This window comes from Paractinoplanes bogorensis, assembly GCF_018829635.1.
GTDB classification, from domain to species: Bacteria; Actinomycetota; Actinomycetes; order Mycobacteriales; family Micromonosporaceae; genus Actinoplanes; species Actinoplanes bogorensis.
Map to the genome: position 1 here is coordinate 57006 of NZ_JAHKKG010000009.1, position 230686 is coordinate 287691.

The 230686-nt window shown below is 69.7% G+C and carries 208 protein-coding genes, 1 tRNA gene, 2 pseudogenes and 3 riboswitches (2 of these 214 only partly in view); of the genes and pseudogenes, 91 read left to right on the forward strand and 120 right to left on the reverse strand.

The window, feature by feature from the left end; all coding sequences use genetic code 11:
* Window positions 1-199, reverse strand: partial view of a hypothetical protein gene (locus tag KOI35_RS28310; RefSeq protein WP_215791687.1) — the 5' end (the start) only. It extends 257 nt beyond the left edge of the window; the window shows 199 of its 456 coding nt (coding positions 1-199); it begins with the start codon at window positions 197-199; its stop codon lies off the left edge, out of view.
* A gap of 238 nt (window positions 200-437) precedes the next feature.
* On the opposite strand from KOI35_RS28310, the gene KOI35_RS28315 reads away from it, so the two are divergent.
* From KOI35_RS28315 to KOI35_RS28330, 4 genes are all read left to right on the forward strand, one after another.
* Window positions 438-510, forward strand: a tRNA-Arg gene (locus tag KOI35_RS28315).
* A gap of 51 nt (window positions 511-561) precedes the next feature.
* Complete coding sequence (locus KOI35_RS28320; protein ID WP_215791688.1) at window positions 562-1299, forward strand: hypothetical protein; 738 nt, start codon at window positions 562-564, stop codon at window positions 1297-1299.
* Window positions 1300-1427: 128 nt separating this feature from the next.
* The gene (locus KOI35_RS28325) at window positions 1428-2081 is read left to right on the forward strand and encodes a hypothetical protein (RefSeq protein ID WP_215791689.1); all 654 of its coding nucleotides are present in this window, start codon (window positions 1428-1430) and stop codon (window positions 2079-2081) included.
* Window position 2082: 1 nt separating this feature from the next.
* Window positions 2083-4476, forward strand: coding sequence for an AAA family ATPase (locus KOI35_RS28330; protein WP_215791690.1), 2394 nt, complete (start codon window positions 2083-2085; stop codon window positions 4474-4476).
* On the opposite strand, the gene KOI35_RS28335 is transcribed toward KOI35_RS28330, so the two are convergent.
* The 4 genes from KOI35_RS28335 to KOI35_RS28350 all read right to left on the reverse strand — a co-directional run bounded on the left by KOI35_RS28335 (window position 4393) and on the right by KOI35_RS28350 (window position 7514).
* A complete protein-coding gene (locus tag KOI35_RS28335) occupies window positions 4393-5274 on the reverse strand; it encodes a hypothetical protein (RefSeq protein ID WP_215791691.1) in 882 nt (293 codons plus the stop codon). The two genes, KOI35_RS28330 and KOI35_RS28335, sit on opposite strands and share 84 nt — an antisense overlap.
* A gap of 93 nt (window positions 5275-5367) precedes the next feature.
* Complete coding sequence (locus KOI35_RS28340) at window positions 5368-6084, reverse strand: hypothetical protein (RefSeq protein ID WP_215791692.1); 717 nt, start codon at window positions 6082-6084, stop codon at window positions 5368-5370.
* Complete coding sequence (locus KOI35_RS28345; protein WP_215791693.1) at window positions 6081-6653, reverse strand: SigE family RNA polymerase sigma factor; 573 nt, start codon at window positions 6651-6653, stop codon at window positions 6081-6083. Before KOI35_RS28345 ends, KOI35_RS28340 begins: the two co-directional genes overlap by 4 nt.
* Window positions 6654-6758: 105 nt before the next feature.
* Window positions 6759-7514 (reverse strand): beta/alpha barrel domain-containing protein, encoded by a 756-nt coding sequence (locus tag KOI35_RS28350; protein ID WP_215791694.1) that lies wholly within the window; start codon window positions 7512-7514, stop codon window positions 6759-6761.
* A gap of 19 nt (window positions 7515-7533) precedes the next feature.
* On the opposite strand from KOI35_RS28350, the gene KOI35_RS28355 reads away from it, so the two are divergent.
* Window positions 7534-7872: a nucleoside triphosphate pyrophosphohydrolase family protein gene (locus tag KOI35_RS28355; RefSeq protein ID WP_246613911.1), complete on the forward strand. Its 339-nt coding sequence runs from the start codon at window positions 7534-7536 to the stop codon at window positions 7870-7872.
* A gap of 6 nt (window positions 7873-7878) precedes the next feature.
* Here the strand turns inward: KOI35_RS28355 and KOI35_RS28360 are convergent, their stop codons facing one another.
* Window positions 7879-9441 carry a DHA2 family efflux MFS transporter permease subunit gene (locus KOI35_RS28360; RefSeq protein ID WP_215791696.1) on the reverse strand — a complete coding sequence of 521 codons (1563 nt, stop codon included), beginning with the start codon at window positions 9439-9441 and terminating at the stop codon, window positions 7879-7881.
* 72 nt (window positions 9442-9513) lie between these two features.
* On the opposite strand from KOI35_RS28360, the gene KOI35_RS28365 reads away from it, so the two are divergent.
* Window positions 9514-9987, forward strand: coding sequence for a MarR family winged helix-turn-helix transcriptional regulator (locus tag KOI35_RS28365; RefSeq protein ID WP_215791697.1), 474 nt, complete (start codon window positions 9514-9516; stop codon window positions 9985-9987).
* Here the strand turns inward: KOI35_RS28365 and KOI35_RS28370 are convergent.
* The 3 genes from KOI35_RS28370 to KOI35_RS28380 form a co-directional block, all read right to left on the reverse strand.
* Window positions 9959-11119 carry an MFS transporter gene (locus tag KOI35_RS28370; protein WP_308121184.1) on the reverse strand — a complete coding sequence of 387 codons (1161 nt, stop codon included), beginning with the start codon at window positions 11117-11119 and terminating at the stop codon, window positions 9959-9961. The two genes, KOI35_RS28365 and KOI35_RS28370, sit on opposite strands and share 29 nt — an antisense overlap.
* 34 nt (window positions 11120-11153) lie before the next feature.
* Complete coding sequence (locus KOI35_RS28375; RefSeq protein ID WP_246613912.1) at window positions 11154-12053, reverse strand: NAD-dependent epimerase/dehydratase family protein; 900 nt, start codon at window positions 12051-12053, stop codon at window positions 11154-11156.
* 94 nt (window positions 12054-12147) lie between these two features.
* Window positions 12148-14130, reverse strand: coding sequence for a glycosyl hydrolase family 28-related protein (locus KOI35_RS28380; RefSeq protein WP_215791698.1), 1983 nt, complete (start codon window positions 14128-14130; stop codon window positions 12148-12150).
* Window positions 14131-14298: 168 nt separating this feature from the next.
* On the opposite strand from KOI35_RS28380, the gene KOI35_RS28385 reads away from it, so the two are divergent.
* From KOI35_RS28385 to KOI35_RS28400, 4 genes are all read left to right on the forward strand, one after another.
* Window positions 14299-15069, forward strand: a complete 771-nt coding sequence (locus tag KOI35_RS28385; RefSeq protein WP_215791699.1) for a hypothetical protein — start codon at window positions 14299-14301, stop codon at window positions 15067-15069.
* 87 nt (window positions 15070-15156) lie between these two features.
* Entirely contained in the window at window positions 15157-16353 is a 1197-nt protein-coding gene (locus KOI35_RS28390) for a CehA/McbA family metallohydrolase (protein WP_308121185.1), read from the forward strand.
* Between the two features lie 7 nt (window positions 16354-16360).
* Window positions 16361-17581, forward strand: a complete 1221-nt coding sequence (locus KOI35_RS49050; RefSeq protein ID WP_308121186.1) for an EAL and HDOD domain-containing protein — start codon at window positions 16361-16363, stop codon at window positions 17579-17581.
* Window positions 17582-17591: 10 nt separating this feature from the next.
* Window positions 17592-18290: an SDR family NAD(P)-dependent oxidoreductase gene (locus KOI35_RS28400; RefSeq protein ID WP_215791701.1), complete on the forward strand. Its 699-nt coding sequence runs from the start codon at window positions 17592-17594 to the stop codon at window positions 18288-18290.
* Here KOI35_RS28400 and KOI35_RS28405 read toward each other — a convergent pair.
* The 4 genes from KOI35_RS28405 to KOI35_RS28420 form a co-directional block, all read right to left on the reverse strand.
* Entirely contained in the window at window positions 18264-19412 is a 1149-nt protein-coding gene (locus KOI35_RS28405) for an RNA polymerase sigma factor (RefSeq protein WP_215791702.1), read from the reverse strand. The two genes, KOI35_RS28400 and KOI35_RS28405, sit on opposite strands and share 27 nt — an antisense overlap.
* A 1-nt stretch (window position 19413) precedes the next feature.
* On the reverse strand, window positions 19414-19743 hold the full coding sequence (locus KOI35_RS28410) for a YciI family protein (protein ID WP_215791703.1): 330 nt from the start codon (window positions 19741-19743) through the stop codon (window positions 19414-19416).
* A gap of 80 nt (window positions 19744-19823) precedes the next feature.
* Window positions 19824-20684, reverse strand: coding sequence for a LacI family DNA-binding transcriptional regulator (locus KOI35_RS28415; RefSeq protein WP_215791704.1), 861 nt, complete (start codon window positions 20682-20684; stop codon window positions 19824-19826).
* 299 nt (window positions 20685-20983) lie between these two features.
* Complete coding sequence (locus KOI35_RS28420; RefSeq protein WP_215791705.1) at window positions 20984-22042, reverse strand: hypothetical protein; 1059 nt, start codon at window positions 22040-22042, stop codon at window positions 20984-20986.
* Window positions 22043-22212: 170 nt separating this feature from the next.
* On the opposite strand from KOI35_RS28420, the gene ahcY reads away from it, so the two are divergent.
* The 6 genes from ahcY to KOI35_RS28450 are packed head-to-tail and all read left to right on the forward strand — an operon-like array spanning window position 22213 to window position 29177.
* Window positions 22213-23685, forward strand: coding sequence for an adenosylhomocysteinase (ahcY, locus tag KOI35_RS28425; protein WP_215791706.1), 1473 nt, complete (start codon window positions 22213-22215; stop codon window positions 23683-23685).
* A gap of 57 nt (window positions 23686-23742) precedes the next feature.
* Entirely contained in the window at window positions 23743-25407 is a 1665-nt protein-coding gene (locus tag KOI35_RS28430) for a Na+/H+ antiporter (RefSeq protein ID WP_215791707.1), read from the forward strand.
* Window positions 25408-25464: 57 nt separating this feature from the next.
* A complete protein-coding gene (locus KOI35_RS28435) occupies window positions 25465-26070 on the forward strand; it encodes a hypothetical protein (protein WP_215791708.1) in 606 nt (201 codons plus the stop codon).
* 37 nt (window positions 26071-26107) lie between these two features.
* Window positions 26108-26713 (forward strand): TetR/AcrR family transcriptional regulator, encoded by a 606-nt coding sequence (locus KOI35_RS28440; protein WP_215791709.1) that lies wholly within the window; start codon window positions 26108-26110, stop codon window positions 26711-26713.
* A complete protein-coding gene (locus KOI35_RS28445; RefSeq protein ID WP_215791710.1) occupies window positions 26710-27603 on the forward strand; it encodes an ABC transporter ATP-binding protein in 894 nt (297 codons plus the stop codon). The genes KOI35_RS28440 and KOI35_RS28445 overlap by 4 nt, the downstream gene beginning before the upstream one ends.
* Entirely contained in the window at window positions 27600-29177 is a 1578-nt protein-coding gene (locus tag KOI35_RS28450; protein WP_215791711.1) for an ABC transporter permease, read from the forward strand. Before KOI35_RS28445 ends, KOI35_RS28450 begins: the two co-directional genes overlap by 4 nt.
* A 3-nt stretch (window positions 29178-29180) precedes the next feature.
* On the opposite strand, the gene KOI35_RS28455 is transcribed toward KOI35_RS28450, so the two are convergent.
* The 5 genes from KOI35_RS28455 to KOI35_RS28475 all read right to left on the reverse strand — a co-directional run bounded on the left by KOI35_RS28455 (window position 29181) and on the right by KOI35_RS28475 (window position 37348).
* Window positions 29181-29699 (reverse strand): hypothetical protein, encoded by a 519-nt coding sequence (locus KOI35_RS28455; protein ID WP_215791712.1) that lies wholly within the window; start codon window positions 29697-29699, stop codon window positions 29181-29183.
* 110 nt (window positions 29700-29809) lie between these two features.
* Window positions 29810-32878, reverse strand: a complete 3069-nt coding sequence (locus KOI35_RS28460) for a M4 family metallopeptidase (RefSeq protein WP_215791713.1) — start codon at window positions 32876-32878, stop codon at window positions 29810-29812.
* Window positions 32879-32960: 82 nt separating this feature from the next.
* Entirely contained in the window at window positions 32961-34454 is a 1494-nt protein-coding gene (locus tag KOI35_RS28465) for a fibronectin type III domain-containing protein (RefSeq protein ID WP_215791714.1), read from the reverse strand.
* Between the two features lie 78 nt (window positions 34455-34532).
* A complete protein-coding gene (locus KOI35_RS28470) occupies window positions 34533-35396 on the reverse strand; it encodes an ABC transporter substrate-binding protein (protein ID WP_215791715.1) in 864 nt (287 codons plus the stop codon).
* Window positions 35393-37348, reverse strand: coding sequence for a putative bifunctional diguanylate cyclase/phosphodiesterase (locus tag KOI35_RS28475; RefSeq protein ID WP_308121187.1), 1956 nt, complete (start codon window positions 37346-37348; stop codon window positions 35393-35395). Before KOI35_RS28475 ends, KOI35_RS28470 begins: the two co-directional genes overlap by 4 nt.
* A gap of 79 nt (window positions 37349-37427) precedes the next feature.
* Between KOI35_RS28475 and KOI35_RS28480 the strand changes: the two genes are divergently transcribed.
* Both KOI35_RS28480 and KOI35_RS28485 read left to right on the forward strand, forming a co-directional pair.
* On the forward strand, window positions 37428-38573 hold the full coding sequence (locus KOI35_RS28480) for a hypothetical protein (protein ID WP_215791716.1): 1146 nt from the start codon (window positions 37428-37430) through the stop codon (window positions 38571-38573).
* Between the two features lie 4 nt (window positions 38574-38577).
* Window positions 38578-39279, forward strand: coding sequence for a LamG-like jellyroll fold domain-containing protein (locus KOI35_RS28485; RefSeq protein WP_308121188.1), 702 nt, complete (start codon window positions 38578-38580; stop codon window positions 39277-39279).
* Here the strand turns inward: KOI35_RS28485 and KOI35_RS28490 are convergent.
* From KOI35_RS28490 to KOI35_RS28525, 8 genes are all read right to left on the reverse strand, one after another.
* Complete coding sequence (locus KOI35_RS28490; protein WP_308121189.1) at window positions 39272-39835, reverse strand: DUF1707 SHOCT-like domain-containing protein; 564 nt, start codon at window positions 39833-39835, stop codon at window positions 39272-39274. The two genes, KOI35_RS28485 and KOI35_RS28490, sit on opposite strands and share 8 nt — an antisense overlap.
* Window positions 39836-39844: 9 nt before the next feature.
* Window positions 39845-40636 (reverse strand): SAM-dependent methyltransferase, encoded by a 792-nt coding sequence (locus KOI35_RS28495; protein WP_215791717.1) that lies wholly within the window; start codon window positions 40634-40636, stop codon window positions 39845-39847.
* 27 nt (window positions 40637-40663) lie between these two features.
* A complete protein-coding gene (locus KOI35_RS28500; RefSeq protein ID WP_215791718.1) occupies window positions 40664-42097 on the reverse strand; it encodes an L-fucose/L-arabinose isomerase family protein in 1434 nt (477 codons plus the stop codon).
* Window positions 42094-42693 carry a LutC/YkgG family protein gene (locus KOI35_RS28505; protein WP_215791719.1) on the reverse strand — a complete coding sequence of 200 codons (600 nt, stop codon included), beginning with the start codon at window positions 42691-42693 and terminating at the stop codon, window positions 42094-42096. The genes KOI35_RS28500 and KOI35_RS28505 overlap by 4 nt, the downstream gene beginning before the upstream one ends.
* The gene (locus KOI35_RS28510) at window positions 42690-44099 is read right to left on the reverse strand and encodes a lactate utilization protein B (RefSeq protein ID WP_215791720.1); all 1410 of its coding nucleotides are present in this window, start codon (window positions 44097-44099) and stop codon (window positions 42690-42692) included. The genes KOI35_RS28505 and KOI35_RS28510 overlap by 4 nt, the downstream gene beginning before the upstream one ends.
* A gap of 76 nt (window positions 44100-44175) precedes the next feature.
* The gene (locus KOI35_RS28515) at window positions 44176-44910 is read right to left on the reverse strand and encodes a (Fe-S)-binding protein (RefSeq protein WP_215792024.1); all 735 of its coding nucleotides are present in this window, start codon (window positions 44908-44910) and stop codon (window positions 44176-44178) included.
* Window positions 44911-44912: 2 nt separating this feature from the next.
* Window positions 44913-46232, reverse strand: coding sequence for a rhamnulokinase (locus KOI35_RS28520; protein WP_215791721.1), 1320 nt, complete (start codon window positions 46230-46232; stop codon window positions 44913-44915).
* 13 nt (window positions 46233-46245) lie between these two features.
* Window positions 46246-48276: a bifunctional aldolase/short-chain dehydrogenase gene (locus tag KOI35_RS28525; RefSeq protein ID WP_215791722.1), complete on the reverse strand. Its 2031-nt coding sequence runs from the start codon at window positions 48274-48276 to the stop codon at window positions 46246-46248.
* Window positions 48277-48606: 330 nt separating this feature from the next.
* Between KOI35_RS28525 and KOI35_RS28530 the strand changes: the two genes are divergently transcribed.
* The 5 genes from KOI35_RS28530 (at window position 48607) to KOI35_RS28550 (ending at window position 51498) form a co-directional block, all read left to right on the forward strand.
* The gene (locus tag KOI35_RS28530; RefSeq protein ID WP_215791723.1) at window positions 48607-48978 is read left to right on the forward strand and encodes a hypothetical protein; all 372 of its coding nucleotides are present in this window, start codon (window positions 48607-48609) and stop codon (window positions 48976-48978) included.
* Window positions 48975-49421 carry a hypothetical protein gene (locus KOI35_RS28535; protein ID WP_215791724.1) on the forward strand — a complete coding sequence of 149 codons (447 nt, stop codon included), beginning with the start codon at window positions 48975-48977 and terminating at the stop codon, window positions 49419-49421. The genes KOI35_RS28530 and KOI35_RS28535 overlap by 4 nt, the downstream gene beginning before the upstream one ends.
* 5 nt (window positions 49422-49426) lie before the next feature.
* Window positions 49427-50089 carry a hypothetical protein gene (locus tag KOI35_RS28540; protein ID WP_215791725.1) on the forward strand — a complete coding sequence of 221 codons (663 nt, stop codon included), beginning with the start codon at window positions 49427-49429 and terminating at the stop codon, window positions 50087-50089.
* Window positions 50090-50118: 29 nt separating this feature from the next.
* Window positions 50119-50529, forward strand: a complete 411-nt coding sequence (locus tag KOI35_RS28545) for a roadblock/LC7 domain-containing protein (protein WP_215791726.1) — start codon at window positions 50119-50121, stop codon at window positions 50527-50529.
* Window positions 50530-50664: 135 nt separating this feature from the next.
* On the forward strand, window positions 50665-51498 hold the full coding sequence (locus KOI35_RS28550; protein WP_215791727.1) for a DUF4262 domain-containing protein: 834 nt from the start codon (window positions 50665-50667) through the stop codon (window positions 51496-51498).
* 149 nt (window positions 51499-51647) lie between these two features.
* Here the strand turns inward: KOI35_RS28550 and KOI35_RS28555 are convergent, their stop codons facing one another.
* On the reverse strand, window positions 51648-52682 hold the full coding sequence (locus KOI35_RS28555) for a LacI family DNA-binding transcriptional regulator (protein ID WP_215791728.1): 1035 nt from the start codon (window positions 52680-52682) through the stop codon (window positions 51648-51650).
* A 599-nt stretch (window positions 52683-53281) separates the two neighbouring features.
* Between KOI35_RS28555 and KOI35_RS28560 the strand changes: the two genes are divergently transcribed.
* The 6 genes from KOI35_RS28560 to rhaI are packed head-to-tail and all read left to right on the forward strand — an operon-like array spanning window position 53282 to window position 59533.
* The gene (locus KOI35_RS28560; RefSeq protein WP_215791729.1) at window positions 53282-54883 is read left to right on the forward strand and encodes a sugar ABC transporter ATP-binding protein; all 1602 of its coding nucleotides are present in this window, start codon (window positions 53282-53284) and stop codon (window positions 54881-54883) included.
* The gene (locus KOI35_RS28565; protein WP_215791730.1) at window positions 54880-55905 is read left to right on the forward strand and encodes an ABC transporter permease; all 1026 of its coding nucleotides are present in this window, start codon (window positions 54880-54882) and stop codon (window positions 55903-55905) included. Before KOI35_RS28560 ends, KOI35_RS28565 begins: the two co-directional genes overlap by 4 nt.
* Complete coding sequence (locus KOI35_RS28570) at window positions 55898-56929, forward strand: ABC transporter permease (protein ID WP_215791731.1); 1032 nt, start codon at window positions 55898-55900, stop codon at window positions 56927-56929. The genes KOI35_RS28565 and KOI35_RS28570 overlap by 8 nt, the downstream gene beginning before the upstream one ends.
* Window positions 56930-56949: 20 nt before the next feature.
* The gene (gene rhaS / locus KOI35_RS28575) at window positions 56950-58026 is read left to right on the forward strand and encodes a rhamnose ABC transporter substrate-binding protein (RefSeq protein WP_308121190.1); all 1077 of its coding nucleotides are present in this window, start codon (window positions 56950-56952) and stop codon (window positions 58024-58026) included.
* A 14-nt stretch (window positions 58027-58040) separates the two neighbouring features.
* Window positions 58041-58370, forward strand: a complete 330-nt coding sequence (locus KOI35_RS28580; protein ID WP_215791733.1) for an L-rhamnose mutarotase — start codon at window positions 58041-58043, stop codon at window positions 58368-58370.
* Window positions 58367-59533: an L-rhamnose isomerase gene (gene rhaI / locus KOI35_RS28585; protein WP_215791734.1), complete on the forward strand. Its 1167-nt coding sequence runs from the start codon at window positions 58367-58369 to the stop codon at window positions 59531-59533. The genes KOI35_RS28580 and rhaI overlap by 4 nt, the downstream gene beginning before the upstream one ends.
* Before the next feature lie 57 nt (window positions 59534-59590).
* Here the strand turns inward: rhaI and KOI35_RS28590 are convergent, their stop codons facing one another.
* The 3 genes from KOI35_RS28590 to KOI35_RS28600 all read right to left on the reverse strand — a co-directional run bounded on the left by KOI35_RS28590 (window position 59591) and on the right by KOI35_RS28600 (window position 61264).
* Complete coding sequence (locus KOI35_RS28590) at window positions 59591-60154, reverse strand: DUF6036 family nucleotidyltransferase (protein WP_215791735.1); 564 nt, start codon at window positions 60152-60154, stop codon at window positions 59591-59593.
* Window positions 60154-60639, reverse strand: a complete 486-nt coding sequence (locus KOI35_RS28595) for a helix-turn-helix domain-containing protein (RefSeq protein ID WP_246613958.1) — start codon at window positions 60637-60639, stop codon at window positions 60154-60156. Before KOI35_RS28595 ends, KOI35_RS28590 begins: the two co-directional genes overlap by 1 nt.
* Window positions 60640-60757: 118 nt before the next feature.
* Window positions 60758-61264, reverse strand: coding sequence for a metallophosphoesterase family protein (locus KOI35_RS28600; protein ID WP_215791737.1), 507 nt, complete (start codon window positions 61262-61264; stop codon window positions 60758-60760).
* Between the two features lie 359 nt (window positions 61265-61623).
* Between KOI35_RS28600 and KOI35_RS28605 the strand changes: the two genes are divergently transcribed.
* On the forward strand, window positions 61624-63852 hold the full coding sequence (locus tag KOI35_RS28605; RefSeq protein WP_215791738.1) for a discoidin domain-containing protein: 2229 nt from the start codon (window positions 61624-61626) through the stop codon (window positions 63850-63852).
* A 57-nt stretch (window positions 63853-63909) separates the two neighbouring features.
* Here the strand turns inward: KOI35_RS28605 and KOI35_RS28610 are convergent, their stop codons facing one another.
* Window positions 63910-65163: an ATP-binding protein gene (locus KOI35_RS28610; RefSeq protein WP_215791739.1), complete on the reverse strand. Its 1254-nt coding sequence runs from the start codon at window positions 65161-65163 to the stop codon at window positions 63910-63912.
* A gap of 165 nt (window positions 65164-65328) precedes the next feature.
* Complete coding sequence (locus tag KOI35_RS28615; protein WP_246613913.1) at window positions 65329-66294, reverse strand: LacI family DNA-binding transcriptional regulator; 966 nt, start codon at window positions 66292-66294, stop codon at window positions 65329-65331.
* A 152-nt stretch (window positions 66295-66446) separates the two neighbouring features.
* Here KOI35_RS28615 and KOI35_RS28620 point away from each other — a divergent pair, with 152 nt between their 5' ends.
* Genes KOI35_RS28620 through KOI35_RS28630 form a run of 3 tightly spaced genes read left to right on the forward strand, consistent with a single transcriptional unit; the run spans window position 66447 to window position 69323 of the window.
* Window positions 66447-67508, forward strand: coding sequence for a substrate-binding domain-containing protein (locus tag KOI35_RS28620; protein WP_215791741.1), 1062 nt, complete (start codon window positions 66447-66449; stop codon window positions 67506-67508).
* Between the two features lies 1 nt (window position 67509).
* A complete protein-coding gene (locus KOI35_RS28625; protein WP_215791742.1) occupies window positions 67510-68529 on the forward strand; it encodes an ABC transporter permease in 1020 nt (339 codons plus the stop codon).
* Entirely contained in the window at window positions 68526-69323 is a 798-nt protein-coding gene (locus KOI35_RS28630; protein ID WP_215791743.1) for an ATP-binding cassette domain-containing protein, read from the forward strand. The genes KOI35_RS28625 and KOI35_RS28630 overlap by 4 nt, the downstream gene beginning before the upstream one ends.
* Window positions 69324-69348: 25 nt before the next feature.
* Here KOI35_RS28630 and KOI35_RS28635 read toward each other — a convergent pair whose 3' ends face one another.
* Entirely contained in the window at window positions 69349-69558 is a 210-nt protein-coding gene (locus KOI35_RS28635) for a hypothetical protein (protein WP_215791744.1), read from the reverse strand.
* A gap of 107 nt (window positions 69559-69665) precedes the next feature.
* On the opposite strand from KOI35_RS28635, the gene KOI35_RS28640 reads away from it, so the two are divergent.
* The 3 genes from KOI35_RS28640 to KOI35_RS28650 all read left to right on the forward strand — a co-directional run bounded on the left by KOI35_RS28640 (window position 69666) and on the right by KOI35_RS28650 (window position 74679).
* A complete protein-coding gene (locus tag KOI35_RS28640) occupies window positions 69666-70307 on the forward strand; it encodes a VanZ family protein (RefSeq protein WP_215791745.1) in 642 nt (213 codons plus the stop codon).
* Window positions 70308-70373: 66 nt separating this feature from the next.
* Entirely contained in the window at window positions 70374-72422 is a 2049-nt protein-coding gene (locus KOI35_RS28645) for a hypothetical protein (protein ID WP_308121191.1), read from the forward strand.
* A gap of 10 nt (window positions 72423-72432) precedes the next feature.
* Window positions 72433-74679 (forward strand): hypothetical protein, encoded by a 2247-nt coding sequence (locus KOI35_RS28650; RefSeq protein ID WP_215791747.1) that lies wholly within the window; start codon window positions 72433-72435, stop codon window positions 74677-74679.
* On the opposite strand, the gene KOI35_RS28655 is transcribed toward KOI35_RS28650, so the two are convergent.
* Window positions 74676-77303, reverse strand: coding sequence for an AAA domain-containing protein (locus KOI35_RS28655; protein ID WP_215791748.1), 2628 nt, complete (start codon window positions 77301-77303; stop codon window positions 74676-74678). The two genes, KOI35_RS28650 and KOI35_RS28655, sit on opposite strands and share 4 nt — an antisense overlap.
* Before the next feature lie 23 nt (window positions 77304-77326).
* Between KOI35_RS28655 and KOI35_RS28660 the strand changes: the two genes are divergently transcribed.
* Complete coding sequence (locus tag KOI35_RS28660) at window positions 77327-78214, forward strand: aminoglycoside phosphotransferase (RefSeq protein WP_308121192.1); 888 nt, start codon at window positions 77327-77329, stop codon at window positions 78212-78214.
* Window positions 78215-78254: 40 nt separating this feature from the next.
* Here the strand turns inward: KOI35_RS28660 and KOI35_RS28665 are convergent, their stop codons facing one another.
* A complete protein-coding gene (locus tag KOI35_RS28665; protein ID WP_215791749.1) occupies window positions 78255-79679 on the reverse strand; it encodes a glycine hydroxymethyltransferase in 1425 nt (474 codons plus the stop codon).
* 18 nt (window positions 79680-79697) lie between these two features.
* Window positions 79698-79788: riboswitch (ZMP/ZTP riboswitch) on the reverse strand.
* Window positions 79789-79830: 42 nt separating this feature from the next.
* Here KOI35_RS28665 and KOI35_RS28670 point away from each other — a divergent pair.
* Window positions 79831-81381, forward strand: coding sequence for a cation:proton antiporter (locus KOI35_RS28670; protein WP_215791750.1), 1551 nt, complete (start codon window positions 79831-79833; stop codon window positions 81379-81381).
* Here KOI35_RS28670 and KOI35_RS28675 read toward each other — a convergent pair.
* From KOI35_RS28675 to KOI35_RS28715, 9 genes are all read right to left on the reverse strand, one after another.
* Window positions 81378-82220 (reverse strand): hypothetical protein, encoded by an 843-nt coding sequence (locus KOI35_RS28675; RefSeq protein WP_215791751.1) that lies wholly within the window; start codon window positions 82218-82220, stop codon window positions 81378-81380. The two genes, KOI35_RS28670 and KOI35_RS28675, sit on opposite strands and share 4 nt — an antisense overlap.
* Before the next feature lie 90 nt (window positions 82221-82310).
* Window positions 82311-84518, reverse strand: a complete 2208-nt coding sequence (locus KOI35_RS28680; RefSeq protein ID WP_215791752.1) for a family 43 glycosylhydrolase — start codon at window positions 84516-84518, stop codon at window positions 82311-82313.
* Window positions 84519-84723: 205 nt separating this feature from the next.
* Complete coding sequence (locus tag KOI35_RS28685; protein WP_308121193.1) at window positions 84724-85548, reverse strand: formylglycine-generating enzyme family protein; 825 nt, start codon at window positions 85546-85548, stop codon at window positions 84724-84726.
* Window positions 85549-85634: 86 nt separating this feature from the next.
* Window positions 85635-87032, reverse strand: a complete 1398-nt coding sequence (locus KOI35_RS28690) for a sulfatase family protein (protein WP_215791754.1) — start codon at window positions 87030-87032, stop codon at window positions 85635-85637.
* Complete coding sequence (locus tag KOI35_RS28695) at window positions 87029-88606, reverse strand: sulfatase family protein (RefSeq protein ID WP_281420280.1); 1578 nt, start codon at window positions 88604-88606, stop codon at window positions 87029-87031. The genes KOI35_RS28690 and KOI35_RS28695 overlap by 4 nt, the downstream gene beginning before the upstream one ends.
* Window positions 88495-89439, reverse strand: coding sequence for an aliphatic sulfonate ABC transporter substrate-binding protein (locus KOI35_RS28700; RefSeq protein ID WP_215791756.1), 945 nt, complete (start codon window positions 89437-89439; stop codon window positions 88495-88497). The genes KOI35_RS28695 and KOI35_RS28700 overlap by 112 nt, the downstream gene beginning before the upstream one ends.
* A 35-nt stretch (window positions 89440-89474) precedes the next feature.
* Entirely contained in the window at window positions 89475-90236 is a 762-nt protein-coding gene (locus KOI35_RS28705; RefSeq protein WP_215791757.1) for an ABC transporter ATP-binding protein, read from the reverse strand.
* Window positions 90233-91042 carry an ABC transporter permease gene (locus KOI35_RS28710; RefSeq protein ID WP_215791758.1) on the reverse strand — a complete coding sequence of 270 codons (810 nt, stop codon included), beginning with the start codon at window positions 91040-91042 and terminating at the stop codon, window positions 90233-90235. The genes KOI35_RS28705 and KOI35_RS28710 overlap by 4 nt, the downstream gene beginning before the upstream one ends.
* Window positions 91039-92244 (reverse strand): ROK family transcriptional regulator, encoded by a 1206-nt coding sequence (locus KOI35_RS28715; protein WP_215791759.1) that lies wholly within the window; start codon window positions 92242-92244, stop codon window positions 91039-91041. Before KOI35_RS28715 ends, KOI35_RS28710 begins: the two co-directional genes overlap by 4 nt.
* A 194-nt stretch (window positions 92245-92438) precedes the next feature.
* Between KOI35_RS28715 and KOI35_RS28720 the strand changes: the two genes are divergently transcribed.
* Window positions 92439-93386 carry a dioxygenase family protein gene (locus KOI35_RS28720; protein ID WP_215791760.1) on the forward strand — a complete coding sequence of 316 codons (948 nt, stop codon included), beginning with the start codon at window positions 92439-92441 and terminating at the stop codon, window positions 93384-93386.
* A gap of 152 nt (window positions 93387-93538) precedes the next feature.
* On the opposite strand, the gene KOI35_RS28725 is transcribed toward KOI35_RS28720, so the two are convergent.
* The 3 genes from KOI35_RS28725 to KOI35_RS28735 are packed head-to-tail and all read right to left on the reverse strand — an operon-like array spanning window position 93539 to window position 95532.
* On the reverse strand, window positions 93539-94762 hold the full coding sequence (locus tag KOI35_RS28725; RefSeq protein ID WP_215791761.1) for an SLC13 family permease: 1224 nt from the start codon (window positions 94760-94762) through the stop codon (window positions 93539-93541).
* 9 nt (window positions 94763-94771) lie between these two features.
* Complete coding sequence (locus KOI35_RS28730) at window positions 94772-95089, reverse strand: STAS domain-containing protein (protein ID WP_215791762.1); 318 nt, start codon at window positions 95087-95089, stop codon at window positions 94772-94774.
* Between the two features lie 29 nt (window positions 95090-95118).
* Complete coding sequence (locus tag KOI35_RS28735) at window positions 95119-95532, reverse strand: ATP-binding protein (RefSeq protein ID WP_215791763.1); 414 nt, start codon at window positions 95530-95532, stop codon at window positions 95119-95121.
* A 336-nt stretch (window positions 95533-95868) separates the two neighbouring features.
* Between KOI35_RS28735 and KOI35_RS28740 the strand changes: the two genes are divergently transcribed.
* Window positions 95869-96678: an RNA polymerase sigma factor SigF gene (locus KOI35_RS28740; RefSeq protein ID WP_215791764.1), complete on the forward strand. Its 810-nt coding sequence runs from the start codon at window positions 95869-95871 to the stop codon at window positions 96676-96678.
* 58 nt (window positions 96679-96736) lie between these two features.
* On the opposite strand, the gene KOI35_RS28745 is transcribed toward KOI35_RS28740, so the two are convergent.
* The gene (locus KOI35_RS28745) at window positions 96737-98311 is read right to left on the reverse strand and encodes a glycoside hydrolase domain-containing protein (RefSeq protein ID WP_215791765.1); all 1575 of its coding nucleotides are present in this window, start codon (window positions 98309-98311) and stop codon (window positions 96737-96739) included.
* Window positions 98312-98363: 52 nt separating this feature from the next.
* Entirely contained in the window at window positions 98364-99548 is a 1185-nt protein-coding gene (locus tag KOI35_RS28750; protein WP_215791766.1) for an MFS transporter, read from the reverse strand.
* A 72-nt stretch (window positions 99549-99620) separates the two neighbouring features.
* Between KOI35_RS28750 and KOI35_RS28755 the strand changes: the two are divergent.
* The 4 genes and pseudogenes from KOI35_RS28755 to KOI35_RS28770 form a co-directional block, all read left to right on the forward strand.
* A pseudogene (locus tag KOI35_RS28755) lies at window positions 99621-100358 on the forward strand (dolichyl-phosphate beta-glucosyltransferase); the annotation flags it as partial.
* A gap of 10 nt (window positions 100359-100368) precedes the next feature.
* On the forward strand, window positions 100369-100716 hold the full coding sequence (locus KOI35_RS28760) for a DNA polymerase ligase N-terminal domain-containing protein (protein ID WP_215791768.1): 348 nt from the start codon (window positions 100369-100371) through the stop codon (window positions 100714-100716).
* A 46-nt stretch (window positions 100717-100762) separates the two neighbouring features.
* Window positions 100763-101434, forward strand: a complete 672-nt coding sequence (locus KOI35_RS28765) for a DedA family protein (protein WP_215791769.1) — start codon at window positions 100763-100765, stop codon at window positions 101432-101434.
* Window positions 101435-101485: 51 nt separating this feature from the next.
* Entirely contained in the window at window positions 101486-102136 is a 651-nt protein-coding gene (locus KOI35_RS28770) for a hypothetical protein (protein WP_215791770.1), read from the forward strand.
* A 40-nt stretch (window positions 102137-102176) separates the two neighbouring features.
* Here the strand turns inward: KOI35_RS28770 and KOI35_RS28775 are convergent, their stop codons facing one another.
* The 3 genes from KOI35_RS28775 to KOI35_RS28785 are packed head-to-tail and all read right to left on the reverse strand — an operon-like array spanning window position 102177 to window position 104264.
* Complete coding sequence (locus tag KOI35_RS28775; protein ID WP_215791771.1) at window positions 102177-102845, reverse strand: LURP-one-related/scramblase family protein; 669 nt, start codon at window positions 102843-102845, stop codon at window positions 102177-102179.
* On the reverse strand, window positions 102839-103594 hold the full coding sequence (locus KOI35_RS28780; RefSeq protein ID WP_215791772.1) for a hypothetical protein: 756 nt from the start codon (window positions 103592-103594) through the stop codon (window positions 102839-102841). The genes KOI35_RS28775 and KOI35_RS28780 overlap by 7 nt, the downstream gene beginning before the upstream one ends.
* A 34-nt stretch (window positions 103595-103628) precedes the next feature.
* Window positions 103629-104264 (reverse strand): hypothetical protein, encoded by a 636-nt coding sequence (locus KOI35_RS28785; protein ID WP_215791773.1) that lies wholly within the window; start codon window positions 104262-104264, stop codon window positions 103629-103631.
* An 80-nt stretch (window positions 104265-104344) separates the two neighbouring features.
* On the opposite strand from KOI35_RS28785, the gene KOI35_RS28790 reads away from it, so the two are divergent.
* A complete protein-coding gene (locus tag KOI35_RS28790; protein WP_308121194.1) occupies window positions 104345-104965 on the forward strand; it encodes an HAD-IA family hydrolase in 621 nt (206 codons plus the stop codon).
* A 5-nt stretch (window positions 104966-104970) separates the two neighbouring features.
* Here KOI35_RS28790 and KOI35_RS28795 read toward each other — a convergent pair whose 3' ends face one another.
* The 3 genes from KOI35_RS28795 to KOI35_RS28805 are packed head-to-tail and all read right to left on the reverse strand — an operon-like array spanning window position 104971 to window position 109113.
* Window positions 104971-105909 (reverse strand): Dyp-type peroxidase, encoded by a 939-nt coding sequence (locus tag KOI35_RS28795; protein ID WP_215791774.1) that lies wholly within the window; start codon window positions 105907-105909, stop codon window positions 104971-104973.
* Between the two features lie 21 nt (window positions 105910-105930).
* Window positions 105931-107034: an NHL repeat-containing protein gene (locus tag KOI35_RS28800; protein ID WP_246613915.1), complete on the reverse strand. Its 1104-nt coding sequence runs from the start codon at window positions 107032-107034 to the stop codon at window positions 105931-105933.
* Between the two features lie 21 nt (window positions 107035-107055).
* Window positions 107056-109113, reverse strand: a complete 2058-nt coding sequence (locus tag KOI35_RS28805) for an alkaline phosphatase family protein (protein WP_215791776.1) — start codon at window positions 109111-109113, stop codon at window positions 107056-107058.
* Between the two features lie 180 nt (window positions 109114-109293).
* Here KOI35_RS28805 and KOI35_RS28810 point away from each other — a divergent pair.
* Window positions 109294-110421 (forward strand): annotated as a pseudogene (locus KOI35_RS28810) (glycoside hydrolase family 18 protein); the annotation flags it as partial.
* On the opposite strand, the gene KOI35_RS28815 reads toward KOI35_RS28810, so the two are convergent.
* Window positions 110418-111122, reverse strand: coding sequence for a laminin G domain-containing protein (locus tag KOI35_RS28815; protein ID WP_215791777.1), 705 nt, complete (start codon window positions 111120-111122; stop codon window positions 110418-110420). The pseudogene KOI35_RS28810 and the gene KOI35_RS28815 overlap by 4 nt on opposite strands.
* A 13-nt stretch (window positions 111123-111135) precedes the next feature.
* The gene (locus tag KOI35_RS28820) at window positions 111136-112434 is read right to left on the reverse strand and encodes an NAD(P)/FAD-dependent oxidoreductase (protein ID WP_215791778.1); all 1299 of its coding nucleotides are present in this window, start codon (window positions 112432-112434) and stop codon (window positions 111136-111138) included.
* A gap of 320 nt (window positions 112435-112754) precedes the next feature.
* Here KOI35_RS28820 and KOI35_RS28825 point away from each other — a divergent pair, with 320 nt between their 5' ends.
* From KOI35_RS28825 to KOI35_RS28835, 3 genes are read left to right on the forward strand one after another with little or no spacing between them, the layout of a single operon-like run.
* Window positions 112755-113282, forward strand: a complete 528-nt coding sequence (locus tag KOI35_RS28825; protein WP_215791779.1) for a SigE family RNA polymerase sigma factor — start codon at window positions 112755-112757, stop codon at window positions 113280-113282.
* A complete protein-coding gene (locus KOI35_RS28830) occupies window positions 113279-114481 on the forward strand; it encodes a TolB family protein (protein ID WP_215791780.1) in 1203 nt (400 codons plus the stop codon). The genes KOI35_RS28825 and KOI35_RS28830 overlap by 4 nt, the downstream gene beginning before the upstream one ends.
* 40 nt (window positions 114482-114521) lie before the next feature.
* Entirely contained in the window at window positions 114522-115547 is a 1026-nt protein-coding gene (locus KOI35_RS28835; RefSeq protein ID WP_215791781.1) for a lysylphosphatidylglycerol synthase transmembrane domain-containing protein, read from the forward strand.
* On the opposite strand, the gene KOI35_RS49055 is transcribed toward KOI35_RS28835, so the two are convergent.
* The 5 genes from KOI35_RS49055 to KOI35_RS28860 all read right to left on the reverse strand — a co-directional run bounded on the left by KOI35_RS49055 (window position 115548) and on the right by KOI35_RS28860 (window position 120933).
* On the reverse strand, window positions 115548-116261 hold the full coding sequence (locus tag KOI35_RS49055; RefSeq protein WP_215791782.1) for a tetratricopeptide repeat protein: 714 nt from the start codon (window positions 116259-116261) through the stop codon (window positions 115548-115550). It lies immediately after the preceding gene.
* Between the two features lie 49 nt (window positions 116262-116310).
* Window positions 116311-117255 carry a cyclase family protein gene (locus KOI35_RS28845; protein ID WP_215791783.1) on the reverse strand — a complete coding sequence of 315 codons (945 nt, stop codon included), beginning with the start codon at window positions 117253-117255 and terminating at the stop codon, window positions 116311-116313.
* Window positions 117256-117263: 8 nt separating this feature from the next.
* Complete coding sequence (locus KOI35_RS28850; protein WP_215791784.1) at window positions 117264-117851, reverse strand: TMEM165/GDT1 family protein; 588 nt, start codon at window positions 117849-117851, stop codon at window positions 117264-117266.
* 235 nt (window positions 117852-118086) lie between these two features.
* Window positions 118087-119670 carry an alpha/beta hydrolase gene (locus KOI35_RS28855; protein ID WP_215791785.1) on the reverse strand — a complete coding sequence of 528 codons (1584 nt, stop codon included), beginning with the start codon at window positions 119668-119670 and terminating at the stop codon, window positions 118087-118089.
* Window positions 119671-119736: 66 nt separating this feature from the next.
* Entirely contained in the window at window positions 119737-120933 is a 1197-nt protein-coding gene (locus KOI35_RS28860; protein WP_215791786.1) for an MFS transporter, read from the reverse strand.
* An 80-nt stretch (window positions 120934-121013) separates the two neighbouring features.
* Here KOI35_RS28860 and KOI35_RS28865 point away from each other — a divergent pair, with 80 nt between their 5' ends.
* Window positions 121014-121589 (forward strand): TetR/AcrR family transcriptional regulator, encoded by a 576-nt coding sequence (locus tag KOI35_RS28865; protein ID WP_215791787.1) that lies wholly within the window; start codon window positions 121014-121016, stop codon window positions 121587-121589.
* On the opposite strand, the gene KOI35_RS28870 is transcribed toward KOI35_RS28865, so the two are convergent.
* On the reverse strand, window positions 121586-123322 hold the full coding sequence (locus KOI35_RS28870) for an MFS transporter (protein WP_215791788.1): 1737 nt from the start codon (window positions 123320-123322) through the stop codon (window positions 121586-121588). The two genes, KOI35_RS28865 and KOI35_RS28870, sit on opposite strands and share 4 nt — an antisense overlap.
* 75 nt (window positions 123323-123397) lie before the next feature.
* On the reverse strand, window positions 123398-123841 hold the full coding sequence (locus tag KOI35_RS28875) for a MarR family winged helix-turn-helix transcriptional regulator (protein ID WP_215791789.1): 444 nt from the start codon (window positions 123839-123841) through the stop codon (window positions 123398-123400).
* Between the two features lie 97 nt (window positions 123842-123938).
* Between KOI35_RS28875 and KOI35_RS28880 the strand changes: the two genes are divergently transcribed.
* On the forward strand, window positions 123939-124442 hold the full coding sequence (locus KOI35_RS28880) for a hypothetical protein (protein ID WP_215791790.1): 504 nt from the start codon (window positions 123939-123941) through the stop codon (window positions 124440-124442).
* 11 nt (window positions 124443-124453) lie between these two features.
* On the opposite strand, the gene KOI35_RS28885 is transcribed toward KOI35_RS28880, so the two are convergent.
* From KOI35_RS28885 to KOI35_RS28920, 7 genes are all read right to left on the reverse strand, one after another.
* Entirely contained in the window at window positions 124454-124759 is a 306-nt protein-coding gene (locus KOI35_RS28885) for a hypothetical protein (RefSeq protein WP_215791791.1), read from the reverse strand.
* 388 nt (window positions 124760-125147) lie between these two features.
* Window positions 125148-126704, reverse strand: a complete 1557-nt coding sequence (locus tag KOI35_RS28895) for an APC family permease (RefSeq protein ID WP_308121195.1) — start codon at window positions 126702-126704, stop codon at window positions 125148-125150.
* A 67-nt stretch (window positions 126705-126771) separates the two neighbouring features.
* The gene (locus KOI35_RS28900) at window positions 126772-127761 is read right to left on the reverse strand and encodes a zinc-dependent alcohol dehydrogenase family protein (protein WP_215791792.1); all 990 of its coding nucleotides are present in this window, start codon (window positions 127759-127761) and stop codon (window positions 126772-126774) included.
* On the reverse strand, window positions 127758-128573 hold the full coding sequence (locus KOI35_RS28905) for a carbohydrate ABC transporter permease (RefSeq protein ID WP_215791793.1): 816 nt from the start codon (window positions 128571-128573) through the stop codon (window positions 127758-127760). Before KOI35_RS28905 ends, KOI35_RS28900 begins: the two co-directional genes overlap by 4 nt.
* Window positions 128570-129418: a carbohydrate ABC transporter permease gene (locus tag KOI35_RS28910; protein WP_308121196.1), complete on the reverse strand. Its 849-nt coding sequence runs from the start codon at window positions 129416-129418 to the stop codon at window positions 128570-128572. The genes KOI35_RS28905 and KOI35_RS28910 overlap by 4 nt, the downstream gene beginning before the upstream one ends.
* 84 nt (window positions 129419-129502) lie before the next feature.
* The gene (locus KOI35_RS28915) at window positions 129503-130864 is read right to left on the reverse strand and encodes an ABC transporter substrate-binding protein (protein ID WP_215791795.1); all 1362 of its coding nucleotides are present in this window, start codon (window positions 130862-130864) and stop codon (window positions 129503-129505) included.
* Between the two features lie 48 nt (window positions 130865-130912).
* Window positions 130913-131674, reverse strand: coding sequence for a DeoR/GlpR family DNA-binding transcription regulator (locus KOI35_RS28920; RefSeq protein WP_215791796.1), 762 nt, complete (start codon window positions 131672-131674; stop codon window positions 130913-130915).
* A 467-nt stretch (window positions 131675-132141) separates the two neighbouring features.
* Between KOI35_RS28920 and KOI35_RS28925 the strand changes: the two genes are divergently transcribed.
* Window positions 132142-134376 (forward strand): putative bifunctional diguanylate cyclase/phosphodiesterase, encoded by a 2235-nt coding sequence (locus tag KOI35_RS28925; RefSeq protein WP_308121197.1) that lies wholly within the window; start codon window positions 132142-132144, stop codon window positions 134374-134376.
* A 165-nt stretch (window positions 134377-134541) separates the two neighbouring features.
* On the forward strand, window positions 134542-135474 hold the full coding sequence (locus KOI35_RS28930) for a phosphotransferase (RefSeq protein ID WP_215791798.1): 933 nt from the start codon (window positions 134542-134544) through the stop codon (window positions 135472-135474).
* A gap of 25 nt (window positions 135475-135499) precedes the next feature.
* Here KOI35_RS28930 and KOI35_RS28935 read toward each other — a convergent pair whose 3' ends face one another.
* A complete protein-coding gene (locus KOI35_RS28935) occupies window positions 135500-135952 on the reverse strand; it encodes an NUDIX hydrolase (RefSeq protein ID WP_215791799.1) in 453 nt (150 codons plus the stop codon).
* A 10-nt stretch (window positions 135953-135962) separates the two neighbouring features.
* Window positions 135963-138143 (reverse strand): putative bifunctional diguanylate cyclase/phosphodiesterase, encoded by a 2181-nt coding sequence (locus tag KOI35_RS28940; protein ID WP_308121198.1) that lies wholly within the window; start codon window positions 138141-138143, stop codon window positions 135963-135965.
* A 183-nt stretch (window positions 138144-138326) separates the two neighbouring features.
* On the opposite strand from KOI35_RS28940, the gene KOI35_RS28945 reads away from it, so the two are divergent.
* Window positions 138327-138779 (forward strand): GNAT family N-acetyltransferase, encoded by a 453-nt coding sequence (locus KOI35_RS28945; RefSeq protein ID WP_369076857.1) that lies wholly within the window; start codon window positions 138327-138329, stop codon window positions 138777-138779.
* Window positions 138779-139807 (forward strand): pseudaminic acid synthase, encoded by a 1029-nt coding sequence (gene pseI / locus KOI35_RS28950; RefSeq protein WP_215791801.1) that lies wholly within the window; start codon window positions 138779-138781, stop codon window positions 139805-139807. The genes KOI35_RS28945 and pseI overlap by 1 nt, the downstream gene beginning before the upstream one ends.
* A gap of 45 nt (window positions 139808-139852) precedes the next feature.
* Here the strand turns inward: pseI and KOI35_RS28955 are convergent, their stop codons facing one another.
* Both KOI35_RS28955 and KOI35_RS28960 read right to left on the reverse strand, forming a co-directional pair.
* Window positions 139853-141721 carry a hypothetical protein gene (locus tag KOI35_RS28955; protein ID WP_215791802.1) on the reverse strand — a complete coding sequence of 623 codons (1869 nt, stop codon included), beginning with the start codon at window positions 141719-141721 and terminating at the stop codon, window positions 139853-139855.
* Entirely contained in the window at window positions 141721-142560 is an 840-nt protein-coding gene (locus KOI35_RS28960; protein WP_215792030.1) for a hypothetical protein, read from the reverse strand. The genes KOI35_RS28955 and KOI35_RS28960 overlap by 1 nt, the downstream gene beginning before the upstream one ends.
* 407 nt (window positions 142561-142967) lie before the next feature.
* Here KOI35_RS28960 and KOI35_RS28965 point away from each other — a divergent pair, with 407 nt between their 5' ends.
* Window positions 142968-143339, forward strand: coding sequence for a fluoride efflux transporter FluC (locus KOI35_RS28965; protein ID WP_308121199.1), 372 nt, complete (start codon window positions 142968-142970; stop codon window positions 143337-143339).
* Complete coding sequence (gene crcB, locus KOI35_RS28970) at window positions 143336-143683, forward strand: fluoride efflux transporter CrcB (protein WP_215791803.1); 348 nt, start codon at window positions 143336-143338, stop codon at window positions 143681-143683. The genes KOI35_RS28965 and crcB overlap by 4 nt, the downstream gene beginning before the upstream one ends.
* Here the strand turns inward: crcB and KOI35_RS28975 are convergent.
* From KOI35_RS28975 to KOI35_RS29015, 9 genes are all read right to left on the reverse strand, one after another.
* Window positions 143680-145848: an MMPL family transporter gene (locus KOI35_RS28975; RefSeq protein ID WP_215791804.1), complete on the reverse strand. Its 2169-nt coding sequence runs from the start codon at window positions 145846-145848 to the stop codon at window positions 143680-143682. The genes crcB and KOI35_RS28975 overlap by 4 nt on opposite strands.
* A 72-nt stretch (window positions 145849-145920) precedes the next feature.
* Window positions 145921-146565, reverse strand: coding sequence for a LuxR C-terminal-related transcriptional regulator (locus KOI35_RS28980; RefSeq protein WP_215791805.1), 645 nt, complete (start codon window positions 146563-146565; stop codon window positions 145921-145923).
* Window positions 146566-146578: 13 nt separating this feature from the next.
* Complete coding sequence (locus KOI35_RS28985) at window positions 146579-147874, reverse strand: sensor histidine kinase (RefSeq protein WP_246613916.1); 1296 nt, start codon at window positions 147872-147874, stop codon at window positions 146579-146581.
* Between the two features lie 83 nt (window positions 147875-147957).
* Complete coding sequence (locus KOI35_RS28990; RefSeq protein ID WP_215791807.1) at window positions 147958-150315, reverse strand: hypothetical protein; 2358 nt, start codon at window positions 150313-150315, stop codon at window positions 147958-147960.
* Window positions 150312-151499 (reverse strand): acyl-CoA reductase, encoded by a 1188-nt coding sequence (locus tag KOI35_RS28995; RefSeq protein ID WP_215791808.1) that lies wholly within the window; start codon window positions 151497-151499, stop codon window positions 150312-150314. The genes KOI35_RS28990 and KOI35_RS28995 overlap by 4 nt, the downstream gene beginning before the upstream one ends.
* Window positions 151496-152533, reverse strand: a complete 1038-nt coding sequence (locus tag KOI35_RS29000; protein ID WP_215791809.1) for a LuxE/PaaK family acyltransferase — start codon at window positions 152531-152533, stop codon at window positions 151496-151498. The genes KOI35_RS28995 and KOI35_RS29000 overlap by 4 nt, the downstream gene beginning before the upstream one ends.
* A complete protein-coding gene (locus tag KOI35_RS29005; protein WP_308121200.1) occupies window positions 152530-153759 on the reverse strand; it encodes an AMP-binding protein in 1230 nt (409 codons plus the stop codon). The genes KOI35_RS29000 and KOI35_RS29005 overlap by 4 nt, the downstream gene beginning before the upstream one ends.
* Complete coding sequence (locus tag KOI35_RS29010; RefSeq protein WP_215791810.1) at window positions 153756-154493, reverse strand: SDR family NAD(P)-dependent oxidoreductase; 738 nt, start codon at window positions 154491-154493, stop codon at window positions 153756-153758. Before KOI35_RS29010 ends, KOI35_RS29005 begins: the two co-directional genes overlap by 4 nt.
* Window positions 154486-154731: an acyl carrier protein gene (locus tag KOI35_RS29015; protein ID WP_215791811.1), complete on the reverse strand. Its 246-nt coding sequence runs from the start codon at window positions 154729-154731 to the stop codon at window positions 154486-154488. Before KOI35_RS29015 ends, KOI35_RS29010 begins: the two co-directional genes overlap by 8 nt.
* A 142-nt stretch (window positions 154732-154873) precedes the next feature.
* On the opposite strand from KOI35_RS29015, the gene pseB reads away from it, so the two are divergent.
* From pseB to KOI35_RS29045, 6 genes are read left to right on the forward strand one after another with little or no spacing between them, the layout of a single operon-like run.
* Window positions 154874-155905, forward strand: a complete 1032-nt coding sequence (gene pseB / locus KOI35_RS29020) for a UDP-N-acetylglucosamine 4,6-dehydratase (inverting) (RefSeq protein ID WP_203378119.1) — start codon at window positions 154874-154876, stop codon at window positions 155903-155905.
* The gene (locus tag KOI35_RS29025) at window positions 155905-157023 is read left to right on the forward strand and encodes a DegT/DnrJ/EryC1/StrS family aminotransferase (protein ID WP_215791812.1); all 1119 of its coding nucleotides are present in this window, start codon (window positions 155905-155907) and stop codon (window positions 157021-157023) included. Before pseB ends, KOI35_RS29025 begins: the two co-directional genes overlap by 1 nt.
* 3 nt (window positions 157024-157026) lie before the next feature.
* Window positions 157027-157890 (forward strand): hypothetical protein, encoded by an 864-nt coding sequence (locus tag KOI35_RS29030; protein WP_215791813.1) that lies wholly within the window; start codon window positions 157027-157029, stop codon window positions 157888-157890.
* A complete protein-coding gene (locus KOI35_RS29035) occupies window positions 157887-159365 on the forward strand; it encodes a class I SAM-dependent methyltransferase (RefSeq protein ID WP_215791814.1) in 1479 nt (492 codons plus the stop codon). Before KOI35_RS29030 ends, KOI35_RS29035 begins: the two co-directional genes overlap by 4 nt.
* Complete coding sequence (locus tag KOI35_RS29040) at window positions 159362-160087, forward strand: cytidylyltransferase domain-containing protein (RefSeq protein WP_215791815.1); 726 nt, start codon at window positions 159362-159364, stop codon at window positions 160085-160087. The genes KOI35_RS29035 and KOI35_RS29040 overlap by 4 nt, the downstream gene beginning before the upstream one ends.
* Window positions 160088-161095, forward strand: a complete 1008-nt coding sequence (locus KOI35_RS29045; protein ID WP_215791816.1) for a PseG/SpsG family protein — start codon at window positions 160088-160090, stop codon at window positions 161093-161095.
* Here the strand turns inward: KOI35_RS29045 and KOI35_RS29050 are convergent.
* The 3 genes from KOI35_RS29050 to KOI35_RS29060 form a co-directional block, all read right to left on the reverse strand.
* Complete coding sequence (locus tag KOI35_RS29050) at window positions 161073-162086, reverse strand: NADPH:quinone reductase (RefSeq protein WP_215792033.1); 1014 nt, start codon at window positions 162084-162086, stop codon at window positions 161073-161075. The genes KOI35_RS29045 and KOI35_RS29050 overlap by 23 nt on opposite strands.
* A gap of 19 nt (window positions 162087-162105) precedes the next feature.
* Complete coding sequence (locus KOI35_RS29055) at window positions 162106-162870, reverse strand: HipA domain-containing protein (protein ID WP_215791817.1); 765 nt, start codon at window positions 162868-162870, stop codon at window positions 162106-162108.
* 82 nt (window positions 162871-162952) lie between these two features.
* Window positions 162953-163225 (reverse strand): helix-turn-helix domain-containing protein, encoded by a 273-nt coding sequence (locus KOI35_RS29060; RefSeq protein WP_215791818.1) that lies wholly within the window; start codon window positions 163223-163225, stop codon window positions 162953-162955.
* Between the two features lie 132 nt (window positions 163226-163357).
* Between KOI35_RS29060 and KOI35_RS29065 the strand changes: the two genes are divergently transcribed.
* Window positions 163358-164842, forward strand: coding sequence for an MFS transporter (locus KOI35_RS29065; RefSeq protein WP_215791819.1), 1485 nt, complete (start codon window positions 163358-163360; stop codon window positions 164840-164842).
* On the opposite strand, the gene KOI35_RS49060 is transcribed toward KOI35_RS29065, so the two are convergent.
* The gene (locus tag KOI35_RS49060; protein ID WP_215791820.1) at window positions 164814-165836 is read right to left on the reverse strand and encodes a S66 family peptidase; all 1023 of its coding nucleotides are present in this window, start codon (window positions 165834-165836) and stop codon (window positions 164814-164816) included. The two genes, KOI35_RS29065 and KOI35_RS49060, sit on opposite strands and share 29 nt — an antisense overlap.
* A 3-nt stretch (window positions 165837-165839) precedes the next feature.
* Complete coding sequence (locus tag KOI35_RS29075) at window positions 165840-166463, reverse strand: helix-turn-helix transcriptional regulator (protein WP_215791821.1); 624 nt, start codon at window positions 166461-166463, stop codon at window positions 165840-165842.
* A 224-nt stretch (window positions 166464-166687) separates the two neighbouring features.
* On the opposite strand from KOI35_RS29075, the gene KOI35_RS29080 reads away from it, so the two are divergent.
* The 6 genes from KOI35_RS29080 (at window position 166688) to KOI35_RS29105 (ending at window position 177614) form a co-directional block, all read left to right on the forward strand.
* Window positions 166688-169936, forward strand: a complete 3249-nt coding sequence (locus tag KOI35_RS29080; RefSeq protein WP_215791822.1) for an ATP-binding protein — start codon at window positions 166688-166690, stop codon at window positions 169934-169936.
* A 160-nt stretch (window positions 169937-170096) separates the two neighbouring features.
* On the forward strand, window positions 170097-171176 hold the full coding sequence (locus KOI35_RS29085; protein ID WP_215791823.1) for an ABC transporter substrate-binding protein: 1080 nt from the start codon (window positions 170097-170099) through the stop codon (window positions 171174-171176).
* Between the two features lie 135 nt (window positions 171177-171311).
* Window positions 171312-174053, forward strand: a complete 2742-nt coding sequence (locus tag KOI35_RS29090) for an AbfB domain-containing protein (protein ID WP_215791824.1) — start codon at window positions 171312-171314, stop codon at window positions 174051-174053.
* Between the two features lie 63 nt (window positions 174054-174116).
* Window positions 174117-175640 (forward strand): sugar ABC transporter ATP-binding protein, encoded by a 1524-nt coding sequence (locus tag KOI35_RS29095; protein WP_215791825.1) that lies wholly within the window; start codon window positions 174117-174119, stop codon window positions 175638-175640.
* Entirely contained in the window at window positions 175630-176598 is a 969-nt protein-coding gene (locus KOI35_RS29100; RefSeq protein WP_215791826.1) for an ABC transporter permease, read from the forward strand. The genes KOI35_RS29095 and KOI35_RS29100 overlap by 11 nt, the downstream gene beginning before the upstream one ends.
* A 2-nt stretch (window positions 176599-176600) precedes the next feature.
* Window positions 176601-177614, forward strand: a complete 1014-nt coding sequence (locus KOI35_RS29105; RefSeq protein ID WP_215792034.1) for an ABC transporter permease — start codon at window positions 176601-176603, stop codon at window positions 177612-177614.
* Here the strand turns inward: KOI35_RS29105 and KOI35_RS29110 are convergent.
* The 3 genes from KOI35_RS29110 to KOI35_RS29120 form a co-directional block, all read right to left on the reverse strand.
* Window positions 177607-178320, reverse strand: a complete 714-nt coding sequence (locus tag KOI35_RS29110; RefSeq protein WP_215791827.1) for an anti-sigma factor family protein — start codon at window positions 178318-178320, stop codon at window positions 177607-177609. The two genes, KOI35_RS29105 and KOI35_RS29110, sit on opposite strands and share 8 nt — an antisense overlap.
* Window positions 178317-178838: a sigma-70 family RNA polymerase sigma factor gene (locus KOI35_RS29115; protein ID WP_215791828.1), complete on the reverse strand. Its 522-nt coding sequence runs from the start codon at window positions 178836-178838 to the stop codon at window positions 178317-178319. Before KOI35_RS29115 ends, KOI35_RS29110 begins: the two co-directional genes overlap by 4 nt.
* A gap of 212 nt (window positions 178839-179050) precedes the next feature.
* Complete coding sequence (locus KOI35_RS29120) at window positions 179051-180169, reverse strand: neprosin family prolyl endopeptidase (protein WP_308121201.1); 1119 nt, start codon at window positions 180167-180169, stop codon at window positions 179051-179053.
* 277 nt (window positions 180170-180446) lie between these two features.
* Here KOI35_RS29120 and KOI35_RS29125 point away from each other — a divergent pair, with 277 nt between their 5' ends.
* The 4 genes from KOI35_RS29125 (at window position 180447) to KOI35_RS29140 (ending at window position 182707) form a co-directional block, all read left to right on the forward strand.
* Complete coding sequence (locus KOI35_RS29125) at window positions 180447-181439, forward strand: magnesium transporter CorA family protein (RefSeq protein ID WP_246613918.1); 993 nt, start codon at window positions 180447-180449, stop codon at window positions 181437-181439.
* Between the two features lie 93 nt (window positions 181440-181532).
* Entirely contained in the window at window positions 181533-182024 is a 492-nt protein-coding gene (locus KOI35_RS29130; RefSeq protein WP_215791829.1) for a cysteine dioxygenase, read from the forward strand.
* Window positions 182018-182428, forward strand: coding sequence for a rhodanese-like domain-containing protein (locus KOI35_RS29135; RefSeq protein ID WP_215791830.1), 411 nt, complete (start codon window positions 182018-182020; stop codon window positions 182426-182428). The genes KOI35_RS29130 and KOI35_RS29135 overlap by 7 nt, the downstream gene beginning before the upstream one ends.
* 48 nt (window positions 182429-182476) lie before the next feature.
* On the forward strand, window positions 182477-182707 hold the full coding sequence (locus KOI35_RS29140) for a hypothetical protein (protein ID WP_215791831.1): 231 nt from the start codon (window positions 182477-182479) through the stop codon (window positions 182705-182707).
* Here the strand turns inward: KOI35_RS29140 and KOI35_RS29145 are convergent.
* Window positions 182612-184099: an MFS transporter gene (locus tag KOI35_RS29145; RefSeq protein WP_246613919.1), complete on the reverse strand. Its 1488-nt coding sequence runs from the start codon at window positions 184097-184099 to the stop codon at window positions 182612-182614. The genes KOI35_RS29140 and KOI35_RS29145 overlap by 96 nt on opposite strands.
* Before the next feature lie 54 nt (window positions 184100-184153).
* Here KOI35_RS29145 and KOI35_RS29150 point away from each other — a divergent pair, with 54 nt between their 5' ends.
* Both KOI35_RS29150 and KOI35_RS29155 read left to right on the forward strand, forming a co-directional pair.
* Window positions 184154-184870 carry a TetR/AcrR family transcriptional regulator gene (locus KOI35_RS29150; RefSeq protein ID WP_215791833.1) on the forward strand — a complete coding sequence of 239 codons (717 nt, stop codon included), beginning with the start codon at window positions 184154-184156 and terminating at the stop codon, window positions 184868-184870.
* A gap of 35 nt (window positions 184871-184905) precedes the next feature.
* The gene (locus tag KOI35_RS29155) at window positions 184906-186438 is read left to right on the forward strand and encodes a GGDEF domain-containing protein (RefSeq protein ID WP_215791834.1); all 1533 of its coding nucleotides are present in this window, start codon (window positions 184906-184908) and stop codon (window positions 186436-186438) included.
* A 14-nt stretch (window positions 186439-186452) separates the two neighbouring features.
* On the opposite strand, the gene KOI35_RS29160 is transcribed toward KOI35_RS29155, so the two are convergent.
* Entirely contained in the window at window positions 186453-186998 is a 546-nt protein-coding gene (locus tag KOI35_RS29160) for a YajG family lipoprotein (RefSeq protein ID WP_215791835.1), read from the reverse strand.
* A 53-nt stretch (window positions 186999-187051) separates the two neighbouring features.
* The gene (locus tag KOI35_RS29165; protein WP_215791836.1) at window positions 187052-188053 is read right to left on the reverse strand and encodes a LacI family DNA-binding transcriptional regulator; all 1002 of its coding nucleotides are present in this window, start codon (window positions 188051-188053) and stop codon (window positions 187052-187054) included.
* 73 nt (window positions 188054-188126) lie between these two features.
* Here KOI35_RS29165 and KOI35_RS29170 point away from each other — a divergent pair, with 73 nt between their 5' ends.
* Window positions 188127-189368: an MFS transporter gene (locus tag KOI35_RS29170; RefSeq protein ID WP_215791837.1), complete on the forward strand. Its 1242-nt coding sequence runs from the start codon at window positions 188127-188129 to the stop codon at window positions 189366-189368.
* Between the two features lie 108 nt (window positions 189369-189476).
* Here KOI35_RS29170 and KOI35_RS29175 read toward each other — a convergent pair whose 3' ends face one another.
* Together KOI35_RS29175 and KOI35_RS29180 are read right to left on the reverse strand one after the other, a co-directional pair.
* The gene (locus tag KOI35_RS29175; RefSeq protein WP_215791838.1) at window positions 189477-189755 is read right to left on the reverse strand and encodes an Atu4866 domain-containing protein; all 279 of its coding nucleotides are present in this window, start codon (window positions 189753-189755) and stop codon (window positions 189477-189479) included.
* Window positions 189756-189794: 39 nt separating this feature from the next.
* Window positions 189795-190397 (reverse strand): TetR/AcrR family transcriptional regulator, encoded by a 603-nt coding sequence (locus KOI35_RS29180; RefSeq protein WP_308121203.1) that lies wholly within the window; start codon window positions 190395-190397, stop codon window positions 189795-189797.
* A 179-nt stretch (window positions 190398-190576) separates the two neighbouring features.
* Between KOI35_RS29180 and KOI35_RS29185 the strand changes: the two genes are divergently transcribed.
* Together KOI35_RS29185 and KOI35_RS29190 are read left to right on the forward strand one after the other, a co-directional pair.
* The gene (locus KOI35_RS29185; protein WP_215791840.1) at window positions 190577-191473 is read left to right on the forward strand and encodes an ABC transporter permease; all 897 of its coding nucleotides are present in this window, start codon (window positions 190577-190579) and stop codon (window positions 191471-191473) included.
* Window positions 191424-192242, forward strand: coding sequence for an ABC transporter ATP-binding protein (locus tag KOI35_RS29190; RefSeq protein ID WP_438870627.1), 819 nt, complete (start codon window positions 191424-191426; stop codon window positions 192240-192242). The genes KOI35_RS29185 and KOI35_RS29190 overlap by 50 nt, the downstream gene beginning before the upstream one ends.
* A gap of 3 nt (window positions 192243-192245) precedes the next feature.
* Here KOI35_RS29190 and KOI35_RS29195 read toward each other — a convergent pair whose 3' ends face one another.
* Complete coding sequence (locus KOI35_RS29195) at window positions 192246-193274, reverse strand: coiled-coil domain-containing protein (RefSeq protein WP_215791842.1); 1029 nt, start codon at window positions 193272-193274, stop codon at window positions 192246-192248.
* A 3-nt stretch (window positions 193275-193277) separates the two neighbouring features.
* A riboswitch (cyclic di-AMP (ydaO/yuaA leader) is annotated at window positions 193278-193414 on the reverse strand.
* A gap of 211 nt (window positions 193415-193625) precedes the next feature.
* Window positions 193626-193758, forward strand: a riboswitch (cyclic di-AMP (ydaO/yuaA leader).
* 3 nt (window positions 193759-193761) lie between these two features.
* Between KOI35_RS29195 and KOI35_RS29200 the strand changes: the two genes are divergently transcribed.
* On the forward strand, window positions 193762-194799 hold the full coding sequence (locus KOI35_RS29200) for a coiled-coil domain-containing protein (RefSeq protein ID WP_215791843.1): 1038 nt from the start codon (window positions 193762-193764) through the stop codon (window positions 194797-194799).
* Between the two features lie 55 nt (window positions 194800-194854).
* On the opposite strand, the gene KOI35_RS29205 is transcribed toward KOI35_RS29200, so the two are convergent.
* The 7 genes from KOI35_RS29205 to KOI35_RS29235 form a co-directional block, all read right to left on the reverse strand.
* Window positions 194855-197218, reverse strand: a complete 2364-nt coding sequence (locus KOI35_RS29205) for a glycoside hydrolase family 65 protein (protein ID WP_215791844.1) — start codon at window positions 197216-197218, stop codon at window positions 194855-194857.
* Between the two features lie 61 nt (window positions 197219-197279).
* On the reverse strand, window positions 197280-198020 hold the full coding sequence (locus KOI35_RS29210) for an HAD family hydrolase (protein WP_215792037.1): 741 nt from the start codon (window positions 198018-198020) through the stop codon (window positions 197280-197282).
* A gap of 87 nt (window positions 198021-198107) precedes the next feature.
* The gene (locus KOI35_RS47720; protein ID WP_308121204.1) at window positions 198108-198569 is read right to left on the reverse strand and encodes an ATP-binding protein; all 462 of its coding nucleotides are present in this window, start codon (window positions 198567-198569) and stop codon (window positions 198108-198110) included.
* 120 nt (window positions 198570-198689) lie between these two features.
* On the reverse strand, window positions 198690-199562 hold the full coding sequence (locus KOI35_RS29220; RefSeq protein ID WP_215791846.1) for a hypothetical protein: 873 nt from the start codon (window positions 199560-199562) through the stop codon (window positions 198690-198692).
* 145 nt (window positions 199563-199707) lie between these two features.
* Window positions 199708-201009, reverse strand: coding sequence for an ABC transporter ATP-binding protein (locus tag KOI35_RS29225; protein ID WP_215791847.1), 1302 nt, complete (start codon window positions 201007-201009; stop codon window positions 199708-199710).
* Window positions 201010-201149: 140 nt separating this feature from the next.
* Window positions 201150-203297, reverse strand: a complete 2148-nt coding sequence (locus KOI35_RS29230) for a bifunctional glycosyltransferase/CDP-glycerol:glycerophosphate glycerophosphotransferase (RefSeq protein ID WP_215791848.1) — start codon at window positions 203295-203297, stop codon at window positions 201150-201152.
* Window positions 203294-205126 (reverse strand): DUF5941 domain-containing protein, encoded by a 1833-nt coding sequence (locus KOI35_RS29235; protein ID WP_215791849.1) that lies wholly within the window; start codon window positions 205124-205126, stop codon window positions 203294-203296. Before KOI35_RS29235 ends, KOI35_RS29230 begins: the two co-directional genes overlap by 4 nt.
* A gap of 240 nt (window positions 205127-205366) precedes the next feature.
* Between KOI35_RS29235 and KOI35_RS29240 the strand changes: the two genes are divergently transcribed.
* Window positions 205367-205549, forward strand: coding sequence for a PspC domain-containing protein (locus tag KOI35_RS29240; protein WP_438870632.1), 183 nt, complete (start codon window positions 205367-205369; stop codon window positions 205547-205549).
* Between the two features lie 116 nt (window positions 205550-205665).
* On the opposite strand, the gene KOI35_RS29245 is transcribed toward KOI35_RS29240, so the two are convergent.
* The 7 genes from KOI35_RS29245 to pdxH are packed head-to-tail and all read right to left on the reverse strand — an operon-like array spanning window position 205666 to window position 211452.
* Window positions 205666-206454 carry a DUF4230 domain-containing protein gene (locus KOI35_RS29245; RefSeq protein WP_215791851.1) on the reverse strand — a complete coding sequence of 263 codons (789 nt, stop codon included), beginning with the start codon at window positions 206452-206454 and terminating at the stop codon, window positions 205666-205668.
* Between the two features lie 42 nt (window positions 206455-206496).
* On the reverse strand, window positions 206497-207666 hold the full coding sequence (locus tag KOI35_RS29250) for an acyl-CoA dehydrogenase family protein (RefSeq protein ID WP_215791852.1): 1170 nt from the start codon (window positions 207664-207666) through the stop codon (window positions 206497-206499).
* A complete protein-coding gene (locus KOI35_RS29255; RefSeq protein WP_215791853.1) occupies window positions 207663-207956 on the reverse strand; it encodes a type II toxin-antitoxin system VapB family antitoxin in 294 nt (97 codons plus the stop codon). The genes KOI35_RS29250 and KOI35_RS29255 overlap by 4 nt, the downstream gene beginning before the upstream one ends.
* A gap of 35 nt (window positions 207957-207991) precedes the next feature.
* Window positions 207992-208606 carry a nitroreductase family protein gene (locus tag KOI35_RS29260; RefSeq protein ID WP_215791854.1) on the reverse strand — a complete coding sequence of 205 codons (615 nt, stop codon included), beginning with the start codon at window positions 208604-208606 and terminating at the stop codon, window positions 207992-207994.
* 2 nt (window positions 208607-208608) lie between these two features.
* Window positions 208609-209529, reverse strand: a complete 921-nt coding sequence (locus tag KOI35_RS29265; RefSeq protein ID WP_215791855.1) for an aldose 1-epimerase family protein — start codon at window positions 209527-209529, stop codon at window positions 208609-208611.
* 10 nt (window positions 209530-209539) lie between these two features.
* Window positions 209540-210829: an MFS transporter gene (locus tag KOI35_RS29270; protein WP_215791856.1), complete on the reverse strand. Its 1290-nt coding sequence runs from the start codon at window positions 210827-210829 to the stop codon at window positions 209540-209542.
* Window positions 210826-211452, reverse strand: coding sequence for a pyridoxamine 5'-phosphate oxidase (pdxH, locus tag KOI35_RS29275; protein ID WP_215792038.1), 627 nt, complete (start codon window positions 211450-211452; stop codon window positions 210826-210828). The genes KOI35_RS29270 and pdxH overlap by 4 nt, the downstream gene beginning before the upstream one ends.
* A gap of 214 nt (window positions 211453-211666) precedes the next feature.
* Here pdxH and KOI35_RS29280 point away from each other — a divergent pair, with 214 nt between their 5' ends.
* The 4 genes from KOI35_RS29280 (at window position 211667) to thpR (ending at window position 215656) form a co-directional block, all read left to right on the forward strand.
* Window positions 211667-212773, forward strand: a complete 1107-nt coding sequence (locus tag KOI35_RS29280; RefSeq protein WP_215791857.1) for a citrate synthase 2 — start codon at window positions 211667-211669, stop codon at window positions 212771-212773.
* Between the two features lie 11 nt (window positions 212774-212784).
* Window positions 212785-213891: a phosphoserine transaminase gene (serC, locus tag KOI35_RS29285; RefSeq protein WP_438870633.1), complete on the forward strand. Its 1107-nt coding sequence runs from the start codon at window positions 212785-212787 to the stop codon at window positions 213889-213891.
* A gap of 194 nt (window positions 213892-214085) precedes the next feature.
* On the forward strand, window positions 214086-215186 hold the full coding sequence (sepH, locus tag KOI35_RS29290; RefSeq protein WP_215791859.1) for a septation protein SepH: 1101 nt from the start codon (window positions 214086-214088) through the stop codon (window positions 215184-215186).
* A 2-nt stretch (window positions 215187-215188) separates the two neighbouring features.
* Window positions 215189-215656, forward strand: coding sequence for an RNA 2',3'-cyclic phosphodiesterase (gene thpR / locus KOI35_RS29295; protein ID WP_281420301.1), 468 nt, complete (start codon window positions 215189-215191; stop codon window positions 215654-215656).
* Between the two features lie 70 nt (window positions 215657-215726).
* On the opposite strand, the gene KOI35_RS29300 is transcribed toward thpR, so the two are convergent.
* From KOI35_RS29300 to KOI35_RS29315, 4 genes are all read right to left on the reverse strand, one after another.
* Entirely contained in the window at window positions 215727-216155 is a 429-nt protein-coding gene (locus KOI35_RS29300; RefSeq protein ID WP_215791860.1) for a hypothetical protein, read from the reverse strand.
* Between the two features lie 59 nt (window positions 216156-216214).
* Window positions 216215-217531, reverse strand: a complete 1317-nt coding sequence (locus tag KOI35_RS29305; RefSeq protein ID WP_215791861.1) for an MFS transporter — start codon at window positions 217529-217531, stop codon at window positions 216215-216217.
* Window positions 217532-217598: 67 nt separating this feature from the next.
* Entirely contained in the window at window positions 217599-218045 is a 447-nt protein-coding gene (locus KOI35_RS29310) for a MarR family winged helix-turn-helix transcriptional regulator (protein ID WP_215792040.1), read from the reverse strand.
* Between the two features lie 50 nt (window positions 218046-218095).
* A complete protein-coding gene (locus KOI35_RS29315) occupies window positions 218096-219520 on the reverse strand; it encodes an NCS2 family permease (protein ID WP_215791862.1) in 1425 nt (474 codons plus the stop codon).
* Window positions 219521-219688: 168 nt separating this feature from the next.
* Between KOI35_RS29315 and KOI35_RS29320 the strand changes: the two genes are divergently transcribed.
* Window positions 219689-219901, forward strand: coding sequence for a DUF2530 domain-containing protein (locus tag KOI35_RS29320; protein ID WP_215792041.1), 213 nt, complete (start codon window positions 219689-219691; stop codon window positions 219899-219901).
* 64 nt (window positions 219902-219965) lie between these two features.
* On the opposite strand, the gene KOI35_RS29325 is transcribed toward KOI35_RS29320, so the two are convergent.
* The gene (locus KOI35_RS29325; protein ID WP_215791863.1) at window positions 219966-220805 is read right to left on the reverse strand and encodes a DUF3027 domain-containing protein; all 840 of its coding nucleotides are present in this window, start codon (window positions 220803-220805) and stop codon (window positions 219966-219968) included.
* Between the two features lie 86 nt (window positions 220806-220891).
* On the opposite strand from KOI35_RS29325, the gene KOI35_RS49065 reads away from it, so the two are divergent.
* The 3 genes from KOI35_RS49065 to KOI35_RS29340 all read left to right on the forward strand — a co-directional run bounded on the left by KOI35_RS49065 (window position 220892) and on the right by KOI35_RS29340 (window position 225104).
* Window positions 220892-222991, forward strand: a complete 2100-nt coding sequence (locus KOI35_RS49065) for an MFS transporter (RefSeq protein WP_215791864.1) — start codon at window positions 220892-220894, stop codon at window positions 222989-222991.
* Window positions 222992-223602: 611 nt separating this feature from the next.
* Entirely contained in the window at window positions 223603-224220 is a 618-nt protein-coding gene (locus KOI35_RS29335) for a futalosine hydrolase (protein ID WP_215791865.1), read from the forward strand.
* A gap of 71 nt (window positions 224221-224291) precedes the next feature.
* A complete protein-coding gene (locus KOI35_RS29340; RefSeq protein ID WP_215791866.1) occupies window positions 224292-225104 on the forward strand; it encodes a 1,4-dihydroxy-6-naphtoate synthase in 813 nt (270 codons plus the stop codon).
* A 6-nt stretch (window positions 225105-225110) separates the two neighbouring features.
* Here the strand turns inward: KOI35_RS29340 and KOI35_RS29345 are convergent, their stop codons facing one another.
* From KOI35_RS29345 to KOI35_RS29355, 3 genes are read right to left on the reverse strand one after another with little or no spacing between them, the layout of a single operon-like run.
* On the reverse strand, window positions 225111-225497 hold the full coding sequence (locus KOI35_RS29345; RefSeq protein WP_215791867.1) for a cold-shock protein: 387 nt from the start codon (window positions 225495-225497) through the stop codon (window positions 225111-225113).
* Window positions 225498-225543: 46 nt separating this feature from the next.
* Window positions 225544-226170, reverse strand: a complete 627-nt coding sequence (locus KOI35_RS29350; protein WP_308121205.1) for an HAD family hydrolase — start codon at window positions 226168-226170, stop codon at window positions 225544-225546.
* The gene (locus tag KOI35_RS29355) at window positions 226167-226370 is read right to left on the reverse strand and encodes a hypothetical protein (protein WP_215791868.1); all 204 of its coding nucleotides are present in this window, start codon (window positions 226368-226370) and stop codon (window positions 226167-226169) included. The genes KOI35_RS29350 and KOI35_RS29355 overlap by 4 nt, the downstream gene beginning before the upstream one ends.
* Before the next feature lie 88 nt (window positions 226371-226458).
* Here KOI35_RS29355 and KOI35_RS29360 point away from each other — a divergent pair, with 88 nt between their 5' ends.
* Together KOI35_RS29360 and KOI35_RS29365 are read left to right on the forward strand one after the other, a co-directional pair.
* Complete coding sequence (locus tag KOI35_RS29360) at window positions 226459-228924, forward strand: helicase-associated domain-containing protein (protein ID WP_215791869.1); 2466 nt, start codon at window positions 226459-226461, stop codon at window positions 228922-228924.
* A 291-nt stretch (window positions 228925-229215) separates the two neighbouring features.
* Window positions 229216-230686: the 5' portion of a DNA repair helicase XPB gene (locus tag KOI35_RS29365; protein WP_215791870.1), read on the forward strand. The gene runs 191 nt beyond the window's last position; 1471 of the gene's 1662 nt are visible here — the first part of the coding sequence; it begins with the start codon at window positions 229216-229218; its stop codon lies beyond the right edge, outside the window.

The window sequence follows — 230686 nt, forward strand, 5'->3', positions numbered from 1 at the left end:
ACTCGCCCGGCGGCATGCCCACGCGGAACGGGTGCACACACACTGGTGTCCCGCCTGGCGTGGCCCGCCAGCCGAGTTCCGGGTTGTAAGTCAACTCAGTCCTCGGACGCGTGACCACGTCGAACTCCCCGGGCCCGAGAACCTGACCTGGACAGATCCCGCACGTCTCGTCACACCAACGTTCCAGAGGGCCAACCACGCCGCCATGTTAAGGCCGATACATGCTCCGCAGTTGCTCTGCGACCCGCTAGCACCCCGTGGCAGCCATGGTCCCTGTCCGAAAATGCCCAGAACCTGAACGCAGATGCTCGAATACGCTCGGCCGACGCTCCTACCAGCGGGAAACGCTCTGACGGTCGTCCGGCACTACCCGTTTGCACCCCCTGGGACGCCCGGGCACGCGTGAGAACGCCCTGGTAGGTACCATATGGCCGTAGGCCCTCGTAGCTCAGGGGATAGAGCATCGGTTTCCTAAACCGTGTGTCGTAGGTTCGATTCCTACCGGGGGCACTTCCGCTGCGCGCTTCTCGGCGCGGTGATCACGCGCGTTAGCTTGAGTGGGTGCTGAGCGACGAGGAACGCATCCTCCTGGCACCCCACCTCGCCCTGCTGAGGCGAGCCCACGCTGACCTCGTTGCGGCGGAGGAGGCGCTTCAGGCCGCCGACCAGGATCGGGCTCGGTCGGCCGGTGAGTCGGACTGGCGTGACCGGCTGCTTGGTGGGCTGTTCAGCGCTGACGATGGCCGGGCCAAGCGGTTTCGGCAGGCTCGGGACTCGCGCAAAGCCGCCGACACGACGCTGGCTGAGGCTCGCGAACGGTATGGGAAGTATGCCGACCGGGTGAACGGGATGCTCGAGCCGATGCTGGTTCGCGATGACCCGGTGATCAAGGGGCTTGTGGCGGCGGTGCGGGCGTGTGATGACGCTCTGCGCGCCTGCCAACAGCTGAGTACTCGGATTGCCTCGGGGGTGGCTAAGCCCGCTCCGAAGCAGCGGGAGCAGGAGAGCTGGCACGAAGCCGAGTTTGGGCGGCAGCGCCTGACCGAACTGGTGGGCGAGGTGCGGGCGGCCGGGCCGGGGCTTCGGAAGAAGGTCGAGCGGGCGGCCAAGGCGGTCGGGATGCCTGTGCCGGCGGTTCCGGAGACGGGGAACATCCGGACGCTCGGGCCGGGCGCTGACCAGGGATTGCGTGAGGTGTCGCGGCAGCTCGACGGGCTGGCCGCCGAACTTGCCCGCTGGCGTAAGGGTGCTGACACGGCGCGAGCTGCGGCGTTGCGCGCGGCGCACGACCGGCTATGACCCGCAAGCACGGTTCGGCCAAAAGTACGGTACGAGTTCGTAACAGCACGGGGTGATACTGCCGGTACGGACAGTGTGCGTCAGAGCGGTGGACTCAGATGCTTTGGTCTCATGTACCCAGTCGAGCGGTGGCGGCCGGCCTCGTCGTAGGGATTCTGGCGTTGGTGGTGGCTGCGTGTGGGGCGCCCGAGTTCACGTACGTCAAGAACTCTGGGCAACAGACCTATTTCAAGGTGCCGCATGAGTGGCATGAGATCGACACCGACTCCGTGGATGACACGCTGAGCGGCACCAATCCGGACTCGGCGACCTCGAAGGCGCGTCAGAAGGCCTGGTGGTCGGTGGCCTATGACGCGTCGGAAGTGCCCGATGCCGACCATCTGCTCAGCGCGGGGACGACACTTCAGCCCATTGTGTACGTACGGGTGGCTGATCTGAATGAGCCTCAGCAGAACGCCGTCTCGCTCGATATGTTGCGCAACGCATTCCTGCCGGTGACCGAGGAAGCACGGTCGGCGTCGGCGGGCGCCGCACTGGGGCTGAGTGGGTTCGAGCTCCTTCAGGACGAAGTGCTCACGCCGGAGGGTGGGCTGCATGGCGTCCACGTGGTCTATGACTACGAGCTGGCCAGCGGCGTGATGCACACGTTCGATCAGACGGCGCTTCTCAATACCGACGGCAGCAAGTTCTACATGCTGATCATTCGGTGCTCGACCAGCTGTTTCCGCGAACGGTCGTCCGAGCTGGACACGATCGCGAAGTCCTTCACGGTGAGGAGCTGACATGACGGACGGCCGAGGAGCTGACACGACGGTCGAACCGCTCGAAGGCCTCCGGCCGCCGGACGAAGGGCCGCAACAACGCGAACGGATCACCCGCAAGAAGCTCCCACTCTGGGACCGCATCAAATTCCTGCTGCTCTTCGCCGTCGCGTGGCTCTGTCTGGTCTGGGCGGCGATGGCGGACAACCCGATCCTGCCGTTCCAGGACGCGCTGCGAAACCAGCTGACCGACGGCAAAGGCATCACGCTGATGGTGCTGGCCGGCGTCGAGGTGCTGCGGCAGCTGCACTACCTGATCAGCGAGCACGCCTCCTGGTACCACCGGCTGTGGACGCACGGGATCTTCGGCGGCGTCGAGCGTACGTCGCATCGGGTCTTCTCGGACTGGACGCGGTTCCGGCTGATCCGGATCTTCAAGTGGCTGGTCTTCATCGCGGTCGTGGCGCTGATCCTAGGATCGGTGCTGGACACGTCGCCGGCTCTGGCCCTGTTCCAGGTGCCGGCCCTGCTGTGGTCCGCCGCACCGATGTTCCTGCAGGTCATCTTCATTCTGTTCATTGCCGTGGGCCAGTTCGCGGCGATTTTCTGGTTCCTGTCGCGGGGCGGCGTCGACGTCTATTACCCGGACGACGTGAAGACGCGATTCGCTGACGTGTGGGGACAGGATCACGTGCTGGAACGCGTACGGGAAAATATTGTCTATCTCGAGCGGCCGGAAGCGATCGAGGCCAAAGGCGGGTATGTGCCGGGCGGCATTCTGTTGTGGGGGCCGCCGGGGACGGGCAAGACGCTGATGGCCGAGGCGGTGGCGGGCGAGACCGGGAAGCCGTACGTGTTTGTCGACCCGGGCGCCTTCATCAACATGTTCTTCGGTGTGGGCGTGCTGAAGGTCAAGGGGCTGTTCCGGAAACTGCGGAAGCTCGCGTTGCGCTACGGCGGGGTCATCGTGTTCTTCGACGAGGCCGACTCGCTGGGGAATCGGGGTGCGCTGGCGCAGGGCGGGCAGGGCGGATTCCCGCGCGGCATGACACCAGCGCCGGCGCCTTTCGACAATCACGGCTGCAATGGGATGTCCTATTTGTCGCAGGGGTCGCAGCTCGATCTCACCCGAAGCGCGATGATGTACGGCGGCGGAATGGGCGGCGGCGGAGGCATGGGCACCCTGGAAGCCCTGCTGACCGAACTCTCCGGCCTCAAGAAACCGCGCGGGTTCATCAACCGCCACGTCCGCCGCGCCCTCGGCATGCGCCCGAAACCGCCGCCGAAATACCGCATCCTCGTGATGATGGCGACCAACCTGCCCGAGGCGCTCGACGAGGCATTGCTGCGGCCGGGACGCATCGACCGCATCTACAAAGTCGGCTATCCGAGCAAGGCGGGCCGCGTCCGTACGTACGAGGGCTATCTCGAAAAGGTGAAGCACGAACTCACCCCCGAGCAGGTCGACAAGCTGGCCACGATCACCCCGTACGCGACCGGCGCCACCATCAAGGACATGGTGAACGAGGCTCTGATCACCGCCATTCGCAACGGTCGCGACACCATCGGCTGGGGCGACATCATCAAGGCCAAGCAGCTCAAGGAACTCGGCCCGGCCGAGAACGTGGAATACATCGAGCGCGAACGGCACGCGGTGGCGGTGCACGAGGCCTGCCACGCCGTCGTCGCCTATCGCAGCCGGCACCACATGGAAATCGACATCGCGACGATCGAGAAGGGCAGCGGCTATCTGGGAATGGTCGCCAGCATCCCGCCCGAAGACCAGTTCACGACGTGGCGCAGCCATTACGAGGCGGACATCTACGTCTCGCTGGCGTCGCTGGCCGGGGAGCGGATGTTCTTCGACGGCGACAGTTCCTCCGGTGTCTCGGGCGACCTCGAATCGGCGACCGCGGTGGCGACCAACATGGAGGGCGTGTGGGGAATGGGTTCAACCGTTTCCTCGTACGCTTATTCGAGCCGCCTGGGCACGGGAACTCCGAGCGGGCCGCCCAAAGGCTCGGAGGAACTGTCCGCACGGCGGGCCCTGGCCGACCGCATCGAGGACAACCTGGGCGAGATGCTCGAGCGTACGGCCGCGATTCTGAAAGAGAACCGCCGCGAAGTGCTGGCTCTGGCCCACGCGCTGGAAACGCACAAGACGTTGGCCGGCGAGGACGTGATCGCGGTGCTCGAGGGCCGGCCGGGCCCCTTGGTCGACGGCACGGTCTATGCCGACGAGACGTTCATTTCGCAGTTGGAGGGCTATCACCGGGCCGCTCAACGCGCCCATCGTGAGCACGCGGGCCTGAGCACTCCCCTACCCGGCTCCTCACCGCCGGTCCTGGTTGCCGCCGCTACCGAATTCGACAAATGGCGCCGGCCCAGCAACGGCTCGGGCGAGACCGATGGCTAGAGGCGATTTCCCCGTACGCCACACGTACCGCTGGTCATAGGACCATGCATAGACGGGGAACCCGTCCCGGCACAGGTTCGCGAGCCTGGGCTCGTCCAGGTCGTCGGCGGAGTGCTCGTAGAGCTGCTGCAGACGCGGCACGATGACGCCGTAGTCGACGATCCGCGACAGGTAGTTCTCGTCGGCCAGCACCTTGTCGATGCCGACCTTGGCCAGCGGATAGGCGTCGGGCAGCACGTCCTTGAGCGACAGGAACAGGTCGGCGCCGCGCCTTCGGGGGTCGCCCAGCAGCTTGCCGAGCGGGGCGAGCCGGCCGAGCGCGAGCCGGGGTCTTCGCAGCAGACAGTGCGCGTAGAGCACGCGTAGCAGCGCGACGTCCATGAAGAAGCGTTCGAGCTCGCCCTCGCCGTCGACCAGCGCGTGATGCCGGAGATAGCCGGCCACGATGCTCGAGTTGTGCGCCCGATACCACCGCTCGGGTGACGGCTCGCGCAGAAAGACGAGCCAGAACTCAACGCTGCGGTTGCTCGGGCTGTTAGTGCGACCGAAGAGCAGGTCAGCCTCGGCCGCGTCCCGCAGCAGCGACTCGTTGACGGCCCGCCACCACGCGCTACCGCCCCGCGCCCGCAACACTCCACATCGGATCTGCCACCGCATGAAGGCAACTTCGGCCCGCCGGTACGCCTTGATGCCCGGCCGCTCGTAGAACCGCGCGGCGAGGCACAGCCGCTCCCCCGGATCATCCCGAACCGCCGCCACCATCTCGGCGGCACGCGCCTCGGCGGAGCCCTCGGTCATGTCGGCATCCTGGCAGGTGAATCCGAAAGCGACCAGCGGCGGGACGGCAACAGGCCCGCGACCGGAATCGCGGGCCTGTCATGCGGGGAAAGGTCAGCCGACGCCCTGGACGGCGTCCTTGTGGACGTGGACGCCGGCACCCAGTTCGACGATCTGGGACTCGGTCAGGCCCAGGCCCTGCCAGACCTGGACGATCAGGTAGATGCCGGACGGCTGCTTGAGCCACAGCTCCCACCCGGTGTCACCGCCGGGCGCGGACGGAGTGTCAGTTCCATCCGGGTTCATGCCGGGCAGGCTCTTCAGCAGTACGCCCTCCTGGTCGCCGACCTTGACCTTCTTGCCCTCGCGGGACGGGCCGTTCTGGTCCTTCGACTCGAGCATGATGGCGATCTTGTCGACGAACGATTCGGCGTCGTAGACGGGGGCCTCGGACGGGTTGACGTCGGGGCCGGGGTTCTTCGCCTTGTTCGGGGCGATCGTCAGGAAGCCCTGCTCGCTCGACTGGACGAACCAGCCGTCCGGCACCTTGTCGACGGTGAAGCCCTTGGGCTGCTCGCCCTTGTAGGCGACCAGCTGCACACTGGCCGGTCGTTCCGGTGAAACCGGGGCGGTGGTGGGACCGCCAGTAGTGGCGACCGCGATCGCGGCGGCCAGTGCGGCGACGCCGAACGCGGAGCCGGCGGTGGTCTGCACAAGGCGGCGACGGCGCAGGGCGCGGCGGCCGCGGGTCAGGTCCGCTTCGACCTGATCAGAGGAAATGGTGGTCATCGGCCCGGCGATCTGCTGAAGGTGATCCCGCAGGTCGTTCATGGGGTGGCTCCCTGGCTGGAAAAAGTGGGTAGTGCGGCACGGAGACGATCCAGGCCCCGGGCGGTCTGGCTTTTGACGTTGCCCTCCGAGCAGCTCAGCGCGTCCGCGGTCGCTGCCACATCGAGGTCGTAGAAGTAACGGAAGACAACCGCCGCCCGCATCCGGGGTGGCAGCTCGCGAAGCGCCTGCTTCACGGCCTCACCGGCAAGGCCAGAGCCGGTGGGCGTATCGCCGACGACGTCGGGGAGCACAGCCATGGTCTGCTCCCGGCGCCGCCAGATCCGCCGCTTCTCGTCGATCAACGCATTCACCAGCACACGCCGGACATATCCGTCCGGGTTGTCGGCCCGCTGGAAGGCCGGCCAGGCGACGTAGAGCTTTGTGAGTGCCGCCTGAACGAGGTCTTCGGCCAGGTGCGTGTCGCCTGCGGTCAGCAGGGTCGCCGTGTGCAGAAGCCGAGGTCGCCGGCTGACCACGAAATCGTGGAACTGCTCGTCTCGCTCGGTCCGGCCCGAGCCTCTGTCTCGTCTCACACCCCGATGACGATCGGCTTCCCGGCCAGGTTGCATCGGCCCATCATGAACCTGGGCTTCCAGTTCAGCCTCAGCTGGTGAAGCGCACTCTCTCAACCCCGAGGTTTCCGTACGGTCGAGACGAGGCTCGCCGTCGACCAATCACCCTCTCAGCGCTTCAAGCGTGGTGAGCGCATCGGCATAGGAGTGGAAGCGGACGCCACCCCGGCGGGCACGTTCGCCGAGGGTGAAGACCCACCCGCGTACGGGCGAAAGGGTGTCAGCGATCTCCCGCACGTTGTCCGCAGTGAAGTCCAGGCCGACCAGCAGCGGATGAGCGATGGCGAGGTCGTTCAAGTCGGTGACCTGGAACTCCTGCTCGTACTCGGGCGCGCGGTCGCGCAGGAACGCCCACGAGTCGTGATACTCCGGCAGCACGTCGGCCTGGAAGAAGGACACCTCGAGGTCGGGCTGCGCCGTGTAGTCGCTGATCACCCAGCCCGGGTCGTCGTCGTGGGCGATCTCGATGCCGGCGCACACGATTCCGATTCCGGCTTCGCTGAGGCCGGCCCGCACGTCGGCCGAGAGGACAGCTCGCCGAACCGGCTGCACCATCCGAGCATGGACGGCTTGAGCGGTCTGCACGATTCGGCCTGGGTCGTCGTCCAGATTCATCACCGGCACGAGCGACGCACGTGACAGCGCCGTGTCGATCTCAACGGCCTGCTCGACCGTGATCTCCCGACCGTCGTCAAACCGTGGATCGGGCGCCAGATCAACCCCGATCAGGTCTGTCCCCAGCTTTTCCAGCGCGATGGCTTCGTCCACCGAACGGACGCGATCCACCTTGATCAGCTTGTTCTCCCACGGCGCCCTGGCACCTCGGCCCAGACGATCGGCTTCCCGGCCAGGTTGCATCGCCACATCATGAACGATGATGTCGACCGTGGAACTGGACGAGTATCAGCGGCGCGCGTTGTTCACGGCGGCTCCCCGCGACAAGCAGAACGAGCTGCTGCACCTCGTGCTCGGGCTGGTCGGCGAATCCGGTGAGGTGGCCGAGAAGTTCAAGAAGTGGGTTCGCGACCTCGACAGCGACGAGTCACGGATCGACCGGGCCGGTGTCGCCAAGGAGTTGGGTGACGTGCTCTGGTATCTGGCCGTGCTGGCCGACTACCTCGATCTGTCGCTGGACGACATCGCCACGGCCAATCTGGCCAAGCTGGCCGACCGGCAGAGCCGCGGCCAGCTTGGCGGTAGTGGCGACAACCGTTGAACGAGGTCAGTGCACCAGCTCAGGCTGAGGGCGGTTTGCCGGGATGAGCAGGGTGGCCAGCAGGCCGAGCAGCAGCAAGCCCGCGGCGATAAAAGCACCCAATGCGATGCCGTCGGCCATGGCGTTTCGGGCGGCCTCGGCGACACTTGCGGTGGCGGGATTGGCTGCCAAGGGGGCGATCACGGCGCCGGCGCTGTCGGTGACTGCGGACGCGTAGCCGTCGATCTGGGCGGCTGGAAGCTGACCGGCCGTCGTGAGCGTGTCTTTGACCTGGTGGCCCAGGGTGGAGAAGAAGACCGTCGTGAGTACGGCGATGCCCAGCGCCGAACCGAGCTGGCGGAACGTGGACTGGATGCCGGAGCCCTGGCCCGCTTCGGTCAGGGGGACGTCGGCCAGGACCACGTTGGTGACCTGCGCGGTGGCGAAGCCCACGCCGATGCCGTAGATAAACATGGCGATCGCGATCGACCACCACGGGGCTGAGGTCGCGGCGGCGATCACAGCCAGGCCGGCCAGCGCGGCTGCTTCCAGGGCCAGACCCAGCCGTACGAAGGTCAGCGCGGACAGCGATGACAGCCCGAAGCTCATGCCGTTGGCGACGAAGCTTCCCACCGCGAGGGGCACGAGAGCGGCGCCGGCCTGCAGTGACGTGTAGCCGAGGGTGAACTGCAGCCAGAGCGGGAGCACCGCGACGATACCGAACTCGCCGAGCCCGATGATCACCGTGGCGATGTTGCCGTTGCGGAACGAGGGGATGCGGAACAGGCGGGTGTCCATCAGGGGCTGGCCGTCCCGGCTGAGCCGCACCTGCCTCAGCACGAAGAGGGTCAGCGTGACCGCGGCGACGATCAGGGCGAAGAACACCGGGGACAGGCCCGCGATGTCCGTGCCGCCGATGCTGGTCACCCAGCCGTAGGTGCGGCCTTCGACCAAGCCGTACGCGAGTGCGCCGAGCCCGGCCACCGACAGCAGCGCGCCGGGGACGTCGATGCGCCCGGCCGACCGCGGCGACGGCGCGATGAAGACCACAGTGAGGATGAAGATCAGGACGACCAGGGGGACGTTGATGCCGAACGCCCACCGCCAGCTCGCGTGCTCGGCGAACCAGCCACCGATGACCGGGCCGACCGCGGTGGCCGCGCCGATCGTGGAGCCCCAGACCGCGTACGCCTGACCCCGCTCTTTGCCGGTGAACGTCTGGTTCAGCAGCGAGAGGGAGGTGGGCAGCAGCATCGCCCCGCCCGCGCCCTGCAGGAACCGGGCCAGGATCAGCACCTCGCCGGTGGGGGCCAGCCCGGCCAGCAGGCTGGTGACGCCGAAGACGAGCACGCCGAGGGCGAACACGCGGCGGGCACCGACCAGGTCGGCCACGCGTCCGAAGATCAGCAGGAGGGCGGCGAAGACGATCGCGTACGACTCCTGGATCCACTGGGCCTGCGTCGAGTTGACGCCGAGGTCCTCGATGACCGCGGGCGTGATCACATTCACGATCGTCGTGTCGACCACGATCATCGCGACGCCGAGTGCGATCCCGACCAACCCCAGCCACTTACGCGTCTCCGCCGTCATACCCGCTCCCCAATTAGTAACATCGTCAAACTATCACGCGATCAAACTATTTGACAGTGATATCTTCTGGAGGTGACCACACATGCTCAGCGCGACCGGCTACTGGCCGGGCTGCGGAGCCACGGCATCGCCTACACCGAGCTCGGCCGACGGCTCGGCATCGCCATGGGTCAGCATCAGAGCGACGCCAAGGCACTCATCGAGATCCTCGAGGCCGACGATCACGGCGCGCCGCTGACGCAGTCGCAGCTGAGTCAACGCATCGGGCTGACCGCCGGGGCGACCTCGTCACTGCTCAACCGGCTCGAAGAGGCCGGCCACATCGTGCGGGTCCGCGACAGCGCCGACCGTCGCCTGGTCACCCTGCGGGCCACGCCGGGCGTGGATGCACTGGTCGACAGCTTCTTCGGCCCGCTCACCGAACGCATGGGCGAGATGATGGCGAGCTATCCGCCCGAGGTGCTGGCCGAGATCGAGCGCTTCCTCGGCGACGTCAGCACCACGATGAACGACTACATCAAAGAGGTGTCAGCACCGCGGTCCTAGGCCGGGAGAACGAGGTAGCCCACACGGCCAGGCCGATCAGCGGCAGCACGGCTCCGAGGACACAGGCGCCGATCCAGCCGTACGCATGATGCAGCGCCCCGGTCAACGCCGACGAAACCGCGCCGCCGGTGAAGACGGTGGTCATGAAGACGGTGTTGATGCGGGCTCGCGCGCCGTCCCGCAAGGCGAAGATCTCGTGCTGGCTCAGCACCTGATGGGCCTGCACGGCGAAGTCGAGCAGCACCCCGGCCACGGCCAGCGCAATCACGCTGCGGTGACCCACGGCCGCGAGCACCAGGGTCAGCGACGCCAGCGCCAGAGCCGCACCACTGGCCCACCGGCCGTGACCGCGGTCGGCCAGCCGGCCGGCCACCGGAGCGGCGAGAGCGCCACCCGCGCCGATCAGGGCGAACACGGCGATCTGCGTCTGGGAGAAACCGTGCTCGTCGATCAGTTCGTAGCCGATCGCCGTCCAGAAGGCGGTGAACGCCCCGAACATCATGGCCTGCGAGAGCGCCCGTCGGCGCAGCGGCCGCGAGGACCGGGCCAGGGCGAACACCGAGCGAAGCAGCGAACCGTAGCTGCCACTGCTGACACCCACGAGCGGCAGCATCCGATGCAGCACCACGGCCAGCACGACCATCAGGCCGGCCGAGATGAAGTAGATCGCGCGCCAGCCCCACGCCTCGGCGACCAGCGACGACACAGTACGGGCAAGCAGGATCCCCAGCAGCAGCCCGCTCATCACCTTGCCGACCATCGCCCCGCGCCGCTCCGCGGGAGCCAGATGCGATGCGAGCGGGATCAGGATCTGCGCGACGACCGACGTGACACCGATCAAAATCGCCACCCCGAGGAACATCCCGTACGCGGGAGAGAGCGCAGCCAACAGCAGAGCGCTCGCCGTCCCGGCCAGCAGGCGGGTGACCAGCTTGCGGTTCTCGATCAGGTCACCGAGCGGCAGCAGGAAGAGCAGCCCGACCGCATATCCGGCCTGGGTCAGCGTCACCACGATGGTCGCCGCGCCCTGGCTCACCCCGAACGTGCCGGCCACCAGGTCGAGCAGGGGCTGGGCGTAGTACAGGTTGGCCACGGTCAGGCCGCAGGCCGCCGCGAGGACGAAGGTCAGCACTCCCGCCAGTCAACTCGGGCGAGAGCAGCAATGGCTACGCGGAGTGACCGAACTCATGGGTCGCCACGAACGAGGCGACATAGTCGACGAGCCGCACCGACGGGGTCCAGCCGAGCTCGCCGGCCTTGGTGGTGTCGGCCTGGCCGCGGGTGCGCTCGCCGCGCAGGGCCGGGGTCAGCTCGTAGGGCACACCGAACATCTCGGCCACCTCGATGATCGGCCACTCGTGGCCGGCGCCGAGCAGGTAACCGTCGCCGCTGCCCTTGTGGGCGACCAGCACGATGCCGCGGACGATGTCGTCGATGTGGGTGAAGTCGCGGGTCTGGGTGCCGGGCGACACCACCGGCAGCGGCTCGCCCTTGAGGTACTTGTCTTCGAAGATGCCGATCACGGTGGCGTACTTGCCGCTGGTGATCTGGCCGGGCCCGTAGACGTTGTAGAAGTAGGTGATCGCGTAGTCGAGGCCGTACCAACTCGAGTAGTTCTTGATGTACTCGATGTTTTTGGCCTTGGTCCACGCGTACGGGTTGAGGTTTTCGTCCTGCCCGTCGTTGCCGAACTTCGAGCTCGAACCCGCGTAGATCAGCTTGGCGCCGTGGGCCGAGGCGAACTTGACCACCTCTTTGGTCCCGAGGAGGTTGAAGTCCCAGGTCAGGTCGTGGTCTTCGAACGACGTGACGATGCGGGAGTATTCGCCGAGGTGGAACACGATCTCGGGGCGGGGCAGGCCACGGTCGGCCCAGATCTTGGCCAGGTCGACGGTCGAGCCGTCGAGGTAGGTGACCCGGGGGTCGTTCACGTGGTTTTCCGGGACGCCGGTGAAGTAGTTGTCGAGCGACACCACCGCGGCCGCCGGGAAGTCTTCGAGCAGCGATTTGATCAGGGCAGAACCGACAAACCCAGCACCACCGGTGACCAACAGTGTCTGACTCAACGCACTTCTCCCGACTGACGACTCCCGATCGAGAGGCTACCAAGAGGGGCCCGCCCGGCCCGAATCGTTCGAGCAGAGCGGGCCCGATCCGGAACTACCAGGGAGAGGGCGCCGGAGGAGCCACCACCGGCGGACGGTCGTCACAGGTGATCGTGTTCGGCAGCAGCCACGGGGCGAGCCAGCCGCCGTCGTTGCCACCACGGTCGGTGACGGTGAACTCGGATCCGGTGGCCGGGAAGCCGAACTTGCCACAGTTGTTCACGCCGACCGCGCCGACGTTACGGGCGTCCACGTTCTCGAACGACGCACCGCCCGCGACCCGGGCACTGAGCACGCTCGTACCGGTGCCGTCGATCCTCAGGTCTTTGAAGTGCACGTTCGGGATCGAGTAGAGATCCTTCACCGACCACTCCGAGACCATCATGATCGCGTTGTACGTGCTGTCGAGGTAGTGGTCGCCGGTGACCTGGATGTCGGCATCGATGCTCTTGTCGAGCGCGTAGATCCAGATCGCGCCCAGACCGATCTTCCAGTTCAATTCGAAAGTTCCCGCCCGTACGGTCGTGTTGTCCACGAACCGCAGCGTGCCGGTGAACGGTTCGGCGCCGAAGCGGGAACCGGCGTGCAGGGCGCTGCCCTCGCGGATCGGGTCGGCGACCAGGTTGTTCGAGACGGTGATGTCCTTACCGCCGTAGATCGCGATGCCGTTGGCCAGCACCGGCGTCTGCACGGTGTTGCGGTCGAACGTATTGCCCGCGTTGGTGGTCTTCTCGGCCCACATGGCCAGCCCGTCGTCACCGCTGTTGCGGACGAAGTTGTTGCGGGCCACCGAGTTCGTGACTCCGGTGTGGAAGTTGAGCGCGTCGGCGATCTGGTCGACGACGATGTTGTTCTCGATCCGGGTGCCGGTCATCGGGCCGTCGAACCACAGGCCGACCTTGGTGTGCTGGATGTAGAGACCCTTGACGCTCGAGTCGCTCATCGCCCCGCCGACGCCGTTGACCTGGTCGGTGTCGATTCTTTCCCGTACGTCGCCCTGGATCGCGAATCCCGACAGGTGCACGTTGCGACTGCCACCGTCGGCCGCGTCCTTGCCGTAGAAACCGACCCCGGTGTGCACCGATCCGTCCGGGGCGGGTGTGCTCAGGGCGACCTCGCGGCCCTTGATGGTCGTGTACCAGTTGCCGGCGCCCTCGATGGTCACGTTGTCGACCACGATGTGGCGGTTGACCTGATAGACGCCCGGCGGGATGTAGACCTTGAGCTTGGTCTTCTTCGCGAACGCGATGGCCTTGTCGATCGCCGGGGCGGAGTCGCGCTTGCCGGTCGGGTCCGCCCCGAAGGCCAGCACGTTGGCCGCGATCAGGTTGACGTACGGGAGACCGACCTGTTCCGAGTCGAGCAGGTCGATGACCGTCCACGGCACGGCCGACGACGCGGTCAGACGCACCTTCTCACCGGCCGCGACCGTACGCCCGAGCAACAGGCGCTGCTCGTCGTAGAAGTGGAACGGCCGGAACGGCTTGGTGATCTCGGGCGCCGGAGTGGTCGCGGCGGGCACGCAGGCGCACTCGGTGATCCACCAGTCCGGGTGCAGCAGGTCGGCGTTCGGGTCGTTGGTGAACGGATACTGGTTGTAGAGGTACGAGTACTGCGAGGTCAGCGTCATCGAGCGGGACACGCTGCCGGCCTTGACGGCGAGCGGGGCGGTGAGCCCGCCGCCGGTGGCCGAGTCGGGGATGCTGTAGCGCACGGTGATCGCGTTGGCTGCCTTGGGCAGCGTGAACTCGACGTACTGACCCGGGGTGAGGCGGACGGCGGAACGGCCGGAGGCCTCGGCGGGCAGCGTGTAGGCCTCCCGGCTCGGGCCGATGACCGTGCCGGTGGTCTTGGCGTTCTCGGCTTCCTGCTCGAGGAAGTTGACGCTCGCGCCCCGACCGGCCACCAGCGCCGGGTCGAGGCCGGCGCGGGTGACCGGCGTGGTGGTGGGCGCGGCGACAGCGGGGGACGGAAGGAGCGCGGCGGCGCTCAGCACGGCAACGGCCAGGACGGCCGGCCGTCTCATCGATATAGGCATCGAGGCGGCTCTTTCTCGAGGGGAGCGTTCCCCGCGGCGGGACGGGCGCCGGGTGGGGTGGAGTGACCATAAGATTGCTGTGACGCAGTCCACAAGGTTCAGTCCGAAGTTTTCGTCAGATTGCTCGGTGCTTACGTGAAGCGCTCGGTTTCTTGCACGCTCGTCGTGTTGCTGGTCGCCGCTTGCAGCAAGTCGCCGCAGGAGCCCGCGTGGACGCGGATCGATCTGCCCGCCGACGGCCCGGTGACCCTGACCGACGTCGCCGACTGCGGCGGTACGTGGTGGGCCGTGGGCGCCGTGCGGACCAGCGCCACCGAGATGCGCCCGGCCGCGTGGACCGACGGCGGGTCGGGAGCGTGGTCAGCGGTCCGATTCGACCCGCTGCCGAGCAGCTACTACGGGCCGCGACAGGAAATCCGGAGCATGGCCTGCGCGGCGGGCCGGGTGGCAATGGTCGGCGCCGTTCCGGGCGGCGCTCACGGCAATCCCCGCGTCAGCACATGGCGGCTCGACGGGGAGCGGATCGTCGAGAACGCCGCTCCCTTCGAGACCTACGGCGGAGACGAGGCCGTCGGCGTCGGGCCGATCGCCGCCGGAGCCGAGGGGTTTGCGATCGTGGGCATCCGGACCAGCGGTGCGGCGGCCTGGTTCTCGCCGGACGGCAAGACGTTCACGTTGAGCGAGTCGGACATCGCGGGCACGGCCGCTCTGGCGGTTGGCGCGCGGCCGGACGGCGGCTGGTCGATCACGGGAACGGGCGCCGACCAGCAGACGGCCGCCTGGATCGTCGACGACGGTCGGTGGACGAGCGTCGCGCCGCCTACGGGCGTACGGGAAACCGGTTTTGACGTTGACGGGAAGCCCTCGATCGCCGTGGCCGAGCGGGGCGACAGTGTGGTGATGGCGACGAGTGACAGCCTGTGGCAGGCCACGCGATAGCTGTCCAACTGACCCCGTATGGACCAATCCGGCGCGGTCGCGGCCGAATTACCGGTTTCTTCCAGTTTCGTTGGTCATGCTCGTGGGGTGAGCGACAACATTTCCCGTCGATCCCTGCTGGCCGGAGCCGGCGGCCTCCTCGTGGGGGCCGCCGTGCCGGGCAGCGCCCAGGCCGCGCCCGGCCGCACCTCGCGAGTCAGCCGCGGCACCACGCTCGCCTACGCTGACCTGCACAATCACACACTTCTGTCGGACGGGCTGGGCGAACCCGAACTGGCCTACGCGTCGATGCGCTCGGCCGGGCTCGACGTCGCCGCGCTGACCGACCACGCCACCGACTCCGGCTTCACCGGCATCACCACGGCCAAGTGGCAGCAGATCGGCAAACTGACCGAACTGGCCGACCAGACCGGCGCCTTCACGTCGATCCGGGGCTTCGAGTGGTCGCACAACCACCTCGGCCACGTCAACGTCTGGGGCACCGACGGCTTCCTCGGCGCGGGCGGGGTGACCAGCATGACGACCGTCTACGACTGGCTCGCCGGCACCACCGGGGTGGCCAGCTTCAACCATCCGGGGCGGCAGCGGGAGCGGTTCGGCGATTTCGCGTACGACCCCCGGGTCGCCGAACACATGGTCGCGCTGGAGATGTTCAACAACGAGGACGACTACCTCTTCGAAGGCTGGCCGCAGCGCACCTCGCCGCTGGTCGCCTGTCTGAACGCGGGCTGGCGGACCGGGCTGTCCGGGGTCGCCGACGAGCACGGCTTCGACTGGGGCAAAGACCGTGGCAAGGGGCTGACCGGGCTGTGGGTCACCGAGAACACGCGGGCCGGGGTGCTGGCCGCGATGCGGGCCCGCCGCTTCTTCGCCAGCCGGGTCAAGGGGCTGCGCCTGGACGCGACGGCCGCCGGCGTACGGATGGGCGGTCGTCTGCCGATCGCCAAGGGTGACGTGACGTTCCGCCTCGACCTCGACCGCGGCCCGGAGGCGGCCGGCCACCCGCTGCGTGTGCAGGTGCTCCGGCCCGGCCCGGCCGCACCCGAGGTCGTACACCTGCAGGACCTGGACGAGAGCCAGGTCGTCCGGTTCACCGTGCCGCTCGATGTTGCCGACGGTGACTGGGTGGTTCTGCGGATCGCCGACCCGAACCGGGACAACGCGACACCCGGCCCGATCGGGCACGTCAGCAACGACTTCGCCCTCGCCTATTCGAGCCCGTGGTGGCTGACCGGCGGATCAACTCCGGCCAAGTCGTCAACTCGCCACCCGTCCGGCCGATAAAAAGCGCGTGAAACCATCGGAGTCCGCGGACGGCACCAAGCTCGTGCACGTCGGGCGCCAGCCGATCTTCGATGCACAGGGTGACGTCGTCGCTTACGAGCTGCTCTTCCGCGGCAGCATGGAGGCGGTCGCGGCCGGCCGCCAGGACACGTACGCGACCAGCACCGTCATGATCAACGCGTTCACGGAGTTCGGCATCCGCGAGGTCGCGGGCGATCGGCTCTGCTTCATCAACCTGACCCGCGAGTTCCTGTCCGGCGAACTGCCGCTGCCGTTCGGCCCGTCACAGGTGGTGCTCGAGGTGCTCGAGACGGTCGAGATGGACGACGAGGTCGTCGCCGGGATCACCCGGCTCGCCGAGGCCGGCTACCGGATCGCCCTCGACGACTTCGTCTGGGGGGCCGGGCAGGAGCGGCTGTTCGAGCTGGCCTCGTACGTGAAACTCGATCTGCTCGACGGTGACCTCACGCACCTCGACGAGGTGGTCGCCGCCGTCCGGCAGCACCCCAACATCCAGATCGTGGCCGAGCGCCTCGAGACCGACGAACAGCTCGCGATCGCCGAGCGTTACGGCATGGAGTTGCGGCAGGGGTACGCCCTGAGCCGCCCCCAGGTGCTGACCGTGGCCAGCCTGTCCCCGTCCCGCCTGCGCAGGCTCGAACTGGTCACCGCGCTCAGCGCCCCCGACGCCGACATGCCCCGCATCGTCGAGATCATCGCGAGCGATCCCGCGCTGTCGCTGCGCGTGCTCCGGGCCAGCAACTCGGTCGCCGCCGGGCATGCCAACCGCGTTTCCTCCGTACGCCAGGCCGTGGTGATGGTCGGTCTCAAGCACATCCGGCAGTGGGCGATGCTGATGGTGCTGGACGACGTCGGTGGGCCGGCCGAGGAACACATGCTCGGGGTGCTGACCCGGGCCCGGCTCTGCGAGAACGTGGCGCCCTGGTTCGGGGCCGCCCCCGACGCGGCGTTCATGGCCGGCGTGATCACCGGGGTGGCCGGCCTGCTGGGCATCTCCCCGGCCGAGATGTCCGACCAGTTCCCGCTGGCCCCGGCGGTCGCGGCCGCGCTCACCACCGGCAGCGGGCGGCTCGGGCAGGCGCTGGCCGCGGTCGACTCGTACGAGCGGGGTGAGCTGGGCACCTTCGACCTGGCCCCGCAGTACATGGACGCGGTGCGCTGGTCGACCCGGGCCTTGGACGCCTCGAACCGGCTGGCCGCCGCGTAGGGTTTCGCTGATGGATGTCGCCATCGTCACCGGCGCGGGTTCCGGGCTCGGCCGTCATCTCGCCGTGGGGCTCGCCGAGGACGGCGCTCACGTGATCGCCGCCGACATCGACCTTTCGGCGGCCACCTCGACCGCGGCGCAGATCGGCGGCACGGCCTTCCGCTGCGACGTCACGTCGCCTTCGGCCGCCGCCGACCTGATCGCGGCGGCCGTCGACCTGGGCGGCCCACACGTGCTGATCAACAACGCCGGCGGCTGGACCCCCGGTGATCAGTTTCCGGCGGCGCCCTACGAGGCCTGGTCGGGAACGCTCGACCTCAACCTGCGGGCCCCGATGCACCTGACCCAGCTCGCGCTGGAGCCGATGGCCCGCGTCGGGGGCGGCGCGATCCTCAACATCGCCTCGTCGGCCGGGGTCGAGGACTCCCCCTACGGCTCCCCCGAATACGGTGCGGCCAAGGCCGGGCTGGTCCGCTTCACGACGACGCTGGGCGACCCCGGCCGGATCGGCGGCACCCGGGTCATGTGCCTGGTGCCGAACTGGATCGGGCTCGAGCGGGCGCACGCCGAGCTGGCCGCGATGTCGCCGGATGAACGCGCCCAGGCATCCCCGCTGATTCCGCCCTCCAAGGTCGTGGCGGCCGCGCTCGGGCTTTTGCGGGCCGGCACCGGCGGGACGGTGCTAGAGCTCGTCGGCTCTCTTCCGTAAAGCTCGCCTCTCGATGCCGTCCGGTGTCGCCGCCGCGGCCTCGTAGAAGAGGGCTCTGGCTTTCTCGGGTTCGCCGGCGCGGGCGGTGAGATCGGCCTCCACCGCGATCACCAGCGGGTAGACCTGTCTGTCCAGATTTATCGTCTCAAGCAGCTCCAATCCAGCTTTCGCCCCGTACGCATACCCGTGCGTCACGGCCCGATTCAGCTGCACGACGTCGGTGGGCTGCACGCGTGCCAGCTCGTCGTACCAGAGCGCGATCGACCCCCAATCGGTCTCGCCCTCGGTCGCATGACAGGCGGCGATGCGCGCGTGCAAGGCGTACGGGCCCTCGACCGGTGTCCGCAGCAGGATCTCGAGCGCCTCGGCGATCGCCGGCCGGTCCCAGAGCGCGCGGTCCTGCCGGTCCAGCGTCACCAGCTCGCCCGCGGCATCGCGCCGGGCATGCCGCCGCGAATGCTGCAACAGGAACAACGCCAGCAGCGACGACACCTCGGACTCGCCCGGCATCAGCTCGCTCAGCAGCCGGGCCAGGCGGATGGCCTCCTCGGCCAAGACCGGCTCCCCGTCGTACCCGCGCGTGAACAGCAGATAGAGCACCGCCAGCACGCCCGGCAGCCGCTCGCCGAGCGCGTCACCCTCGGGCACCCGGTACGGAATGCGGGCCGCCGAGATCTTGGACTTGGCCCGGGTGATCCGCCGGGTCATCGCCGACTCACTGACCAGGAAGACGCGGGCGATGTCGGCCGTGGGGACGCCGGCCACCGTACGCAGAGTGAGCGCGACCCGGGCCTCCAGGGCCAGCGCCGGATGGCAGCACGTGAAGATCAACCGCAGGCGGTCGTCCTCCTCGGGTGGAGCCGGTTCGATCATGGCGGCCTCCCGCAGCTTCCGCTCCTCGACGGCGGCCCGGCGCATGACGTCGATGGCCCGGTTCCGGGCGACCGTCATCAGCCAGCCGCCCGGATTGTCCGGCACCCCGTCGCGCGGCCACCGCTCGAGCGCGACGGCGAGCGCGTCCTGCGCGCAGTCCTCGGCCAGCGTCCAGTCCCCCGTCACCCGGATCAGGGTGGCGACGAGCCGTCCCCAGTGCTCCTCGTGGGCCCGCGCGACGGCGTCCATCTCAGAGGTTGGCGAACGGCCGCAGCTCGATCCGGCCCCCGTACGCCATCGGATGCGCGGCGGCGACCGCGATCGCCTCGTCGAGGTCGGCGCACTCCAGGATGTCGAAGCCCACGATCACCTCTTTCGTCTCGGTGAACGGCCCGTCGGTCAGCATCGTCTCGCCACCCCGCACCCGTACGGTCGTGGCCGCACTCGGCGGAGCGAGCACGTCCCCCATGATTCGGCGACCGGCGGCGTCGTTCTCGGCCACCCACACCTCGATGTCGGGCACGCGGGAGTCGTCGGTCTCGGGCTCGGGGTCGCTGCAGACGAACATCATGTACTTCACGGCTGTCTCCTCTTCCGTTCCGACCTTGTCACCAGGGTGACGAACGGCGAACCACCGATCCGGACAGCTCTTCCGGATTTTTATCCGGGCATGTTCAGCGGCGTGATCACCTGCACCACCGAGGACTCCTCCGCGCGGCTCGGCTGCACGATTGTCCGGCAGGCCGTCCGCAGGTCCGCCCGCAGATCATGATGCAGCACGGCGGATAGACGCCCGGCGCGCAGCAACTCGATGGTTTCGTCGTCCAGCTCGTGCGCCACAAAAACGTCATAGTTGCGTCGGGCTTCGGCAAAGGCGTTCACCACGTACGCGGTCTGCCCGCTACCCGCGTCATAAACGGCTCGCACCGACGGGCTGTCGGCCAGCAGTTGCTTCACGCCGTCGGGCTCGATCACCAGAACACGCCGGTTGGGTGCACGCGCGGCCAGCTCGCTCCGGAAGCTCCCGGTCCGGCCATTGTCCCCGGCGGCCACGATCAGGACGTCGCCCGCCCGGTCGGCCAGCCACTGCTCGACCAGGTAGGCGGCGGTGGCGCCCGCTTCCCCCCGGTCGAGCGCGACCACCGGGATCTTCAGATGCGCGACCGCCTCGGCCAGCTCCGGGCTCGGCGCGGCCTGCAGCACGAGCCCGTGCGACCGAGACCGGGCAATGCGGGCCACCGCGGCGAGCGGGTCATCAGCCGCGTGGAAGCGGGGCCGGATCACGGCCGGACGCAGCCCCGGCAACTCGGCCCGCAGGGCGGCCTCGGCTCGCTCCGGTTCGTGCACGACAAGGTCGATCGACCAGGTGCGACCCGGCGACTGCCGATCCAGGGCAGCGATGGCCTGGTGGACCTCACGGACGGTGCTTTCCCGTACGCCGCCACGCTCGTGCAGAACCCGGTCGACGGTGGCTTGGCTGAGGCCGGCCTGGGCGGCGATCTCGCGGACTCGGTGCTTCACGCCCCTCCCCTTCCTCGACCGGTTGCCGCGCGTAGCGCGGGCCCTCGCGCGCCCGCACGTGTACGCGTAGACCCTCCGCCTCCCCCGGCCACCCGGGGAATGGGAGGAGGTTAGGGGACTTGTCAAGCGCACGGAACACGGTTATCCACAGGGGCGAGCGAGTTATCCACAGGGCGCGGCGCCGTTGTGGGTGGGGCGCTAGCGTCGTGAGGCTTCGAACCCCTCACCCGTACAGGATGAGGGGTTTCTGAGGGTCTATGGAAGGACTTTGATGTGTGGTCAGCCCATTGCGCGACTGGTCACGCGTCACCGTTGAGCAGCGCGGTCATGCGGCGGTGCTCGTCGGCCATCAGGGCCAGGATGAGGTGGCGCTGGGTGGCCGGCATCTCCGGGTTGTCCATCAGCTGGTCGAGCTGGAAGCCCAGGTCGGCCAGGCTCGGACGCAGCTCGGCGGACGGGAGGGCGACCGCTGGGACGGGCTCGGGCGCGACCTGGGGCGCGGGTTCAGCCGGCCGAGCGGGTTCAGCGGCCAGCTCCGCCTCGCGTGCGGTCAGCTCGGCCTCACGTGCGGCGAGTTCCGCCTTTTGCACCGCGAGCTCGGCCTCGCGAGCGGCGAGCTCACCCTCATGAGCCGCAGCGGCGGCATCGGCGTCACCAACGGGCTCATCGGAGACCGCAGGCTTACGGTCGACGGCCCGCATCTCCACTGTCGGAGCGGCCACAGCCGTGGCGGCCGGGACGCCACGGGCCCGGGCCAGCAACCCGTTGAGCGTGTCGGTCAGCTCGGCCACCTCACGCGGGCTCTTCACCTCGGGCAGGCTCTGATCAGGGTCGGCCGGGTCGAGGTCGCGGGCGGCCGTAAGCAGCCGCTGGAACGGCCTCATCACGAGACCGGTCGCGAACCAGACCCCGGCCGCACTCAGCACGGCGGCGAGCAGCACCAGCAGATCCACGATCAGCACGTTATCGGTGTGCTGCTCCTTCAGGGCGTCCAGGCTCACCAGGATCTGCATCTGGGCGCCGGTCGGCAGGGTCTCGGCGTAGCTGCGCCAGTCGTCGTCGCCCGAGCTGACCGTCGAGTAGCCGTCTTTCGCCGGCATCGGGAAGCCGGCCGACGATCCGACCTGCTTGAGCATCTCGCCGTCCTGGATCAGCCGGATCGCGAACGAGCCGTCGGTCGGCAGCGAGCCGTTCTTCGTCGCCGCGGTGCGGACCTGCTCGGCGCGGGCGGCCAGCACCCGGTCGAGGTCGTCGCGGTCCCGGTGGTCGATGCGGAGCACGATGACCAGCCCGGCCAGCGCGACCACGAGCGCGACGAGGGCGGTGACGATCACCGTGAGCTGGGTGCGGAGCCTCATGCCGGGGCAGGTTCCTCTAAGGGGATTCGGATGCTGCGAAAGGAAAGGCTAAGGTAATACCTGCCCGCGTCGAGAGGCGCTGCGACGGAATCGGTTTTTCGCCGGTCTCCGCCACGCTCGGCACGGGTTGTTGACTCCAAGGGCGCCTCCTGAGAGGGAGGAGCCCTCGCGTGAGTACCGATCTTGTCAAAAGCCGTCTGACCTCTGCCAACGGGGTCGATTTCGCGGTTGCTGACATCTCGCTGGCCGAGGCCGGCCGGCACCAGCTGCGTCTCGCCGAGCACGAGATGCCGGGCCTGATGTCGCTGCGCGAAGAGTTCGGCACCAGCAAGCCGCTGACCGGCGCCCGCATCGCCGGCTCGCTGCACATGACCGTGCAGACCGCCGTCCTCATCGAGACCCTGGTCGCGCTGGGCGCGCAGGTCCGCTGGGTGTCCTGCAACATCTTCTCGACGCAGGACGAGGCGGCCGCCGCGGTCGTCGTCGGCTCCGGCACGGTCGACAAGCCGACCGGCGTCCCGGTCTTCGCCTGGAAGGGCGAGACGCTCGAGGAGTACTGGTGGGCGACCACCCAGCTGTTCGACTTCGGTGACGGCCTCGGCCCCAACATGATCCTCGACGACGGCGGCGACGCCACCCTGCTCGTGCACAAGGGTGTCGAGTTCGAGGCGGCCGGCGCGGTTCCGCAGGCCACCGAGGACGACAACCACGAATACCGGATCATCCTCGAGACGCTGCGCACCAGCCTGGCCGAAGACCCGCAGCGGTTCACCCGCATCGCGGCCGACGTCCGCGGTGTGACCGAGGAGACGACGACCGGTGTGGCCCGGCTCTACAAGCTGGCCAAGGAAGGCACGCTGCTCTTCCCGGCGATCAACGTCAACGACGCGGTCACCAAGAGCAAGTTCGACAACAAGTACGGCATCCGCCACTCGCTGGTCGACGGCCTCAACCGGGCCACCGACGTGATGCTGGGCGGCAAGCTGGCCGTGGTCTGCGGTTACGGCGACGTCGGCAAGGGCGCGGCCGAGACGCTGCGCGGCCAGGGTGCCCGTGTCGTGGTCACCGAGATCGACCCGATCTGCGCGCTGCAGGCGTCGATGGACGGCATGCAGGTGGCCACCCTCGAAGACGTCGTGGCCCAGGGTGACATCTTCATCACCACCACCGGTGGCACCGACATCATCACCGCCCAGCACCTGACGGCGATGAAGCACAACGCGATCGTCGGCAACGTCGGCCACTTCGACGACGAGATCGACATGGCCGGGCTGGCCAAGGTCCCGGGCATCGAGAAGGTTGAGATCAAGCCGCAGGTCCACGAGTGGCGCTTCCCCGACGGTCACTCGGTTATCGTGTTGTCCGAGGGTCGTCTGATGAACCTGGGGAACGCCACCGGCCACCCCAGCTTCGTGATGTCGAACTCGTTCACCAACCAGGTCATGGCTCAGATCGAACTCTGGACCAAGCCCGGCGAGTACGAGAAGCAGGTGTTCGTTCTCCCGAAACATCTGGATGAGAAGGTAGCCCGGTTGCACCTCGACGCTCTGGGCGTCCGCCTCACCACGCTCACCAAGAAGCAGGCGGAGTACCTCGGCGTCGACATCGAGGGCCCGTACAAGCCCGAGCACTACCGCTACTGACAACTGCTTTCCCCGCCCGGCCTCATCGGCGGGGCCGGGCGGGGAAAGATAGATAACGTGCACGTCGAGGAAACCCTGCTCTTCATTCTGGCCGCCGTCGCCGTGATCGTGGTGGTCCGGACGATCGCCGAGAAGACCGGGCTGCCGGCCGCGGCGCTGCTCACCATCGTGGGCATCACGTACGCCGTGCTCCCCGGCCCCAACGTCGAGCTCGAACCCGAGCTGATCATGACGTACGTCATCCCGCCCCTGCTCTACAGCGCGGCGCTGGACGCGTCACTGCTCGACATCCGGCGTCACATGCGTACGGTCGTCAGCCTCTCCGTGCTTCTGGTGCTGGCGACCGCGCTGCTCATCGGGTTCGGCATCAGCTGGTGGGTGGGCGGTGCGACGCTCGCGGCGGGCATCGCGCTCGGCGCCGCGGTGGCCCCGCCCGACCCGGTCGCCGCGCTCGCCGTGGGCCGCCGGGCCGGCCTGCCGCCCAAGCTGATCACCCTGATCCAGGGCGAGGGCCTGCTCAACGACGCGACCGCGCTGACCATCCTCACCGTGGCGATCGCGGCCAGCACCGGGGACGGGTTCTCGTTCCCGGCCGCGACGCTCGAGTTCTTCATCAAGGCGGCGGGCGGTGTGGTCGCCGGCATCGTGGTCGCCTTCGTCGTCCGCTATCTGCGCCGGCTGCGCCGCGACCCGCTGACCGCGAACGCGATCTCGCTGGCTGTGCCCCTGGCGGCGTACGTGCTGGCCGAGTCGGTGCACACCTCGGGCGTGCTGGCCGTCGTGATCGCCGGCCTGATCATCGGCCACGACTCGTCCCGGCACAGCGAGGCGGCCAGCCGGTTGCAGACCAGCGCGGTCTGGCGGCTGGTCGATTTCCTGCTCGAGGGCCTGGTCTTCCTGCTGATCGGCCAGCAGTTGCCGACCGTGGTCGAGGGCCTGAGCGAATACTCGGTGTCGACCGTGGTCATCGCGGTGGGGGTGACGGTCGGGGTGACGCTGCTGCTGCGCCCGCTCTGGCTGATCCTCACCCAGTTGCTGCCGCAGTCGCTGCACATGCGCCTCGGCGGCGAGCCGGTCGCGATGGCCGAGTCCGACGCGGTCGACCCGGTTCGCGTCGCCCGGATCCGCGAGAAGGCGCTCACCGGCAAAGAGGTGACCGCGCTGAGCTGGGCCGGCACCCGCGGCGTGATCAGCCTGGCGGCCATCTTCACGCTGCCCGAGTCGGTGCCCAACCGCGACCTGCTGCATTTCTGCGCCTTCGTGGTGGTGCTGGTGACGCTGCTCGGCCAGGGCCTGACCTTCGCCCCGCTGGTGCAGTGGCTGGGCCTGCGGGCCAACAAGGCCGACGAGGCCCGGGAGCGCAACGAGGCCCGGTCGGCGTCGGTGCAGGCCGCGCTCGACCGGCTCGACGAGATCCAGGAAGAGAAGCACGACCACGTCGAGGACGTCGCCATCGAGCACCAGCGCAAGCAGTTGGAGGTGCGGCTCGAGCGGTACCGCCGGCGGCTCGACATGCTCGAGAAGGCCGAGTCGGACCAGGTGCCGGTGTCGCCGCAGTACGAGGCGGCGCTGATGGTGCGGCGCAAGGTGATCGAGGCGCAGCGCGAGGAGCTGCTGCGCTGGCGCGACATGGGCAGCCTCAACGACGAGGGTCTGCGGATCCTCGAACGGGAACTGGACTTCGAGGAGCGGATGCTCCCCGACCGCGCCTCGAAGGCCTGACACAACTCTTACAAACGGCTCGCATTCCCCTGACCGGCGGCCGGGACGCTCAGCGGCATGAGACGAATTCTCGCTCCCCTGCTGCTGACCGGTGTCCTGCTCGCCGGCGGGGCGTGCGCCGCCCAGCCGGCCGTCGGACAGGCCGTCGACACCCTGCTGGTCTCGGCCGACCAGCAGATGAACGCCCAGGACAAAGCGGCCGACATCGCCGACGATCTCAAGGCCGAGGGCTCGAAGAAGTCCGTCGCGGAGCGGGTCGACAAGCGGCTGGCCGCGCTCAAGAAGTTCCAGGCGACGGTCGACCGGGCCGACCACCTGCAGCCGGCCCACAAGAAGGCCCTGACCGAGCTGATCGCGCAGCAGACCAAGGACCTGACCGCGCTGCGCGACAAGACCGGCAAGGACGTGGCCCGCAGCGTGGTCGTGGACTTCCGCGTCTTCATCCTGACCGGCCCCAAGGTGCGCCTGGCCACCGCGATCGACACCGAGCTGGCCGCGGCCGACAAGCTGGGCGCGGACGACGTCACGAAGTCGCTGAACGGCCAGGTCGACAAGCTGCTGGCCATCAAGCCCGGCCCCGACGCCGCCGCCATCAAGAAGCAGCTCGAGCCGATCCGTACGGCCGCAAAGGAAGCCCGCACCACTCTCAAGGCCAAAAAGTAGGCACACTGGCTACACACGCGTGTAGTAAGCTACACACGTGAGTAGCGATCTGACCGCCAGGGCGCGCATCCGTGATGCCGCCATCCAGCTCTTCGCGGAGCGTGGCGTCGACAGCGCTACGATCCGTGACATCGCGCAGCAGGCCGACGTGTCATCCGGCCTGCTGCGTCACCATTTCGGCTCCAAGGAGGGCCTGCGCGACGCCTGCGACGAGTGGGCGCTCAACGAGGTCACCAAAATCGGCGGCCAATTCACCGAGTTCAACACCCTCGACGGCCTCACTCCCCAGGTCCAGCTGCTCCAGCGCTATCTCATCCGCTCCATCATGGACGGCACGCCGACCGGCGCGGCCCTCTTCAGCCGCATGCTCACCTATGGCGAGGAGTGGCTCGAGTCCACCGAGCTCAAGGTCGACGACCCCCAGGCGTTCATCGCCGTGCTCGCCGTCATGAAGATGTCGATGTTCACCATGCGTGACCTCATGTCTCGGGCTCTCGGCACCGACGTCACCGAACCGGAGGGCTGGGGCCGCATGCTCCGGGCCTCGCTCCAGATCTTCTCCCAGCCCCTCATCACCCCTGAGCAGGCCCTGCACGCGCAGGCCGCTGTGGACCGGCTGACCGCCGGAGAGGACGCATCATGACCGAGGCCATCACTGCCGCGGGGCTCGTCAAACGGTTCGGCAAGGTCACCGCCCTCGACGGGCTCGACCTGCATGTCGAGACGGGCGAGGTGCACGGATTCCTCGGGCCCAACGGGGCCGGCAAGACCACCGCCATCCGCATCCTGCTCGGCCTGATGCGCTCGAGCGGTGGCGACGTACGACTGCTCGGCGGCGACCCGTGGAGCGACGCGACCGCGTTGCACCGCCGTCTCGCCTACGTGCCGGGCGACGTCACCCTCTGGCCCAACCTGACCGGTGGCGAGGTGATCGACCTGCTGGGCCGGCTGCGCGGCGGGTTCGACGCGCGGCGTAAGGCCGACCTGCTGGAGCGGTTCCAGCTCGACCCGCGTAAGAAGGGCCGCACCTATTCCAAGGGCAACCGGCAGAAGGTCGGCCTGGTCGCGGCGCTGTCCTCCGATGTGGAGCTGCTCATCCTCGACGAGCCGACCTCGGGACTCGACCCGCTCATGGAAGAGGTGTTCCGCGAGGTCATCGCAGAGGAGAAAAGGCGCGGCGACCGTACGGTCCTGTTGTCGAGCCACATCCTGAGCGAGGTCGAGGTGCTGTGCGACCGGCTCACGATCATCCGGGACGGCCGGACGATCGAGACCGGCACGCTGGCCGACATGCGCCACCTGACCCGCACCACGATCCAGGCCGAACTGGCCGGGCCACCGGACGGGCTGGCCACTCTGGCCGGCGTGCACGACTTCCAGCTCGACCACGACCGGGTGCGCTTCGACGTCGACACCGAGGCCCTCGAACCGGCCCTGCAGTCGCTGGTCAAGGTCGGCGTGCGGAGCCTGGTCAGCCAGCCGCCGTCGCTCGAGGAACTGTTCCTGCGGCAATATCAGAAGGACGAGCGATGACCGGCACCGGCCAGATCATCCGCCTGATCCTCCGGCGCGACCGCATCATCCTGCCGCTGTGGGCGGTGCTGCTCGGGCTCGTCCCGGCCGGCTACGTCGCCTCGTTCGAGAGCCTGTTCCCGACGGACGCCGAGCGCATCGACTACGCCACCGTCAGCGCGAGCAACGCCGGCTTCGTCACGCTCTATGGCCCGCTGCACGGCTCGTCGCTCGGCGAGCTGGTGGCTTGGCGGGCCGGGTTCCTGCCGGTCATCGCGGCGATCTGTGCCCTGCTGACCGTCGTGCGACACACCCGCGCCGACGAGGACGCGGGCCGCACCGAGCTGATCGGCGCGGCCGCGGTCGGTCGCTACGCCCAGCTCGCGGCGGCCGTCATCACCACCTGCGCGGGCGGAGTGCTGCTCGGTGTGGTGCAGACGGCGGCGATGGTCGGCCAGGGTCTGCCGGTCGAGGGGTCGCTGGCCTTCGGCGCCGAGATGATCCTGACCGTCTTCGTCTTCGCGGGCGTCGCCGCGATCACCGCGCAGCTCACCAGCGGGGCCCGCGGTGCGCGCTCGATCGCCTTGGCCGTGCTGGCGGTGGCCTTCGCGCTGCGGGTCGGCGGCGACACGTCGGCCATCGGTGACGGCTCGACCTCGTGGCTGAGCTGGCTCTCGCCGATCGGGTGGGTTCAACATCTTTTCCCGTACGGCGTGAACAGCTGGTGGCCTGCACTATTGGCACTGGCGTTCACGGCTGCGCTGGCCGGGCTCGCCGCGGTCCTGCTGGCCCGGCGCGATTTCGGGAGCGGTCTGGCCCCGGCCCGGCTCGGCCCGGCCTCGGCCCCACGGTCGCTCGGTTCGCCGTTCGGCCTGGCCTGGCGCCTCCACCGCGGGCTGCTGCTGAGCTGGACGGCCGGCTTCGTCCTGCTCGGACTGATCTTCGGTGGGGTCGGCGGCAGCGTGCTCGACATCGCGGCCGGCAACCAGGAACTGAGCGACATCTTCAACCGCCTCGGCGGCTCGGACGCGCTGGCCGACAGCTATTTCGCGGGCATCGCGGCCATCGTCGGGCTGATCGCCGCCTGCTACGCCGTGCAGGCCGCGCTGCGGCTACGCGACGAGGAGACGACCGGCCACGCCGAGATGATTCTGAGCACGGCCGCGTCCCGCTATGCGTGGGCCGGCTCCCACCTGTTCTTCGCCCTGCTGGGCCCGGCCGTGGTGCTCGCCGCCGAGGGCTTGGCCGTCGGCGTGACCTACCCCCAGGGCAACCTGGGCGAGATCCTCGGCGGCGTCCTGGTGCAGTTGCCCGCGGTGTGGGTGCTGGCCGGTCTCGCCGTGCTGGCTTTCGGCCTGGTGCCCAAGCTCTCCGGGCTGGCCTGGGCCGCCCCCGCGATCTGCCTGCTGATCCTGCTGGTCGGCTCGACGCTGCAGCTCAGCCAGTGGTTCCTCGACATCTCACCGTTCACCCACACCCCGAAACTGCCGGGCGGCGACCTGACCGCCCTACCGTTGGTAACCCTGACGCTCGTGGCGGCCGTCCTCACCGCGGTGGGCATCGCCGCCCTGCGGCGGCGCAACATTCCCGACTGACTATTAGGTTTCCGGCCCGATGACATAGCCGAACTGCGCCACGGACCCGGCCTGGTCGATCTCGTCCAGGTCGGCGTCGGCAAAGCTCACCATGGGCGGATCACCGGCCCGGTCACGCCATCCGGCCATACGCACCGACTTGTACTCGAGGTTGACCTCGCCGTGCTCGGTGTGGAACCCGCCGTCCCGTTCAAAGAGCAGAAGCAGCGGCTCGTACGGATCGGGCAGATCGATGTCCGGCCGAGCCCCGAGGGCGGCCCAGTGCAGGATGTACGGCACGATCCGAACGACGGTCCGACCGCCGGGCGACACCTTCGCGACAACGTCGTCCACAACGTCCTGATCGGCGCGAACGTCAGGGTCGACGCACGCCGCGATGTCAAAGAACGGAACGTGACTGTCACACCCGTAGGCCTCGGCCCACAACGCGGCCCGCCGGAAGTACTCCTTCAGCAGCGCGGCCTTCGACCAGGCCTTGTCCCCGTGGCGCTCCCAGTCGACCGCTTCGAGGCGCTCCGCCACGGCCCGCACAGCGGCGCTTCCGGACGCCACTCGTTGGGCGCTCGGTCGTGCGCGCCGGGATGGTCGCGGTGAAATCTGCCTTCCCCAACCTCGTCGAAGGTGTTGTCTGCCTAGTTCACGGTTAGGCGGATGGCTGAGGTGAAGCCGTAACCGTTGGTGCCTCCGCCGCTGGCGTACATGCGCAGGCTCCATGTGCCTCGGGGGAAGCCGCGGCTGATCGTGTAGGCGCCGCCCGCTGTGTTCGGGGTGCTCTGGATCGTGACCCACTCGCCGTCGGTCAGGCGCTGAAGGTAGGCGACCACGCCGGGTGTCGCCGGGCGGATGGTGCCCTTGAAGGTGACCGGCGTGTTTGCCGTGGTGGTTGTGGTGCTTGGCGTGACCGTGACCGCGTAGCGCACGGTGATGGTCGCGATGGCCGAGGTGGCCGGCCACATCCGTTCGGCGCCGGCCGGGAAGACCACGCGGTACTGCGTGTTCACCGTCGGGTTGACCGTGCGGGTCCAAGTGCCGGAGATGTCGGTCTTCACCGGGCCGACCCGGGACCATGTGGTGGCGCCGGCCGGTTTCTGCTCGAGGAACGCCTCGGCACCCAGGATCAGCCCGGTGCCCTGGCGCACGATCTGGCCGGTGAACGTCACCGGGTTCGCGTAGCCGGCGATCAGCGACAGCGGCTGGTACGGCAGCTCGGTCGGGACGATCGACATGACCTTCTCCGGACCGTCGCCGTTGGCGCTGGTCGCCCGCAGCCCGATCACGTACGCCTTGGTGACGTCGAGCCCGGTCAGCGTGGCCGAGCGGGCCGACGCGGGCAGGGTCTGCGAGGTGCCCGGCGAGACGCGGACGACGTAACCGGTCACCGGCGTGCCATCCGGCGGGTACGGGTCGTCCCAGTTCACCGTGGCCGTGCCGTTCCCACCGGTGACGAAGGCACCCACGGGCATCGCCGGTGGGGCCGGCGGTTCCACGGTCCACGCCACCGGAACCGTCAGCTTGTCGCCGTCCGGGTCGGTGACGGTGAAGACCATCGTGCCGGTGCCGGGCGCCGCCGGGGTGCCGCGCACCTTCGTCGTGACCCAGTTTCCGTTCGGGGCGGAGGTGGCGGTCAGCCCCTCGGGCACGCCGGAGGTGGCCACGGTCATCACGGCGGGGCTGTCGCTCAGGAAGTCACCGCCGTCCACGAAGGTCAGATCGAGGGAGTACTCCTTCCCCACGTTCAGCCTCTGCGCGCCGGGCGCGTCACCGAGCAACTCCGGTGGTCCCTTGACCAGCCAGGACACGCGCTTGGTGGTGCTGTTGCCGTCCGGGTCGGTGGCGACCAGGTCGACCGGGTAGAAGTCCTTGACCGTCGGCACACCGCTGATCACGCCGGCCGGGCTGATGGTGAGGCCGGCCGGCAGGTTGGTCGCCGTCCAGGTGATCGTCTGCCGCTGCGGATCGCGGGCGGTGATCCGCGCTTCGACGGCGCGGCCGACGTGCGCGTCGGCCGGCTCGAAGGGGTCGATGACCGGCGCGTTCGGCGGGGTCGGCACGCTGTCGGAGCCGTCGACGCCCGCCGCGAGCCACGCCGCCTGCACCGCGGCCCGCTCGGTGCTGCCGGTGCCGTAGAGGTCGGCCGCCGCCCGCAGCGTCGCCTCGCGGGCGCCGGCGTAGTTGGTGTTCGACACCATGTATGCGGTCAGCGCGCGGTACCAGATCGCGCCCGCCGCGTCGTTGCCGATGCCGGTGACCGGGGCCGCGCCGTTGCAGGGGGTGCTGCTCCCCCACTGGGTCGTGCCGCTGCCGACGGCGAGGTTGTAGAAGAACTTGTTGCCGACGCCCGACGCGTCGTGGACGTTGGCGTTCCTGGTGTCGGCAGTCCAGCAGGACACCGACCGGCCGTCGCGGCTGGGCTCGTCCATCGTGCGCAGATAGCCGGTCGGCATGACCTTCTCGGCGATCGTGTAGTCGGGCTCGTCGGCCGGATTGGCCGCCGCGAACTCGACCAGCGTGCCGAAGATGTCGCTGGTGGCCTCGTTGAGCGCGCCCGATTCACCGGTGTAGACCAGGCCCGCCGAGCGGGACGTCAGGCCGTGGGTCAGCTCGTGCGCGACGAGGTCGATCGTCGTGAAGGGCTTGTCGGGCGAGGCCGCGAAACCGTCACCCAGGCTGAGACAGCGGCAATACTCGCTCCAGTACGCGACCGGCTCGTTCACGCCGGAGTGGACGTACGCGACGACGCCCTTGCCGTCGCCCGCCACGCCCTCGCGCCCGAACGTGTCGGCGAAGTAGTCCCAGGTGCGGGCCATGCCGTAGTGGGCGTCGACCGCCGCGGACGCGCGGTCGGCGATCGTCCCGTCGCCCCACACGTCGTCGGCGTCGGTGAACGCCACCGAGTTCTGCTGCGTCGGGACCAGGTTGTTCCGTCCGTCCCGCGTGGTGTTGCCTCCGCGGGCGGCGTCGATCAGTTCAAACGAGCCTTCCCCCGTACGCGTCGTGCCGATCGCAACCTCACCAGTCTGCACGCCGTGCCCCCGCCCGGCGTCGGCCGCCTGCAGCAGGGAGTATTCGCGCCGCACGGCCCCGGTGGTCGCGTCGACGACGATCACGTCACGACGGTCGACGGTCACCTCCCAGGCCAGCGCCGGCTCGCCCGTGAAGGCGTCGACGACCAGCCGGGCGGTGGCCGGCTTCGTCCCGGCCTTGGCCAGCGCGACCTTCTTGCTGACGGACGGCGTGCGCGCGACGTCGATCGCGGTCCGCTGGGCGACGCTCACACCGGCCAGAGTGGACGCGCCCGCGGTGTGCACGACGAAGTCGCCGCCGAGCACGGCCAGGCCGTGCCAGGTGCGCTGGAACCGGACGTGGCGAGCGCCGTCCTTGTCCACCACGATGTCTTTGGCCTGGTATTTCTCGCCGGCCGAGGCGTACACCGCCGTGCGGTTGGCCTGGACGACGCGGCGCGCGGCCTCGACATAGGCGGGCTTGGCGGCCGGCGGCGTCGAGCGACCGGCCTCGACCGGCTTCGCGGCCGGAGCCGGTGTCGGCCGGGAGGCCGGCGCCTGCGGGGATCTCCGGGAGACGGACAGCGTGCCCGAAGGTTCGTCGGGAGAGGAGAAGGCCACGGCCGCCCCCGCGCCGATCAGCGCCGCCGCCGCAACGGTGGCAACCAATCCCCGGGCATGGCTTCGCCAGACCGTCATTTCCACATCCCCCGTCGATATTGATGACGGTGAAATCATAGGCGACGAAGTGGGGGCCGGACGCCCCCACTTCGACACCGGTCTAGCTCACCGTGAGCCGGATGGCCGAGGTGAAGCCGTATCCGTTGCTGCCGCCACCGCTGGCGTACATCCGCAGGCTCCACGTGCCCCGGGGGAAGCCCCGGCTGATCGAGTACGCACCACCGGCCGTCTGCGTGGTGCTCTGGATCGTGACCCACTCACCGTTGGTCAGGCGCTGCAGGTAGGCGACCACCCCGGGCGTCGCCGGGCGGATCGTGCCCTTGAACGTGACCGGCGTGTTCACCGTCGTCGACGTGGTGCTGGGCGTGACCGTGACCGCGTAGCGCACCGTGATCGTCGCGATCGCCGAGGTGGCCGCCCACATCTTGTCGCCGCCCGCGTAGACCACGCGATACTGCGTGTTCACGGTCGGGTTCACCGTGTGGTGCCACCAGCCGTCTCTGTTCGTCTTCACCGTGGTGACCCGGGTCCACGTGGTGGCCCCGGCCGGCTTCTGCTCGAGGGCGGCCTCGGTGCCCGCGACCGGGCCGAGACCATCGATCTGGCCGCTGAAGTCGACCGGGTTGGCGTAGCCGGCGATCAGCGTGGCCGGGCTCAGAGTCAGTTCGGTCGGCGTGACAAAGATGATCTCTTCCGGCCCCTCGCCGCCGTCGGCGCTGGTCGCTCGCACCCCGATCTGGTAGTACCGGGTGACGTCGAACCCGGTCAGCGTCACCGAGCGGGCCGACGCGGGCAGGGTCTGCGAGGTGCCCGGGTTGGCCCGCACGACCCAGCCGGAGACCTCGGTGCCGTTGCTGTCGGGGAAGGTGCCGTTCCACTTCACCGTCGCGGTGCCGTTCCCGCCGGTGACGGTGACGCCGATCGGCTGCGTGGGCGGGGGCGGCGCACCCACGGTCCAGGGCACGGGAACCGTCAGCCTGTCGCCGTCCGGGTCGACGGCCGTGTAGACCATCGTGCCGCTGCTCACGGTGGTCGGGGTGCCGCTCACGGTCACGGCGAAGATGGTGTTGGTCGAGCCGGTCCGCTGGATGGTCGAGGTCAGACCGGCGGGCAGGCCGGTGACCTCGACCGTCATGACCTCCGGCTCATCGTCGACGACGTCGACGCCGTCGGTGATGTCCTCGACCAGACTGACCGGCCGGTTCAGGTGCCAGGTCTGCGGCCCGGGCGGGTCGCCGATGAAGGCCGGCGCTCCCTTGACCACCAGATAGAGCTGCTTGGTGGCGCTGTTGCCGTCCGGGTCGGTGGCGACGACGTCGACCTTGTAGAGGTTCTTCGCCGTCGGCACGCCGGTGATCAAGCCGGACGCGCTGACCGTGAGGCCGGCCGGCAGGTTCGCCGACGACCAGGTGATCGTCTGCCCTTGCGGGTCATGGCCTTCGAGCTGCGCCTCGTAGGCGTCGCCGACGTGCGCGTAGGCCGGCCGGCTGGTGTCGATGACCGGGGCGTCCGGGTCGGCCGCGAGCGCGGCGTTCGGAAATCCCCCGACCGCACCGGCGCCGAGGAGAGAGACCGCCGCGGCGGTAGTGATCATTCTGCGGGCATGGCTACGCCAGACCGACATTCAGTTTTCCCCCGTCGATATAGATGACGGGCGAAATAATAGAGCAACTCAGCCGGTGGCGATGGCCCCGCTGCTCACGCCCCAGCGTTGCAGCAGTTCGGTGTAGACACCCGACTCGATCAGCCGGTCGAGGGCGGCCTGGACGGCGTCGCGCAGGGCCGGGTCGTCCTTGGCGAACGCCATGCCGAACAGCCCCGGCTCGTACTGCACGGTCGAGGCGAGCTGGTAGTACGCCTTCGTACGGGCGTCGGTGGCCAGATAGGCCGCGGGCGGGTAGTCGTTGAGCACCGCCGAGGCGCGACCGGTACGCAGCTCGACCAGGGCGTCTGCGTTGGTCGTGAAGGTCTCGATCGTCATCGGGTGGCCGGCGCAGCCCCGCTGGGAGCGCTGCAGCAGATCGGCCTGCACGGTGCCGCGTTCGGTGGCCACGACCAGCCCGCACAGGTCTTTGAAACCGGTGACGCCCTTGGGATTGCCGCGCTGCACGATGATCGCCGTGCCGGCCGAGAAGTAGTCGACGAAGTCGGCCTTCTTCCGTCGTTCGGCGGTGTCGTTCATCGAGGACAGCACGCCGTCGTAGGTGCCCGCGGCGATGTCGTCGAGCGAGGTGTGGAAGTTGCCCTGCACCAGTTCGGCCTTGACCCCCAGCACCGAGCCGAGCGCGCTGGCCAGGTCGGGCGAGAACCCGATGATGGTGCGGCCGTCGGCCGCGAAATCCTCCATCGGTGCGTAGCTGGCGTCGGTCACGAAGCGGATCGTCCCGCTCGCCTTGATCCGGTCCGGCAGGCTGTCGTGCAGTGCCTGATCGATCGCGATACCCCCGTCGGCGGCGGGCGCGGACCCGGAGTCGGACGGGGCCGCACATCCCGCCACGGCGACGAGCGTCAGGGCGGCGAGCAGGGCACGCTTCACGAGGCGGCTCCGGTGATCTCGTACATGGGAATCTCGAGCCACGGAACCGGGCGCGAGTACAGATAGCCCTGGGCCTCGTCGCAGCCGGCCCGCCGCAGCCAGTAGGCCACGTCGGCGGTCTCGACCCCCTCGGCGGTGACCCGGCTGCCCAGGCCGTGGGCGAGCGCGATGACCGCGCGGACGATGGCCTGGCTCTGCGGGGAGTCGAGCACGTCGGCGACGAACGTACGGTCGATCTTGACCTCGGCGATCGGCAGGCCGAGCAGCTGCGACATGCCGGTGAACCCGGTGCCGAAGTCGTCGACCGAGATGCCGATCCCGCGGGAGCTGAGGTCGACCACGGTCTGCGCGGCCCGGCGGGCGTCGGCCGCCAGCGCGGTCTCGGTCACCTCGAGCAGCAGCTGTCCGGGGCTGGTGCCGTACTCGGCGACCAGGCCGGCCACGAACTCGGCGAAACCGGGCTTCTCGAGGTTGCGGGCCGACACGTTGACCGAGACCGACCAGCACCGGCCGGTCGACGTCCAGTGCGCCTGGTCGGCCAAGGCCCGGCGCAGCACCCAGGCGGTCAGCGGCTCGATCAGGCCGGACTGCTCGGCCGCGGGCAGGAACTCGGACGGCGGGAGCAGGCCGCGCTGCGGGTGCTGCCAGCGCACCAGTGCCTCGACCGAGGCCACCTCGCCCGAGCGCAGGTCGACCTTGGGCTGGTAGTGCAGCACGAGCTCGTCGCGGGCCAGGGCGTGCCGCAGCTCGGCCTGCACGACCAGCCACTGGGTGGAGTGGGCCGCCATTTCCTCGCCGGCGTAGACGACGATGTCGGACGCGCCGCGCTTGCCGTGGTACATCGCGGCGTCGGCCCGGCGCAGCAGTTCCTCGACGTCGCGGCCGTGCTCCGGATAGAGCGCGACCCCGAAGCTGGCCTCGATGCTCAGCGGCACGCCGTCGAGCACGACCTCGTGGGCGAGGGCGGCGCTCAGCTCGTCGAGCAGCCTCCGCACTGTCCCGGCGTCGCTGCGCGGCAGGATCAGCGCGAACTCGTCGCCACCGAGCCGGGCCAGGGTGTCGGCCGGCCGCAGCCCGTCCCGCAGCCGACCGGCCACGACGCCGAGCAGCTCATCACCGGCGTGGTGACCGAGCGTGTCGTTGACTTCCTTGAACCGGTCGAGGTCGACCAGCACGATCGCGCCCGGCTCACCGGGTTGCGCGACGGCCTCGCGGGCCCGCTCGTGGAACGCGGCCCGGTTGGGCAGGCCGGTGAGCGCGTCGTGCAGCGCCTCGTGGGCCTGACGCTGGGCGTAGCGGCGCAGCGAGCGGGTGGTCGACCACGAGATCAGGGCGAGCACCAGATAGAGCACGCCGAGGCCACCGCCGAGACGCCAGTAGGTCTGTGTCATCTGCTGGTGCAGGCGGGCCGCGATCTGCGCGTACGGGAGATACAGCTCGAGCACCCCGACGGACTGCCCGGTGGCGCTGGCCATGATCGGCTGCAGCACCCGGATCACCTGGCCGCCGGGCAGTTCGGGGGCGGAGAGCAGGCTGGCCTCGGTCTGCCCGGCCGACGCCGAGACGAAGGCGGGGTCGGTGATCGAGACGCCACCGGCGGTCGTGCCGTCGTCCGAGAAGACCACCCGGCCGGCGAAATCACGGACCCGCAGGCGCAGCACGGAGTCGTTGTAGATGGCCAGGTCGGTGGAGTGCTGCAGGCGTTCCCGCTGCTCCGCGGTCAGGCCCTGACTGAGGTCGCCCCCGCCGAGGGCCGGCGCGACCGTCATCTCGGCGATCACCGCGGCCTGGGCGCGTCCCTGGTCCCGGCCCCAGCGTGCGGCGTCCTCGGTCGTGCCGTGCACCATGAGCGCGCCCAGGGCGCCGATCGGCACCAGGCTGGCCACGGCATAGGCGGCGAACAGACGCGCACTCGTCCGCGCACCCGACCTGTTCTTCCCGGCTCGCCACACGGCGCATTCATCGGTCGCGCGCGGGGGCGGTTAAAGGAAAACCGGCGCACCCTTTCGGTGCGTGGCGCGTTGACTCGGCGTGCGTTTCTCTCAGCATGTACGCCGCGCCGCCGTCGCCGGTGCCGCGGCCCTCGCGGTGTGCGCCGGCGGCCAGCCCGCCCTCGCCGTGGTCGGTGCGAGCGCCACCCGGCAGACCCCCTCGTTCAACGGCTCGGTCTACGCGATCGCGTATCGGGGCGACACCGTTTATGTGGGCGGCTCCTTCACCCGCATGACGATCGAGGGCCGCACAGTGACCCGCAACCGGCTGGCCGCCTTCTCGGGCCGCACCGGCGAGCTGCTCGACTGGGCGCCTTCGGCCGATGACACCGTACGGGCCCTGGCCGTGGTCCCCGGCTATGTGTACGCGGGCGGCGACTTCGACGAGGTCGACGGCGCGGACCGGGACAAGCTGGCCAAGATCGACGCGGGGTCGGGCGACGTCGAGGAGTTCGCGCACAGCGTCGACGGGGGCGTCCGCGCACTGGCCACCGGCAACGGACGGCTGTACGCGGGCGGGACGATCCAGGACGTCGACGGCGATGCCCGGAGCAACCTGGCCGCCTTCGCCCTGGCGAGCGGCGACCTCGACGACGACTGGACGCCGGCCACCGACGGAATGGTGAACGCTCTCGCCGTACGGGGAAATCGGGTTTATCTGGGTGGCTCTTTCCACCGGGCCGACGGCGAGACCTCGGCCCGGCGGCTGACCGCGGTGAACGGCAGCGACGGGGAGCTCGACCGGGGCTTCCGGGCGTCGGCCCCGGCTCTCGTGCACGCGCTGGCCACCGACTCGTCGGGCGTCTACGCGGCGATCGGCGGCGCGGGCGGACGGGCCATGGCGTTCTCGGCGAGCGGCCGGACGCGGTGGACGCGGGTGTTCGACGGCGACGCCCAGGCCATCGCCGTTCTCGACGGCGTCACCTACGTCGGCGGGCACTTCGACCGGGCCTGCGCCGACGGCGACGAGGCGGACAACGGCGAATGCGACGACGAGTCGGTGTCGCGGGTCAAGCTGGCCGCGGTCAACCGGAACGGCTCGCTCAGCTCGTGGGCGCCGCAGGCCAACGGGGTGGCCGGGGTCCGCGCGCTGGCGGTCGACCCGGATCGGGGGACGGTGGCCGCGGGTGGCGACTTCACCACGATCGGCGGCCGGGCCCAGAGGCGCTTCGCGTCGTTCGGGTGATCCGGTGCTACGACGTTCCGCCCTCTGCGCACTGATGCTGCTCGCCGTCGGTACTGCCACCTCGGCCGCGGCCGCTCCCACGGATACCGTCCGCTACACCTTCGACGGGTCGTTCGTGCTGGCCGACGTCACCGGGAACGGTCACGACCTGAGCCCGGTGAGCCGCAACGGGGGCGCCTTCGGCACGGTCCCGCACAACGGCGGCAAGGCCCTGGTCTTCCCGACGCCGTGCCACAACGAGCCGTGCCCGCGCATCGCGTTGCGGGCGCCCACCACCGCCGAACTCAACCCGGGACGACGACCGATCCGGTACGGGGCGTCGGTGCGGCTGGCCGCCGACCAGACGACCAAGGGCGAGAACATCATGCAGAAGGGCTACTCGATCCGGGGCAGCCAGTACAAGCTGCAGGTGGACGGGCTCGCCGGGCGGCCCAGCTGCGTCTTCGTCGACGACCGGCGGCTGGCCATCCACGCCGCGATCAGCAACGTCGGGGTCGCCGACGACCGCTGGCACGTGCTCGAGTGCCGCCGCACCGGATCCCGCCTGAGCATCCTGGTCGACGGGCTGATCCGCGGCCGGGCCACGCTGCCGGCCGGCCTGTCGGTCAGCAATCACATCCCGTTCAGCATCGGCGGGAAGGGCTCGTTCACCGACAACGACCAGTTCCAGGGGATGCTCGACGACGTCTGGGTCGAGATCAGCTAGGCGGTAGTGCGTAGGGGCGGCTGACCACCTCGACGTTGCTGAACCAGGTCGTGATGTGGACCCGGACCTCGGGCGTCCCGACCACCCGGGGGACAGCGGCCAGGTGCATGTTGCGCGACGAGAAGGCCACCGTGCCGGTCAGGTCGACCTCGACCCCCTCGGGCACGATCACCTTGAGCTCGCCGAACGCGCAGCTGCCGCGGATCTCGATCACGTCTTGATCGGTGAGCACCTCGCGCAGGTCGAGCTCGGTCGAGCCGAACATGGTGAACACCTTGAGCTGGGGCAGGCGCAACCGCCACCGGCCGCGGCGCTTGTTCTCGCTGAAGACCGTGACGACCCGCTCGACCGTGCTGGCCGAGCCGACGACCGGTGCCGCACCGAGGTCGGCCGTGACCCGGGCCAGCTCGTCGGCGTCCTCGGCGGCCCAGACCTGGCCGACCCGTACGCTGAACTGCTCGAGGGTCAGCCGGCCGTCGCCGCACGCCTTCTGCAGCAGCTCGGCCACCCTTTCCCGCTCGGGCTCGGAGGGCGGCACCCGCATCGGTGTGGTCACGGCATGACCCTAGCGCTTGCGGGCGACCAGGCCGTAGACCGCGACCTCGGCCGGAGTGGGCCGGGGCTGCGGCTCGTCGGCGGCCCGCCAGTCGCTGACCGGGACGATGCCGGGCTCGAGCACCTCGAGGCCGTCGACCAGCCGGGCGACCTCGTCGGCGGTACGGATGAACGCGTCGAGCTTGCCGCTGGCCTTCATGGCGTCGAACTGGGCCCTGGTCGCCTCGTCGGCGAAGTCACCGGTGCCGTTGCTGATCACGATGTGACTGCCCGGCGGCAGCGCCTCGGCCAGCGTGCGGACGATGCCCGCGGCCTCCTCGGTGTCTTCGATGAAGTGCAGCACGGCGATGAGCATGACCGCGATCGGCCGGCTGAAGTCGAGCACCTCGCGCACCGTCGGGTCGGCCAGGATCTTGGCGGGCTCGCGCAGGTCGGCCTCGAGATAGGCGGTGCGGCCCTCGGGGGTGCTGGTGAGCAGGGCACGGGCGTGCGTCAGCACCATCGGGTCGTTGTCGACGTAGACGATGCGGGCCTCGGGGGCGATGCCCTGGGCCACCTGGTGCGTGTTGTTCGCCGTCGGCAGGCCGGTGCCGATGTCGAGGAACTGGCGGATGCCGGCCTCCGCCGCGAGGAAGGTGACCGCGCGACGGAGGAAGCCCCGGTTTTCCACGACGGTGGTACGGATCGTGGGGTGGGCGGCGGCGATCATGTCGCCCGACTCGCGGTCGACGGCGAAGTTGTCCTTGCCGCCGAGCCAGTAGTTGTATCGCCGCGCCGAGTGCACCCTCGTCTCATCGACCATCGTCGGAGTGTAATCCACAGTGGATCTTCAGCGCTGCCCCTGCGATGACACTTGTCGAAACTCGATGCCGAGCAGACTGGCCGCGGCCCGGTAGTCGGCGGCCCGGTGCCCGAGCGAGAGCGACCAGTGGTGACCGACCCCCGAGGCACTCCAGTCGTCGACCCACTCGCCCGGGTCCCGGCCGAAGTCGACCCGGCTCGTCGTGTTGCCGATCGCCAGCAGCGGCCCATCGACCACGGTGCCCTCGGCCGCGATGAACGACAGCGAGCCGTCCCGGTCCTGACCCAGGCCGAGCAGGGTGACCGGGCCCGGGCGTACGTCGAACTCGACCGAGACGCCCCAGCCCCGCTTGCCGTGATAGACGCCGAGACCGCGCAGCAGCGGCTGTTTCGCGCTGACGGCCAGGTGGGCCGGTCCGTCGTGGCCCATCTCGACCACGTTGTCCTCGAAGTTGAGCGCCTGGATCTCGCAGAACGACCCGCCCGCGCCCGCGACCTGGGTGGCGAGCTGGGCCACGGTCGTCCGTAGCTCGTACTCGCCGGTGGCCGGAATGCCCCGCGCGGTCAGCAACGACGCGCCCAGGATCATCCCCGCGCCGAGCCGTTCGTGCTGCTCACCGGCCAGCCCGCGGTGGTAGTAGGCCAGGCTGTCCAGGTCGAAGTCGTCGGCCAGCCGGTCGAGGCCGACCGAGACCCGGGCGCCCCACGCGAAGTCGTCTTCGTTGACCGACTCGTCCAGCACGAAGATCTTGCGGGCGAGCTCCATCCGCTCGGCCACCTCGTCGTCGGTGACGGCCAGGGTGCGCTCGCGCAGATCGTCGAACTCGAGCACCTCGACATGTGACCCGAACGTAGTGGGCAACAGGGTGAGGTCGGTGGAGACGTCCAGCATCCCCGGGTAGAGGTGGCCCATCAGGCCGTGCCGGGCGTTGCGCAGGGCCGCCCGTACGCGGGCAGCGGTGATCCACTGCGAGATGCGCGCCCACGCCGACTCCTGCCGCAGCCAGCCGGTGACCGAGCGGAACGGGATGCCGGCCCGGCGGAACAGGTTGCCGACCTCGGGCACCGGGCACTGCCCGCAATAGGCCAGCCACGAACCGGTGTCGAACGCGGCGTGATCCATCTTCTCGGTCGGTTGCAGGTCGATGACCAGCACCGGACTGCCGGCCCGCTGGGCGATCGGCAGCACCATCGACGAGGTGAGATAGGTGGTCAGGAACAGCACGATCAGGTCGCAGTCGGCCTGGCGCAGTTTCTCGGCGGCGGCCACGCCCTCCTGCGCGTCCGAGATGAACCCGACGTCGGTGACCTCGGCGTCCATCTCCTGGAAACGCTCGGAGACGTAGCGGGCGGACTCCTGCAGCTGGGGCAGCAGGTGCGGGAACTGGGGCCAGTAGGTGCCGAGACCGCCGGCGACCAGGCCGATGCGGATCTTGCGGCGGGGTTTCGGGGTGAGGATCATGCTGCCGCCTCTTCTTCGACTAGGACGATGTGCAGATTGCGGGGGCCGTGCACCCCCTCGACGCGGTTGAGCTCGATGTCGCTGGTCGCGGAGGGGCCGCTGATCCAGGTGAGCGGGCGGCCCGGGGACAGCCGGGCGACGGCCTCGGGCACCGTGGCGACCACCTGATCGGGGTGCAGCACGCAGATGTGCAGGTCGGGCAGCAGCGAGAGGATGCGGCGACCCTGGTCGGGGGACGCGTCGAGCACGATCGTGCCGGTCTCGGCGATCGCGACCGCGGCGGCCGTCACCACTCCGTCGGCGGCGGCGATATCGGCCGCGGACAGATCGTCGTCCCGTACCGACCCGGACGGCACCCACTCGGCCGGCAGACCCGGGGGCGCCACGACCGTTCCGCTGCCGACGATGCCGCGGATCGTGCCCGGAATATCGGACGTGCGATGGACGACGGCCTTGTAGTCGACCAGCCGCTCGACCAGCAGATCGAGGTCGACCGGGGCCGGGCCGCGCCGGTAGTCACGCGGCACGTCGACGGCCGCCGGTTCTCCGCCGAGAGCCTCCCGGATCCGGCGCAGGATCAGGTTCTTGCTGCTCATCGGCCCCGCCACCAGTCCCGGAACGTCTCCGGCGGCGGTTCCGGCAGATCACGACTGGCGGCCCAGCCGTGCAGCGGCGGCGGCAGCCCCCTCCCCCGCTTCCCAAGCAACTTCGACAGGCGGGCAGCCTTCTGAGCCCGCGCATAGAGACGCGGACGGTCCATCGTGTACGCCGCGGCGGCCATGACAGCTTTTTCCGTACGCGGGTGGGGTGCCTGATTTCGCAGATGCACGAGGATGGACGGGATGTCGATCATCACCGGGCACGCGTCGAAGCAGGCGCCGCACAGCGACGATGCGTACGGGAGGGAAGGGTTGTCCTTGATCCCGGTGAGCTGCGGCGAGAGCACCGCCCCGATCGGGCCGGGATAGACCGAGCCGTAGGCGTGGCCGCCCGTGCGCTCATAGACCGGGCACACGTTGAGGCAGGCCGAGCAGCGGATGCAGTGCAGCGCCGACCGTCCCACCTCGTCGGCGAGCACGGCCGTGCGACCGTTGTCGAGCAGCACGAGATGGAAGTTCTGCGGCCCGTCACCCGGGGTCACGCCGGTCCACATCGAGGTGTACGGGTTCATCCGCTCGCCGGTCGACGCCCGCGGCAGCAGTTGCAGGAACACCTCGAGATCCGTCCACGCGGGGACGAGCTTCTCGATGCCCATCACGGTGATCAGCGTGTCGGGCAGGGTCAGGCACATCCGGCCGTTCCCCTCCGACTCGACCACGGCCAGCGTTCCCGTCTCGGCGATCGCGAAGTTCGCGCCCGACACCGCCACCTTGGTCGACAGGAACGTCTCACGCAGATAGCGCCGGGCGGCCGCGGCCAGCTCGGTAGGTTCATCGGTCAGCTCGGGGTCGACGCCCGGCATCTCACGCAGGAAGATCTCCCGGATCTCCGACCGGTTGCGGTGAATGGCCGGCACCAGAATGTGCGACGGCTTGTCCTTCCCGAGCTGCACGATGAGCTCGGCCAGATCAGTCTCCACCGGCGTGATGCCGGCCGCTTCGAGCGCCTCGTTGAGCCCGATCTCCTGCGTGGCCATCGACTTGACCTTGATGACCCGCGTCTCGCCGGTCTGGTGGACAAGGTCGGTGACGATCCGGTTGGCCTCGTTGGCGTCGGCCGCCCAATGCACGACCCCGCCCGCCGCGGTCACCTTCTCTTCCAGTTGCTCGAGCAGGCGAGGCAAATTCCCCATCGTGTACGCCTTGAGGGCCGAACCCGCCGCCCGCAACTCCTGCCAGTCCGGCAGTTCGGCAATCACCCGGCCCGATTTGCCGCGGATCGTCGTCGTGGCGTGCTGCAGATTGCGCCGCAGTTGCGGGTTGGCGAGCGCCACTTTGGCCGCTTCGGGGAACGGCTGATCGCCGCGCAGATGCCCCACTCCGCGTGGTGAGTGAGTACTCACAACCTCGCCCTCCACCCGACTCGTTTCGGTAAGTGAGTACTCACATCTCGGCCGCCGGGCTCTGTTGAGTGAGTACTCACAACCTCGCCTCCAGCTCGGTCGACGCCAGGATCTCGGCCAAGTGCACCGTTTTCACACCCACCCGCAGGCGCGACAGGCCGCCTCCGATGTGCATCAGGCAGGACGCGTCGCCTGCGGCGCAGACGTCGGCGCCGGTGTCGAGTACGTGTTGAATCTTGTCGGCCAGCATTGCGGTTGATGTGTCGGCGTTCTTGACCGAGAACGTGCCGCCGAAACCGCAGCACTGTTCGGCCGCGGGTAGTTCGACCAGGTCGAGGCCGCGCACTTGGCGCAGCAGCCGCAACGGGCGGTCGCCGACCCGCAGCACGCGCAGTGAGTGGCAGGTCGGGTGATAGGTGACGCGATGCGGGTAGTAGGCGCCCACGTCCTCGATCTTCAGCACATCGATCAGCAGCTCGGACAGCTCGTACGTGCGGCTCGCCACCGCCTCGGCGCGCGCGGCCAAAGTGGGGTCGCCGGCGATCATCGCGTGCTGGTGCCGGATCGAGCCCACGCAACTGCCCGACGGCGCCACCACGAGGTCGTGGGGTTCGAAGGTGCGCACGTACCGGCGTACGAGGGAACGGGCTTGATCTTGATATCCGGTGTTGACGTGCATCTGGCCGCAGCAGGTCTGCGCCTCGGGGAAGACGACCTCGTGGCCGAGCCGTTCGAGCAGCTGGACCGTGGAGCGGGCGGCGGCCGGGAACATCGTGTCGGCCAGGCAGGTGGCGAACAGGGCGATACGCACGGTCACCGGCCCCGGGGGAGGTAGCGGATCACCTGCTGGGTCCGGCGCAGCACCGAGCGCAGCGCCGCCAGATCGCCATCGATCACGCCGGCCGCGCGGGCCTGGATCAGCAGGTTGCCAAGCGCGGTGGCCTCGACCGGACCGGCCAGCACGGGCAGCCCGCAGGCGTCCGCGGTCAGCTGGCACAGCAGCTCGTTGCGGGCGCCGCCGCCGACGATGTGCACCGCGTCGACGTGCCGACCGGACAATTCCTGCGCCTGCTCGACGGCCTTTCGGTGCGCCAGTGCGAGGCTGTCCACAATGCATCTGGTCAATCTGGCGGGACTGGTGTCCGACGGCAGGCCGGCCGCTTTGGCCACCCGTCCGGTCATGTTGCCGGGCGGCATGAAAACCGGATCGTCGAGGTCGATCAGCACCGGCTTCTCGCGGGACGCCTGGCGCAGCAGTTCCCCGATGTCCGGCGAACCCCATTCGCGCATGCATTCCTGCAGCGGCCACAGGCCCATCACGTTGCGCAGATAGCGGATCGTGCCGTCGACGCCGCCCTCGTTGGTGAAGTTGGCTTTCCGGGACGCGGCGGTGAGGACCGGCTCGTTCAGCTCCAGGCCGACCAGCGACCAGGTGCCGCACGAGATGTAGGCGAAATGCTCGTCGGCGGCCGGCACCCCCACCACCGCGGAGGCCGTGTCGTGCGATCCGACCGCGACCACTTTTGTGCCGTCGTGCTCGCCGATGACTTCGCCGGGCTGCCGGATCGGAGGCAACTCGATGGTGAGGCCGTCGATCAAGGGCGCAGACCATTCCCGCGTACGCACGTCGAGCAGGCCGGTCGTCGAGGCGTTCGTGTATTCGGCGCCGGCCTCGCCGGTGAGCCAATAGGCCAGCAGATCGGGGATGAGCAGCATCTGCCGGGCGATCGCGAATTGCGGCGTCCCACGGGCGGCGGCGAGCTGATAGATCGTGTTGATCGGCAGCTTCTGCAGGCCGGTGATCTCGTAGAGGTCTTCGTCGGGAATGTCGAGCTGCACGTTCTCGGTGCGGGCGTCGCGGTAATGCACCGGATTGCCGATCAGCGCGCCCGACGCGTCGAGCAGGCCGTAATCGACCGCCCAGGAGTCGATGCCGATGCTCTCGACCGGGCCCGCCTTTCGCAGACCCTCGAGCACGCCACGATAGAGGGCGAGGATGTCCCAGTGCAGGGTGCCGTTCGTCGTTACCGGCTCGTTGGCGAAACGGTGTGCCTCTCTCAGGCCCTCACCGACGCGGCCGACCATGACGCGCCCGCTCGACGCGCCGAGGTCGACCGCGGCGAAAGTCGTCATCGTCTTCCGCTTCTCATCGCATGAAGGCCGCGGCCACCCCGGCGTCCACCGGGATGTGCAGGCCGGTCGTGTGCGTCAGGTCGCCGCCGGCCAGCGCGAAGACCGCGTTGGCGACGTGCTCGGGCAGCACCTCGCGCTTGAGCAGGGTGCGCTGGGCGTAGTACTCGCCCAGTTTCTCCTCGGGCACGCCGTAGACCGCGGCCCGCTTGGCCCCCCAACCACCGGCGAAGATGCCGGAACCGCGAACCACCCCGTCGGGGTTGATGCCGTTGACCCGGATGGCATAGGCACCCAGTTCGGCGGCGAGAAGGCGTACCTGGTGGGCCTGGTCGGCTTTGGTGGCGCCGTAGGCGACATTGTTGGGCCCGGCGAAGATCGAGTTCTTGCTCGAGATGTAGACGATGTCGCCGCCCATCCCCTGCGCGATCATGATGCGAGCGGTCTCGCGCGACACCAGGAACGAGCCCTTGGCCATCACGTCGTGCTGCAGGTCCCAGTCCTGTTCGGTGGTCTCGAGCAGCGGCTTCGAGATGGAGAGGCCGGCGTTGTTGACCACCAGGTCGACGCCGCCGAACGTTCGGGTGGCCTCCTGCAGCGATCTGACGATCGAGCCGGCGTCGGTCACGTCGGCCGTGACAGCCAGCGCGACGTCGCTGCCACCGATCTCGTCGGCGGTCCGTTTCGCGGCGTCGGCATCCCGATCGGCGACGACCACGCAGGCACCCTCGGCGGCCAGGCGCAACGCGATCGCGCGGCCGATACCCGAGCCGCCGCCGGTCACGTACGCGATACGGGTGGCCAGGGGCTTCGGCTTGGGCATCCGCTGGAGCTTGGCCTCCTCGAGCGCCCAGTACTCGATGCGGAACTTCTCGGCCTCGTCGATCGGCGCGTACGTCGAGACCGACTCGGCGCCGCGCATCACGTTGATGGCATTGACATAGAACTCGCCGGCGACCCGGGCCGTCTGCTTGTTGGCGCCGAACGAGAACATGCCGACCCCGGGCACCAGCACGATGGCCGGGTCGGCGCCGCGGATGGCCGGGCTGTCGGCGGTGGCGTGCCGCTCGTAGTAGCCGCGGTAGTCGTCGCGATAGGCCGCGTGCAACTCCTTCGCCCGGGCGATCACGTCATCGAGGGGTGCGTCGGGTGCGGTGTCGAGCACCATCGGCTTGACCTTCGTACGCAGGAAGTGGTCGGGGCAGCTGGTGCCCTTCTCGGCCAGTTCCCGTACGCGCTCCCGGTTGACGAAATCGAGGACGACCTCGCTGTCCGTGTAGTGACCGACCTGGGGTTTGTCGGTCGACGCCAGCCCCCGCAGGACGGGGAAGAGGGCCGCGGCCCGCTCGTGCCGCGTTTCGGGGTCGGGCGACTCGTGGATCTTCGCGCCGAACGGCTCGGTTCGCCCGTGCTGTTCGAGGTAGGTCGCCGCCTTCGCGATGATCTCCAGGGCGTTGCGCTCGCACTCGTCGCTGGTGGCACCCCACGCGGTGATGCCGTGCCCGCCGAGGATCACGCCGATGGCCTGCGGGTTGGCCTGGTGCACGGCGGCGATGTCGAGGCCGAGCTGGAACCCGGGACGGCGCCAGGGCACCCACAGCACCCGGTCGCCGAAGATCTCCTTGGTCAGCGCCGGCCCGTCGGCCGCGGTGGCGATCGCGATGCCGGAGTCGGGGTGCAGATGGTCGACGTGCGCGGCGTCGACCAGCCCGTGCATGGCGGTGTCGATCGAGGGGGCGGCGCCGCCCCGCCCGTGCAGGCAGTAGTCGAAGGCGGCGACCATCTCGTCCTCGCGCTCGACGCCGGGATAGGTGCGGGTCAGCCCGCGCAGCCGGTCGAGGCGGAGCACGGCCAGGCCCTTCTCGGCCAGGGTGCCGAGGTCGCCGCCGGAACCCTTGACCCACATCAGGTCGGTGGGCTCGCCGGTCACCGGGTCGAGGTCGCGGCCCTTGGCCGAGGTGTTCCCACCGGCGTAGTTGGTGTTGCGCGGGTCGGCGCCGAGGCGGTTGCTGCGCTCCAGAAGCTCACGTACCGAGGGGTTCGTCATGTCGCCCTTCACTGCCGCTTGACCATCGCATGAAACGTTTCATTGATTGCCGACAGATTACGGGCCCGTGCCGTCACCGGTCAAGACGCGCTACCCGCTGGTTCGAGGACGCCGCCCGTGCTATGTCCATCGGACGAAACGACGGCTTCCCGGCCATTCGGAGGACCCCGCCCGGGGTCATCCGATCAGCGGGCCGGGATCTTCGGTCTGACCTGCGCTGATTGGACTTTGATCACTGCTCAATAACGGAGTCACGTGCCACTGTTGTCGCCGATAACTCTCACGGGCCCTAGTTCGTGACCGATAGTGACGGCGCGAGAAGGAGGAACAATGGCCAACATCGAGACTTCGCTCAAGGAAGCCATGACCATCGAGGGCGCCATCGGCGTGGCCCTCGTCGACTACACCAGCGGCCTGACGCTGGGTGTCATGGGCGGCGGCCTGAACATGGACATGAACATCGCCGCCGCCGGCAACACCGACGTGATCCGCGCCAAGGTGCGCACCCTCGAGATGCTCGGCCTGGCCGACACGATCGAGGACATCCTGATCACCCTCGACTCCCAGTACCACCTGATCCGCCTGCTTCAGGGCCGCGGCAACGAGGCGTTCTTCCTCTACCTGGCGCTGAACAAGAACCGCGCCAACCTGGGCCTGGCCCGGCACCAGCTCCGCAAGATCGAGTCGGAGCTCGACGTATGACGGCCGTGGACGAGACCGGACTGAACATCCGGAGCACGACCCAGCTGATCGGCGACGCCGTCAAGCAGTTCCGCGCTCAGGTGCCCGAGTGCATCGGCGCCGGCCTGGTCGACATGTCGACCGGCATGCTGCTCGCCGTCGACACCCTCGACGAGCACCCGGGCGAGGTGCTGGACCTGCTCGCCGCCGCCACGTTCGACCTGTTCCAGGGCCGCAACGTGGTGATGATCGAGGAGATCTTCAAGGCGCGCTACGGCGTGCTCGACGACCGTCACTACTTCCAGGAGTTCCTGGCCCAGAGTGACTCGTACGTGCACGTCTTCCTGCGTAGCACCAACCAGGACATCGTCGCGGTCGTGGTCTGCCGCAAGACCGCGAACACGGGCATGGTGCTGACGCAGTCCCGCCTCGTCATGAAGCAGCTGGACGCCGGCCTCAGCTGATGACCGTGCCGCCGCTGACGGAGGCGCTGGGAATCCCCGGCGCCCACGCGGTGTCCCTGATCGACCCCGAGGGTCCCAGGGTGCTGTGGTGGGCGGGTGAGACAGTGCCGACCGAGCAGGAATCAGCCGCCGCCGTCACGCTCGCCGCGGCGGCGGCCGGCCTCGTTCTGCTGGACGGGAACGGCGGCGACGAGCTCAGCGACATCCTGCTCACCAGTGCGGACGCGTTCCACGTGCTCCGCCTGGTCGGCACGGAGGCGCCGCTCGTCGCCCACCTGACGTTGCGCCGGACCGCCGCCAACCTGGCGATGGCCCGGCGCGAGTTCGGCACGATCCTGACCGCGTACGCGCGGGAGATCGCACCGCTTCGCTCTCCCGCGCTCGCACCCTCTCCCCTACCGGCTTCGACCGGTTCCTTACCGGCTTCGACCGGGGCGCTCGAGGCGGTGCTCAACGGCGCTGCCTCGCTCGACCTGCTGGCCCGTGAGGTCGGCAGCGGCACGGTCGACCTCCGCGACGCCATCGCGGGGCCCGACGCTCTCCTCCCCCAGCGGAACCGCAACGAGCCGGACGAGACCTCCGACCTGCTCAGCAACCTGCTGGGTCAGCCCTACGCCACCGACGACGAGATCCTGGACCGGGTGCTCGTCGCCCTGCGCACGCTGTAAACCTCCGCCCCCCACCCCAGGAGAAAGACGTGCAACCCTCCGACCCCTTCCAGGCCGTACGCGCCGAGCTGGCCTCCCTGCGGCACCAGGTCACCGGGGTGCGCGGCTGCGTCATCGCCGGCGTCGACGGCCTGCTCGTCCTGCACGACACGGTGAACGGCCCCGAGCCGCACGACATCGCCGCCCTGGCCGCGGGCGCGCACGGGATCAGCCGGACCTGCGGGGCCGCCCTCAACCAGGGCACCTTCCACGAGGTCACGATCCGCAACCAGGGCGGATACCTTTCCGTGTACGCCGTAGGTGAGCTGGCCCTGCTGGCGGTCATCGGCGACAGCGGGCTGAACATCGCCCGCCTGCACCTGGAGGCCCGCCCGGTCACCGGCCGTCTGGCCAGCCTGCTCCGGATCCAGACCGTGGAGCCCTCCGGCTACTTCAGCTGACGCCGCCCCGCATCACCCGCACCGGTCGTCGTCGTCGGGCGATCGGTGCTTCGTTCTGCCCGCCTGCCTGCGCGCCGTCGTAACCACGGCCTTTCGGGCGCCGCCGATCTCGTCCTGGCCCTAGGCTCGGCGATCGTGAACGACCTCATCGATCCCGACCGGGACTGTCACTGCCACCTCTGCGCACCCAACTCGGAGGACGACGGCTGCCTCGACTGGCGCGATGGCACCGCCCGGCTGGTGACCGAACACGGCTGGAGTGTCGTCGCCATCGATGGGCACGACGACGTCCCGCCGTGGGTGTTCACCGTCGGGTTGTGGCACACGTACGGGAGCCCGGAGGTGGCCATGTTCGGCCTGGGGCGGACGGACATGCAGGCCTGGGTCAACCGCCTCGGTAGTCAGATCAAGAACGGCCGGCCGCTGCGTCTCGACCGGCCTGTGGACGACGTGCTGGACGGATTTCCGCTCGCGGCGCGCCCGGTTCAGCCCGCCTGGTATTCCCGGCTGTTCGAGTCGGCGGTCAACTTCTACCAGCAGCCGCCGCTGCCGATCGTGCAGCTGGTGTGGCCGGACCGGCACGGGCATTTCCCCTGGCAGGAAGGCAGCGGCGACAACTGCCGGGCCGACCAGCCGTCACTGTGGGTGACCCCGGAGAGCCACGAACCGAGCATCTGGACCGACCTGGACGACATCACGCCGTGGCCGTATCCGGAGGACGGCGCCCGCACCCAGGTGACGGTCAACTGGATCACCGAGGGCAGCAACCCGATCAGCGGCGTAGTGCGCGAGACCGACGGCTCGTGGCAGTTCCTCGACGGCGGCGAGATCGACAAGAAGGACATCCGGGTGGTGCACCTGCATCATCTGGTCGCCCGGCACCCGAGGATCCGGGAGGTCGCCGACCTGCGCCGGGGCGAGCAGGCGTGGCTGGACGCGAACGGCAGCTGGGTCCGCTCAGCGCTCTGATCGACAGCCCGGCCCGGCCCGGGTCGCGGCGCGAGACGCGGGGCGGCGCGAGACGCGGGGCGGCGCGAGACGCGGGGCGGCGCGAGACGCGGGGCGGCGCGAGACGCGGGGCGGGCGCGAGACGCGGGGCGGGCGCGAGACGCGGGACCTTACAGGGAGCGCGCTCGTCTCACGGTGGAGGCTCGCGCGACCAGCTCGGGCTGGAACTGCAGCTGCTGGTGGTTGTGGTTGGGGTTGGTGGCCTCGTCGAGGACGAGCTGGGCGGCGGCCCGGCCCAGTTCCTGGCGGGGTTGACGGACCGAGGTCAGCGGCACGGCCGCGGCCGCGGCGAACTCGATGTCGTCGAAGCCGACGATGGCCAGGTCGTCGGGTACGCGCAGGCCGGCCCCGATGCTCTGCTGCAGCAGGCCCAGCGCCAGCAGGTCGTTGGCGCAGAACGCGGCCGTCGGGCGACGGCGCGCGGGCAGGCCGGCCAGGCGTTCCCCGGCCGAGCGGCCCTCGGCCACGGTGAGCGCCTCGGTCGGCAGGTAGATCAGGTTGTCGGGGTCGTGGCCGAGCGACTCCCAGACCTCGCGGGCGCCCTGCAGACGTTCGCGCACCTGGCCCAGCGAGTCGGGGCCGCCGACGAACGCCACCCGCTCGTGGCCCAGTTCGGCGAGGTGTTCGACACCGATGCGACCGCCGAGCACGTCGTCGACCGAGACCGAGCAGCAGCTGTCGGCGTTGCGGACCCGGTCGACGATCACCATCGGAACCCCGCGGCGGGTCAGCTCGTCGAGATGCGGTGCGGCCGGGTCGACCGGGGTGATCAGGATGCCCTGCACCCGCTGCTGGAGCAGCCGGTCCAGGTGTACCTCTTCGCGCGTCGCACGGCTGTTGCTGTTGCAGATGAACAGGGACAGGTCGGCATCTTCGGCGGCGAGCTCGATGCCCTGGGCCACGTCGTGGAAGAACGGGTTGGTGCCGTCGAGCATCACGTAGGCCAGGGTGCGGCTGGTGCCCGCGCGCAGCTGACGGGCCGACTCGTTGCGGACGAAGCCCAGCTCGGACATGGCCCGCTCGACCCGTTCGCGGGTGCGGGCGCTGACCACCTCGGGCCGGTTCATCACGTTGGAGACCGTGCCCAGCGAGACGCCGGCGGCCGCGGCCACGTCCTTGACGGACGGCGTCCTGCCGTTCAGCACCCGAACCCCCTTTGAAACGTTGAAGACGCATCTTACGGTACGCGAACCGCCCGCGACGGCCGTGTTTCCACAACGTTTCTTCGCAGCGCTTGACAGGTGTGATCGGGGCCACCTACGTTCGTCCTACGCGGTGATGAAACATTTCAACGCCTATTGAAACTTTTCAAAAGTCCCCCGATCAGCGGACGTGGAGGTGGCCCGTGGCGGAGGCAAACGCCCGGCCCGAGAACCAGCCCGCCCAGCCCGAGAGCCCGCCCGCCCGGCCCGAGACCGGCCCCGCCAGCTCCGCGGACGCCAACCGGACGCCCACGGACCGGCCCGCCCGGCCCAAGAACCAACCCGCCCGGCCCGAGACCGACCCCGCAAGCTCCGCGGACGCCCACCGGACGCCCACGGACCGGCCCGCGCAGCCCGAGAACCAACCCGCCCGGCCCGAGACCGACCCCGCAAGCTCCGCGGACGCCAACCGGACGCCCACGGACCGGCCCGCGCAGCCGACGGACAGTCCTGCACAGGCAACGGGCAGGCATCAGCCGACGGACAGTCCTGCGCAGACAACGAGCCAGCATCAGCAGCCGACGGACGGTCCTGCGCAGACAATGGGCCGGCCTCAGCAGCCGACGGAGCATGCTCCGAACCAGCTCACACAAGCGGAACACAACGAGCGGGCGGCAGGTAGCAAGCGGGCGACGGGCCAGGACGCGCAGACGGCACGGCTCGAGGTCGTCGAGGTCAGTAAGTCGTTCGGTGCGGTCGCGGCCGTCCAAGGCGTCAGCTTCGCGCTCTATCCCGGCGAGGCCCACGCGCTCGTCGGCGAGAACGGTGCCGGCAAGTCGACCATCGTGAAGATGCTGGCCGGCGTCCACCGGCCCGACACCGGGACGCTGCGGGTCGACGGCTCCGATGTGGACTTCGCCGGGCCCGGTGACGCCAAAGCGGCCGGCATCGCGGTCATCTATCAGGAACCGACGCTCTTCCCCGACCTGTCCGTGGCCGAGAACATCGCCATGGGCAACCAGCCACTGACCCGCACCAGGCAGATCGACCGCAAGCAGATGCACGCCACCGCCGAGCGGCTCTTCCGCCGGCTCGGCGTCCCGCTCGACCCGACCCGTCCGGCCCGTGGGCTCTCGATCGCCGATCAGCAGCTGGTCGAGATCGCCAAGGCCCTCTCGTCCGAGGCCCGAGTCCTGATCATGGACGAACCCACTGCCGCGCTGTCCGCCGTCGAGGTCGAGCGGCTCTTCGCGGTCGTACGGTCGCTGCGAGACGAGGGTGCGGCGATCATGTTCATCTCGCACCGGTTCGAAGAGATCACCGCCCTGTGCGAGCGGGTGACGATCATGCGGGACGGCCGGCACGTCGCCACCGAGCTGGTCGCCGACCTCAGCGTCGACGACATGATCCGCCGGATGGTCGGCCGCGACCTGAGCGCGCTGTTCCCCAAGCAGCAGGTCACTCCGGGCGAGACCGTGCTCGAGGTCGAGGGCCTGTCCCGCGAGGGCATTTTCCGGGACATTTCCTTTTCCGTACGGGCGGGAGAGATCGTCGCTCTGGCCGGGCTCGTCGGCGCGGGCCGTTCCGAGGTCATGCAAGCGGTGTTCGGAGTGGACCCGTATGACCGGGGAACCGTCAAGGTGCACGGCCGGCGCCTGCGTAAGGGCGATCCGCGGTCGGCGATGGCGGCCGGCATGGCACTGGTGCCCGAGGATCGCCGCCAGCAGGGCCTGGTGATGGACCTGTCGATCGAACGCAACGTGACCCTCCCCCGCGCCCGCAAGCTCGCCCGGCTGGGACTGCTGTTCGGCGGCACCGAGCGTGCGGCCGCCGAGACCTGGACCCGCAAGCTGCAGACCAAGCTAGGCCGGTTGTCCGACGCGGTCGGCACGCTCTCGGGCGGCAACCAGCAGAAGGTCGTGCTGGCCAAGTGGCTGGCCACCGGGCCCAAGCTGCTGATCGTCGACGAACCCACCCGGGGCATCGACGTCGGCACCAAGGCCGAGGTGCACCGGTTGATGTCGTCGCTCGCGGCCGACGGGCTCGCGGTCGTCATGGTCTCGTCCGAACTGCCCGAGGTGCTGGGCATGGCCGACCGGATCATCGTGCTGCGCGAGGGCCGCGTCACCGCCGAGCTGACCCGGGCCGAAGCCACCGAGGAATCCGTCATGTATGCCGCCATGGGCCAGGAGGTGGCCGCATGACCGCCGCTCCGACCACGCTGAACCGGCCCGCCCGCAAGAACCCCACGAAGAACCTGCTCAAGACACGCGAGCTGGGCATCGTGCTCGCGCTGGCCCTGCTGATCGCTTACACCGCGATCGACAACTCCCGTTTCCTGAGCGGGCAGAGCATCCGCGACAACCTGCTCAACACGGCGATCCTCGCGGTCATGGCCACCGGCCAGGCGATCGTGGTGATCACCCGGAACATCGACCTCAGCGTCGGCTCGGTGCTCGGCATCAGCGCGTTCACCGTGGCCACGATGATGAGCAGCAATCCGGGCCTGCCGATGATCGTCGCGATCCTGGTCGGCCTGGCCGTGGGAGCGGTCGCCGGGCTGGTCAACGGCGTGCTGGTCCGGTTCGGCAAGGTGCCCGCCCTGGTCGTCACGCTGGGCACGCTCTACATCTATCGCGGCATCACCTATTCCTGGGCCGGTGGCTCGCAGGTCAACGCCGACGAGCTGCCCCGACACTTCCTGACCTTCGCCAACGACAGCCTGCTGGGCATCCCCTGGCTGGTGCTGATCGCCTTGGTCGTGGTCGGCGCCGGCTCGCTGATGATGCGTAACTACAAGGTCGGCCGGGAGCTGTACGCGATGGGGTCGAGCCCGGCCGCCGCCGAGCTGGCCGGCATCAAGGTCGCCCGCAACCTGCTCACCGCGTTCGTGCTCAGCGGCGCGCTGGCCGGGCTGGCCGGTGTGCTCTACGCGGCCCGGTTCGGCACGGTCGACGCCGCGGCCGGCTCCGGCTACGAGCTGAACGTCGTGGCCGCAGTGGTGGTCGGGGGCGTGGCCGTCTTCGGTGGCAGCGGCACGGTGTGGGGTGCGGCGCTCGGGGCTCTGCTGCTCACGGTGATCGGCAGCGCCCTCGCGGTGCTCGACATCAACCAGTTCTGGCAGCAGGCGATCGTCGGCGCGCTGATCATCCTGGCCATCTGCGCCGACCGCCTGGTCGCGGTGCGCATCGCCCGCTCGCTCAGAAAACGAGACGCGCATGTCTGACACGCTGACGAAGAGCGCCACCCCGACCCGTACGGGAAAAGGGAATCTGAGGAGCAAGCTCACCGGCTGGGACACCATCATCGGGGTTCTCACGGTCCTCGTGCTGATCATCGCGTCGTTCGCCGTGGACAACTTCGGGACCAGCCGGAACTTCACCTTCATGGTGCTCGACCTGCTGCCCATCATCCTGATCGCGCTGCCGATGACGATGATCATCGTGACCGGCGAGATCGACCTGTCGGTGGCCAGCACGCTCGGCCTGACCAGCTCGATGATGGGCTGGCTGTGGAACCAGGGCCTCTCGATCGAGACGATCATCCCGCTCTGCGTGGTCATCGGCGCGGTCTGTGGCGTGGTCAACGGCTTCCTGATCACCGGCCTGGGGCTGCCCTCGCTGGCGGTCACCATCGGCACGCTGGCGCTCTACCGCGGCCTCGCGTTCGTGGTGCTGGGCGACGGCGCGGTGGCCGACTTTCCCTGGAACTACACGGGTTGGGTCACCGGAACGCTCGGCGGTGGAGCCGTACCCAATGTGCTGATCCTGATCGTGGTGCTCGCCCTGATCTTCGGGATCGTCCAGCACGCCACCCCGTTCGGCCGCTCGCTGTACGCCATCGGCGCCAACGCGCAGGCCGCACACTTCTCCGGCATCCGAGTCGCCCGTACGAAGTTCTGGCTGTACGTCGTCAGCGGTGCGATCGCCGGCCTGGTCGGCGTGCTGTGGACCCTGCGTTACTCCAGCGCCCGCGCCGACAACGGCTCGGGCCTCGAACTCGCCGTGGTCGCGGCCGTCCTGCTGGGCGGTGTCTCGATCTTCGGCGGCAAGGGCAGCCTGCCCGGTGTGCTGGCCGGCGTCGTGCTGCTGACCGCGCTGCAGAACGCGCTGCGTCTGGAGGACGTCTCCGGGCAGGCGCTCAACATCGTCACGGGCTCGCTGCTCGTGCTCTCCGTATTGCTTCCGAACATCACCACCGCCGTACGCGGAAATTGGCACCGCCGCCGCCTCCGGCAAGCCGCGCGATAACCCAAAGAATGGAGTACACAGTGCTTCGCTCCCCCCGGACACTACTTTCCGTTACTTCGGCCGCACTCCTCGTCGCCGGGCTCTCGGCCTGCGGGGGCACCACCAAAGACAGCAACACCAACACCGGTTCCGGTACGCAGGCATCCGCGGCCGCCGATCCGAATGCGGCTCTGAAAGAGGGGCTGAAAATTGCGTTCCTCCCGAAACAGTTGAACAACCCGTATTCGGACGTCGAGACCGGCGGCGGCAAGGTCGCCGTGGACGAGCTCAAGGGCGAGTACAAGCTGGTCGGCCCGAACGACGCCTCGGCCTCGTCGCAGGTGTCCTACATCAACACCCTGATCCAGCAGCAGCAGGACGTGATCGTGGTCGCGGCCAACGACCCGAACGCGGTCTGCCCGTCGCTCAACCAGGCCCGCCAAGCCAAGATCAAGGTCATCACGTTCGACTCGGACGCCAGCAAGGACTGCCGGGACGCGTTCATCAACCAGGCCACGACCGAGGGCATCGGCCAGTCGCTGGCCAAGATGGCGCTCGAGCAGGCCGGCAGCGACGGCGGTGAGATCGCGGTCCTCTCGGCCACCCCGAACGCCACGAACCAGAACTCCTGGATCGCGGTCATGAAGGAAGAGCTCAAGAAGCCCGAGTACGCCAAGCTCAAGCTGGTCAAGGTCGCATACGGCAACGACGACGACCAGAAGAGCTTCCAGGAGGCCCAGGGCCTGCTGCAGTCGTACCCGAACCTGAAGGTCATCGTCGCCCCGACCACGGTCGGCATCGCGGCCGGCGCGCGGTACATCAGTTCGTCCAGCTACAAGGGCAAGGTCGCGGTGACCGGGCTCGGGCTGCCGAACCAGATGCGTGAGTACGTGAAGGACGGCACGGTCACCAAGTTCGCGCTGTGGAACCCGGCCGACATCGGTTACCTGGCCGCCTATGCGGGCGCGGCCATGGCGTCCGGGCAGATCACCGGGGCCGAGGGCGAGAAGTTCAAGGCGGGCAAGCTCGGCGACTACACGATCGGCAAGGACGGGGAGATCGTGCTCGGTCCGCCGACCGAGTTCACCAAGGAAAACATCGACCAGTTCAACTTCTGATTGGTTTTCACGACATGCGCTATTGCTTCTCCTTGCAGATCCGCCCCGAGCGGATGGCGGAATACGTGGAGCGGCACCAGGCCGTGTGGCCCGAGATGCAGGACGCACTTCGGGCCACCGGCTGGCGCAACTATTCGCTCTTCCTCCGCACCGACGGGCTGCTGATCGGCTACGTCGAGGCGGACGATCTCGAAGCGTCCCAGGCGGCCATGGCGGCCCTGGACGTCAACACCAGGTGGCAGTCGGAAATGGCGGAATTCTTCGCCGGCGGCGGACCCAATGACGGGTTCCCGCAGCTGACCGAGGTCTTCCACCTTGCCGAGAATTCACAGGAGAACCCATGACCGACCTCGCCGCCGTCAAGCGAGCCCTGACGGCCCAGCGCATCGAGACCCCGTCGTGGGCCTACGCCAATTCCGGTACGCGTTTCAAGGTCTTCGCCCAGCCCGGAGTGCCTCGCAATCCGGAGGAAAAGATCGCCGACGCTGCGACCGTGCACCGTTTCACCGGCGTCGCCCCGTCGGTGGCGCTGCACATTCCGTGGGACAAGGTGGCCGACTACAGCGCGCTCACGTCCTACGCCCACGACCAGGGCGTGCAGATCGGCGCGATCAACACGAACGTCTTCCAGGACGACGACTACAAACTGGGCTCGGTCACCAACCCGGACGCGGGAATCCGGCGTAAGGCCACCGATCACCTGCTCGAGGCGATCGACATCATGGGCCAGACCGGTTCGCGCGACCTGAAGCTGTGGTTCTCCGACGGCATCAACTATCCCGGCCAGGACGACCTGCACGACCGCCAGGACAGGCTGGCCGCCGCGTTGCGCGAGGCCTACGACCGGCTGACCGGCGATCAGCGGATCCTGTTGGAGTACAAGCTGTTCGAGCCGGCCTTCTACGCCACCGACGTGCCGGACTGGGGTACCTCGTACGCCCACTGCATCGAACTCGGCGAACGAGCCACGGTCTGCATCGACACCGGGCACCACGCCCCCGGCACGAACATCGAGTTCATCGTGGCGTTCCTGCTGCGCCAGAAGAAGCTCGGCGCCTTCGACTTCAACAGTCGCTTCTACGCCGACGACGACCTGATGGTGGGCGCGGCCGACCCGTTCCAGTTGTTCCGCATCATGTACGAGATCGTGCGCGGCGGCGCGCTCGACCCGGCGTACGGGATCGCCTTCATGCTCGACCAGTGCCACAACATCGAGCGCAAGATCCCGGCGATCATCCGCTCGGTCATGAACGTGCAGGAGGCCACGGCCAAGGCCCTGCTGGTCGACCGCGACGCCCTGTCAAAGGCCCAGCAGGCGGGCGACGTGCTGGAGGCGAACGCGGTCTTCATGGACGCCTACAACACCGACGTGCGCCCGTTGCTGGCCGACGTGCGTACGGACGCCGGCCTCGACCCCGACCCGATCGCCGCATACCGCCGAAGCGGCTACGACGAAAAAATCATCGCCGACCGGGTGGGCGGCACCCAGGCCGGCTGGGGCGCCTGACCGTACGTGTTCCGAGGGTGCCTCAAGCGCCCTCGGAACACGCGTCGCTGCGCTGGTTCAGCCCCTCGTCGCGAGCCAAACGCGAGCATGCTCGGCCGAGACACGATGCTTGGCCGGCACCTCGGCGAGGCGTGCACTGATTACGGAGATCTCGACGAGTTCCGCGTCCAGCAGCGCCGCCACGAAGTTTCTGTCTTTCTCTCGCAGCGCACACAGCTTGGCGACGCACAGATCCTCTTTGTCGAGGCACCATCCGGTGTATTGAGGATCGCCGGAAAGCGCCGCGGTATTGGCGTTCTGAACTCTCACCAGCCGGTCGCGCCAGCCGCCGGGCAGGATCGCCGTCTCCAGGTCGACGCCGTCGATGCTGAAGCCGTGCTGTTCCTCGAACGGTGACCACTCGCCCGCGACACCCTCGATCAGGTCGGCCAGTCGCGCCGTCTCGGTGTTGTCAGCGCCGAGCGGAAGGATGTCGATCTCGGCGGACATGGTGGCCTCGGCCGGCAGTTCATCCTCCGTGAAGGAGCCGAGGATCGACTGCGAGCCGACCACGACCACGGCATCATGGCCGATGATCTGACAAGCGGTCCGGATCGCGTGTTCGAGCTGGTCGCGTCGCATCAGGTCGCCAGACCCAGAACCTCGGCACGCTCGCCCTGAGACAGCAGGCCACGCATGGGCGAGACCTCCCGCATCTCGATCGAGTCGACATCAAGCCCAGTCATCACGCGATGCAACCCGGACACGTCCCCACCGCCGATCAGGCTCTCCCACCTGTCGAGGTTCCGCAGGTGAGGCTGGCCCTGGGTGCTGCTCCGGAGACGGGACAGGTTGCTGAGCATCGCCGGTCGCCACTCGTTCAACGTCTGCGATGTCAGATGACTCGACAGCCGGCGATGCAGTTCCCACGAACGTTTCGAGGAGCGTCCGAGCTCCGGCCGGACCGGCCGCCGAACGACTTCCAAGCGATAGCCCATGCACGACAGCAAACGGTCGAGCATGTCGTCGCTCAGGTGACCTCGCCCGGAGAGGAACTGGCTGATGCTCGGTTGACGCACGCCGCTGATCCGCGACAACTCGGACTGAGTGATGCCGACTTCCGTCATCACTTCGCGCAGAATCTCGCCCCGGCACCCCACGCCCAAACTATAGCAGGAAAAGCTATAGCCCGCTGGCTATCTATCGCCAGCGATTGAACAGGAAAAACTCGCGTGAAGTTCCGCGTTATGTGCGTCGTGGCGGGAGGTTGTGCAGTGTCATCTCGGTCAGTTCGCCGGCCTGGATGATGGCGGTCTGGTAGGTGCAGAAGGGCTGTCGGCGACGGTCGGTGGGTGAGCCCGGGTTGAGCAGGCGCAGCCCCGAGGCCGAGGTGGTGTCCCACGGGATGTGGGAGTGGCCGAAGACCAGGACGTCGACGTCGGGGAACTGGGCCGCGCAGCGCTCGGTGCGGCCGGTGGAAGCGCCCGTCTCGTGGATCACCGCGAAACGCAGGCCGGCCAGGTCGGCGTACGCGATCTCGGGCAGGCGGGCCCGCAAGGCCGGCCCGTCGTTGTTGCCGTAGCAGGCGACCAGATGTGAAGCGCGCGCCTCGAACCGGTCGAGGGTGGCCTCGTCGACCCAGTCGCCGGCGTGGATGACCACGTCGGCCTCGTCGATCGCGGTCCACAGCGGGGGCGGCAGGTCGCGGGCCCGCTTCGGCAGGTGGGTGTCGCTCGTCAGCACCAGTCGCACCCGGTCCAGAGTAGGCAATCGAGTGCCGGGAAGCGCTTTCCGCCGGAGAATCCGTTTTAAGACTTTATTCAAGTCGCGCCGGAACCGGTTCCGCCGTCCCCGTTATTCGACCCTCGTGTGCGCGAACGGGCAACCGGCGTACGGGAATGAACTGGGGTTTTGCCTAAAAGGGCAGGCTCGGCGCGAACATGTCGGGCGCAAGACCGGCGAGGTTCCGGAACCGTGTTCATCTATGGACAGCTGATGAACAGGTTCCCTAGCGTCCACTGCGGGGGAGCGCTCTCCAAACGATCGAGGAGAGTCCGGCCTTCCCTAGGGCGCAAGAGTCCCCCTTGCGCATCCCCGCCCAAGGAGAAGCAATGACCATCCCCGTCTCCTCCGCTCCCGAGCGGAGACGCTCCCCCTGGCGTCTCGCCGCGATAGGTGGCCTCGTCGCCTCCGTCGTGGCGGGCTACGCCGCCATCACCGCGGTCGGCGCCAGTGCCGCGGAAACCCTGCTCTCGCAAGGCAAACCGGCTACCGCGTCGTCCACCGAGGCGGCCGGCGCGTACCTGGCCTCGGAGGCCGTGGACGGTAACGCCGGCACCCGGTGGTCGTCCGCCTTCAGTGACCCACAGTGGCTGCAGGTCGACCTGGGCAGCTCGCAGTCCATCTCGCGGGTCGAGCTGAACTGGGAGACGGCCGCGGCCAAGGCCTTCCAGCTGCAGGTCTCGGACAACGCCAGCACCTGGACCAATATCTACTCGACGACCACATCGACCGGCGGCAACCAGAACCTCACGGTCAGCGGCACCGGCCGGTACGTGCGGATGTACGGCACTCAGCGCACCACCGGCTACGGCTACTCGCTGTGGGAGTTCAAGGTGTACGGGGGCGGCACCACCACTCCCCCGACGTCACCGCCGCCGAGCACTCCCCCGCCGACCGGCGACCCGATCCCGGGCGGCGGCAGCCTCGGCACCAACGTGGTCGTCTTCGACCCGTCGATGTCGAGCGCCAGCATCCAGGCGCGGGCCGACCAGATCTTCGCGCAGCAGGAGTCGGCGCAGTTCGGCACCGGGCGCTACGTGCTGGCGTTCAAGCCGGGCACCTACAACGGCCTGAACATCCAGGTCGGCTTCTACACGTCGATCGTCGGCCTCGGTCAGAACCCGCAGGACGTCCGGATCAACGGTGACATCACCGTCGACGCCGGCTGGTTCCAGGGCAACGCGACCCAGAACTTCTGGCGCAGCACCGAGAACGTGTCGGTCTACCCGGTCAACGGCACCAACCGCTGGGCCGTCTCGCAGGCCGCGCCGTTCCGCCGGATGGACATCCACGGCAACCTCAACCTGGCCCCCAACGGCTACGGCTGGGCGTCCGGCGGCTACATCTCGGACTCCCGGATCAGCGGCAGCGAGGGTCAGTACTCGCAGCAGCAGTGGTTCACCCGGGACAGCCAGATCGGCTCGAACACCAACGCGGTGTGGAACCAGACGTTCGTCGGCGTGCAGGGCGCTCCGGCCGCGAGCTACCCGAACCCGCCGTACACGGTCATCGGCCAGACCCCGGTCATCCGCGAGAAGCCGTACCTCTACCAGAGCGGCAGCGACTACGCGGTCTTCGTGCCCAACCTGCGCACCAACACCTCGGGCGCGACCTGGGTCAACGGCAACACCCCGGGCTCGTCCATCCCGCTCTCGCAGTTCTACGTGGCCAAGCCCGGCGACACCGCCGCGCGGATCAACCAGGCGCTGGCCCAGGGCCTGAACCTGATCTTCCAGCCGGGCATCTACCACGTCAACCAGACGATCAACGTGACCCGGGCCAACACCGTGGTGCTCGGCCTCGGCTACGCCACGATCATCCCGGACAACGGCGTCACCGCGATGCAGGTGGCCGATGTGGACGGCGTGAAGGTGGCCGGCGTGCTGTTCGACGCGGGCACCACCAACTCGCCGAACCTGCTGGTCATGGGCGCGGCCGGCTCTTCCGCGAACCACGCCGCCAACCCGTCGACCGTCCAGGACGTCTTCTTCCGGATCGGTGGCTACATCGCCGGCAAGGCCACCAACAGCCTGCTGGTGAACAGCAACAACGTGATCATCGACCACATCTGGGCGTGGCGCGCCGACCACGGCAACGGCGGCACCTACGGCTGGACGATCAACACGGCCGACAGTGGCCTGATCGTCAACGGCAACAACGTGACCGCGTACGGGCTGTTCGTCGAGCACTACCAGAAGACCGAGGTGCTCTGGAACGGCAACGGCGGCCGCACGTACTTCCTGCAGAACGAGCAGCCGTACGACCCGCCGTCGAACGCCGCCTGGCGCAGTGACGGCGTCGGCTACCCGGCCTACAAGGTGGCCGACAACGTCACCTCGCACGAGGCCTGGGCCATGGGCAGCTACGCGTTCTTCCAGAACAACCCGGCCGTGCACTCGGCCAACGGGTTCCAGGCGCCGGCCAACGGCAGCGTGAGGTTCCACAACATCTTCACGATCTCGCTGGCCAGCGGCACGATCGACCACGTGGTCAACAACATCGGCGACGCCGCCACGGCCGACGCGGTCGTCCCGCGGACGGTCACCAACTTCCCCTGATCCTCCTCTTAGCGATGAGGGCGGCGCCGTGGGTCAATACCCGCGGCGCCGCTCTCGTCACGGGGCGGCGACCTGCCAGAGCGCGCTGACCGGCATGGCCCGCAGCCGATCGCCGAACGGAAGCGTCGAGGCGCCGGTATAGAGCACGACCCCGGCAACGAAGTCGTCGCCCAGACGCTCGGCCAGGCGGCGCAGCCCTCGGAAGTCATCGGATCCGACCGTTGAGGCGGCCTTGACCTCGATGCCGACCACCTGGCCGGCCCTGTTCTCCAGCACGACGTCGACCTCGAACTTGCTGTGGTCGCGGTAGTGGGAGATCTCCACCGCCTGCTGACACCAGGTGCGCTGGCGGGACAGCTCGGACAACACGAAGGACTCGAGCAACGGTCCGAACGGCGCTCCGGGCCGAAGCAGTGCGTGACCGTCGACGTCGAGCTCGTTCGAGGCCAGCCCGGAGTCGACGAAGACCAGCTTCGGCGCGGCTGTAGCCCGTGTGCCGAGGTTACGTGACCATCCAGGGATGCGTTTGACCAGGAAGATCTCTTCCAGCGCCTGAAGGTACCGAGCGATCGTCGGGCGGCTCAGCCCGAGCGCCGACTCCAGTGAATTGGCGCCGAGCACGGTCGCGGACCTGGCCGCCAACAGCCGCACCATCTTGCGGAGCTCGCCTTTGCGCTGGATGTCGGACAGCTGCCGGATATCGCGGTCGAGGAGAGCTTGGATGTACGCGTCGAAGAAGCGTTCCCGGCGCCGGGCATCGTCTCGAGTGGTGGCCTCGGGGAGCCCACCGCGCACGATCCTGGCGGCGTAGTCAGCCCGGGTGACAGCCGACTGGTGCCGCAGCTCGGGACCGAGCGAGAAGATCGCGTCCACGAAGCCGTCCGGCGTGCCGTCGATCTCTCCTTGGGAGAGGGGCCACAGCTCGACGGTTTCCATGCGTCCGGGGAGCGCGTCGGGCGCGGCAATCATGCCGAACAGCTGCGAGGAGCCGGTGAGCAGGAAGCGGCCGGGTCGCGGGTTCTCGTCGACGGACACCTTGATGGCGAGCAGAAGCTCGGGTACGCGCTGAATCTCGTCGATGACCAGCAGCTCCGGGGAATCGACGAAGCCTTCCGGATCGGCGATCGCCGCTGCGCGATCGGCTGCGCGGTCGAGATCTCGACGGTCGGCCAGCCGGTCACCGGCGACGACCCGGACGAGAGTGCTCTTGCCGGCCTGACGAGCTCCGCTGATCAGGACGACTCGCGTGTCGGCAAGTGCGGCTGCCACCTGCGCAGCGGCCCGGCGCGGAATAAGTTCAGTCGTCGCCACACCTCATGCTAGCTGGGAAGATTTCGATCCGCGACGTTTCGGCTTTCGATTTGCGGCAGGTCGGCTTTCGATTTGCGGGACTCGCGTGTTCGATCTGCGGCAGCTTGCATGTTCGATCTGCGGCAACCGCCGTGTTCATTACCGGTCGACCTGCCGGTCCGGGCGTTACAGCTCGCCCGAACCGCGGGGGATGAGCGTGGTCGGGATGCGAATCTCGCGCGGTGGGCCGTCGTAGCCGGCGATGCGCTCGAACAGCGCCTCGGCCGCCGCCCCGCCCATCCGGGCCGGGTCCTGGGCGACCACGGTGACCGGCGGGTCGAGCAGGTCGGCCAGCGGGAAGTCGTCAAAACCGACCAGCGCCACCGAGTGCGCCCGGCCCAGCCGGCGTAGCGCGCGGACGACCCCGATCGTGATCGTGTTCTGGGCGGCGAAGATGGCCGTGGGCGGCTCAGGGCCGCGCAGCAGGGCGATGGTGGCGCGTTCGGCGGCGAGCGGATCGTGCAGATCGTGCACCACCGGACCGGCTCGGCGGCCGAGGGCGCGTTCGTAGCCGAGGTGGCGGTCGCGGGCCGTGGAGAGCCGCCGGTGGTCGCCGAGGAAGGCGATCCGGCGATGGCCGCGGGCGACCAGGTGGCGTACGGCTCCAGCCGCCCCCGAGACGTTGGTCGAGATCACCGTGTCACCGGTCGTGCCGGTCGGCGTGCGGTCGACGAAGACGACCGGCATGGCCGTGTGCGCGGCCAGATGGCCCAGGTCAGCGCCGGTGGGGGCGAGGATCAGCCCGTCCGTCTGCCGTTCCGCGAACGCCGCGGCCAGGTCGCGTTCCCGTTGCGGGTCTTCGTCGAGGCTGCCGGTCAGCACCTGGACGCCGCGGCCGCGGGCCTCGTTCTCGATGGCCCGGTGCACGGCCGCCGAGAACGGGTTGGACACGTCCTCGAGAAGCATGCCGATGGTCCTGGTGCGACGGTCGTTGCGGCGCAGCATGCTCGCGCCGAGGTGCTGCCGGTAACCCAGCGACGCGACGGCGGCCTGCACCCGGGCGGCCAGGTCGGGCGCCACCGTGGTCTCCCCGTTGACCACGCGGGACACCGTCTTGAGGCTGACGCCGGCGCTGCGGGCAACGTCGTTCATCGTGGGTCTCTGAGGCGTCATTGATCCACCCCCGTCGATGTTGATCACTGATTGCAACATCTTGGAAACTCATTGTTGACATGAGTTAACGGCAGGCGTCTACTGCGAGACAACGTTGTCTTTCGATTTTGCTAAATCGATTTGGAGGAGACATGCGCGATCTCGCCATGTCCAGGACCGGGAGGTTGATGGCCGCTGGATGCGCCGTCGCTCTGGTGCTCGGTGCCGCCGCGTGCGGTGGCGGAGACTCCGGGAGCGGCGACGGGACGGTCGTCGGGCTCATCACCAAAACGGACACCAACCCGTTCTTCGTCAAGATGAAGGAAGGCGCTCAGGCCGCCGCGAAAGCGCAGGGCGTCACGCTGCAAACCTTCGCCGGCAAGCAGGACGGCGACAACGAGGCCCAGGTGCAGGCGATCGAGAACCTGATCTCGGCCGGAGCCAAGGGCTTCCTGATCACCCCGAACGACTCCAAGGCGATCGTGCCCAGCATCGACAAGGCCAAGACCGACGGAAACATGCTGGTCATCGCGCTGGACACGCCGACCGACCCGCCGGACGCGGTGGACGCCACGTTCGCCACCGACAACTACCAGGCCGGTCTCCTGATCGGACAGTGGGCCAAGGCCAAGTTCGCCAAGGACAACAAGCAGGCCAAGATCGCCCTGCTCGACCTCAACGCCAACCAGGTCTCCGTCGACGTGCAGCGCGACCAGGGCTTCCTCGAGGGCTTCGGGATCGACGTCAAGGACAAGACGAAGATCGGCGACGAGAGCGACCCGCGGATCGCCGGGCACGACGTCACCGACGGCGCCGAGGACGGCGGGCGTACGGCGATGGAGAACCTGCTGCAGAAGGACCCGTCGATCAACCTGGTCTACACGATCAACGAGCCCGCCGCGGCCGGCGCCTACCAGGCCATCAAGTCGGCCGGTAAGGAGAAGGACGTCACGATCGTCTCGGTCGACGGCGGCTGCCCGGGCGTCGACAACGTCTCCAAGAAGATCATCGGCGCGACCTCGATGCAGTTCCCGCTCAAGATGGCCCAGATGGGCATCGAGGCCATCGCGGCCTACGCCAAGGACGGCACCAAGCCCAAGGCGACCGAGGGCAAGACCTTCGTCGACACCGGCGTCCAGTTGATCACCGACGACCCGCAGACCGGCGTGGAGGCCAAGGACTCCGCGTGGGGCAAGCAGAACTGCTGGGGCTGACATGGCCACCGCCACCGCGCCCGCCGACTTCGACGTCCACAAGCAGGACTCGCTGGGTCTGCGCGTGCAGCATGTGCTGCACGCCAACCCGGTGCTCGGCCCGCTGGCCGTCCTGGTGCTGGCGATCATCGCGTTCTCGATCGTCAACACCCGCTTCTTCTCCGCTCCCAACCTCTCGCTGGTGCTGGCTCAGGTCACGGTGATCGCCACGCTCGCCCTCGGGCAGACGATGGTCATCCTGACCGCCGGCATCGACCTCGCGGCCGGCATCATCGCCGTCTTCTCCGGGGTTCTCATGGCGGCCTTCTGCACCCGGGCCGGCATGCCGGGCGTGCTGGCCCTGATCCTCGGGTTCGCCTGCGGCACGGCGATGGGCGCCATCAACGGCTTCCTGGTCACCCGGATCAAGCTGCCACCGTTCATCGTCACGCTCGGCACGCTGACCATCTTCCTGTCGCTCAACTCGGTGATCAGCAACAGCGAGACCGTGCGGGGCTCCGACATGCCCGACCTGATGACGTGGACCGGGAGCACCATCCCGATCGGGAACTTCCGTCTCACGTACGGGTCGATCATCATGCTCGCGCTGTTCGCGTACTTCTACTACGCCCTCAAGCAGACCGCCTGGGGCAAACACGTGTACGCCACCGGTGACGACATCGAGGCCGCCCGGCTCGCCGGTATCCAGACCCCGCGCGTGCTGTTCTCGGTCTACACGGTGGCCGGCCTGCTCTACGCGGTCGGCGGCTGGATCCTGATCGGCCGCCTCGCCTCGGCCAGTCCCAACGTCGGCACCGACTACAACCTCGACTCGATCACCGCGGTCGTGCTCGGTGGCACCAGCCTCTTCGGCGGCCGGGGCAGCGTGATCGGCACGCTGATCGGCGCGCTCATCGTCGGCGTGTTCCGCAACGGCCTGCAGCTGGGCGGCGTCGAGGTGGTGTGGCAGGGATTCGCCATCGGCCTGCTCGTGCTGGTCGCGGTCTCGCTCGACCAGTGGATCCGGAAGGTGAAGACGTGACGACGTCGACGGGAAAACACTCGGCCACCCCGGTGCTCCAGGCCAAAGGGCTCACCAAACGGTACGGCCGGGTGGTCGCGATCAACGGCAGCGACCTCGAGCTCTATCCCGGCGAGATCCTGGCCGTCATCGGGGACAACGGGGCCGGCAAGTCCAGCCTGATCAAGGCGCTGTCCGGTGCGCTGGTCCCCGACGAGGGCGAGATCTTCCTGGACGGGCAGCAGGTCCAGTTCCGTACGCCGATGGACGCTCGGACCGCCGGCATCGAAACGGTGTACCAGACCCTCGCCGTGGCGCCCGGTCTCGACATCGCCGACAACCTGTTCCTCGGCCGTGAGGAACGCCGACCCGGCCCGCTCGGCTCGGTGTTCCGGATGCTCGACCGCAAACACATGCGCTCCGAGGCCAAGCGGCACATGAGCGAGCTGGGCGTGGCCACGTTGCAGAACATCGGCCAGGCCGTGGAGTCGCTCTCCGGCGGTCAGCGGCAAGCGGTGGCGGTGGCGCGGTCGGCCGCGTTCGGGAGCAAGGTGGTGATCCTCGACGAGCCGACCGCGGCCCTCGGCGTCAAGGAGGGCAACCGGGTGCTGCAGCTGATCCGGGACGTCCGCGACCGGGGTCTGCCGGTCATCCTGATCAGCCACAACATGCCGCACGTGTTCGAGGTGGCCGACCGCATCCACATCCAGCGACTGGGCCGCCGGGCCACGGTCATCACCCCGAAGTCGCACTCGATGAGCGAGGCGGTGGCCATCATGACGGGCGCCGCCGAGCCACCCCCGCACACGGCGTGAGGGGTAGCCGGCGCTCCGGCGCCGGCTACTTCTTTTTCTTCTTCTTGCCCGACCCGTCACCGAACATCTCGCCGAGCATCTCGTTGTCCCGCTCGGTGACGGTCTTGGGCTCCTTGACGGCAACCTTCCAGAACACCGCGGCGATCACGATCAGCCAGGCCCACCAGGGAATCCCCGAGGTGGGTCCGAACAAGGCGCTGATCACGTTCGTCGTGGTGTCGAGATACTGAGTCATTTCCGTGCTCCCCCGGTCAGCTTCAAGTCGGCCGCATAAATCGGTCACGCGTCGGCCGGCATTAGCGCTTATGCCGCCATGACAGACGTTCCGGTTGACTCTGGGGCATGAAGCAGTACGCGGGCAGGACGGCTGCCCTTGGTCTGGTGCTCGTGATGCTGGTGAGCGCGCTCTACGTCGTACGGAAACCGCTCTTGATGTCGGCCCCCAACTGCCTGAGCGGGAACTGGCGGGGCTGCCTCGGCAACGAGAACGGCGTGGTGCTGATGGTGCTGGTGCTGCTCCCGGTGGCGGGGCTGGTGGTGTGGGCGCTGGCGCAGATCCCGCGGCCGGCGGCATGGCGGATGTCGCTGGCCGAGGTCGGCATGGTCTACGGGACGCTGCCGTGGATCTGGCTGACGCTCATGCCGGGGCCGGGCGCCGGGATCGTGCCCGGTCGGGTGAGTCTGGTGCCGCTGCGTGACCTGGCCACGATGGGACCGATCGGGATCGGTGGCAATCTGCTGGTGCTGGCCGCGCTCGGATTCTTCGGGCCGATCCGGTTCGCGGCGGTGGCCACTGTCCCGCGGATTATCGCGCTCGGCGTCGGCTGCTCGATCCTGATCGAGGTTTCCCAGTACGTGTTCCAGCTCGACCGCGTCTCGTCGGTCGACGACGTGCTGGTCAACGCGACCGGTGCTCTGCTGGCCGGGCTGGCCTCGCGTCGCTGGTGGCGTAGAGAACGGGTTGCCCTCTTCACCGGCGCCTAAGGCCTTAGTGTCGGAATGTTGATCAACTGCTGTCGTTTGTGGAGGGCGGATCCCACACTTCGCGGCGTGAGCGACACCGTCATGATCGCGGACTGGTTCTGGGTGCCCCGGGTGCCGGCCGCCGTGCGCAGCCAGGTCTATGGGGACCGGACGCCCGACCCGCGGGTCGAACTGGTCGCGCTCACCGTCAAATACCTGGTCGAGGCGCACGCCACGCGGTCGATGACCCGGGAGCGGGTGCTGGCCGCGATGTCCGGCCGGATCACCGCCGACAACGCGTGGGACCTGGTCTCGATGCTGGTCCACCTCGGACTGGCCGAGGCGTTCTTCGACCTGGCCTCGACCGACGTCGACCCGGACGGCTCGTTCCGCGGCTTCCTGCTCGGCCTCGACCCCGGCCTGCTCGACGCGATGCGCCACTACGCGGCCTGGAACGGCATCAACCCGAAGCTGTTCTTCGACGGCTTCGTCGTCGGGGTGGCCGAGTCGTTCGCCACCGTGGTCGTCGACCTCGGCAAGCTCGTCCTGCTGATCGGGCGGTTGCAGCAGGAGCAGATGGCGACCCTGATCGTGCTGAGCGTCGACCCGCGAGCAGGTCTGCAGCGCATCGCCGAACAGGCACTCGTCGTGCGCGAGGCGTTCCGGGGCATCGTGGCGGCGCTCGACCCGACCACCATCGACGATCGGGTGCTCGCGCTGTGGCGCGGGTGGGAGCAGGAGTTCGGCCGGCATCTGGCCAACCTCGACCCGTTTGCGGCCGGGCGCATGCTGGGCCGCATCGCCGGCGACCTGTTCCAGCTGCTCACCGGCCTGGTACAGCTGGCCCGGCTGCTGGGTGGGGTCGCCGTGCGGGCGGCCGTCCGCTATGCCCCGCTGCTGCTCACCGCCGTGCGCGGAGCCGTGGCCGAGGCCCGGCTGCTGGCTGCGCTGCTGCTGGCGATCGGCGAGGCCACGATCACCGCCCTCCCCCGGGTCGGGATGGCCACGCTGCGGACGCTCTTCCCGCCCGAGGTGCTCGGCCCGCTCATCCGGCGCGGCCGCGTGCTGCTGGTCGGTGACGAGCTGGCCATCACGATGGTCACGCCGGCCGCCCATGCCGAGGCGTTCGCCGGGGCCGGGTCGCCGTTCTCGTTCATGGTCAGCCAGAACGGGAAGCCGCTGCTCATGGCCAGCGTGTCCGAGACCGTGTCATCGGCCGGGCGCAAGGCCACCCGCCGCGAGCTGAACGCCGCGATCGATGAGATCCTCACGCGGCTCGACGATGTCTTCCGCGAGGTCAAACCGCCCAAGGCCAACGTGAGCCGCGCCGCGGTCCGGGCGGCCGTCCTCCAGCAGCTCGAACAGCGGCTCTCGACGGTGCTCAACCGCCTGCTGCAAAAGGTCGCCTGGGAGGAGTTCCGGGCGCTTCGCAAGGCGGCCAAGGTCGAGGCCTGGCGGCTCGGGCAGCAGGTGCACCGGCGGATGGCGGGCGAGATCACCAAGATGCTCGGTGAGGCGCCCGGCCTGCAGGCCCACACCGAGAAGGCGATCTCGACCGTGGTCGACGCCGTCCGCAAGGCCGACCCCGAGCTGGCGGCGACCCTCAAGGGCGCCGACGCCGTGCTCAAGCAGACGATCGCGCAGATGCTGCTCAGCCACCCCGACCGCGAGCTGCTGCTGGAGCTGGTCGGGTTCACCGGCGACGCGACCAAGGCCGGCGCCGAGAAGGCCCTGGCCCGGCATCTGGCCGACCGGTTCGGGTGGAAGGCCGGCACCACCGTCGGCGAACTGCGCTCCGACCTGCTGCTGGTCGACACCGAAGCGACCAGGATGACCAACGTCGACTGGACCTCGTCGACCAAGCTCGAGCGTTTCGAAAAGACGTGGGCCAAGGTCGCCGACGATCTGGGCGAGGCGTTCGACGGCGACTGGGCCGGGCTCACCGAGGCCTATCGCAAGCTCTCGAAGGAAGTCCCGCCCGAGGTCACGGCCGGTCTCGAAGAGCTGACCGCGCACGCCGTACGGGAAACGGTCGTCCGCCAGGCCGCACTCAGTCAGGTCTTCCCGGGCTTCTTCGTCACCTCGCACGAGATGGCGTACCAGGGTCTGCACGCACTGTTCAAAATTCCACTCTGAAGGGCCGCCGATGGGCATCGTCGTCGTCGCTAACGCCGACACCGACACGCTGGGTTTCAGCGCTGCGCACTCCGACCGCTACGTCTATTCGAACTACTTCGTCCCGATGCTGCTCACGTTTGACGACGGCCGGACGCCGATCCTGCCGTTCTATGTGAAGCAGGCGCTGATCGAGGCGACCCGCTACGGCAGCATCGACCGCGACCGGCTGCCCCACCTGCTCAAGCAGCTGGGCCTGTCCGAGGTGTGGTCGGCCAACGCGATGGACGCGGCCGAGGAAAATCTGCCCGGGCAGGACCCGACGATGTCGCACCGGGAACGGCCGGCCAGCCGTCCGACCCTGCTCGGCGACCAGGACGCCGAGTTCATCGCCGGGCTGCTCCAGTCCGACGTGGGCATCGCGTTCCTCGACCGCACACGCATCCGGCCGATGGGCTTCGCGCTCGGCGAGCATGTCTATGCCCTCGCGCTGGCCCCGGGGGAAGAGGCGGTGCTCGAACAACGGACGTACACCAAAAAGGAACTGACGCTCGAGGAACAGGACGAGACCGAGCAGCAGACCGACATCGAGCTGACCAGCGCTCTCACCACCGAGCTGCAGGAAGGCTTCGAGCGGCAGAAGTCGATCTCCGACACGTGGGGGCTCAACGCGAGCCACACCGGGTCGTACACGAGCCCGACCGGGTTCTGGGGCACGTTCAACGCGAGCCACACCATCGGATACACCCGCAACGTCACCGAGGCCAACCAGGAGACGAGCCGGCGCGCGGTCAAGGACAGCCGCACGGCCACCTCCAAGGTCGCGGCCCGCTACCGGACCCAGCACAAGACCGACTTCAAGCTGGTGACCGAGACCGGCTCCGAGACCAAGTCGAAGCGCACCGTCCGCAACCCGAACCGGGTCACGCCGATCACGCTGCACTACTTCAAGGTGCTGCAGCGCCTCGAACTGGCCCAGGAACGCTACGGGGCGCGCATCTGCTGGGCGCCCACGGTCAAGGAACCGGCGCTCGCCTTCGCCAAGAAGATCAGCGACGGCCGGCAGCGGATCCTCGAGCAGGCGGCGACCGCAGCCGGCACGCCGCCCACCATGCCCGTGCGCCCGGCGCCCGGACAGCCCGCCGCCGCGCCCACGAAGGTCTTCTACTCGGCCGTGAAGACGCTGGACAAGTGGGGCGTCGTCGGTGACATGAGCGCCGACTACGACGTCGACGTGCCGTTCGACGCCGGCTGGCTGTGGGACGGTGACGTCGACTTCATTCGCGCCAACGTCAACCTGATCACCCGGCGGCCGCCGGACAGCATCGCGGCCCGCGTGGTCGGCGCGCCGCTGGTCACCTCGTCCGACGGCGGCACGGTGGTGCGCGTACGCGTCCACGTGGGTGCCGCCATGTGGATCGGCGGGCCGGGCGCCGACGTCCAGGTCGCCGCCAACTTCCAGCAGGCGCCGACCAACGCCGGCCAGAACGCCGACGACGCCGCCTACAACGCGCTGGTCGCCGCCTATGTGACCGGCCTGCAGGAGTGGACCGACAAGCGCGACGAACTGCTGGCCGCGGCCGCGATCGCCGCCGACGAGTTCGAGGCCCGGCTGCGCGCCGGATTCTCGCCGGTCAACGAGATGATCTCGCAGATCGTGGCCGAGCACTTCCCGGCCGGCGTCCGCGACGAGGCGTGGGAGATCGACCTCTGGAACCGGGTGTTCGACTGGGAGCGGGCGTCCTTCGTCTCCTACCCGGGCTGGTGGTCCGGCGGCGACGCGCGCGCCCCCGAACTCGACCCGGGCGACTTCCTCAACGCCAGCTGGGCCAAGCTCTATCTGCCGGTGCGGGCCGGCATGGAACTGACCGCGCTGCGCTGGATCTTCGGCAAGGCGGTGGCGACCCGGCTCGACCCGCGGGTCGAGGATCGGCTCCAGAAGTTCGTGGACGAGCTGTCCAAGTTCCGCACCGAGGCGCTGGGCTCGGCCGACGAGATGCCCGAGCTGGGCGAACCGTGCCAAGACGTGCCGGAGAAGGTCTACTGCCTGGCCAAGTGGTCCGAGCTGATGCCGACCGACGGCACCCACCTCGAGGTGGTGCAGGGCGCGACCACGGCGGCCGACGCGGTCACGGCCAAGGAGATCACCGACGCCGAGGAGCTGCGGGCGGCGCTGCTCGAGAGTGAGCGGCAGAGCAACCGGCTCAAGACGAAGGCGTGGGACCAGATCTCCGAGCCGGCCGATCTGGACGTGCACATCGGAACCGATCGGTCCTAGAGGCCGGCTCTCAGTTCGAGGGCTGCGCGGCGGGGGTCGTTGTTCCAGCGACTCGCGAAACCGTCGCGCAGCCGCCAGCCGGCCTGGGTCAGGGCGCGCTGGCGGGCCAGGTGGGCGGCGGGGCCGTCGGGATGCGGGGCGCAGAGGACACCGATCGGGTTGTCGTCCGGGCCCAGGCACAGGTCGATCGTCCACCTCCCGACCTGGTATGCGGGCCGGGTGAGCACGTCGAGGCGGTCCAGTTCGGCCGCGAGTTCGGACGTCCAGCTCTGCTGCGGATGCGATTTATCTGCTTTGTCGAGCGGCTTCGATGCGTACTGGAAGAACTCGCCGATCAGGCCGTCCGGATTGGACAAACCGGACACGACGACGAGCCGCCGCCGCGCCCGCGTCACCATCACGTTGAACAGGTTGGGATCGGCCACGAAACGACGCCGGTTGGGTGGGTCGTCGGGGGCCAGGCCGAGCGAGACGATCACCAGCTCGGCCTCGCTGCCCTGGAACGCGTGCACCGTCCCGACCCGCAGACCCAGCTCCTCGATCCGCTCGACCGGGTACGCCTCGACCAGCGCCGCCTCGAGCGCGTCGGCCTGCGGGCGGAACGGCGAGATCACCCCGATCCCCCGCGCACCCGCCGCCTTCTCGACGATCTCGAGCACCGCCGCGATCTCGTCCGTCGCGTGCACGATGTCGATCGCGTCGGTCCGCTCGGTGGCCGGGGTGCGGGTCAGCACGTCGAGCCGATCGCCGTAGAAGCGCCGCGCCGAAAACCCGATCAGGTGCGGCACGCTGCGGTGATGCTCGGCCAGCCAGGTGGTCGGGGCGGCGCCCGCGGCCAGGTCGTACGCGCTCACCCGGCGGACGTCCAGCCGCTCGCCGGCGCCGTGCCGCGCGAGCACGTCGGCCACGTCGACGTCGCTCACGAACGACACGAACCGCAACTGCCGCGGATCACCCACCACCATCGCGCGCCGGGCCCGGGCCAGCACCGGCGCCGCGCGCACCTGGTCCACATGGGACGCCTCGTCCAGCACCACCAGGTCGAACATCCCGGGCGCGGCGGGCAGCAGATCCTCCACGTCGGCGACCGTGCCGATCCACAGCGGCAGAGCGCGTACCAGCGGTTCCGCCTCGATCGCGGCCAGCAGTTCCCGACGCCGGTTACGCCCCGCCCGCAAGGCCGCGGCCAGCTCGGCCGCCGCCCTGCGGGCCGCCTTGTCCCACCGCTTCTCGCTGCGGGCCTGCCGGCGCATCGCCTCCCCGACCGCTTGGGCCAGCGCCTGCTCGGCCTCGTGCAGGTCAGCCCAGTGCGGATCCAGGTCGGTGCCACCGGTCGCGGCGATTCTTGCGGCGGCTTGCTGGGCTTTCGCGGCTTTCAAGGCTTTCATAACGCTTTTTTCCTGGCCGAGGCGCCGCAAGGTCCACCATCGGGCCAGCCCGCCCCGAGCGAGCCGGGCCTCCGCACGCTCCAGGTCGACGCCTTCCTTGAACGCGCCAGGCACGTCCGCCGCCAGCCCCGGCAGCTGCGGTTCCCAGTCCGGCAGCTCGGCCGCCCGGATCTCCCGCTCTAAAGCCGATTCAAGACCAGACCTGATTTCCCGTACGCGATCACGTGCGCGCCGCACCGCCTCGGCATCCGCCCGCAGCTCGCCGTCGGACGTGCCGCGCTCGAACCCGGCGGTCAGCTCGGCGGCCAGGCTCTCCCGCCGCGCGGCATCGCCGAACAGCACCGGAACCGGCCCCGGATAACGCTCGAGCAGCCCCGCCAGCACCTCGGCGGCGTGCGGCGACTGGGTCGCCACCAGCACCGATCCGCCCCGATGCACAACTTCGAGCGCCGCCGCGACGACGGTGTGACTCTTCCCGTTCCCCGGCGGCCCCGACACCACGGTGATCGGGGCCGTCCGCACCCGGCGTACGACTTCCGCCTGCGCCTCGCTCAACGGCAGGGGTGACAACACTTCGGCCGGGTCCTCTTCGGACTCGTCGTGCCCGCCATAGATCGCGGCCAGCGCCGTCCCGGTCAGGTCGCGGCCCGCCCAGCTGCGCAGACTGTCGGCCAGCCCGGCCCCGAACACATCCCGCACCACGAACAGCGCCGCCTGCGGCACCAGCACGACCCGGTCGGTGGGCGCGCGCCGCCCGGTGGCCACGGCGTCAACCGGCAGTCCCGTCGCCTCGGCCGCCGACCACAGCCACGCCTTGGTGCCGGTCGCGTCGAGCCAGCCCGGCCCGGCCAGCCCCGGAGCCGCCTCCAGCGCGGCGGCGAGTTGCCGATCCCCGATGAGCGGCGTGATCTCGACGTCGCCGGCCGGGACGATGCGATAGCCGAACAGTGCGCGCTCGAGCTGCACGGGCTGGCTGAGCAGCGGCACCCGGATCTTGCGTTGCTTGCCCTCGACCTCGGCCCGCCCGACCAGGAAACCCCAGCCCCGGCGCAGCGGCCGCTCCTCGCGGTGCAGGGCCCCGATCGCGGCCAGACGGTTGGCTTCCTTGGTGCGCCCGACCCGCTCGGCGTCGTCGAGCCACGCCAGCGGCTGGCCGCCCCGGCTGACGTCCAGCTCACGGTCGCCCCCGGCCGGCGCCAAGTCGGCCAGCACCTCGAACACGTCAGATCCAAGCATCGCGCCGAGGCTACCGTGACCTGGTGGAACAGTCCCGGCCCCGGTTGGCCGACGCCCCCTCCGCCGTCCAGACCGAGGTCGAGGCCTTGCTGGGCGAGCGGGTGGTGGCCGAGCATCCGGCGGGCGCCGGTTTCACGTCGTCGATCGCCTCCGTGATCGTCGGCGCCCGCGGGCGCAGGCTCTTCGTCAAGGCCGCCCCCGACGCGTCCGTGCGAAACGGTGTCGTGCTGGCCGCGGTGGGCGGACCCCGCCTGGTCGGCAGCGCAACAGTCGGCGCCTGGGAGATCGCCGCGTACGAGGTCGTCGACGGCTCGCCCGTGGCTCGCTGGGAAGCGGCCAACCTGCCCCCACTCGTCGCGGCCCTACGCGACCTCCGTCGGCTCAGCCCGGTGCGCGGCACTTCGCGATTTTCTGAGGCTTTTGTCCCCTTACTCGGGACGTGGCAGGCCTTGCACGGCGTGGGGCTGCGCTCGGACGTCGATCACGTGCGCGGAAAGCCGCTACCGGTCGACATTCCGCTGGCCCGGCTCGCCGAACTGGAGAGCCGGTGGTTGCCCGCGCTCGAGTCCGGCACCGCCCTGCATCACGGCGACCTGCGCCGAGACAACTTCATCCGCCGCCCCGACGGCGCCCTGGTCATCGTCGACTGGACCCACCTGTGGACCGCTCCCGGCTGGATGGACGTGGTGCGCTTGGCTCCCGACGTCGCCGCGTGCGGCCACGACCCGGAGTGGTTGCTGCGCTCGGTCTGGCCGGACGCGCCCGCCGACGCGGTCAATGTGGCGCTGGCCGGTCTGGCCGGCCGAGCTTGGCGCGAGTGGCCCTTGCCGGGTCCCGCCGCGCTTCGCCACATGCAGCAGGAGCAGGGCCTGAACACGCTGCGCTGGCTCGCCCAACGGCTCGTCGAGTAGCCGGCCACCACACGGCGGCCGGCTCCTCGAACGTTGTGGGTCAGCCCAGGTCGACGGTCGGGTAGAGCGGGAAACCGGCCAGCAGCTCGTGTGCCTGCTTGTGGACGCGGTCGGCCACGGCCGGGTCGAGGTGGAACTTCGCCTTTGACGTTGCGTCGGGGGTGGTTCCGGCGAGCACGGTGTGGATCAGCTCGGCGATCTGGTCCATCTCGGCGACGCCCAGGCCGCGCGAGGTCAGGGCCGGGGTGCCGATCCGGATGCCGGAGGTGTACCAGGCGCCGTTCGGGTCCTGCGGGATCGCGTTGCGGTTGGTGACCACGCCCGAGTCGAGCAGGGCCTGCTCGGCCTGGCGGCCGGTCAGGCCGAACGGGTGCACGTCGAGCAGCACCAGGTGATTTTCGGTGCCGCCGGACACGAGCTGGACGCCGCGCTTCAGCAGGCCCTCGGCGAGCGCCTGGCTGTTGTCGACGATCTGCTGCGCGTACGTCTGGAACGACGGCTGCCGGGCCTCGGCGAAGGCGATCGCCTTGGCCGCCATCACGTGCGACAGCGGGCCACCGAGCACCATCGGGCACCCGCGGTCGACCTGGGAGGCCAACTCCGCCTGGGCCAGCACGGCGCCGCCGCGGGGGCCGCGCAGTGACTTGTGGGTGGTCGTGGTCACGATGTGCGCGTGCGGCACCGGGTTGAAGTCGCCGGTGAAGACCTTGCCCGCGACCAGACCGGCGAAGTGCGCCATGTCGACCATGAACGTCGCGCCCACCTCGTCGGCGATCTCGCGGAGCGTCGCGAAGTTCACCTTCCGGGGGTACGCCGAGTAGCCGCCCACAATCACCAGCGGCTTGAACTCGCGGGCCGTCTCCCGCAGCGCCTTGTAGTCGATCTGGCCGGTGGCCTGGTCGACCCCGTACGAGCGCTGGTCGAACATCTTGCCCGAGATGTTGGGCCGGAAGCCGTGGGTGAGGTGGCCGCCCGCGTCGAGCGACATGCCCAGCATGCGCTGGTTGCCGAAGGCCTGCCGCAGCTCGGCCCACTCGGCGTCGCTCAGGTCGTTGACCTGACGCTTCTCGAACTTCTTCAAATGGGGCACTTCGACCCGGTCGGCCAGGATGGCCCAGTACGCGACCAGGTTGGCGTCGATGCCGGAGTGCGGCTGCACGTAGGCGTAGGGCGCGTCGAACAGGGCCTTGGCGTGCTCGACGGCGACCGCCTCGACGGTGTCGACGTTCTGGCAGCCGGCGTAGAAGCGGCGGCCGATCGTGCCCTCGGCGTATTTGTCGGACAGCCAGTTGCCCATGGCCAGCAGGACGGCCGGTGAGGCGTAGTTCTCACTGGCGATCAGCTTCAGCGACTCGCGCTGGTCGGTCAGCTCTTTGGCGATGGCGTCGGCGATGCGCGGCTCGACCGTCCGGACCACCTCGAGGGCGGACCGGAAAGCGGCGGATTCGGCGTTCAGCTCAGGCATGGAACCTCCCTATCACGATGCAGAGGCCCAGGCGCACGGCAGGTTCGTCAGATGACGGAGCCGCTCCCCGGTGGTTCACCACCTTGACGCGCCAGTCACGGCCCACCGAGAGCATACCGGCGCCGGGGCCTTCGATCACTAGGGTGTGCTGGTGAACGGCGTACAGATCCTGCTCATCATCGGTCTGGGCATCTTCGTGTCGTCCATGGCGAAACGCCGTGGCGTCGAGCCCGGGATGATCATCGTGGTGCTGGCGGCCGCGGCGTCGTTCATCCCGGGTGTTCCCCGGCTCGAGCTGGAGAGCGAGGTCATCCTCGCCCTCGTCATCCCGCCGCTGCTCTATTCGGCCACGCGCGGCGCCTCGTTCGCCGGCTTCGGCGCCAACCTCCGGGCGATCTGGGCGCTCGGCGTTGTGCTGGTCGCGGTCACCTGCGGCGCGCTCGGGCTGCTGTCGACGTGGCTGCTGCCCACGATCGGGCTGTCCGTCGCGTTCGTGCTCGGTGCCGTGCTCGCGCCGCCCGACACGATCACCACCGTCTCGCACGGGGCCGAGATCGGGCTGCCGCGGCGGGTCACCTCGATCCTCACCGGGGAGAGCCTGGTCAACGACGCGACGGCGCTCACCCTGTTCAGCATCGCGGTGGCCGCGGTCAACGGGGAACACACCACTTGGCGGGGCGGCTTCGCCGAGTTCCTCCGTACGGCGTTCGTCGGGCTCGCCATCGGCGGTGCGCTCGGCTATATCGCGCTGCGGATCCGCAAGCGGCTGCGCAATCCGACGCTGGAGACGTCGCTCGTGCTGCTGGTGCCGTTCACCGCTTTCCTGGCCGCGGAGGAGGCGCACGCGTCGGGCATCCTCGCCGTCGTCATGGCCGCCTTCTCGATCAGCGTGAACCTGACGCTCGACCCGCAGCATCAGTATCCGGGCGCGTACCGGACACGGTTGCAGGAGGAACAGGTCTGGCGGGTGCTGGATTTCCTGCTCGAGACGTTCGTGTTCGCGTACATCGGGCTGCAGTTGAAGTTCGTCCTGGAGGATCTGGCCCGGTCGGATGAGCCGGGCCTGGTCCGCACGCTGATCGCGGCCGCCGTGCTGCTGGTCGCGGCGATCGTGCTTCGCCTGACCGGCGTGTTCGTGCTGTTCGGCCGCTGGCGGCTGAAGGAGCGGAGCAACCAGCGGCGGGTCGAGCGGGACGCGCGGTTCCGGGCCCGCTACCAGCGCTGGCAGGAACGCCATCAGCGCCGGGGCGGCGAACCGTTGCCCGCGCCGACGTCGAAGGAGACGCTGCTGGTCGGCTGGACCGGCATGCGCGGCATCCTGACGCTGGCCGCCGCCGCCTCGATTCCCGAGACGACGGCGTCCGGCGCCGAGTTCCCCGCCCGCGACGCCATCCAGGCCATCGCGCTCTTCGTCACGCTGGGCACGCTGCTGCTGCAGGGCACGACGATCGGCTGGCTGGCCCGGCGGCTGAAGTTCGACCTGACCGCGGAACGCGCCGCCGAGGAGGCCGAGCGCGAACGGGCCCACGAGATCGTCGCCGCGGCCGCCGCCGAGCCGGCCGCCGACCTCGACGCGTCGTTCGAGGCCCAGCGGCTGGCGCTCGGCGTCGCGGTGCACGAGCACCGGCTCACCGAGGAGATCGCCCGCGAGATGATCGAGGACATCGACCTACGGCAAGCAGCCCAAGACACCGCGCGTTAGGAGATCTCCCCGTACACGTACTTCTCGTAGTGCGCCTGACTCATCTGGACGGTGATCCAGCAGCCGTACGGGATCCGGACGAAGAACCGGCCGGTCAGGTCGAGACCGGTCAGGATCGTGCCGCCGTAGACGCTGCCCTCCTGGGCCGGACGCTCCACCCACTGCGGGATGCGGTACGCCTCCTGCGGGCGCGGCGACGGCTTGACCGTCGAGTTGCCCTTGAGGAATGCGAAGCTCATGTAGCGGGTCGCGCCCTCGGGGTAGCAGTTCTGCTCGTAACGCACGCTGATCGGCCCGTTGTCGACCGTGATCCGCGGGCTGAACACCGAGCAGCTGGCCGCGTCGTCGGGCAGGCAGGTCTGCTCCCACGACCACAGGTCGGTCGGGTTGTTGGCGTCGGTGAGCCGCCACTCGAAGACGCCCAGCTCGGCCTCGGCGGTGGCCGACTCGCGCTCGGCGTTGCCCCGGTAGACCGCGCGGTAGGTGCCACGCTGATACGCGCCGGCCTCGTGGTAGCCGGCGTCGGTGGTGTGACCGGCCGTGTCCCAGCCCGTGAAGGTTCCGTCGTCCTTGACGGTGAGGGTCTTGTTCTTGGTGAACTCCTCCTCGCCGAGCGCCTTGAAGAGAATGTCGACCTTGCCGCCGTTGCCGGTCGCGCCGGCCGCCGCCGTGCCACGCACCTGCACGCCGTAGCCGACCTGGACGACCGGCTTGACCAGCTCGAACGTCATGGTGACGGGCAGCTTGTCGGCCGGCGCGGCCTGGGCCGGCGCGGCGACCGCACCCACCGTGGCCGCGGCGAGCAGGGCCGCCAGAATCGGACGAATGGCAGACTTCACCCGTTGGTTCCTTTCCCCCGTGCGAGCCTCCATCGAGGCTCGTCGCCGGGTGATTGTGCCTAACGACCGCTCGCGCCGATACCCCGTTACTCAGCCCGCGGCGTACGTCCGCACATAGTCGAATCGTCCGGTCGCGCCGGTGCCGCCCATCGCGACCACGCCGATCCGCAGCGGCCGGGCCATCGTCCAGGCGGCACCCCAGGTCCAGGTCACGCCGTCGCGACTCGATGCCATCCGGGCCACGCCGTCGCGATAGAGCAGGCGCAGCCACATGGTCTGCGGCGCCGGACCACCGAACGTCGGCCCGGACGAAACGGTGTTGTTCGACGCGCGCCGGTCCTCCTTGGTGAACTCGGTCTGCTGCAGGAATGTGTTCGCGAAACCGCTGAGCGGCAGCACGGAATGGGCCAGCTTCAGGAACCGGTCGTCGTTGTCGTACAGAACAATTCCGGCCTGCTGATTTCCCCGTACGCCGTCGAACTGCACCCTGGTCTCCACCACGAACGGAGTCGACGGGGCATTACGCACCAGCACTCCGGCGCTGTTCTGCCCCAGCGCGAGGTCGCCGGCCTGGGTCGGCCGCACCAGGAAGCCGCCGCTCACCGTGGCCGTCGCGTCCGGGCGAACCCAGCTCCAGCCGGCATTCGGGGCAGTGCCGTTGAACTCGTCCGAAAACGCGGGCAGCAATGCCCCCACCCGCGGATCGGTGACCCGTTGAGTGACCGGGACGAACAACGGGGCCGCACCCAGATTGTCGACGTCGGCTGAACCCGTACGGGAAACCGCTCCGATCTTGCCGCCGCCGAAGGAGACCGGCAGAGTCACCGTCGCCACGTCCTGCGACAGCCGGTCGGCCGAGACCGTCACCGTCAGCGAGGAACCGCGCCGGGTCAGCACGATCGTGTGCCAGGACTGGTAGTTGAAGTTGGCGGGCAGCGCGGCCGAACCGGAGACCGCGCCGTCGACCACGAGCCGCCCCGACGCGCTGTCCAGCCAGGCGGTCACCGGCCCGTACGAGATGCCGGCCGCCGTCCCCCGCACATCGCCCTCGACCCGCACGTTGCCGCTGACTTCACCTCCGCTGAGCGAGGTCGCCGCCGCGGCTGTCGTGAGCAGGCCGCCCGACCACGTGAACCCGCCGGTGAACCCGGCCGAGCCCGAGTCGAACGTGCTGCCCACGGTCCAGGTCGTGACGGGTGCGGGCTGAGCGGTCCGCGACGGGCCCGCCCCAGCCCGTACGGTGGGCCAGCCGTTGATCCAATCGAGCCGGTCGATCATCAGGGGCCGTTTGGTGAGGTTGAGCGTCGCGCCGTTCGCCCCGGTCACCGGCGGGAAGTCGGGATCGGTCTGCGGGATGGCGTGATAGACGAGCCAGTCCTGCCCGGCCAGGTCGGTGACCAGCGAGTTGTGACCCGGCCCGACCCAGCCGTTGCCGGTGGCGGCCAGCACGTCGCCGTCCTTGCTGGTCAGGTCGGTGAGCGCGACCCCGGTGGGAGTGGTGAACGGCCCGAGCGGACTCGTCGCGCGACCGACCTTGACCGTGTAGCCGCTGAACGCGCCGTCACAGCACCCACCGTCCGAATAGAACAGGTAGTAGTAGCCGTCACGGTGCACGACGAAGCCGCCCTCCATCCGGCGGCCGTGCCCGATCTGGGTGACCGCGCCGGCGATGGCGGTGCCGTCATCGTTCATCCGCGCGACGCAGATCGTGTCGTAGCTGCCCCAGTAGAGGTAGTACGAGCCGTCGGTGTCGGTGAACATGGCCTGGTCGATCGTGCCGCTCGGGCAGCCGCTGGCGGCCGGGACGATCCGGCCGCGGTCGGTCCACGGGCCGTTCGGTCCCGGGCTGGTGGCCAAGCCGATGCCGCCGACCGAGAGCGAGTAGGTCAGCCGGTAGGCGTTGTTGTAGTAGCGGATGTCCGGCGCCCACGGCCGGGTGCCGGCGGGCCACCAGCTCGGTTTGGCGGTGAGCGGGAAGACGTCGCCGGCGTAGGTCCAGTGCACGAGGTCGGTCGAGCTGAGCGTCGGCAGGATGTGTTCGCCGGTCTCGCCGCGGCTGTTGAAGATCGGGTTGGTCGTCCCGTAGGACCACCACTTGCCGTCCTTGCCCTTGATGATCGCGGGGTCGGGGAAGGTGTCTACGGTGCCGGCGCTGACCGGGTTCGTGTAGGTCGCGGCGGCGGCTTTGGTTGCGGCGGCTGGGGCTGGGGCTGGGGCTGCGGTCGCCGGGCTCGGTACGGCGGCGAAGGTCGCGCTTATCAGGACAAAAAGCCAGAGTGAGGTTCGCGTGCGGGCCATCCGTGGCTCCCGGGGTGCGTTGGGGATGGGGCGGGACGTTAGCGGGCGGGGCTCGGTTGCGGGGCGGCGCCTGTGGATAACCGGCCAATGTGGATAACCGATTCGATCTTCCTGGCGCGCGGGTAGGGTGGGGGACCCCCGGTTGGGTGGGTTGGGGAGTTGGGCACGGGCCAGAGGCTGAACGGGCGCTGATGACGGGCGGCGACTAGAGGCTGGCGGTTCGGAAACCGGTGTTGCCTGTGGACGAGTCGGGTGTGTTTGAGGATCGGGCTGCATTGCGGTAGCGATTGCAGTACGAGTCGTGGCACAGGTAGGAACCGCCGCGGATCACGCGGGCGGCACCCAACGACGGACCCGGCGGGTTGTCCACTGGGGACATCGAGTAATAGGTGGGTGAGAACCAGTCGGCGCACCACTCCCACACGTTTCCGATCGGCTGGTACAGGCCGTAATCGTTGGGCGCGTAGGAACGGGCCGGCGCAGTGGTCACCCAGCCGTCGTCGGCCGTGTTGTCGGTCGGGAAAGTGCCCTGCCAGATGTTGCAGGGCCATTCCGGAGAAGGCAGTTCGTCGCCCCACGGATAGCGCCGCGACGCATGACCGGCCCGGGCGGCGCATTCCCATTCCGCCTCGGTGGGCAACCGGCGGCCGGCCCAGGTGCAGTAGGCCTGGGCATCGTTCCAGCTGACGTGCACCACCGGGTGGTCGTCGAGCGCGGTCGAGGAGGGCCCACCAGGATGAGCCCAGTCGGCCCCGGAAACACCGAGCCACCACGGCGTTCCGGCCATGCTGCCGACGATCTCGGCGCCCTCGGAGAGGGCCGAGTGGAAGACCGCGGACCAGCCGAATGCCTCGGCCTCGGTGCGATAGCCGGAATCGGCGACGAACGAACGGAAATCGGCGACGGTGACGGCGGTCGAGTCGATCGCGAAAGAAGAAATGCGTACGGGGTGAACGGGCGTCTCGCCGTCGGGGCGCACACCGTCGCCGAAAGCGTCGCCCATCGCGAACGTCTGCGCCGGCACGGTCACCTGCGGGACGAGATGATCTCCCGAGCGAGTGGGCATGGCAATGCCGGAGGGACCGGAACGAGAAGAGGACGGGCTGCAGCACTCACTCATGACGTCACCGGCCGGGGCTGGCTCGGGTGCGGTTTGTCGCCCAGCCGGGCCTGCTCGTTCCACATCGCCACGGTCAACTCGTCCCGGACGACCGCATAGGCCGGATCGTCGTACACGTTCCGCAGCTCGGCCGGGTCCAGAAGCAGGTCGTACAGCTCCCACTCCGGCGGATACGTCCCCCACCCGCAGCCGGGGATCCCCATCCCGTCGTTGTAGAAGTAGATGAGTTTGTAGCGCGACGTCCGGTAGCCGTAGTGAGCCGGCGCTTTGTGGAAGACGTCGTCGTGTTCCCAATAGCGGTAGTAGATGCCGTCGGCCGCCACGTAGGACGAGTCGGTCAGCAGCGGCCAGAAACTGCGGCCCTGCATGCGCGGATGGGCGGGCACCCCGGCCGCTTCCAGGATGGTCTGGGCCCAGTCCACATTGGTCACCATGTCATCGACCACTCCGGGCGCAATTCGAAGCGGGCACGACAGGACGAGCGGCATGCGCAGCGATTCCTCGTACATGAACCGCTTGTCGAACCACCCGTGGTCACCGAGAAAGAAGCCCTGGTCGGACGCGTACATCAGCAGGGTGTCGTCGAATTCGCCCCGTGCGCGCAGAAAGTCGGTCACCCGGCCCACGTTGTCGTCGACCGAGGCGACACAGGCCAGGTAGTCCTCCATGAACCGCTGGTATTTCCACAGCGCCGAGTCGGCATAGGAAAGTTCCGGAGGCGGCGCGACCTTCAGATCTTCCAGGGTCAGGTGTTCGGCGATCCGCATCGCGGCGCGCCGGGCGGACGACGTGCGGGTCGCGTAGTCGTCATCAAAGGTGGCCGGCAGCGGAATCGGCGACCCGGAGTGCGGAGAACCGGGCGGCGGGACCCACGGCCGGTGCGGCGCCTTGTGATAGATCAGCACGCAATAGGGGTCGTCGCCGGACAGGGACGAGATCCAGTTCAACGCGAGATCCGTGATGATGTCGGTGGCATAACCCGGAACCACCCGCCGGCCCGAGGCGGACAGAAAGACCGGATCGATGTACTCCCCCTGATCGATCAGCACATCCCAGTAGTCGAAATGCTGGGGATCGTGCCCGGGCCCGTCGCCCATGTGCCATTTGCCGACCATCGCCGTGCGATAACCGGCCGCCCGCAGCGCGCTGACGAAACTCGGCTGTGCCGCGTCGATCGGCGTGACCAGCGTCGTCACTCCGTTGACGTGGCTGTAGGTGCCGGTCAGGATGCTGGCCCGCGACGGCGAGCACAGCGAGTTGGTGGCGAAACAGTTGTCGAAGCGCCGGCCGAGCCGGGCGATCTCGTCGATCCTCGGTGTTTCGTTCACGACCGAGCCGTACGCGGAAATCGCATGCGCGGCGTGATCGTCGGTGAGGATCATGACGATGTTCATGAGTACGACGCCTCGTCGAGGCCGCTCAGCGTCGGGTCGTGGTCGACCGCGCCGACGTCGTACATCGAGGTCATCCAGTGGTAGAACCGGTCGTCCCGGTCGACCAGCAACTGGTAGAGCCGCTTCAGCATGCGACCACGCACGGGTGCCATTTCCGGGTGGTGGTAGATGTTCAGAAGCTCGTCCGGGTCGCGCTCCAGGTCGTAGAGCTCGTTGGTCGAGTCCGGGTTGACGACCAGTTTGTAGCGGTCCTCCCGGAGCATGCGCTGCGGATAGGGGAAATGGTGGCCGTGGAATTCGGCCACGATGTCCTGCTGCCATTCCGGCTGTTCGCCCCGCACGAGCGGCACGAGGCTGCGGGAATCGACGGCCGGGGTGACGGGCAGCCCGGCCAGGTCAAGAATCGTCGCCGTGCAGTCCAGCAACGAGACGAACTCGGAACGGGCCTGCGGCGGCGCACCGGGAATGCGCACGATTCCGGGCGTGCGATAGATGTCCTCGTACATGGCCGGGCCCTTGTCGTGCAGCCGGTGCGACCCGGTGAACTCCCCGTGGTCACAGGTGAAGAACACCGTGGTCGCGTCGGTCAGGCCGAGCGTGTCGAGCTCGTCGAGAATGCGCCCGACCTGTTCGTCGATCAGCGTGACGTAACCCCGGTAGACCGCGATCAGCTTGCGTGTGACCTCGATCGGCATGGTGTCGAACGTCCAGTGGGCGCTGTAGTTGCGCTGCACCGGCGGCTTGCCCTCGAACGTCTCGGCGATCGACTTCGGCAGCTCGACCGTGGACGGGTCGATCAGGTCGAAATAGGAGTCCGGGACGATGTACGGCAGGTGCGGCCCGAAGAAGTGGGTGGCCAGGTAGAACGGCCGCGAGGAATCAACCGCGTAGCGGCGCAGCATCTCGATCGTCCGCGTCGCCATGTAGTACTCGAAAGTCGCCTCGACCGGCTGCTGCAATCGGGCCGCCAGCAGATTGCCCGGCCCACCGTTGGGGAGCGTGCCGCGAATGCGATCGGTTATCTCGTACGGGGGAAGGTCGTTCTCCTTGAGATAGGCGCGATAGTCCTCATGCTCGACCGGGTTGTGCCAGCCCGTCAGGTGTGGTCCGTCGAATCCGTAGTCGGCGGGCGCCTTGATCGTGCCCGCGTGCCACTTGCCGATCAGTCCCACGTTGTAGCCCTGCTCGCGCAACGCCACCGGAAAGGTGAACGTGCCGTCGGGCAGGTCCTCCTGATAGCCGACGTTGCGCTCGTGGTTGGCCAGCACCTTGTGCCGGAAGGGCGCCTGCCCGGTGAGCAGGCTGGCCCGGGCCGGTGTGCAGATGGCGGTCGGGGTGTACCACCGGTCGAATCGTGTTCCCGAGGCCGCCAGGCGATCGAGATTGGGCGTACGAACCTGCGGATTCCCGTACGCCCCGAGCGTGTCGACCCGGTGCTGATCGGTCATGAGGAAGAGGAAGTTCACTTCGATGCTGCCCCGGTGAAGACGGAACCGAGGTAATAGGTCGAGGGGTCGGCGTTCGAGGGAAGCTTGCCCGCGCCGACGAAATAGTCGCCCATCCCGGTCAGCCATTTGTTGACGGTTCCGTCGGCGGTGTAGCCGTCGAGCGTCTTGGAATCGAGCATCTTGCTGTTGGCGGCGTCCGCCTTGACCGCGTCGGCCGGCTGCTTGAGCAGGCCCGCGGTCAGCTCGACGGTCTTGTCGCCGTTGGCCGCGCGATAGTCCATCGCCTCGCGCAGCACCTGCACGACCTTGGTCACCTCGTCGGCCTTGCCGCTGACCACGTCGTTGCCGGCCACGAAGGCGGTCGGGAACGACACCGTGCTCGCGAAGTCCTCGTTCTTGGCCAGCTCGACCAGGTCCGGCTTCTTCTGCTTGATGTTGTTGAGCAGCGGATACCAGATGCCGGCGGCGTCGATCTGACCCGACGCGAACGCGCTCACGATCGTGGCCGGGTCCATCGGCACCCGCTCGATGTCGGTCGCCGACAGGCCGGCCTTCTGCAGCGCCAGGGTGAGGATCATGTCGCCCGACGTGCCCTCGGGGACGCCGACCTTCTTGCCCTTGAGCTGGGCCAGGTCGGTGATGCCGGGCTGGGCGATGACCCGGTCGGCGTTACCGAGCGAGTTCAGCGCCACGATCTTGGCCTTGCCGCTGGCCGGGAGCCAGACCGCGCCCGGACCGATGTAGCCGAAGTCGAGGTCACCCGCGTTGATCGCGGTGATCTGCAGCGGCCCGTTGGTGAAGACCTTGGTGCTGACCTCGAGGCCGTGCTTCTCCCAGAGCTTCTGGTCGTCGGCCACGGCGAGCAGGCTGGCCCCGTTGTAGTCGGCGATGTACCCGAAGTTGACCTTGACCGTAGCGGAGGCGGAATCGTCGGACGACCCGCAGGCGGCGACCGTCAAAAGCGACGCAGCCGCAATTAGAGAAAACAGACGTCTCATGAAACAGGCTCCTGGTGATAGACGGCGCTCCACACGCGATTGCGCAGCGCCGTGAAAGCGGGACTGAGCCGCAGTTCTTCGGTACGGGGGTAGGGCAGATCGACGTCGACGATCTCGACGATCCGGCCGGGCCGGGCCGCCATCACGACGACCCGGTTGGCCAGGAAGACCGCCTCGTCGACGTCGTGGGTGATGAAGACGACGGTGCGTTTCTCCTGGCTCCACGTCTGGAGCAGTTGTTCCTGCAGCCGTACGCGGGTCAGCGCATCAACCGCACCGAACGGCTCGTCCATCAGCAGAATTGACGGGTTGACGGCATAGGCACGGGCGATGGCACAGCGCTGTTTCATGCCGCCCGACAAGGTGCGGGGCAGCGAGTCGGCGAAGTCGTGCAGGCCGACCAGGTCGATGAAATGCTGGGCCCGTTCGCGCCGCTCGTCCCGGGGCACGCCGGCCGTACGCAGCCCGAACTCGACGTTCTTGCGGACGGTGAGCCACGGGAACAACGCGTACTGCTGAAAGATCACACCCCGGTCGGGCCCGGGCCCGGTGATCGGCGAGTCGGAGACCAGCGCCTGCCCGGAAGTGGGGAACTCGAGGCCGGCCAGGATGTTCATGAGCGTGGTCTTGCCGCACCCGGACGGCCCGACGATGGTCACGAACTCGTTGTCGGCGACATCCAGCGAGACGTCACCCAGCGCGACAAAAGTCTCGTTCTTCAGCGGAAATGTCTTGTGGACATGAGACACGGTGATCATCGGCGCTCCTGCCAGTTCGTCAGACGGCGCTCGGCGAGGAGCAGCAGCCGGTCCATCAGCAGGCCGAGCACGCCGATGCTGATCAGCCCGACAAAGATCGTCGGAAGGTCGTAGTAGAGCTGCGCGCTCTGCATCCGATAGCCGAGCCCCTGCTGCGCGGCGATCAGCTCGGCCGCGACCAGCGTGGCCCACGACGAGCCGAGCCCGACCCGCATGCCGACGAGGATGAACGGCGTCGACGCCGGCACCACGACCCGGGTGAAGATGGTGCCGTCCCTGGCCCCGAGCACCCGGGCCGCGTTGATCAGCGTCTTGTCCACGTTGACGACGCCCTGGAACGTGGCGATCACGCAGGCCAGGAACGAGGCCAGGAAGATCACGAAGACCTTCGGGGTCTCGCCGATGCCCATCAGCACGATCGCCAGCGGGATGATGGCCAGCGGCGGGATCGTCCGGAAGAACTGCACCCACGGCTCGAGCAGCCCGCGAGCAACGCCGTACCAGCCCATCAGGAAGCCGACCGGCACGGCCAGCGCGACACCGAGCACGAAGCCCGCGAGCACCCGCCCGAGGCTGGCCAGCACGTCGTCGGCCAGCGTGCCGTCGGCGATCAGCTCCCACCCGCGCCCGGCCACCTCGGGCGGCGCCGGAATGTCGAAGCCGGTGAGCGAGAAGCCCCACCACACACCGAGACCGAGCAACACCGAAAGCAGGTTCCACACCGTTTTCGGTACGCCTCGACGACGGCGTTCCCGAGTCGGCGGGCTGCCGGTGGTCACCTCGGTGTCCACCTGGACCACGGTCATGACGAGCTCCCAGGGGTTCGCGGGACGGGAACAGCGGTTCGTGAAGCGGGAGCCGGAAAGGCAGCGCCCGGATAGTCGGCCAGCAGCGGCGACTGGCGGAAGCAGGCGGTGATCGCGCCGCGCGCGCCGTCGTCGTCGCCGAGGCGGGCGGCCCGGATCAGCGGCCCGGCCCCGACCGAGATCAGCTCGGCCGCGATCACCGCACCGGCCCGCGCGACGATGGCGGGCACGGCGTGCGGCAGCGGACCGCCGATCACGATCTGCCCCGGGTTGAGGATCAGGGCGGCGTCGGCCAGCACCCGGCCGAGCGCGTCGGCGACCCGGTCCATCGCGGCCCGCACTCGCGGCTCCTCCCGGCGGGCGGCGAGTTCGGCCAGGTCGCGTACGCCGGCCGCGGCCAGCGCCGGACGCAGGGCGGCCACCGTCTCGAGGCAGCCCCGCTTCCCGCAGCGGCAGACCCCGCCCGCCGGGTCGACCTTGACGTGGCCGAACTCGCCCGCCGCCCCGCTCGCCCCCGAAACGAGGCGGCCGCCCACCACCAGTCCCCCGCCGATGCCGTCGGCCAGCCGTACGTAGAGCACGTCGCCCGCGTCGACCGCGCCGCCGGGTTCGCCGAGATCGCTCGCCTCGGCCAGCGCGGCGAACCGGGTGTTGTTGTCGACGATCACCGGCGCCGAGAACCGCGAGGCGAACGCGGCCAGCACGTCGGCCCGGGAACCGCCGGCCGGATAGGGGCCCGCGACGCCGACCCCGATGCCCTGCAGCGCGGCCAGGTTGATGCCCTGCTCGCGGGCGATCCGGTCGACCAGGTCGACGCCGGCGGCCAGGCGCCACGGCCACGAACTGCCGGGCGGATATTCCTCGACACCGCTGGCGATGATCTCGTGGGCGGCGTCGGCCACCGCGACCCGGGCCCGGGTGTGCCCGAGGTCGACGCCGAGGAACTGACCCGAGCGCGGATCGAGGGCCAGCAGTTCGGCCGGGCGTCCGCTGCCCGCCCGCAACTGGGCGTCGGTATTGACGACCACGATTGCTCCGCGGGCCAGCAGTTCACCGGTTATTTCGGAGAGGGTGGTGCGGGACAGACCGGAGCGGGCTGAGATCTGGGCCCGGCTGAGCCCCCCGCGCTCGCGCAGGATCGCCAGCACGCGCTCCTCGTGAGCGCGCCTGACCAGCGCATGTACGCCTACGGATCCGGACACGAGGCCACCGTAGGCGGGCCCGAATTTTTCCGTCAACAGTCCGACAGAATTATCTCTTCTAAACCGGTAGGAAAACTTCCTTCGTAACACGGTGGTCACGCAGGGATGGCTCACAGGCCGAACAAAGGATTCGCACAAGAACCGCTCCTACGGTGGCCATCAAGCGTGCGGCAACACGATGAAGGAGCGAAGTGATGGCACAGGACCCGAGACCGACGTACGAGGGAAGGACTCTCCCCCGGCCCGACGAGGAGGTGGTCGACCAGGGACTCGGATTCGACCTCGGCACCCTCGCCAGCCGGCGGCACGTGCTCCGCGGCCTCGGCGTCGGCGCGGCGGTGCTCGGACTGGCCGCCTGCAGCAGCAACTCGTCGAGCAGCACGACGACAACCGCGGCCGACACCACGACGTCGACCAGCACCGGCGAGATCCCGGACGAGACGGCAGGCCCCTACCCGGGCGACGGGTCGAACGGTCCCGACGTGCTCGAGGAGAGTGGCGTGGTCCGCAGCGACATCCGCTCCAGCTTCGGCTCGGCCAGCGGCACCGCCCAGGGCGTCGCGATGACCCTCGAGCTGACCATCCTCGATATGGCCAACAGCGACGCCGCGTTCAAGGACGTCGCGGTCTACGTGTGGCACTGCGACCGCGAGGGGCGCTACTCGCTCTATTCCGAGGGCGTCACCGACCAGAACTACCTGCGCGGCGTCCAGATCGCCGACGACTCGGGCAAGGTGAAGTTCACCAGCATCTTCCCGGCCTGCTACACCGGGCGCTGGCCGCACATCCACTTCGAGGTCTATCCCACCCAGGCCGACATCACCGACTCGACCAAGGCCATCGCCACCTCTCAGGTCGCGCTGCCCAAAGACGTCTGCGACAAGGTGTACGCGACCACCGGCTACTCGGCCTCGGTGAGCAACCTCAGCCAGATCACCCTGGCGTCCGACAACGTGTTCGGCGACGACGAGGCGGCCCTGCAGATGGGTGCGGTCTCGGGCAGCGTCTCCAGTGGATTCACCGTGACATTGACCGCGAAGGTGGACACTACGACCACCCCGAGCGGCGGCTCGGCCCCGGGCGGCGGGAGCGGTCCCGGCGGCGGTGGCACCCCACCCAGCGGAGCGCCGCCGGCCAACTGAGTTCCGTAACCAGTTTTACTTGCCTGTAACAGAAGCATCGACAAGACTGACTACGTCGGACGCACCCCGCCGCCGAATCCCCCACCGGATCACCTCGGCCGTTCCCCGGACCGATACCGGCGCGGCGGCGAGGGTGCGCTCCTGCTTTCTGGTCAGAAGAGCCGCAGGCTCAGCCACAGCGCCAGCACGCCCGCGATCAGCGTCGGCGGCACGGTCGCGATGCCCAGCCGCAGGAAGTCGCGCGGGTCGGGCGCCGCGTCGTGGGTGTGCAGGATCTGCCGCCACAGCAGGGTGGCCAGCGAACCCACGTAGGTCAGGTTCGGGCCGACGTTCACCCCGATCAGCATGGCCAGCAACAGTCCCGGCCGCGACTCGACCACCGGCAGCAGGGCGAGCGTGGCCGGCAGGTTGTTGAGCAGGTTGGACAGCGCGGCGGCGAGGAAGGCGACGGCCAGCAGTCCGAGCAGGTCGGCGTGCTCGGGGGTGATCGCGCCGAGCAGCCGCTCGAGGCCGTGCTGCTGCACCGCGAGCACGACCACGCCGAGCGCCAGCACGAACGCGCAGAACGGCAGGTTGGCCTCGCGGACCAGCGTCCGGGGCGACACCCGGTGCGGCACGGCCAGGAAGAGTGCGCCGGCCACGGCGACCCAGGCCGGGTGCACGCCCAGCGGCTGCACGACGGCGAAGCCGACCAGGGTCGCGGCCAGCACGACCAGGGCGTATCGGGGCGCCGGGCCGTTGCCCGGATCGGGGCGCGGCTCTTCGCGTACGCGCAGATCGTCGCGGAACCAGAGGCGGAACACCAGGTACTCCACGACGATCACGGCCAGCCAGGGCAGCGTCATGTATGCCGTGAACCCGAGGAAGGTCAGCCCGCTGGCGGCGAACGCGAGCAGGTTGGTCAGGTTCGAGACGGGCAGCAGCAGCGAGGCCGAATTGGCCAGGTGGGCCGACGCGTACGAGTGCGGACGGGCGCGGGCCCCGACCCGGGCCGCGGTGGCCAGCACGACCGGGGTGAGCAGCACGACGGTCGCGTCCAGGCTGAGAAAAGCCGTGGTCAGGGCGGCCGCGACGAAGACCGCGGTGAGCAGTCGGGTCGGATCACCGCCGCCGATCCGGGCCGCGACCCGGCCGGCGTACCGGAAAACGCCGTGCTCGTCGGCCAGATGAGCGAGCACGAGAACGGCGGCGAGGAAGCCCACGGTCGGGCCGAGCTCGCGGAACTCGGCCACGGCGTCGTCCCACGAGACGAGCCCGACGGCGATCGCGAGGCCGGCGGCGGGCACGGCGGCAACCGCCTCGGGCAGGCCGCGCGGACGGACGACCGCGAAGGCCAGCACGGCGACCAGCAGGACCGCCGAGAAGATCAGTGGCACTGCGGCAGGCTACGAGCCCCCGGCCTCCGGCGCACCATCGAACAAGGCTTGAGCCCCTGAGACGGTGAGCACACGGGCAACCGAGCCCCCGGCGCCGACGACCCGATAGCCGGCGCCGAGCGCCACCGCCTCGTTGTAGCCGTCGATCAGCGCACCGAGCGCCTCCGAGTCGATGAAGCTGACCTCGGTGAGATCAACGGTGACCGTCGTGTGCGCACGCAGCGCGCCGACGATGGCCTCGCGCAGGTCGTCCCGCGCGTTGATGTCCAGCTCGCCGCTGGGGCGCAGGATCGCCGAGGTCCGGTCGATCTGGTAGGGGTCCGCCACGGGCGTATTTCTATCAAAGCCGCGCGGATTCAGCCCGGGAAGCTCGCCCAGACGTGCTTGGTGGTGTCGGTCATGTACCAGCCCACGTCGATCGCGAAAGTCTTCGTGAGCTGCAGTCCGAGCCCTCCGGCACCCAGCGGGCGGTCGCGGTCGACCTCGGGGAGCGTGCCCAGATCGTGATCAGCGACATCGAGGATCAGGTGTTCGCTCTCGCGCATCAGCCGCACCTCGGTCGGTGGCAGGCCGTGGCGCAGGGCGTTGGTGGCGAGCTCGGTGGCGACCACGGACATCCGGTCGAACAGGTCGTCGACCTCGTCGGTGTGCGTCTCGATGGCCTCGCGCAACGCCGCCCGCAGGCCGCGCAACTCGCCGAACGAGTCGAGCTTCCAGGAGCGCAGTACTGCCGCGGCCGGGTGGGGAGCTGAGGGGCGCAGGGCAGACATGGTGTCCATCATTCCCGTACGACCGGGTTTGACACTGGCCCGTGCGGGTTACCACCTTGGCCGTACGGCTTAATCAGCCCCAAAGGCCATCGACGCCCGTGCGCACGGCCACAAGATCCGCTACGTATATTTGCTATCACGCAAAGTAACTCATACTTTCGGCTAGTCTTTCTTCGACCTCTCGGCTAGGTTGGTCATACCGAACGGGCCAAGTGTGCGTGGTCGGAGGGGATCTCATCGATCTCCATCGACCGTGGATATAGGGACACCCGACCGACCGGGTCCAGCGCTTCATCTGGACCGACTCTCCGGAATGGTGCCAGGGAGGACCACAACATGACCGTCACCGAGACCACCAAGCAGGCGGAAACGGTTCCGGCCGCGGCGACCGCGCCCGCCGACAGTGCTGCCGAGTTGCTGAACGCGATGGCCGCGATGCCGACGGGTCACCCGTCGCGCGCCTCGCTCCGCGACCGGGCGATCGAGGCCTGGTTGCCTCTCGCCCGTCACCTCGCCCACCGTTACTCGGGCCGCGGCGAGCCCACCGACGACCTGATCCAGACCGCCACCGTCGGCCTGATCAAGGCGGTCGACAAGTTCGACCCCGAGCGTGGCGTCGACTTCGCCGGCTACGCGATCCCCACCATCATCGGTGAGATCAAGCGCCACTTCCGCGACCGTACGTGGTCGGTCCGGGTGCCCCGCCGTCTGCAGGAGCTGCGGCTGGCCATCACCGAGGCCAACGCCACGCTGACCCACTCGCTGGGCCGCTCGCCGACGGTCGCCGACGTCGCCATCCACCTGGGCGTCAGCGAGGAAGACGTACTGGAGGGCCTGGAAGGCGCTCGCGCCTACAACGCCACCTCGCTGTCCACCCCGATCAGCGCCGACGGCACCACCGAGCTCGGCGACACGCTCGGCGGCGAGGACTACGAATACGAGCTGGCCGAGACCCGGGTGGCCCTCGGCCCGGCGCTGGCGACGCTGGACGAGCGCGAGCAGAAGATCCTGACGCTGCGCTTCTACGGCAACCTGACCCAGTCGCAGATCGCCGACCAGATCGGCATCAGCCAGATGCATGTCTCGCGTCTGCTGACCAAGGCGCTGACCAAGCTGCGCGGCCAGCTGGCGAACGACACGCTGTAAGTCAGAGCAGAGATTTCGTGGCCGGCCCGGTTCGGGCCGGCCACGAGTGTGTCCGGGGTCAGGCGAGCGGCGTGATCGTGCTGTAGCCGCCGCCCAGCCGGAAGGCCGGCCGCAGGGTGGTGCCGGCGCCCGGCAGCAGCATCAGGCTGCCGGTCGACTTCTGCACGGCGGCCAGGTCGGGATAGCCGTCCCGGTCGAAGTCGCCCACGCCGATCAGGTCGCGCAGGTCGGTGGCACCGGTGCCGAGGGCCAGGCTCTTGCCGGTGAAGCCACCCTTCTTGCCGGTCCACAGATAGAGCTTGCCGTCGGCGTTCTTACGGGCGGCCAGATCGGGGAACCCGTCGCGGTTGAAGTCGCCCGCCCCGGCCAGTTCGGTCTTGTCGCCCCAGCCGCTGCCCACGAGCTTGCCGCCGCTGAGCTTGGAACCGGCCTGGCCGGAGTACAGATAGAGGTTGTTGCCCTTCGAGACGGCCAGCAGGTCGGGGTAGCCGTCGCCGGTCAGGTCGCCGATCGCGGTGATCTCGCGCAACACGTGGAAGCCGGCGCCCACCTTCTTGCGGGTGCCGAAGCCGGTGGTCGTACCGGGATAGAACCACAGGTCGCCGTTGGACTGGCGGGCGATCAGATCCTCGCGGCCGTCACGGTTGAGGTCGCCGATCCGCACGAACGCCGACATCGCGTTGAACCCGCTGATCAGCGTGCGCCGCTGGTTGAAGTCGACCAGCGAGCCGTTGCCCGGGAACGCCGACAGATAGCCGGTGGGCGACTTGCCCAGCACGTCGGACCAGCCGTTGCCGGTGAAGTCGGCCGCCTTGGTCTTGGGCAGCGGCGCGAAATCGACGTAGTCGTTGTCAATGTTGATCGTGACGCCGCCGTACGTCTCCTTGTGGCCGCCGCGATACTGCTTCATGCGCCGCTTGCCGGGCCAGACCGTGGCCGGGATCTGCGCGTCGGTGACCGTGACCTTGAGGTCCCAGCGGGCGAAGTCCACATAGTCGGGTCGCGTGTAGCCCGGCTTGGTGTAGGCCGCGACCTGGTCGGCGACCCCGGACGCGACGCTCGAGTAGAAGCCGGAGAAGTAGCCGTTGTCGTGCAGCCGGGCGGTCCACCCGTTCATGAAGGCGAGCACGCCCGCACGGCACACCGGGTCGTCGGTCCGGTACGACTCCATGTCATAGATGATCACGCTGTCGCGGGCCAGGCCGAGCGCGGTCGCCTGCACGATGGCGTCTTGGGCGGTGAGCCGGCCCTGGGTGTCGGCGTGCGCGTTGTCGATCGACGTGCGACCGGGGCCGATCGTCGTGCAGGTGGCCTGCGGCCCGACATAGAGCGGCAGCAGCTTCCAGCCCGCCTGCACCTGCTCCTTGACCCAGGCGTTGGTGAGCTGCGGCTGAGCACAGCCCCGGTTGACGCCGCCGATGTAGATGCCGATCGCCTTGTACGGCGAACTCGCCTTCCACGCCTTCATCGAGGCGCTCGGCGGGGCGGTGCAGGCGTCGAACGCGTACCCGGTGAAGGAACCCGGCTGGACCGTCGAGTAGGTCGCCGCGTCGGCTCGTTGCAGGGCGAACACGGACATGCCCACGACCACGGCACTGATGAGCGCGGTGATCGCCACCTTGCGACGGGACATGACTGCCTTCCTTGGCACCGGCCAAAACCCACCGAGCAAAGCAGTCGCCCCCTCAGGTCACCTCCACCGAACGGCCGGTCTGTCTCATCCGGGTGGTCAGCACCAGAACCCCGGCCAGGACCAGGGCGCCGACCTCCATCGCGGCCCCGACCAGCGGCGTCGCGTCGTATCCCCAGCCGGCGGCGATGGCCCGGCCGCCCAGGAAAGCGCCGGCCGCGTTCCCCAGGTTGAACGCCGAGACCGCCGCCGACGACACGATGAGGTTCTGCGCGTCACTGTCGGCCGCCGTGATCACCCGCGTGGTCAGTCCGGGGACGGTGGCGTACGAGACCACGCCCAGCGCGAACAGCGTGACGGCGGCCGGACCGCGGGCGTGCGAGGTGAAGGCGAACAGCACCAGCACGACCAGCATGGCGACCGACGCGACGACGATCGTGGTCATCAGCCGGTGGTCGGCCGCCCGGGCCCCGATCACGTTGCCGAGCACCAGGCCGAACCCGAAGAGCACGAGCAGCCACGGCATCGCCCCCGACCCGAAGCCGGCCACCTCGGTCATCAACGGCGCCACATAGGTGAAGGGCGCGTAGACGGCACCGAACGCGAGCGCGGTCATGCCGAGCGCCAGCCAGACTCTCGAATCCCGGAACGCGGCCCACTGGGGGCGAGCTCCCGACGGCGCTTCCCGGGCCGGGATGAAAGCCGCGACCGCCAGCGCTGCCGCCAGTCCGAGCAGCGCCATCGCCCAGAACGTGGCCCGCCACCCCAGCTGCTGACCCAGGAACGTGCCCAGCGGCACCCCGGCCACGTTGGCGATCGTGATGCCGCTGAGCATGGCCGCGATCGCACTGCTGCGCCGGTCGGGACGCACGAGGTCACCGGCGACGATGGTGGCGATGCCGATGAACGAACCGTGGCAGAGCGCGGCCACCACCCGCCCGGCCATCATCAGGCCGAACCCGGAGGCCACGGCCGACATCAGGTTACCCACCACGAACAGGCCGAGCAGGGCGATCAGCACCGGCTTGCGGCGCCGGCCGGCGACCACGGCGGTGAGCACCGGTCCGCCGATGACGACGCTCAGGGCGTACCCGGAGATCAGCAGGCCCGCGGTGGGGATCGAGACGCTGAACTCGGCGGCGATCTCGGGCAGCAGGCCGGTGATGACGAATTCGGTCATGCCGAGCGCGAACGTGCCGGCCGCCAGGGCGCCGAGCGCGAGCGGGGATCGCGAGACCATTCGGACACTTTCACAGAGGGCGCACAGTTTTGCCACACCCTGAAGAAAGTCGCGGGATCGATCGTGGACGGCATGAACCCAGTGGTCGACATCGTCATCCCCGTCTACAACGAAGCCGCCGACGTCGAGCGCAGCGTGCGCCGCCTGCGCGACTATCTGCTCGCGGTCTCGCCGTTCCCGTTCCGCATCACGGTCGCGGACAACGCCAGCACCGACGACACCCCGCTGATCGCCGGCCGGCTCGCGGTCGAGCTGCCCGAGGTGACCGCGGTCTATCTGGCACAGAAGGGCCGCGGCCGGGCGCTCAAATACACCTGGCTGAATTCGGACGCGGCCGTGCTCGCGTACATGGACGTGGACCTGTCGACCGACCTGGCCGCGCTGCTGCCGCTGATCGCCCCGCTGATCTCCGGGCACTCCGATGTGGCGATCGGGTCCCGGCTGCGGCGCGGGTCGCGAGTGGTGCGCGGGCCCAAACGGGAGTTCATCTCGCGCAGCTACAACCTGCTGCTGCGGGCCTCGCTGGGAGCCCGGTTCACCGACGCGCAGTGCGGCTTCAAAGCGATCCGGGCCGAGGTCGCGCGCGAGGTGCTGCCGCTGGTGCAGGACACCAACTGGTTCTTCGACACCGAACTGCTGGTGCTGGCCGAGCGGGCCGGACTGCGGACGCACGAGGTGCCGGTCGACTGGGTGGACGACCCGAACAGCAAGGTCGACATCGTGGCCACCGCCCGCGAGGACCTGCGGGGCATCGCGCGGCTGCGGCGTACGCTGCCGAACCTGCCTTTGGCCGAGGTGCGGTCTCGCCTACAGTTCGAGCGTGGAGCCCGCGTTCGTGCTGCATGACCACCGCAAGCCCCGGCCGCATTTCGACCTGCGGCTCGAGGAGGACGGGGTGCTGCGCTCGTGGGCGGTGCCGCGCGGCCTGCCCACCGAGCCGGGACGCAACCGGCTGGCCGTCGCGGTGCCCGACCACGACCTCGATCACCTCACCTATACCGACCAGGACAAATCGATCGCGGACATCGGTTGGTGGGAGCAAGAGGACCGGAACGACAAACGGTTCGTCTTCACTCTGCACGGGCGCGCGGGGTCGCACCGGTACGCGCTGATTCACACCGACGGGGTCAATTGGCTCCTGCACCGTACAAAGGACCAACCGCAGTAGTGACTCCGAGAGGTCCGCGGGCCCGGCCCCCGCTACGGTTGAGGCGATGCCACCTCCTGCCGATCTACCCGGATTCCTGCACGGAGTCGCCCCGATCCTCGACCGTTGGGGCTATTTCGCCGTCGCCGGGGTGATCGGGGTCGAGAGCTTCGGCGTCCCCGCTCCTGGTCAGACGATTATGGTGGCCGCGGCGGTCTACGCCGGGGCGGGCCGGTTGAACATCTTCGCCGTCGCCGCCATCGCCTTCGTCGCCGCCGTGCTGGGCGACAACATCGGCTACTGGATCGGCGTCCGCGGCGGTCGCAAACTCGCCCTGCGCTGGGGCAAATACATCTTCCTGACTCCGGAACGGCTGGCTCGGGCCGAAGGCTTCTTCGCCCGGCGCGGCGGCCGGGTCGTGATGATCGCCCGCTTCATCGACGGGTTGCGCCAACTGAACGGCGTGATCGCCGGCATCACGGCGATGCCCTGGCGTACGTTCCTGATCTACAACGCGATCGGCGCCGCACTGTGGGTCGGCGTCTGGACCACGGTCGCCTATCTGTTCGGCACCCACCTGGTCGAAATCATCGAGCACGCCCACAAATACAAGTGGTTCGCACTCACCGCCATCGTCCTCGCCGTCGGCGGCTACGTGGTCCTGCACGTCCGGCACATCCGGCGCCGCAAGGCCCGGAGCAGCACCGATGCCGCAGCGATGGAGGACACAGCTTCTTGATTGCCGAGCGGTGACGCGGGTAGGAATGACGGTTTAACGGAAGGAGACGCTGTGAGTACCAAGCAGCTCGACCGCCGCCGAGACCAATCGGCCACCGCGAACGCCACCGCGGAGCGGACCAGGACGACTGTTTCCGAGCTGGCCAACCGGCTCAGCACCAACGCCGACCTGACCCGGCAGCAGACGCAGGCGCTGCGCAACGCCGAGGCCGAGGCCAAGCGGCTGAAGCGGTCCCTCAAGACCGCCGCCCGCGACAAGGATCGCCTCACCAAGGCCCACAAGAAGGCCGTTTCCCGGGCCGAAAAGGCGCAGACCAAGGCCGCCTCGCTCGAGGCGAAGTACGGCAAGAGCCTGCTGGCCGACCTGATCCAGCGGGAGAAGGAGCGGGACCGCGCCGCCGCGTCCGCACCGGTCAGCCCCGCGCTGCCCGCCGTCGTGCCCCCGGCTCCGGCGCCGGTTTCGGCCGCCGTCGAGGCTCCGGCCGAGGTCGAGGCCCCGGTCGAGCCGCAGACGGCCCGCGCCACCGCCGCCCGCTCGACCGCGCGCAAGGCCGCCGCGTCCGCCGCCACCACGCCGCGGAGCGCCGCCACCACGCCCCGCACCGCCGCGGCCACGCCCCGCACCCCGCGAGCCCCGCGCAAGACGGCCACGGTGGTCGAGACGGCCCCGGCCACGACCCGGCGTCGCGCCGCCCAGCGCTGAGCCGAACCGACGATCGGCGCCCGCACCACGCGGGCGCCGATCAGTAGGTGCTGTATCGGCTGAGCTCCTCCACCCCGCAGGCCAGAATCAGCCGCGGGTCGACCCGGCCCCGCAGCCGGCGCACGTCGAACTCGAACTTCACCGCGCGCCACATGCTGTACCGCTGCTTGATGTGCGCCACCCGCTCACCGTCGACGGTGAAGTGGAAACGCCGCCTGGTCCAGCTGCGCGACAGCAGGTCGGCGTTCTCGAGATGGTCGGCCACGCTCGACAGCCTGGTCTCCTCCATCAACGCGACCTCGTCGCCCGACGGGTCGAGGATCCGGGTCCGGGCGCGGCCGAACGGGCCGTTCGCGATCTCGAGCCGGCCGACCACCAGGCCGAGCCGGTTGTCGAGGACGTCGTAGTGGTGTTGCTTGCGGTGGGCCACGATGAGGGTGGCGCCGGCCGGGGCGAGGTTGTAGAGCAGCGGGCCCTCGGGCAGACCCGACCAGTACTTGCCCGACTCCCGCATCACGGCCATCAGGGGCCGGCCGCCGGCCCACAGGAGCAGCTGTTCGGGGCTCCTCCGCCGGACCAGGCCGTCGGTCGCTCGCCAGACCACCTCGTCGACGCCGACGTTGAACTGGTCGCGACGTCGCGTACGGAAGTGGTACGTCCCGGTGAGCACCTGTTCCGGCCAGGCGGCCCGGACCTCGGCGCTCACCATGTGCTGTAGTGCGCGAGCTGCTGGACACCGCAGGCCAGCACCAGGCGCGGGTCGAGCCGGCCGGCCAGCCGGGAGACGTCGAACTCGAACTCGTCGTACCAGAAATGGAACCGCTGCCGGATCCGCGCGACCGGCCGGCCGTCGACGGTGAACGTCAACCGCTTGGCCTCGAGACGGGTGTTCATCGGCAGCCAGCCGCGCACGGTCGACGCCACCGACTCGCGCATGAGGCCGACCAACCGGCCCGACGGGTCGTAGATCTGTGTGTGGGAGCGTTCGAACACCCCGTCCGTCCGCTCGATCCGGCCGATCACCATGTCGAGCCGGTTGTCGAGCACGTCGGCCGACCGGGTCCAGGAGACGACCTCCCGCCAGTCGGAACGGGTGCGCACGGCAGCGGCCCGGTCGACCAGGCCGAGCAGCCCGGACGGCGGGTTCATGGGCCGGGTCGGCCGGTCGTGCTGGATCAGCGTCAGCAGCGGGCCGGGCGGATCGAGGTGGTAGACCTTGGGACCGCGGGGCATGTGCGGCCAGAATCCGCCGGTGTGCTGCAACACGGCCATCACCGACCGGCCGCCGATCCGCAGGTGCAGCTGCTTCTCGGTCCGCTGGTCGGCGACGTCGAAGCTGATCTCGCGGATCAGGTTGTCGAAGATCTCCTCGAGATCGTCACGCCGCCGGGTGCGGAACGAGTAGCGCCCACTCAGGATCTGCTCCGGCCACCCCGACCGGAGCGTATCGATCTGCATGAGTAGGACGGTAGATCGTCCCCACAACCGGCGATCAGGCGCCGGCGCCGCCCGGGGCCTGGCCGCCCGGCATGTTGCCGCCGGGGGCGCCGCCGCCCTGCTGGGTGGTGGAGGCGATGTCGGTGTCGGTGATCGTGGTGGCCGTGGCGGTCGAGTCGGCGCTGGTGGCCACGATCTGCACGGTGTGGCCGGTCTCGACGTCGGCGATCGCGTCGGCCCCGTTGTCGACGGTGGTGGAACTGGTGATGACGTAGGTCTTGCTGTAGCCGTCGGTGCTCTTGACCGTGATCGAGTCGCTGCTCACGGCCGACACGGTGCCGGTCTGGGTCAGCATCGTCGTGCCCTCGGAGGTCGTGTACTCGCCGTGGATCGACGTGGTGGTCGTGCCGCCGCCCATCGCGCCGCCTGGGCCGCCCTGACCGAAACCGCCGCCGCCCGGGCCCTGGGCGGTAGTAGCGGACGAAGAGCCGCCGGTCGCGGCCATCACTCCCGCCGTTACGCCGGCGCTGGCCACCGCGACCGCCACGAGTGCCCCAGCTGCGGCGAGCTTGGCCTTACGCGGGCGCGGCGTTTCCGGCTGAGGACCGGACGGGGGCGGGGTCCAGGCCGGCGGCGCACCCTCGGCGTGGGCCGGGCGCCAGCTCTGCGTGGATCGGTCGTCGATGGTCATTTCGTGGGTCTCCTCGGGAAGTGTCGGGGCTACCTAGGAGACTGGGCGGGCGGACTATGCACGACCTGTGGAGGCTTTAGGTGAGCGATATCAACGTGGCGACCGTCCGGGCGATCCTCTTCGACATGGACGGCACGCTCGTCGACTCCGACGGTGCGGTGCTGCGCTCATGGCTGTCGTGGGCGTCCGAATACGGCGTCGACGGCCACCAGGCGTACGAGATGGCGCACGGCAGCCCGAGCGCGACGACCGTACGGAAACTTCTGCCCCATCTCGACGAGGGCGCCCGGGCCGTGGCGTCGGCCCGTCAGCTCGAGCTGCAGTACGACGACCTTTCCGACGTGCACCCGACGCCGGGCGCGCCGGAACTGCTCGCGCTGCTCACCCGGCGCGGCCTGCCGTGGGCCGTGGTCACCAGCGCCGACACCCGGCTGGCCAAGGCGCGGCTGGGTGCGGCCGGCATCGAGGCGCCGGTGCTGGTCACGACCGACGACATCGCGGCCGGCAAGCCCGACCCGGAGGGTTACCGGCGGGCGGCCGAGCTGCTCGGGGTCGACCCGGCCGACTGCCTGGTGGTCGAGGACGCCGAGGTGGGACTCCAAGCCGGACGGGCCGCGGGCGCGCGCACGGCCGCACTGCGGGGGCTCGACGGCGACGTACGGCTGGAAACGCTTTTCGATCTTGCCCGTCTGCTCGGTTAAAACGGTCAGCCCGGCAGGTCGTCGAGGAAGTCGGCGGTCGGCACGAAGAACAGCGATCCGGTCACCGCGGTCGAGAAGTCCAGGATCCGGTCGTACGTGCCGTAGGGGTCGCCCAGGAACATGCGGCGCAGCATGAGCTCGGGCACGTCGGGGGTGGCGGCGTAGGCGATGTAGTAGGTGCCGAACTCGCCCTCCTTGACCGACCCGAACGGCATGTTGTCGCGCAGGATCTTGAGCTCGTTGCCGTCCGGGTCTTCGACCGTGTTCAGCGCGACGTGCGAGTTCGGCGCCTTCTCGTCGAGTTCGACGTTGTCGAGCTTGGTGCGGCCGATCGCGGCCTCCTGCTCCTCGACCTTGAGCGCGTTCCAGGCCTCGAGGTCGTGCACGTATTTCTGCACGAGCACGTAGGTGCCGCCCTGAAAGGGACCGTCGTCGATCAGCACCGCGTCCATCGCCTTGGCGCCGGTCGGGTTTTCGGTGCCGTCGACGAAGCCGAGCAGGTCGCGCTCGTCGAAGTATTTGAAGCCGTGCGTCTCGTCGACGATGTCGCCCGCGTCGCGCAGCCGCCCAGCGATCTTGGCGGCCAGCTCGAAGCAGACGTCCATCTGCCCGGCCCGAATGTGGAACAGCAGGTCACCGGGGGTGGAGGGCGCGCTGTGGGCCGGACCGGTCCAGGCCCGGAACCGGTGCAGCCCGGGCGGGCGCGGACCGGTGAACAGGCGGTCCCACAGGTCGGCCCCGATGCCGGTGACGCACGACAACTGGGCCGCGGGCAGACGGAAGCCGACCGTCCGCTGCAGGCCGCTCAGGTCTTCGAGCAGATCCCGGACGGCCGGCTCGCCGCCCGGGCGGACGGTGGCCACGAGAAAGATGGCGGCGTCGGTGAGCGGAGCCAGCACCGCCTGGGACTCGACGGTCGGTGCCACGGATCGGGGCGCGGTCATGCGCCGCAGTCTAGAACCGGATCAGAACGCGGCGAAGCGATGCCGATCACGACCGTCGATCGTGGTGAAATCGCCTCCGGCCTCGATCGTGCCGGCCACGTGGTTGACGCTGAGCACGCGAACGCCGACCACGCCGTTGCCGGCCGGTGCCCAGGCGGCGAGCTGACCCTTGTCGGTCACCGCGGCGAACTTCAGACGCGGCCGGGCTCCGTCCACGCAGCCACCCTTGTCACCGTTGCGCTCGGTCAGGCAGGCGTTGTCGAAGTGCCCGCCGACATAGGTGATGCCGCCCGTGGTCACGATCGCCGCCGCGTCCCCGTCGAAGACGCGTTGCCAGCGCATCGCCCCGGTGTAGCTGTAGGAGATGGCCCGGCCGCCCTGCCCGGCCGTGGCCACGTGCACCCCGGTCGGGTCGAGCGCGATCGCGCGGACCTCGGCCGGCACCCGCGGCTTGAACTTGGCGTCGGGCACCCCGCTGGTGCCGTTGACCGTGGCCAGCCGCAGCGTGCCCTTGAGGGCGCCGACGATGTGGAAGCCGCCGCCGAGATAGACCCGCGAGCCGGTGACCGCGATCGCGTGCACGGTGCCGTCGGCGACCGGGTGCCAGAGCTTGTCGAGCTTGCCGGTGGTCAGCGAGAAGGCGGCCAGGTTGCTGCGCTTCTCGCCGGTGACCTGGGTGAAGCTGCCGCCCAGATAGAGCCGGCCGTTGCCGGTGGCGAGCGCGTACGGCGTACCGGAAAGGGTGTGTTTCCAGGAACGCACGGTGCCGTTGGTGGGGTGCAGACGGGCCAGGGAGTCCCGGGCCTCGCCGCTGACGGCGTGGAAGTCGCCGGCCGCATAGACGCTGTCGTCGGTGGCGGCCAGGGCCCGGACCACGCCGTCGGCGCTGGGCGCCCAGTCGAGCAGCTCGCCGGTACGCGAGTCGAAGGCGGCCAGCCGCTCCCGGGGATAGGTCCGGCCGCCCGCCTTGGCCGAGGTGAACGAGCCGCCGACATAGGTCGTCGCACCGCGGTGCGTGATCGCGTAGACGCTGCCGTTGAAGGTGGGCGTGGTCGAGCGGGCGGACGGAGCGGCCGGCGCGGCGGACGCCGGGAGGAGCGAGGCGAGCAGGGCTAGGACAATCAACGCGAAACGTGGCACAAGGTCTTAACCGTCATGCGTCCGGGAAAGTCTCGGTACATCCTGTGAATCGAAAAGCTCGTGCGGAGCCTCGTGCTCGAGCTCGAGGCTGCGGGTGCGCAGACCCAGCATGGCCAGCCACTCGACCAGTTGATGATGCACGGCGTCCGGGCCGTCGAGGTGGGGCTCGGTGACCGGCCAGCGAGCCGGGTGCACCAGCACGGCCTCGGTCTGCCAGCCGCCCAGTCCACCGTGCGAACCGACCAGCTCTTCGAACGCGGCGACCTCCTCGGTCACCGGGTCGACACAGCTGATCAGCACGAGGTCGCCCACGTGCTCGGCCTCCTGGTGACGCAGCAGGTCGTGGCGCGCGCGTGGGCCGTACGGGAGCAAAGGGTCTATGCCTTGGATCTGGCCGTCGCTCAGGCGGTGACTGCCGGACGTGCCGATCGCGACCGGCCCGTCGTGGTCGCGCACGATCACCAGACCGACCCCGGGATGCGCGGCCAGGCCGTGGATGAGGCGCGGATATTCCCGGTCGATCGCGGCCCGGTCGAGCCGCTCGGGAAAGCGGGTCAGATAGAGCAGCGCCAGGTTGCCCGACGAGACGACGAGAAGGGGGGCGACCGGGTGCGGGGGCAGATCGGCGGCGTCGGACTCGGAGGGCACCGCCGGGGCCTCGGCCTCGTCACCGGCCGAGAAGCGCTCGACCACCTCGTCCAGGCTCTCGCCGTAACGCTGGCGGAACGTCGCGCCCTGGCTCTGCCCGTGATCCGAGAGCACCACCAGGTGATAGCGGCGGGCCGCCTCGGGAGCCAGCCGCTCGAGCACGCCGAGCATGCGGTCGAGGCTCTCGAGCTGGCGCATCGACTCGGGGCGGGCCGGACCGGCGTGATGGGCGACCTCGTCGTAGTCGACCAGGTCGCAATAGATGGCCGGGGCGCCGCGGGCCATCTGCTCGGCGATCAGCGAGACGTTCACGTCGCGCAGCAGCATCGACGCCGGGCGCAGGGCCAGGAACGCGCCGGAGCGGCTGACCCGGGGCTGCAGGTTGCGGCGGCGCTGCTGGCGAGCCTGGTGCAACTCGGTGATGACCTCGCCGACGCCCAGCACGAGGGCGCGGGTGAAGCCGTACGGGGAGGCCATGAACGCCGCCCACCCCCGCGCCGACCGGCCCGGCAGCGCCGCGTGGCTCACGGTGAGCAGGCTGACCGCGGCATCCCCGCTGAACGCGTTGCCGATGCTGACCCCGCCGTCGCGCAGCAACCCGCGGCCGTCGCTGAGCCGGGGCTCGAGCACGGCCGCGTCGCGCGGGCGGTTGGTCACCATGAGCTGGCCGGTGTCCTTTTCGAACCACCGGAACGCCGGGATCTGCCGGGTCGCGCCGTGCAGGATGCCGGCCTGCGAGGCGGGCGTGGTCGAGGGCAGGCCGGTGTGCCAGCCGCGCATCGTGTGGCTGCCCGAGCGCAGCCAGTGGCCCAGCGTGGGCAGGTTGCCGGCCCGTACGGCCCACCGCAGCACCGGCTCCGACAGACCGTCGAGCTGCACCATGAGCAGGCCCGGCTCGGTGCCCGGAGGTGGCCGGCGGAAGGTGAGGAACGGGCCGCCGGCGATCCGGGCCTGACGGCGGCGCACGCCGCGCATGAGCCGCCGGGCCTCGCGGGCGAACGTGTCGTCGGTGCCGCTGTCGGCCATCCAGTCGACGATCGCGGCGAACACGATGGCCAGGATCGCGGTGATCACCAGGGAGGGCAGGCCGCTGATCCGGTTGGCCGGGTCGAGCTCGAGCGCGACCACGATCACCACGATCTGGGCGATCACGCCGAGCAGCATCGCGCCCCACCCGCCGAGCACGGTGATGCCCAGCAGCAGCAGTGGACGCAGCACGGCCCCCACGCCGGCCACGATCGCGACCAGGCCCAGGGTGTCGATGATGTCGTTGCTCTCGACCCCCGGCATCAGCCACAGCGTCACGGTGAGCACGACGAAGGTCACCACGGCGCTGCGCAGCACGGCCCGCAGCCGGTTGAGGATGCGCCGCCAGCTCAGCAGCACACGCAGCTCGGCCCGCCAGCTCCGGAGCATCGGGGCGACAGGGGGTTCGTGCGGGCTGATGGCCACTGCCAAACAATGGCACAGCCCCTTTGGATACACCCGGACGAGTGATCATTTGTGGCGCGCTTGTCCCGTCCGGATAGCTTCGGAGCGGTGCGCGCCCGATTCGCCTTGATCATCCTTATTCTGCTCGGCCTGGCCGGCTGTGACTCCCCGTCACCGGCGCCGGTGCCCGCGCCCGACACTCCGGCGAAGGTGGTCGGCTACTTCACCAACTGGGGTGTCTACGCCCGTGACTTCCAGGTGAAAGATCTCGACACGAGCGGGACCGCGGCCAAACTGACCCATTTGCTGTACGCCTTCGGCAAGGTCGACGGGGGCACGTGCACCGCCTCCGACCGCTGGGCCGACTACGAGAAGCCGATCGAGGCGGGCCGGAGCGTGGACGGTGTCGCCGATGAGGCCAAGACCCCACTGCGTGGCAACATCGGCCAGCTCCGCAAGCTCAAGGCCGAGCACCCGGGGCTCAAGGTGCTGTGGTCGTTCGGCGGCTGGACCGGATCGGCGGGCTTCACCGCGGCCGCGCGCGACCCCGAGGCCTTCGCGAAGTCGTGCCACGACCTGGTCACCGACCCACGATGGGACGGCGTGTTCGACGGCATCGACGTCGACTGGGAGTATCCGAACGCCTGTGGCGAGACCTGCGACAAGAGCGGTCGCGAGGCCCTGAGCCGGCTACTGACTCCGCTGCGCACGGCGTTCGGTGCCGATGCGCTGATCACGGCCGCGGTCCCGGCCGACGGCGCCAAGCTGGACGCGGCCGACTACCGGGCCGCGTCGGAGTCGGCGAACTGGCTGAGTGCGATGACCTACGACTACTTCGGGGCGGGCGGCGCCGACGTCAAGAAGGTGGAGAAGACCGCGCCGCATTCACCGCTCAGTGCCACCACGGCCACCGTGGAGAAGCTGCTGACGCTCGGTGTCCCGCCGTCGAAGGTGCTGCTGGGCATCGGCTTCTACGGCCGCGGGTGGGCCGGGGTGACCAGCGCCGAGCCCGGCGGCGACGCGACCGGCCCGGCCGCCGGACGCTACGAGAAGGGGCTCGAGGACTACGAGTTCCTGGTCAAGCGCTGCCCGCCGACCGGCACGGTGGACGGCACGGCGTACGCGCACTGCGGCGATCAGTGGTGGTCCTACGACACCCCGCAGACGATCAAGGGCAAGATGGCGTACGCCCGCAGCAAGGCGCTCGGCGGGGCGTTCGCATGGGAGCTCTCCGGCGACACCCCCCAGGCCGACCTGCTGAACGCGGTCTCCGCGGGGCTCAACGGCAGTTAACCGACCCGGACCCAGATGTTGTCGAGGGCGCCGTTGAACTGGTCGTTGTCGTAGTAGGCGCCCTTGCCGCCGATGCTCAGCGGGCGGTTGTTGGTGATCGAGAGCCGGGCCGGGATCCGGATCCGGCCGCGCAGCACGTTGTCGACCCAGACCGAGAGGGTGCCGCCGATCCGCGCGCAGCGGACCCGGTGCCAGCGCCCGTCGGCCACCGTGACCGGGCTGGTGACCATCCGGATCCGCGGCATCCGGTCGCCCACCAGCACGCAACTGGGACGCCCGGCGACGCCGTCGACCTGCAGCTTCCACTGGCTGCCGCGGGTCGAGTAGCCCTTCTGCACCACGTTCTGGCCCTTGCTGGTCCACGTCGGGCGCAGAAAGACGTCGGCACCGTACGCGATGTCGCGCCGCCCCGGGTTGAGGCCGGCCGTCGACGGGGTCTGCAACGCCGCGTGCGGGCAGATCTTCTGCAGGCAGTGTGGCGGGAAGAGGACCGCCGTGCCGGTTCCGTGCGCTATCTGCCGTACGACTCCCCCGTGCCCCGAGACCACGTGCAGGCCGTGGCCGCGGCCCGAGGTGTCGAGGATCGAGCCGTTGAAGACGTACCGGGCCATCAGCGTCGGCGGATCCTCCTGGGCCCGGGCCGGTGTGCCGACGGCGACGACAGCGGCGACCACCAGCCCGGCGAACCACCATGAGCGCATACCCAATTATGGACTAATCTCTTTTTTCGGTCTCGGGTGATGCGCTGTCGAGGGGGACGGCGTCACCCGGCACCAGCCCCAACTGGACCCCCTGCTTGGGCAGCACGGCGTCGAGCAACCAGTCCGCGGCCACCCGCACCCGGTTGCCCGGCATCGAGAGCAGGTGATATCCCCGCGTCACGACCTTGGCGGGCAGACCCTTCAGCGGTACGCCGAGCGGGTTGGCGGCCGAGTCGAGCCCGCCCAGGTCGACGACGAAACCCAGATCGTGATGCCGATAGGGGCGACGACGACCCTGCCCGTACGAGGCCGCGATGTTCTTCGCCACGGCGGTGCCCTGACGGGTGGCGTGCTGCGCCGTCATCCCGGTGATCTCGCCCGGCCGGGTCAGGTCGGGCACCGCGGCCGCGTCGCCGATCGCGTAGACATCGGGGTGACCGGGGACGTTGAGGTATTCGTCGACCACCACCCGCCCGCTCTTCAGGGGCAGCCCGGTGCCCTCGACCACCGGATCCGGCCGCACACCGACGCACCAGATCAGTGAGCGGGTCGGCACGAAGTCGCCGGTGGACAGGTGCACACCGTCCTCTGTGGCTTCCTTGACGCTCGTACGCAGAAGCAGCTCGACCCCACGCTCCCGCAACACCTCGTCGGCGGCGACGCTCAGCCGCTCGTCGAGGCTCGGCAACAACCGGTCGGCCGTGTCGAGCAGCAGCCAGCGCACCTTGCCGCGCAACTCCTCACGCTGGGCCGCGAGCGCCTCGGTGAACAGCACCCCCTGCGCCGCCACCTCGGTGCCGGTGTAGCCGGCGCCGACCACGACGAAAGTGCACCGGGCCCGCCGTTCTGCCTCGGTCGGGGCGTTGACCGCGAGCTCGATCTGCCGGGTGATGTGGTCGCGCAGATAGAGCGCCTCGGGGATGCCGCGGAAGCCGTGCGCGTATTCGGTCACGCCGGGCACCGGCAGCAGTTTGTTGACGCTGCCGGCCGCGATGACCAGACGGTGATAGCCGAGCGAGCCGGCCCGCCCCTCGGGGTCGCGATAGGTGATCCGGCGATGGTCCAGATCAAAACCGTCGACCTGACCGAGCACCTGCCGTACGCCCGGCAGCGTGGCCTGAAGCGACACGGTGACCCGCCGCGGTTCGAGAATGCCCGCCGCGACCTCGGGCAGCAGCGGCAGATAGAGGAAGTAGTCGGTCGGGTTGACCAGGACGATCTCGGCGCCACCACGGGACAGCCGGGTCAGCTCCCGGGCCGCGGTGAAGCCGGCGAACCCAGCTCCGACGATGACGATGCGAGGGCGTGCCATGCGGGTCCTCCGTCCCGGGCGCGTCGGGCGCGCACCACGTCGACGCTACCCGCGAATCCGCCCGGGGTAACCGTTCGGGGGAGGGTCTAAATCGACCGTTCGGCTGTCGACCACGGGGCGCCGATCCGGCGTCTAGATATGCGCTGATCGGTGCCCACACGGGGTGGCATCGCGCGGCGAAGATGCAGGTCGGTGCCCACACGGGGTGGCATCGCCCGGCGTCGGACGGGTGGAGAGGGGTGGACGTGACCGGCAGTGCGGTGGTTGAGCCGCCTGGGTACGCTCACGTCTCCCTCGACACCTCGAACGGACACCTTCGAATGGACGCCCGTGAGGCCGACTACGCGCAGTTCGTCCGCACGCGGACACACGCGTTGTTGCGCTCGGCGTACCTTTTGACCGGTGATCAGCACCTCGCCGAGGATCTGGTGCAGGAGGCGCTCGCCCGCACCCACCGGGCCTGGCAACGCCTCGAGCGGGTGGAGAATGCCGAGGCGTACGCGCGCAAGGTCATGTACCACGCTCAGGTGTCGTTCTGGCGCCGTCCCAAGGTCGCCGAGGTGCTGCCGGCCGACTTCGAGCCCGACCGCAGTCCGGGCGCCGACGACCACGCCGACGCCGCCGTCGAGCGGCTCGTGCTGCGTCGCGCCCTGCTCACCCTCAGCCCCAAGCAGCGCGCGGTGATCGTGCTGCGCTTCTTCGAGGATCACACCGAGGCCGAGTCGGCCCAGTTGCTCGGGGTCTCGGTCAGCACGGTGAAGACCCAGACCGCCCGCGCCCTCGACCGGCTCCGCGCCCTGCTGCCCGACCTGTCCGTGCTGACCGAGGTGCCGGAGGCGGGCCGATGACCGCCGAGCACGACCGGCTCCGGGATTCGCTGCGCGATCTCGCCGACGTCGCCGAGCCCACCGACATGTACGACCGGGCGATGCACCGCTCCCGCCGGATCGCCCGCAAGGAGACGGCGATCGGCACCGGCGCCGCCGTGCTGGTGCTCGTCGCGCTGGGCAGCGGGTTGTGGCAGATCCCGAACTCCAAGCAGCAGAACATCCCGGTCGCGGGCGCACCGCAACCGTCGTGGTCGTCCTCACCGTCGGCGGCGGCGACCGCCGAGAGCCCGGGGGCCGAGCCGACCGAGACGACCGAACAGTCCTCCGGCTCGGCCGGGCGGCCTTCTCGGCACCACGGTGGCCCGGCCCAGGCCCCGCCGACGGTCAAGCCGAAGTCCCGCACGCTGGCCGACCTGCCCGGGCACGTCTTCTACACCGGCCGGGGCAGCAACCCCGACGTCGTGCGCATGTCGCCCGGGCGGGGCCGCAGCCAGGTCGTCCTGTCCAACGCGCCGTCGTCGGTCGGCATCTCGCCCGACGGCCTGCGCATCGCCTATGTCACCGACGGCAAGCTGATGGTCAACTCGTCCGACGGCGAGGTGAAGCAGGTGGCCAGCGATGTCCAGGCGTCCAGCCAGGCGCCGGTCTGGTCGCCCGAGGGCGGACGCCTGCTGGTGGCCGCCGCCTCCTCCCCGGGCGTGCTCGACCTGGAGTCCGGCGCCATCACCGCACTGCCCGAGCCGCTCGCCTCGGGCCAGCATTTCCGCTGGTCGGGCGACGGCAGCACGCTGGTCTACGCGACCTCCTACTGCGGGCTCAAGGTGGCCGGGAGCGAGGACGGGACGAGCGCGTCGGTGCCCGTGCTGGGCGACCGGCAGCTGCAGGACAACCCGGACGAGCTGGCCGCGTGCAAGCCGACCAGCGTCGATGCCACCGGCCGCCGGGTGACCGTTCCCCTGCAGTCGACCGGCGAGAGCACGACCGGCACCGACACGGCCGACGCGGTGGTCGACACGGCGACCGGCGATCTGGCGGTGCTGCCGGTGGCCGGCACCGTGGTCGGAGCGGTCTTCGACCCCGAGGGCAACCTGCTCGTACGCACCGAGAACGACGGCAAGACCATGCTGTCGCTCTTCGACTCCGGCAACGCTCTGAAGGTGCAGGCGGAAGAGCCTTCCTCCGTACGCGGTCTGGATCTGCTCGCTTACACCCGCTGAACCCCGGCGCCGCCCGGCCGGGAGTGGAAGCATGATCTAGATGGCCGTGCAGCAGCAGACCGCCCGGCCCACGACCGGGCTGCCACCGTGGTGGCGGCGTGGCCCCGCCGTGGCCGCCCTCGTCGTCGCCGTTCTGGGCGTCGAACTGGTGCTGGGCTGGCCGGCGCTGGTCGGCGCGGTGACCCAGCTGCGCGCGCCGCACTGGAACTGGGTGGCCGCCGCGGTCGCCGCCGAGCTGGCCTCGATGGGTACGTACGCGCGCATGCAGCGGGCCCTGTTGCGCGGCGCCGGCACCCGGATCAGCATCCGCCGGCACGTGGCCACCGCGTACGCGGCCCATTCGCTGAGCGCCACCCTGCCCGGCGGCCCGGTCTTCTCGACCACGTTCAACTTCCAGCAGCTGCGCCGTTTCGGCGCCTCCGCCGCGGTGGCGTCCTGGTGTGTCGCGCTCAGCGGGGTGCTCTCGACGGGCGCGCTGGTGGTGATCGGCGCGGTCGGCGGCCTGCTGGCGCGTAACACCGGCAGCTGGCACACCCTGGTCTTCTACGGCGTGGGCGCGGTGGTGGTCGCTTTCGGCGTACGCCAGCTGGCCGAACACCCGCAACTGCTCGACCGCCCGGTCCGGGCCGTGCTGGGCGGGGTCAACCGGGTGCGCCGGCGGCCGCCCGAGCACGGTCACGACCGGCTGCTGGGCTTCGTCGAACAGCTGCGCGAGGTCCGGGTGCACCCGGCCAGCTTTGCCGTCGCGGTGGTGCTGGCCCTGCTCAACTGGCTGTTCGACGCGCTCTGCCTGTGGCTCTGCTGCGTGGCCGTGGGCGCCGGGCAGATCAACCCGGTCGGCCTGGTCATCGCCTACTGCGCCGGGATGGCCGCGGCCAGTGTGCCGATCGTGCCCGGTGGGCTGGGTGTGGTCGACGCCGCGCTGGTGCTCGGCCTGATCGCCGGTGGCCTGGTCAGCTCGTACGCGGTGGCCGCGGTCGTGCTCTACCGCCTGATCAGCTTCGGTTTCATCATCGGCCTGGGCTGGCTGGTGTGGCTGGTGATCCGCCGCCGGCAGCGCCGTTGATCAGCTCTTGCGGCCGAACAGCTTCCAGCCGCGCTTACGGGCCTCGGGCGCGGGCGCGGCCTCGCCGTTCAGCACGGCCAGGTGGTGCTGGGCGACCGGGTTCTCCGGCTCCATCCGCAGCGAGGTGAGCAGCGCCTGCCGGGCCTGGTCGGTGTGGCCGAGGGACTCCAGCGTCACGCCGTGGGTGTAGTAGTAGTGCGCTTCGGTCGGGTCCAGGCCGATCGCCGTACGGGCGGCCTGCTCGGCGTCCGCGTAGTGCCGGTCGGCCGCGAGCAGGGCCCAGGCGACCCGGTCGTGCCAGAGCGCGTTCCGCGGGTCGGCGATGACCGCGCGGTAGGCCATGGTGACGGCGTCCTCGTGCCGGCCGAGCACGGTCAGCGCCCGGCTCGACAGGGCGAGCGGCCGCGGTTCACCGGCGTCGAGCTGGATGGCGTGGTCGGCCGCGTCGAGGGCGCCCTCCGCCTCGTCGAGGGCCAGCCGCAGCCGGGCCAGCAGGATCCAGCCCTCGCGCGCGCCGGGGTCGGTCTTGAGCACGGGCAGCAGCGTGGCCACGGCCTGTTCGAGCTCGAGCTGTTCGAAGAGCGTGGCGGCCTGAGCGATCGCCACCTCGGTGGGGCCGTTGAAGGCACGCGGGCCGGCGGAGAGCGGCCGGTCCGCGTCCGGCGGCTGATCGGGGTCGGCCGGAGTGACGGGCCGCTGGGGGTAGGCGGTCACATCACGATAATCGGCGGTTTCCGGCGGCAGATGAGGCGTTTTCGCGGGATCACCCAGCCGGCTGCCAGCCGGCCGAGCGGGTGTGGTCGTGCGGCTCGTAGTACGGCACCTGGGCGTACGCGCGTACGGGAAACGTGCCGAAGGCGACGATCCGGGGCGGGGCGGCGGTGAACCGGGCACCGTGCGGGGGAAGCTCCTCGAGGCCGGTGAGGTGTTCGACGATCGGGATGCCGGCCGCGAGCAGCACGGTGTGCGCGGGTCGTTCGCCCCCGGCGGCCACCGTGTTGTCGTCGATGTTGACCGAGTCGATGCCGACCAGGGCGGCACCCCGCTCGACCAGCAGCGCGGCCGCCTCCCCGGTCAGATAGGGCGCGTCGGCCCCGTATTCCGGTGTGCCCCAGCCACGGTCGCCGCCGGTGTGCAGCAGCACGGCGTGCCCGGCGACGGCCAGCGGCTCGAGGTCGGCCTCGGTGACCGCCCGGCGACCGCTGCCGGCCGTCCGCACCACGACGGCGGGCAGGTCGGCCAGCCGTTCCAGGCTCACCCCGGCCAGGTCGGTGCCGCCCACATAACGGTGCCGTGGGGTGTCGAGGTAGGTGCCGGTCTGCCCCAGCATCTCGATCCGGTCGAGGCTGAACTCGGTGCCCGGGGCGTACTGGGGCCGGGAATCTTCCCAGGTCAGATGGGCGGTGATGACCGGCGCGGCCAGGCCCGGATAGGTGACCATCCCGTCCGTGATCACGTGGCTGAGCTCGACGAAACGCCGCCGCGGCGGCGCGGGCGGGCCGAACGAAGCCGGCTCGGCGAACGTCCGGATGTCGCGCAGCTCGACCCGCTCGACGTCGCGCAGCCCGAGCGAGCCGACCAGGATCCGGGCCAGGTCGGCCTCGGTGACGTCGAGATGCGGCACCGCCACCCGCAGACCCTGGGCCTGCAGCCGACCGCCGGTGGTGAACGTGATGTCGGCGGTCAGCTCCGCCCGATACTGCTCCACGGGTGTCACTATCGCAGCTCGATGATCGCCTCCACGAGCAGCCAGATGCCGAAGATGGCGAAGAGCGCGGCCGCGCCGTACTTGATGGCCTTCTCGGGCAGGTGCCGGCCGAGCATGCGGCCCACCACGATGGCGAGCGCGTCGGCCGCGACCATGCCGACGGTCGAGCCCAGCCAGGTGCCGAACCAGCCGTACTGGGTGGCCAGCGTGATCGTCGCCAGCATGGTCTTGTCACCCAGCTCGGCCAGGAAGAACGCGCCGCCGACGGCCAGGATGGCCGAGCCCGTGCTGCGTTCGGCCTTGGTCTTCTCGTCGTCGGTGAGCTTGTCGCCGCGCAGCGTCCAGGCGCCGAAGGCGAGGAAGGCCAGGGCGGCGACCAGGTTGATCCAGCCGGTCGGCAGGGTCGCGCCGAGGCCGTAGCCGATGCCCACCGACACCAGGTGCACGATCGCGGTGGCCACGGTGATGCCGATCAGCACCGGGATCATTTTGAATCGGGTCGCGAACGTCAGGGCCATGAGCTGGGACTTGTCGCCCAATTCGGCCACGAAAATGACGGCGAAGCTGACCGCCGTCGCGACGAGGAAGCCTTCCACAGAAATTTCTCCCGGTAACCAGACGACCGGGAAGAAGTGGCGCAGGGGCGGCTTCGACCCGGCCGTTTCTCAACAGCCATGGTCGAAGGTCTCGCTCGCCTCGGGGGGGACCGAGGCCGCGCGGCCGGACCCTCGGGAGGATCAGTATGTCGACCGCGACATTGGGAGCTACTCCCCTTCGCGTGATCGATCATAGCCAACGGCCCCCGCCTTTCGGCGGGGGCCGTGAGTGTGATCACTTTCCGACGATGAGCCTTTGCAGCTCCAGCCGCTCCGGTGCCTTCTTGCTCTTGACCGCGTCGGCGACGACCGGTTCGGGCGGTGCGATCGGCTTGCAGCGCTTGTCCGAACGCTCGCCGTCCTGGCGGTCCGGCAACTTGCCGGTGGCCAGATAGTCGGCGATGGTGCCGTCCACGCACCGATTGCCGTAGAGCGATCCCGAGTGGGTCGTCCCGCCGACACCCTCGACCAATACCGAGCGCGGGAACCGCTTGCGCGCCTCGAGGCTGCCGGTGAACGGGGTGGCCGCGTCCAGCGTCTCGCTGATCAGCAGGATCGGCGGGACGGTCTCGCCGGAGACCGTGACCGGGATGCCGCTGGGCGCCCCCCAGGTGCGGCAGGGCGCGTTGTACCAGGCGTTGGCCCAGGTCTCGAACGGCGCCTTGCGGTGCACCTCCCAGTTGTCGGCGGTCCACTTGGTCCAGCTCTTGGGCCAGGGCGCGTCGGTGCACTGGGTCGCGAGGTACATCGCGTAGTTGTTGTCGGCGTCCTTGCCCGGCGGGTTGTTGGTGTCGTAGAGCCGCTTGAGCGCGCTCGCGTCACCGTCGCGCACCCAGGCGCTGAAGGCGCGGCCGATGTCGGCCCAGCCGAACGTGTAGTAGCCGGCCTGCAGGAAGATGTCGGTCAGCTCGGACGGGCCGATCACCCCGCCCGCGGGCCGCCGGGTCAGCTGCTGCTGCTCGTCATAGAAGCGGTCCCGTACGGCCCGGGTCGTCTTGCCGAGGCGGAACACCCGGTCGTGCTCGGCCAGCCAGCCGAAGTAGACCTGCATGTTGCGGTCGAACGCCCGGTCCTGGTCGAGGTTCGAGTCGTACCAGACGCGGGTCGGGTTGACGACGCCGTCGAGCACCATCCGGCGGACCCGCTCGGGGTAGCGCGTGGCGTAGACCTGGCCCAGATACGTACCGTACGAGAAGCCGTAAAAGTTGATCTGCCGGGCGCCCAGGTCGTAGCGGATCAGGTCCATGTCGCGGACCGTGTCCAGCGTCTTGACGTGGTCGAGCAGGTCACCGCCGGCCTGGGCGCAGGCCCGCGCGTACGCCTCGGTGCGCTTGAGCCACGTCTTCTCGAGCTTGGCCGTGGTCGGCACGTACGCCGGCCGGTTGTACCCGGTGTAGTCGTTGTCGCAGGTCAGCGACGGCTTGCTGGCGCCCACGCCGCGCGGGTCGAACCCGATCCAGTCGTAGGCCGCCCCGGCCCCGTCCGGCACCAGCGAGCCCAGCACGGACAGCCCGCGCCCCTTGGCCCCCGGACCGCCCGGGTTGACCAGCATGACGCCCTGGTACTTGGCCGCGGGCACGGTGTGCTTGATCCGGGACACCGCGATCTGGATCTTCCTGCCGTTGGGCTGGGAGTGGTCCAGCGGCACGTCGACGAAGCCGCACTGCGCCTTGCGGACGCGCAGGGTGGGCTCGGTGCACGCGGTCCACTTGATCAGCGAGGCGGCTTCGGTTCGCTCGCCCGCCGCCCGCGCATCGCTCGCCGGAACCCCGATCACCGTCAGGGTGATCGCGGCGGTCGCAGCCAGAAGTCGTCTCATGCCAGCCTCTCGTGTCCGATTCGCCCCAATATAGTGGGCTCTGGGCGGAAGAGAGGCCGACCCCCCTCAGCCTTTCGTCCGGACTCGCTGGGCTACCAGGGCGACCGCGCCGAGGGCGGCGACGACGAGGCCATAGACGAGAGCCGTGTCGTGCAGACCGGCCGAGGTGGCGGCGAAACCGGCGATCACGGCCGGGACACTGAACGCCACGTACGCGATGACCAGCGCGACCGCGAACAGTTCGCCGCGCTCGTGCGGGGCGGCCAGCACGGCCAGCGTGCCGAACGAGGCAAGGGCGGAGGCACCGAACCCGACCCCGGAGATGACCGTGCCGGTCGCGGCGAGGACGGCGCTGCCCAGCTCGAGGCCGGCCACGCTGACCACGGCGCCGACGGTCAGCAGGACGCCGGCGATCGTCAGCACCCGGCTGGTGGGCACCTTGCGGAGGGCGTACGAGGTGATCGCTCCCGTGCCGCAGAGCAGGGTGACCACCAGTCCGCCGATGAGGTGGCTGCTGAGCCCGAAGACGCCGGCCGCCACCGACGGGCCGAGCGACAGGTAGAGACCGCCGATGGCCCAGCTCGCCACGATGATCGGCACGAGCGCGAGCACGTCGGCGCGCAGCCGGGCCGGGACGCCCAGGCGCGGGGCGAGCGAGGCGGCGGCACCGGGACGCCGGGCCGAGGTCTCCGGGATGCGCGCCACCACGACGGCGGCCAGGAGCATGCCGGCCAGCAGGAGCGCCCAGACGAAATGGGTCGGCGAGGGGCCGTACTGCACCAGGGCTCCGCAGCCCAGGGCGCCGATGGCCAGCCCGGCGACCGGGGCGATGCCGTTGATCAGGCCGGCCCGGCCGGGGGCGTGCGGCGGGTTCAGGTCGACCAGGGCCGCGCCCAGCGTCGTCATCGCGGCGCCGGTCGCGATGCCCTGCAGCAGCCGCGCGGTGAGCAACACGCCGACGTCACCCGCGGTGAGGAACAGGATCAGCGAGATCGCCTCGAGCCCGATCGCCGCGGCCAGCACCGGGCGGCGGCCGATGTGATCGGAGAGGGCGCCCAGCATCACCAGCGAACCGATCAGGCCGACGACGTAGACGGCGAAGACGACCGTCAGCGTGGTCGCCGAGAAGCCCCAGAGATGCTGGTAGACGACGTAGAGCGGGGACGGGGCGGCGGACGCGGCGGCGAACGTCACAAAGATCGCGGCGATCGCGGCGAAGGCGACCCGGCGGGACAGTCGCGCTTCCAGAACGGTCGTGGTCATGACTCTCCCGTTAACAGACAGGTCTGTCTAGTTACTGAACGTGCCGAGACTAGACAGACCTGTCTGCTATCGTCAACCGTATGTCCGTTGCGTCACCTCGTAAGGCCTCCGCCCGCGACCGTCTCCTGGCCGCCGCGGATGAGCTCTTCTACGCCGAAGGCGTGCACACCGTCGGCATCGACCGCGTCATCGAGCGCGCCGGCGTCGCCAAGGCCTCGCTCTACAGCACCTTCGGGAGCAAGGACGAGCTGGTCCGGGCCTACCTGGAGGGCCGGCACGAGCTGCGCCGCACCCGCCTGCTGGCCGGCCTGGAGCGCTACGACGACCCGCGCGACCGTCTGCTCGGCGTCTTCGAGGTGCTGGGCGAGCTGGCCGGCACGCCCGGGTTCCGGGGCTGCGCGTTCTACAACGCCAGCGCCGAGTCCCCGGCCGGCGGCCCGGTCGAAGAGGTCGCCAACGCCAACCGCGCGTGGACCAAGGGCCTGTTCTACGAGCTGGCCCTCGACGCGGGCGCCAAAGACCCGGTCACGCTGGCCGACCAGTTGGTCGTCCTCTACGACGGGGCCTCGGCCGGCGCCCGCATGGACCGCAATCCCCAGGCGGCCCAGACCGCCCGGGGCGTGGCGGCCGCGCTGCTCGCCGCGGCCACGTTTTAGCCGCGGGGCTCCGGCACGACTGTCGCCGGGGCCAGCGGCTGCGCCTCCTCCAGCTCGTGCACGACGTACTCGGAAGTCGGGGTGGGCTTGGCCTTGACCAGTGAGGCGAGCGCCCCCACGACCGCCATCGCGATGGCCAGCCAGAAGACGATGACCAGACCGTCGTGGAACGGCTCGGAGATCAGCTGGGGGAAGAACTCCAGGCCGGTCAGGCGGGACGCGTTGTCGGCGGGCAGCGCGCCCAGCACCTGCGGGCCGAGCAGCTCGCCGATCGGGTTGTAGCCGAGGAACGCCGCGAACAGGGTGCCCACCGGGGGCAGGGCGGCGATCGCGGCCGCCGTGTCGGCCGGCACCCCCTGGCCGGTCAGGCCGCTGCTCAGCGTGTTCGGCAGGGAGTCGGCCAGACCCGCCACCATCAGCGAGAAGAAGATGCCGATGGAGAGCACCTGGCCGGCGTTCTGGAAGGTGGCCCGCATGCCCGAGGCCGCCCCGCGCATGTTGGCCGGGACGCTCGACATGACCAGCGACGTGTTGGGCGCCGCGAACAGGCCGCCGCCGAGACCGTTGACAAAGATCAGGATCGCGAAGACGACGTAGTTGAAGTTGCCGGGCAACAGCAGCAGGCCGAGGAACGAGCCGGCCATCACCAGCAGGCCGCCCGCGGCGAACGGCCGGGGGCCGAACCGGTCGGACAGGAAGCCCGCGACCGGGCCCGCGACCAGGAAGCCGATCGTCATCGGGACCAGGTAGATGCCCGCCCACAGTGGAGTCGACTCGTAGCTGTAACCGTGCAGCGGCAACCAGATGCCCTGCAACCAGATGATCAGCATGAACTGGAGACCACCACGGGCCACGCTGGCCAGCAGGTTGGCCGCGTTGCCACTGGTGAACGCCGCGTTCTTGAACAGGGCCAACGGAAACATCGGCTCGGTCACGCGGGTCTCGATCACGACGAACGTCACCAGGACGAGCGCGCCGCCGATCAGTCCGATGAGGACCCACGGGTTGGTCCAGCCCATCGTGTGACCGCCGTAGGACTGGATGCCGTACGTGATCGCGGCCAGCACCGCGGTGAGCCCGACGGCGAAGGTCGCGTTGCCCCACCAGTCGATCTTGGCTTTCCGGCGGACGCCGGTGTCGTGCAGCGACCGGTAGGCCCACACCGTGCCGAGGATGCCGAGCGGGATGTTGACCCAGAAGATCGAGCGCCAGTCCCACTCGGCCAGCACGCCGCCCAGCACCAGGCCGATGAACGAGCCGGCCAGGGCCGAGACGATGTTGACGCCGAGCGCCATGCCGCGCTGCTTGGCCGAGAAGGCGTCGGTGATGATCGCGGCCGAGTTGGCCATCAGCATCGCGCCACCGACCGCCTGCAGCACCCGCCAGCCGATCAGCCAGAGCGCACCGCTCGAACCGTCGAACGGGTCGAGGGACAGGATGACCGAGGTGATCGTGAAGATGGCGAAGCCGGCGTTGTAGATCTTGACGCGGCCGTACATGTCGCCCAGACGGCCGAGGGTGACGACGAGGACCGCGGTGACGAGCATGTAGCCGATCAGCATCCAGAGCAGGTAGCTGACGTTGGCCGGCTCGAGGGGGTTGACGTGGATGCCCTTGAAGATCGCGGGTAGCGAGATCAGGACGATGGAGGCGTTGATCGTCGCCAGCAGGGTGCCGAGCGTCGTGTTCGACAGCGCGATCCACTTGTAGCGGGGGTGGTCCACGGATAACACGCAGTCCTCCTATTTAGGTATATATCGGGCATCGCAGGCCGTGTGGCACCGTCGCACCACGACTCGCGAAAGCCGCTAGGTCGCTAGATCACTCAGCCGCTCCAGCGCCGGGAGCGCGGCCACGACGGCCGCGTGCTCCTCCGGCGTGAGGCCCTGGAGCAGCTCGGACAGCGCCGCCGCCCGGACGGCGCGACGGTGGGCCACGGCGGCCCGGCCGGCGTCGGTGATGCTGACCACGACCGCGCGACCGTCGGAGGGGTCGCTCGTGCGCACGGCCAGCCCCTCCTTCTCCAGCCGCGTCACCAGCTGGGTCATCGCGGGCTGGCTGATCCCCTCGGGGGCGTAGAGCTCGCTGAGGCGACTCGGACCGGAACGCTCGAGCCGTCGCAGGGTCGACGCGGCGGTCAGGCTGAGCGGCCCACGCGGCGTGAGCCGTCGCAGCGTCTCGTAGAAGCGCTCGAACCCGGCGGCGACAGCGACGTCTTCGGCGGGAAGAGTGGTGGCGGTGGCAGGCTGCACACTCAAATGTATATCACCCACTTATGAAGACCGGATTCCCCCGAACGTGCGGTGCTGTCGAGCAGACGCACACCGGACAAAGTGTCACCATGCAGTCATGGACCAGCAAACGCTCTGGGCCTGGCTGCACCCCCACCTGGGCACCACCACCGGTGGGGGACGGGCTCCGCGGGAGTATGTGGCTGCCCTGCGCGGCGCCGCCCGGGCCCTGGATGCTGATCCGTCCTGGCGGAAATGGTGGGAGCAGACCGGTCTGTTGGCCTGCGAGCTGGGCATCGTCGTCGAGGGCCGGCTCGACCACCTGCGGCCCAGCGCAGATCTCCGCCGTCTCGACGACTGCCTGCTGGCCAACTTCACCTGCGCGCTGTCGGCCGACACGGGGCCCGGCGGCTGCACCCGGGCCGCCGTCGACGAGGTGCGCGAGATGTTCGAGGTGATCCGCCAGGCGCTCGCCCTGCCCGCGCTGCCGCCCGTACCGCCGGTTCCGGCCCTGCCGACCGACCTCGCCGACATGCCGATCACCGCGAAACGGCTGCCCGAGGCGCCGCACGAACCCGAGCAGCAGGGCCACCTGACCCTGATCCAGGAGTTCTTCGCCTGACGATCACGAGATCACCAGGTCAGGTCGACCAGCTCGCGTAGCTGCGCGAGCGCATCCGCCTTGCCCGGACCGTCCGGGAGCTCGGCCCGGGCGGCCGTGACGAGTCCCTTGCGCAACAGGGCATAGATCTCTTCCTGACCGGGACCAGGCAGGTCGGGGATCCACAGGCTGCCGAGGTGCTCCGTGACGACCATCCGGAGCCAGTCGGCGGTCTTCTGATCGTCGAGCCGCGGAATGAGGTATTCCAGCGTCCATTCGAAGAGACCACCAGTCGCCTGCCAGTCTTTCCCTGGCTGGACCATGATGAGCGCCGCCAATGTTGCCTCCCCAGGATGAAGACCCGCGGTGCCAGCCCTCGCTCCGCCACGAACCTTTCCACCCGTGCCACCTGCTCGGCGGTGAACAGCGAGACGTCCACCGGCACCAGATCCGCCTTCTTGAGGTGCAGCACGATCTGCTGCGAGAAGCGGTTCCACTGCTGCTCGAACCGGAACGCCTCGAACGGGCCGACCGCGTCGTAGGAGCGACCGCCCTGATCGAACCAGTCGGCCCGATGCCCGGGTTCGGCCCGGATCAGCCGTACGCCCAATTCGAACTCGATGCGGACGGCAGTCTCCGATTCGTTGGGCCGGTATCGGCCGGTGGCGGGGTCCATGCCCAGCGCACGGATCCGTTCCCTCTCGGGTCGCGGATCCGGCGCGCGCATCAGCGGTTCACACGCTCAGGCCGGTGCGCGCCCGGCTCTCGAGGCTCTTGCGGCTCTTGCGGCGCCTCGGCGGCGCGTGGCCGGGGTATCGCCCGCCCGGTTCCGTGTTCGTCGAGCGGCGCCTTCGGGGTGACCACGACCGGGGCGCCACCCTGTCCGATGCCGGCGTAGATCACCGGCCGGGTGCCGCGGAGTATCAGGGCGTGCAGCACGCCCAGCGCGATGACCGCAGCCAAGGTCAAAGGCAGGATCCAGAGGCTTTCCCGTACGCCCACAAGCGCGCCCGGATCACGGAAGGCGAGATAGCCGAGCGAGCCGAGAGCCACTATGGACAGCACCGGCGCCACGAAGCGGGTGTACACCCCTTCGCCGTTCGGCACCCGGTTGAGGTGCAGCAACGCGGCGACGGAGGTGGCCAGCAGCACCAGCAGCAGGCCGAGCGCGCCCGCGATCATCAGACGGCGCCCGACCGTCGGCGGGTCGCCCACGCCGGCCCATGCGGCGGCGGCCAGCAGCACGGCGACGACGGCGGACTGGGTCAGCGCGGCGGTGCGGGGTGCGAGCGTACGCGGGGACGTGCGACCCAGAGCGGCGGGCAGAACCCGCTCGCGGCCCAGGGCGTACAGGTAACGGGCCATCGCGTGGTGCAGCGCCAGCACCGCCGCGAAGAGCCCGGTGAGCAGCATCAGCCGCCCGATCGTGACGGCCCACGGCGCGAGGCGGCCGGCGGCGAGATCGAAGAGCAACTCGGAGCCCCGGGCGCGGGCCACCTCGGTGATCCGATCGGCTCCCGTTGCCGCGTTCAGCGACCACGAAGCGACGCCGATCAGGACGGCGAGGGCGGCGACGACGCCGTACGTGGAAAGCCCGGGATCCCGGCGTGGACGGATGGACTCCTCGGCGTACGCGCCGGTGGTCTCGAACCCGGCGAAGGCCAGCAGGCCGACCACCAGCAGCAGTCCGAGGGTGGTCATGTCGACGTCGCCGGTCGGGACGATGGTGGCCCGGGTGAGCCCGCCGGGAGCGGGGTCGATCACGTTGGCTGCCGTGAAACCGACCGCCACCGCGACCTCGGCCAGCACGAGCAAGGCGATCAGGCCGCTGACCACCTCGGCCCGGATCGTTCCGGCCAGCGTGACCAGCAGCCAGCAACCCGCGGCGACCATCCACCAGGACGCGGTGACGCCGAACCAACTGGCGAGCAGCGGGGCCGCCGCGACCCCGGCCATGCCGTAGAGACCGAGCTGGATGGCCTGGTAGCAGGCGAGAGCGAGCCAGGCCGCGCCGACGCCGGCCGGTCGGCCCAGGCCGCGGGCCACATAGGTGTACATCGCGCCGGCGAAGGGGGCGCGGTTGGCCATGGCCGCGTAGCCGGCCGAGAAGAAGATCAGGACGACGCCGACGGCCAGGAAGCTCAGGGGGACCAACGGCCCGCCGCCGGTGGCATAGGCGGCGGGCACCACGTTGATCAGCACCGCGATCGGCGCGGTGGCGGCGAGCGCGAAGAACGTCACCGCCGCGGCGCCGAGACGGCCCGGAGCTAGGGTCGTACCCACCCCTCTATTTGATCCTGAAGAGTGAGCGTCTGACAACTGGCCGTGAGGGTTCACTCACGGCATTGACTTACGGTTCGATCAGGATCTTCCGTCCGACACCGGCTCGGAACTGGTCGAGCGCGGACGCGTAGTCGGCCAGCGGGAACCGGTGGCTGACGAAGATCGACGGGTCGAGCACGCCGGCCGCGAGCAGTTGCCCGGCCCGGTCGAAGCTGTGCAGCACCGCCATCGAGCCGGTGATGGTGATCTCGCGCCGATAGATCTCGTACGGCTCGATCGCCACCCGGGCGTCGTAGTTGGCCACACCGAACTGCAGGAACGTGCCGCCCCGGCCGACCCGGGCCAGGCCGTCCTTGATGGCCGCCTCGACACCGGTGCAGTCGATCACCACGTCCCAGCCGCGGGGTGCGTCGAGCTCGTCGGCCGACGTGGTCGCCGCCGTGCACCCCAGCTGCTTGGCCGTCTCGAGCCGGGCCGGGTTGAGATCCACCATGGACACCGACTCGGCGCCGGCCCGTTTGGCCAGCTCGAGCATCATCAGGCCCATCGTGCCCGAGCCGTAGATCAGGTACGACGTGGCCATGTTGCGGGGCAGCACGTCGAACCCGCGTACGGCGCAGGAGAGCGGCTCGATGAGCGCCGCGTCCCGGGCCGCGAGGTGGCTCGGCAGCGCGAACAGGTTGGCCATCGGCGCCGCCACGAACTCGGCCGCGGCACCCGCCTTCGACACCCCGATCGCGTTCCAGTTCTCGCACTGGTTGCCCCGCGCCCGCTTGCAGTAATAGCAGTAGCCGCAGTACAGGGACGGATCGACCGCGACCTGGTCACCGACCGCGTAGCCGGTGACCTCGGACCCGACCGCGACAATCTCGCCGGCGAACTCGTGACCCGGCACGATCGGGAACGACGGGGCGAACTCGCCGTCCATGATGTGCAGGTCGGTGCCGCAGATGCCGACGGCGGCCGGCTTGACCACCACGTCGGTGGGGCCGGGGGTGGGGTCCGGCACCTCCTCGATGGCGATCGTGCCGGGCGTGACGACGACGGCGGCCCTCACTTGACGGCACCCATCGAGAGACCGCGCACCAGCTTGTTCTGCGCCACCCAACCGGCGATGAGCACCGGCAGCGACACGATCGTCGCGGCGGCACAGAGCCGGGCCAGGAACGCGCCCTCACTCGAGATGAACCCGACCAGGAAGATCGGCGAGGTGCTGGCGTTGGTGGCCGTCAGGTTCACCGCCAGGAAGAACTCGTTCCAGGCGAAGATGAAGCAGATCAGCGCGGTGGCCGCGAGGCCGGGACTGACGATGGGCAGGATGATCTTACGGATCGAGGTGATCAGGCCCGCGCCGTCGACCTCGCCCGCCTCCAGCACCTCGCGCGGCACCTCGAGCAGGAACGACCGCATCATCCAGACCGCCAGCGGCAGGTTCATGCTGGTGTAGAGGATGACCATGGTCCACACGTTGTCGAGCATGCCCAGGTGCTTGACCAGCAGATAGACCGGCAGGAAGGCCGCGACGGCCGGCATCATCTTCGTGGTGATGAAGAAGAACAGCGAGTCGCTCCACTTGGCCACCGGGCGCAACGACAGGGCGTAGGCGGCCGGGGTCGCCAGCAGCACGACCAGGATCGTCGAGAAGATGCTGGCCATCAGCGAGTTGAGCAGGAACGGCGTGATGTTGCGGTCGAAGACCTGGGTGTACTGCGCCAGGGTCGGCGCGAAGAACCAGCTCGGCGGGTTCGTCGCGGCGACGTTCTCCTGCTTGAAGCTGGTCAGCACCATCCAGATCACCGGGAACACGAAGATGATCCCGGCGATCCAGGCCGCCACGCCCCAGATCGAGTTCTGCAGCCGGGCCCTCATCGGTTCTCCTCCACCTTGAACAGGCCCGAGATGACGCGCAGGGCGAACGTGGCCACGATGATCGTCAGGAACACCACGATGACGCCGGCCGCGGAGGCCTCGCCGTACTCGAACTTGCGGAACATCGTCAGGTAGATCTCGTACGGCAGGTTGGTCGTCGCCGTTCCGGGACCGCCCTGCGTGATGCTGAAGACCGCGTCGAACGTGTTGACCAGGTAGATCGAGCCGAGCAACGCGCCCAGCTCCAGGTACTGGCGCAGGTGCGGCAGGGTCATCTTGGTGAAGATCTGCCACGCGTTGGCGCCGTCGACCTTGGCTGCCTCCAGCACCTCGTGCGACTGCGACTGCAGGCCGGCCAGCAGGATCAGCATCATGAACGGTGTCCACTGCCACACCAGCGTGGTGATCACGGCGGCCTTCGGATACGACGAGACCCAGTCGGTCGAGCCGCCGAAGAGGCCGTTGATCAGGCCGTAAGTCGGGTTGAAGAGCGCGTGCTTCCAGAGCAGCGCGGCGGCGATCGGCATCACCAGGAACGGCGTGATCAGCATGGTCCGGACGATGCCGCGGCCGAGGAACTTACGGTCCAGCAGCACCGCGAACAGCAGGCCGAGGATGAGCGAGAAGATCACCGCGCCGGCCGTCAGGACCACGGTGTTGACCAGCGCCGACCGCAACCGCGAGTCGGAGAGCACCGTGATGTAGTTGTCGAACCAGACGAACGGCTTGTCCCCCGGCCGCAGCGCGTTCCAGCTCAGCGTCGAGAGGTAGAGCGTGTAGAGGAACGGCACCTGCGTGATGATGATCGCGAAGATCAGCGCCGGCAGCAGCGGCGCCCGACGCACCCAGCGGTCCTTTGCTCCGCCCTTGGTGGGCCGAGCAGGCGGCTGGGTCCGCCTGCTCGGCCGGGCTACCGTGGAAGTGCTCACTTACTTGTACTTCTTCGCCACGTCTTCGGCCTGCTTCTGACCGTCCGCGAGGGCCTTGTCGACCGTGGTGCTGCCGGCGATCGAGGCGCTCACTTCCTGCGACACCTTGGTGCCGAGGTCGGCGAACTCGGGGATGCCGACGAACTGCACACCGAGCGCGGGCCGGGGCTGCACGCCCGGGTTGGTCGGGTCGGCGTGCTCGATCGAGCCGAGGGTCACGTCAGCGAACGCCTTGGCTGACTCCTTGTACTCCGGGATCGAGTAGGTCGAGGTGCGCTTGCCGGACGGGACACGCGACCAGCCGAGCTTCTCGCCGACCAGCTTCTCGTAGTCCTTGCTGGTCGCCCACGAGATGAACTTCCAGGCGTTGTCGGCCTTCTTGGTGGTCTTGGGCATGGCCCACGCCCACGTCCACAGCCAGCCGGAGTACTCGGTCTTGTTCACCGGGGCGTACGCGTAACCGACCTTGCCGGCCACCTTGCTGGCGTTCGGGTCTTCCAGCGTGCCGGCCGCCGAGGTGGCGTCGTACCACATGGCCGCCTTGCCCTGGCCGAACGTGTTCAGGCACTCGGTGAAGCCGGACTGCGGGGCGCCGGGCTGACCGTGCTGCTTGAGCAGGTTGACGTAGAAGTTCGTCGCCTCCTTGAACTCGGGCGAGTCGACCTTCGGCGTCCAGTCCTTCTCGAACCAGGTGCCGCCGTACGTGTTCACGACCGTGGTGAGCGGCGCGAACAGCTCGCCCCAGCCGGGCAGGCCGCGCAGGCAGATGCCGGACACGCCCTTGCTCTTGTCGTCGAGCTTGGCCGCGAAGTCGGCGACCTGGGCCCACGTCGGCTTCTCGGGCATCTTGAGGCCCTTGGCGTCGAAGAGTTCCTTGTTGTACATGAGGAACGACGACTCACCGTAGAACGGGGCGGCGTACATCTTGCCGTCCTCGCCGCTGAGCGACGACACCATCGGCTTGATCAGGTCGTTCACGTCGTACGCGGAGTCGGCCTGGGCCTGCGTCGACACCTCGTGCAGCCAGCCGTTCTTGGCCCAGATCGGCACCTCGTACGCGCCGACCGTGGCCACGTCGTACTGTCCGCCCTGGTTGGCGACGTCCTGGGTGACCTTGTCGCGAAGTTCGTTCTCCGGGAGGATCGTGAACTTCACGGTGATCCCGGTCTGCTTGGTGAAGTTGTCGGCGGTCAGCTTCTGGATGTCCTCCATCTGCGGATTGCCGACCATCAGCGCGGTGATGGTGTTGTCGTCCGAACCGCCGCTGCTGCCGCCGGTCGAGCCGGCACCGGAACAGCCGGCCGTGACCATCAGCAGGCCGGCGGCCGTGACCGCCGTCGCCATGGCGAGTTTTCTGGACATGGTGGAACCTCCGTTTTATTCGAAAACGGCGAGTGGGGGAGAGTGTTTTCAGACCCGGATGACTTGCGGTCCTAGCCGGGCATAGCGGTTCGCCTCGGAAACCGGCAGGGCGGTGTCCGTGACCAGTGATTCGAAATCAGATATCTCGGCGAATCGACAGAATGTGCGGACTCCGAATTTCGTGTGAATGCCGACGAAGACACGACGACGGGCGGCCGCCACCGCACGCGCCTTGACGTCCGCGACGGCCGGGTCGGGGGTGGTGAGCCCGACCTCGCGGGAGATGCCGTTGGCCCCGACGAAGGCCAGGTCGATCACGAACCCGGAGAGCATGTTGCCCGCCCAGTGGTCGACCGTGGCCAGCGTGCGCCCCCGCACCCGGCCGCCGAGCAGCAGCACCGTGGCCGGCGTGGACGCGGCCAGCCACGCCGCGGTGTTGAGCGAGGCGGTCACGACGGTCAGCGGCCGGTCGGTGGGAAGAGCCTCGGCGATCAGCTGGGGGGTGAAGCCCTCGTCGATGAAGATCGTTTCCGCGTCCCCGATGAGCCCGACCGCGGCGGCCGCGATCCGGCGCTTCTCGGGGACACCGCGAATGGTCCGCATCGCGAGGTCGGTCTCGAATTTCGCGGTCTCGACCGGGTACGCACCGCCATGCGTACGCCGGACCAGACCGTGCTTTTCCAACAGGCGCAGATCGCGTCGAATTGTTTCGGCCGAGACGTCGAGTTCCGCCGCCAGTTTCGCGACTTCGACCTCTCCGTGCCGGCGGGCCAGCGCGACGATCTGGTGCTGCCGCTCGTCCGCATTCAATTCCCGCCACCTCCGACCTCGTTGACCGACCTATTTGTAACACCGAAGAAACCTGTGGCCTCCATCACAAGCCAGGGCACTTCGTTGTTTACTTGCCCGTTTGACCGGTCGCGAACGCCGACCAAGATCATGCCAAACCCGGGTTGATCAGGCATATCGACTGACCGTTTGCGAGGAAAACATGCCCACATAGTGACCGGTCGTGTGAGCTCGGTCTTCGTTTCGGCGCCCGGTCCGTCTGCCCCGCTTCCCTCCGGGCTTTCCTCGGCTTTCCTCAGTGCGGCGCTCGGCCTTCCTCAGGTGCGGCGCTCGGCTTTCCTCAGGTGCGGCGCTCGGCTTTCGTCAGTGCGGCGCTCGGCCTTCCTCAGGTGCGGCGCTCGGCTTACCTCAGGTGCGGCGCTCGGCTTTCCTCAGCTGCGGCGCTCGGCTTTCCTCAGGTGCGGCGGCTCGGAGCCGACCTTCATGCCGTGCTCGCGACGGATCAACTGACAGAGTTCCTGTCCGCGGTTGCGGACCGGCCCGCCGGTCCGGCCGCTCATCACGCTGCCCTGGAATGCGCCGCCCGCGCCCTGAACGCGGACGTCGCGGTCCTGATGATCGACGGCGAAGTGGTCGCCTCGATCGGCCTGCCCGCCGACGAGGTGCCCGCCTACACGCTGGCCGAGGTCGCCCTGGGCCACCGCGCCACGCTCGACCTCGGCGACCACCGGTACGCGGTCACGTACGCCACGATCAGCGGCGCCAACCCGGGCGTACTGGTGCTCGGCCGCGCGTCCGACCCCTTCACGGCCGAGGAGGTCTGCCTGCTCCGCGGCATGGCCCGCGTCCTCGAGCTCAGCCTCCAGTCGCTGCACGTGATCGAGTCCGAGCGCCGCTTCGCCGAGGAGAACGGTCGCCTGCTCGGCTACCTCGACCACGGCCGCCGCGTCTTCGAGGAGCTGGGCGCCGTGCAGCGGGCGATCGGCCGCCGTACGCCCGTCGCCCGGGTCTTCGACATGGTGACCGCCGCCGTCCGCGACCTGCTCGGCGTCGACATGGTCGCGATCAGCCTGGTCGACCGCGAGGACCCGACCCGGGCCGGCGTGGTCGCCTCGAACGGCCTGTCGCCCGAGCTGGCGGCCCGGTTCCAGCAGGTCCCGGTCTCCACCTACGGCGTCTCCGGCCTGGCCATCCTGGCCGACGAGCTGGTCGCGATGCCCGACTACGTCTCGTCGGCGATCGCCCTGACCCAGATGACCGATCTGCGCCTCCGATCGGTCATGGCCGCCCCGGTGCACGAGAACGGTCAGGTCGCGGGCTGCGTCACGGTCGGCACGTTCGGCTCGCCGCGGCGCTGGGACAAGCCGGTCCGCGAGATCCTGCAGTCGTTCGCCGACCACCTCAGCCTCGCCCTGACCGACGCCCGCACCCAGGAGGCGATGAGCCAGGCGTTCCTCGACGCGCTCACCGGCCTGGCCACCCGAGCCCTGTTCCAGACCCGCATGGAGGAGGCCCTCGGCCCGGCCGGGCTGGGCGCCGCCGTGCTCTTCGTCGACCTCGACCGTTTCAAGGTCGTCAACGACTCGCTCGGGCACGCCGCCGGCGACGCCCTGCTCACCGAGGTGGCGGCCCGCATCCAGAGCTGCCTGCGCGACCGGGACACGGCCGCCCGGCTCGGCGGCGACGAGTTCGCCGTGCTGCTGCCCGGCGTGCACGACGCCGACGAGGCCGTGCCGGTGGCCGAGCGCATCCTGGACGCCCTGCGCGCGCCGTTCGACCTGCTCGGCGCCGAGACCTTCATCAGCTCCAGCATCGGCGTCGCGTTCAGCCGCCCCGGCCAGCACGCCAGCTCGGTGCTCATGGTGCACGCCGACCTCGCGATGTACCAGGCCAAGAAGCACGGCAAGGACCGGTACGAGGTCTTCGAGCCGGCCATGCAGGAGGCGTTCCAGGCCCACATCGCCCTCGAGGCCGACCTGCGCCGGGCCGTGGTGCGCCACGAGTTCGAGCTGCGCTACCAGCCGATCGTGAACCTGCAGTCGGGCGACATCACCGGCGTCGAGGCGCTGATCCGCTGGCTGCACCCGGAGCGCGGGATCGTGCCGCCGATGGACTTCATCCCGCTGGCCGAGGAGACCGGCATGATCGTGCCGATCGGCGAGTGGGTGCTGCGCGAGGCCACGGCCCGGGTCGCCGAATGGAACGCCCGCCGCACCGGCCCGCCCCTGACCGTCAGCGTCAACCTGTCGGCGGTACAGCTCGACCAGGCCAACCTGGTCGAGACGGTCGAGTCGGCCCTGGCCGGCGCCGGGTTGCCGGCCGAGCACCTGGTGCTCGAGATGACCGAGTCGCTGCTGGTCGACCACCGCCCGGCCACGCTCGAGCGCCTCGAGGCTCTCAAGGCCCTGGGCCTGCGCCTGGCCATCGACGACTTCGGTACGGGCTACTCCTCACTGGCCTACCTGCGCCGCTTCCCGGTCGACATCATCAAGATCGACAAATCCTTCGTGGACGACGTGGTGGACGAGCCGACCGCGGCCGCCCTGACCCACGGGATCATCCAGCTGGGCCGGGCGCTGCAGCTGTCAACGGTCGCCGAGGGCATCGAGCACGCCGGCCAGCTGACCTCCCTGGCCGGCGGCAACTGCGAGATGGGCCAGGGCTACTACTTCGCCGAGCCCCTGACCGGCACCGCCCTGGCCGAGCTGCTCTTCCCCGCCTGATTTTCCCGACTTATCGTCTTCCGGAGCGGCCGCCGCCACCCCCGCCCACCCAGGGACGTGGCTGGGAGGCTACGCCCGGGCGAGCGGCCGGGAACTGGTTATCCACAATGGCGCGTTGTCCACAGGGCGGCCGCGGGATCGAGCGCTGCTCGGCAGAATGACGGCATGCGGGAACGACCGGCGGGCCTCAGCGATGACGATCTCGTGCGGGGGCTGGCCGACGGGTGGGGACTGCGGGCTCGCGAGCTGGTCTACCTGCCGGTCGGGGCCGGGGGCTATCACTGGGCGGTCGACGGGCAGTGGTTCGTGACGGTCTCGGTGACCGATCTTGACCGGGTGGAGCGGGCGCTGGGCACTGCCGTGGCGCTTCGGGAATCGGGGCTGGAGTTCGTGCTCGCGCCGATCCGGGCGCATGACGGGGCCGCAGGGCGACGGTTCACCCCACGACACCTGCTGTCGGTCTATCCGATGGTGGACGGGGTTGCCGGTGACTTCGGGCCGCATCCCGCCGAGGACCGTGAGCGTGTGCTCGACCTGCTGATCGAGCTGCACGGGGCGGGAGCGGCGCCGGATGGGGCCGAGGCGCCGCGGACTGACCTGCGGCTGCCTGGACGGGCGGGGCTCGAAGCGGCGCTCGACGACCTGGCCGGGCCGTGGCGCGGTGGGCCCTGCGGGGAGCCGGCCCGCGAGATCCTGGCCGCGAACGCGGGGGTGATCCACGGCTGGCTGGCTGAGTTCGACCGGCTGGCCGGGGCGGCGGGCGATCCGGCGGGCTGGGTGATCACCCATGGCGAGCCGCACCCGGGGAACGTGCTGCACACGCCGGCCGGGCTGCTGCTGATCGACTGGGACACCGTGCTGGTGGCGCCGGCCGAGCGCGACCTGTGGATGCTGACCGACGCCATGATCGGGAGTGCGACCGGCGAGGCCGGCACAGAGATAAGAGGGCGCCCGGTGTCGACCGAGCTGATCGCTTTCTACCGGCTGTGGTGGATGCTGGCCGATATCGCGATCTACGCCGACGAGCTGCGACGGGAGCACGGCGACGGCCCGGATCCGGCCAGCTCGTTGGGCTATCTGGCGAACTACTTCGGGTGATCACCGGGAAGGCCGGCGAGGAGCGTCACGGCGTACGGGAGAAGGTTTGAATGATCTCGGCCAACGCGGGCGGCTCCAGACGGCCGGCCAGCGTGCCGAAGTCGCTCGGCGCGACCCAGGCGTGGCCCAGCAACTCCTCGGCCTCGTAGGGCATCAGGCCGGCTCGGGAGAGGGCCGGCGACGGCGTGTCGTAGCGGGCGGCGAAGAACTGTTCCTCGCCGATGTAGAAACGGCCCTTCCAGTACGAATTGCGGCGCACGTCGACGAAATGGTCGCCGACTCGGGCCGGGTCGAGGCCGGTCTCCTCGGCCAGTTCGCGCCGGGCCGCCTCGTGCGGGGTCTCGCCCTCGTCCAGGCCACCACCCGGCGGCTCCCAGATCTCGGTGCCGTCGTGCGGGTCGCGCCAGTGCATCAGGAGTACGCGCCCGTCGGCGTCGAAGCAGATCACTCGGGCCGCGGGGCGGTGCGTGCTCTCCATGAGTCCGACCTTAGGCAGGCACGGCCGCGGTGGGGAGCAGGGCCTCGAAGTCGGCTGCGGGCATCGGGCGGGCGAACAGGTAGCCCTGCGCAGCCGTATAGCCGAGCGTGCGCAGCCGTTGGAGCTGCTCTTCGGTCTCGACGCCCTCGGCCACGGCGTGCAGGCTCATCGCCTGGGCCAGGTGGGCCACGCCGGCCGCGACCGTGACCCGGTCACCGGGCGCCTGGGTGAACGAGCGGTCGAGCTTGACCTCGTCGATGGGCACGTCGTGGAGCAGGCTCAGGGTCGAGCTGCCGGTGCCGAAGTCGTCCAGCGCGAGCTTGACGCCGAGTTCGCGCAGCGCGTGCAGCACGGCGTGCGACTCCCCCAGGTCGACCGGCATCGACTCGGTGATCTCCAGGGTGATCCGGCCGGCGGCCACGCCGTACTCGGCCAGCAGCGCCGCCACGACCTCGGCGAAATCGGGTTCGCGCAGGTCACGGGCCGAGATGTTGATGTTCAGGACGGTGCCGGCGGGCCATTCGGCCATCCGGCGCAGCGAGTCGCGCAGCACCCAGCGGCCCAGCGGGACGATCAGGCCGGTACGTTCGGCGACCGGGATGAAGGCGTCGGGGGCGAGCGTGCCGTGCACCGGGTGGGCCCAGCGCACCAGCGCCTCGGCGCCCAGCACGCGGCGATCCTCGTCGAGCGTCACGATCGGCTGGAAGAGCAGGAACAGCTGGTCGTCGCGGATCGCGTCGCGCAGTTCGGAGCCGAGGTCGGCGCGGCCGCCCATGTCGGCCTGGTAGTGCCGGAACGTGGTGCCGGGCTGGGCCTTGGCGTCGTACATGGCGATGTCGGCCTGCCGCAGCAGCACGCTCGGGTCGTCGCCCGCGTGGCCGTCGGCGATGCCGATGCTGGCCCGGATGGGCAGTTCGTGGCCGTCGGTCGTCACGGGCGCCTGGAGCGCTTCGATCATGCGCCGGGCGGCCAGGTCGGCCGCGGCCGGGTCGGCGTTGTCGAGCACGACCACGAACTCGTCCCCGCCGAGCCGGGCGACGGTGTCGTCGACCCGGACGCAGCCGTTCAGGCGCTGGGCCACGGCGATCAGAAGCTGGTCGCCGACCTCGTGCCCGAGGGTGTCGTTGACCTCCTTGAAGTCGTCGAGGTCGATCAGCGCGACGGCGACCGGCCGGCCGTCGGTGGCCTCGACCGCCCGGCGCAGCCGCTCGTGGAAGAGCACGCGGTTGGGCAGCTGGGTCAGCGCGTCGTGGGTCGCGTTGTGGTCGAGGCGGCGCAGCAGGCGGCCGTTGTCGCGGAAGGCGGTGATCTGGCGGAGTACGACCACCGCGGTCAGCAGCACCGCGCTGGCCACGACGATCTCGCGGTCGGCGCCGTCGGCCGACCAGGTCACGACGATCAGCAGCGCGTCGACGGCGGCGATCGCGACGTAGGGCAGCACGCTGAACGGGCGCCGGCGGGCCGGTTTGGCGCCGCGGTGCGGGCCGGTCCGGGCATGACGCTGCAGGTGGGTGGCGATCGCGGCACAGAAGAAGAGCGCCGGCAGGTCGAGCATGTCGGGGAACAGGTTGGGGTCGATCGGGGCGACCAGCGGCTGCAGGATCGGCCCGAGAGCGCCGATGGCCACCGCGACGCCGATCATGCGGAGGGCGCCCGAGTCCATGTGGTTCTGGCTGGTCAGCAGGAACTTGGCGACGGCGAAGACGGCCAGCAGGGCGAGCACGCTCAGGGCCAGGGCCGGGAAGAGCGTCCGGGGATCCCCCTCGGCGAGGGCGAAGCGGGCCGAGAAGTGCCACAGGAAGACGGCGCAGGCCAGCATCACGGTGCCCGCGTCGAGCACCACGCGGAACAGCTCACCCCGGGTCTGCGTGCCGTAGGGGAGCTTGAGCAGGGCGTACATGACGAGCAGGACCGCAACGCCCTGGAACGCGATCTGCCCGACCCCGGCGCCCGCGTGGGCCGGGTCGGCGACCGTGAGCGAGTGCTGGGCCTGCGCCGCGTTGCCGAGGCCGACCGGGATGCAGATCACGGCGATCCGGCCCCAGAACTGCCGGACCGGCGGTGACAGGTACTCGGTGCGGGCGGTGCGCCGGCTCTCCAGGCCGAGCACGCCGGCGGCGAGGATGCCGGGCAGCCAGAGGAGCGCCCAGGGCAGTACCGGTTCGATCGAGTTGATCACGAATGCGATCACCGCGAACAGCAGTAGTGCCCCGGACGCCAGGAGCGGTCGACTCCTGAGTACGCCCATCCGGCCCCGCCTCTCGAGAGAAAAATGCTTCTCCAGAGATCGGCGAGCGGCGGCCGAAGGTGAGGAAACACGCTGTGACCCAGGTCCCCGGCGGAACGGCACACCGGGCGGCCATACTTTGTCACTGTGCTGCGACCTGCGACCTACGCCGAACGGGACATGATCCTGCCCTGGCGCAACCACGAATCGGTCCGTGCGGTGAGCCTGACCACCCACGCGATCCAGCCCGAGGAACACGCGAAGTGGTGGGAAAAGCGCTGGCGTGATGTGCTGATCTACGAAGACGATGCGGGTAGGCCGGCCGGGGTCGTGATCTTCAACGAGAACACCTGGTCCTTCTACCTGGATGTCGCCGGCCTGGGCGACGGGCTGCTGGCGGCGTGGATGCGCCTCGAGAAGGAGGCGGTGGAATACGCCTTCGGTCCGCTGGGCTTGGAGACCCTGGGCGGCGAGACGCTGGCCGACAACAAGCAGGTACTCGCGCTCCACCGCCGCTTCGGGTTCAAAGAGACGCGGCGCTACGAACGACTTGTCGACGGCGAGATGAAGACTGTCGTCTGGACGGAGAGAGGGAAGTAATGACTATGTTCGGGACCGACAAGCGGCCGTACATCGTCGCGGAGATGTCGGGCAACCACAACGGCTCTCTCGACCGGGCGCTGGCGCTGGTCGACGCCGCGGCCGATAACGGCGCGGACGCGATCAAGATCCAGACCTACACGGCCGACACCATGACCGTGGACGTCAAGCACGAGCGGTTCCAGCTCTCCCAGGGTCATGAGCTCTGGGGCGGCGAATACCTCTACAACCTGTACGAGCGCGCCCACACGCCGTGGGACTGGCACCAGCCGATCTTCGACCGGGCCCGCGAGCGTGGCATCACGCCGTTCTCCAGCCCGTTCGACCGTACGGCGGTGGAGCTCCTCGAGAAGCTCGACGCCCCGATGTACAAGATCGCCTCCTCCGAGATCACCGACCTGCCGCTGATCCGCCTGGCCGCGAGCACCGGCAAGCCGATCATCATCTCCACCGGCATGGCCTCGGTGAAGGAGATCGCGGCCGCGGTCGAGGCGGCCGAGGGTGTCGGCGCCACCGACATCACCGTGCTCAGCTGCACGGCCTCCTACCCCGCCCCGCCGGAGTTCACCAACCTGCGCCGCATCCCGGTGCTGGCCCAGATGCTCGAGAAGCCGATCGGCCTGAGCGACCACACGCACGGCATCGGCGTCCCGATCGCCTCGGTCGCGTTCGGCGCCTGCCTGATCGAGAAGCACTTCACGATGGACCGGGCCGACGGCGGCGTCGACTCGGCCTTCTCGCTGAATCCGGCCGAGCTCAAGGCGATGCGCATCGAGTCGGAGCGGGCCTGGCAGGCGCTCGGCACCACGCACATCGGCCCGACCGAGGCCGAGAAGGAGGGCCTGCGGTTCCGCCGGTCGCTCTACGTGGTGGCCGACGTGAAGGCGGGCGACAAGGTCACGCCCGAGAACGTCCGGTCCATCCGGCCGACCGGTGGGCTCGAGCCCGACTCGATCGGCCTGGTCATGGGCCGCACCTTCACGGCCGACGCCGAGAAGGGCACCCCGCTCAGCTGGGACCTGGTCTAGGCACAAAAAGAGGGGGCCGCCCGGCGGCCCCCTCTTTTTAAAAGATCAACGAACCGCGTTGGCCTGCGCCTCGGCGGCCTTACGAGCCCGCCGTCCGCGCACGAACTTCCGCCCGTCCCGCATGATCACGCGGTAGGCGCTGCGCGAGATCCACAGGAACCGGCCGGCCCAGGTCTTCTTGTAGAACTGGACCTCCCAGTCCATCTTGCTGACCTGCAGGTCGCGCGACTTGATGATCTGCTCGGTCCACTCCATCATCGCCAGCAGGTGGCTGGCCTGATAGCGCTGACGCCAGAGCGCCTCGGTCAGCTCGCGATAGCCGGCCACGTCGACCTGGGCCGCGCCGGGCGACACGGACAGCAGCTGCAGCCGGCGGTCGTGCTGGTCGGACAGGTTGAGCCCCTGGTCGGCGGCCTCGATCCGGACGTGCAGGTCGACGGCGTCGCGCACGCGGTCGGCGTCGACACCCAGGCCCACCATGCCGAGCATGGTCGCGGTCAGGTCGACCGCGTTCGAGGTGAGCGACCACGGGTGCGCCTGACCCGACGTGATCAGCTGGACGGCGAACTGCCAGACCGCGCGGATCTCGGCGGTGTCGACCGGCACCGGCTCGATCGACTCCCACCGGGTCGGCAGCAGGGACGGGCCGTGCTCGGTCACGAAGACATCGGCCAGGCCGGCCAGGGCCACCGGACCGGAGACCAGGCCGTCCTGAGCCTGAGCACGCAGCCAGGTGTCGTACTGGGTCAGCTCGACCCGCATCTGGCGCAGGTCGCTGGTGGCGGCCAGGTGCTCCAGGCGCTCCTCGAGCACGTAGCCGGCGTCGGCGCCGGGGGCCTTGGGCTCGCTGACGCGGCGCAGGCCCTCCCGCTCGATCGGCCCCTCGAGGGGTTCGAGCACCGTGGTGTGCACCTCGCCGTCGGCCGCGGAGGCGACCTCGTAGGCGAAGGTGCCCTGGGCGTCACCGATCAGCAGCGCGTGCCGGTCGACGGCGGGCGCCTCACCCGGGCCCCGGGCGATGACCAGCCAGGCCGGGGCGACCGTGCCCTCGGCGCCGGCCCGCAGCGCGCGGTTGACCAGGCGACGGGGGTCGCTGAGCACCGGCCGGCCCCGGAACGCGGCGGCGAACGCCTGCGACAGCGCGGTGCCGAGACGGGGACGCAGCGGGGAGCCGACCGTGCCGAGCAGGCCCTCGCCGACCAGCACGGTCGGGGTGGCGGGCTCGGGGAACGCCGCGTACGAGGCGGCGACCGTCAGGCCGGACTCGGCGAGCCGGGCCGCCAGCTGCTCCGGGGAGGCGGGGCGCTCGACGTCGTTCTCGTCGTCGGCCGGGTACCAGTCGGAGTCGAGGCGCTCACGGCTGCCCGGCTCGAGGCGCACGGTGTGGTGCACGCCGAGGCGGTTGTCGTGCACGAGCAGCAGCACGCCGTCGGGCTGGACGGTCTCGGCCAGCCGGTCGATCAGCTGGGCCGGGGTCATCTGCTCACCCTCGGCCGAGTTCAGCCGGTCGACGCCGTCGGCCGCGACGACCAGGTCGAACTTCTCGGCCGCGTCGAGCTTGACCGCGGCCCCGGCCAGGACGGTCACCCGCGAGTGGTTGCGGGCGGCGTCCTCGGCGTCGATCAGTGAGCGGAGCAGCCAGGTCACCGCGGCGCCGCTGTCGGCCAGGGCGACCACGACCTCGTCGGCGTGCGGGCCGGCGACCAGGACTGTGCGGCCCGGGCCGGCGTACCGGCTGAGCAGATGGCGAAGGACGGCGCCGCGCGGCAGCGGTTCGCTCCGCTGCGGGTCGCGGTCGCTCCAGGCGAACATCTCGCCGCCGATGCGCCGCAGGTTGTTCACCGGCGGCGCCGAGAGCGCGGCAGCGAAGTCCGTACCCTGGTTGGGAAGCAGGGCAGCGGAGCGCTCCGACATCACTTCACCCTCTCTGTGGAAGCGGGCCAGCCGAGGATGGCGCGCAGTTCGTCCGGACGGGCCAACTCGTCAGCGCCCAGCTGCTTGCGGGCCAGGGCATGGGTGACGGCGTTGTCGGTGTGGTGCCCATAAAGCTCAGGCCACTGACGGCGCAGGCGGGGCTCGCCGCCGAAGGTGGGGTCGGCGTTGTCGAGGACCATCGGGTCGCCGTAGACGGCGGCCTCCCGGCCGGCCAGCGCGCCGTACCAGACGGCGCTGCACAGCCGGTTCGACACTACCCGGCGGTGGCGGCGCAGCTCTTTGAGCTGGCCGACCAGGAACTCCCGGTTGTGGTCACGCCACCAGAAACCACGGTAACCGTGACAGATCACCCGGAAACCGGCGTTCTCGTAGATCTTGCGAACGCCCTTCATCCGGTACTCGTTCCAGTACAAGCAGGCGGTGACCGGACCGGTCTCGACCTTCTTGACCTCGTCGATCAGCTTCTGGTGGTCACCGCTGATCTGCTGGCCCTCCCACCCGTGGAAGGGGTAGAAGATCGTGCCCTCGGGTTCCGGGGCGTCGGCCGGCTCGGGCTCCATCTCCAGCAGGTAGGCGAAGGGAGCACCGACCACGATGACGTCGCGGCGGCCCTGCGACCACGACCGGCGGCGCGTCTCCTCGGACCAGACGAAGATCTTGCTGCCGTCTACGAACGGCGTGCCCGGGGCCAGGCCGTCACCCATGTTCCAGCCGTGCTGCAGGTAACCCTGCAGACGGGGCGGGTGCAGCGGGTCGGGCAGTTCGCAGTAGCGGGCCAACAGGTGGGCGTGACCGTAGTGATAGTTGGCGTGATGCATTCCCTCGTCCATCGCCGGCTGCTGGTGCGCCGCCATCTCGGTTCGCTCGGGCGCGCGATTTTGCCAGGCCTGGCCGTGCCACGACCCGGCAAGTCGACGCCGAAAGGTACCACCCAAGGTTAGGTTCCGCGCGCACCGTTAGGTAATCGTTCCCCGGTCGGAACGGCGAGCCGCGCGGCCGAAATGTCGGTCCCGGAGCGGCAAAGCGCCCGCGTACGGCGTTACGGAGCCGTCTCGACCGTCAATGCCCATGTGTCGCACATCACCGGATCAACCCGTAACTTCCGGGCGGTGCGACCCTTCTCAAGATCGTCGCCTACAGTGGACACTCAGAGGCCGGCCGGGGTGGACGCCGCCACGTCTGCCCCGGTCACCCCCGGTTTCCCGAGCACGATTAGCGTGATCACGTGGACGGTCGGATACTCACCGTGATCTCGGCGGGCGGCGTGCTGGGCGCGCTGTCCCGGCTCGGGCTCAACGAGGCACTGCCGCACGAGGCCGGCGGCTTCCCGTGGTCGACCTGGCTGATCAACGTGACCGGCTGCTTCCTGATCGGCGCCCTGGTGGTGTGGATCGCCCGCTTCCGGCCCGGGCAGCGCTACCTTCGCCCGTTCGTCGGCACAGGTTTCCTCGGTGGTTACACAACTTTCTCGACCGCGATGACCGACGTGCTGGGCTCGCCCACCGCGGTCGCCGTCGTCTACTTCGCCGCCACGATCGTCGGCGCCCTGCTGGCGGTGTGGGCCGGCACCGCCCTCGCCGAACGGCTGCCGCGATGACCGCCGCCCTGCTGGTGGCCCTGGGTGCGTCGCTCGGGGCGCCCCTGCGCTACCTGACCGATCAGGCCCTGAAGAGCCGGGCCCCGCTGGGCACGCTGGTCGTCAACGTGGCGGGGTCCCTGCTCCTCGGCTTCCTGATCGGCCTCCCGGCCCCGCACTGGGTCACCGCCCTGCTCGGCACCGGCTTCTGTGGCGCCCTGACCACCTACTCCACCTTCAGCCTGGAGGCGCTGACCCTGTTCACCTCGGGGCGACGGGGCCGCGCGGTGACGTACGTGCTGGCCAGCCTCGCGGCCGGCCTGGCCGCCGCATCTCTGGGCTACCTGGCCGGCCGCGCGCTCTAAACGACGGCGAGCTCGCGTTCGGTCGAGTCGACCGGCTGAGGGGCCGGCGGCTCGTGGGCGATCTGCGGCAGCCAGCCCAGCCAGCGCGGCAGCCACCAGTTCTTCTCGCCCAGCATCGCCATCACGGCGGGCAGCAGCACGGCCCGGATGATGGTCGCGTCGAGCAGCACCGCCGCCGCCAGACCGATACCGAGCTGCTTGGTCGAGGCCAACGGCAGCGTCGCGAACAGCGCGAACACCGCCACCATGACGACGGCCGCACTGGTGATCACCCCGGCCGTGCGACCGATGCCCTCGCGGACGGCCTGCTTGGTGGTCAGGCCGCGGTCGTGCCCCTCACGGATCCGGCTCAGCACGAAGACGTGGTAGTCCATCGAGAGTCCGAACAGGATGATGAACAGGAACAGCGGCATCCAGTTGGTGATCCCGTCCGTGGCCTGGAAGTCGAGCAGGCTCTCGAAGTGGCCGTACTGGAAGACGAAGACCAGCATCCCGTACGCGGCGGCGACCGAGAACAGGTTGAGCACGACCCCGGTCACGGCCACCACGACCGACCGGAACGAGACGAGCAGCAGCAGGAACGCCAGCCCGAGCACGAAGCCGAACACCCAGGGCAGGCTCGCGTCGAGTCGTGCGTTGAAGTCCGCGTTCCACGCCGCCTCGCCGGTGACCAGGGCCGGCAGGTCTCCGAAGGCGGCCGGCACGACCGTCTCGCGCAACTCGGTGAGCGAGGCGGCGTCGGCCAGCCCGATCGAAACCACCGCGACCGTCCGGGCCGGGTTCAGCTCGACCTCGACCGGACCGGTGAACTTGCCGTCACTGGCCTCGACCGCGGTCCGCAGCCTGGTCACGGCCGATTCAAGAGCCTTTCCCCGTACGCCCGGAGACTGCACCACGATGTCGGCCGCCGACGTCTCACTGGGGAACGCCGCGTCGACCGTCTTGTACGCCTGCACGATCGGCAGGGTGGCCGGCATGTCCTCGATCCCCTCGGCCTTGGTCTTGAGGTCGAGCATCGGCGCGGCCAGCGCGGCCAGCGCCCCGATCGCCAGCACGGCCGAGATCAGCGGCTTGGCCAGCACCAGGCGCAGGAAGCCGTTCCAGACCCGGCCATCGCTCCGCTTGCGATAGAGGCCCGGGATCTTCACCGCATCGACCTTGTCGCCCAGTGCCGAGAGCAACGCGGGGAGAACGGTCAGCGAACCGAGCATCGTCGTCGCGACGACCAGGATCGTGCCCACGCCGAAGCTGACGAATGTGGCGTCGAACGTGAAGAACATGCCGGCCATGGCCACGATCACGGTGAGACCGGAGATCCAGATCGACCGTCCGGACGTCTGAGCGGCGATCACCAGCGCGCGGTGCGGGTCGGCGCCGTTGCGGCGCTCGTCGCGTTCCCGGCGGATGTAGAAGAGGCAGTAGTCGACGCCGACGGCCAAGCCGACCAGCAGCATCACGTGCACGGTGGTGTCGACGGTCGGGGCCAGCCGGCTCGCGAAGGCCAGCAGGCCCATCGCCGCGACCACGGCCATGATCGCCAGCAGCACCGGCAGCAGGGCCGCGACCACCGCGCCAAAGGCGACCAGCAGGATGCCCAGGGTGACCGGGATGGAGAGCATCCCGAGGTTGGTCAGCCCCTGGTCGAGCTTGTCCCCGATCAGCTTGTCGCCGCTGGCCGAGCCGCCCTGGCCGATGTAGAGGTCGGGGTGCCCGGCCTGTACGCGGGCGGTGGTGTCGAGCGACGCCTGCACCCGGTCGGACGCGGTGTCGGCGTCGCCGCTGATGCTGAACGTGATGAGCGAGGAACGGCCGTCCGGCGACTCGACCGCCTTCTGCACGCCGGTGACGTCCGGTGTCTTCTTCAGCGCCGCGGTCAGCTCGGCGAGCGCGGCCGTGCGGTCGGTGCCGGCCCGGTTCTGCACGATGACCATCTCGCCGGCCGGCTTCTCCGGGAAGCCCGCCGCCTCGACGATCCGGTCCGCCTTACCAGAGTCCCCGTGTCCCTGGTCCGACGACGTCGCCTCGAGCGTGCCGAAGTGTCCGCTGAGGACGGTCACGGCAACGACGAACGCGATCCATCCGAGGATCGCCAGCGTCCGATGGCGGGCGCTCCATAGCGCGGCCCTGGCCGCGATGCCCTTCACTTGCTCCCCATGCTGCTTCATAGGAGAAAACGCTATGAAGAAGCTGAGAGCCGATCGATACGGCTGACGTGCGTATCGATAGTGGGGTTACCCCTACCCCTGAAGGTAGGCCAGCACTGCCATCACGCGGCGGTGCTGCTCCTCGTCCTGGTGCAGGTTGAGCTTGGTGAAGATGTTGCGCACGTGCTTCTCGACCGCGCCGTCCGTGACGACCATCTTGCGGGCGATCGCGTTGTTCGACATGCCCTCGGCCATCAGCCCGAGCACCTCGCGCTCACGCGGCGTCAGGGCGCGCAGCGGGTCGTCGCGGCGACGGCGGACGAGCAGCTGGCTGACCACCTCGGGGTCGAGCACGGTGCCGCCGCCGGCCACCCGGCGCAGCCCGTCGAGGAACTCAGCGACCTGGGACACCCGGTCCTTCAACAGGTAACCGACCGCGCCCAGGCGGTCGGCCAGCAGGTCGTCGGCGTACGAGACCTCGACGTATTGGGAGAGCACGAGGATCGGGGTGCCGGGCACCAGGCCGCGCGCCTCCACCGCGGCCCGGAGCCCCTCGTCGGTGTGCGAGGGCGGCATGCGGACGTCCACGATGGACACGTCCGGCTTGTGCCCGGCGATCGCGGACACGAGGGAAGGCCCGTCGCCGACGGCCGCCACCACCGTGTGACCGTTCTCCTCGACGAGCCGGACGAGTCCCTCACGCAACAGCACCGCGTCATCCGCAATCACCACCCGCATGGGGGTAATGCTGTCAGACGGGCAGCGCCGCGGTGAGCCGCGTCCCTCCCCCGGCCGGGCTCTCGACGTCGAGGACGCCGCCCGCGGCGCGCACCCGGTCGTCCAGGCCGGCCAGCCCGTGCCCCTTGGCCACGCTGGCGCCGCCCACCCCGTCGTCGGCGATCGAGACGATCAGGCCGGAGACGTTGCGCCGCACGCTGACCTGCACCTCGTTGGCGTAGCTGTGCTTGGCCACGTTGGTCAGGGCCTCGGCCACCACGAAGTAGGCGGTCGACTCGAGGGCGGGCTCGAGCCGCTCGGCCACCGGGGCGTCCAGGTCGACCGGGATGGTGCAGCGGCTGGCCAGCGCGGTCAGGGCGGCCTGCAGACCGCGGTCGACCAGGATCGGCGGGGCGATGCCGCGGCTGAGTGCGCGCAGCTCGTCGAGCGTCTCGCGGGTCTGGGTCAGTGCCTCGGCCACGGTCGCCCGGGCCGCCTCGGGGTCGGTGCTGAACTGCTGCTCGGCCCGGCCGAGGTCCATCGCGAGCCGCACCAGGCGCTGCTGCGGGCCGTCGTGGATGTCGCGCTCGAGCCGGCGCAGGGCGGTGGCCTCGGCCGAGACGGCGGCCGCCTTCTGCTGCTGGGCCACCTCGCGGGCCGCGTTCGCCTCGGCGACCTGCTCGCGCAGCTCGTTGACCCCGCTGAGCAGGCCCCGGGCGAAGAGCGCCTCCATCAGCGCGGCGCCGCGGACGACCGGGTAGAGGGTGCCGGCGAAGAAGACGCCGCAGGCGAAGTAGAAGACCACCCGGGTGAACGTGCCGTCACCCATGCCGAGCAGTTCGGGCAGGTCGACATTTTCCGGCGGGTGCGGGACCGACCAGTCCCACAGCAGCACGGTCAGGCCGCCGATCGCGCCTGCCCACCAGGTGATGACGAAGCTGAAGGCGATCGTGCTCGGGATGAAGCGGAACATCCCGTGCAGCAGGTCGAGCCAGGACTGCCCGTCCGTCATCGGCTTGAGCACCTGACTCCAGAAACCGTTCCCGGCGGCCTTCTTGTAATAGGGGTGCGGGACCTTGCGGCCGAGCACCGGGCCGATCCGGGCCCGCTCCAGCGTGGCGAAGCCCCGGGCGGTCATCACGGTGGCCAGCAGGATCGGCAGGCCGACCCAGATGATCAGCGTGCCCAGGCCGGTGAAGAACAGGCTCATGAACAGCGCGACGGTGAGGATGCCGAGCGGGAAGCCCAGCAGCACGTACTGCGTGTCGATGCCCAGTTGGCGCACCAGCCGGGCCATCGGGGAGGGCGCGGGAGAGGCGGTCGTCGTCATGTCCTTGACGCTAGGCATCGGCGCTCCCCGTTCCGATCCTGCTCACCGCCCGGTCGACGGTAGGGTTAACCCCACCGTAGGCGTCATGGCAACTCATAAATGTTGACCGGGCCCGACGTGAAGCGCAGTTTGGCCACCCGGGTCAGGTTGGGCGAGACGACTCCGGCCGCCCGGTCGTCGGCGAAGAGCCACTTGGCGCCGTAACGACGCTGCAGCTCGGCGATGTCGGCCGCCTGCCCGTCGGCGAAGACCTTCTCGTTCAGCCGGAAACGCTCGAAGTCGGCCGGGGGCTGCCGCATGTACCGCTCGCCGTTGACCCCGTCCGCGGCGACCGCGGCGTCGGTGTAGCCCCAGCTCTCGATGACCATGCGGCGGCCGGAGAGCCCGGCCGGCCAGAACGCCCGGGCGTCGCAGGCCGAGGCCCAGTCGATCGGCACGCAGTGCACGTTGGTGGCGACCACGTCGTCCCGGGCCGAGTTCCGCTCGAGCCACTGGGCGGCCAGCATCTCTTCGGGCAGCACGTTCTTGTCGACCGTGTCGACCTTCTCTTCGACCGGGGACGTCGCGCGGTCGGCCTCCTCGATCTGCCGCTGGGCCCCGCCGACCAGCCCGGCGCCCAGGACGGCGGCCAGGATGCCGGCCGGGAGCGCCTGCCACGGGGTGCGCCCGGTGAAGACCCGGCGCAGGATCAGCGCGATCGCGGCGACGCAGATGGCGACGACCGCCGTGCGGACCACCGGTTCGACGAGGATCAGGGCCCAGCGGACCACGCGGCCGACCGGGGGCGGGTGCATCTGCGGGGCGACCAGGGCCCAGATGCCACCGGCCAGCACCCCGGCCAGCGCCGGCCGCCAACTGCGCGACAGCTCGGCCATCAGCCAGGCGACAGCGATCGTGCCGAACGGCGCCGCATCCATGTAGAAGTAGATCTGGCTGGCCGAGGGGTGCCACAGCAGGAACGTGGCGCCGGCCCCGGCCGCGGTCATGCCGGCCAGCATCCAGGCCGCCGGTTCGGTGCGCGTGGGCCGGGCGACCAGCCCGGCCAGGGCCAGCATGCGCGGCGTCTGCATGAGCAACCACCACAGCAACAGCCCGGCGATGTAGACCTGACCGGCGCGGGTGGCGTGCTCGACCCCGTACGGGAGGGAAAGGTTTCCGTCGATGGTGTCCTGGTAGCCGATCGTGTCGCGATAGGGCACGAACCAGTAGAAGATGGCCAGCGGCTGGAAGCCCAGGGTGCCCGCGCCGCCGCCCGCGAAGATGCGGAAACCGAGCACCACGGCCGAGGTGGTGAGCGCGGAGAAGGCCAGGATCGGCAGCAATCGGCGACGATGCGCGAACAGGGCGATCACCACCGCACCGGCCATCCCGGCCAGGAACGGGGGCAGCGCGCTCGACTTGGCGCCCGCGCAGGCCAGGGCCAGCGGGAAGACCAGCAGCCAGGCCCAGCGCAGGCGACCACCGCGGAGCACCTCGACGGCGAAGGTGACCAGCAGGCCGAGGAGCGGGATCACGTACGCCTGGGAGGGGCTGTACTGGCTGATCGGGTTGACGCCGAGCGCGGTGGTGGCCGTGCCCAGCAGCAGGGGCAGCCCGATGATGGCGGTCGCGCCGCCGAGCGCACCGGCCCACCACTTGCCGCTGAGCGTGCGGCCCAGCGCGGCCAGCACCAGGATCGCGGTCGCGGCGACCGGCACGGTCCACAGCCGCAGCAGCACGACGGCCGGGTCGATCTGGGTGATCATGCTGGCCGAGGCGATGTCGCCGTCGGACAGGTAGTGGTAGTGCAGCGCCTCACCGGCCACCTGCGGCACCTGGAACGGCAGGTCGCGGGTCATCTCGTGGATGAGTGCCAGGTGGTAGTAGAGGTCTTGATAGAGCACCCCGCCCGCGGGCGGCAGCGGCGTGGTGGCCCAGTTCGGATATTCCGAGAGGATCAGCACGACCAGGGCCGCGGCGATGATCCACGACCAGCGCACCGGCAACGGACGCGGATCGGTCACCCGCCAGTGCCGATGCAGCCGGGGCACGGCCAGGAACGGCACCACCAGCAGCGCCGGCCACCACGGCAGCAGCACCTGGGTGCCCATCCACGCGCACAGCGCCCAGCCGCCCAGCATGATCAGCATGCCGGTGGCGGCGCCCAGGCCCAGGTCTTCCGGCAGGTTGCCGCGGCTGCCGCGCAGGGCCCGATGGATCAGCGTGCCGGGCAGCACGACGTCGACGGCGAAATACAGCGCGTAGAGCGCGATGTCGCGGCCGCTCACGCCCGTGATGAGCAGACAGATCACGAGCGTGGTGGCCGGGATGAGCCAGGGCAGGATCGCGTTCGGCAACCGCAGGTAGCGGTAAACCGGAATGCGGCGGCGAGGGACCTCCGAGGGCTGCGGCTGCGATTGCGGCTGCGGCGGCGCCTCGGCGGTGTCGAGCACGGCGGTCACTCTACGAGTGTCGTCAACCGGGTGAACTCGCGCGGGAGGTCGTAGCCATCCCACAGGGAACCGAAGGTAAGAGCCGACCCGAACGGGACGATCCGGTCGACACCACGCCCGCCGAGGGCCAGCGCGAACTCGCGCAGCTGCTCGTGCGAGAAGCCGAAGTGGCTGAACGTCTGGTCCTGCCGGTTCATCGCCGGCACGAGCTCGAGCAGCGAGCTGACCTGGGCGAACGGGAAGGCCCCGGCCCCGATCCAGCGGCGCGGCGCGTCCGGCACGGTGATCAGCGACATCGCGGTCACCGAGTTGGCCGGGAACTCCATCGCCGAGATGGCACCGGTGGCCGCCATGCCGTACGCGTTCACCCTCTTCTCGACGGCCATGGCGGCGTCGATCTCCCAGCCGCGCTGACCGACCGTCTCGAGCAGGAGAGTGACAAATTCTTCCCGTACGTCGTTCGTGTCGTCCCCGACCAGGAAGACCGTGCGGGGTGACGAGCAGGCCGCCTGGTCGAACCAGTACGAGTCGTTGGTGAACCCGAGCACCGCCGCGCGCCGCTGGGCCGGGTCGGCCGCCCGCCAGCCGTCGGCCGAGAGCGCCGCCCACGACGTGCGGTCGGGGAAGGTCAGGTCACGGGCCGAGGGACGCAGCGGGTGCTTGCGGATCGCCTCCACGGCCGAGTCACCACCCCAGATCACCCGCAGGTCGGCCCACTGGCTCAGGGCCGCGGTGACCTTGTCGTCGCGCCCGTAGGTGATCATGCGCTGGGTGCGGGCGATCACCGGGTCGGCGTCGGCCAGCACCTCGTTGAGCGCGGTCAGGATGGTCTCGGCCGCGGTGGCCGAGCGCTCCGAGATGCGGACCACGTTGTGGTTGCCGGCCAGCGCGGAGAGCGCCCACGAGTACACGAAGATCGTGTCGACGTTGGCCGGCGGGATGTGGAAGACGTTGCCGCGCGGGAAGACCAGCGCGTTGTCGTGCTGCATGTGCTCGACCGCGCGGTGCAGTTCGGCCGGGCGCAGGAAGAAGCCGAGCGAGCCCAGTTCGGGGTGCCGCCGGGCCACGGCCGGGGCCAGCAGCTTGCGGGCCAGCTTGCCCAGGAAGTCGATGACCCGCGGGTCGCCGACGGTGAGGCGGTCGTCCGAGGGGGCGGTCAGGTCGCCCTCGACGCCGAAGCGGTACTGGATCACGCTGCCTCCCGGTAGGTGTCGGAGCAGCCCCGCGCCTCGGCCCGGGGCAGCCGGCCGAGCACCGAGAAGCGCTTGCCGGGCCAGTCGCCGTCGTCGACGCCGTGCACGACGCCCTGGTCCTCGGTCAGCAGCACGTGACCGGGGTAGGACGTCGGGAGGGTGCTGATCACCTCGATCAGACCGGGCTTGCCGACCGGCTGCTCCTCCCACGTCTCGGGGTCGCGGATGACCACGTCGGCGAAGTCGGGGCAGTAGAGCGAGCCGCCGGTGGGGCCCTCGAGGAAGATCGTGCCGATCTGCTCGATCATCCCGTAGTAGTTGTGCACCTTGGTCAGCCCGACGCCGGACAGCCGGGCGCGGAACTCCTCGGGCGAGACGGCCTGGTCGATCAGCTTCTTCCAGCCGCCCGAGTGGATCAGGATGCCGTTGCTGAGGTCGAGTCCGTTGTCCCGGGCCACCTCGTAGAGGTGCAGCCAGACCAGGTAGGTGAAGCCGAAGATCAGGAACGGCTCGTCGCCGTACTGCTCGAGGAAGCCCTTGAGCGCCTCGACGTCGACGTGGCCCTCGTTGTCGAGCGCCCACACGTGGTTACGCCCGAAGTTCGACATGCCGAGCACGCCGGCGCCGCGCGCGCTGAACGACTTGCGGTCCTTCAGCATCGCCTTGGTGTCGACCAGGATCATCGGCAACCGCTTGGGGCCGAGCACGCTCTGCACGGTGGCGCCCAGCTTGCGGGTCTGCTCGGCGGCGGCCGCCTTGTCCAGGTAGATCTTGCTGACCTCGGCCCCGGTGGTGCCGCTGGACGTGAGGACCTTGTACACCTCGTCGTCCGGGATGCTCTTGAGCTCGAGGTTCTTGAACAGCCGCACCGGCAGCCAGGGCAGGCCCGCGACCGACGAGGCCGGCTGATAGCCCGACGCGGCGAGGATCCGCGCGTAGGGCTCGCAGTTCTCCCGGTGATGCTCGGTCAGCGCGGAGAGCTCCTTGAGCAGGACCTCTTCCTTCGCCGCCTGCGGCAGGGTGAAGACACTCACAACGAAGACTCCAGCGCCCGATAGTCGACCTTGCCGTTGGGCAGCAACGGCAGCGCGTCAACAGTACGCACTTCGACGCCGGAGAAATGTGTCCCGAGCCACTCGGCGATCTTGGTGCGCAGGCCGCGGGCCTCGTCGTCCGAAATACCTTCGGCGAAGACGCACAGCTTGTCGTCGCCGGCCACCGCGGTGACCGGGAAGTTCTTTTCCACGTCGTCCAGGTTGATCCGGACGCCGAACACCTTGGCCATCCGCTTCCGGCGGCCGGTGATGAACAGGAAGCCCTCGTCGTCGACGCGACCGAGATCACCGGTGTGCAGCGCGCCACCCTGCACGTCGCCGAGCGCCAGATCGGCCGCGGTGTCGGCGTAGCCCATCATCACGTTGGGCCCGCGGTAGACGACCTCGTCGTCCTCGATCGTGAAGGTGCCGCCGGGCAGCGCCAGGCCGACCGAGCCGAGCTTCTCGTCGAGCCGCTCGGGCGGGAGCGTGGCCATCCGGGGCGCCGCCTCGGTCTGGCCGTACATCACGTAGAACTTGCCGCCGACGGTCGCCATCCGCTGGGCGAAATCGGTCACCCGGTCGGTGCGGAGCCGGCCGCCGGCCTGGGTCAGCGAACGCAGCGCCGGATATTTCGCCGGGTCGAAGCGCAGCCGGCGGAGCATCTCGTACTGCGAGGGGACGAACGCCATCGAGGTCACGCCGTGCTCGTTGACCGCGGACCAGAAGGCCTTCTGCATGATGCCGGTGCGCTCGAGCACCACCGTCGCGCCCCGGATCAGGTGCGAGTTGAGGACCGACATCCCGTACGAGTAGAAGAGCGGGAGCGTCGTGATGGCGACCTCGTCGGCCGTGATGTCCAGAACCGAAGCGATCTGCTCGGCGTTGGTCCGTACGGCCTCGGCCGACAGCCGCACCAGCTTCGGGTTGCCGGTCGAGCCGCTGGTGGTCAGCAGCAGCGCCAGGTCGGGGTGCACCTCGGTGGTGGTGTAGCGCTCGATCAGGTCGGCGTGATCGCCGTCGGGGTCGAGCAGCACGACCGGGCGGCCGAGCCGGAACGCGGCCAGATAGCGGGCGATCGAGGACAGGGTCGTCTCGATCGGCAGGAACACCACCCCGCCCGGCTCCGGCGCCAGCGCGGCCTCCGCCGCCTCGATCATCTCTTCGGTCAGCGTCTCGCCGGTGGCCGCGTCGATCACGCGGGCACCGGGGTGGAGCAGGTTCACAGCGTCAATCCTCCGTCGACCCCGAGCACCTGGCCGGTCACGAACCGGGCCTGCTCGGAGAGGAGGAACGCGATCACGTCGGCGACCTCGTCGGCCTCGCCCAGCCGGCCCAGCGCGGTGTCGGCGATGCGCTCCTCACGGCCCTTGTCGTCCAGGGTGTCGAGCATGTCGGTGGCGATGAAGCCCGGTTCGACCGCGTTGACCCGGATGCCCTGTTTGCCGAGTTCCTTGGCGGCCGACTTGGCCAGCGCGGCCACGGCGGCCTTGGAGGCCGAATAGACGGCCTGGCCGGCGATGCCGCGCGAGGCGGTGATCGACGACACCAGGACCACGGCCGGGCTCTTGCCCCGGGCCAGCAGGCGGGCCGCGCCGCGCAGCGTGTAGACCGCGCCGGCCGAGTTCACCGCGAACAGGCGCTGGATGGTCGCGTCGTCGGTCATGCCGAGCATGCCCGCCGCGTGCGTGCCGGCGTTGACCACCAGCGCGTCCAGGCGCTTGAAATTCTGGAAGGCGAGCTGGGTCAGTGCCTTGGCGGTCGCGGGGTCACCGATGTCACCATGGCCGCTGACCGCGGTCACGCCATACTTGGCGGCAAGTTCCTCAGCCACCGCGGCGACTGCATCGGCACCGTGGCCGTGCAGCACAAGGTCGTGCCCTCGCTCCGCGAGACGCGTTGCGGTGGCACGACCGATACCGCGGGAGGCGCCTGTCACCAGGGCCACCCGGTCACTCATCGAAGCTGACCCCGTACTTACCGAGGATGCGGACAGCCTCTTGGAAGCTCGACATGTTGATGACGTCGTCTGTGTCAATCATCACGGAGAACTCGTCCTCGATGGCCGCCACCAGAGACATGTGGGCCAGGGAATCCCACTTCTCGTTGTCCTGGTATTGCAGGTCGTCCACGGGCGCATCCGCCGGAAGGTCCAGGGAGGTACGGAACGCCTCGCGCAGTCTCTGCAGGTCACTCACAGGGGTTCTCCAAAGGGGCTGGGTGAACAGAGGATTCTTAACTTCGTCGCACTCGGTTAACCGATGGGCAATGCTAACTGAACACCAGGTGAACTGAAGTTTGCGTTTAGAGTTGGGCCAGAAATCGGCTGGTCGGCTGGTTATGCTTCCGGCTCGTACTGCGTCCTGTCCCACCCCCCGGGAGAAAATCAAAGTGTCTGTACTCAGCGGATCATCGATCCTGGTCACCGGTGCCACCGGGTCCTTCGGGAAGGCGTTCCTCAACTACGCCCTCACCCACCTCGACCCGCAGCGCATCGTGGTGTTCTCCCGGGATGAGCTGAAGCAGTACGAGGTCCGGCAGATGTTCGGCGACGACCCGCGGCTGCGCTTCTTCCTCGGCGACATCCGGGACAAGGCGCGCCTGGAGCGGGCCATGCACAACATCGACTACGTGGTGCACGCCGCCGCCCTCAAGCAGGTCGACACGGCGGAGTACAACCCGTCCGAGTTCGTCGAGACCAACATCAACGGCTCGCAGAACGTGATCGACGCCGCGATCGACAAGGGCGTCAAGAAGGTCGTCGCGCTCTCCACCGACAAGGCGTCGAGCCCGATCAACCTGTACGGCGCGACCAAGCTCGTCGCCGACAAGCTGTTCATCGCCGGCAACCACTACGCCGCCACCCACCCGACCCGCCTCGCGGTGGTCCGCTACGGCAACGTCATGGGCAGCCGCGGCTCGGTCGTCCCGCTGTTCCGCAAGCTCGCCGCCGAGGGCAAGAGCCTGCCGATCACCGACAAGCGGATGACCCGCTTCTGGATCACGCTCCCCCAGGCCGTGAAGTTCGTCGTCGACTCGTTCGACACCATGCAGGGCGGCGAGCTCTTCGTCCCCCGCATCCCCAGCATGCGCATCCTCGACCTGGTCGAGGCCGTCGCACCGAACTCGGCCACGCACGAGATGGGTGTCCGGCCCGGCGAGAAGCTCCACGAAGAGATGATCGCCTCCGACGACAGCCGTCGCACGCTGCGCTTCCCCGACCGCTACGTGGTGCAGCCGGTCGTGGCCAGCTGGGGCTACGAGACCCCCGAGGGTGGCGAAGAGGTGCCGGACGGCTTCAACTACCGCTCGGACAACAACGACCTCTGGCTCTCGGTCGAAGACATGCGCAAGCTGCTCGAGGAGAACTGATGCTCCCGTACGGGCGGCAGTCGATCGACCCGTCCGACGTGGAAGCGGTCGTCGCCGCCCTGGGCAGTGACTGGCTGACCACCGGCCCCCGGGTCGCGCAGTTCGAGGCCGACATCGAAGCGGTCGTGGGCGCCCCGGCGGTCACCGTCACCAACGGCACGACTGCGCTGCACACGGCGTACGCCGCGGCCGGCGTCACCGCGGGTGACGAGGTCGTCACCACGCCGATGACGTTCGTGGCCACGGCCTCCGCCGCGGCGATGCACGGCGCCACGATCGTCTTCGCCGACATCGAGGACGACACCGCCAACATCGACCCGGCGGCCGTCGAGGCGGCCGTCACGTCGCGCACCCGGGCGATCGGCGCGGTCGACTACGCGGGCCATCCGGCCGACTACGACGCTCTCCGCAAGGTCTCCGAGAGCGTCGGCGCCGTGCTGATCGGCGACGCCGCGCACTCGATCGGCTCGACCGTGCACGGCCGCCCGGTCGGCTCGCTGGCCGACCTGACGACGTTCTCGTTCTTCCCGACCAAGAACATGACGACGGCCGAGGGCGGCGCGGTCTCGTCGATCCGCCCCGACCTGCTCAAGCGGGCCCGCACGTTCCGCACGATCGGGGTGGTGCGCGACGACCTGCGCCACACCGACGAGGGCCCCTGGTACTACGAGGTGCAGTCGTTCGGTGAGAACTACCGGCTGCCCGACGTGCTCTGCGCCCTGGGCAGCTCGCAGCTCAAGCGGCTGGCCGCGTTCAAGGCCCGGCGCCAGCAGCTGACCGCCCGCTACGACGAGTTGCTGGCCGACGTGCCGGGTCTGCGGCTGCCGATCCAGCGTGAGGGCGTCGACCCGCTGCGTCACCTTTATCCCGTACGGGTGTTGGACGGTCGTCGGCGCGAGGTGTTCGAGCGGATGCGCGCGGCCGGCATCGGCGTGCAGGTCAACTACATCCCGGTCCACTGGCACCCGGTGTTCACCGATCTGGGCTACCGGCGCGGGATGTGCCCCGTGGCCGAGACCTTCTACGCTGAACAGCTATCGTTGCCGCTCTTCGTCGATCTCTCCGACACCGATCAGGACCGCGTCGTGGAGACGTTGCGTAACATCCTCGGGAGCTAGCGGGTGCACCACGCCAACCACTTCTACGGCCACGCACACATCCTGGCCGAGTACTGCGGGTTAGATCCGGAGCATCCGCCCCGGATCAACGGCTACCTGCAGCACGGGTGGAACGTGGTCGACGGGCTCGGCGCCGGCACGCCTTACGTGCCGGGCCGGCCCATCTTCGTCTACTCCGAACAGACCCGGCGTCGCGCCTGGTCGATGGGGCGCCGCCAGGCCACGGTCGTCGGCGCCCCGTTCCTCTATCTGCTGACCATGCGGCCCGCTCCCGATCCGGCTCCGCCTCGCGAGGGCACGATCTGGTATCCCTTCCACGGGTGGGAGGGCCAGCACATCGCGGGCGACCACGAGCGCCAGGTCGAAGAGATCATGGAGACCGAGCGCGGCGGCCCGGTGACCTTCTGTCTGTACTGGCACGAGTACAAGAACGACGCCGTCCGGGCCTCGTACGAGAAGTACGGCCGGGTCATCTGCCACGGCTACCGCGGTTACCAGTGGCGCGACACCGACATCGACTTCCTCGACAACCAGCTGGCCGAGCTGCGCAAGCACAAGCGGGTGGCGTCCAACCGGCTGAGCAGCGCGATCTTCCACGGCATCGCGGCCGGCTGCGAGGGCGCGGTCTACGGCGATCCGATGCACCTGGACAAGGAGCACCGCCCCACGGCCGACCGCATCCGGCGCAGCTGGCCCGAGTTGCACGGCAAGCACCTCGACCCGGTGGCGGCCCGCGCGTCGGCCATGAGCGAGTTGGGTGACGGTTACCTTGCGTCACCGGCGGAGCTGCGCGCGATGTTGGGGTGGACGGGGTATTACACTTCCGACTCCGTTGACGCTCAGTCACGAGCAGAGGTGCCCGCATGATCGAGATGGTCGGGGGTGAGATGCCCTCCTTCACCGAGGACCGCCCGCGCGCCGGCGGCGCCCTCTTCGGCTATCTGGCCGGCCGTCTCCCGGCCGGCGCCGACGTGCTGGTGGCCGGTCCGCACACCGACGAGCTGATCGCCGCGCTGGCCGAGCGCTCGACGGTCACCTGCCTGGTCCGCTCCGAGCCCGAGGCGATCGAGCTCGACGCTCGCGGCCTCACCGTCCTCTGCGGCACGCTGGCCAAACTGCCCGCCGCCGAGAAGTACGACGTGATCGTCGCGCTCGACGGTCTCGACCGGCTCTGCTCGGTCGAGGACGAGCAACTCGACTGGGCCGCGAGCCTGCAGGTCCTCAAGCGCGCCCTGCGCCCCGGCGGCACCCTGCTGCTGGCCGTCGAGAATGAACTAGGCGTGCACCGCCTGGTCGACCCGACGACGGCCACCTCGGCCCAGACCGACAGTGCCTGGCGTCCGCTGGGCGAGTTCGACACCAAGCCCGGCAACCCGACCCGGCTGGCCGGCAAGCTGGCCGCCGAGGGGCTCGCCATCGACTGGCTGGGCGCGGCGTGGCCGGTTCCCGAGGCGCCCACGCTGATCGCCACGCCCAACGCGCTGCAGGACGGGCCGGCCGACGCGCTGGCCGCCTTCGCCGCCGGTGCGGTCGGCGCCGCGTACCAGGAAAAGGCCGTTCTCAGCGACCCGCGCCGACTCGCCGCGGCGGCTGTGCGGGGCGGACTGGGCCCCGAGTTCGCCGCCTCGTGGCTGGTCGTCGCCCACCGCGCGCCCCGGCCCGCGGCCGCTCTCAGCCTGCCGCCCGTGCTGGCCGGCGACGACTCGGTGGTCGAGATCGGGCCCGGCCCCGACGGCGCCTGGGTGCGCCGCGGACAGACCGGCACGCCCCTTCCCACCGGCCGCCTGCTCGAGGAGTTGCTGCTCGGCGCGGCTCTGCGTCATGATCTTCCCCTGCTGCGGCGCCTGCTCACCGGCTGGACCGCGGCGCTGCCCGACCAAGGCGCCGACAACGTCGTTGTCCACCACGACGCCTTCGCGGTGCTCGACCCCGGCATTCCCCCGCAGACCGACGTGATCCGCCGGTTCGCCCAGACGCTCCTCGGTGGGGGCTACGCACACCCCTGGCCCGCCGCCACCGATCTGCCGACTCTCACCTCGGTCCTGCACGGCGCCGCCGGCCTGCCCGACGACGTCCCGCCCGTCCCGGCGGAGGACGAGATCCCCCTCCCCGACTCGCGCCGCGAGCACGAGGAGCAGCTCCGGGCGCTGCGGCGGCAGATCGCCGACGCGACGTCCCGGTCCCAGTGGTACGAGCGCGAGCTCGACAAGCGGGACAAGGAACTCAACAAGCTTCGCAAGCAGGTCTCCCTCTTCAGCGGCTCGGTGTCCTTCCGGGTCGCGAAGATCGGTTACGGGGTCGCCCGCAAGGCCCGGAATCGCCTTCGAAAAGGACTTAAATGACAACCCTCGGCATCATCCAGGCCCGGATGGGCTCTTCGCGTCTTCCCGGCAAGGTGCTGCGCCAGCTCGGCGGGCGCAGCGTCCTCGAACGGGTGGTCCGGGCCGCCCAGCAGAGCGGAGTCCTCGACACCCTGGTCGTGGCGACCACGATCGAGCCGGCCGACGACGCCGTCGCGGCCGAGTGCGCGGCCATCGGCATCCCCTGCTTCCGCGGCCCGGTCGACGACGTGCTCACCCGCTTCCTGGGTGTGCTCGACCAGCACGAGAGCGATGTCGTCATGCGGTTCACGGCCGACTGCCCGCTGCTCGACCCGCACCTGGTCGCGCTGGCCCACCGGGTGTTCACCGCGTCCGGCGTCGACTACATGACCACCTCGATCACCCGGACGCTCCCCCGCGGGCTCGACGTCGAGGTCGTACGGACACCGGTGCTGCGGACAATCGACGCCCTGGCCACCGATCACCACCGCACGCACGTGACGTCGTACATCTACACCCACGCGGACGACTTCGACGTGATCGGGCTGACCATGCAGCCCGACCTGTCGCACCTGCGCCTCACGCTCGACACCGAGGACGACTGGAAGCTCATCGAGGCGATCGTCGGCCACTTCGGCGACGAGCCGATCTCGGTGCGCGAGCTGGCCGTCTGGCTGGCCGGTCGCCCCGACCTGATCGAGCTCAACGCCCACGTCCTGCAGAAGGCTCTGGTGCAGGCGTAAGTGACGGTTGTCGGTATCCGCTGCGACGCCGGTGCGCGCACCGGCGTCGGGCATCTCGTCCGGTGCGTCGCTCTGGCCGAGGAGCTCGTCACCCGCGGCGTCGAGGTGCGCTTCCTGAGTGACCTCGGCGGCGTGGAGTGGGCCGAGGCCCAGCTCACCCAGCGTGGTCTGCCCTGGTCACCACCGCCGGTCGACGCGGCCGGGCTGGTCGCGGCCGCCGCCGATTTCGACGCGCTGGTCATCGACTCGTACACGCTGCCCCCGGAACACTCGGCGGCGGTCCGCGCGGCCGGCACGCCGGTGCTGGCGATCGTCGACGGCGATTTCCGGGGCCAGACCGCCGACATCTATGTCGACCAGAACCTCGACTCGGTCGTCGACGTCGACGGCGCGCTCGGCCTGGCCGGACTCGACTACGCGCTGCTGCGGTCGGCGGTGCGCACCCTGCGCCCCGCCACACCACCCGTGCACGTCGACGGGCGTACGCCCAAGGTCGTGGCCTTCTTCGGCGGCACCGACGCCTATCGGGCCGCGCCCGAGATCGCCGTGCTGCTGGCCCAGACCGGGGTGCCGTTCGAGGCCACCATCATCGGGGCCAACGAGAGCCTGCGCGACGAACTGCACGCGGTGGTGCCGTGCGAGGGGCAGCGCTTCGACATCATCCCGCCCACCGACGACCTGCCCAAGCTGCTGGCCGAGGCCGACCTGGTGGTGAGCGCGAGCGGCACGTCGACCTGGGAGCTGCTCTGCCTGGGCCGGCCCGCCGCGCTGGTCTGGGTGGTCGACAACCAGATCCTCGGGTACGACCGGATGATGGCTCGCGGCTTCGGCGCCGGGCTGGGCCGGCTCGGTCACCTGGGCGCCGACGCCGTCGACACGCTGACCCATCTGCTCACCGACGCGGCCGCCCGCACCGAACTGGCCCGCAAGGGCTGGTCGGCGGTGGACGGCCGCGGCGTGGAGCGGGTGGCGGACGCGCTCTTGGCTACGGTGCCGTCACCTCGATGACGACCTTGCCCACGGCGTTCTGCTCGACTGCCTCGTGGGCCTCGCTCACCCGCTCGAACGGGTAGCGCAGGATCGGCAGGCCGGCGTCCTCCCCGACCCGGAAGGCGCCGGTGTTGACCGCCTCGGCCACCGCGGCCACGGCGTTGTCCTTCTCCTCGGCCGAGGTGGTGTAGGTCAGCACGAAGTCGAGGCTGACGTTCTTGAGCATCGCCTTGAAGCTCGGGATGGCGACCTTGCCGGCCACGTAGATGGCGATGTTGCCGTTCGGGGCGATCACGTCGAGGTCGAGCGCGAGGTTGTCGGTGTTCACCTCGACCACGATGTGCGGCCCGGTCTCGCTGAGCTCACGGATCCGGGCCGCGGCGTCCTCGTCCCGATAGTTGATCACCGCGTCGGCCCCGGCGGCCGTGGCCAGCCCGGCCTTCTCCTTGGACGAGACGGTGGTCAGCACGGTCGCGCCGGCCCACTTGGCAAGCTGGATGGCGGCGTTGCCGACTGCTCCCGCGCCGCCCGCCACCAGCACCGTGCGGCCCTCGAGGGTGCCGGGCGCGAGCCGGTCGGGGCCGTCGCTGGCCAGGGTGAGACAGCGGTGCGCGGTGAGCGCCGGGATGCCCAGGTCGGCGCCGACCTCGAACGGGACGTCGTCGTTCATCCGCACCACCTGGCGGATGGGCAGCACGACGTATTCCTGGGCGGTGCCGTTCTCGCGGGCGTACGAGGCGTCCCACACCCAGACGTGGTCGCCGGGCTCGAGCCCGTGCACGCCGTCGCCGACCGCGTCGACCACGCCGGCGCCGTCCTGGTTGGGCACACGCGGCGGCGAGATGCCGTCGGGAACGCCGCGCCCCGACCGGGTGCCGGTGTCGGTCGGGTTGACCGCCGAGAGGACGATCCGGACCCGCACCTCCCCCGGGCCGGCGGGAGGCAGATCCCGTTCGACGATCTCGAGGACGGACGCGGGACCTGGCTCCGTGAACACGGCTGCACGCATCATGCATCCCACCCTAGTTTCAGGATCGGGCCAGCGCTGCCACGCAGCGTCGCCCGTGCTCGGTGATCCGCGCGACGAGCCGGTCGGGCAGATCGGACTTCAGCGCGACCACCGCGGCCGAGTTCGACGCCTGGCGCAGCGCCTCGGGCAGCCGTCCGGCCAGGTCGGCGATCCGCGCGAGGATCCGGTCGGCGTCGAGGCGGTTGCTCTCGGCGAAGGCGCGCCAGTGCCGGCCGGTGATCGCCTCGATCCGGTACTCCGAGCCGATCTTCATCGCCATCCGCAGCCGGGGCAGATACATGTCGTCGTAGGGCAGGCTGCTCGCCACGTCATAGAGCGGCGCCAGCCGCACCTGGCTGCCGCGCATCAGGATCGAGTAGTTCTTGGCGTGCGCGTCGGTGCCGGCGATCAGCCAGTTCAGGGCCAGCGCGTCGACGAATCGACCAACCTCCTGTTCAGCCACCGAGACCGGAGCCACCGCCGCACGGATCAGCTCGATGATCCGCTCCGGCGACGGACCACCGTCGCTCTGATACGTGGCGGTCGGCGGCAGCCCGAGCGCCTGACACATGTCTTCCTGGTGGATCCGCACGATCCGGCCACCACCGACCGAGAGCCGGTCGTAACGCTCGACCACGATGGCCCGCTCGGCGCCGAACGACCGCACCTGGGACCCGGCCGCCCGCAGCCCCATCAGGTGGGCCGCTCGCAGACAGAGGTGCTCGTTGAGGTCGTGGTCGTCGAATCCGGTGATGGCGGGTTTGAGGATGTGGGTGGTCGGCACCGCGCCGGACGGGTCCCCCCAATTCCCGCCCGGGCCAGGTGGGCCGCGACCCGGTCCTCGAGCAGCACCACGAGGTCGCGGCTCACGGCGTGGTCCCGTCGTCGCCGATCGAGTCGAGGTAGTCGTCCAGATCGACGTCGGGCTCGGGCTCGGGCCGGATGTCGACCAGCAGGCCGAGCGCCGCCACGACCTTGAAGACCAGCCCCACCTCGGCCGTGGGCTTGCCGGACTCGAGCTCGCTGAGCCACCGCCGGCTCACGCCGGCACGTGCGGCCAACTGCTGCTGCGTCATCGCGACGGCCAGCCGCCGGTCGCGAAGGTATCGGCCGAGGTCGGCCGCGGCACCTAGACGCATATCGCCTCCATGGGAGCGTACGTGCACACGCTAGCAGATGTGCACGTACGTTCCCATGGACTTCCGTGAGAACGTACGTGCGCAGTCATTCGACGGATCCCTGGGAAGCGATCGCGGGGTTAGTGTCGCCGCATGGATCTCACGACCGGTGAGCCGGTCCGTTATCGCACAGCGGCCGGCCGCTGGGTACTGCTGGCGACCGTTCTCGGCTCGAGCCTCGCCTTCATCGACGCCACGGTCGTCAACATCGCGCTGCCGGCGATCGGCCGCGATCTCGGCTCGGACGCCGCTGGCCTGCAGTGGACCGTCAACGGCTACGCGCTCAGCCTCGCGTCGCTGGTGCTGCTCGGCGGCTCGCTCGGTGACCGCTACGGCCGCAAGCGCATCTTCATGCTCGGCGTCGCCTGGTTCGCGGCCGCGTCGCTGCTGTGCGGGCTGGCGCAGAACATCGAGATGCTGATCGGCGCGCGGGTGCTTCAGGGCATCGGCGGTGCCCTGCTCACCCCGGGCGCGCTGGCCATCCTCGAGGCGTCCTTCGCGCGCGAGGACCGGTCGCGGGCGATCGGCGCCTGGTCGGGGCTGGGCGGCATCGGCGGCGCCCTGGGCCCGTTCCTCGGCGGCTGGCTGGTCGAGATCGGCAGCTGGCGCTACATCTTCCTGATCAACGTGCCGTTCGCGCTGGCCGTGCTGCTGGTGGCGGCCCGGCACGTGCCCGAGTCGCGCAACCCGGCGGCGGCCCGGCAGATCGACTACACCGGCGTGCTGCTCGGCGCGCTCGGTCTGGCCGGTCTCACGTACGGCTTCACGGCCTGGCCGGTGCACGGACCGGGCGATCCCGTCGTGCTGGTGTCGCTGGCCGCCGGCGTGGCCGCCATGGTCGCCTTCGTGCTGGCCGAACGGCGCTCGGCCCACCCGATGCTGCCCGTGCACATCTTCAAGAACTCGGTGTTCAGCGGGGCCAACCTGGTCACGTTCCTGGTCTACGCGGCCAACGGCGGGGTCTTCTTCCTGTTCGTGGTCAACCTGCAGGTGGTGTCCGGCTACTCGCCGCTGACCAGCGGGATCGCGCTGCTGCCGACGACCGCGTTGATGCTGGTGCTGTCGGCCCGGGCGGGCGCGCTCTCGCAGCGGATCGGTCCCCGCATCCCGATGACCGTGGGCCCGCTGATCTGCGCGGTGGCCCTGCTGCTGATGTCGCGGATCGGGCCGGACGCGAACTACTGGGTCGACGTCCTGCCCGCCGTGGTGGTCTTCGGACTGGGTCTGTCCACGCTCGTGGCGCCGCTGACTTCGACGGCTCTCGGTGCGCTCGAGGACGCGTACGCGGGAATCGCCTCGGGGGTCAACAACGCGGTGGCCCGGGCCGCCGGTCTGCTGTCGGTCGCGGTGCTGCCCCTGGCGGCCGGACTGGGCGGCGGCAGCCTGACCGATTCGACGACGCTGCACCCGGTCTATCGCAACACGATGATGATCTGCGCCGCGCTGATGGTGGCGGGCGCCGTGCTGGCCTACCTGCTGGTGCCGAGCCGGCTGCCGGCCCACGCCCCGGCCAACTCGTTCTGCGACCCATGCTCGCCGCCGGTGCAGGCTAAAAGTGCGCGACAACCGATCGGTTAGGCCCGTCGACCGTCATCCGACCGCCGTACGGGAGGATCCACTGCGGTGACGTGTGTCCGAAATCGATCCCGAAGACGGCCATCGCCGACGGGTTGTAGGCGGCCAGTGCCTTGAGCACCGCCTCGCGTTGATCGTCGCGATATCGCGACCGCTCGCCGGCCGACGGCGGTTGCCCGCGGAAGGCCGCCTTGGCCTTGGCCACCAGCACGGCCGGGAACTGCTCGAGCAGGCCTCGCTCACCGGCGTTGCGGAGCATGCGGAAGACCTCGTCGGCCGGCGGCATCTCCTCGGACGTCTCGAGCAGGAGGATCGAACCGGCGTAGCGCTCGACGGGCTGGATCCACCGCGAGGCGGCCAGATTCCAGTGGACGATCTCGAGACTTCCACCCCAGGTCGGCCCGCTCACGACCGTGTCGGGGCGATGCCAGATCCAGTCGGGGCTGGGCACCGTCGGCCGCGGCGTGTCCAGCGACGCCGGGTCCGACCAGCTCAGCTCCTCCTCGCTGAACCGGTCCACCGGCGTGATCGGCAGATCCACCGTCTCGAACAGCGCAGCCCGCAGCGAGGCCAGATGCTCGGGGTCGATACCGCCGCCGCAGGCCAGATGCACCATCGTCGAACCGCCGTGGAAGCCGGGCACGCCGTGGTTCCACAGCCAGTTCAGCAGGTTCGTGTTGTCGGAGTAGCCGAAGTAGGGCTTGGGGTCGGCCACGAACGGCGCCGGGTCGAGGTGCGGCAGCACGGTGATCTGGTCGTCGCCGCCGATCGAGGCGAACACCGCCCGGATCGTCGGGTCGGCGTAGGCCGCCATCAGGTCAGCCGCGCGGTCGGCCGGGGAGGCGTCGACCGTACGGGTGGAAGGGAATTCGACCGGCTCGAGGCCCAGATCCGCACGGATGCGGCGCAGAGCCAGGTCGTGCACGGCGGGGTAGACCCCGGGCCCGGCCCACGACGGGGAAACGATGGCGACGCGGTCACCGGGCCTGAGTTTCACAGGTCAGATCATGCCCGCCCGGAGCGCGTATGCAACCGCGTGCGACCGGTTGCGCAGCTTGAGCCGGTGGGTGACGCCGTAGATCACGTTCTTGACGGTCCGCTCCGAGTAGCAGAGCTTGCCCGCGATCTCGTTGGTGTCGAAGCCGTCGGCCATCAGCCGCAGCACGTCGATCTCGCGCGGGGTGAGACCCGAGGCGTTCAGCCCGTGCGGGGTGAGCACGTCGCGCTGCATCCGCTCGACGTGCTTGAGCAGCTCGCCGACCAGGTTGGGGGGAAGCACCCCGCCCCCGCAGGCGGCCGCCTTCACGCTGTGCGCCAGCCGGTCGGCCGACACCGCGCCCCGGGGCAGGACCGCGACCACGCGGCACTCGACCGCGGTCAGCAGGTCGGCCTCGTCGATCTCGGACACCACCAGGACGACCGGTGCGGTCGTCTCGGAGTTGGATCGGCGCAGCGTCGCCACCACCTCGGTGCTGAGCCGCTCGGCCGCGACCACCAGCACGTCGGCCTCGGCTCGCTGAGCGTTGCGCAACACCGTGACATCACCGCGGAATTGGAGCAGCGCGGCGAGACCGGCATGGCTGAGCGGGTCCGTCGCCTGCACAGCGACCCGAGTCTGTTCCATTGCTGCCTCCCGATACGTCAGGGAAGCAGTGTCGGAAACTCGCCTTCAGGGAACCTTCACGGATTCTTCATCGCCGATCGGCGGCCGATGAACCAGTTCAGCAGAGCCCGGCACCCCGGCGGAAGGACCGAGACTCATCGGTGCCCGTCCGTGCGGTTTGTGTTATCCATTGACACCCGGCCCGTCTCCCCTGATGTTGACAGGGAACCGACCCGGGAGGACACGTGGCTGACTTGCGCGTGAGCGTGCTCGGGCCGGTGCGCGCCTGGACCGAGGAGCGGGAGCTCGAGCTGGGTCCGGCCCGGCAGCGGGCGGTCTTCGCGGTGCTGGCGGCGCACGCCGGCCGGGTGGTGGGCCGCGACGAACTGATCACCGCGATCTGGGGTGATTCGCCGCCGGCCACCGCCGTCGGCAGCATCTACACCTACGTGTCGGGGCTGCGCCGGGTGCTGCGGCCGCAGAATCTGAGCACCGGTTCCGGCGGATATCTGCTGCGGGTGGCCGGCGACGAACTCGACTCGACCCGGTTCCAGCGGTTGCGGACGAACGCGGCCGAGCTGTTGTCGGCCGGCGACTCGGCGGCCGCCATCGCCCGGCTCGACGAGGCGCTCGCCCTCTGGCGCGGGGACGCTTACGCCACCCTGGCCGGCCCGTTCCTCGAACTCGACCGCCAGCGCCTGGCCGAGCTGCGACTGGCCGCGGCCGAGCAGCGGGCCCGGCTGCGGCTCGAGGCGGGCGGCGACGACGGCCTGGTGGCCGAGCTGACCGCGCTGGTCCGCGACCACCCGCTGCACGAACCGCTGCACGAGCTGCTGATGCGCGCGCTGCATCGGGCCGGCCGGCACGGCGAGGCGCTCGAGGTGTTCCGCACGGCCCGCCGCACCCTGGTGACCGAGCTGGGCATCGAGCCGGGCCCGGCGCTGCGCTCGCTGCAACGCCAGCTGCTGACCGGGACGTCGGACAAGAGCCCGGCCCGGGGCACCTATCGCACGGTGGTCCCGACGCCGATCGCCAAGGCGCTGCGGGACGGTCTCGGCGGCCGCTCATGGGTCGGCCGGGTGGCCGAGATCGATCATCTGCGTTCGCTCGTCCGCTCGGTCGCGGCGGGCACCGGCAACGCGGTGTGGATCTCGGGTGAGCCCGGCATCGGCAAGACCGAGCTGCTGACCCATGCGTTCGCCGACGCGGCCCGGTTCGGCTGCCGGGTCGCCTGGGGTGCGGCCGACCAGCTGGGTTCCCGCGTACCGCTGCAGGTGTTGTCCCGTGCCCTCGGGCTCGAGACCGAGCCGGCCGATGACCTGATCGTCGCCGCCGTGCGTTCGGCCTGCGCGTCCTCGCCGCTGGTGCTGGTGGTGGACGACATGCAGTGGGCGGATTCCGCGACCGTACGGGTGTGGGAGCGCCTGCTCGCCCTGGTCCCCAAACACCCCTTGCTGCTGGTGGCCGCCGCCCGTCCTGACGCGCACCAGAACGACCTGCGCCGCAAGGTGCTGGCCCGGCAGCGGATGCCGCTCGACCTGGGCCCGCTCGCCCCGGCCGATCTCGACCGCATGGTGACCGCCCTGGTCGGCGCGCCGCCCGGCGAGAACCTGCGCGCGCTGGCGGCCCGGTCCGGCGGCAATCCGCTCTTCGCGCGCGAGCTGGTCGCGGCGCTGCGCCAGCGGTCCGCGGTCGAGGTCAACGGTGGCCGCGCCGACATCGGTCCCGAGGTGACCGTCGATCCGCCGCAGACCCTGCTCGACGCCGTGCACGCCGCGCTCGACGTGCTCTCCCCCGAGACCCGCGAGGTGCTGCGGCTGGCGGCCCTGCTCGGGTCGGAGTTCTCGGTCAGCGAGGTCGTGGCGGTCACCGGGCGCTCGGCTCTCGACCTGGTCGGCGCGCTCGAGGAGGCGCTGGCCGCCGCCGTGCTGGTCGACAGCGGCACCGATCTGGCCTTCCGGCACCCGTTCCTGCGGCAGGCGCTGGTCGCGAGCGTGCCCGAGGCTCTGCGGGCGGGGCTGCACCGGCACGCGGCCGAGGTGCTGGCGGCCGGCGGCAGTCCGCTCACCCGGGTCGCCGAGCAGCTCAACGCGTCCGCCCCGGTGGTCGACTCGTGGGTGCTGAACTGGCTGGTCACCAACCACGCGGCGGTGGTGCGGCGGGCGCCGCAGATCGCCGGCGACCTGATCCGGCGCACGCTGGCCACCGAGCTGCCGTCGGCCCAGGAGCGCGGGATCCTGCTGGTCGCCCTGGTCCGGCTCGAGTTCCGGCAGGGTCGCCTGCCGACGAACCAGGCCGAAGAGGCGATGAGCCTCGCCGCCGACCCGGCCGACCGCGCCGAGATGCGTCAGCTGCTGGCCACGATGCGCCACCGGCGGGGCGAGACGGCCGAGGCCGAGGCGATGCTGCGGGACGCGGTCGACGACGAGCGGGTGCCGCTGATCTGGCGGTCGCGGCACCGGGTGCTGCTGGCCAACTTCCGCCGCGGTGACCTCGACGACCTGGACGCGGCCGAGCGGCGGGCCCAAGCCGTGCACGACGAGGCGGCCGCGGCCGGTCAGCCCTACGAGACCGCGTACGCCCTGCAGACGATCTGGCTGACCAGCTCGATCCGGCGGGACCACGAGCGGGCCCTGGCTCATGTGGACCGCGCCCTCGAGGTGGTGCGCGGCCGCCCGGAGCTGTCCGGCACCTACGTCGACCTGCTCGACAACCGGTTGTTCTCGCTGCAAAATCTCGATCGCCTGGACGAGGCCGAGGAGGCGCTGCGCACCGCCCCGGCCGGCCTGCAGGTGGCGACCGCGGTGCAGCACTACTGGCTCGGGCGCTGGGACGAGGCGCTGACCGCGGTCGGCGCGGTCGCCGAGGACGGTCCGGGCATCACCTTCCACGGCCGGCGTGAACCGGGCGCGGTGACCATGCTGCTGCACGGGGTGGGCGCGCTGATCGCGTTGCACCGCGACGCGCCCGACCTGGCCGCGGCCCATCTGGGTGCGGCCGACGCCGTGCCGGCCAGCGAGGCCGAGCGCGAGAACTGCGACTTCCTGCTCGTCGCGCGGGCGCTGGCGGCCGAGCAGCAGAACCGGCCGGCCGAGGCGCTCGACCTGCTCGGCCCGCTGCTGCAACCGGCGTACGCCCCGATGATGCTGCGCCACCAGTGGCTGCCCGACGTGCTGCGGCTGGCCCAGCGGACCCAGCGGCCGGACATCGCCGAACGTGCGGCCGCGATCTGTGCCGCCGAGGCCGCCCGCGAGGTGCGACCGGCCCGGGCCTACGCCGCCAACCAGCGCTGTCAGGCGCTGCTGCACCGCGACCCGGCTCCGGCGCTGGCCGCGGCCGCGCACTATCGCAAGGTCGGCCGGGTGCTCGAGTTGGCCTCGGCTCTCGAGGACGCCGCCGTGCTCAGTGGAGAGCGGCCGGACGAGGCGTGCCGCCTGTTCGTTTCGATGTCCGCGCGGTGGGACGTCGCGCGGACATCGACATCCATGGTTTGATCCTGTTCGGACCAGGTTTCGAACCCATCGAAGGTTTTGATACGCGTTCGTTATTGCGCGTCTATGGGGCCAAGTCTTGACAGAAAAAGTTCGATAGTGCGTGAATGTGTTTCCAGGTGGTTACTCCCCGATAACACATCCACCGCTAAGGAGCTCTGTCATGAGCGTTTCTCACCGCAGTTGGCGGCCGGCGGCCGCGATCCTCGGTGCGGCCCTTCTCTTCGTCAGCGCATGCGCCAAGTCCGAAGACAGCGACACGGCCTCCAGCGGCACGGCCCCCTCGGCCGGTGCCCAGGTGGTTCAGTCGGCGTCGGCCGATGCCGCGACCTGCACTCTCGAACAGTTCGGCGGCACCAAGATCGACCTGAAGACGGCCAAGGTCGGCTTCTCCCAGTCGGAGAAGGAGGCCAACCCGTTCCGCATCGCCGAGACGCAGTCCATCAAGGACGAGGCGGGCAAGCTGGGCATCACCCAGCTCACCACCACCAACGCGAACTCGCAGTTCAACAAGCAGATCAGTGACGTCGAGCAGATGATCGACTCGGGCGTGCAGCTGCTGGTCATCGCGCCGCTCAACTCGGACGGCTGGGACTCCGTCTTCGCCAAGGCGTCGGCCAAGAAGATCCCGATCGTCACCATCGACCGCAAGATCAACGCCACTCCCTGCAAGGACTACCTGACCTTCATCGGGTCGGACTTCGCCGAGCAGGGCAAGCGTGCGGCCGACGAGATGGCCAAGGCGATGGGCAACAAGGGCAAGGTCGCGATCCTGCTCGGCGCGCCCGGCAACAACGTGACCACGCTGCGGACGAGCGGCTTCAAGGACCAGATCGCCAAGGTCGCGCCGGACATCCAGGTCGTGTTCGAACAGACGGGCAACTTCGCCCGCGAGGAAGGGCAGAAAGTCACCGAGCAGCTACTGCAGTCGAACCCCGACATCAACGGCATCTACGGGGAGAACGACGAAATGGCGCTCGGCGCGATCACGGCCCTGAAGGGCGCCGGCAAGAAGGCCGGTGACGTCAAGGTCGTCTCGATCGACGGCACCAAGGGCGCCGTGCAGGCCATTGTGGACGGCTGGGCCTCGGCGGTCATCGAGTCGAACCCGCGTTTCGGCCCGCTCGCGTTCGAGACCGCGACCAAGTTCTTCGCGGGTGAGCCGGTCGGCCAGGACATCATCATCCAGGACCGGCAGTACGGCACGGACAACGCCAAAGCGGACATCAGCGCCGCTTACTGAGTGACCTGCCGGGCGGCGCCTCGCGTGCCGCCCGGCAGTTTTGGCGCATAGACGTTCATCTATTGCTGCGATGTGTGCGATCACGTCAGTATGTGTGCGTCCTCGCACGGCTCACTCTTTCGAAGGAGAGAGAACGTGACTGCACATCCCCGGAGGTTCCTCGCCCTCGCCGTAGCTGCCCTGACGGCCAGCGCCGGCGCGGTCGTGGGGTTCGCCTCGCCCGCAGCAGCGTTCGTTCCGAAGACGCCACCGCTGACCACCCCCTGGACCAACCAGGTCAGCACGACCAACCCGCTCCCCGAATACCCCCGCCCCCAGCTGACCCGCACCGACTGGCAGAGCCTCAACGGCATCTGGCAGTTCGCGGGCGCCTCGAACATCAACACCCCGCCGACCGGGCAGACCCTCGGCGAAGAGATCCTCGTGCCCTACCCGATCGAGAGCGCACTCTCCGGGATCATGCGGCGGCAGGACTACTCGTACTACAAGCGCTCGTTCACCGTCCCGGCCGGTTGGTCGGGCAAGAACGTGCAGCTCAACTTTGGCGCCGTCGACTGGCAGTCCAAGGTCTGGGTGAACGGCACGCTGCTCGGCACCCACGAGGGCGGCTACGACAAGTTCTCGTACGACATCACCAGCGCTCTCCGAGCCGGCAGCAACGAGATCATCGTGGGCGTCTGGGACCCGACCGAGTCGCAAGACATCCCGGTCGGTAAGCAGCGCATCAACCGCGGCGGGATCATGTACACGCCGTACTCGGGAATCTGGCAGACGGTCTGGCTCGAACCGACCAACCCGGCCCGGATCACCCGGCTCGACACCACGCCGAACGTCTCGGCCGGCGGGCTCGACCTGGTCGTGCAGGCCGCCAACGCAAGCGGTCAGCAGGTCACCGCGCAGGTGCTCGCCGGCGGCACGGTGGTCGGTTCGGCCAGCGGCACGGTCGGCTCGTCGTTCCGCGTCCCGGTGCCCAACGCCCACCTCTGGACCCCCGACGATCCTTTCCTGTACGACCTACGCGTCACGCTGGCCAGTGGTGACGCGGTCGGCGGCTACTTCGGCATGCGCTCGCTCGGCAAGGCGATGCTCGGCGGCGTGCTGCGGCCGACGCTCAACGGCAAGTTCGTCTTCCAGATGGGCACGCTCGACCAGGGCTACTGGCCCGACGGCATCTCGACCGCCCCGACCGACACCGCGCTGCGCTTCGACCTGGAGCAGCAGAAGGCGCTCGGCTTCAACATGGTCCGCAAACACATCAAGGTGGAGAGCGACCGCTGGTTCTACTGGGCCGACCGCCTGGGCCTGATGGTCTGGCAGGACATGCCCGCGCTGGCCAGCGGCCGCGACCCGTCCACGGCCGGCCGCACCCGGTTCGAGAAGGAACTCAAGGAGATGATCGACGAGCACAAGGGCATCACGTCGATCGTGCAGTGGGTGCCGTTCAACGAGGGCTGGGGCGAGTACGACGCCGGCCGCATCGCCGATCTGGTCAAGAGCTACGACCCGACCCGGATGGTCAACCACAACTCCGGTTCCAACTGCTGCGACTCCGACCCCGACCCGGGCAACGGCGACGTCATCGACGACCACCAGTACGTCGGTCCGGGCATCACCCGCCCGCCGACAGCGACCCGGTTCGTGGTCAACGGCGAGTACGGCGGCCTGGGCCTGCGCACCGCCGGGCACGAGTGGCCGACCAGCGGCAAGTTCGCGTACGAGTGGCTGCCCGACTCGACCGCGCTGACCAACCGCTACATCCAGATCACCGGCCGGATGGTCGACCTGATCAACGGCAACGGCCTGTCCGGTTCCGTCTACACCGAGCCGACCGACGTCGAGGAGGAGCTCAACGGCTTCTTCACGTACGACCGGCAGATCCGCAAGATGGACTTCGCCCGCGTCCGTGAGGTCAACCTGCGGGTGATCGCCGCGGCCACCGGCGGGACGCTGTCGGTGAACCGGCTGGCCTCGCTCAAGGTCACCACGCCCGGCTACACCAACCGCTACCTGCGCCACGCGGGCGGCGCCGCGCGCACCGACGTGATCTCGACGTCGAGCTCGACCGGTGACCGGCAGGACGCCACCTATTGGACGCGCCCCGGCCTGTCCAACGCCTCCTGCTACTCGTTCGAGTCGCGCAACTTCCCGGGTCAGTACCTGCGCCACCGTGACTCCCGGGTCTACCGCGAGGCCAACTCCGGCGGTTCGTTCGCCGGCGACGCCACGTTCTGCGCCCGTCCCGGCCTGTCCGGCGGCGGCACCTCGCTCGAATCGGCCAACTTCCCCGGTCGCTACCTGCGGCACCGCGCCGAAGAGGTGTGGGTCGAGGCGAGCACCGGCGGGTCGTTCAACGACGACGCGACCTGGGCCGTGGGCGCTCCGCTGTGGCGCAGCGGCGCCGACCTGACCGTCGGGCAGAACCGGTCGTTCCGGGTCACCACGGCCGGCTACGACAACCGCTACCTGCGGCACCGGGACAGCCTGGCCCGCACCGACGTGATCACCACCGGCAGCTCGGTCACCGACCGGCAGGATGCCACCTTCACCGTCCGCACCGGTCTGGCCGACAACAGCTGCTACACGTTCGAATCGGTCAACTACCCCGGCCGCTTCCTGCGCCACGCCAACTACCGCCTGCAGACGGCGACCAACGATGGCACCGCCACGTTCCAGCAGGACGCCACGTTCTGCGGCCAGCCCGGCCTCAACGGCGGGGCGGGCAACATTTCGCTCGAATCGATCAATTACCCCGGTTACTACTGGCGCCACTACGGCGAAGCGGTTTACATCGCCACCAACGGCGGTGGCAACACGTGGGACAACGCCGGCAGCTACAACGCCGACGTGACCTGGAACAACGCGACCCCGCTGGGGTAGCTGAGAACCGCCGGGCGGGGTGGTTCCCTGACCACCCCGCCCGGCACCGAACAGGAGAGCTCTATGGCGTTGCTCGAAGTCGCCGACGTCTCGAAGATATTTCCGGGCGTACGCGCCCTCGACTCGGTCTCGTTCACCCTGCAACCGGGCGAGGTGCACGCGCTGGTCGGCGAGAACGGCGCCGGTAAGTCCACATTGATCAAGGTGCTGACCGGCGTCTACCAGCCGGACGGCGGCGAGCTGCGCTACCAGGATCAACCGGCCCAGTTCGGCACCCCGATGGACGCCCAGCGGGCCGGCATCTCGACCATCTATCAGGAGGTCAACCTCGTCCCCCTGATGACCGTGGCGCAGAATCTCTTCCTGGGCCGGGAACCGCGGAACAGCTTCGGCATGATCGACCGCGGCCGGATGGACCGCGAGGCCCGCGAGGTGCTGGCCGGCTACGGCGTCACCACCGACGTACGCCGTCAGCTGGGCACCCTCGCCCTGGGCGCGCAGCAGATGGTCGCCCTGGCCCGGGCCGTCATGATCGACGCCAAGGTCGTCATCATGGACGAGCCCACCTCGTCGCTCGAACCGCGCGAGGTGCAGACGCTGTTCGGCGTCATCCGCGACCTGCACGCCAAGGGCATCGGCATCATCTACGTCAGCCACCGGCTCGACGAGCTCTACGAGATCTGCGACGCGGTCACGATCCTGCGCGACGGCAAGCTCGTGCACACCGGCAAGCTGGCCGAGCTCGAGCGGATCAAGCTGGTCTCGCTCATGCTCGGGCGCGACATGGCCGAGGTGCGGCGGGAGGGCGCGACCGCCTTCTCGGGCGAGGGCACCGGTGACGAGTCGGCCGCGCCCGTGCTGCGGGTGCGCGAGCTGAACAGCCGGCACAAGCTGCACGACGTGACCTTCGACGTGCGTCCGGGCGAGGTGGTCGGGCTGGGCGGGCTGCTCGGCGCCGGCCGGAGCGAGACGATCAAGGCCATCGGCGGGGCGTACCACCTGGACAGCGGCGAGATCGAGGTCGACGGGAAAGAGCTGAAGAAGCCCACTCCCGTACGGGCGGTGAAGGCGGGCATCGCCGTACAGCCCGAAGACCGTAAAGCCGAGGGCATCGTGCCCGGCCTGTCGGTGCGCGAGAACATCGCCCTGGCCGTGCTGCCGCGCGTGTCCCGCGGCGGGTTCGTCTCCGACTCGAAGATCGACGAGATCGTCGACCGCTACATGAAGCGGCTGCGGATCAAGGCGTCCAGCCCCGACCAGGCGGTGGGCGACCTGTCCGGCGGCAACCAGCAGAAGGTGCTGCTGGCCCGGCTGCTGGCCACCGACCCCAAGGTGCTGCTGCTCGACGAGCCGACCCGCGGCATCGACGTCGGGGCCAAGGCCGAGGTGCAGTCACTGATCGACGAGCTGGCCGGCGAGGGACTCGGCGTCGTGCTGGTCTCGTCCGACGCCGAGGAGCTGGTCGAGGGCTCGGACCGGGTGGTCGTGCTGCGCGACGGCGTCGTGGTCGGCACCCTGACCGGCACCGAGGTCACCACCGAAGACCTGATGTCCACCATCGCAACGGAGGCCCACCGTGAGCACTGAGACGGTGGCCACCCGGCCCACCCTCGACACCGCGCGGCTGAAAGCCTGGCTGCCCAAGTACGGCGTCTACGCCGCCATCGTGCTGCTGGTCGTCTACAACATCTTCTTCACCCCGTACTTCGCGACCTGGAGCAACCTGCGCATCCAGCTGATCCAGGTGGCGCCGATCGTGATCGTGGCGCTCGGCATGGCGCTGGTGATCGGCACCGAGGGCATCGACCTCTCGGTCGGCTCGGTGATGGCCCTGGCCGCCGCGTTCATCCCGCTCTACCTCGGGTACGGCGTGGTCGCCGCGATCATCGTGGCCCTGCTGGCCGGGGTCGCGGTCGGCTTCATCAACGGCGTACTGGTGGCCAAGGTCGGCCTGCAACCGATCGTCGCCACACTCGCCCTCTTCGTCGGCGGCCGCGGGCTCGCGGTCGTGATCAGTGAGGGCAAGCTGGTCGACATCCGCAACTCCGACTTCCTCTACCTGGGCTCGGGCGACCTGCTCGGCATCCCGGTGCTGGTCTGGATCGCCGCCGCTCTGGTCCTGGTCGTCGGGTTCGTGGTGCGCCGCACCGTCTTCGGCCGGCGGCTACTGGCCATCGGCGGCAACCGGCCCGCCGCCGAGCTGGCCGGTCTGCCGGTCAAGCGGGTTCTGATCATGGTGTACGTGGTCTGCGCGGTACTCGCCTCGATCGCCGGCCTGCTCTCGGTGGCCCGCATCCAGTCCAGTGACGCGTCGTCGGTGGGCCTGCTCATCGAGCTGTCCGCGATCACCGCCGTGGTCGTCGGCGGCACTCCCCTGACCGGCGGCAAGGTGCGCGTCCTGGGCACCGTCGCCGGCGCCATGCTCATGCAGCTGGTGATCGCCACGATGATCAAGCACAACCTGCAACCCTCCACCACCGAGATGGTGCAGGCCGTGATCATCCTGATCGCGGTCTACGTGGCCCGAGAGAGGAAGACCCGGTGACCATGACGAACATCTCGGGCCCGGAGACCCCAGCCATCGTGGCTGAGGACGTCCGCAAGGCCGAGCGCACCGACCGGATCGTCGGCACCGTCCAGCGACAGGGCGCACTCGCCGTCCTGATCGTCGTGCTCGTGATCGCGCTCGCGTCGTTCCCGAACTTCCGCAGCTTCGACAACGCGGCCACGATCCTGGTCGCGGCGGCCCCGCCGATGCTGATCGCGCTCGGCATGACCTTCGTGATCATCACGGGCGGCATCGACCTGTCGGTCGGATCGCTCTACGTGCTCGGGGGCGTGCTCGCCGCCTGGGCCTCGCAGTACGGGATCCTGGCCGCGTTCCTGCTGCCCCTGGCCGTGTGCGGGGCGATCGGACTGGCCAATGGACTGCTGATCGCGTACACGCGAATGGCTCCCTTCATCGTGACGCTGGCGGCTCTGCTCGGCGCCCGGGGCCTGATGCGGGCGATCAGCTCGGAGGGTTCCAACACCTACCTGGTGCAGAGCGACGCGCTCCGCAAGCTCGGCAACGGGTCATTCCTCGACATCGGATACCAGGTCTGGCTGGTCGCGGCGCTCGTCGTGATCGGCATGGTGGTGCTGGCCCGCACCCGGTTCGGCTCGTCGATCTACGCCGTGGGCGGCAGTGAGGACGCGGCCAGCCTGATGGGTGTGCCCGTACGCCGTACGAAGGTCTGGGTCTATGTCCTGTCGGGTCTGCTGGCCGGCCTGGCCGGGGCGATCAACGCGGCCAAGCTCGGCTCGGGCGTGACCGTGCTGGGCACCGGCATGGAACTCGACGCGATCGCCGCCGTGGTCATCGGCGGCACGCTGCTCACCGGTGGCGCGGGCACGATCGCCGGCACCATCGCGGGCGTGCTGCTCCTCGGCGTGATCCAGAACCTGATCAACCAGGTCGGCAACCTCAACAGTAACTGGCAACAGGTGATCAGCGGGACGTTCCTGGCCCTGGTCGTGGTGGCCCAGACCTATCTCGTACGTCTCCGAAGAGTCACTTAACCACTTCGGCCGACCCCAGCACGTGCCCCTTGTGGTCCTGGACCTCGATCCGGCTGACGTTGCGCAGCTGGATCGAGCTGGCCCCGATCACCTTGGCGTTCCCGCTCGGCGTCGTGCCCCACACCATCGCCTGTTCCACCTCGCCCGAGGCGGCGCGGACCTGGCAGTGGAAGGGGCCGTCGCCGCCGAGCTTGCTCACGTCGAGGGCCACCGAGACACCCCAGGTCTTGGGGGTCAGCACCGCCTGACCGGCCATCCCACTGCCCTCGGCCGGCTCGAACTGGGCCGTGACCAGCTGCGGGCTCGGCAGCACCTGGGCCGGCCGGTCCTCGCGGTTGACCCGGAGGACGCCGATGCCGATGGCCACCGCGACCAGCACCACGGCCGCCGCGGCCAGCCAGCGGGCCCCGGCCTTGCGGCTCTGGCGCGACCGCTCGGCCCGCATCCGGCGCAGCAGGCCCTCGATGTTCTCGGCACTCGGCCGGGCCGACAGGCTGACCGGCGGCGCGGCCACCTCGGGGTCGTCGCGGTGGGCCTCGGGCAGGCGGCGCAGCAGTTCGGGCACGGCGGCCAGCCGGTCCAGCTCGTCGCGGCAGCGGTCGCAGTCGCGCAGGTGGGCGTCGAGCCGCTCGGTGTCGGCCTCGTCGAGACCGCCGAGCAGATAGCCGCCGAGCAGAAGGTGCAGCTCGTCGTGGTCGGGGCTCATCGCAGCACCCCCATCTCTTCGAACACCGTGCGCAGCGCCCGCACCGCGTAATAGGCCCGGGACTTGACCGTGCCCTCGGGCACCTCGAGCTTGCGGGCCGCGTCGGCCACGCTCTGCCCCTCGTAGTACATGGCCTTGACCACGGCCTGATGATCGGCCGACAGCCGCTGCAGCGCCTCGGCGACCAGCCAGCCCTCGACCATCTCGTCGACGTTGTCGGCCGACGGCATGTCGTTGACCGCGGCCTCGTCGGCCACCAGATGCGGCCGGCGCTGCTCGGCCCGCCACGCGTTGGTGACCACGTTGCGCGCGATGGTCAGCAGGTAGGAGCGGGTGCGGCCGCGGTCGGGGTCGAGATTGTCGATGTGCTTCCAGGCCCGCAGCAGAGTCTCCTGCACCAGGTCTTCGGCCCGGTGCCGGTCGTGCACATAACGCAGGATGAAGCTGAGCAGGACCGCATAATGCTCGGTGTAGAGCGCGGTCATCAGCTCCTCGTCGGGGCTCACCCGTCGCCTCATCCGCGCCCGCCTTCTCGAACGTCCGGTTCGCCACCACGTTGTACACCGCGGCGGCCCGGGTGGTTCGACCGGGCACGCTTTTACCCTCGCAGGTCACTGCCTCTCCCGGGCCGCTTCGGCACCGGCGAGTCTTTGCACGGGCAGGCCACAATGCAGAACGATGCCCGGTCCCCCTCGCCGGGACCGGGCATCGCGTCATATATGCCGACTCGTCAGCAGAATCCTGAACCCGGACCCCCGTACCGGAAGGAACGCAACGAGATCGGCGAAACCGGATAGATCTTGGAATTGGTGCTGCGGATATACATGTCGATCTTGTCGGTCGTCGGACCGTCGATGAACGAGACGCTCGAGACGCGGGCCGCGGCGTCCTTCACGGCGTCGGTGCCGTTACCCATGTCGGTGCACGGGTTGTCGCTGATCGTCGCGACCTCGCCGAAGACCTGCACGTAGCCGGAGCGGTTGAACTTGACGCCCTGGTCGTTCCAGTTCGACTCGGGGAAGTAACCGATCCACGACGTGTCGTAGGCGATCCACCAGCCCTTGTCGTAGTACTGGATGCCGAACTTCTTGGTCACGCCGTAGCTGAGCGTCGCACCCGGGTTGATCTCGCCGTCGGCCTGGACCCAGCCGCATTTGTTGTAGCAGGTGGGCTTGCCGTTGACCCAGTGGAAGACGAACAGGTGCGGGTCGTCGTCGCCGTTGACCAGGCGGTCGACCGTCCAGCCGACCTCGACCGTCTGCTGCCCGTCGGCCGACTGCAGGGCCAGCTCGGCCAGCGTGTGGTAGTCGGTCTTGTCGAGCTCGGGCTTGCCGATCGTGATGTTGGCGTAGACGCCGGCGCTGTCGGCGGCCGTCGATCCGACGTTGTACAGGTAGTTGACCTTGGTCTCGGCCTTGAGGCCGAGCGGCTGCGGCGGCGGCGGGACCTCATCGGTCTCCTCCGACTTCATGACGCCGCCCTTGATGCTGCGGCCCTTCGGCGCCTCCACCGCCTCGGGGACCAGCGAGCTGTCGGGCTCGGCCAGCGCGGCCGAGAGGCCCTGGTCCTTGAGCGACTTGCTGCTGGCACCGTCGCGGCCGGCGCGGATCTTCTTAGGAGCGTCGCCCCAGGGGAGCTTCGGCGGCGGCGTCGCGTCCAGGTCTTCGTCGGCGATGGGGATGTCGGGGTCGGATGAGTCGGGAGCGTCAGCGGCGGCCGGAGCGCTGCTCGCCTCAGGCGGGCTCGCGATCTGGTCGGCGCCCGCGTTGACCGTGGAGACGACGCCGATGGCGCCGATCACGGCGATCGCTAGGCCGGCGGCCAGGAGACCGCGGCGTGACTTCAACACTTGTCCGTCCTCGTTGATCGGGGGTTCGGAGGGAGCGGGCGAGGTGGGCCTCCGGCACCGGTTCTCGGCGGCGACGTCACCATATAGCTTTCTCGATTGCCCAGCGCCTGCTCAGAACGATTTCCGCCTTAACGGCTGAGGCGCTGAGCCGATCCGGTGATACATCGGTGCATTTCGTTGACGGAGCGTATCCGCACGACTCCGGAGGGCCGTCATTCACACACTGTTAGGAAAGAGGCTAAGTGCCACGAGCTTCTTTCAGGTCTAGCGTGAGTTCATGGCCGCGATCACGGTGGTGGCGTTCACCGGCGATACCGTCGAGAGGCACTCGGTGGCCGATGTGGCCGGTCTCCTCGAGCGCCCGGAAACGCTTGTCTGGGTGGATATTCCGGAATGCAGCGACGAGGCCGTGACCATGCTGACCGACGTGCTACATTGCCACCCCCTGGCCGTCCGTGACTGTATGCAACGGAATCGCGTGCCACGTGTCCGGATATATCCGCATCAACAACTCCTGATCTTGCACGGTCCGGAGCGCGGACCATCCGGGCATATCCACTATCTCGAACTGGATCAGTTGATCGGCGATAAATATGTCGTCACCGTGCACGGTCCGATCAATCCGAATCTGTCCATCGAGATCGCACTCCGGGAGACCGACGCGGTTCGCCGCCGGCTCGAAAGTGGACGATTCCGGCCCTCCTCGCCGTACGAGCTCTCGCACGCGATCACCTCGGCCCTGACCCACGGGCTCGAGGCCTTCATCGAGGAACTGACCTCCGACGTGTGGCAGCTCGAGCAGCGGGTCACCGGCGGCCACATGGGCAACCCGGAGGCCTTCCTCGAAGAGCTGTTCCAGGCCCGGCACGGCCTGCTCGCCGTACGGACCATGGGCGCACTCGGCGCCGAGGTGTACGGCCGGATAGCGGCCCTGGGCACGCGCGTGCCGGCCGAGGAACTACCCCTGATCAACGACGTGGTCGACCAGCTCAACCGCATCCGGGCCCTGGCCGACGGCGAACGCGAGTACCTCCAGGGCGTGATCGAGTTCTACCGCGTACGGGCCGAGACCAAGATGACGATCGCCGCCGAGCGCCTGGCCGTGATCGCCGTGGTGACGTTGCCGATCACCGCACTGTCGTCCATCTACGGCATGAACGTCATCGTCCACGACACCACCCAGACAACCCAGCTCATCGTCATCCTGAGCATCATGGCCGTGATGTCCGCCCTCCTGCTGACCTGGGCCAAGCGACGCGGCTGGTGGTAGTCCCCTCCCAAAATCCGGACTTCGCAACACTGTGACGCGTGTCCGGCTAGCCTTGGCGGCGATGTGGCGGTAAACCTATAGGACTGATAGGCAATGTATGCAAAGCGAGGAGCTCCCGTGACCGCGACCGCAGTCGACGCCCGACTCGACCATCTCGCCATCGCGACCCGTTACGCCGCCACGCCCGAGCAGTGGCCGCTGGCGCCCCGGTTCAACCCGGTCGAGCGCTGGTACCACCGGCTGCACGTCGCCGACGACCACGAGGTCTGGCTGCTGACCTGGCTGCCCGGCCAGGGCACCGAGTGGCACGACCACGGCGGCTCGGCCGGCGCGTTCCACGTGTTCGGCGGCACCCTCACCGAAGACACCGTCGACGCGTCCGGCCGCGCCACCGCGCGTGAGCTGGGCGAGGGTGCCGGCCGCCGGTTCGGCGAACACCACGTGCACCGGATGACCAACCGTTCGAACGTGCCCGCCGTCAGCGTGCACGTCTACGGGCCCGCGCTCACCACGATGACCAAATATCGTCTCGGCGCCGCGGGTCTCGAGGTGCTCACCGTCGAGCGGGCCGGCGCGCAATGGTGACCGTGGCCCCGCCCGGCTCCCTGGGCATCGACGAGATCCTGGCCAACGCGCGCACCCGGCTGACCCGGGTCGGCCCGCACGAGACGGCCGCCGCGATCGGCCGCGGTGCCGTGCTGGTCGACATCCGCCCGGCCGCCCAGCGGGCCGAGTTCGGCGAGATCCCGGGCGCCGTGATCATCGAGCGCAACGTGCTCGAGTGGCGCCTCGACCCGCGCAGCGAGGCTCGCCTCCCGTTCGCCGGCAGCTACGCGCTCGAGGTGATCGTGACCTGCCAGGAGGGCTACACGAGCAGCTTGGCCGCGGCCGCCCTGCAGGACCTGGGCCTGTCACGGGCGACCGACCTCGACGGCGGTTTCGCCGCGTGGCGCGACGCCGGCCTGCCGACAATTCCGGGTTCCTCCTAAGGGAAGAACCCGTTCCGGGCCCGTACGGAAGGAAATAGCGTCCCCGTCATGTGGTGGCGCATCTCGCTCTTCATCGTCGGGCTGTACTTCGTCGTCCGCGCGGTCGCCGAGCCGTTCGTGATCGACTTCGGCGACCCGGCGACCTATCAGAACGACTGGGGCGGCCCCAACCTGCTGGGCGTCTTAGCCGTCCACATGGGACCCGGCGTGCTGGCGGCGGCCCTCATGCTTCTCTGGATCCGGCGCCGCCGGCGCATCCTGGCCGCTGCGAACGGCTAGCCGCGGCAGCAGGAAGGACAGGCCGAAGGCGGCCGCCAGCAGCAGGAACGCCACCCCGGCGGTGAAGATCGTGGCGTCCTGGAAGCCGTGCCGCGGCACCAGCGCGAAGAAGATCGTGCCGAGCACGGCGATGCCGAACGCGCCGCCGAGCTGCTGCACCGAGGTCAGCGCCCCGGACGCGGATCCGGTCTCCTCGTCGTCCACGCCGGCCAGCACGATGTTGAAGAACGGTGCCATCGCCAGCCCCATGCCGGCCCCGATCACGACCAGCGCCGGGATCAGGTGCCACGGGGTGATGGTCGCGCCGGCCAGCCACGCCGTGAACCCGAACCCGACCGTGCCCGCCATCATCACGCCGGTGCCGATCTGCAGCAGCTTGCGGCCGAGCCGCTCGCTGAGCCCGGAACCGGCCGCCACGAAGCCCGCGACCGACCCGAGCGCCTGCGGCAACGTGGTCAGGCCGGCCTTGAGCGGCGACCAGCCCAGGCCGATCTGCACATAGAAGGTGAAGACCAGCCCGGTGCCGATCAGGGCGGCGAAGAAGACCAGGCCGACCGCGAGCCCGCCGCTGAACGCACGCTTGCGGAACAGGCTCGGGGCGACCAGCGGGTCGAGGCCTCGGCGCTCGCGGCGGGACTCGTGGATCGAGAACAGTCCGAACACCGCCAGCCCGGCCGCCAGCATCACGAAGCACCAGACCGGCCAGTCCAGTTCGCGTCCCTGCACCAGCGGGTAGAGCAGCAGGAAGGCTCCGACTGCGGCCAGCACAACACCCAACCAGTCCAAGCGGGGAGCCCGTACGCTGCGGAACTCGGGCAGGAACCGCAGCGCGCCGACCACGGCGAAGATCCCCAGTGGCAGGTTGACGAAGAAGATCATCCGCCAGCCGGTCCCGAAGAAGTCGGCGTCGACCAGCCAGCCGGCCAGGATCGGGCCACCGACCGACGACAGGCCCATCACCGGGCCGAACGCGCCGAACGCCTTGGCCTGCTCGGACGGCGCGAACATCTGCTTGATCATGCCGAGGCCCTGGGGCAGCATCACCGCGCCGAACAGGCCCTGGACGGCCCGGCCGACGATCAGCTGGCCCGGGGTCTGGGCCAGGCCGCAGGCGAGCGAGGCCAGTGTGAACCCGGCCGCGCCGATCAGGAACAGCCGGCGCCGGCCGAAGATGTCGCCCAGCCGGCCCCCGGTGAGCAAGCCGATGGCCATGGACAGGGTGTACGCCGCCCCGAGCCACTGGATCAGGCTGTACGACCCGCCGAGCTCGGCCCGGATGGCCGGCCCGGCGATGTTGGTGACCAGCGCATCGAGGAGATCCATCACCTCGACCGACAGGATCACGAAGAGCGCGACCCAGCGCCAGCGGTAGTTCGAACACTGTTCGTCCATCACGAACATCGTTCTACTAGCGAACGGCGTTCGCGTCAAAGTAAATTGCCGACGATGACTGAGCTCAACTGGCCCCCCGGTGCCCGGCGCCGCGCCCGTCCCGCCAAAAATCCGCTGACCCGGCCCGAGATCGTCCGCACGGCACTGCGCCTCGTCCAGAGCGAGGGCATCGACGCAGTGAGCATGCGACGGCTGGCGGCCGAGTTCGATACCGGCCCGGCCAGCCTCTACGCCCACGTCACGAACAAGGACGAGCTGCTTCAGCTGATGTTCGACGAGATGTGCGGGCTGATCACCATCCCCGAGCTCGACCCGCCGCGGTGGCAGGAGCAGGTCAAGGAACTGGCCCGATCCGGCCACGCGGCGCTGGTGGCGCACAACGACCTGGCCCGGGCGGCCCTCGCGACCATCCCGACCGGCCCCAACGCGCTGCTCGTGTCCGACGCGATGCTGGGCATGATGCTGGCCGGCGGCATCCCGGCCCGGATCGCGACCTGGGCGATGGACCGGATCTTCCTCTACATCACCTCGGACGCCTACGAGTATTCGATCTGGCGACGCCAGGTGCGCGAGGCCGGCAGCGACAAGACCACCTACATCGGACAGCTGGGCGCCGAGGTCCAGTCCTATTTCGACCAGTTGCCGCCCGACCTCTATCCGAACGTGCGCCGGCACGCGTCCGAGCTGATGGGCGGGACCCCCGAAGACCGCTTCGACCTCGGCCTCGACCTGCTGGTTGACGGATTGGTCAGGTACGCGGCAAATCAGTAGTAGTTGATCGCCCGTCCGATGTTGATACTGGGACCATGGAGGGCGAGATCGTGCCGGTGACGGCATTCGGGCCGCTGCAGTTGCTGGCGGTCCGGGTTCATCGGCTGGCCAACACCGGCCACGGCCACGAGGCCCTCGCGGCCGCCGACGCCTATCTGGCCATCGCCCACGCCGTCGGCGACGACCGCACGACGCTGTTCCTCATGCAGGGCCAGATGTATGCCAACCTCCACATGGGACGCCTGGCCGAGGCGTACGACCTGGGCGAGCGACTGCTCCGGCGGCACCGGTCGGCCGTCGGCGAGGCCAAGACCCTCTGCGACCTCGCCCAGATCGACGTCCTGCGGGGGCGGTACTTCCTGGCGATGCGCAACCTGGCCCGGGCCGGCGTGCTGCTCGACCGGACCGAACCGCAGACCGACACCGAACGGCGGGTCTCGGCGCTCTGCTCGTTCGCCGAGGCGGCCACCGCGGCCGAGATGTACGAGACCGCCGCCACCACGTACGAGCAGCTCAGCATCCGGAAGTCGAGCTTCGCGCTGGTGCACGCGGCCACCCTGCTGCACTGGGGGCTCCGGCTCAGCCACGTCGGCCGGCCCGACGAGGGGGCGGCCCGGCTGCGGCGCAGTGCCGAGATCACCCGGCAGCACGTCGAGCGGCGCCCGGACGACGTGGTCGCGGTCGCGATGCTGGCGCTGGCCCTGGCCAAGCTGGGCGACGTGGTACCGGCCGAGAAGCTGGCCCGCGAGTCGGTGATGCCCCTGCGCGAGGCCGAGAACTACCGGTACGCCCGGATGGCCCACCTGGCCCTCGGCATCAGCCTGCGTTCCCAGGGCGCCCTGGCCGAGGCCCGGACCGAGTTCGTGGCCGCCCGCGAGCTGTGCGCGTTCGGCACCCGCCCCGACGAGAAGCCGGTGATCCGGTTCGAGCTGGCGCTGACCGCCCTGGCCACCGACGACGGCCAGGCCGGCCGCGACATGTTCGAGGCGGTCGAGGGCCAGACGCGGGAGCTGTGGCGGCTGCGCGAGCAGCGGGTCGCGATGCTGCGCCAGGCCCGCCAGCGCGAGGAGTCCGAGCTGGCCCGGGCCCGGGCCGAGCGCGAGGTGCTGCGTGACCCGCTCACCGGCCTGGACAACCGGCGCCGCTTCGACCTGCTGATGCAGGGCATCGACCGGGGCCGGGTGACGGCCCCGCTGGTGCTTCTGATCGTCGACGTCGACCACTTCAAGGCGGTCAACGACGCGTACTCGCACGCCACCGGCGACCGGGCACTGCGCGAGGTGGCCGGCATCCTGCGCGCCCACTGCCGGGCCGAAGACATCCCGGTCCGCTACGCGGGTGACGAGTTCACCGTGTTTCTGCAGGGTGACCTGACCGTCGGCCGCGAGGTGGCCGAGCGCATCCGGGCCGCCGTGGCCCGCACCGACATCCTGCCCGGCGTACGCCTCACCGTGAGCGTCGGTCTGGCCGCGCTGGCCGACGGCATGTCCGGCGAGACCCTGTTCCGCGAGGCCGACGACCGCCTCTACGCGGCCAAATGGAGCGGTCGCAACACTATTGCCTCATAGTGGCTTCACTTGCCTCATAGTGGCTTCACGATCGACGACCGCCCGCTGTACAGGCCGCGCGAACCATCGGGCCCGCGCGGGGTGTCCGGGGCGTCGAGCCACACCACATAGGCGACGCCCGAGAGGAGCCCGCTGATCGTCGCGCCCGAGGTGCACTCGGAGCCGGTCGTCACGGTCTGCCAGACGGGTTCGGGCTGGGCACCGCTGACCAGATCCTGCCGGACGGCGGTGACGCGGTAGCGGTTGCCGTAGCGGTTGGGCCATTGCACCTTGATCGAGCCGGTCCCCACCGTGACGATCATCGGGATCATGACCTTCTCGATGTCCTGCTCCCACTGGACCGCGCAGGCCGAGCCGGTGGGCAGGTACGACACCGGCGGCAGCCCGCCCCGGTAGGAGCCGCTGGGAGCCACGCTCGGAGCCGCCGTCGCCCGGCCGGGATTGACCGTGACCCAGGCCGGACCCGTGGGTGTCGGAGTCGTGCTCACCGACGGCGCCGGGGAACCGCATGCGCTCAGCAGGAACGGCAGCACCACGAGGGTGAATCCCCGCAACCGCATCTTTCCCCCGAACCGAGTCCTTTCTCTTCAGTTCGGCCCGATCGGCCCGGGGCTTAGGCGCCCGAGGGGCCGGTGGTCCCGCGCACGACCAGCCGCGGTGGGATCACCACCTCGCGATGCACGACCGGGGCGCCGTCGATGCGCTCGACCGCCCGCGCCACGGCCAGCGTCGCCATGGTCTCGATGTCCTGCGCGACGGTGGTCAGGTCGATGTGCGCGAGCCGGCTGAAACTGCTGTCGTCGTAGCCGACCACGCTGAGGTCGCCCGGCACCGAGATCCCGTGGCGGCGCAGCACGTCGAGGAGCCCGGTGGCGCTGAGGTCGTTGAAGACGGTCACCGCGGTCGGCGGATCGTCCAGCAGCACGCGGGCCGCCCGCGCGCCGTCCTCCTCACCGAAACCACCCGAGACGATTTTCCCGTACGCCTCCAGGCCGTGCCGCTTCATCGCATCGCGATAGCCCTGTCGCCGTTCGGCCGAGGCCAGCCAGCGCCCACCGTCGACGTGCGCGATCCGGCGGTGCCCGAGGGCGACCAGATGATCGACAGCCAGGTGCAGCCCGCGGGCGTCGTCGGTGCGCACCACGTCGATGTCCCGGCGGCGCACGTTGCGCATCATGGCCACCACCGGCAGCCGGGCCGCCAGCGCGCCCAGCTCGGCCACGGTGATCTGCGGTCCGAGCAGCACGAGCGCGGCGCACCGATCCTGCAGAAGACCCGCGATCGCCGTACGTTCGTCGCGTCGCGGGGTGACCGCGCTCAGGGTCAGCTCGTACCCGATCCGCTCGGCTGCGTCGTACAGGCCGGTCAGCAGGTCGTCGTGGAACGGATGCTGCACGCCGAAGACCACGCCCAGCAGCCGGCTCTGACCACTGCGCAGCAGGCGGGCCCGGCTGTCGGGCTGGTAGTCGAGCCGGCGGGCGACCTCGAGCACCCGCTCCCGGGTGGCCGCACTGGCGCCCGGGGCGCCCCGCATCACGATCGAGACCAGCGCCACCGACACACCCGCCTCGGCGGCCACGTCGGCCAGCGTCGTGCGACGTCCCTCCACGGTCATGACCGAAGAATTTACCGTGGATCACTAGAACGTTCTAACCCGCCGCGCCCTAGAACGTTCTAGAGTCGAGGACGTGGAGAACCTCACCGCCCGCCGCCGCTGGGCCGCGCTCATCGCCCTCGCCCTGGGCGGCTTCGGTCTCGGCCTGACCGAGTTCGTGGCCATGGGCCTGCTGCCCGACCTGGCCCGCGACCTGCTGCCCGAGGTGTACGCCCGGTCGTCGGCCGAGGGGGTGGCCCAGGCCGGCTGGATGATCACCATCTACGCCCTGGGCGTGGTGGTCGGCGCACCCACGATCGCCGCCCTGACCGCCCGGATGCCACGCCGGCGCCTGGTGCTCCTGCTACTCCTGATCTTCGTGACCGGCACGGTCGCCTCGGCCCTGGCCCCCACCTTCGGCCTGGTGCTGGCCGGACGCTTCGTGGCCGCCCTGGCCCACGGCGCCTACTTCGGGGCGGCCGGACTGCTGGCCGCCTCGATGCTCGGACCGGGCAGCCACGCCAAGGGCTTCTCGATCGTGCTGAGCGGCCTGACCGCGGCCAACGTCTTCGGCGTCCCGCTGATCACCGGCCTCGGGCAGGCCGCGGGCTGGCGGGTGGCCTACCTGGCGGTGGGTGGCGTCTTCGCCCTCACCCTGCTCTTCGTGCTCTTCACGGTGCCCGAGGTCGCCCCGGCCGCGGGCGGGTCGGCGCGGGCCGAGCTGGGCGCCTTCCGCTCCCGCCAGGTCTGGCTGGCGGCGGCCGTGGGCGCGATCGGGTTCGGCGGCTTCTTCGCGGTGAACAGCTACATCGCCCCGGTGACCACGCACGTGACCGGGCTGCCGGAGTCGTACGTGCCCTGGGTCCTGGCCGTGATGGGCCTGGGCATGACCGTCGGCAACGCCATCGGCGGCGTCGCGGCCGACCGCAACCTGCGCCGCAGCGTGCTGCTCGGGTTCGTCGCCATGATCGTCACGGTCGCCCTGTTCGGGATCGTGGCCCACCATCCGGTCGGGCTCTTCGCGTCCGTTTTCCTGATCGGCGCGGCTGCCCTGTTCATCGGCCCCGCCCTGCAGGCCCGCCTGATCGCCGTGGCGCCCCGGGCCCAGTTGATGGGCGCGGCGGTCAACCAGTCCGCCTCCAACGTCGCCAACAGCGTCGGAGCGGCCCTGGGCGGCGCCGTGATCGCGGCCGGCTGGGGTTACCTGTCCGCGGCCTGGATCGGCGTCCTGCTGGCGCTCACCGGCCTGGTGCTGGCCGTGTGGAGCTTCCGCCTGGACCGGCGCCCCTCCCCCGCCGAGTCGGAGCCAAGCTATCCGGAGCCCGCCCCGGTCTGAGCCGGCCCTGTGGACAACCGCGCGCTGTGGATAACCCGAGTTCGCGGAGCCACAGCGCGTAAGGTCGGGGCCCGCCCCCTGGTCGGGCGGGGTGGGCCGGTGAGCAGCCTAGAGAGCGACGCGCCCGAGCCGGTGACCGGCCATCTCGAGCGCGTCGCCGCGCACGGTGACCGGCGTGTGCAGGCCGGAATCGTCGTCGAGAGTCAAGACGCCGTCTTCGAGGTGATAGGTGCCGCGCGCCGGACGCTTGCGGCCGAGCACCTTTCCCACGTACGTTCCGTCGGTCTTGATGTCGAGACGAACCGTGCCATCCGCGCTCAACCAGGGACCGACCGGAACACCCGCCGCGTCCAGATCGGTGGTGTCGACATGCCGGTGAAAACGCATGGCCCTACCATCGGCCGCGCCGGCGCCGTTCGGACGTTTTCAGCCCGCCGAACCGCGCAGGGCGGCCGTGACCGCCACCATCAGCTTGTCGAGGTATTCGGCGTCGGGTTTCGACCGCGAGACGGCCAGCCGCCAGTAGAGCGGGCCGAGGATCAGGTCGACCGCGACGTCCGGATCGGTGCCCTCGGGCAGTTCACCCCGGGCCACCGCCTGGCCGATCAGCTTTTCGCCGACCGCCTGCTGGTGGGTGCGCAGGGCGGTCTGCAGCGTCTCGGCGATCTGCGGGTTGCGCGCGGCCTCGGCCATCAGATCGGGGATGATCTGAGAGGCGATCCGGTGTTGCAGGGCCCGGCTCACGATCATCATGATCAGCTGGAGGTCACCGGCGAAGCTGCCGGTGTCGGGCAACGGGACACTGCGACCGGCCACGTCCGACACGATCTCGAGAACCATCTCGAGCTTGTTGCTCCAGCGGCGGTAGATCGCGGTCTTGCCGACGCCGGCGCGGCGCGCCACCGCCTCGATCGAGAGCCGGCCGTAACCGACCTCGGCCAGTTCGTACATCACGGCGTCGCGGATCGCCACGGTGATGTCGGTTCGGAGCACCGCGGCCCCGGCTGGTGCGCGCTTTCCTGTTGCCACCCGGTCACTATACGCCAGGACGTTACGGTTGCGTTCCGCCCTTTCGTCCGATAGCCTTTCCGGCACGTCGATACGAAGCCGTACCATCGGCGGAGACTTGACATGCTGATTGAGTGTTCTCGCCTAAAGAACCAGGGCCCGGTTCCTCGCACGGGCCGACGAGATCGGAGCACCACCCCATGGCTCAGACGGCGGTCGCCGATTCCGACACCGGGCCATCGCTCACCGAGCTGGCCCGTCGGCACGGCCTGACGAAGGCGGGGCGTCTGCCCAGCCTGCCGGAATACACCCGGCACCTCTGGTCCTACCGGCACTTCATAGCCGCCTTCGCCAACGCCAAGGTGAGCGCGTCGCTGGGCAGCACCAAGCTGGGCGTGGTCTGGCAGCTGCTGACCCCGCTGATCAACGCCGGCGTCTACTACGTGATCTTCGGCGTTCTGATCAACACCAAGCAGAACGTCGACAACTTCATCGCGTACCTCTGTGCCGGTGTCTTCGTCTTCGGGTTCACCCAGACGGTGGTCCAGGCGGGTTCCCAGTCGATCACGGCCAACATGGCCCTGATCCGGGCGCTGCACTTCCCCCGGGCCAGCCTGCCCATCGCGGTCACCCTGGTCGAGGTCCGCAACATGATCGCCTCGATGATCGTGCTGATCGCGATCGTGCTGCTCACCGGTGAGCCGATCAACGCCCAGTGGCTGCTGCTGATCCCGGCCCTGCTGCTCCAGTCGTTCTTCAACGCGGGTCTGGCGCTGTTCGTCTCGCGACTGATCTCCAAGGTCACCGACATCCGGCAGCTGATCCCCTACATCCTGCGCATCTGGATGTACGGGTCGGCCGTGCTCTACCCGGTCACGTTCTTCTCCCAGCGGCTGCACGGCTGGGAGCTCGCCCTGGTCGAGTCGAACCCGATGCTGATCTTCATCGAGCTGGTCCGGCACGCGCTGATGGAAAACGTCGAACTGGCCCAGCCGGCGCCGCTCCTGTGGCTGCAGGCCGTCGTCTGGACGGTGCTCGTCACCGTCGGTGGTTATGTCTACTTCTGGCGCGGAGAGAAGGGCTACGGCCGTGGCTGACAGCGAGCGGGAACCCACCGTCATCGCGGACAACGCGCACGTCGTCTATCGCATCTACGGGTCGGCCGCGGCCGGCTCACAGACGCCGCTGGCCAGCTTCAAGCGCATCATCACGGGCAAGAAGAGCGCGGCCGTACGCGAGGTGCACGCGGTCAAGGGGGTCAGCTTCGTCGCCTACAAGGGCGAGGCGATCGGCCTGATCGGCACCAACGGCTCCGGCAAGTCGACGCTGCTGCGGGCGATCGCCGGGCTGCTCCCGGTCGAGCGGGGCGGCGGCATCTTCGCGGCCGGCCAGCCGTCCCTCCTGGGGGTGAACGCGGCGCTGATGAACGATCTGTCCGGCGAGCGCAACGTCGAGCTCGGCTGCCTGGCCATGGGCATGACGCCGGCCGAGGTCAAGCAGCAGACGGCCGACATCATCGAGTTCTCCGGCATCAACGAGCGGGGCGATTTCAGCTCGCTGCCGATGAAGACCTACTCGTCCGGCATGTCGGCCCGGCTGCGCTTCTCAATCGCCGCCGCCAAGAAGCACGACGTGCTGCTGATCGACGAGGCGCTCGCCACCGGCGACGCGAAGTTCCGCAAGCGCAGCGAGCAGCGGGTCCGCGACCTGCGCCAGGAGGCCGGCACGGTGTTCCTGGTCAGCCACAGCGAGCAGTCGATCCGCGACACGTGCGAGCGCACCATCTGGCTCGAATCCGGCGTGATCCGAGCCGACGGTGCGACCGACGACGTGATGAAGGAGTACGAGACCTACGTCAACAAGTAGGGCTCAGCGCACTGATAAATGCACGTGGTTGGTGTGGTCGCTCGAGGGGTCGCCGTTGCCTCTCGAGTACGCCTTCCAGCCGCTCGACGGCAACCAGATGCGTTTGAACCAGATGACGTAGAGCACGCCGAGCCGGTCCGAGTTGTTGATGAAGTAGTTGGCCAGCCTGGTCCCGTACGCCTTGTCGGACCCCGACGCGACCCCGCCGAAACCCTTCTTCTCGGCCGCGAAGTCGCACGCCTGCCCCTTGGGATGCTCGCCGCTGTTCTGGTGGCGGAAGCAGGCCACGTAGTGATCGAACCCGTCGGACTGGGCCTGCTTCAGCGCGTGCAGCATGCGCGGCGTGATGCAGCCACTCGTGGTGGGGTCGTTCTCGGTGCAGCCCTCGGAGGGCAGTGACCCGTCGGAGTTGCGCTTGGTCGGGGTGGCCTTGTCGCTGGACCCGCCGTCGGTCGGCTCCTTGGCGTCGCCGCCGGTGTTGGCCGCCTTGAGCGCCGCCTCGGCCTGCACCTTGCGCTTGGCCATCACGTTGACCTGCTTGGCCTGGTTGCGCACCTCGATGTCGATGGCCAGCTTGGCCTGGGCCTGAGCGTCCCGGTTGGCCTTGAGATCGGCGACGACCTGGTTCTCCTTGACCGCGACGGTCTCGAGCGTCTCCGCCCGGTCGAGGAAGCCGCTGGTCGAGTCGGCCCCGAGCAGCGCCGTCATCGGACCGAGACGACCGGTCCGGTACGACTTCTGGATGATCTCGTCGATCGCAGCCTGCCGCGGCGCCAGGTCGGCGTCGAGCTGCTTGAGCTTGGCCGCGAGCTGGGCCTGCCGGCTCTTCGACCGGGCCAGGGCCTCCTTGGCCTCGACGAAGCCCTTGGAGGCCGCCTCGAGCTGCTGGATCAGGGACTTGGGGGCGCCCTCGCCGTCGTCGCCGGTGTCACCCGGCGCCGCGGCGGCCGGACCGACGAAGGCCAGCCCCGAGAGCGCGACGAGCAGGGCCAGCAGGGCCGCCGTTCGTCTTCGGACAGTCTTGTGCCGCACGCCTGTTCCTTCCGTCGGCCGCCGACCGAGTTAGCTGACGGGTTCGGGACGGAAAGTGATCCCTACCGCAAATGCGGATTCACCCCGGAAGTACGTGGTTCCCCGGCTCGTCCGTAAAGACGATTAGGCGGCGGTCCCCTGGGGGTGGGGGCCGGGTCCGACCATACCCATTACATCGACTGATCGACAGTTTTCGTACGCTCCGCGATAGCCCGGCAACGACCCGTCACCGCAATTACGGAATGTGTTTGAGTGACTACAAGATTGCCATTTCCCGAGTCCTGAAGACCGGCGAACTCTCGGGTAAACTGGCCGCCGGTCATGCCACCGAGGCACCGCCCCCGAGGTGCCGGCAGACCACCGCCCAATCGCCGCGAGGCGAGCCGGGGAACCAGGTCAGTGGGGTGCATCCGCGCAAGCGGTAGGGATCGCTTCCGTCCCGAACCCGTCAGCTAACTCGGTCGGCGGTTTACCGGAAGGAACTGCATTGACCGTACGACCCCGCCGGTGGCTGATGCTTGCCCTGGCGCCGATCGTGGCACTGTCTTTCCTGGCCGCGCCCGCCGCACCGGCGAGCGCCGAGCCGGGTGACGGCAACTCGGCCTCGCCCGACGAGGGCTCCGCGGGCGACACCGTGGGCAAGAACGCCACCCTCGACGACGTGATCGAGTCGTCGAACCGGCGCTTCGTCTCGGCCAAGGCCGCCGTGTCGAAGTCCACTACCGCCCAGAAGAAGCTGGCCGTCGACATCCGGACTGCCGAGGCCAAGCGCCTCTCGTTGCTGCCCGAGGTCAACGCGATCGCCGGCCAGCAGTATCGGACCGGGCATCTCGGCGCGGCCAGCTTCCTGCTCGGCAGCCAGAGCTCCGACGACTTCCTGCACAAGGCGGTCTCGCTCGAAGAGATCAACACGCTGCAGGACCGCAAGCTGGCCGAGCTGAACAAGGCGATCGACGAGGTCAACACCAAGAAGGCCGCGCTCGACGCCGAGGTCAAGAAGCAGCAGACCAACCTGCTGGCGATGAAGAAGCAGAAGGACGCGGCCGACAAGGCACTGGCCCTGGTCGGTGGCGAGAGCCTCACGCACGGTCTGGTGCTGGCCGATTCGCCCGACGCCGCGCCCGCGCCGCGCAATTCCGACGGCGGTTTCTCGCCCGAGGGCTGCAACGTCGACGACCCGACGACCGGCGGCTGCATCACCGCGCGCACGCTGCACCTCTACAAAGAGGTGAAGAAGGCCGGCTTCAATCGATTCGTCGGCTGTCACCGCGACGGTGGGCCGTTCGAACACCCGAAGGGCCGGGCCTGCGACTGGTCGCTGCAGAACCGCGGCTTCTCGGTCGCGCACAATAGCGACATGCGCACGTACGGTAATAACCTGATGGCATTCCTGGTGCGTAATGCCGACCGGCTCGGTATCTATTACGTCATCTGGTTCAAGCAGATCTGGTTCCCGGCCAGCGGCTGGAAGTCGTACAGCGGGCCGAGTGACCACACCGACCACGTACACGTATCGCTGCTCTGAGCACCGCATACAGAAAAGGGCCCCGGTTTCCCGGGGCCCTTTTTCGTGCCGTGGATCAGCTGGTCGCGCGCCGCACCGGAGCACGGCCGGCGGGCTGGGTCGGCGCCGGGCCGACCGCACCGGCCGGCGGGATCGGCACGACCACCGGCTTGACCTGGGTGACCTCGACGTCCTTGCCGTGGTGCTGGAGCACGAGCCGGGCCGAGCCACCGCCGTTGCGCAGCGAGTAGGTGACCTCGTCGGCGGTCACCGCCACCCGCAGCCGCAGCCCGCGCCACAGCAGCGAGAACTCCAGGCTGTTGATGCGGCTGGGCAGCCGCGGCGCGAACGACAGCTGACCGTTGAAGTCGCGCATGCCGCCCAGACCGGCCACCAGCGAGATCCACGTGCCGGCCAGCGACGCGATGTGCAGGCCGTCCCGCGAGTTCTGGTGCAGGTCGTGCAGGTCCATCAGGGCGGCCTCGCCCAGATAGTCGTGAGCCAGCTCGAGATGGCCCACCTCGGCCGCCATGACCGCCTGCACACAGGCCGAGAGCGACGAGTCGCGCACGGTCCGGGCGTCGTAGTAGGCGAAGTTGCGCGCCTTCTCCTCCGGCGTGAACGCGTCACCCCGGATGTACATCGCCATCACCAGGTCGGACTGCTTGACCACCTGCTTGCGGTACAGGTCGAAGTACGGGTAGTTGAGCAGCAGCGGGTAGGCCTCGGGCGGCGTGTTCTCGAAGTCCCACTCCTGCAGCCGGGTGAAGCCCTCGGACTGCTGGTGGACACCCAGTTCCTTGTCGTACGGGATGTGCACCGAGGCCGCCGCGTCGCGCCAGCTCGCCGTCTCCTCGTCGTCCACGCCCAGCTTGCGGGCGAGGTCGGGGTGCCGCTTGGCCGCATCGGCCGCGGTCAACAGGTTCTGCTGGGCCAGCAGGTTGGTGTAGATGTTGTCGTCGACGACCGCCGTGTACTCGTCCGGGCCGGTCACGCCGTCGATGTGGAAGCGCCCGTGCCGGTCGTGGTGACCCAGCGAGCGCCACAGCCGCGCGGTCTCGACCAGCAGCTCGAGGCCGACCTCGCGCTCGAAGTCGTAGTCACCGGTGGCCTGCACGTAGCGGCGGACGGCGTCGGCGATGTCGGCGCCGATGTGGAAGCCCGCGGTGCCGGCCGGCCAGTAGGCCGAGCACTCCTGGCCCCGGATCGTGCGCCACGGGAACGCGGCGCCCTGCAGGCCGAGGGTCTGGGCCCGCTCCCGGGCCAGGTCGAGCGTGGAGTGCCGCCAGCGCAGCACGTCGGCCGCGGCCGAGGGCTGGGTGTAGGTCAGCGCGGGCAGCACGAACGTCTCGGCGTCCCAGAACGTGTGACCGTCGTAGCCGGGGCCGCTGAGCCCCTTGGAGCCGATCGGCCGCTGCTCGGCCCGGGCACCGGCCTGCAGCGTGTGGAACAGCCCGAAGCGGACCGCCTGCTGCACCTCGGGGTCGCCCTCGACCTTGACGTCGGAGTGGTCCCAGAAGGCGTCCAGGTATTCGCGCTGGGCCTCGACCAGGCCCTCCCAGCCGTCCAGGCGGGCGCTGGCCAGCGCCGCGCCGACCTGGTCGCGTACGGCCGGCAGCGAGCGGTGGCTGGACCAGCCGTAGGCGGCCAGCTTGACCACGCGCAGCTTCTGGCCCGGCTCGAGCTTGCAGGCCACCGTCGTGCGCAGCCAGTCCGGGTGGCCCTCGGTGGTCACCGCGTGCTTGCCGGGCGTCTCGACCAGGTGCTCCATGGCCGCGGCCATCCGCAGGTCGCTCGCCTTGGTGCGGTGCACCAGCAGACCGCCGGTGCGCTGTTCGAGCACCTCCTCGGACTGCAGCGGGTGGTCGAGCACGGCGGCGACGCGCGGGTCCTTGCTCATCGGCGGCAACTGCTCGTTGGCGACGAGTTCGGACTGCAGGATCAGGCGGGACGGGCCGTCGAGCGGCTCGACCTCGTAGAGGAACGCGACGACCGAGCGCTGGGTGAAGGAGACCAGCCGGACGGTGCGTACGCGGATGGCCTGACCCGACGGCGACACCCATTCGACCGTCCGCTCGAGCGTGCCGGCCCGCAGGTCGAGCACCCGCTCGTGCGAGCGGAGTTCGCCGTAGCGCACGTCGAACGGCTCGTCGTCGACCAGCAGCCGCATGAGCTTGGCGTTGGTCACGTTGACCATCGTCTGGCCGGACTCGGGGAAGCCGTAGCCGGCCTCGGCGTACGGCAGCGGGCGGAGCTCGTAGAACGAGTTCAGATAGGTGCCCGGCAGGCCGTGCGGCTCGCCCTCGTCCAGGTTTCCGCGTATCCCGATGTGTCCGTTGGCCAGCGCGAACACCGATTCGGACTGGGCCAGCAGGTCCAGGTCGAGCCGGGTCTCCCGGATGTGCCACGGGTCGACGGGATAAGCCCGTTCACGGATCACGGTGGTGCCTCTCGAAAATGAGCAAGGGAAAAGTCTTGAAGATATAAACGCTGATACGTGCTCAGCGCGTCAGGAGTTCGGACAGGTCCGTGACGACGATGTCGGCACCGTTGTCCAGAAGGGCTTGAGTCTGGCCCACCCGGTCAACCCCGATCACGATTCCGAACTTTCCCGCACGACCAGCGGCGACGCCGGCCAGAGCGTCCTCATAGACGGCACAGCTTTCCGGCGGGAGGCCGAGCTGTTCGGCGGCGTAGAGGAACGTGTCGGGTGCGGGCTTGCCCGGCAAGTTTTGCTCGCGGGCGGTGACACCGTCCACGCGCACCTCGATGTAATCGGTGATGCCGGCCGCCTCCAGAACGTCCTTGCAGTTGGCACTGGCCGAGACGACGGCGCGGCGCAGGCCGGCTTCCTTCACGGCCTTCAGGTAGTCGACGGAGCCGTCGTAGACCTGGACCTTGCCCTCTTTGATCTTCTGCAGGACGAGGAGGTTCTTCTTGTTGCCGATGCCGTTCACGGTCTCCTGGTCGGGACCGTCGTCCGGCGTGCCCTCGGGAAGGGTGATGTGCCGAGAGGCGAGGAAGGTGCGGACCCCGTCGGCGCGGGGACGGCCGTCGACGTATTGGTGGTAGTCGGCGCCGGAGTCGAACGGGACGAACTCTTGGTCGTGCTGCGCCGACCACGTCTCGAGGAACGCGTCGAACGTCTGCTTCCACGCAGCATTGTGCACAAGGGCGGTCTGAGTGAGTACGCCGTCAAGATCGAAAAGACAGGCGGTCACGTGAGGAGGTAGTCCGAGCACGCGCCCAATGTAGTCGCCCTCGGACACGGATATGACTGGAAGGGCGGCTTCACGTCCGGACGGCGCGTTTACGGCCTGTTCAAACTACTATTGCGGGCCTGTGACGTCCGGCGCGCCAACCGTGATCCGCAACCCGATCGTGGTACCGATCGAGCCGGTCGCCACGGTGACCTCGTCGCAGAGCTGGTAGGCGAGCCAGATGCCGCGGCCACCCACCTCGTAGGCCTCGGGAATCTCGGGAGTCGCCAGGTATCGCGCGGGGATGCCGGGGCCGGAGTCGGTCACCGAGCACCAGGCCGAGCCGCCGGCGAGCCAGAGCAGCAACCGCCCCTGACCCCCGGCGTGCAGCACGACGTTGGTGACCACTTCGTTGACCGCGAGCACGAAGCCGGCGTGGCGGTCACCGACCAGCCCGGCCGCCCGCAGGCGGGCCGACACCTCGTGCCGCACCAGGGCGATCTCGTCACGGCCGAAACGACGGTCGAGAAGCCGACCGGCACTCGCCGGCACCGGCTCGGCGAGGACGGTCGGCGAGACGGCAGACTCCACCGGCTCCGCGATCGGAGCCGGCCGGACACCCTGCCTCACTCTGTCCTCCACCGTGGTGCAGCCTACGCGGTGTGCCACCTCGGTGGCACCACGCGTCCACGATAAGTCCGGCCCGGTGGGCTAGAAGAGGTCGGCGATGGTCCGGAAGATCTCGGCGTAGAAGTTGCCGTTGATGTCCCGGTACAGGCTGAACTCCATGTTCGGGCTGCCGAAGAACGGGCGCAGCGTCCACGCGAGCTGGGTGCCCACGAAGCCGAAGAGCAGGATCCAGATGTAGAGCAGCGTCATGCTCGGCGGCGTCGGCTGGGTGACCGGCCGCTGCTGGTAGGGGCGGTGCGGGTCGCGCCGCTGACCCATGCCGGGCGGAATCTGGACCGGCGCCGCACCATTGGGCGCCGCACCCTCCGCCGGGGCCCCGGCCGTCACGAGCTCCTTGGCCGGCGCGACAGCCGACGCGGCAGCCGGCTCGGCGGCCGGCTCGACCGCCTTGGGGGCCAGCAGCCCGTGCTCGTTGAGCACCCGCATGCCGCCGGTCAGGAAGCGCAGGCCGATCAGGGCCGAGAGCGCCAGGATGACCACGTTGAGCAGCTTGAAGAAGGCGTAGTCAGGCGCCGTGATGCGGAAGAACAGGCTGATCGGAGCGAACGCCAGCGCCAGCATGGCGGTCACGGTCAGCGCGACCATCACCAGCGAGAGCGACTGCCGGATCGACAACCGGGCGCCGAACACCAGGTTGAAGAGGTAGAGCGTCGGCAGGCTGATCGCCAGGGTGACGAGGAACAGCAGCGGCAGCTTGACCGCCGAGGTCAGGGCCATCAGCACGCTGTGGAAGGAGCCCAGCACCGCGCCGTAGAAGGCCAGTGCCACCACCGAGCTGACCAGCATCTGGCCGGTGAGCCGAGGCAGATCGCGGTCCTCCACGATCTGCTGCCAGATGCCCTGTCTGTCGCGCAGGATGCGCTCGATTACCAAGAGTCCGGACGCGTTCGCCACGTTCCTACCCCCAGAGGTCGGGTCCGTACCGTCGATACGCCATCGCACCGACGTGTGCGCAGAACCGTACGCCACGGATGCAAATGGGGAAAGGCCCGCGCTTACGCACGGGCCTTTCGGGTGAACTACCGGGTGAACGAGAGGGTCAGCGCCAGCCGACGTCGATGCGGTCGCCCCGCTCGTCGAAGAAGTGCAGCGCGTCCATCCGCACCGCAACCGAGAGCGGGTGCCCGGGCGAGACCGCCGGATAGGGCGCCAGCCGCACCCCGAGCTCGGCCGGCCGCCGGTGGTGCCGGCCCGGGTCGTTGAGCACGCTCGTCTGCTCGGGCTCCTTGGTCTGCACGGCGCCGCCGTTGGACCGGCCGGTGAGTCGTTGCAGGGCCCCGCCGATCCGCTTGAACGGGCTGCTGGTCACCGCCTCCTCGTCACGCTGACGGGCACCCATCTCGTCGACCACGATCGCCGTGGCACCGATGTCCAGATAGGCCAGCGACTCGTGCCCGTGGTGCTCCAGATAGCGGATGCGACCGCGCAGCACGTCTCCCGGCACGTCCGGCGCGACCGGGGTCAGCGCCTCGGCCCGCATCCCGACGACGATCCGCTCACCGTGATAGTGCGCCACGGCCCGGGCCCGGATGTCGGTCCAGGGCAGATAGAGGGCCTGCTCGCCGAAGTTGAGCTCGATGTAACGCTCGAGATGCACGTAGACCGCGGCCTCGAGCAGGTTCATCCGGGGCGCGCCGAGGAAGGCGGCCACATAGAGGGTCGCCGGTCGCCCGTACACCTCGGTCGGCGTGCCGACGTCCTGCAGCACGCCCTTGCGCATGATCGCGACCCGGTCGGCCATGGTGAGCGCCTCGGCCTGGTCGTGCGTCACGTACATGGTGGTGACGCCGAGCTCGCGGGTCAGGCTCGAGATCTCGGCCCGCAGCTCGGCCCGCAGGCCGCTGTCCAGGTTCGACAGCGGCTCGTCCATCAGGAACAGCCCGGGCCGGCGGACGATCGCCCGGCCCATCGCCACTCGCTGCCGCTGACCGCCGGAGAGCTGGCTCGGTTTGCGGCGCAGCACGTCCCCTATCCCCAGCGCGGCCGCGACGTCACCGACCCGCTCGCCGCGCGGGTGCGGCTCGACGCCCGAGAGCTTCAGCGGGAAACCGATGTTGTCGCCCACCGTCATGTGCGGATAAAGCGCGAAATCCTGGAAGACCATGGCGATGCTGCGATCACGCGGCGCGAGCTCGAGAACCGGGTCACCGTTGAGCAGGATGTCGCCCTCAGTGGGATCTTCAAGACCGGCGATCATGCGGAGAATCGTGGACTTTCCGCAGCCCGAGGGCCCGAGGAGAACCAGGAACTCACCGTCGTCGACATCCAGGCTGACATTGTTGACGGCTACGGTGCCGTCCGGCCAAACCTTGGTGACGTCCTTGAGCGAGACGGTCGACACCGCCTACCTCCCCTGCCGGGCACGATCAATGTGATCCCGGTCCCACGATGGCCGGCGATCGGCCTAATTTGACGAGGAGTATCGATGTAACGCCATCGGGTGAACGTGCCATTTGCCCAGGGTAACCGCGTGATTACACCTTAGTTCGAGAGGAAGACCCGGCGCACGACCCGCTCCGCGGCATGGCCGTCGTCGAGAGCGCAGAAGCGTTTCCGGAACGCCGAGCGGGCGGCTTCGGCGTTCTCGTCCGTATATGCCCCCCGGCCGAACAGGTCGGTGAGCCCCGCGAAGTCCGTGGCCACCGCTCCCGGCGGCTCGGCCAGGAGGTCGAAGTAGGTGCCCCGCAGATCGCGGTAGACCGGCCAGTCCGGCGCGAAAATGATGATCGGGCGGTCCAGCACGGCGAAGTCGAACATCGCCGACGAGTAGTCGGTGAGCAGCACGTCGGCCGCGAGATAAAGATCCTCGACCACCGGATGCTCGGAGACGTCGACGACGTTGCCCGCGCCCGTCAGCTCGGTGCCGGTCGAGAAATAGTGCTTGCGGACCAGCAGCAACGTGTCCGGTCCGACCGCGTCGGCCAGCCGCTCGACGTCGATCGGCTGGCGCCCGTCGGGCAGCCACTCGCGGTGGGTCGGCATGAAGAGCACGACCCGGCGGCCGGCCGGGATGCCGAGCGACTCGCGGGCGGCGGCGCTGTCGGCGGCCGTCGCCCGGGCCAGCCGGTCGTTGCGTGGATAGCCCACCTCGAGCGTCTCGTAGCCGCACGGGTACGCCGATTCCCAGGCGACCGTGGTGTGCGCGTTGGCGGTCACGCTGAGGTCCCAGCGGTCGGCTCGCCGCATCTGGGCCCGGAAGTCGGGATCCCGTACGCCCGCCGGGTGGTCCACCTGGTCGGCGCCCATCTTCTTGAGCGGGGTGCCGTGATGGGTCATGACGTGCGTGGTGCCGCGCCGCTTGACCATCCGATGGGGCCAGTTGACGTTGTTGATCAGATAGCGGGCCCGGGCCAGCGCACGGTAGTAGGGCAACGACCCCGCCACCACGTGGTCGGTGCCCGGTGGCAGCGACCCGGCCCGGCCCGGCGCGACGACCCAGAGGTGCCGCACGTGCGGGGCCAGTTCGGCCGCCTTGGTCGCGATCGCGGCCGGGTTGCAGCTGACTCCGCGGAACCAGTAGGCGCCGTACAGCGCGAGCGACTCGTCGACCGGCAGGCGCAACTGCGTACGGTAATAAAGGTGTCCGACGGCCTGCCGGGCCCGGCGCTTGACGAAGCCGGCTGTGCGCCGGGCCAGCCGCCGCCCCCACCGTGCCTTGCCCACCGCGAAGTCGAACAGACGCATCGTCCGGTACGAGCCCCGAGCCACCAACTGGTAGCGAATACCCTCACCCCGGCCGGGAGCCGGGTAGCCGCCCGGCGGCAGGTACTGCTGATACATCTCGTGCATGCGGGCGAAGAAGCGGGCCCGGGAGGCGCGTGGCACCCGGGCGTCGTGCCGCAGCACCCGCAGGAAGTGCCAGATCATCCGGCGGAAGAGCAGGCCGCGCACCTCGTCGCCGGGCGTGGCGTACTTGGTGGCCAGCGCCTGGGCGTGCTCCCAGTGATCGAAGACCTCGAAGTGCCGGTCGCCCACGGTCCGGGTGATCGCGCCGGTGCGCCGCTGCCGGTAGTGCACGCACGTCCGGGACAGGGTGCTGATCCGCGGCGCGGCCAGCATCACCGGGAACGAGAACGAGACGTCCTCGTACCAGCCGGCCTCGAAGACGAACCCGAGCCGCAGCAGGAAGTCGCGCCGGACCACCTTGTTCCAGGCCACGTGCAGGATGTTGAGGACCCGCGGCCACTGCTCGGCCGAGAAGACCTCGGGCGCCTCGGCCAGCGGCTTGCGCGCGGTGCCCGGTTGCACCCGGCCGTCCCAGTGCACCCGGTCCCACCCGACGATGAGCAGGTCGGCCTCGGTCGATCGCAGCCGGTCGTGCACCGCGGCCAGCGATCCGGGCGACAGCCAGTCGTCGGAGTCGACGAACCACACGTACTCACCGGTGGCGTGCTCGAGGCCGAGGTTGCGGGCCCGGCCCAGACCCAGATTCTCGGGCGCGGTCACCACCCGTACGCGGGGATCGCGGGCCGCGTATTCGGCCAGGATCGCGCCGCTGTAGTCGGGCGAGCGGTCGTCGACGGCCACGATCTCGAAGTCGGCGAACGACTGGCTCAGCAGCGAGTCCAAGCATTGGCGCAGGTAGCCCTGCACCTTGTAGACCGGCAGAACGATGCTCAGGAAGGTCACGAGCGGGTGCCACCTGTCCGCCAGTCGGCGATCGTGTGGAACAGGAAGGAGCCGAGCACGACCACGGCCAGCGCCAGAACGCCCGCGGTGGCGAAGCCGGCCACGGCCGCGACGGCCAGCACGAGCACCCGGCCGTCCCAGCCGAGCCAGTCGTGCGTGACCTGGCCCGCGGGGGCGGACTTCTCCATCCGGGCGACGAGGTCGTAGTGGTGCAGGGTCAGGGTGAACAGCAGCAGATAGGTCACCGGCGTCGGCACCGAGCCGGACACCCCGACGGCGACCACGAACCCGAACTCGGCCGCGCGCAGAGCGGCCGGGACGAGCCAGTCGAGCGGGCCGCCGTGCCGGGCCCGAGCGGGGAGTCCGGCCGCGAGCACGATCAGGGCGGTGACCGCGACGGCGACCGGGGCCGTGGGCTCGAAACCGCCGGTGAGCAGGGCGATCACCAGGCCCAGGGCGGCGACGGCGGCCAGTGCGGCGAAGGCGAGCGGAGCCGGCACCGGAAGCCGGCCGAGCACGGCGCGGACCAGTGGCCCGTCGTCGCGGAAGCGGGCTGTGTCCACTTTGTCGAGCACGCCGACCCGCATGCTGATCGCCCGCAGCGAACGCAGGGCCAGCGTGTACGCCATGGCGAACAGCCCGCAGATCACCATGCCGGCCAGGGCGATGCGCCCGTCGGTGAAGATGGCCAGCACCGACATCAGGGCCCAGCGCTCGCCGATCGGGAACACCACGATCCGCTTGAGCCAGTACGCCACCGACCCCGTGTCGCCCTGTACCCGCGTCGACGCCGCGCTCAGCCGGGCGCCCACTCCCCCGCCGGCCTGCGGGCGCGGGTGGGCGGCGGCCTCGTCGTGCAGCGCTCCGTACCAGGCGTCGGTCATGTGCCGCACGGTCTGCAGCACGATCGCGGTGATGGCGAGGGGCCACGCGTACGGGATACCGAGGCGCTCGGCCCCGGCGGCGAGACCCGCGTAGGCCGCGTATTCCTTGGCGCGGTCGGCCATCGTGTCGAGCCACCCGCCGAACGCACCGAACCGGCGGGTGTAGCGGGCGAGCTGCCCGTCCACGCAGTCGAGCACGAAGCCCAGGTAGAGCAGGACCCCACCGGCGATCATGGCGGGCCGCGACGCCTGCCAGAACGCGAGAGCGGCCGCGACGGCGAACAGCACCGAGATCGCGGTGACGCCGCTCGGGGTCAGGCCGAGCCGGGCGGAGAGCTTGGTGACCACGGGCGACCAGGTGCTGACGGCGTACGTGGTGAAGAAGTCGTCCTTCTCCTTGACCGCCATACGCAGGCGGGCCTTGTCCTCGTCGACCGCGGCGACCTGGTCGCGGGCCCGGGCCAGCTCGGCCGGGTCGTGGACGAGCTCGGCCTTGAGCAGCCGCAGCGGCGTCGCGACCGGCACGAGCCCGGCCTCGAGCAGGGCGGGCATCAGGTCGCGGCCACTCTCGACGGCCTTGGCCAGCACCGGCAGGTCGGCCGGGGCCACCCACATCGCGCCGCCGTAGCGGACGTTACCCGGGCTGTCACCGGTCGCGGTGAGGACCTTGCCGCGGTCTTCCCGCAGGTCACCGGCCGGGTCGGGGATGATCAGGGCGGTCGTGCGTCCGGCCGGCTCGGTCGCCAGCATCCACAACAGGCTCGGGTGGGCGACCAGGTTGTCGTCGCAGATGAGCACCGGTTCCTGAGCCGTCCGGGCCACCCGGCGCAGCGCGTCGGGGCCGCTCTCGACACTGCTCGCCCCGGCTGCCCGCAGAGCGTCGGTCAGCTCATCGGCCAGGCCGAGGGCGTGCCCGGCGCCGGCGCGCAGGACGGCCAGCGTCACCGGTCAGTCACCGCCCTGTCTCGTCCATAGGCATCGCTCAACCCCCGGCACGTGCCGCGCCGGGGGCCAGAAATCGGACCCCAGGTTAACAGCGGAGGACGTACGGGTACGGGTCACCCTTACGGGAGCCGGGACCCCTTAATCCACCTGCGGACCGAGGGCACACCGTCACCGCGTCCTTACCGTGGATATCAGGAACCGGCGCCGAGCCGGGACCCTCAGTGAAGGAGTGAAGTGACTGTGACTCGCCGTCTCGCTCGCCCCCGGGACGACCGCTGGATCGCCGGCGTCTGCTCGGGACTGGCCCGCCGCTTCGGCGTCTCGCCGAACATCATGCGGCTGATCTTCGTGCTGTCCTGCCTGCTGCCCGGCCCGCAGTTCCTGGTCTACATCATCCTCTGGGTCCTGCTGCCCAACGAGTGACCGTTCCGCTCACCCCGGGCGCCGTCGCCCACGCCCCCGGCCCGGCGGCGCCCGGCCCCTCTGGAGAAACACGAAAACGCCCGCCTCGCACATGCGGGGCGGGCGTTTCCGTTCGGTCACGGGGTGTCGAACGTGACCGTCACCGTCTGATAGCCGAGCCGGGTGAACAGGCTCTGCAGCATGCGCTCGGTGTTCTGTTTGGCCCGGTCGTCGAGGCCGCTGGACTGTGCCGCCTCGGTGATGCGCTGCTGGGCCAGGGCGTAGACCTGCTGCTGTTTGCCCGGATCGCTGCGGAAGGCGTCGCCGATGCGGTTGAACAGGCCGCGTTCCTCGGCCACGACGTAGCTCTTCTGCATGTCGAGGTTGGCCGTGCCCTGCTGCGGCGGCGGGAGCGTGATGGTCACCGTGTTCTTGTCGTTGTCGATGGTCAGCGCCTTGTCGGACAGCGAGCCGAACTCGACGTACTCCTCCACCGTGCCCGAGCCGACGAACAGCGTGCGCCGGTTGACCAGGAAGTCGGGGATGTTCTCCTTGTTCTCCTGCAGGTCGACGATGACCTGGAAGGTGCCGTCGGCCGCCACGTAGCGGCTGAGGTCGCGCATCGACTGCAGCAGCACCGGCTGGCTGCGGTCGGTGGTCTTGTCGGAGAACGGGTTGTCGAAGCTGGGCAGCACGTTGACCGCGCGCAGGCCGAGACACGTCGCGACCATGAGCGCGAAGACGAAGAACGTGAAGATCAGCAGGCGGGCGAAGCCGCTGACCTTGTTGGCCGGGGGCGGCTCTGGGGCTGCCTCGGGGGCGACCTCCGGGGTGGCCGGAGGCTGCGGTGGCGCGGTGTCGTACTCCCGCGTCGGTTCGTCGACAGTCGGCGTGACGTCGGAAGACACGTCCGGTGACTTGGCCATGTCTTCAAGGTACGAGGGGGGTACGACATTCGCAGCGGACGCTCAGGCGAATGCGCTCAATCCCGTCAATTTCTGACCGATCACCAGCTGATGGATCTCGGAAGTTCCCTCGTAGGTGAGCACGCTCTCCAGATTGTTCGCATGACGCATAACGGGATATTCCCCACTGATCCCGTTGCCGCCAAGGATCGTGCGGCACGTCCGGGCGATCGCGATCGCCTCGCGCACGTTGTTGAGCTTGCCCACGCTGACCTGCTCGGGGCGCAGCCCGCCGGACGAGTCGCGCAGCCGGCCCAGGTGCAGCGCCAGCAGGAAGCCCTTCTGCAGCTCGAGCGACATGTCGGCCAGCTTGGCCTGGGTCAGCTGGAACCCGCCGATCGGCCGGCCGAACTGTTCCCGGGTGGTCGCGTAGTCGAGGGCGACCCGCAGACAGTCGCGCGCGGCCCCCATCGAGCCCCAGATGATGCCGAACCGGGCCTCGGTCAGGCAGGACAGCGGCGCCTTCAACCCTCGGGCCTCGGGCAACCGAGCGGAGTCGGGCAGCCGGACGCCGTCGAGGGAGATCTCGCCCGTGCTCGACGCCCGCAGCGACATCTTGTGCTTGATCTCGCGGGCCGCGAAGCCCGGAGTGCCGGTCGGCACGGCGAAGCCGTAGACCCCCTCTTCGGCGCGGGCCCAGATCACGGCCACGTCGGCCAGCGGCGCGTTCGTGATCCACATCTTGCCGCCGTCGAGGATCCAGTCGTCGCCGTCGCGGCGGGCCCGGGTCGACATGTTGGCCGGGTCGGAGCCGTGGTCGGGCTCGGTCAGCCCGAAACAGCCGATCAGCTCGCCCGCCGCCATACCCGGCAGCCACTGCTGTTTCTGCTGCTCCGACCCGTATTTCCAGATCGCGTACATGGCCAGGGAGCCCTGCACACTGACCAACGAGCGGACCCCCGAGTCGGCCGCCTCGAGCTCCATGCAGGCCAGGCCGTAGGAGACCGCGGACGCACCGGCGCAGCCGTAGCCGGTGAGATGCATGCCGAGCAGCCCGAGCTTGCCGAATTCGAGGGCCAGGTCGCGTACGGGAACCTCGCCCTTCTCATACCACTCGGCGACGTGCGGCCGGACGCGGTCGTCGGCCACCCGGCGCACCACGGCCCGGATGTCGCGTTCCTCGTCGCTCAGCAGCGTGTCGACGTCGAGAAGGTCGAGCGGCGCGACGGTCATTCGACCACCAGCACCCGGGCGTGGATCTGGTTGCGCTGCTGGAGGGCCGCCCGCAGGGCGCGGTGCAGACCGTCCTCGAGATAGAGGGCGCCCTGATATTCCACGACGTGCGGGAAGAGGTCGCCGTAGAACGTCGAGTCTTCGGCCAGCAGCTTGTCGAGCGCGAGTTCGCGCTTGGTGGTGATCAGATCGGCCAGCCGGATCGGCCGCGGCGGGATCTCGGCCCACGCCTTGAGAGTGGTGTGGTGGGCGGGGTAAGGGGCTCCGTCGCGGACCGCCTTGAAGATCACGGCCGATCCCCCTCTCCCGAATTCATCACCACAGCCTAGCCCTGTCCCGGCGCGGCCCACCGGCCATGATGCACCACATCGTCCACCGGGCGGTGCCCGCGCTTGAGTGACGGAGACCTCTTGTCCGGTGCCCGATAGCCGACGCTGAGCACGCCGATCGGGCTGAACTCGGCCGGAACCCCGAACGCCGCCTTGAAGCCTGCGATGGCCGGCACCGGGATGCCGAAGAAGCAGGAACCGAGTTCCTGGTCGACCGCGCTCAGGTGCATCAGCAGGGCGGCGAAGCCGGTGTCGATGTCCCAGTACGGCACCGGCCAGTGCCCCTCGTCGCGGTCGGTCCACCCCTTGTCGGGCTGGGCGTAACGATCGAGGTAGACCGACTTGTTGGAGAAGCAGACGATGATCACCGGCGCTTTCCGCATACCGGTCAGCCAGTTGTCGGGTGCCTCGTCGGAGGCGGTCGACGACCAGTAGAGCTCGCGGTCCTTCTCGTCGGTGAGCACGAGGAAGCTCCAGCCCTGCGAGAAGCCGGCACTCGGCGCGCGCAACCCGTGCCGCACGATCCGGTCCACGATCTCGGGCGGCACCGGACGGTCGGGGTCGTAGTTACGTACCATCCGCCGCCGACGCAGCACCTCGGCGAACTCCATCGTCAGCCCTTGATTCCCCACGAGGCCGTCCAGCGCTCGCCCGGGGCCAGCACGATCAGGTCGCGGCCGGTGCGGAACGAGTCGGGCGGGCAGGTCATCGGTTCGATCGCGAGCGAGCGCCGGAACCGCTCGCCGTGCAGGGTGTCGCCCGAGAAGACCTGCCAGTACTTGAACTTGTCGTCGGCCCAGACCACGACCTTGCGGTCGGAGGACGGGTCGGCGATGGTCACCTCGGTGATCCCGTCGGTGCCGTGCGAGATGTCGCCGAAGGTGGTGTCGAGCACCAGGTCACCGATCTTGCGGGGCTCGGTGAAGTCGTACTCGCTGCCGGCCACCTCGTGGGCGCCGATCGGGAGCAGCCGGCCGTCGGCCACGATCCGGTTGCGGCCGGGCACGTGCAGCAGGGTGTCTTCGACGCTCACGCCGGGCAGCTGCACGTAGGGGTGCACCGAGTAGCCCCACGGCGCGTTGGTCGGCGAGTTGTTGACCACCGCGGAGTCGCAGCGCAGGCCGTCGGCCGAGATCGACCAGGTGGCCCGCAGGGTCAGCCACCACGGGTAGCCGATCTGGGCGGGCAGGTCGAACTCGATGGTGAGCGCCGACGCGGACTGCTCGACCAGCTTCCAGCTGCTCCAGTTGACCAGGCCGTGGATGGCGTTGTTGCGGGCCGGCTCGGTGAGCGAGAGCTGGTAGGCCTGCTCCTCGAAGGTGTACTTACCGTCGCGGATGCGGTTGGGCCAGGGCGCGAGCACCTGACCGGCCGAGGCCGGGGACAGCTCGTCGGCCTCGAAACCGTCGAGCACCGACACGTCGCCGACGGAGTAGCCGCGCAGCGTGCCGCCGACCTCCACGACGACGGCGCTCTGCCCGTCCGCCTCGATGGACCACTGGGTGCCGGACTTCGCGGCAACGACACTCGTCATGACTTGGACATTATCGGGTCTCACCTTCGGCCGTAGCGGCCGGTGGGCGGTACTTGACCAGCGCCGGGAAGGCGACCGCGAGCACGACGGCGAGTCCGGCCGCCGCGAAGCCGCCGCCGGCCCACGAGACGGCCGGCGAGGTGAGGTCGGCCGTGGCCCCGGCCCGCAGGTCGCCCAGGCGTGGACCGCCCGCGACGACGACGGTGAACACACCCTGCAACCGCCCGCGGAGCCGGTCGGGCGCGTAGACCTGCAGGATCGACTGCCGGTAGACGGCGCTGACCAGGTCGGCCGCGCCACCCACGGCCAGCAGCAGCACCATCAGCCACAGGCTGTGGGCCAGGCCGGAGAACCCGATCGCGATGCCCCAGGCGACCACGGCGATCACCAGGGCCACGCCCTGACGTTTGACCCGGCTGATCCAGCCCGAGGTCAGACCGCCGAGCACCGAGCCGATGGCGATCGCGCTGAACAGCCAGCCGACCGCCCAGTCGCCGCCGAACCGGTCGACCGCCACCTCGGGGAACAGGGCCCGCGGCATGGCGAAGACCATCGCGATGATGTCGACCCCGAACGACAGCAGCAGCACCGGCTGGGTGACCAGGAAGCGCAGCCCGTCGATGATGCCGCGCAGACCCGCCGACGGCTTGGCCTCGCCCGGGATGTGCTCGATGGGCGGGATCGGCGGCAACTTCCAGGTGGCCCAGAACGAGATCGTGAAGAGCACCGCGTCGACCAGGTAGGCCGTGGTGATGCCGGCCCCGGTGCCGGCCACCGCGAAGATCAGACCGGCCGCGAGCGGGCCGAGCACGCCGCCGGCGGTGGTGGTCGTATAGGTGAGGGTGTTGGCCGACGGCACCATCTCGGCCGGCACGATCCGCGGCACGATCGCCTGCCGGGTCGGCGAGCTGATCGCGAAGCCGGCCGACTGCACCGCGGTCAGCGCCAGCAGCAGCCACGGACTGTTCGCCCCGACCAGCGCCTGCACCAGCAGCCCGACGGTGCTGATCCAGGCCAGCATCGAGCTGGCCAGCAGCAGCTTGCGCCGGTCGACGACGTCGGCCGCGGCGCCGCCCCACAAACCGAAGATCAGCAGCGGCACCAGGCCGGCGATGCCGAGCAGACCGACCCAGGCCGACGAGTTGGTGATGGCGAACATCTCGACCGGCACGGCCACCGAGGTGAACTGGAACCCGAAGAACGAGACGCCGTTACCGACCCACATCCGGCGATAGGCGGTGACCTTCAGCGGCTTGACATCGATGACCCAGGACTTGCGCTCCGCGACTTTCGAGCTCACGGAGCGAGCCGTTCAACAACCCAAGACCGGTTTCCCGTACGCCGGAATCGCAACCGATCGTGCAGACGACTGCTTCGTCCCTGCCAGAACTCCACCGTCTCGGGCACGACCAGGAACCCGCCCCAGTGCTCAGGTGGCGGCACCGCGCCGGCACCGAAGCGCTGCTCGACCGCGGCCAGTCCGGCGTCCAGCGTCGCCCGGTCGGGCACCACCGACGACTGCGGGCTGGCCCACGCCCCGAGCTGGGAACCGCGCGGCCGGCTCGCGAAGTACTCCTCGGTCTCGGTCCGGGAGACCCGCTCGACGGCGCCGGTGACCAGCACCTGGCGCTGCATCGGGAACCACGGGAAGACCAGGCTCGCGTACGGGTTGGCGGTGAGCTCGGACCCCTTGCGCGAGTCGTAGTTGGTGAAGAACACGAAGCCGCGCTCGTCGTACTCCTTGAGCAGCACCGTGCGCGCGCTCGGCCGGCCCTCCGGCGTGGCGGTCGACACGATCATCGCGTTCGGCTCGGGCAGCCCGTAGCCGGTGGCGTCGGTGAACCAGGCCTCGAACTGGGTGCGCCAGTCGGCGGCGAGGTCGGTCTCGAGGAACGCCCCGCGCGCGGTGTAGTCACGCCGCATGCTCGCGGGCGAGGGCGGTTCGAGGGTCACGTGTGCTCCTGCGGGAATAGTCAGCGGTGGTCGTTAGCACCGCTAAAGACCCTAAGTCCCTCCGGGCCGTCCGTCAGGTCGGTGAGGATGGGTGTCGCGGAGAGCACATCGCGGCGGGTCGACCTGCCGTTACCCAGCGAGCAAGATGAAACACCTACAGCATTGAAGGTATGCAGGGAGGGTCGTGACCGACTTCAAGCCCGGGCTCGACGGCGTCGTCGCCTTCGAGACCGAGATCGCCGATCCCGACGAGGCCGGGGGCGCGCTGCGCTATCGCGGCGTCGACATCGAAGACCTGATCGGCCTGGTCTCGTTCGGCGACGTCTGGGGACTGCTCGTCGACGGGCGGTTCGGTCCCGGGCTGCCCCCGGCGGAACCGTTCCCAGTGCCGGTGCACTCCGGCGACATCCGGGTCGACGTGCAGTCGGCGGTCGCCATGCTCGCGCCCTACTGGGGGCTCGACCAGCTGCTCGACATCTCCGACGAGCAGGCCCGGCGCGACCTGGCCCGGGTGTCGGTCACCGCGCTCTCCTTCGTCGCCCAGGCCGCCCGCGGGCTGGGTCTGCCGGCCGTACCGCAGAAAGACATCGACAAGGCCGAGACGATCGTCGAGCGGTTCATGCGGCGCTGGCGCGGCGAGCCCGACCCGCGGCACGTCAAGGCGGTCGACGCCTACTTCATCTCGGCCGCCGAGCACGGCATGAGCGCGTCCACGCTGACCACCCGCGTGGTCGCGTCGACCGGGGCCGACGTGGCCGCCTGCATCTCCTCCGGCATCGGCGCGCTCTCCGGCCCGCTCGACGGCGGCGCCCCGGCCCGGGTGCTCACCATGCTCGAAGACGTGGAGCGCAGCGGTGACGCCGAGTCGTACGTCAAGGATGTGCTCGACCGCGGCGAGCGGCTGATGGGCTTCGGTCACCGGGTCTACCGCGACGAGGATCCGCGCGCCCGGGTGCTCAAGCGCACGGCCCGCGAGCTGGGCGCCGCCCGCTACGACGTGGCCGTGGCGTTCGAGCGGGCCGCGCTGGCCGAGTTGCAGGCCCGCAAGCCCGACCGGCCGCTGCCGACCAACGTGGAGTTCTGGTCGGCCGTGGTGCTCGACTTCGCCGAGGTGCCGGGCCACATGTTCAGCTCGATGTTCACCTGTGCCCGGGTGGCCGGCTGGAGCGCGCACGTGCTCGAGCAGAAGCGGCTGGGCCGGGTCGTGCACCCGTCGGTCCGCTATGTGGGACCCCCGCCGCGCAAGCCCCAGCAGGTCGAGGGCTTCGAAGCTCTGCAGCATAATCTCTAGGCGTGACTGACATCCGGATCCCCGAGACTCTCCGCCCCGTCGACGGACGCTTCGGCTCCGGCCCGAGCAAGGTGCGCCCCGAGGGCGTCGAGTCGCTGTCCGCGGTGTCGCGCACGTTCCTCGGCACCTCCCACCGGCAACAGACGGTGAAGCAGCAGGTGGCCCGGCTCCGGCGCGGGCTGGCCGAGTTCTTCTCGATGCCCGACGGCTACGAGGTGATCCTGGCCAACGGCGGCACCAGCGCCTTCTGGGAGGTCGCGACGTTCGGCCTCGTACGGGAAAAGGCGCAGTTCGCCGAGTTCGGCGAGTTCGGGGCCAAGTTCGTCAAGGCGGTCACCGACGCCCCGTTCCTGGCCCGGCCGACCGTGCACAAGGCGCCCGGCGGCGAGGCGGCCTACCTGACCGCCGAGGCCGGCGTCGACGTCTATGCCTCGGTGCACAACGAGACGTCCACCGGCGTCGCCGTGCCGGTCCGCCGCGTGGCCGGGGCCGACCCGGGCGCGCTGCTGCTCACCGACGCCACCTCGGGCGGCGGCAGCCTCGACGTCGACCTCCGCGAGACCGACGTCTACTACCTGGCCCCGCAGAAGGCACTGGGCTCGGACGGCGGCATCTGGCTGGCCCTGATGTCCCCGGCCGCGATCGAGCGGGCCTTCGAGATCAAGGCGAGCGGCCGCTACATCCCGCAGTTCCTCGACCTGGTGACCGCGATCGAGCAGTCCCGCCTCGAGCAGACCTACAACACCCCCGCGCTGGCCACGGTGTTCCTGGCGGCCGAGCAGCTGGACTGGATGAACGCCCAGGGCGGCCTGTCGTGGGCGGTGAAGCGCAGCGCCGAGAGCGCGGCCGCGATCTACGGCTGGGCCGACCGGTCCACGTACGCGACGCCGTTCATCACCGACCCCGCCCTGCGCTCGGCCGCGGTGGCCACGATCGACTTCGACGGCGTCGACGCCGCCACGATCGCCAAGGTGCTGCGGGCCAACGACATCGTGGACACCGAGCCCTACCGCAAGCTCGGTCGCAATCAGCTGCGGATCGCCCTCTACCCCACGGTGGAGCCGTCCGACGTGGCCGCCCTGACCCAGTGCCTCGACTATGTGGCCGAGCGCCTCTGACGTGGTTCTCGTCACCCCGGCGTCCACGTCGTCGCAGTTGAAGCCGGTGAATTTTCAAGATCATCGCAGCTCAGCCAACTTGGGCGGCGTGGCTTACCACCATTAGGTGACCAAGACGCGTACCGTGTTCCGAAACGCGCTCGGGTAGCTGAGTCTCGAGTGTGAAGGCCAACGCGACGGGACGGAGGCAGCGCATGCGGCCAGTACGCTTCGTCGCCCTTTCCGAGGACGGCCAGGCCATGGTGCTCGCCGATGAGGTCGGCCGGCTCCTGGCTCTCCCGATCGACGACCGGGTCTCCGGCGCGATCGGGCAGGACGGGCATCCGGTGTCTCCCGGCACCGCGGTCGCCGTGATGGCCCCCGATGCCACACCCTCCCTGTCTCCGCGTGACATCCAGGCCCGCATCCGCTCGGGTGACTCGGCCGAAGAGGTCGCACGCATCGCCGGTGTGCCGGTCGACCGGGTGCTCCGCTACGCCGGCCCGGTGCTGCAAGAGCGAGCCATGCTGGCCCAGCACGCGCGCCGCACCCGCCTCAAGACGTCGGATTCCGGTGCCCCGCTGGCCGAGGTGGTCGACAGCCGCCTGGCCCAGCACGGCATCGACGCCGAAAAGATCTCGTGGGACGCGTTCCGCCGCGAGGACGGCACGTGGCGCATCGTCGCCACCTGGCCGTCCGGCAAGGCGACGGCCCAGGCGATCTGGGATCTCGACAAGGGACGCCAGGTCGTGTCGCCGCACGACGACATGGCCCAATACCTGTGCGCCGAGCGGCCCACCCAGATCCTGGGTCAGGAGCCTGCCCCCGAGCGCGCGTTCACCGAGCGTGGTGGCCACGGGCTGCCCGGCCCGTCCCGCACGGCCGAGCCGGCCCGCGGTGGCCGGGGCCTGCCGCCCGCGCCCGAGGCGCCCGCGGCGCGGTCCACCCGCGACCCGATCCGGGCCGGGCGCGACGCCCTGCTCGCCTCGCTCGACCGCCCGCTCAGCCCGTCCGGCGGCCGCAGCCTCGACGCCGGTCCGGCCGAGACGCCGCGCCGCCCGGTCGCCGGTGGGGCCGCGGCCCTGCTCGGCGGTGGCTCCGGGTCGGCCTTCGACGAAGACTCCGACCTGCCCAAGGAAGTTCCGGCCGTGCCGTCGCTGGCGGTGCTGCGCCCCCGTCGCACGGTGGGTCAGGGCCAGGGCCAGGGCGGTCAGCAGCAGGGCTCCGAGACCGACGAGGCGAAGCCCCGCAAGCGGCTGCCGAGCTGGGACGACGTGCTCTTCGGCGGCGGCCCGGCGGCGCGCGAGTCGTCCTGAGGCTGTTCGTCGCGGTCTCCCCGCCGCGATCTGCCCTCGAGGCGTTACGGGCCGAGCTGCCCGTCCGGTCCCGCCTGACCCCGATCGACAAATGGCATCTCACGCTGGTCTTTCTCGGCTCGGTGCCGGACTCGCCGGCCGGGTTGCTGGCCGATGTGCCGTCACCGGGCCCGTTCGAGCTGCGGCTGACCGGCGGCGGCCGGTTCGGGGCGGTGGCGTGGGCCGGGGTGGACGGTGACCTGGCCCGGCTGACCGAATTGCGGGAGAGCGTCCGAGACGCGCTGACGCTGGGCGGTTTCGCGAGTGACGAGCGACCGTTCCAACCGCACCTGACCGTGTCGTATCACTCCGATCCGGCGCTGCGGCGAGCGCTCGCCGGTCACGCCGGAGAGCCGTGGCCGGTGACCGAGTTCGCGCTGGTGCAGAGCGTGGACGGCCACTATCACGAGCTGGCCGCCTGGCCGCTCTGACTCTGGGCCGCTTAGCTCACTCTTGTCGGCGCGGCTCGTCGGCGCGGCCTTGTCGGTGCGGCTTGTCGGCTCAGCGCAGCTCGAGGCCCGCTGCCTGTAGTGCGTCCTCGACCCGCATCCGCTCGAACTCGCGGTCGAGCCCGTCCAGCGGGCGCAGATTCTCGGAGACGCCGAGGCACTGGCAGGCCATACACAGTCGCTCGTCATACGCGCGCACGACCGCTTCCTGCCACACCTCGGACTCGAGGGTGACGCCACCTCGGCGCTGACGATCGAGCCGGCGCAACTCACCGGCCAGCCATTCGATCGGCACCGGCCCGAGGCGCGAGGTCAGGACGCCCGGGTCGACGTCACGCAGGGCACGATCGAGACGGGACGACCCGGGGCACGCGCGTCTGCGGCGGAACTCGTCTCGCCGCCGGACGGCCGCCACCGCATAGGGGACGGTTACCGGGAGCACGAGCGCCGCCGTGAGCACAGCAATGTGCGCAATGGCCACGCTAAGACGCTAATGGGGAACAGCCCCGGACCGGAATAGGATGATCTGCCAAATACCTGTCAGGCGGCCGCACGCTCCGGCGTCTTGACCGCCGTGGTCGGCACCTCGACCGGCGGCACCAGGGTCAGCCGCGGGCGGGGCCGGATCGTCATCTCGATCCGCTCGCCGCTCGACCGCAACTGCCAGACCAGGGCACCCAGGGCGGCCACGAAACAGACCACCCCGGCCCCCGAGATGCTGGACGCCACTCCGAACCGCTCGCCCCACCAACCGGCCAACGAGGCCCCGATCGGCGTGGTGCCCAGGAAGACCAGCACGTACAGGGCCATCACCCGGCCCCGGTATTCGGGGGCGACGCCCATCTGCACCCGGTGGTTGGCCGCCTGGGCCAGATAGATCGAGAAGAACCCGGTCGGGATCAGCACGAGCATCGCCACCACGAAGGACGGAGCGAACCCGACGGCGAACTCGAGCAGCCCGAACGCGGCCGCGGCCCCGATCACCAGGTAGGCCCCGGGCCGGGCCCGGCGACCGCTGCCGGCCAGGGCGCCGCCGAGCGCGCCGACCGCGAGCGAGGTCGTCAGCAGCCCGAACGTGGACGGTCCGGCGTTGAAGTCAATCTTGGCCAGCGCGGCCAGGGTGACCGGGAAGTTGAAGCCGATCATGCCGACCACGAACATCAGGCCGATCGGGAGCAGCAGGTCGGGACGCCGGCCGACGTAACGCAGGCCGTCCATGATCCGGGCGTCCTTCTTGGCCTGACGCTCGGCCGGTCGCAGGTCGGCCGTCCGCATCCGCGAGTAGCTGACGATCGGAGCCACGGCCAGCACGGTTGCCATCAGGAAGACCGGGCCGGTGTCGAAGAGCGCGAGCGCCACACCGGCCAGGGCCGGGCCGCCGATCCGGGCCGTGTTGAAGGTGGCCGCCGAGAGGGCCAGCGCGTTCGGCAGCAGGGGCAGCTCGACGAGCTCGGAGACGAAGGCCTGCCGGACCGGGGTCTCGACGGCGTTGGCGATGCCGAGCAGGCCGGCGAAGAGGAAGACGTGCCAGAGCTGCACGTGCCCCGAGGCGACCAGGATGGCGAAGACGATCGCGGTGGCGGCGAACGCGGCATTGGCGATCACCAGCAGGCGGCGCTTGTCGAAGCGGTCAGCCAGCTTGCCGGCGTACAGCGTCAAAAGAAGCACGGGAAGGAACTGCAGCGAGGTGACCAGGCCGAGGGCGCTCGGCGAGTTGCCGGACAGGTCGAGCACCAGCCAGTCCTGGGCGGTGAACATCATCCACACCCCGACCAGCTTCACCAGTTGCCCGGTGGAGAAGAGCCGGTAGTTGCGGACCTGGAGAGACCGGAAGGTGGTGTTCAGCACTGACCGCACGCGGTTGTGCCTCCTGTTCGGTAGTACGCGTCATCGTCACGTGACGAAGCGCCGCGTACCCGAACTCTCAGGCGCGGGAGATCTTCTGCAGGATCTCGGCCGCCTGAGCCAGGGTTTCCCGTTCGTCCGGCGCCAGAGCGGCCAGCTGGGTGGCCAGCCACTCGTTGCGCGCCTTCTCGAACTGGGCATACACGGCCCGCCCCTGCTCGGTGGCCGACAGGATCACCTGCCGGCCATCGGTCGGGTGCGGGGTCCGCACGACCAGGCCGCGTTCCTCCAGCTTCCCGACGATCTTGGTCATCGTCGGGGGCTGGACTCGTTCGACATCGGCGAGCTCGCGCGGGGTCAGTGCGCCGGCCAGTTGGAGGCTGGTCAGCGCGGAGAGCTGGCTGAAGGTGAGATCACCGACCGGACGGGCCTGCCTGACCCGCCGGTTCAGCCGCATGATCGCCTCGCGAAGGGTCTTGGCCGCCTCATCGGCTGTGCCACGATCCGCCACCACGGGCCACTCCATCACGATTCTTAGCTTAGCTAATGAGCAAAGCTAACGACATGTCATTGCGGTCACAGGATCCAAGTCTCGAGCGGACCGCGCAAGAAGTAGAGGACGAACAGCACCGCGACGCCGTACAAAATCGGGTGCACCTCGCGGGCTCGGCCGGTGGCGACCTTCAGGACCACGTACGAGATGATCCCCGCCCCGATGCCGTTGGAGATCGAATAGGTGAACGGCATCAGCGTGATCGCCAGGAAGGCCGGCACGGCGATCGTGTAGTCGCTCCACTCGATCTGCCGCACCGCGGTCATCATCAGAAAGCCGACCACCACCAGCGCGGTCGACGCCGCCTCGAACGGCACCACCGACACGAGCGGGGTCAGGAACATGGCCAGCAGGAAGAGCACGCCGGTGACCAGGTTGGCCACGCCCGTACGGGCGCCCTCGCCGACACCCGCGGCGCTCTCGATGTAGGAGGTGTTGCTGGAGACACTCGCCGCACCACCAGCGGCCGCCGCCACCGAGTCGACCAGCAGGATTTCCCGCGTACGCGGCGGCATGCCCTCGGAGTCGAGCAGCTCGCCCTCCTGACCGACGGCGACCATCGTGCCCATGGTGTCGAAGAAGTCGGTGATCAGCAGCGTGAAGATGAACATGATCACGACGAGCCAGCCCGCCCGCGACCACGAGTCGAGCACGTTGAAGTGGCCGAGCAGCGACAGGTCGGGCGAGCCGACGATCTTTTCGGGCAGCTTGGGGACGTTGAGCGACCAGCCCTTGGGGTGGGCGATGGCCTCCACGATGATCGCCAGCACGGTGCTGCCGAGAATGCCGATCAGGATCGCGCCGCGCACCTTGCGCACGAACAGCACCAGCGTGAACAGCAGGCCGACCACGAAGACGACGGTCGGCCAGGTCGACAGCTTGCCGCCCACGCCGAGCTCGAGCGGGACCGTGGTGCCGGCGGCGTCCGGGATCCGGCGCACGAAGCCCGCGTCGACCAGCCCGATGATCATCAGGAACAGGCCGATGCCGACGCCGATCGCCGTCTTGAGCTGCGTCGGCACGGCCCGGAAGACCATCGTCCGCAGGCCGGTGAGCACCAGGATCGCGATCAGCACGCCCTCGATGACGACCAGACCCATCGCATCGGCCCAGGTCATCTCGGGCGCGATCTCGAACGCGATCAGCGCGTTGACACCGAGACCGGCGGCCAGCGCGAGCGGGAAGCGGGCCACGACGCCCATCAGGATGGTCATCACCCCGGCGACCAGGGCGGTGCCCGCGGCCAGGGCGGGGATGGCCAGCTTGGCACCGTCGCCGTCGACCCCGTTGCCCAGGATCAGCGGATTGAGCACCACGATGTAGGCCATCGTGAAGAAGGTGGCCAGACCGCCCCGGACCTCGCGGCCGAGGGTCGAGCCCCGGGCCGAGATCTCGAAGAACCGATCAAAACCACTTTTCGGCGTACGGGTATCGGTGGCGGCGGTCATGCGGGCCTCTCCGGATCACGGGAAACGAGGAGGGCATGGTCTCAGTCCTCGATGACCTGCGCAAAACCGGCGTGTGTCGGCCCCGTCACAGGGGCCCACCGGTGATCTCCGCCGACCTATTCTGTTCCCGTGAGCGAGAAGCCCCGAGTCGAGCCGCTGGACCCACCCATGGTCCCGTTCGCCGTCGGCGGGCTGGCCGCGTTCGCCGTCGCCGCGCTCATCGTGTGGCTGGCCGACGGGCCCGACCGGTGGCTGCAGATCTGCATCGCGGGCTTCCTCGCGGGCATCCCCGGCCTGATCACGATGATCGTGCACGACCGGCACCGCAAGCGCCGCCGCCTGCTCTCGCACCCGTCTTTCACGGTGACGTCCGAGCTCTGAGCCCCTCTTGACGGCCGCCTTACTTTACGGCCGCCCTCTTTACGGCCGTTCTTGGCGCCGGCCCTCAGCTGTGGCCGTAGTCCTCGGCGGGTTCGCTCTCTTCGACCGAGCCGTGGCCGCGGCTCACCGCGACCGACTCGACCTCGCTGTCGTCATAGACCGTGGGCAGCTCGTCGACCGGCTGCTCGGCCGTGCCCAGCAGCGCCTCGGAGTGCGCGCCACAGCCGTGGTCGGCGCTGACCGCGCGGGCATCGTCGGGGGCGTAGAGGTTGCCGCACACCCCGAACATCGAGCGCAGCGACCCGGCCAGCGGCAGATAGAACCCGCAGGAGCCACAGCGGGCGTTCCGCGGCGCGGCCACCGAGATCGGCGCCTCGGGCCCGGACTCGCCGTCGTACCACCGCTGGGCGGCGTCGATGCGGCCCTCGCGCGACATCACCCGGGGACGGCCCAGGCCGAGCTCCCAGCTGACGTCCTCGACCGCCGGGTCGTCGCTCAGCACGTAGCCCTGGGCCAGACGCTCGTCGTCCGGGGCGGTCGGCATGAGGTCGCCCACGCCGAGGTCACCGGGCTGGAGACGCTCGTTCCAGGGCACCCAGCCCGGGGCGAGCAGCGCGTCGGGGCCGGGCAGCAGCACCGTCTCGCAGATGGTGACGTGCCGGCTGCGCGGGATGCGGGTCACGGTGACCGCCCAGCGCCAGCCGCGATAGCCCGCCAGGTGGCTCTCGAAGAGGTGGGTCACGACCCGGTCGCCCTCGGCGATGGCCTCGAGGTGCTCCCCGACGTCGGCCGGGTCCACATCGGTGATCGCACCGCGTGCCACACCGACCGCATCGGCACAAACCTGGTCGAGACGGGCTGCGCGGGTGGTGGTCCGAGTCGTCACAACCTCATTGTCCCCCATCACCGTGGATGCTCCGCACCGACTCCCCCGGATTCCGCGCCCCCGGAACGGGACAGCGCTCGCCCCGATCAGTCAGGATGGGGTGCATGCCGTTGCTTCCCACTCTCGGACGCACCGTCGGCACCGGCGTCAAGGCGGCCCGCCTGCTGGTGCGCGGTTCCGTGCGCGGCGGAGCGTGGGCGACCCGCCGGGTCGGCACCGCGCGGGCCAAGGGCGCCGCCAACGAGACCGGCATGATCCGCCTGTTCGACCTGCACGCGCTCTCCTGCGCCGGCGACACCCTGATCGCGATCGGCCTGGCCGGCACCATCTTCTTCAACGTGCCGCTGGGCGAGGCGCGCAGCAAGGTCGCGCTCTACCTGCTCATCACGATGGTGCCGTTCGCGCTGCTGGCCCCCGTGGTGGGCCCGCTGCTCGACCATTTCCGGCACGGCCGCCGCTACGCACTGGCGGTCACCATGCTGGGCCGGGCGTTCCTGGCCTACGTGATCTCCGATCACCTGTTCAACTGGGGCCTCTATCCGGCGGCTTTCGGGGTGCTTGCGCTGTCCCGTGCGTACGGCGTAGCCCGCTCGGCCGCCGTACCCAGGCTCCTGCCCGAGGGCATCGGCCTGTCCCAGGTCGGCGCCCGCGCCAGCGTCTACGGCACGTTCGCCGGCGCCGTGGTCGCCCCCGTGGGCCTGCTCGCCTTCAAGTTCGGCCCGCAGTGGCCCCTGCGCGTAGCAATGATCATCTTCATCGTGGGCATGGTCGTGTCCCTGCGCCTGCCCCCACGAGCCGACTCCGACCCGCCCGAGGCCGTGCCCCGCCCGTGGCGCACGATGCTGCGCCTGGGCCGCGGCGAAGACCGTCCGCTCTCCGGCCCGCTGGTGATCGCCACCCTGATCGGCAGCGCCAGCCTGAGGCTTCTGTACGGCTTCACGCTGCTCTTCCTGGCCTTCGTGATCATGGCCGACCAGCTCGACACCACCGTCCTGGGCAACGACATCGGCCCCCAGGGCGCGGTCGGCCTGATCGGCGGCGCGCTGGCCGTGGGCACTTTCCTGTCCACCGCGGTCGGCACCCGCCTGCGCATCCGGCGCCCGCTGGCCCTGCAGTCGGCCGGCCTGATCGTCACGGCCGCGGTGGGCGTGCTGGCCACGCTCTTCTACAGCCTGCTGATGGTCACGCTGATGGCCCTGGTGGTCGCGGTCTTCAGCGGCATCGCCAAGCTGGCGGTCGACGCCAGCATCCAGGAACGGGTCCCCGAACGCCTCCGGGCCAGCGCATTCGCCCACTCCGAAACGGTCCTGATGATCGCCTGGGTGCTGGGCGGCGGCATCGGCATCATCCCGCTGCACGGCCGCGTCGGCGTGGCGCTGGCCACCGTCCTGGCCATCCTGGCCGCGGCCCGGGCGGCTTACATAGCCACCCGCCTCCACAATGAACGCCTGAGCGGCCGCGCCGACACCCCCGATCCCGCCGCCGCCTCTTCCCCCAGCGCGAGCGCGGATGGCAACTCCAGCGATCGATCGAGTTTCGGCTCTGAGTCCGCGCCCGGCTCCGGCTCCGGCTCCCGCCCCGGTTCCGGTTCCAGTTCTGGTTCTGGTTCTGGTTCTGGTTCCGGCGATCGATCCGGGTTCGATCCCAGTTTCGGGCCCGGCGATGGTTCCCGGTTCGATCGAGGTTCCGGGCGCGATCACCGGTCCGGATCGACGGCTTGGGAGCCCAGCCCCGACGAGCCCAGCGACCCATGGCCCGAGGCCCCAACGGTCCCGACCCGAGTCCGCCCCAACAACACTGCACCCGGCCAGCCGACCCGAGCCGACCGCTCGCGCTCGGCCGGATCCGGCCACCCCACTGATCGCTCCACCCCGCCCACCCGGGTCGACCACAGCCCCACCGCCGGCGACAACCGCTCGAACCCCAGCGACCCGCCTACCCGCGTAGACCCAGGCGAGCCCAAGCGAGGCTGGTTCGGCCGTCGCAAAGACAAGAAGACCGCCTCCGAACCGCCCCCGCCCCCATCCCCACCCACAGCCGAGCGTCAACGCCCGCGCACCTCCGAGCCCCCGCTAAGCGCCGAGCGCCCCACCACCCCAAAGCCCGACGCGGCCCTGGCCCCACCCGGCTTCCACGTCTACCGCCCAACCTCAGCCGACCACCCGACGAACGGCAGCACCCCCACCGACAACCAGGACCGCTGACCGCCGCGCCCAAACCGCGCAGCCCGCCACACCCCGCACCGTGCGCGCACCGCGCTCACCCCAGGCACCGTGCTCACACCGCGCACCGCGCTCACCCCAGGACACCGCGCTCAAATCGCGCACCGTGCTCACGCCAGGCACCGCGCAGCGCTCACACCGTGCAGCGCGCCAGCGCCGCACACCAGGCGCCGCACTCAACGCCGGGCACCGCGCACCGTGCTCACGCCAGGCACCGCGGACCGCGCTCACACCTCGCACCGGCGCCCACAAAGCGCACGCGCCAGCGCTGCACATCACGCGCCGCGCGCCGCCGACAACCCCAAAGCGCGCACCTATCTCGCGGCTACGCTCCTCTCCCCGAGCGCCGCCGCGCCACCCCTCTCTCCGGCCGGCTGACGGTCCAAGGCTTTCACGTCAGGCGCGCCGGCCCGGAGTTGTCCACAGTTCCGAGTTATCCACAGGCACCCCCGCGAAGATCGCCCCGACCCGGCAGAATTGCCGCGATGCTGGCGCTGGCGCGGGTGGGGGTCCCCCGATAGGGAGGGCGGGCCGCGCCCGGAAACTTTTTGTGCTAGATCGACGCGACGGCGAGGGAAGTTAGGCGGCTAACGATGATTCTGGTGGTCACGGCGGTGGCGGCTGAGGCCGAAGCGATTCGGGCGGGCGCCGACCCCGACCACGTCACCGTCGAGGCGGTCGGGGTGGGGCCGGCCGCCGCCGCCGCGGGGACGGCTCGGCTGCTGGCGACCGGCCGGTTCGAGGCGGTTGTCTCGGCCGGCATCGCGGGCGGGTTCGTCGGGCGCGCTCCCGTTGGCGCGGTTGTCGTCGGTGCCCGCAGCATTGCCGCTGACCTGGGCGCGGAGACTCCCGACGGGTTCCTCACGGTCGACGAGCTCGGCTTCGGCACGAGTGTGCTCGAGAGTGACCCGGAGCTGGTGAGGTCGCTCACCACGACGCTGCCGGGGGCCGTCCTGGGCGACATCGTGACCCTCAGCACCGTCACCGGCACCGCGGCCACCGCTGAGCGTCTGGCCGCGCGTTATCCACAGGCCGTGGCCGAGGCCATGGAGGGCTTCGGGGTGGCTGTCGCGGCCGCCGGGCTTCCCTTTGCCGAGCTGCGCAGCATCTCGAACCCGGTCGGGCCCCGAGACCGGGCGGCCTGGCGGCTGAAGGAGGCGTTCGCGGCGTTGTCCACAGCTTCGGCGGCTGTGTGGAAAACCTGTGGATAACTCCACCGTGTGGGATGAGAGACAGCCGTCGTGCCACGCGATGAGGGGGTGACGCGTCTAGCGTGGACTCCGTGGCGCTTTCACTCGCGGTTTCTCCGTGCCCCAATGACACGTTCGTCTTCCACGCTCTCGTGCACGGGCTCATCCCTGGTGCTCCCGAGGTCAACCTGACCTTCGCCGACGTCGACGTGACCAACACGGCGGCCGAGCGTGGCGAGTTCGACCTGGTCAAGGTGAGCTACGCGGCGCTGCCCTGGCTGCTCGACGACTACGAGCTGCTCCCGACCGGGGGCGCGCTGGGCCGGGGCTGCGGCCCGCTGGTGCTGACCCGGGAGCCCGGCGTCGACCTCACCGGCAAGACGGTGGCTGTGCCCGGTGACCGCACGACGGCGTACATGCTGTTCCGTCTCTGGTCGGCCGACCGCGCGCCGGGCCGCATCGAGGTCGTGCCGTTCCACCAGATCATGCCGGGTGTGGCCGAGGGTAAGTACGACGCCGGCCTGGTCATTCACGAGGCCCGCTTCACCTATCAGCGCTACGGCCTGCATTCGCTGGCCGACCTGGGCGAGTGGTGGGAGGCCGACACCGGCCTGCCGATCCCGCTGGGCGCGATCCTGGCCAAGCGGGGCGTGGTCGACCCGGCCGAGGCGACCGAGTGGATCCGCAACTCGGTGAGCATGGCCTGGGCCAACCCGGACGCGAGCCGCGAGTTCATCCTGGAGAACGCCCAGGAGATGGAGCCCGACGTCGTCAAGCAGCACATCGATCTCTATGTGAACGAGTTCACGCTTGACCTGGGCCGGGACGGACTCGCCGCCGCCGACGCCCTGTTGCAGCGCTCGGCAGCGGCGGGTATCACGCCTGCTGTGAAGCCGTTCCTGTAAGAGAAATCAGGCCTCGAACTCCTTCGCCACCGCGTGGACGAGCTGCGCGATCTTGGCCGAGACACGCTTGTCGGGGTAGCGGCCACGGCTCAGGCCGGGCTGCACCTGCGACTCCAGCACCTTGATCATGTCTTCGACCATGCTGTGCAGCTCTTCCGCCGGGCGGCGCCGCAGCTCCGCCAGCGACGGCGGGGCGTCGATCAACTTGACGCCCATCGCCTGGGCGCCCTTGCGGCTGTCCACCACACCGAACTCGATGCGCTGACCTGTCTTCAGCTCGGCCACCCCGGCCGGCAGCGCGCCCTTGGGCAGGAACACGTCTCCGCCCTCATCGCTGGTGACGAAACCGAATCCCTTCGCCGCGTCGTACCACTTCACTCGACCCGTGGGCACCGCTGACCTCAACTTCACTCAATGGAAACAACCGCTCACATCAAGGCTACTGAAGCGATGCTCCCTCACCCAACTGCAATTGGCGCAGCAGCGGCGGCAGAGCGGTGAGGTCGTCCAACACGTACGCGGCCCCGGCTTCTTGAAGTGAGGACACCGAGCACGGTCCGGTAGCGACGCCGATGCCGGGCACCCCAGCCGTACGCGCAGCCACCATGTCAGCCACGTGATCACCCACGTACCAGCGCACGTCATGACTGGTCAGCGCGGTCGCCTTGCCCTCGGCGAACAGATCACCGGCCAGTTCGTCGGCGACCAGGCCGAGATGGTCGAGGTGCAGAGCGGCCAACCGGCCCAGTTTTGATGTGACAACCACAACACGCAGACCAAGCGACCGTACGGCCGTCAGCGCCTCAACCGCACCCGGCATGGGCACGGTCGGGGTGATCGCATGGTCCACGTAGAGCGCCCGGTAGGTGGTCACCGCTTCTTCCAGCTCCGAAGCCGGGAACCAGTGGGCCAGCTCGGTGCGCAGTGGCGGTCCGAGCCGGGTGACAGCGAGGTCGGCGTCGACGAAGACACCCGTCTTGTCGGTCAGCGCCCGGTAGGCGACCCGGATGCCCGGCCGGGAGTCGATCAGGGTCATGTCCAGGTCGAACCCGACCGCACCACTCACGCGGGGGTCGACGGGATGTAGTTCAGGCGGTCGACCGGCAGCGGGAAGGTCTGGTCGTCACCGAACGGCGACGGCGCCGCGGCCCGGTCGGAGAGCAGCTCGGAAACCTCGAGGTGGCCCTTCATGTCGACACCCTGCGGCTGGTGGCCGACCGCGCCGCCCTTGACGTCGGTACCCGGCAGTTTGTTCTTCGCGGCCACGGATGTCCCCTTCAGCGTCCGTTACAGATCAGTGCCCGGCCATGCCGGACACCTCAATATCGTCCCACGACGGCTAGCGTTGAACACGATGGCCACCACATTCGCCGATCAACTGCGGTCGCTCACCGACGAAGCGCTGAGCGCGCTCGTTCAGTTGCGCCCTGATCTTGTCGTGCCCGTGCCGGCCGACATCTCCGCGCTGGCCGTGCGGGCCCAGTCCCGCGGCTCGGTCGCCCGCTGTCTCGACGGCCTCGACGAGTTCACGTTGCACATCCTCGACGCGGCCCGGCTGAGCCGCTCGGAAGAGAGCGCGACCACCTCGGTCGCCGCGATCCTCGAGCTGGCCACCGGGGTCGCCGCGGACGACGTCCGGGTCGCGATCGACCGCCTCCGCGTCCGATTCCTGCTGTACAGCGGCTACGAAAACGGCGGCGACGAGCACGACGGCGGAGACGACGGCGCCCTGCGGCTGGTCGGCGCGATCGACGAGGTCACGTCGCCCTACCCGGCCGGTCTGGGCCGGCCGGCCGACTTCCTCGATCCGCAGACGTCCGCGCTGTGTGCCGACAAAGCCAAGTTGCGCCGTACGGTCCTGGCCGCCCCACCCGGAGCCCGGGCCGTTCTCGACCGGCTCGCGGCCGGCCCGCCGATCGGGGCGCTGGGGCGGGAGTCGGTCGCCGAGCCCGTACGGTGGCTGGTCGACCACCACGTGCTGGTGCCGATCAGCGAGGCCGGGCGGGCGCCCCGGCCCGACGGCGAGCTGGTCGAGTTGCCCCGTGAGGTCGGTCTGCTGCTGCGCCGGGACACCGGCCCGCTGGGCGCGTTGCGGCCGTTCCCGCCGATTCCTGAGGGCGCGACCCGCGACCCGAAATCCGTCGACTCGGCCGGGGCCGGTCAGGTCATGGAGGCCGTACGCAGCACGGAGTCGCTCCTCGAGGCGCTCGCGGCCGAGCCCGCGCCGGTGTTGCGGGCCGGCGGCCTGGGCGTACGGGACCTGAAGCGTCTTTCCCGGTCGGCCGGGGTCGACGAGCCCGGGGCCGCGCTGCTGCTCGAGGTGGCGTACGCGGCCGGTCTGCTGGGCGAGAGCGACGTGGCCGGCACGGGCCGATCGGTGACCGTGAGCCGGGCCGGCGGTGCCGTGGACGAGATCTTCCTGCCCACCGGCGCGTACGACATGTGGCGTGCCCTGAGCACAGCCCAGCGCTGGACCGCACTGGCCCGGGCCTGGCTCGCGATGACCAGACAGCCCGGTCTGGTCGGTAGTCGTGACGACCGGGACCGCCCGATCAACGCGCTCGCCCCCGACGCCGAGCGGGCCGGTGCCCCGCAGGCCCGGCGCGAGGCGCTGTTCGTGCTGGCCGATCTCAAGCCCGGTACGGCCCCGCAGGTCGACGAGGTGCTCGGGCTGCTCGCCTGGCAGACCCCACGCCGGGCGCGCGGTCGTGAGGCGGTCCACCGCGATGCTCTGGCGAGCGGCGCCCAGCTCGGTGTGAGTGCGCTCGGCGCCATCACCTCGTACGGGAGACTGCTCCTGGAAGACGTCGACGAGGGCGACCTCGACCCGCTCGGGGTGCGTCCCGGCTCGACCGAGCCCCGGGGTGACGCCGTCCGCACGTTGGACGCGCTGCTGCCCGCCCCGGTCGACCACGTGCTCGTGCAGGCCGACCTGTCGGTGGTGGTGCCCGGTCCGCCCGAGCCCGAGCTGGCGGCCGAGCTCGACGTGATCGCCGAGCCCGAGTCGGCCGGTGGGGCGAGCGTGTTCCGGGTGACCGCGGCCAGTGTGCGCCGGGCCCTCGATGTCGGGTACACGGCGGCCGACCTGCACTCGTTGTTCCGGCGCCGGTCCCGCACGCCGGTGCCGCAGACGCTGACCTACATGATCGACGACGCCGCCCGGAAGCACGGCGGGCTGCGGGCCGGTTCGGCCGGCTCCTATCTGCGCAGCGACGACGAGGCCCTGCTGACCGAGGTGCTGGCCGACAAGCGGCTGGTCTCGCTCGGCCTGCGCCCGATCGCGCCGACCGTGCTGGTCAGCCCGTTGCAGGTGGCGCGGATGCTGGGGGCCCTGCGTGACGCCGGGTTCGCGCCGGTGGCCGAGGACGCCGGGGGTGCCGCCGTGCTGACCCGGCCCAAGGTGCGCCGCGCGCCGACCCGTACGTCGGTGGCGGCCCGCCTGGCCGACCAGTCCGGACCCCCGATGCTGGCCGGGCCGCGTCTGGCCGGCGTGGTCGAGCAGATCCGGCGGGGCGACATCGCCACCCGGGCCGCCCGCCGGGCTCCGGTCAGCGTGCGCGCGGCCAACGGGCAGGGCGTCCCCGGTCTGACGTCGGTGCAACAGCACGGTCAGGCGATGGCGGTGCTGCAACAGGCCGTACGGGAAAAGGCTCGGGTCTGGGTGGGTTATGTCGACTCGCACGGGGCCACGCTGTCGCGGCTGGTGCGGCCGGTGTCGCTGAGCGCGGGCTATCTGCGGGCCGAGGACGAGCGCACCGAGACGCTGCACACCTTCGCGCTGCACCGGATAACGGCAGCCGTTCCCGACGAGGAGTCTTAGCGCGGGTCGTACACCCCCGATGCCGTACGACCCGCGCTAAGTGATCAACGCGCTGGTGGCCCGGAAGGTTGCACGGAATCCGTGTCACACTGGAGGGTCGGTTAGGGCGTGTCCCGTGGATCACGCGGGTCTGCGGTGCGGTCCAGGTGGTGGCTGACGTCGGCCGCAGGGCGGTCGCATCCCGGTGTTGGATGTGGCCGTTCTGCGGCCGCCGTCAGGCGCCGCCTGGGCCTCGGCGCAGGCCCCCGTGATCCACGGGACACGCCCTATAGCTCTTCGAAGGGTGTCTCAGTGAGCGGCGGACCTCTGATCGTCCAGTCCGACAAGACTCTTCTGCTGGAGGTGGACCACCCGGACGCGCAGGCCTGCCGGATGGCCATCGCCCCGTTCGCCGAGCTGGAACGCTCGCCCGAACACGTGCATACCTACCGGTTGACCCCGCTCGGCCTGTGGAACGCCCGCGCCGCCGGGCACGACGCCGAGAGCGTGGTCGACTCGCTGATCAAGTTCTCGCGCTACCCGGTGCCGCACGCGCTGCTGGTCGACGTGGCCGAGACGATGGACCGCTACGGCCGGCTGCAGCTGGCCAACGACCCGAGCCACGGCCTGGTGCTGCGCGGGCTCGACAAGATCGTGCTGATCGAGGTCGCGAAGTCGAAGAAGCTGGCCGGCATGCTCGGCGGCAAGATCGACGACGAGACCATCGCGGTGCACCCGTCCGAGCGCGGCCGCCTCAAGCAGGCGCTGCTCAAGCTGGGCTGGCCGGCCGAAGACCTGGCCGGTTATGTCGACGGCGAGGCCCACGAGATCAACCTGGCCGAGGACGGCTGGACCCTGCGCTCCTATCAGCAGGAGGCGGTCGACGGATTCTGGGCCGGTGGCTCGGGCGTGGTCGTGCTGCCCTGCGGCGCCGGCAAGACGCTGGTCGGCGCGGCCGCGATGGCCACGGCCAAGGCGACCACACTGATCCTGGTGACCAACACGGTGGCCGGCCGGCAGTGGAAGCGGGAGCTGATCGCGCGCACCTCGCTGACCGAGGAGGAGATCGGCGAATACTCGGGCGAGCGCAAGGAGATCCGCGCGGTCACCATCGCGACCTACCAGGTGCTCACGTCGCGGCGCGGGGGTGCGTTCACCCACCTCGACCTGTTCGGTGCCCGCGACTGGGGCCTGGTCATCTACGACGAGGTGCACCTGCTGCCCGCGCCGATCTTCCGGTTCACCGCCGACCTGCAGGCCCGGCGCCGGCTCGGCCTGACCGCGACCCTGGTCCGTGAGGACGGCCGCGAGGGCGACGTGTTCTCGCTGATCGGCCCCAAGCGCTACGACGCCCCGTGGAAGGACATCGAGGCCCAGGGCTGGATCGCACCCGCCGAGTGCGTCGAGGTCCGGGTCACGCTGACCGACGCCGAGCGGATGACGTACGCGGTGGCCGAGGCCGAGGAACGCTACCGGGTCGCCGCGACCGCCCGGACGAAGCTGCCGGTGGTCAAGGCGATCGTCGACAAGCATCCCGACGAGCCGGTGCTGGTCATCGGCGGCTTCCTCGACCAGCTCCACCAGCTCGGCGAATACCTCGACGCCCCGATCGTGGAGGGCTCGACCACCAACAAGGAGCGCGAGCGGCTGTTCGACGCGTTCCGGGCGGGCGAGCTGCGCACGCTGGTGCTGTCAAAGGTGGGCAACTTCTCGATCGACCTGCCCGAGGCGGCGGTGGCGATCCAGGTGTCGGGCACGTTCGGCTCGCGGCAGGAAGAGGCGC

Coding starts and splice junctions, on each gene's coding strand:
- sepH (WP_215791859.1), top strand. CDS start 214,086: ATGCGGCCAGTACGCTTCGTCGCCCTTTCCGAGGACGGCCAGGCCATG.
- KOI35_RS28805 (WP_215791776.1), bottom strand. CDS start 109,113: ATGCTCCGGAGCTGGCGGGCCGAGCTGCGTGTGCTGCTGAGCTGGCGG.
- KOI35_RS28980 (WP_215791805.1), bottom strand. CDS start 146,565: ATGCGGGTGGTGATTGCGGATGACGCGGTGCTGTTGCGTGAGGGACTC.
- KOI35_RS28650 (WP_215791747.1), top strand. CDS start 72,433: ATGGGCATCGTCGTCGTCGCTAACGCCGACACCGACACGCTGGGTTTC.
- KOI35_RS28865 (WP_215791787.1), top strand. CDS start 121,014: ATGTCCGTTGCGTCACCTCGTAAGGCCTCCGCCCGCGACCGTCTCCTG.
- KOI35_RS28830 (WP_215791780.1), top strand. CDS start 113,279: ATGACCGCCGAGCACGACCGGCTCCGGGATTCGCTGCGCGATCTCGCC.
- KOI35_RS28565 (WP_215791730.1), top strand. CDS start 54,880: ATGACCGCCGCTCCGACCACGCTGAACCGGCCCGCCCGCAAGAACCCC.
- KOI35_RS28785 (WP_215791773.1), bottom strand. CDS start 104,264: ATGACCATCGACGACCGATCCACGCAGAGCTGGCGCCCGGCCCACGCC.
- crcB (WP_215791803.1), top strand. CDS start 143,336: ATGACCGCCGCCCTGCTGGTGGCCCTGGGTGCGTCGCTCGGGGCGCCC.
- KOI35_RS29320 (WP_215792041.1), top strand. CDS start 219,689: ATGGTCCCGTTCGCCGTCGGCGGGCTGGCCGCGTTCGCCGTCGCCGCG.
- KOI35_RS29050 (WP_215792033.1), bottom strand. CDS start 162,086: ATGCGTGCAGCCGTGTTCACGGAGCCAGGTCCCGCGTCCGTCCTCGAG.
- KOI35_RS29040 (WP_215791815.1), top strand. CDS start 159,362: ATGACAACCCTCGGCATCATCCAGGCCCGGATGGGCTCTTCGCGTCTT.
- KOI35_RS49065 (WP_215791864.1), top strand. CDS start 220,892: ATGCCGTTGCTTCCCACTCTCGGACGCACCGTCGGCACCGGCGTCAAG.
- KOI35_RS28855 (WP_215791785.1), bottom strand. CDS start 119,670: ATGAGACGACTTCTGGCTGCGACCGCCGCGATCACCCTGACGGTGATC.
- KOI35_RS29245 (WP_215791851.1), bottom strand. CDS start 206,454: ATGGCCAAGTCACCGGACGTGTCTTCCGACGTCACGCCGACTGTCGAC.
- KOI35_RS29175 (WP_215791838.1), bottom strand. CDS start 189,755: ATGCGTTTTCACCGGCATGTCGACACCACCGATCTGGACGCGGCGGGT.
- KOI35_RS29145 (WP_246613919.1), bottom strand. CDS start 184,099: ATGGACGAACAGTGTTCGAACTACCGCTGGCGCTGGGTCGCGCTCTTC.
- KOI35_RS29125 (WP_246613918.1), top strand. CDS start 180,447: ATGGCCGCGATCACGGTGGTGGCGTTCACCGGCGATACCGTCGAGAGG.
- KOI35_RS29025 (WP_215791812.1), top strand. CDS start 155,905: ATGCTCCCGTACGGGCGGCAGTCGATCGACCCGTCCGACGTGGAAGCG.
- KOI35_RS28740 (WP_215791764.1), top strand. CDS start 95,869: ATGACCGTCACCGAGACCACCAAGCAGGCGGAAACGGTTCCGGCCGCG.
- KOI35_RS28580 (WP_215791733.1), top strand. CDS start 58,041: ATGCGCTATTGCTTCTCCTTGCAGATCCGCCCCGAGCGGATGGCGGAA.
- KOI35_RS28820 (WP_215791778.1), bottom strand. CDS start 112,434: ATGGCACGCCCTCGCATCGTCATCGTCGGAGCTGGGTTCGCCGGCTTC.
- KOI35_RS29155 (WP_215791834.1), top strand. CDS start 184,906: ATGGAGGGCGAGATCGTGCCGGTGACGGCATTCGGGCCGCTGCAGTTG.
- KOI35_RS29260 (WP_215791854.1), bottom strand. CDS start 208,606: ATGGAGTTCGCCGAGGTGCTGCGTCGGCGGCGGATGGTACGTAACTAC.
- KOI35_RS29130 (WP_215791829.1), top strand. CDS start 181,533: ATGTATGCAAAGCGAGGAGCTCCCGTGACCGCGACCGCAGTCGACGCC.
- KOI35_RS29325 (WP_215791863.1), bottom strand. CDS start 220,805: ATGGGGGACAATGAGGTTGTGACGACTCGGACCACCACCCGCGCAGCC.
- pdxH (WP_215792038.1), bottom strand. CDS start 211,452: ATGCGGCGTGACTACACCGCGCGCGGGGCGTTCCTCGAGACCGACCTC.
- KOI35_RS29140 (WP_215791831.1), top strand. CDS start 182,477: ATGTGGTGGCGCATCTCGCTCTTCATCGTCGGGCTGTACTTCGTCGTC.
- KOI35_RS29060 (WP_215791818.1), bottom strand. CDS start 163,225: ATGCGTCTAGGTGCCGCGGCCGACCTCGGCCGATACCTTCGCGACCGG.
- KOI35_RS29095 (WP_215791825.1), top strand. CDS start 174,117: ATGGCGTTGCTCGAAGTCGCCGACGTCTCGAAGATATTTCCGGGCGTA.
- KOI35_RS29150 (WP_215791833.1), top strand. CDS start 184,154: ATGACTGAGCTCAACTGGCCCCCCGGTGCCCGGCGCCGCGCCCGTCCC.
- pseI (WP_215791801.1), top strand. CDS start 138,779: ATGACTATGTTCGGGACCGACAAGCGGCCGTACATCGTCGCGGAGATG.
- KOI35_RS29185 (WP_215791840.1), top strand. CDS start 190,577: ATGGCTCAGACGGCGGTCGCCGATTCCGACACCGGGCCATCGCTCACC.
- KOI35_RS28930 (WP_215791798.1), top strand. CDS start 134,542: ATGCGGGAACGACCGGCGGGCCTCAGCGATGACGATCTCGTGCGGGGG.
- KOI35_RS29110 (WP_215791827.1), bottom strand. CDS start 178,320: ATGAGCCCCGACCACGACGAGCTGCACCTTCTGCTCGGCGGCTATCTG.
- KOI35_RS29315 (WP_215791862.1), bottom strand. CDS start 219,520: ATGACCGCCGCCACCGATACCCGTACGCCGAAAAGTGGTTTTGATCGG.
- KOI35_RS29115 (WP_215791828.1), bottom strand. CDS start 178,838: ATGAGGCGACGGGTGAGCCCCGACGAGGAGCTGATGACCGCGCTCTAC.
- KOI35_RS29085 (WP_215791823.1), top strand. CDS start 170,097: ATGAGCGTTTCTCACCGCAGTTGGCGGCCGGCGGCCGCGATCCTCGGT.
- KOI35_RS28780 (WP_215791772.1), bottom strand. CDS start 103,594: ATGCAGATCGATACGCTCCGGTCGGGGTGGCCGGAGCAGATCCTGAGT.
- KOI35_RS28525 (WP_215791722.1), bottom strand. CDS start 48,276: ATGACGAACCCCTCGGTACGTGAGCTTCTGGAGCGCAGCAACCGCCTC.
- KOI35_RS28590 (WP_215791735.1), bottom strand. CDS start 60,154: ATGCGACGCGACCAGCTCGAACACGCGATCCGGACCGCTTGTCAGATC.
- KOI35_RS28655 (WP_215791748.1), bottom strand. CDS start 77,303: ATGCTTGGATCTGACGTGTTCGAGGTGCTGGCCGACTTGGCGCCGGCC.
- KOI35_RS28355 (WP_246613911.1), top strand. CDS start 7,534: ATGTCGACCGTGGAACTGGACGAGTATCAGCGGCGCGCGTTGTTCACG.
- KOI35_RS28690 (WP_215791754.1), bottom strand. CDS start 87,032: ATGAACATCGTCATGATCCTCACCGACGATCACGCCGCGCATGCGATT.
- KOI35_RS28620 (WP_215791741.1), top strand. CDS start 66,447: ATGCGCGATCTCGCCATGTCCAGGACCGGGAGGTTGATGGCCGCTGGA.
- KOI35_RS29310 (WP_215792040.1), bottom strand. CDS start 218,045: ATGGAGTGGCCCGTGGTGGCGGATCGTGGCACAGCCGATGAGGCGGCC.
- KOI35_RS28605 (WP_215791738.1), top strand. CDS start 61,624: ATGACCATCCCCGTCTCCTCCGCTCCCGAGCGGAGACGCTCCCCCTGG.
- KOI35_RS29075 (WP_215791821.1), bottom strand. CDS start 166,463: ATGGAACAGACTCGGGTCGCTGTGCAGGCGACGGACCCGCTCAGCCAT.
- KOI35_RS28860 (WP_215791786.1), bottom strand. CDS start 120,933: ATGACCACGACCGTTCTGGAAGCGCGACTGTCCCGCCGGGTCGCCTTC.
- KOI35_RS28505 (WP_215791719.1), bottom strand. CDS start 42,693: ATGAGCAGCAAGAACCTGATCCTGCGCCGGATCCGGGAGGCTCTCGGC.
- KOI35_RS28625 (WP_215791742.1), top strand. CDS start 67,510: ATGGCCACCGCCACCGCGCCCGCCGACTTCGACGTCCACAAGCAGGAC.
- KOI35_RS28340 (WP_215791692.1), bottom strand. CDS start 6,084: ATGAACGACCTGCGGGATCACCTTCAGCAGATCGCCGGGCCGATGACC.
- KOI35_RS28975 (WP_215791804.1), bottom strand. CDS start 145,848: ATGAAGCAGCATGGGGAGCAAGTGAAGGGCATCGCGGCCAGGGCCGCG.
- KOI35_RS28420 (WP_215791705.1), bottom strand. CDS start 22,042: ATGAGGCTCCGCACCCAGCTCACGGTGATCGTCACCGCCCTCGTCGCG.
- KOI35_RS28735 (WP_215791763.1), bottom strand. CDS start 95,532: ATGTCTGCCCTGCGCCCCTCAGCTCCCCACCCGGCCGCGGCAGTACTG.
- KOI35_RS28335 (WP_215791691.1), bottom strand. CDS start 5,274: ATGACCGAGGGCTCCGCCGAGGCGCGTGCCGCCGAGATGGTGGCGGCG.
- KOI35_RS28835 (WP_215791781.1), top strand. CDS start 114,522: ATGGCCGTGCAGCAGCAGACCGCCCGGCCCACGACCGGGCTGCCACCG.
- KOI35_RS28750 (WP_215791766.1), bottom strand. CDS start 99,548: ATGGTCTCGCGATCCCCGCTCGCGCTCGGCGCCCTGGCGGCCGGCACG.
- KOI35_RS28535 (WP_215791724.1), top strand. CDS start 48,975: ATGACGGCCGTGGACGAGACCGGACTGAACATCCGGAGCACGACCCAG.
- KOI35_RS28905 (WP_215791793.1), bottom strand. CDS start 128,573: ATGAGGGCCCGGCTGCAGAACTCGATCTGGGGCGTGGCGGCCTGGATC.
- KOI35_RS29035 (WP_215791814.1), top strand. CDS start 157,887: ATGATCGAGATGGTCGGGGGTGAGATGCCCTCCTTCACCGAGGACCGC.
- KOI35_RS28445 (WP_215791710.1), top strand. CDS start 26,710: ATGACCGAGGCCATCACTGCCGCGGGGCTCGTCAAACGGTTCGGCAAG.
- KOI35_RS28680 (WP_215791752.1), bottom strand. CDS start 84,518: ATGGCCCGCACGCGAACCTCACTCTGGCTTTTTGTCCTGATAAGCGCG.
- KOI35_RS28560 (WP_215791729.1), top strand. CDS start 53,282: ATGGGCCGGCCTCAGCAGCCGACGGAGCATGCTCCGAACCAGCTCACA.
- KOI35_RS29335 (WP_215791865.1), top strand. CDS start 223,603: ATGATTCTGGTGGTCACGGCGGTGGCGGCTGAGGCCGAAGCGATTCGG.
- KOI35_RS28745 (WP_215791765.1), bottom strand. CDS start 98,311: ATGTCCCGTCGCAAGGTGGCGATCACCGCGCTCATCAGTGCCGTGGTC.
- KOI35_RS29160 (WP_215791835.1), bottom strand. CDS start 186,998: ATGCGGTTGCGGGGATTCACCCTCGTGGTGCTGCCGTTCCTGCTGAGC.
- KOI35_RS28450 (WP_215791711.1), top strand. CDS start 27,600: ATGACCGGCACCGGCCAGATCATCCGCCTGATCCTCCGGCGCGACCGC.
- KOI35_RS29010 (WP_215791810.1), bottom strand. CDS start 154,493: ATGAGTGACCGGGTGGCCCTGGTGACAGGCGCCTCCCGCGGTATCGGT.
- KOI35_RS28985 (WP_246613916.1), bottom strand. CDS start 147,874: ATGACGACGACCGCCTCTCCCGCGCCCTCCCCGATGGCCCGGCTGGTG.
- KOI35_RS29065 (WP_215791819.1), top strand. CDS start 163,358: ATGGATCTCACGACCGGTGAGCCGGTCCGTTATCGCACAGCGGCCGGC.
- KOI35_RS28765 (WP_215791769.1), top strand. CDS start 100,763: ATGCCACCTCCTGCCGATCTACCCGGATTCCTGCACGGAGTCGCCCCG.
- KOI35_RS28460 (WP_215791713.1), bottom strand. CDS start 32,878: ATGACGGTCTGGCGAAGCCATGCCCGGGGATTGGTTGCCACCGTTGCG.
- KOI35_RS28520 (WP_215791721.1), bottom strand. CDS start 46,232: ATGACGACTTTCGCCGCGGTCGACCTCGGCGCGTCGAGCGGGCGCGTC.
- KOI35_RS28880 (WP_215791790.1), top strand. CDS start 123,939: ATGGACCAGCAAACGCTCTGGGCCTGGCTGCACCCCCACCTGGGCACC.
- KOI35_RS28350 (WP_215791694.1), bottom strand. CDS start 7,514: ATGCAACCTGGCCGGGAAGCCGATCGTCTGGGCCGAGGTGCCAGGGCG.
- KOI35_RS28960 (WP_215792030.1), bottom strand. CDS start 142,560: ATGCATCACGCCAACTATCACTACGGTCACGCCCACCTGTTGGCCCGC.
- KOI35_RS28530 (WP_215791723.1), top strand. CDS start 48,607: ATGGCCAACATCGAGACTTCGCTCAAGGAAGCCATGACCATCGAGGGC.
- KOI35_RS28795 (WP_215791774.1), bottom strand. CDS start 105,909: ATGACCGCGCCCCGATCCGTGGCACCGACCGTCGAGTCCCAGGCGGTG.
- KOI35_RS29165 (WP_215791836.1), bottom strand. CDS start 188,053: ATGACCGTGGAGGGACGTCGCACGACGCTGGCCGACGTGGCCGCCGAG.
- rhaI (WP_215791734.1), top strand. CDS start 58,367: ATGACCGACCTCGCCGCCGTCAAGCGAGCCCTGACGGCCCAGCGCATC.
- KOI35_RS29250 (WP_215791852.1), bottom strand. CDS start 207,666: ATGACCGTCGCGCCGCTCGACCTTCTCGACGTCGACACGCTGCTGAGC.
- KOI35_RS28640 (WP_215791745.1), top strand. CDS start 69,666: ATGAAGCAGTACGCGGGCAGGACGGCTGCCCTTGGTCTGGTGCTCGTG.
- pseB (WP_203378119.1), top strand. CDS start 154,874: ATGCTTCCGGCTCGTACTGCGTCCTGTCCCACCCCCCGGGAGAAAATC.
- KOI35_RS28500 (WP_215791718.1), bottom strand. CDS start 42,097: ATGATCCTCACCCCGAAACCCCGCCGCAAGATCCGCATCGGCCTGGTC.
- KOI35_RS28360 (WP_215791696.1), bottom strand. CDS start 9,441: ATGACGGCGGAGACGCGTAAGTGGCTGGGGTTGGTCGGGATCGCACTC.
- KOI35_RS28330 (WP_215791690.1), top strand. CDS start 2,083: ATGACGGACGGCCGAGGAGCTGACACGACGGTCGAACCGCTCGAAGGC.
- KOI35_RS28915 (WP_215791795.1), bottom strand. CDS start 130,864: ATGTCCAGAAAACTCGCCATGGCGACGGCGGTCACGGCCGCCGGCCTG.
- KOI35_RS28695 (WP_281420280.1), bottom strand. CDS start 88,606: ATGGCTGACCGGGATGGGCGACTATTTCGTCGGCGCGGGCAAGCTTCC.
- KOI35_RS28615 (WP_246613913.1), bottom strand. CDS start 66,294: ATGAACGACGTTGCCCGCAGCGCCGGCGTCAGCCTCAAGACGGTGTCC.
- KOI35_RS28665 (WP_215791749.1), bottom strand. CDS start 79,679: ATGCCTGAGCTGAACGCCGAATCCGCCGCTTTCCGGTCCGCCCTCGAG.
- KOI35_RS28400 (WP_215791701.1), top strand. CDS start 17,592: ATGGATGTCGCCATCGTCACCGGCGCGGGTTCCGGGCTCGGCCGTCAT.
- KOI35_RS28405 (WP_215791702.1), bottom strand. CDS start 19,412: ATGGACGCCGTCGCGCGGGCCCACGAGGAGCACTGGGGACGGCTCGTC.
- KOI35_RS29135 (WP_215791830.1), top strand. CDS start 182,018: ATGGTGACCGTGGCCCCGCCCGGCTCCCTGGGCATCGACGAGATCCTG.
- KOI35_RS28495 (WP_215791717.1), bottom strand. CDS start 40,636: ATGGTCGATGAGACGAGGGTGCACTCGGCGCGGCGATACAACTACTGG.
- KOI35_RS28710 (WP_215791758.1), bottom strand. CDS start 91,042: ATGACCGTGGTCCAGGTGGACACCGAGGTGACCACCGGCAGCCCGCCG.
- KOI35_RS28705 (WP_215791757.1), bottom strand. CDS start 90,236: ATGATCACCGTGTCTCATGTCCACAAGACATTTCCGCTGAAGAACGAG.
- KOI35_RS28720 (WP_215791760.1), top strand. CDS start 92,439: ATGGCACAGGACCCGAGACCGACGTACGAGGGAAGGACTCTCCCCCGG.
- KOI35_RS28635 (WP_215791744.1), bottom strand. CDS start 69,558: ATGACTCAGTATCTCGACACCACGACGAACGTGATCAGCGCCTTGTTC.
- KOI35_RS28595 (WP_246613958.1), bottom strand. CDS start 60,639: ATGACGGAAGTCGGCATCACTCAGTCCGAGTTGTCGCGGATCAGCGGC.
- KOI35_RS28825 (WP_215791779.1), top strand. CDS start 112,755: ATGGACGCCCGTGAGGCCGACTACGCGCAGTTCGTCCGCACGCGGACA.
- KOI35_RS28775 (WP_215791771.1), bottom strand. CDS start 102,845: ATGGTGAGCGCCGAGGTCCGGGCCGCCTGGCCGGAACAGGTGCTCACC.
- KOI35_RS29265 (WP_215791855.1), bottom strand. CDS start 209,529: ATGACGAGTGTCGTTGCCGCGAAGTCCGGCACCCAGTGGTCCATCGAG.
- KOI35_RS29360 (WP_215791869.1), top strand. CDS start 226,459: ATGGCCACCACATTCGCCGATCAACTGCGGTCGCTCACCGACGAAGCG.
- KOI35_RS28435 (WP_215791708.1), top strand. CDS start 25,465: ATGAGACGAATTCTCGCTCCCCTGCTGCTGACCGGTGTCCTGCTCGCC.
- KOI35_RS28955 (WP_215791802.1), bottom strand. CDS start 141,721: ATGTCGGAGCGCTCCGCTGCCCTGCTTCCCAACCAGGGTACGGACTTC.
- KOI35_RS28570 (WP_215791731.1), top strand. CDS start 55,898: ATGTCTGACACGCTGACGAAGAGCGCCACCCCGACCCGTACGGGAAAA.
- KOI35_RS28935 (WP_215791799.1), bottom strand. CDS start 135,952: ATGGAGAGCACGCACCGCCCCGCGGCCCGAGTGATCTGCTTCGACGCC.
- KOI35_RS29105 (WP_215792034.1), top strand. CDS start 176,601: ATGACGAACATCTCGGGCCCGGAGACCCCAGCCATCGTGGCTGAGGAC.
- KOI35_RS28465 (WP_215791714.1), bottom strand. CDS start 34,454: ATGATCACTACCGCCGCGGCGGTCTCTCTCCTCGGCGCCGGTGCGGTC.
- KOI35_RS28380 (WP_215791698.1), bottom strand. CDS start 14,130: ATGCCTATATCGATGAGACGGCCGGCCGTCCTGGCCGTTGCCGTGCTG.
- KOI35_RS28815 (WP_215791777.1), bottom strand. CDS start 111,122: ATGCGCTCATGGTGGTTCGCCGGGCTGGTGGTCGCCGCTGTCGTCGCC.
- KOI35_RS28345 (WP_215791693.1), bottom strand. CDS start 6,653: ATGCAACCTGGCCGGGAAGCCGATCGTCATCGGGGTGTGAGACGAGAC.